Genomic DNA, 178,922 nt, shown 5'->3' with positions numbered 1-178,922 from the left:
AGGCAGGTTTGTACGAAGTCGGAGCCGAAGCCGGTGAGGGCGATGCTGCGGTAGTACACCTTCGTGCCGAAACCGGAGCGCTTCAACACTTCTCGGACCGGCGGTTGGGCTTCGAGGAGCTGGTAGCGGTTCGGATTGCCCACCGGTTCCTTGACGAATTCGATCAGTCCGAGGCGGCGCAGGTTCGGCAGGTACTGCTGGATCCGGTTGGGGAAGCGCAGGCCCGCGTGCTCACCGATCAGGTTGAGTCCGGAGATGATTCGCTCGACACCGATGCCGCGCGGTCGGCCGGCGCGGATATCGATCGAGGGCTGCGGGCCGTCGATGTGCAGGAAACGCAGGATGCGCGCCTCATCGGGGGTCAGCTCCTCGAGCATGCGCGCGAAGGCCGGGTGGGTTTCGTGGTGTTCGCCCTGCGTGCTCGCCGACAGCCGCAGCAGCGCGGCCCCCTGCTCGCGCAATGTGGGGACGGCATCGGTCGTGGGTTGTTCGGGCGTCGCGGGCAGCCGCAACGCGCGCCGCACCGCGTCACGAACCTCGGCCTCCGCCTCGGCGAGTACCTCGCGCGGGGGAGTTCCCGCGATACTGCCGCGCACCACGGTGGCCCCGACGCCGAGGGCGGTGTCGATGCCCCACGCGGTCACCTCGGCTGCCGCGCTCACCGCGACCCTGGCGACCCCGGTGGTCGCGCGAACGGTCTTACGCACCGAGCTGACCTGCCGCTTCGGCTCGACCGCGCCAACGGGCAGGCGCGCGATCTCCGTCGATTGCCCGGATGTCGACGACTCGGAAGATCTTGGGGTTTCGGCCACTTCGGACTGCTCGGTTCGCTCGGAGCCCTGCCCGGCGGCCCGCAGATCGTCGTCGCCAGCTTCCGTCATAGCCATGTTGTCGCCACTCCCGTTCCGAAGATCAGGATGTGAGCGTATCCGGCGAAGAGCCCCAACACGCCGCCATGCAGAAAAAGGAGCCATTCGTCCTGTTTGATGGCCGCTCGCAGCATATCCACGAAGTCGGGGGGCGATAGCGCCGACATCTGTTTGGCGATGTAGTCGTTGATCTGCCTACCCTGCTGGATATTGAAGTCCGGATCCGCGAAGGCGATCGGCGCGATGGTCATCGCCTCGGTGGTCAGCGTCGACTGCAGCGAGTCGTACTCCCGGCTGCCGAGCATGAACTTCACCGCCGGCCGCGCCGGTCCGAGCGCCCGGTCCGCGGCCGGGCGCAGCGTGTCCTCGAGCATCTGCATGGTCCGGTCCGAGCGCGGGCCGTTCAGCAACTCGTCACCGATGTTGGCGACGGTCATCACCTGACTGGAAACCAATTCCGCATAGCCGTCGGTGATTTCGAGCTGCCGCTTGATCAGCAGACCCTGCCGCCACGGGCACCACCACTTCGGGTACGCGGGCGCGAAGATCATATTCAGGCCGATCCAGTTGACCACCCAGCCGATGATGACACCGCCGATCGGCAGCACTACCAGCGACGACCAGCCGGTCACATGCAAAACGGCGACCAGCACCACACCCATCGGTGCGCCGAAGTAGAAGCCGAAGTTCTGCATGAACCGCAGTTCCTTGGCGCCGAGCACCTGGAAAAGAGTGTTGAGCAGATGCGGACGCGCCTGGAAATAACGGATGACCATCTGCTTGACGTCGAGCAGCTGATCGATATTGGCGCCCAATTCCTCGGTCAGCTCGCGCAGAATATCGGGCAACTGCTGGCGGACCCGCGCGTGAATCATCTCGCGCACCCCGGTCGGCAGGTTGTACCAGAGTTGCGGATGTTCGCGGCGCAGGATTTCTTCGACTATGTCCTTGATCTGCGCGTCGGCGATAGTGGCGAGATGTTCGGCGAGCTTGTCCGGCTCCAGCTCGCGATAGAAGTCGGCGACGCTACCGAGTTTCGCCAGCCCCTTGTCGACCGCGATGCTCGCCATTTTGTCCGCGCGCGAGGGCACAATGCCCTGCCAGCCGATTCGGCCGTCGTAACTCAGCAGCGGCAGCACCTGAATTCGCTTGGGCAGGAAGGGAAACAGTGCGCGCAATCCGGGTAAACGAATACCGTGGAAGGCAACCGGCTTGAACAGCATCAGGATGCCGGTCCAGTTGGTGATGTATCCGATGATGCCAGTGAAAAGCGGGATAGTCACTAACTCCAGGAGGACCGTCGGGTGCACCCCGAAAACACTCTCCAACACGACACCCTCCTGCCGATATACCGGTGACCGCCGCCTCACCGGCAACCCAAACTAGCACCCAGTCGGCAGACGGACCCTACTGTGAGGTCGAGACGCCGGTCCATGGCGAGTGTCCCGGGCCACAGCGGATTGTCTGAGACATCAGTCACACTGTGTGTCCAGAATGTCGTAGTGTCAACCGGGGGCGGAGACAATGGCGACAATCACGCGTCCGACAGCAGGGGTCGGCGTGTTTGCTGGCCCACTCGGCTCGGGGTAAGGCATACCTGGAAGGCTGGCGGGCAATAATCTGTGGGCGTATTCGTTCACTTGGCAATACATCGGAGAGAACGTGACAGACGACAGGACCGGACAGGACATAGCCCGGGCCGGTTCCCGCTCGGTGGAGCGCAGCTCGGATGTCGAACAGCGGCAGATCAGCAACGAGGCGCGGCTGATTCGCGGTGTGTTCCGAGCGGCGGGGCTCGCGGCGGGCACCGTGGTGCGCGGCAGTCAGTGGGCCGTCGAGACGACCTATGAGGTGACCAAGGAGATCACCCAGGCTGCGCTCGACGGTGAGTCGTCTGCGGATATCGCCGAGCGCACCGGTAATGCGTTGCGCTCCATCGCGCGTAGCGCGCTCGGCGTCACCGAGGGGTCGGTGCGCGAAATCGTCAGCTACGTACCGACTTCCAATGGCACGCCGCAGCCGGCGCCGATCGGCATCGGCGCGCCGCTGCACTCGGCCAGTAGCGAAGAGTTGCGTCGCCGCGGCGATGCGCTGCTCGCCCGCTCGGCCGATGTCTACTTCACCGATGACGTGCACCCCGCCTATGACCGGATCCTCGACGAGTTGGCTCCGGATGAGGCACGCATTCTGCGGTTCATGGCATTGAACGGTCCGCAGCCGACGGTCGATGTGCGCACCAACCGTCCGCTCGGCATCGGCTCGGAGTTGGTAACCGGTGATCTCACCTCGGTTCCGGAGCAGGCCGGTGTCCGTTATCCGGACCGTGCCCGCACCTATCTGATCAACCTCAACCGTCTCGGCCTGACCCAGGTTTCCGATGACCCGGTGGTGCTCAGCCGCTACATGGTGCTCGAGGTGCAGCCGGTGGTCGAGGCAGCGCTGAAGAAGGCCGGGCGCGCCCCCAAGATCGTGCGCAAGAGTCTGCGGCTGACCGAATTCGGCAGCGATTTCTGCAACACCTGCTTCACCATCGGAAACTGACCCGCCCGGTAGACCGCCGGTTTCGGCTCGAAGTGATAGCAATCTGATACAAATCTCCCAATCTCTGTAGCGCGGCGACTTCGAATGGGATTGTTGAGTTATGGACCAGGATGCTGTGTCAGCGATCAGTCGCCTGAAGTTCAGGTATCTGCGCACCCTCGACACCAAGTCGTGGGATGAATTCGCGGACACCATGATCCCGGAGGCGACCGCCACCTACAGCGAATACCTGCAGTTCGAGTCGCGGGATGCGTTCCTGGCGTTCATGCGCAACACCCTCGGTCCGCACGTCATCACCGAGCACCGATGCGACCATCCGGAGATCGATGTCGACGGCGATAACGCTACCGGCACTTGGTATCTCGCTGATACCGTGCTGATACCGGCGCACAACATGCTGTTGCGCGGCGCGGCGTTCTACACCGATCGCTACGTCCGCTGCAATGACGGTCGCTGGCGCATCGCGCATACCGGATACGAGCGCACCTATGAGGTGGTGCTCTCGCTCAGCGATCTGCCGAGCCTGCGCCTGACATCGAGTCGATGGGGGCTGATCACACGCGAGGACGGCATCGCGTCGGTCGAGCGCGAGCCCGGCGCCACCCCGCTGCGGCGGGAGTCCGCGCCGGAGGCTACGGAACCCGAGGCCGGGTGAACGGCAATCCCTAATCCGCCGCCGCGACCAGCGGCTCGAGCGTGAGCTTCGGATGCTCCTTCTCGATGTACTGCAACCGCCACTTATCGCTGAACAGCGCCAACAGCGCCCCGTCGGAGCGGGTGAACACCTCGACCCCGCGCTGCCGATCGAGTTCGTCCATCGATTCGGCGTCGGTGCGCCGGGCCAGCGTGTAGGGCAGGTGCTCCATATGCGTCTCGACATTGAACTCCGCGAGCATCCGCGCGGTGACCACCTCGAACTGCATCGGACCGACCGCCGCGAGCACGGGTGAGGCATCGCCGCGCGCGTCATTGCGCAGCACCTGCACCACGCCTTCGGAATCGAGCTGGTCGATGGCCTTGCGGAACTGCTTGTATTTACCCGCACTCCGCGCCCGCAGCACCGCGAAATGCTCCGGCGCGAAGGACGGGATCGGCGGGAACTCCACCTTTTTGTCCACGAACAGCGTGTGCCCCGGCGCCAGCGCGGTGGCATTCACGAGGCCGACCACGTCACCCGGGTAGGCGGTGTCGACAGTCGAGCGTTCCCGTCCGAAAACGGTGAGCGCGTATTTGGTCGCGAACGGCCGACCGGTCTGCGCGTGCGTGACGACCATCCCGCGCTCGAATTCGCCGGAGACGATCCGCATGAAGGCGAGCCGATCCCGGTGTGCCGCATCCATTCCGGCCTGCACCTTGAATACGACCGCGCTGAACGGATCGGTGGTGTTGCGCGGCGTGCCGCCGATATCGGCGCGCGAGCCGGGCGCGGGCGCCAGCGCGACCAGCGTCTCCAGCAGTTGCCGCACACCGAAATTCAGCATCGCCGAGGCGTAGATGACGGGGGAGGTCTGCCCGGCCAGGAACATTTCCTGATCGTGGTCCTGCCCGGTGGCCGAGAGCAGTTCGCTCTCCTCGGCGGCGGTCGTCCACGCCTCACCCTCGCGGGTCTCGGCCGATTCCGGATCTATCGATTCCTCCGGCGCGATGGTCGCGCCACCCGCGGTCCGAGTGAAGTGGATGTATTCGACGGCCGCGCCCTCGGGGCCGCGGCGTAGCAGACCGCGGAAGTCGCCGGCGATGCCGACCGGCAGGAACAGCGGCGTCGGGGTGAGGCCGATCCGCTCGCTGATCTCGTCGAGCAGTTCCAGCGGCGCGCGTCCCGGACGGTCCCACTTATTGATCACGGTGACGACCGGGATGCCGCGGTGGCGACACACTTGGAACAGCTTCAGCGTCTGCGGCTCGAGACCTTTGGCGGCGTCGATGAGCATGACGGCGGCGTCGACGGCGGTGAGCACACGGTAGGTGTCCTCGGAGAAATCCGAGTGGCCGGGGGTGTCGACCAGGTTGATGACGTTATCGATATCGGAGCCCGCGGCGCGGTAGTTGAACTGCAGCGCGGTCGAACTCACCGAGATGCCGCGCGCCTTCTCCATCTCCATCCAGTCCGACACGGTGGACTTGCGTCCGGCCTTGCCGTGGATGGCGCCCGCCTCGGAGATCATCCTGGCGTGCAACGCCAGCGCCTCGGTGAGCGTCGACTTGCCCGCGTCGGGGTGGGAGATCACCGCGAATGTGCGTCGCCGGGCGACCTCGGCGGGCAACCCACGCGGGGCGGGCGTGACGACACCCTCAGTGGAGGCGGTCAACTGCAACAACCTTTCAGACGGCCGATCGGCAACCGCTCCAGCGTACGCGACCGGGGTGACGACAATCCGGCCAGTCCGACCACCCGATTCAGCTGGATATAAACACTTGCGCTATGGTGTTCGGGTTGTCTCGGCGAGGGTGACCGCAGACGTAATGCGTTCACCGTGATCGACGCGGCTCGGCTCTCGGCCGTCCTCGTTCGGTCTTCGCCCGACGAGTAGACCAACCATTTGCCAGGGGGGAAACAGTCCCTGGCGCACTGTTGACAGCCCGGAAGAGCCGTAGGGAGTAGATCCAGTCATGTCCGACGCCAACCTTCTCGAAGCCGCCGTCCGCACGGAGTTCGGCAAGGGCGCCGCCCGCCGTACCCGTCGCGCGGGCAACGTTCCCGCCGTGCTGTACGGCCACGCCGCCGACCCGCAGCACCTCTCGCTCAACGCTCAGGCCTTCGCCGCCATCCTGCGCGAGCACGGCACCAATGCGGTGCTGAACCTCGTCATCGACGGCAAGAAGCAGCTCGCGCTGACCAAATCCGTTGTGGTGCACCCGATTCGCCGCTACATCGAGCACGCCGACCTGCTGATCGTCAAGCGCGGCGAGAAGGTCACCGCCGATGTGAACGTCACGCTGACCGGTGAGGCCGGCGCGGGCACCCTGGTCACCCAGGACACCACCACGCTGTCCATCGAGGCCGACGCGCTGAACATCCCGGAGGCCATCGAGGTCTCGATCGAGGGCGTCGCGGCGGGCACCCAGATCACCGCCGGTGCGATCGAACTGCCGAAGGGCGTCACCCTGGCCGGTGACCCGGAGGCGCTGATCGTCAACATCATCGCCGCCCCGGCCTCCGCACAGGAGACCGAGGAAGCCGCCGCTGCCGCAGCCGAGGCCGCCGCCGAGAGCGCCGAGTAAGAACTCCCCGGATCGGTTATCCGAATGACCGAATCCTCGACCGGGCCCGCGCTCGTGGTCGGACTTGGCAACCCAGGTTCGGAGTACGAGCGCACCCGGCACAATATCGGCTTTCTGGTCGCCGACGTGCTCGCGCAGCGCGTCGGCGGCCGTTTTGCTGTGCACAAGAAGTCCGGTGCGGATCTATTGCAGGCCAGGCTGGACGGGCGTCAGGTATTGATCGCCAAGCCGCGCTCGTTCATGAATCTGTCCGGGCGCTCGGTCGCGGCGCTGGCGAAATTCTTCTCGGTGCCGCCGACCGAGGTGATCGTCGTGCACGACGAATTGGATCTGCCGTTCGGTCAGGTCCGGCTCAAGCGCGGCGGCGGTGAGGGCGGGCACAACGGATTGCGTTCGGTCTCCAGTGCCCTGACCACCAAGGACTATTTGCGCACCCGCATCGGCATCGGCCGCCCGCCGGGTCGCCAGGACCCGGCGGACTATGTGCTCAAACCGTTTTCGTCGGTGGAGCGCAAGGAAGTGCCGGTGATCGTCGAACAGGCCGCGGACGCGGTCGAACTGCTACTGCGCGTCGGGCTCGAACCGGCCCAGAACCAACTGCACTAGGCCGAGTTCGACTGCGGCTCAGCGCAGATGGATCGCGGTGGCGGAGCGGCGCAGCTTGCCCGAGGAGGTTTTCGGGAGGGCGCCGGGGCCGAGCACTGCCACGGTGCGCGGACGGGCGCCGACCTCGGAGAACACCGCGTGCACGATTTCGCGTTCGATGCGCTTGACCTCATCGGCATTCTGGTGGTCGTTGCTTTCCACCACGACGGCGAAGCTTTCGCGTTTCTCACCCGCGTCCAGGCGGACCGCGACGGCATTGCCGGGACGCACCCCCGCCACGCGCATGGCCGCACGCTCGATATCGGTCGGGTAGATATTGCGACCGCCCATGATGATGACGTCCTTGATCCGGCCGCACACCACGATCAGGCCCTCATCGGTGAAGTAGCCGATATCGCCGGTATCGAGCCAGCCGTCCGCATCCTGTGCCGGGCGGAACCCGTTGACCGTGACATAGCCGGAAGTGACCGCAGGACCGCGAAGTTCGATCACGCCGACGGAACGCGTCGGCAGCGGCTGGCGTTCCGCATCGACGACCCGACCCTCGAGATTGTCGACCAGATAGCCGAGCGTGGGCATGCGGCGGACATTGCCGTGGTGATCGTGGGCCGGTACGGCCTTGCCCAGCGCCTCGAGCAGATCGGCATCGATGATGTCGAGGACCTGTCCGTGTCCGGGATCCGGAACCGATACGGCCAGTGTGGTTTCGGCCATGCCGTAGACCGGGGTGAGCGCCATCGGATTGAGCCGGAAGCGTTTGCCGGCCGCGGCGAGGTTCTCCATGGTGTCCGGATCGACGGGTTCGGCGCCGTTCCACATGTATCGGACGCTGCTGAGATCGTAGGCGCCGTCCTCGGCCTGCTTGAGCCGGCGAGCCAGCAGTGAGTACGCGAAATTCGGTGCCGCGGTGACGGTACCGCGGTACTTGTCGATCAACTCGGCCCACAGCAGTGGACGCATCAGGAAGTCGATCGGCGTCACACAGACCACTTCGGCGCCGAATTGCATGGGGACGCTGAGGAATCCGACCATCCCCATATCGTGGAACAGGGGCAGCCAGCTGATCATCACGTCCTCGTCGAGCTGGAACTTCACCCGATCGAACATGGCGTAGGCGTTGGTATAGAAGTTCCCGTGCGTGATCCGCACCGCCTTCGGCGATCCGGTCGAACCGGATGTCAACTGCTGCAATGCGATATCGGTCTCGACGGTCGGCACCGGATCGGTCTCCGGGCACTCGCGCAGCTGATCGATGCGCACCACGGTGATGCCGCGCTCGCGCAGCAGTGGTTCGGCGGCCTCGAAGGGCGCGCCGAGTACCACCGCGCGCGCCTCGATCATCGACAGCACGGTCTCGGTATCGCGGGCCCAGACCACCAGATCCGTGCGCGGCGTCGGCTGGTGCAACATGGTGATCGACGCGCCGCGCATCCAGATGCCCTGACAGGCCGGTGCGATATCGACCGGCATCCCGGCCAGCACGCCCACCGCGTCACCGTGCCTGATGCCGGCTTCGGCGAGTCCGCCCGCCATCCGTCGTGCGATTCGATGGATCTCACCCCAGGTCTGCCGAAACGGCGCGCTGGGCTCCCCGGTCACCAATCCGCGACTCGAGGTTTGTGCCGTTGCGTACATCTCGTCGGTGAACCTGCTCAAAGTCCAACTCCCTTGTCACCCCGATGCGGTGGCCGGACATGGGTGAACCGGCCTGCTCCCCAACTATCCCGCCAATTCGTCCCCGCGTTAACCATTCCGAGGACACGCCCGTGTCGCGGTGGCGTTATGGGCGATTCGAGAAAGTTGCCGCGTAGCGATCGACGTAGTGCCGGCCGGATCGGGTGGCCAATTCCCGCATCAGTTCGTCGGTCGCGGCGCGGACCTCGCAGGTGTCCGGCGCCGGGTGGGTCGGGGTGGGCTGCGGGTAGTAGCGCGGCGTGCCGAAACTGATGCGCACCTTGCCGAAGCGCGGCAGCCGGTGGCCGCGCGGATTCACCTTGTCGGTGCCCGACAACACGGCCGGGATGACCGGAGCGCCGGTGGCCATGGCGACGCGCAGTGCGCCGGTGCGGCCGCGGTAGATGCAGCCGTCCGGGGAACGGGTGCCCTCCGGATGGATGGCCCAGACGTCGCCGGATTCCAGGATTTTCGTTGCGGCGGTCAGTGCGTCCGCCGCGGCGGTGCCGCCGGTGCGGTTCACCGGGACCTGACCCGCGACGGTGAAGAACCAGCGTTGGAACCGGCCCTTGAGTCCGGTCCCGGTGAAGTACTCCTGCTTGGCCAGGAAGGTGACCCGGCGCGGCAGGGCCAGCGCGAGATACATCGAGTCGAGCATCGCGACATGGTTGGCCGCGATGATTACCGGTCCGGTGCGGGGTACGTGCCGCAGCCCTTCCACCTCGGGGCGGCCGAGCAGCCGCAGCAGGGGGCCGACCAGAACGTACTTGAACAACCGGTACCACACATGAGCCTCCGAGAAAGTTGCCGTAGACACTGTCTACCGCATGAGTGTAGACAGTGTCTATGATTGTTGAAAGGGTATTTCGTCCTCTGTGACGCAGTCGACCAGGAGGAAATCGATGACCGCGGTAGACAATGTCTCTATGGGTGCGAGCGAGCCGTTGCGGGAACGACTGGTCGGCACCGGGGTCGACATGCTCGAGGAGGTCGGCGCGGCCCAGCTGGGTCTGCGTGCGATCACTCGCGCGGCCGGGGTCTCCCACGGTGCGCCGCGCAGGCACTTTCCGACACACCGCGCGCTCCTGGCCGCCATCGCCGCGCGTGGTTTCGCCGATCTCATCGAGCGGTTCGCGCAGGCGGCGGCGGGGGTGACCACGCCGCGCGAGCGGCTGCAGGTCATGGCCGCCGAATACGTCGAATTCGCGGGGGAGCGCCCCGAGATGTTCACCCTGATGTTCCGCCACGACCTGCTCGAGGGGTCCGGCGAGAATCTACGCGCGATCACCCTGCCGTTGTTCGAGCGCTTCGCAGCTCTCGTCGAGGCCGCCGCCCCGAATTCCGACAACCCCGCGATCAACCTGTGGACGAACCTCCACGGCATCGCCGCCCTCCAGGCCAACCGCAGCCTCCGCCTAGTGGCCCCCGCCGCCGATCTCCGTACCCTGGTAGCCCACACAATCCAGCTGCACCTGACCTGACGCGCCGACCATCATCGAGCGCAGTCGAATGGCTGCTGAAAACCCTACCCCAAACGACCATTCGACTACGCTCGACAAAGACGCTCGAGCTCAATGTCGCGGCGGGAGAGGGATTCTCGCTAAATCGGTGGCGATGACTGTCTCGCCCGTGAAGTGCAGGGCCGCCTCGGCGAGGTGGGCGTCGAGGTCGCGGTAACGCTGGGAGAAGTGGGTCAGGACCAGGGTGCGCACGCCGGCTTCGGCGGCGACTCGGGCGGCTTGGCCCGCGGTCAGGTGGCCGTATTCCTGGGCGAGCTGCGCATCGACGTCCAGGAAGGTCGCCTCGATCACCAGCATGTCCACGCCCGAGGCGAGGGACAGCACGCCCGGGCACAGGCGGGTGTCCATCACGAATGCGAAGCTCTGGCCCGGCCTCGGCTCGCTGACATCGGCCAGCGTGATTGTGCGCCCGTCGAATTCGATACTGCCCGTGCGCTGCAGTTGTCCGACCGCCGGGCCGTGCAGGCCGAATACGGCGAGCCGCTCCGGCAGGATGCGCACACCGCTCGGTTCGGTGAGCCGGTAGCCGAACGTGTCGACCGGATGCGATAAAGCGACCGCCTCGAGGACGAACGGCGCACCAGGCGCGTCCAGCGCACCCGGATCGGCGATCGGATGCGCCCGGAGCTCGACGGTGCGATAGAACGAGCTCGCATTGCTCAGGCGATCGAAGAACGCCTCACCCGAGGCGGGGTAGTACACATCGACCGGATGGGCGACCTTGTCCAGATTGATCCGCTGGATGATGCCGGGTAGTCCGAGGCAGTGGTCGCCGTGGAAATGCGTCACCGCGATCCGGGTGATATCGGTGACCGATACGCCCGCATACGTCATCTGCCGCTGGGTGCCCTCGCCCGGATCGAAGAGGATGCCCTCCTCACCCCAGCGCAGCAGATACCCATTGTGGTTGCGCTGCCTGGTCGGAACCTGACTCGCGGTGCCGAGTACGACCAGTTCGCGAGGTGACATCAGAGCGCCGCGACCGCGCCGACGAACCGGTCCAGCTCCTCGAAACTCACGAAGCAGTGCGGCGAGGCACGCACCACCGAATCCAGGCCGCGGGCGGTCATATCCAGCAGCGTAGAGCTGGCATGGCTTGCCGTCACCGTAATATTCTGCGCCGCAAGGCGGTCGCGCACCTCGACGGCGGATTTCCCGTCGACGGTGAACGAAACGATGCCGCTGTGCCGAATCCCGATGTCGCGCACCGTGACCCCGTCGATTTCCGGCAGCGATTTGCGCAGATGCTCCGCGCGGACCGCGATCGCGTCGTAGACGTCCTCGGGCCCCAGCTCGAGCAGATATCGCACGGCCGCACCGAGACCGAGTCGCGCCGCCACATCGCATTCCCAGAATTCGAAGCGACTCGCATCGGGCACCAGGGCGTACTCCTGCGGTCCGGTCCACTGCGCACTGTGCAGATCCAGCCGCTGCGGTTCCATCGACGCGGCCAATTCCGGTCGCACATAAAGGAATCCGGTGCCGCGCGGCCCGCGCAGCCATTTGCGGCCGGTGACCGAGAGCGCGTCGACATCGAGTTCGGACACATCGATCGGCAGCTGTCCGGCCGACTGGCAGGCATCGAGCAGTACCAGCGCGCCGACCGAATGCGCGATCCGGGTGGCGTCGGCGGCCGGGTTGACCAGACCGCCATTGGTCGGGGCGTGCAACACCGACACCAGCCTGACCCGTTCGTCGACCATGTCGGCAAGGGCGTCGAGGTCGATCTGGCCGCTGCCGTCGCTGGGAATCTGTTCGACCACCGCGCCTGTCGCCTTGGCCCGCTGCAGCGCCGCAATGGCATTGCTCGCATAGTCGGCGCCGGAGATGAGGATGCGATCGCCGGGCGCGAGTGGGACCGAATAGAAGAAGTCGGCCCACGCGCGGGTCGCGCTATCGCTGAGCGCGATGCCGGTCGGATCGGCGTTGACGAGTCGGCCGATATCGGTTTTCACCGCGGCGAGATCGTCGAGTCGCTCGTTCGCCGCGCGGTAGCCGCCGACTTCGGCTTCGCGTCGCAGATGTGCCACAACGGTATCGACGACGACTCGGGGTGGTAACGAGGAGCCCGCGCTGTCGAGGAAGACCAGATCGGATCCGGCGCCGTAGGCCGGTATGTCGGCGCGTACGCGATTCTCGTCGAGCATGGCCTCGACAGTATCGCCGAAATCGGGGCATTGGGCCGTCGCACGAGTCGACGCAGGTCCGGGCCACCGTGCGCGAGTCCCTCGCTGTGCATGACCACGAATTCAGATTCTTGTCACATTTCTTGTCGGTGCCCATCGCTACCCTGGTTTGGGTCGCTGCACATTCACATCGTGGAGGTTGTCATGGCGGTCACGCTCGAACACCCGGCGCGGGTCATCGCGCTGGAACACGGCGAACTGTCCTCACGGGCCGCGGTCGAGGCCTATCTCGAAAAAATCTGTTTCAAGCTGGGGCCACCGACGCTCATCGGCGCCGAACTGGAATGGCTCACCGTGCAGGGTGAGTGTTCGTCGTCCGGCCCGTCGTCCGCCCCCCGCCCGCAACTGGCTGCACTCGCAGATGCACTCGGACCGTATACACCGCGGTCCATCGCCCCCGATTCACCGGCACTTCCGCTGCCAGGGGGTAGCCGGGTCACCATCGAACCCGGCGGTCAGATCGAACTCTCCAGTGCCCCGTTCGCCGCTGCCGCGCAGTTGTGCGAGGGTTTGCACGCCGATGCTCGGATGCTGCGGGATCTACTCGAATCCCGATCCATCCGCACCGTCTCCGCCGCCGCCGATGCGGATCGCCGCCCGAAACGGGTCCTGCGGTTACCGCGCTATCGCGCCATGGAGCAGTCCTTCAGCGGTATCGGCCCCTTCGGCAAATTGATGATGTGCAATACCGCCGCGACTCAGGTCAGCGTCGATGCCGGTGCGGACCGCGCCGAGGTCACCGCACGGTGGAATGCGCTGTACACGATCGGTCCCGCGCTACTCGCCGCCTTCGCCTGCTCGCCCGAATTACATGGGGCACCAGCGGGTGCCTGGGCATCCCAGCGCATGCGGACCTGGTTGCGTCTCGACCACGCGCGCACCCGTCCCGCGGTGGAGTCCTGGCCGGATCCGATCGCCTACTACGCGCGCTGGGCCCTGGATGTCCCGCTGCTGTGCGTTCGCCGCCCCGCTGGCGTATCCGGCAACGGCGGCGATATCGGCTGGTCAGCGCCGCCGGAGGCGACCTTTGCGGACTGGTTGTCCGGTGCGCTGGACGACGAGATCGGCCGGCGGCCCGATGTCGGCGATCTCGACTATCACCTGACCACGCTGTTCCCGCCGGTACGGGCCTCCGGACATCTCGAGGTCCGCTATCTCGACGCCCAACCCGATAACGACTGGACCGTACCGATCCATATCTTCGACGCCCTGCTGTCGTCTCCGTCGGTTGTCGCCGAGGCGACGGCCCTCGCCGCGCCACTCGCGGGCCGCTGGCTCGACGCGGCGCGCTGGGGGTTGGCCGATCCGGAGATCCGTGGCGTTGCGGTCGAGTTGCTGACCCTGGCCGCGGCACATGCGGCGAGTCCGGCGGCGGCCCGCGAGATCGAATCCGCCGCCGAACGATGTCGCAGCGGTCGCACCCCGACCGGTCAACTCGTTTCGCGCAGTGCGGATCAGCCCGAGGACCATCCGTGACTCGCGGCGCCGCAGCTCGAGTAGCCGACTAGAACGAGTTCGGGAGATACCCATCGTGACCATTCAGTACCCCGCAACGGATAATTCCGGCACCGAACAATTGCGTGACCGGATCGCCGAAGTGCTCACCCGCGCAAGGGATCGCACCATCGGCCTCACCACCCTCGATGAAGCAGAGCTGGTCGCCCAGCATTCGCGACTGATGAGCCCGCTCGTCTGGGATCTCGCCCATATCGGCAATCAGGAAGAGCTCTGGCTGGTGCGCGATGTCGGCCGCCGTGAAGCGGTGCGCGCCGATATCGACGAGCTGTACGACGCCTTCAAACATGCTCGCGCCAATCGTCCCGAACTGCCGCTGCTCGACCCCACCCAGGCCCGTGGCTATGTCGGCACCGTGCGCGACAAGGTGTGGGATGTGTTGGAAACCAGCGCTTTACACGGTGATCCACTGGTCGACGGTGGCTTCGCATTCGGCATGATCGCCCAGCACGAGCAGCAGCACGACGAAACCATGCTCGCCACCCATCAATTGCGCACCGGCCCGACGGTGCTGTCCGCGCCGGCCGCACCGGCGGCGGCTGCTCCGGTCGGTGGCGAAGTCGTCATTCCCGCAGGCGAATTCGTCATGGGCACCTCGACCGACCCATGGGCACTGGACAATGAGCGTCCGGCGCATCCGGTGCACGTGCCCGCGTTCGCCATCGACATCGCACCGATCACCAACGCGCAGTACCAGGCCTTCATTGCCGACGGCGGCTACGAGCGGCCCGAGCTGTGGTCCGAACACGGATGGGCGCACCAGCAGGAGGCGGGCCTGGTGGCGCCGCAGTTCTGGGAGTGCGATCCGGCCGGGCACTGGTGGCGCCGGGGATTCGGCGCGATGACGCCGGTGCGTCCGCAGCAGCCGGTGGTGCACGTCTGCTGGTTCGAGGCCGAGGCGTATGCCGCCTGGGCCGGCAAGCGTCTGCCCACCGAGGCCGAATGGGAGAAGGCGGCGCGCTTCGATCCGGAGACCGGCACGTCCCGCCGCTATCCGTGGGGTGATGCCGAACCCGATTCCACCACCGCGAATCTCGGCCAGCGGCACCTGGAACCCGCTGAGGTCGGCGCATATCCGGCCGGTGCTTCCCCGGCCGGTGTGCATCAGCTCATCGGCGATGTATGGGAGTGGACCGCATCGGGTTTCGAGGCTTATCCGGGCTTCCGCGCCTTCCCGTACGCCGAATACTCCGATGTGTTCTTCGGCGGCGACTACCGAGTCCTGCGGGGCGGCTCCTTCGGCACCGATCCGGTCGCGTGCCGCGGGACCTTCCGCAACTGGGACCACCCCGTCCGCCGCCAGATCTTCTCCGGCTTCCGCCTGGCCCGCGACCTGCGAAAAGGCGAGGGCGAGTGAGGGTATCGATGGCGGAAGGGCGGCGCTGATGTGCCGTCAACTCGGTTACGTCGGTCCGCCGGTGCGCGTGGGCGACATGTTGACGCTCGGTTCGCATTCCCTGCGGACCCAGGCGTGGGCGCCCAAGGATATGCGCGGGGGCGGGACTATCAATGCGGATGGGTTCGGGGTGGCCTGGTGGCGTGACGACGACGGCGTGACCGTCAGCCGGTATCGCAACTCGGCGCCCATCTGGACCGATCCGGCAGTGGAAGAGGTTCTGCCGCAACTGGAGTCGTGGGCGGTATTGGCGGCGGTTCGCTCGGCGACCGTTGGAATGCCGGTCGAGCGGAATGCCTGTGCACCGTTCACGCACGGTCGGTGGGCGTTCAGCCATAACGGCATGGTGCCCGATTGGCGCCGGGCTCTCAGCGCGGTCGCCGCGGAATTCGGCTCCACCGCAACCGAACTGGGCGCGGGGCCGCTGTTCGAGCCGGTGCAGTTGCTGGAGGCCGAATCCGCGACCGATGCGGCGACGCTCTGGGTGATCCTGCGCAGTCTGCTCTCGACCGGCACTCCCGACGGTTCGTGGGCGGCGGCACCTGCGGCATTGAGTCTGCTGGTCTCGGCCGTACTGGACCGATCCCCGGGCGCCCGCCTGAATTTCCTGCTCGGTGATGGCAGGCAGCTGTGGGCGACCACCGTCTACCACTCGCTATCCGCCCTGGTCACTGATGATTTCGCCATCCTGTCCTCGGAGCCCTTCGACGACGACCCGCGCTGGCAGCCGATTCCGGATCGCCAGCTGGTCAGCGCCCGCCCAGGCGCGCTGTCCGTCACACCGCTATTAGACGTTCCAAGCACGAAAGGCTCGCTCCTATGACCGCACCCACGCTGGAGATCCACCTATCCGATGAAGACCTCACCTCGGCGTTGCGCGCGGATGCCGGGCTCGGCCTCACCGCGGACCCGAAGTGGCTGCCACCCAAGTGGTTCTACGACGCCCGAGGCAGTGAACTGTTCGAGCAGATCACCGAACTGCCCGAGTACTACCCGACCCGCACCGAACGCGCGCTGCTGGAGCGGGTAGTCGGGGAGATCGCCCGCACCGCGCAGGCGGAGGTCCTGGTTGAACTCGGCTCGGGTTCGGCCGCCAAGACGCGGCTGCTGCTATCCGCGTTGACCGCCGAGGGACCGCTGAAAACCTATGTTCCGCAGGACGTCTCGTCCTCGGCGCTGCGGGCGGCCGCCGCGCAGATCGCTACCGAGTTCCCGGGCCTCGCGGTGCACGGCGTGGTCAGCGATTTCACCGACACCCTGCACAATCTGCCGCGCGGCGGCCGCCGCATGATCGCCTTCCTCGGGGGCACCATCGGCAATCTGGTCCCCGCCGAACGGGCCGAATTCCTGTCCAGCATCCACGAGGTGCTGGAGCCGGGAGAGCAGCTGCTGCTCGGCGCGGGCCTGGTGATCGACCCCGCCGTGCTGGTTCCCGCCTACGACGACGCTGCCGGTGTCACCGCCGAATTCAACCGAAATGTCTTGCATGTCTTGAACAGTCGCCTCGACGCCGACTTCGAGCCCGACAAGTTCGCCCACGTCGCCACTTGGGATACCGAACAAGAGTGGATCGAAATGCGACTGGAGGCCACCGAAGATATGACCGTGCAGGTCCGCGAACTGGACCTCACTGTCCAGTTCGCGCGTGGCGAGCAGATGCGCACCGAAATCTCGGCCAAATTCCGAATCGACGGATTGGACGCCGAACTGGCCGCAGCGGGATTCGATACCGAACAGGTCTGGACCGATCCGGACGACCGCTTCGCCCTCGTCCTCGCCGCTCGCCGTTAGGTCCGAGCGGGCGCACCACTGACCACCGCGCCCAGCCAATCGATGAAGGGCCGCATCGTCTCCCAGGCGGTGCGGACCTCCTTCGCGGCGCGGGGTTTGTCCAACCATGCCGGTGCGCCGTATTCCTTACTGCAGGTCAGCGATTTGTGCCGCAGCAGATCGATGCGCGGATGGTCGGCGTCATACCCCTTCGGCTTGGTCTTGAGCTGCTCGCCGCCGATGGTGAATCCGGCCTTGGTGAGCTTCGCCAGGATGGCCTGCAGCTCCGGGCCGCGGACCTCGTCATCGATGGTTGTGCGCAACTGGGCGATCTGCGCGGGCGAGCCCGCATAGAACCCGCCGCCGACGAAGAGTCCGGCCGCGCTGATCTGCACATACCAGCCCGTACCCGGCGCAACGCTGACCACCGCGCCCTGCGCCGTCTTGTAGGGCACCTTGTCCTTGGAGAAGCGCACGTCCCGGTACGGCCGGAAGATCTTGGCGGCCCCGAAGTCCGCCTCCAACTCCGCGGTCAGCGCGACCATCGGCGCCTTGACCGACTGCTCGTAGACGTCCTTGTGCGCGGTCCAGAAGGCCTTCGAGTTATCGGCTTCCAAATCCTCGTAAAAGTCCAGCCCCGCGAGTGGAAACCCACCGAATCGACTCATGCCGACCACGCTAGCCCTACCCAGTCCAGCGCACGGTCAGTCGGAGTCCGGGATCATGCTGCCGCTGAAGACGGCATAGATCAGGATGAGCCCGATGACCAGGGAAATGGCGGATACGAAGGCGGCCCATTTGCCGAGGGACTCGCCCTTTTTGTGGCCGATGATGCCGAGAATGATGCCGACCGGGCCGAATAGGTAGGGGCAGAACAGCAATGAGATGCCCGCACAGACGAAGCCGATGATCGACAGGGTCTGCGAACCCGAGCGCGGTCCCGGCGTGGTGTACGGCCGCGGGGTATAGGGGGGATTGCCACCGTCTGGGGTACCCGGTGTGGCGTCGTTGATCGGCGGATAGACGGTGCCGGGCTGGTCCTGGTCGTACCGTGCCGCGGCATTGTCATTCCACGGTTCCGGTTGCACGGGGTCACTCGACGGCTGCGGTTGTACGGTGAGATCAGGCGCGGTTTCGGCAGCCGCCCGCTGGTCCGGTGTCTGCGCGGGTTCGACGGGTTGCGAGGATTCGAGCGGCTCGGATTCGCCGACCGGTTTCTCGGGCGACCTATCGCCTCGCTCGGGTCCCTGCTGCGGCGTGCTCATCGAACTCTCCTGTCGGCGGGGAGCGGGCTATAGGTCGGTATCGTCGACGATCTCCATCGCGGCGACCTCGGCGGGGCGCTCGTCCTCCTCGGCGAGTTCGGCGGCCTTACGATGACGGGTCCACTCCTGATCGAGTTCATCGCCGATGCCGAGACGACCGTCATCCTCACTTTCGTGATAGCGAATGCGCAGGTCATCGGGCGGATCCTCGACATTTCGCCGGTATGCGCGGATCTCGTCTTCCTGGTCGTCGTCGCCCATGTCCATATCAAGCGGGTCACGGTCCATACCCCCAGTATCCCCCTCGACATCAGGGGCAAACGGGATCCGACGCGTGCGAATCCGTCAGCTGAGAGCCCCGAGGAACCCGACGAAGGCGATGACCAGGACGACCGCGATCGCCAGCACCGCGCCGTTGGTGATGGCCGCCCATTTGCCGAGCGATTCGCCCTTGTTGTGGCCGATGATGCCCAGGACGATGCCCGCCGGTCCGGTGATCACGATCGGCAGGCCACAGAACATCACCACCGACAGTGCGGTCGCCGCCAGGCAGGAGAAGCTGATGATCGAGAAGATCGGGACATCGGATTGGCGAGGTGGCGTATAGGGCTGGTACGGGTAACCGGGATACGCACCGGGCGCTTGTGGATAGCCGGGCGGTCCGCCGTACGGACCGGCTTGCGGGTAGCTGGGCGGATACGGTGGCGGCGGATAGGCGGTGGGCTGCTGATAACCCGCGGGCGGAGTGTACGGTGGGGCGGCTTCCGGCGAAAACTGTTGTCCCGGTTGATAAGCCATCGGCGGATCGACGCCCGGCTCCGGTGACCAGACCTTGGTCGCGTCCACGTTGTTCTGCGGCGGCTCGGCAGGCGTCGGGTCCTGCGACTTCCCGAGATTGATATGCGGTTCCGAATCCGACATGGCGCGCCCCCCTGTTTGTCATCCTTACTCGCCATGGGTACCACGCCGAAGCGAGCCTTACAAACAGAAACGTCGCGGCCCGGACCTGGGTCCGAGCCGCGACGAAGTGTGAAACCTATGCGTTGCCGTTGAAAAGTCCGGTGACCGAACCGTTCTCGAAGACCTCGCGAATCGTGCGAGCCAGCAGCGGCGCGATCGACAGCACGGTCAGCTGCGGGAACTTCTTCTCCTCGTCGATCGGCAGCGTATTGGTGACCACGACCTCCTTGGCGCCACAGGCGGCCAGGCGCTCGGCGGCCGGATCGCTCAGCACGCCGTGCGTCGCGGCGATGACCACATCACCGGCGCCTGCCGCCTTGAGCACCTTGACCGCGCCGGCGATGGTGCCACCGGTGTCGATCATGTCGTCGATCAGGATGCAGGTACGGCCCTCGACATCACCGACCACGCGGTTGGCCTTGATCTGGTTCGGCACCAGCGGGTCGCGGGTCTTGTGGATGAACGCCAGCGGCGAGCCGCCCAGCGAGTCGGCCCACTTCTCCGCGACGCGCACGCGACCGGAATCGGGGGACACCACGGTGATGTGCTCGAGGCTGTAGTTGTTGCGCACGTACTCGGCCAGCTGCAGCTGGGCGTGCATGTGATCGACCGGGCCGTCGAAGAAGCCCTGGATCTGATCGGTGTGCAGGTCGACGGTGATGATGCGGTCCGCGCCCGCGGTCTTGAGCAGGTCGGCGACCAGGCGGGCGGAGATGGGCTCGCGGCCGCGGTGCTTCTTGTCCTGACGGGCGTACGGGTAGAACGGCAGCACCGCGGTGATCCGCTTGGCCGAACCGCGCTTGAGCGCGTCGATCATGATGAGCTGTTCCATCAGCCACTGGTTCAGCGGAGCCGGAAAGCTCTGCAGCACAAAGGCATCCGAGCCGCGCACGGACTCCTCGAACCGGACGAAGATCTCGCCGTTGGCGAAGTCGCGCGCGGTCTGTGGGGTGACGTGGACGTCGAGTTCCTTGGCCACCTGCTCGGCCAGCTCAGGATGAGCGCGTCCCGAGAAGAGCATCAGGTTCTTCTGGTTGTCGATCCATGACGCGGTCACTGCTGTTTGCCATCCTTTTGCTCGATTGCCTGACCCGACATCTCTTTGGTCGCGATGGCTTCCGCCGCCGCCCGTGCCGCGTCCGTCCCTGGACGGTTACGCTGCACCCAGCCCTCTATGTTTTTCTGTGGCCCACCTGAAACCGCGAGTGCCCCCGGCGGAACGCTTCTACGCAGCACAGTACCCGCCGCCGTATAAGCGCCGTCACCCACCGTCACCGGTGCGACGAACATGGTGTCGCTGCCGGTCCGCACATGCGAGCCGACCACGGTGTGGTGCTTTTTCACACCGTCGTAATTGACGAAAACGCTGGAGGCGCCGATGTTGCTGTGCTCACCGATGGTGGCGTCGCCGACATAAGTGAGGTGCGGCACTTTGGAGTGCGCGCCGATCGATGCGTTCTTGGTTTCGACGAATGCGCCGAGCTTTCCGGAATCCCCGACAACGGTGCCTGGGCGCAGATAGCTGAACGGCCCGATATTCGCACCGGGACCGATCACGGCCTGATCACCGTGGGTGCGAACGACGTGCGCGCCGTTGCCGACGATGACATCGGTGAGCGTGGAATCCGGTCCGATCACGGCGTCCTCACCGATGACGGTGCCGCCGAGTAACTGCACACCCGGCCGGATTTCGGCGTCCCTGGCGATTTTCACGTTCGCGTCCACCCAGGTGGTCGCGGGATCGATGATCGTGACCCCGGCACGCATATGCCGTTCGAGGATGTACCGGTTGAGGGTGCGCGCGGCCTGCGACATCTGCACCCGGTCGTTGACGCCGGTGACCTTGGCCGAGTCGAGCAGCCGTGCGCCGTGCACCGGATGTCCGGCCTCGCGGGCCAGCCGCAGCACATCGGTCAGGTACAGCTCGTGCTGGGCGTTGGCGGTGGACAGACGTCCGATCATGGTGCGCAGCACGGCCGCGTCGAAGGCATAGACACCCGAGTTGACCTCGGTGATCGCCGATTGCGCGGGGGTGGCGTCGGCATGTTCGACGATTTCGGTGACCTGGCCGTCGGCATTGCGGACGATGCGGCCGTAGCCGTTCGGGTCGTCCGGTTCGAAGGTCAGCACCGTGACCGCGGAACGTTCGGTGTAGCTGCGGTGTTCGTCGAGCAGTGCGGACAGGGTGTGCCCGTCCAGCAGCGGCACATCGGCGGAGGTGACCAGCAGGTCACCGGTGAAATCCTCGGGAACCGCCGCGAGCGCGCATTGCACCGCGTGGCCGGTTCCGAGCTGTTCTTCCTGAATGGCGGTGGTGATGTCGCGGCCGAGGTCGGCGGCGACGGCGGCGACCGCGGCGCCGACTTGTTCTCGATCGTGTCCTACCACGGTGATGAGGAACGCGGGGTCGATCTCGTTGGCCGCATGCAGCGCGTGCGCGAGCATGCTTCGACCGGCCAGCGAATGCAGCACTTTAGGAGTCTTCGACCGCATTCGCGTCCCGGCACCGGCTGCGAGAACGACGACGGCGGTCTGCTGTGGCATGGATCTCCCTCGGCTGCCTGTCATCGTGCTTGGGGCTGTCGTCGTGCTTGGTCAGCGCTGTCGTCGTGCTTGTTCAGCGATGTGCGCGGCCAACGATAAGCCATCGTGCCGGTGTGCTCCGCCGCCAGGACTCGAACCTGAACTATCTGAACCAAAATCAGAGGTGCTGCCATTACACTACGGCGGATTGTCACACCGGCGGATCTGCGAAACCCGCCACTGCGCCAGCGGCACGGCATGAATCCTCGCATGAAGACCTCCAGTTAGTCGAACTGCTTCGCCGAATTTGTGGGTACCCGCCGCAGCCGTCTACTCACACCGGTTGCGTTATCTGGGCGAACGCCGAAATCGGCCCCTCGATTGCCGTCTTCGGCGGGGCGACGCGCGCGCGAGCGGAGCTGTCTGGAACAGTTGTCGGCAAAAGTTCGGGTCATGCGCAGGGAGGCGGGGCGTTGTCTTCGGGTGAACCGCAACGAGTGTCCCGGCCGCGGATGACGGGTACTCAGCGGCGGCAGCAGTTGATCGAGATCGGTCGCGCGATATTCGCCGAGCGCGGCTACGACGCGACCTCGATCGAGGAGATCGCACAGCGGGCGCAGGTCTCCAAACCCGTGGTGTACGAGCACTTCGGCGGCAAGGAGGGGCTCTACGCCGTGGTCGTGGACCGCGAGATGTCGATGCTGCTGGACATGATCACCTCCTCGCTCACCCAGAATCGGTCCAGAATTCGGCTCGAACAGGTCGCGCTCGCACTGCTGACCTATATCGAGGAACGCACCGACGGATTCCGAATCCTGGTGCGCGACCAGCCCGCAGCTACCGCGGAGGGCCGCTACTCGAGCCTGCTCAACGAGGCCACCAATCAGGTCGCGCATATTCTCGGCGGCGATTTCGAGCGCCGCGGTTTCGATACCAGTCTGACCGGTTTGTATGCGCAGGCACTGGTGGGCATGGTCTCGACCGCCGCGACCTGGTGGCTGGACGAGCGCAAACCATCCAAAGAGGTTGTGGCGGCACATCTGGTGAACCTGTGCTGGAACGGGCTCAGTCATTTGGAAGCCCACCCGCTGCTGAGCTCGGAATGGCGTGCCGGTACAGGGGATTGACGGTATTGGTAGCCAGCAAATTGCGCAGTACGCCTGTCCGAATGCTCGAATTCACTGGCGCGCGCTCACCTGGTGGTACGGTTCACCCATCCTCAGGGTGCTGTTCGAGCGGTAAGTCGGTCTACTTCGGGATGTCGGTCTACTTCAGGATGGCTGGTTTTAAGGATGACAGGCGGATCTGATGGCTAGGCAAGCGCGCGCGGAGATCACCCGCGATTCCGTCCTGGCGGGCGCTGCCGATGTCTTTCTGCGCTTGGGATATGCGAATGCGAGCCTGAGCGAGATCATCGCGCAGTCGAACGTGACCAAGGGCGCCTTGTACTTTCACTTCGGTTCGAAGGAAGAGCTAGCGCGCGCTGTGGTCGACCAGGGCAATGAGCGTCTGGTCAGTTCGTGCCAGGGCTTCTTCGATCCGAGAGTGCCCGCGCTCGAGGCATGTATCGGGATCACCTATGTCGTCGCGGACCTATCCATGAACGATCCGATGGTCGGCGCGATGCTCAAGCTGACCCATCAGATCGGCGACTACCGCGGCGCCCAGGGCGACAATATCGCCAAGACCTGGGGCGATACCTACCGCGTACTATCCGAGCGGGCCATCGCCCAGGGCGACCTCGAGGCCGATCTGGACGCCGAGGTGATCGGCCTGCTACTGCAGGAAATGACCGCGGGCGTGCATATCACGGCGGTCGGCACCGATTCGATCGATCAGATGGCGACCCGGATGGAACGGGCCTGGTACTTCCTGCTCCCGGCGATCGTGCCCCCGGAGAAGCTCTCGTACTTCCGGGAATTCGCCGCCCGCCGCCTACGCCGCTACGTGCCGTAAACGTGTCACAGCGCGTTGGTAGGTTGTGACGTGTCGACTGATTTCGTGAGCACATAGGTAACTCATCCCGGCAAAGACTCGGGAAGGCGGGGGAGCCTAGACTCGGTTGGCCGTCCTAAAAACCTCGCCTGAGCTCAGGAGTGTTCGATGTCCACCCACCGTCCACCTCTTGCCGGACTGGCCGCGGTGGCCGGGGCCGATTCGGCCTTGCGGACCGTCGCTGACCTGGTCGGGAAGTCGCCGGTCGAGTTGGTCGGGCCATCGGCGGTGCGGCCGTTCGTCGCGGCGACGATCGCGGCCCAGCGGCCGCTGGTGGTGGTGACGGCGACCGGGCGCGAAGCCGATGATCTGACGGTCGAGCTGGAGGAAATCCTCGGCGCGGCGATCGCGCAGTTCCCGTCCTGGGAGACGCTGCCGCACGAGCGGCTCTCGCCGGGTGCCGACACCGTGGGGCGCAGGCTCGAGGTGCTGCGGCGGCTGGCGCATCCGGAGGATCCGGTATTCCCTGAACCGCTGCGGGTCGTGGTGACGACCGTTCGCTCCCTGATGCAGCCGATGTCCGCGAGCCTCGGTGATATCGAACCGATCGTGCTGCGTGTCGGCGCGGAGTTCGATTTCGACGAATTGCTCTTGCGCCTGATCGAATTCGCCTACACCCGCGTCGATATGGTCGGCAAGCGCGGTGAGTTCGCGGTGCGCGGCGGCATCCTCGATCTGTTCCCGCCCACCGCCGATCATCCGGTGCGCGTGGAGTTCTGGGGCGACGAGGTGACCGAGCTGCGGCCCTTCGCGGTCGCCGACCAGCGCTCGCTGACCGATCTGACGGTGGATGTGGTCGTCGCGCCGCCGTGCCGGGAACTGCTGCTCACCCAGGCTGTACGCGAGCGCGCGGCCGAGGTCGCGGTGGCGAATGCCGCCGATGCGGCGCTGGTCGAGATGTTGGAGAAGCTTTCCGAAGGTATTCCGGTCGAGGGCATGGAGGCGCTGCTGCCGGTCCTGCAGCCCGGCGAATTGCGGCTGCTCACCGAGGTTTTGCCGGAGGGTACCCAGCTGCTGCTGTGCGATCCGGAGAAGATCCGCACGCGCGCAGCCGATCTGGTGCGTACCGGCGAGGAGTTCCTGGAGGCATCGTGGACCGCCGCCTCGTTCGGCGGCGCCGCGCCGCTGGGCGGGCACGGACTCGATCTGGCCGCCTCCGGTTACCGCGCGCTGCCCGAAATCCATGACAGCGCAAATGCACACGGTCTGCCGTGGTGGAGTCTGAGCCCGCTGACCTCCGGCGATCCGGCCGAGGTCGTGCTGCCGGTGCTGGCCGGTCCGGCGGCGCGCGGATCCGATGAACTGGTGGCGACGATCTTCGCGTCGCTGCGCGCGCATGTGCTGACCGGTGGACGTGCGGTCGTGGTCGTGGCGGGTCACGGTACGGCGCAACGCATTCTGGAACGCCTCTCGGATGCCGACGTGCCGGCAGCTGCTTTGACAGCCGGTGCCGAGCCGACGCCCGGACTGGTCGGTGTGCTGTGCGGTTCGCTGCACGACGGGTTGGTCTTCGACGACGCCGGTCTGGTTGTCGTCGCCGAATCCGACCTCACCGGTAACCGGGTCACCGCACCTGCGGAAGGGAAGCGGCTACCGGCCAAGCGCCGCAACCAAGTCGACCCGCTGGCGCTGAACGCCGGCGATATGGTGGTGCACGACCAGCACGGCATCGGCCGGTTCGTCGAGATGATCGAACGCACCGTCGGCGGGGCGCGGCGGGAATACCTGGTCATCGAATATGCGCCCGGTAAGCGCGGTCAGCCCGGTGACCGGCTGTTCGTGCCGATGGAATCGCTGGATCAGCTCTCGCGCTATGTCGGCGGTGAGATGCCGAGTCTGTCCAAGCTCGGCGGATCCGACTGGGCGAATACGAAACGCAAGGCACGCAAGGCGGTTCGCGAGATCGCCGGTGAGCTGGTGCAGTTGTACGCGGCGCGCCAGGCCGCGCCCGGACATGCGTTCGGTCCGGACAGTCCGTGGCAGAAGGAGATGGAGGACGCGTTCGCGTTCACCGAGACCGTCGACCAGATGACCGCCATCGCCGAGGTGAAGGCCGATATGGAGAAGGCGGTCCCGATGGACCGCGTGGTCTGCGGTGATGTCGGCTACGGCAAGACCGAGATCGCCGTGCGCGCCGCATTCAAGGCGGTGCAGGACGGCAAGCAGGTCGTCGTGCTGGTGCCGACAACCCTACTGGCGCAACAGCATCTGCAGACCTTCACCGAGCGCGTGGGTGGATTCCCGGTGACCGTGAAGGGGCTGTCCCGCTTCACCGATCCAGCCGAGTCGCGCGCCGTGCTGGAGGGGATGGCGGACGGCGCCGTCGATATCGTGGTCGGTACGCACCGGCTGCTACAGACCGGTGTGCGGTGGAAGGATCTCGGCCTGGTCGTCGTGGACGAGGAACAGCGTTTCGGTGTCGAACACAAGGAGCACATCAAGGCGCTGCGCACGCACGTCGACGTGTTGACCATGTCCGCTACGCCGATTCCGCGCACCCTGGAGATGAGCCTGGCGGGCATTCGTGAGATGTCGACCATCCTCACGCCGCCGGAGGAGCGGCATCCGGTGCTCACCTATGTCGGCGGGTACAACGACAAGCAGGTCACCGCGGCCATCCGGCGTGAGCTGCTGCGCGACGGCCAGGTCTTCTACGTGCACAACCGGGTTTCGTCGATCGACAAGGCGGCCAAGCGGATCCGGGATCTGGTGCCCGAGGCGCGGGTGGTGGTCGCGCACGGTCAGATGAACGAGGACATGCTAGAGCAGACCGTGCAGGGGTTCTGGGAGCGTGAATTCGATGTGCTGGTCTGCACCACCATCATCGAGACCGGGCTCGACATTTCCAATGCGAATACGTTGATCGTGGAACGCGCGGACGCTCTCGGTCTTTCGCAGCTGCACCAGTTGCGTGGGCGCGTCGGCCGCAGTCGTGAACGCGGATACGCCTACTTCCTCTACCCGCCGGAGAAGCCGCTCACCGAGACGGCCTACGACCGGCTCGCCACCATTTCGCAGAACTCGGATCTCGGCGCGGGTATGGCGGTGGCCATGAAGGACCTCGAAATCCGTGGTGCCGGAAATGTGCTGGGCGCCGAGCAGTCCGGGCATGTGGCCGGTGTCGGCTTCGACCTGTACGTGCGGCTGGTCGGTGAGGCGGTGGAGGCTTATCGGGCCGCCGCCGACGGTAAGCCGATCACGACCGAGGAGGTCAAGGAGGTTCGCATCGACCTCCCGGTGGACGCGCACATTCCGCCCGACTACATCACCAGCGATCGGCTGCGGTTGGAGGCCTACCGCAAACTCGCTGCGGCGCAAGATGCTCCGGGGCTGGAGTCGGTTGTCGAAGAACTCGTCGACCGGTACGGGCCGCTGCCCGTCGAGGTCGGCAGGTTGGTGTCGGTGGCGAAACTGCGCCTGCTGGCTCGCGACTACGACATCACCGAAATCGCGGTCACCGGAACCACATTGAAGGTTTCGCCGATGAGCCTGCCCGATTCCAAGCAGATGCGGTTGAAGCGCCTGTACCCGAGCGCGGGCTATCGCGCGGCGAGTGGGGTGGTGCAACTGCCGCTGCCCCGGGTCGAGGACAGTGTCGGGGCCGACCGGGTGCGCGACGTCGTCCTGTTGCAATTCGTTGCCGACCTGTTGCTGCAGTTGGATGGCAAGCCGAAGGGCTTCGTCGAGTTGCGGGTCGCCACCGAAGCCACGGCGGCTCGATGAGTTCGGACCGCGACGAAGCCGTTCTGCGGGCTGCCAGGCATGCGGCGGCGGAGGCTGGACGGGCCAATGGTGCCCACGAGCACGCGGTGCCCGAAGCGATCGCCGATGATCCTGAGCGGCTGGCGGCCGAATCCGGCCGAACCGATACCGCGGTGGTGGCGGCGGGGCTGGCCGGGGCGGTCGAGGTGATGGACCGGCTGTGGAACTTCGGCGGCTGGGAGGTGACGCAAACCCACGACTCGCTGCGTCCCTACCTGCTCGAGGAAACCTACGAACTACTCGACGCCATCCAGCACAACGACGCCGAAACCATCAAGGAAGAACTCGGCGACCTGCTGCTGCAGGTACTGTTCCACTCCCGAATCGCCCAGGCCGCAGGCGAATTCACCGTCGACGAGGTTGCGGCCGCATTGGTCGCCAAACTCGTCAACCGCAGTCCGCACCTCGCCGACGAACCCATCGACCCGTCGGCCACCGTCGCGGAAAAAATCGCCGCCCAGGAAAAAGCCTGGGAGGAACGCAAATCCGCCGAAAAGTCGCGCCGCTCCTGCCTCGACGGCATAGCCATGGCTCAACCCGCGCTGGCTCTGGCCGAGAAGATCCGCTCCCGCAGCCTCAAAGCAGGCCTGCCCGAAGACCTGATCCCCGACACCCTCCGCACCGTCTACCTGGGTGGCGAAGACAGCGCCGAAGAACGCCTCCGCAAGGCCACCTTGTCCTTCGCATCGGAAATCCGCGCCACCGAGGACGCCGCCGAAGCCGCCCGCGGCGAACGTGTCCCGCTATCAGCCGCCGATTGGCGCAAGTACTGGTCGCAGTAGCCGGGCGTTCGGCAAGCTTCGAATACACCTGATGGCTCAATCGGGGGCGCGTAGCGTTTGCGATACGGAGTCGGCGATCGGGAGGTGGCAGATGCTGAGTGTGTTTTCTTCGCCGGGGCATTATGTGCAGGGGCGGGACGCGACGGGGGCGCTCGGGGCGGAGATGACGCGGTTGGGGATCGCGGGGCCGGTGATGATTGTGGCGGGGGCCAGTGCGCATCGGTTGTTGGCGCAGACGTGGCAGGAGTCGCTTACCGAGGCGAAGATCGAGTATTCGGTGCATCGGTCCGGGGGTGAGTGCAGTCGGGCCGAGATCGCGCGGGTGACCGCGGCTGTGCAGGAGAGCGGGAGCACAGTGGTGTTGGGGGCCGGTGGGGGCAAGGTGCTCGATACGGCTCGGGCGGTGGCCGATGATCTGGAACTGCCGATGATCAGTTGTCCTACGACGGCGTCCAGTGACGCGCCGTGCAGTGCGTTGTCGGTGATCTATACGGACGCCGGGGAATTCGAGGCCTATCAGCTGGTTCGGCGGAATCCGGCATTGGTGCTGGTCGATACCTCCGCTATCGCGCAGGCTCCGGCGCGGCTGCTCACCGCGGGGATGGGCGATGCGCTCGCGACCTGGTTCGAGGCGCGGACCTGCAGTGCCGCGCGGGTCCGGAATATGCGCGGCGGTGCATCCACCCGCAGTGCCACCGCATTGGCCGAACTCTGCTACAACACGCTGCTCGCCGACGGGACCCACGCCCTCGCCGCGGTCCGCAACCACACCGTCACCCCGGCCCTCGAACGCATCGTCGAGGCCAACACCCTGCTCTCCGGTTTAGGCTTCGAATCCTCCGGTCTCGCCGCCGCCCACGCCGTCCACAACGGCCTGACCGCCGCTCCCCGAACCCACCCATACCTGCACGGCGAAAAGGTAGCCTTCGGCGTCCTCACCCAACTGGTACTGGAAGGCGCTCCCACCGAAGAGATTTCGACGGTCCTCGAGTTCTGCACGTCGGTCGGCCTACCAACCACCTTCGCCGCCCTCGGCCTGACCGACCCCGACAACCGAACCCTGACCGCCATCGCCGAACGCGCCACCGCCCCCGGCGAAACAATCCACAACGAACCCTTCGCCGTCGACGCTCTCATGGTCCTGGACGCCCTCCGCACCGCCGACAACCTCGGCACCCGCTGAGCACATTCGCGCCCGGAAACTCTCGGTCCGGGTGTGATGACACCGAACTCTCACCTTCCCGCAAACAGTTTGTCACCGTGGGGCGGGCAGTCTGTCAATAGGTCTTCGCTATCCTGGCGATGGAACCCGAAGCCAATGGCGGGCGAATCCGCCGGGGAGGACGTTCGGTCCGGTGCCCACCAGCAGAGTCGCGGAGCACCCGCGACCGAATCATGTGCTGTTCCATTTCAGCGATACCCATTTGATCGCCGGCGACGGCGAGTTGTACGGCGACGTGGACGCGGATCTGCGTCTTCGGCAGTTGCTCGACCAGGCCGCGGCCAGCCGTATCCGCCCGACGGCGATCGTCTTCACCGGTGACCTCACCGATAGGGGCGAGCCGGACGCATACGAGAAGCTCCGCGCCATCGTGGAACCGTTCGCGCGCCGATTGCGCACACCGATCGTATGGGTCACCGGCAATCACGACGATCGCGGTGAACTGCGCCGGACTCTGCTCGGCGAGCGCCCGTCGACGAAGCCGCTGGATCGGGTGCACATGATCGACGGCCTGCGCATCATCGCCCTGGACACCAGCGTCCCCGGCCACCACTACGGCGAAATCCGCGACGAACAGCTGTCCTGGCTTCGATCGGTACTCGCCGAACCCGCACCGTTCGGCACGATTCTGGCGATGCACCACCCGCCGGTGCCGTGCGTGCTCGATCTCGCGGTCACCGTCGAACTGCGTGATCAGCGCAGGCTGGCCGATGTGCTCGACGGCACCGACGTGCGCGCGATTCTTGCTGGGCACCTGCACTTTTCGACCAGTGCCACGTTCGCGGGCATCCCGGTCTCGGTCGCCTCGGCGACCTGCTACAGCCAGGATCTGGGCGTCGCCGAGGGCGGCCTGCGCGGCCGCGACGGCGCGCAGGCCTTCAACTACGTGCACATCTATCCGGACACCATCGTCCACTCGGTGGTTCCGATCGATCGCGGCCCGACCGTCGGCTCCCCGTCCACCCCGGAAGAGGCGGCGCGCAAACTGGCCGAGGAGGGCATCGTGATCCCGCCCGCCGCGCGCATCCCGCGGGTCATGCGGCGCCGGGCGCAGAGTCCGGAAGATGACGAGGCCGTGCACTGACCCGCTCCCACGGCGCGGGGGCTGGGAAATAGGTGGACAGGAATTCTGACACCGCCCGCACCCGATCGGCCTCCGGGACCTCCGGAAAACTGCCGTCGTTGAGGCAGAAGAAGTCGACATCACGGTTTACCGCGAGTGCGTCGAGCAGCGCGAGCCCGCGTCGACTCGTGGTATCGACATAGCGCATCCGCGCCATCTCCTGCGGCACCGCGCGCCCCGTGAGCATGGCGTAGTAGTGGTACAGCGAATTCGTCACCGAAATATCGGTGGCCGCACGGAATCTGCTCGCTCTGGTCCGCGCGAAGTCGGTCGCGAACTCCTGCTCCATCTCGAGTAATACGCTGCGCCGCAACGGAACCGGGGTGTGTTCCAGATGCCGGGTGATGACATGTCCGAACCGCCCGGCCAGCAACTCCCGGTTTTTCCGCGCCGCATTCTCGAAACCACTGCGCCGTTCGTTGTTTCGGCCCGGCCCGATCCGGGTGCCTGCCTCGATGAACCGGCTCACTCCGGCCGGGCTGAAGAACATCGACGGCCGCACCGGCCGGGCGAAGAACATATCGTCGTTCGAGTACAGGAAATGCTCGCTGAGCTCGTCGATATGCTGCAGTTGGCATTCCACCGCATGGGAATTGAAGGTGGGCAGCCCGCTGGTATCGCTGAAGTGATCGAGCGCGCGCACCACCGTCACCCGCGGATGTTCGTCGAGCCATTCCGGCACCGCGGAATCGGTCGCGATGAAGATCCGCCGAATCCACGGCGCGTTCTTGTACACCGAGCGCAGTGCGTACTTCAGTTCGTCGATCTGGCGGATCCGAGCATCCGCGTCATCGCCCTCGCCGACCACGACCTGGGCCAGCATTCCCGCACGGCGGGCACGGAATTCGGGGTCGGTGCCATCGACCCAGGAGAACACGAGATCGATATCGAAGCCGACATCGGTCGGCTGTGGCGCGAACATATCCGTCAATGTCGGCCAACTGCGGTCGAACAGGCGAACTTCCGTGCTCTCGACATCGGCGAGGTCGAAGACATTGCGGGTGAACACATTCGGGCGCGGGCATTCGACGGTGTCACCGTGGTACTCCCACAGCTCCAGATCCACATAATGCGCCGGATCGGCATCGCGACTGAGCCGGAAGACATTGTGCTGCACCTCGGCACACGCGAAACCCGAGGCAATCGCGGTGGTTGTCACCCGACGTACCATCGTCCGGTGCGCGGCATCCGCGGCCAGTGCCAGCCGATGTCCGCCATCGCGAATCAGCAGGAACGGCACCTCCGCGGCCGCCAGCTCGCCGCGCAGATAGCCCAGGTCGTCCAGCATCGCGGGTGAGACGACGAGATTGCCCGCCGTCGGCCACGCCACCATATCGACCGCGCCGGAATTCCTTGCCCCGATATCAACCATGTGTCTGCTCCCCACGTCCGTATGTGTGCCGAAATGTCCCGTGGCGCCGCGCTATATCCCGGGGCACCGCCACGGACGACGCCGACGGGCGTCGTCTGCGGTTGCCGTGCCCGGCGCGGCCGAATTCAGAAATTCGGGACGATGCCGTAGTGCAGGAACGAAGTGATCAGCCGGGTCTCAGACGATCGGTACACCATGTCGTTCTCACCTCACTCACGGCCGGACGCCAGTGCGTCTTCTTGGGTAGTGCTGTCGGTGCGGGCAAGGCGCGGCGGCCGAGCGGTACCGAGAGCAGCACGCGGGCCGGACAGCCATCGGCCGGCGAATGGAGAAGCCCTTGCTGAACAGGGGCTATCAGCAATGATGCATCGACTGTGCCGACCCGTCAATCCGGACGCCCGAGGGGTGTCCCGGACAGGCGGCTCGGCCTACATGTCCCATTGAAATTAGGGTAGCCTTACCGCATAATGCCGCGCGAGAAGATGGCCGGCTACTGAGCCGGGGCGCTGCCCATCACCCATCGACGCCGTATCGGTGTCCTGAGAGGTGCCTGTGAGCACTTCGGACAAAGGTCGCAGCGCCAGCGAACAAGGGCCACAGCACCTTAGACTTGCAGGCAACGTGGCACAGCCCGCCGCGTTGCAGCGATCAAGAGGTGACGAACATGGCAGCCGGAGCGAGCCCCGTGCAACGTCAAGACCACTCTACGGCCGATCATCCCGAACTGGACGTACTTCCGGAATGGCCCCAGGAGACGATCGCGGTGCTGGTCACCACCGACCCGGCGCCGCATGCGATTCCGGTGTCCTGGCCGGTGCGCGCGGATGATCGGCGGATTCTGCTCAGCCTGAAATTCGATCGCGGTTCGCTGGCGCGCTTGCGCGAACGGCCCGATGTCGCACTGCTGATTCTCGGCGGTGGCAATGTCGCGCTGTGTGCGCGCGGGCAGGCGCGGGTTATCGCCGAGGAAATGCCCGGTGCGACAGACTATGTCGCGGTCCAGATCGATGTCGAAGTCATTGATGACCACCGGCAGTCGGCCTTCGCGGTGGCGCACGGAATCGAGCGCACCGTCCTGGACGCGAGCGAATTGCATGCGCTCGAGGGGCGCGTGCAGACACTGCGCGCTTGGGGCCGCTAGCGACTGCTTGCAGGTCGCTCGAAAAGGGCCGCTAGCGACTGCTTGCAGGTCGCTCGAAAAGGTCGGCATCGAGAACTGAACCGGCACAAGCTGTCCGGTACAGAGTAATAATCGTGATGAAAGGCGGCGCGAACGCGTCGAATGGAAGGGGATCATGAGCGTCACATTGGCCAAAGGCGGAAATGTCTCGCTGTCGAAGCAGACCGCCAACCTCACCAAGGTTGCGGTGGGGCTCGGTTGGGATGTGCGAACGACCACCGGGGCCGATTACGACCTCGATGCGAGCGCGCTCGCCACCGGGCCGAATCAGCGTGTGCTGTCCGATCAGCACTTCGTGTTCTACAACAATCTGCGCTCGCCGGAGGGCACGATCGAACATACCGGTGACAATCTCACCGGTGAGGGCGAAGGCGATGACGAGGTGATCAATGTCGATCTAGCGGCGACGCCGCCGACGATCACCAATATCTTCTTCCCGGTCTCCATTCACGATGCCGATGCGCGCGGACAGTCGTTCGGCCAGATCCGCAACGCCTACATCCGCGTGGTCGACGCGAACACGGGCGCCGAGCTGGCCCGGTATGACCTCACCGAGGATGCGTCCACCGAGACCGCCATGGTGTTCGGGGAGTTGTACCGGTACGGCAACGAATGGAAGTTTCGTGCCATCGGTCAGGGCTATGCCTCCGGGCTCGCGGGTATCGCCCGCGATTACGGCGTCAACGTCTGATGGGCGTGCGGGTGGTCGGGATCGGACCCGGCCGCCCGCTCCGCCTCGTATACCGCGATCGCGGCGCGCGTCTTGCGCTTGATCGCTTGCAGCACATCGAGATCCGGTAGGTCCGCGAACTGCTCACCCAGCACGTCGGGCAGATCGGAGTAGTGCAGCACGCATTCGTCGACGCCGAGGTTCGCGCAGGCCGCGAGCAGGTCCGGATGCAGATAACCCGCGACCGCGGTCCGCACGCCCGCGGCGGCGGCCACCATGGTGACGCGCTCGATCGCGCGCAGCAGCGGCGGAACCGGGCGAACCGGCCGTAGGCTGGCGCGCGCCTGGCCGAGCAGCAGCGAGGACAGATCGTTGCAGCCGATCACCACCCGGGACACCCCGGTGGTCACGACCCGGTCGACCTCGAGCAGCAGCGACGGGATCTCGATCATGGTGGCGACCGGGCAGTCGCCGATCACGGCCCTGGTTTGCTCGATGGCCCACTGCAATTCGTCGACATAGGTGACAAAGGGGAAAAGCACGCCGATATCCGCGCCCTCGTCGCGCACCTGCGCAATGCCCTCGAGTTCGGCGACGAATGCATCGGGAAAACGGCGCGCTCGGCGAATACCGCGCAGGCCGAGCAGTTTATGCGGCTCGTCGATGATCTCTTCGACGCCGTCGAGGATATTGCATTCGGCGGTATCGGCTTCCATGGTGCGATACCAGATCGTCGTTCCGCTCGCCCGCTTCGCGATATGTCGCAGATACGGCACCAGATAACCCGAAACCGATTCGGGTGTCGGATATTTCCCGGCCGCGCGGAACACGTACTCGCCGCGCACCATCCCGACCCCGTCGAAGTGGTCGAGCAGTTCAGCGGAGATCCGCTCACAACTCAATGCCAGGCTCTGCCGCATTCCCCGCACGCTATCAGGTTGCTGCACAACACTTTCCGCCGCCCATTAGGTCCGGATTTCACGAGGTCAGGAAGGGGTGGGCAGGGATTGTGGCAGGGGGTGGGGGTGGGTGGAAGCGGCGGTGTCGAGCAGGGCGAAGTAGCGGCGGAGCATCAGGACGGCCGTGCTGGCCAGACCTGCGGTAAGGCCCCACCAGACGCCCGCGGCGCCGAGGCCCACCGGGAAGGCCAGCAGCAGGGCCGTGGGCAGGCCGACGAGCCAGTAGCCGACCAGGGACAGTCGGAAGCCCGCCTTGGTTTCCTTCAGACCGCGCAGCAGGCCGGTGCCGATGTTCTGTGCGGCATCGAAGAATTGGAGCACGATGCCGATAAGCAGCAGCGAGCGTGCCAGGTCGATCGTCGCGGTGTCCCCGGGTTCGAGGAAGGGGCTCAGCACGAGTTTCGGCGCGGCGATATAGACCACGCCGGTGACCGCGGCGACGATGCCAGCATGCTGCAGCGCCAGCCAGGCCAGCGCACGGGCGTGGCCGTATTCGTCACGCGCGACGGCGTGGCTGACCAGGATGGACGCGCCGTGCGACAGGCCGATCGCGACCTGGAAGACGATATAGATGATCTGGTAGACCACATTGTGCGCGGCCAGCGCGGCCGGTCCGATACTGCCCATCACCAGGGCCAGCACGGAGAACATGCCAGCTTCCGAACCGTAAGTGAGCGCGATCGGCGTACCGAGTTTCAGTTCGGCCCGGATGGTCGGCATGTGCACCGGCCACGGACGCAGCGGCAGGGTCGCGCCGAGCGTCGCATCGGCACGCACCATCGCCGAGAAGACGCCGAAGGTGATCAGGTGGACCAGTGAGGACGCGATGCCGATGCCGGTCAGTCCCAGCGCGGGCAGGCCGACCCAGCCGTGCATGAAGGTAAGGGCCAATACGAGATTCAGCGCCACCGAGCCGAGGGTGACCAGCAGCAGTGCCTGCGGACGCTGCATACCGACGGTGTACTGCCGCAGCACTTGGAACCACAGGCAGGGCAGCAGTCCGGGCGCGAGTGCGAGCATGAGCGGTCGCGCGTCGGCGAGTACGCCCGCGTCCTGGCCGAGCCATTGCAGCGCCCAGCCGAGTCCGATCAGCACTGCGCCGCCGATGATTCCGGCGAAGGTGGCGATCAGGAAACTCGAGCGGACGATATCGCGGACCTCCCCGTCCGCGGATTCACCACGCTTATCCGCCGCACTCACCGAGGACGCGATCTGATTCCCGGTCCCGGTGATCAGGCCGACGCACATGGTGCGAATCTGGTTGAACAGCACCATCGCCAGGCCGCCCGCGGCGACTTCGCGTACACCGAGCGTGCCCATCAGAGCGATATTGGTAGTGGATACCGCGATCTGCGCGAGTTGGGTAAGTGCGATCGGTGCCGCCAGCGCGGTGAGCTGTCGCCCATCGGCACGGAAGGTGGACAGATTCAGCATCGCACCTCCACCGGTCGAATCCCGAAATCGAACGCCATGCGCCTCGTCCCGACTCGTCGCTGAGCTTCATTTGGGTTAGGTAACCCTAACAAGGTGATCATTTCAGACGTACGGGGTGTCGCGCAACGGTGATCGAAAGCGCGCATGTGCTTCATCGTGCCTCGACGAGTTGGTCGCGTCGGTTGGGAGCGTAGCGGTCGAGCATGGCGTGCACATCGCGTTCGGTGGCGGCGTCGAGAAGATCGCGTTCGCGCATCCACTCGTCGTCGAAGACCGTGTCGAGATACTTCTCGCCCCCGTCGCAGACGAGGGTGACCACGGTCGAGCCGGGCGGGAACTCCTCGAGGCGGGTGAGCGCGGCGTGTACCGAGCCGCCCGCGGAGCCGCCGATCATCAGGCCCAGCTTGGCCGCGACCGCGCGAGCAGTGGCGAAGGCCGCCACATCGGAAACCTTGACGCCCTCATCGAGCAGCGAATAGTCCACGGCGGTGCCGATGGTGGCGCCGGGCGGGGTGCCGGTACCGGACTGCCAGTACGGCCCGCCCGGCCCGCCGAAGGCGATAGATCCGACCGGTTCCACGCCGATCACCCGCGGTATGCAGCCGAGTTGGCGCAGCCGGGTCGCGGTGCCGAACAGCGAACCGCCGGTGCCCACCGCGGAGAGCAGAATATCGACGCGCTCCACGTCTTCCAGCAATTCTTCGGCCACGGCGTAGTAGCCGACCGCGTTCGCGTCGTTGTTGTGCTGTTCGGTGAAGTACGCGTCGGACTGTCCGGCCGCCATCGCCTCGGCCAGGTCTTCCCGCGCCGAGGTGGCCAGGTTGTCGTCACCGTCATCGGCGACGAATACCAATTCCGCACCCATTGCTCGCATCGCGCGCAGCTTGTCCTTACATGCATGGTGATCGACTACTGCGGTGAAGCGATACCCACGTTCGGCAGCTACTACCGCGAGGCCGAGCCCGGTGTTCCCGGATGTCGACTCGATAATGTGCCCGCCACCGCTCAGCAAACCTCGACGCTCCGCATCGTCGATCATCGCGCGCGCCATCCTGATCTTGGCCGCACCCGTCGGATTGAACTGCTCGAGTTTGAGCAGCAGCCGGGTGCCGGTCGCGGTGGTCGCCAGTTCGAATAGCGGGGTGCGACCGATCAGATCCGTCACGCGCGTGACGAGCGGCATGGAGGTCTCCTCGTTCGGGGCTGTAAGGATGTTGGTCGAATGGGGTTGCCGGATCATCCGGCGTCGAGCGTCCAGCGGAGTCGATCACCGGTGTCGTGCAGCACCACCTTCGGCGGAATCGGCAGTTCGTGAAAGGCCGATTCGTTCGAATCCATTTGGTAACCGGCGGTATTCGGATAGATCAGCAGATCGCCGACCTCGGCTCGTCTCGGTAGCGGGATGCGCCGCCAGCTGAGCATGTCGGACTCCAGACAGCTGGCCGCACCGACGCAGGTCGGGGTGAGCTCGCCGGGGCGCGGCGGCCACAGCATCGGATCGGGGAGGTATTCGCTGTCGAACCACTGCTCGGACAGGCTCAGGCTGGTGCCGTCCACGGTGAGCAGTTGGTAGGGGTGACCCTCGACGTGGCGGGTCTTGCTGCCCTGCACCCGGAACACGCTGGATCCGGCGCGATCGAGCAGTGCCCGGCCGGGTTCGACGGCGAGCCGGATATCATTGTCGCGCAACCGTTCCGCGAGTGCGTTGTGCTCGAGCACGGCGGTGAGCATGGCCGGGCCGGGTGCCGGGAAGTGGTAGGGGTAGTACGAATCGAAGGACTTCCCCGCGTGGAACCACTGACCGTTCGCGTGATCGGTGAACTCCGACCAGGCGCCCGCGGGCACATAATCGACGCCGAATCCACCGCCGATGGAGATTGTGCCGGCCGGATGGCCCAGTGTGCGCGCATCCAGGCAGCGGGTGATCAATTCATCGGCCTGTTCGGCGCGTGCGACGGCATCGTAGCCGGACAGGTGGAAGCTGAAGCCCTGCAGGCGAATCGATTCGTGACCGACCGTGCCGGACGCGCCGATCACCGAAATCGCGCGGTCCAATTCCTCGGCGGTCATGCCGAATCGGCTCGCGGATCCAATGGGCAGCACGCGAAGTAGTACGCGGGCGGCGGCGGCCGGGGTGGCGAATGCGGCCAACCTGTCGAGCTCGTCGAGACTGTCCACGGCGATCAATGCGCGGTGCCGCACGGCAAGCCACAGGAGATCGCCGGATTTGGCGGGACCGGTGACCATCAGCTCGCCGCCGCGAACACCCTGTGACAGTGCGGCATTCAGCTCACCCACACTGGAAACGTCCACGCCCGCACCATATTCGGCGCAGGCGCGAGCAACACAGGCCGCCTTGTTGGCCTTCTTGCCGAAGTAGACGCCCCCATCCACACCGGCCTGCTCGAATACCTGCTGAAACCCTTTGATATTCAACGCGACTCGTGACGGATACATCACATGGAAGGGCCCTCCGATCGCGAAGGCGATATCGCCGAGCAGATTCGGATCAGCCAGGAGTCTGCGCTCCAAGTCGTCGGTGTGTGCGGGCAGGGCAGGTGCGCAAATGCTCAGCAGGCCCCGCACTGCCGCCAGTACGGCGGGATCGGGGGCAGTCTCGGTACCCGACGGATCATCGCCGAGTACGACCTTGTCGCGGGTCGAGCCGTTGTCGAACAGCAGCGTGCCGTCGGGTTCGGCGGTGCCGGGGGCGCGCACCTTCTTGTCGAACTCGACGGCGCCGATGTCTAGTCCCACAGGGGCACCTCCGTGCCGCGGCCCTCGGCAATGGCTCGTTCGGCGAGTGCGTGTGCGACGGCGATATCGGTCAGCACCAACCCGCTGTTGTAGACGAAGATCCGCTCGTCGTCGGAGCGCCGGGCGATCGCGCGACGGCTCAGGATCTGTGGCAGTTCGGCGTCGACGGTCCGCAATCTGCCGTCGGGACCGGCCATATCGGTGCCGGTCAGCGCCATTTGCTCGGCGCTGGTGGCGATTACGCGATCGGCGTCGACCAGTGTGGACGGCGCCAAACCGTAGCCGACGAGCACAACGGTGGATCCCGGTGCGAGATCCTCGGATTCGATCCCTACCTCGGTGCCCGGTCCGGCCGTCGCCAACACCACATCGGCGGTACCGGCGGCCGCGCGCGGATCCTCGACGGTCTCCAGCAATGCGTGCGGGTTGTATTCGGCGAGGTAATCGCGCACCGCCGCCAGACCCTCCGGATGGGTGCCGTAGAGCATCAGCTTGCGCAGCTGCGGATTGGCGGCGAGCAAGTGCGGCAGGGCATTTCGGCCCTGGGTGCCGGTGCCGATCAGCAGTACACTCTCGGCGCCGCGGCGTGCGGTCTCGCGCACCAGCAGCGCCGACACCGCCGGGGTGCGCAGTGCGCCGACCCTGGCGCAGTCCATCATGGCGATCGGCGCGCCGGTGCTGTCGTCGTAGAGCGTGATGGTCGTGTAGTAGCGCTTGGTGCTGCGGTCGTGGCCGGGATCGAATTTGTAGGAGGTCTTCATCGCGACCACCCGGCGGCGGCCGTCGCGTCCGAGCATGGCGTAGGCCACCGACCAGCCGTCCGGATTCGCGACGCTGAGTTTGCGCGGATTATCCGAATCACCCGCGGCGAAAGCGAGATACGCCTCCTCTACCGCGCGCACCACATCGGCGGGCGTGATGGGCACGTCGGCGAGATCGCTGCGGCTCAGCACACGCAGTGGTGTGCTCCGGTCACGAGTGCTCAACGGTTCCTCGATCATGTTGTGTCGTATCCAGCCTTACTGCGGTCCGGGTGGTAGCCCGGGCCGGTACACCGTCGATCGCGAGCGGGTTGCCTGCCGCTCGGAACGGGGCGACGATCCGTTGCCCATAACCATTTTCGTCAGCCTCGGCGGCCCGCCGTCGGCGTTCGGGCAGGCGGACATTGACGCGCTTGAGCCAGCGGTCGGTGCCGTCGTAGCGCGCGGTGAACGGTACCCGACCGTGCACGGCCACGTCATTGTCCACCAGCAATAGCTCGCCGGGGGTCAGCGCGGCGGTGATGCAGACGCGTTCGAGCTCCGCGGTGAGGCGCGCGTACGCCAGCCGGAATTCGGTATCGGCATCGTCGAGCGGGGTGTATGCCGGATCGTAGCGAAGCGTCAAATCGGCTGTGTCGTGGGCTGATTCGGCGCTCCACAGTGTCGGCAACGGTGGTGCTGAATAGCGCTCGTGACCGGTGCCGTAGGAGACGTCGGGCAGGATCGGCAGTGTCGGCGTGCCCAGCAGTCGGCGCTCGTCATCGGAGAGCTCGGTCCGGCGCACCGAGGAGACGGTGGTGCCGACGCCGTCCGGATTGCGCAGACACGCCAGCATCAACAGGTTTGCCCGGTCCGGGTGGAAGGCGTCCTCGGTGTGCGGGCTGAGCAGGGTTTTGCTACTCGCGCCGGACTGTTCGTGTTCGTGACCGGGCGAGGGCACGATGTTGTTGACCAGCCGCCCGCCCTGCTGGCCCTGCCAGCCGAACGGTTCACCCGCGCTGCGGGCGAGCAGCAGCATCGCGATATCGAGTTCGAATGAGCTTGCGCGGCGGTCGGTTTCACCACTCCAGCGGGCCGCCTCGACCCAGCTCGGCGGGGTCGGGCCGCATTCGGCATCGGTCAACGGCAGTTTGCCGACGATGGTGGCACCGGCCGCGGTGGCGGGCGGTCGCAGGGCGACACGTACCGCATCGGGCAACTCGCCGACGCGCGCATCGATTTGCTCGAGCAATGCCGGATCGGTCAGCGTGCGCGCGAGGTCGGTGGTGCCATCGGGCCAGGAGTCGACGGTGATACATATCTCGCGAGCGAGAGCGCGCACCGCATGTCCGGCGGTGGTCGGCAGCTCGCGCCGTTCGATATCTAGTAGGTGAAGCGTCTTACGTTCGGAGAGAACGCCTTTCACCAGTGATCCCTTCTTCGCATCGGGTCGAAAAGCGGGGGTATGACGATTCGATCTGCGAAGCTAGTGGTTCCGGCCGTGTTAAGCAAGCCTTACCTAAGCGAGTCGTAAAATAGCGAGCGCGTATGACTGAGATCGAAGCCTGCCGCAGCTAGCCGTAGCAAATTCGCGGCATTGCCTTCAGGGTGGTGACTGGTAGCTGTGGTGCGGCAAACTCAACGGCCGGAACCCTATTAGGCTAGCCTGTCCTAGCTAGATTCGCTAGGGTTTGCGGGTCGCGCGCAGGTAACTCGTTGAGGTTCGAGGAAGGCAGCACCATGGAATGGAATCGACGACAACTCCTGCGATCGGGACTCGGTGTCGGCGCGGTGCTGTTGGTCGCCGCATGTTCGGACGGCCGCAATTCGGACGGCCCCGCGCGGCGCGGTGGCACCCTGCGGGTCGGTGCGCTCGGCAGCGCGGCACGAATCGAACGCGATCCGCATGCGAACCTGAGCAATGACAGCGACTTCCTCATCACCTCGCTGGTGTACGACGCGCTCACGGTACCGGGCGCGAACCCGAATGTTGCTGCGCGCCTTTCCAGTCGGTGGGAAGCCGACGCGCAGCGGCGCCGCTGGAGTTTCACCATCGCCGACGGCGCGACCTTCCACGACGGAACCCCGGTCGCCTCCGATGATGTGGTGTGGTCGCTGCGTCGGCTGCGGACTGTCGGCGGTGCGTCGAAAATGCCTGCCGCCGTTGAGGACATCACCGCGGACGGTCCGAACCGGGTGGTCATCGCGCTGCCCGAACCGAATTCGCAACTGCCGCTTCTGGTTCGGTTGATGACCTTCACCGTCAAGAAGGACACCACCGATTTCACCAAGGCCGTCGGCACCGGGCCGTTCCGGTTGGAGTCCTATCAGGGTGGCAATGCCCGGCTGGTGCGCAACGATCGGTGGTACGGGCCGGCGCCACTGCTGGATGCCATCGAGGTCACCATGTTCGACAGCGTGACGGCGTTGGGCAATGCGGTGCTCGGCGGGCAGATCGATCTGGCCTCGAATGTCGGTGCGATCGCGGGACGTACCGCCGAGGGGCGCGGCGATCTGCGGGTGGTGCGGCGGTCGAACGACACCATGGTCGGGGTCGCGATGCGGACCTCCGACGGGCCGTTCGCCGATGCGCGGGTGCGCGAGGCGATCCGGTTGGGCGTCGATCGCAAGGCCCTGGTGAATCAGGTGCATTCGGGGTACGGCACCGTCGCGAATGACATCCTCGGTACCGGTGACCCGTTGTACGACAACACCATTGCGCAGCGCAGCCGCGATGTCGATCGGGCCAAGACGCTGCTGCGCGATGCCGGATTCGATACCGGGCGCAGCTACCAGTTCCTCACCAAGGCCGAGGCCCCTGGCGAGGTCGAATCGGCGAAGGTGATCGCCACCCAGCTGGCCGATATCGGGCTGCGCCTCGATGTCGTGACGCAGGAGTCGAATACTTTCTACGACCAGACCTGGTTGAAGGCGCCGTTCTACACGGTCTCCTGGGGCACCAATGATTCCACGCTGTTCTTCGCGACCAAGCTGATGTCCTCGACATCCAATCGCGACGAAACGGCGTTCAAGGACGCCGAATTCGATGCGGCCACGACGAAAGCCATTGCCGCCTCGGATGACTCGGAATACGCGGCAGCCTGCCGTGACGTGCAGCGGATCCAGTACGCCCGCGGCGGTTATCTGGTGTGGGGCATGGCCGACGGTATCGATATCGCGACTTCACGGGTGCGCGATGTGCCGACCCTCGGCGGCTTCGCCAGGGTGCAGTTGGAACGGGCCTGGCTCGCGGAGTGATGTCCTTCGCCCGACTCCTCATTCGGCGCGTCCTGCTGCTGGTCGCGCTGCTGGCGACGGTGTTCGCGGCCGTTGATCTGCTGCCGGGCAATTCCGCCCGCGCGGTGCTCGGCCGCGACGCCACCGCGGAGCAGATCGCGGCGAAGGAACACGAACTCGGCCTGGACCGGCCGCTGCCGGTGCGGTTCGTCGAGTGGATATCGGGTGTGGCGACCGGTGATTTCGGCCGCACCGCGCGTGGACGATCGATCAATGAGCTGCTGGCCGGCAAGTTTCCGCCGACGCTGCTGCTCGGCGGGCTCGCCTTCCTGGTGACGGTGGTCGCGTCGCTGCTGCTCGGCGGCTGGTGGGCGACGCGGCGGGGTGCGGCCACCAGGTTCCTGCAGCCGACTACCACTGCGGCGGCAGCGATTCCGGAGTTCGTCATCGCTACCTTGTTGATCCTGGTGTTCTCCTTGGGCGCCGGTTGGTTGCCTGCCGTCACCATTACCGGGCGTTCCGGATTTCCGGCCAGTCCGGACATGCTGGTGCTGCCGGTGCTCGCACTGGCGCTACCGCAGACCGGATGGAACACCCGGGTGGTGCGCGCGGCCCTGCTCGACTCTGCGCGCTCGCCGCATGTGGAAAGCGCGGTGCTGGACGGACTTTCGACCACAACGGTGCTGACCAGGCATGTGCTGCCGTTCGCGCTGCCGACGATTGTGGCGAGTTTCGCGACCACGGTCGGCATGCTGCTCGGTGGTGCGCTGGTGGTGGAGACCATCTTCAACTATCCGGGACTCGGTGCGGTGCTCGCGGGTTCGGTCGCCGACCGGGACACCTCGTTGATCGCCGCGGTGGTCGCGCTGACCGGGATCGTCATCATGGCGATGCTGGCCATGGCGGACGGGATTCGGGCCTGGGCATTGCGGGGGCGGATATGACCGGCGCGCAGCGGATTCCGGCGGCTCGGATCGGGAGGTCGCAGGTGCAGAGATTCCTCACGGTATTGCCTGCGCTGGTCGTGGTTATCGCTGCTGCGCTCGGGCCGAGCCTGGCGACTCGGCCCGCCGAGGAGGCGATCGGGATACCGTTCGCGCGGCCGGGTGCCGACACCTTATTGGGCACGGACCGGCTCGGACGGGATGTGCTGGCGCAACTGCTCTATGGCGGTTGGGGTCTGCTGTTGCTGGCGGGTGTGATCGCGGTCGCGGTAACCGGGTTGTCGTGCGTGCTCGGCGCGATCGCGGCACTGCGTCCTCGGGTCGGTGCCTTGATCGAGGGCGTCGCCGATTTCGCGATCCTGCTCCCCGCGGTTCTCGGAATTCTGCTGGTGCTGACGGCCTGGCCGGATGCGGGCGTCTACGGGCTGGTCGTGGTGGCTCTGCTCTTCGGAACTCCATACTGTGCAAGAGTTTTCGCCGCCGCTGCGGCGGGAGTCGCTGCCAGCGGCTATGTCGAGGCCGCCCGAGCGAGCGGTGAAACTCTGCCGCACTTGGTATTCCGTGAGGTGATCCCGAATCTGCGCGAGGTCTTGGCCGCGCAATTCGGTCTTCGCTTCGTAGAGGGCGTGTATGTGGTCAGCACCGCGTCGTTCCTGCAACTGCCGACCACACTCGGGGCGAGCAACTGGGCGGTCATGGTGCGCGAGAACTCCTCCGGCATGCTCCTGAACCCCTGGTCCGTGCTGGCTCCGAGCCTGGCGATCGCGGTGGTCGCGGTCAGTGTGAATCTCGCGGTGACCTCGTTCGATCAGCACCGTCCACGGCGATGGGCACGCGGTTCCGAGTCGCTGGGATCGGCCGGCGCGGAGTCACCGGTCGCAGGCAATGCGTTGGAGGAGCGGGGATGAATGCGTCTGTCGTCGTCGATGCGCTGACCGTATGCGGATCGAATGGTCAAGAGTTGTTCGAGCCCACCAGCTTCAGCGTCGCGGCGGGTAAGGTCACCGCCTTGACCGGTCCGTCGGGATCGGGCAAGACCACGTTGATGCGGGCACTGCTCGGGCATCTGCCAACGGGAGCCCGGCGATCCGCGGGTTCGGCCGTGGTCGCGGGGCAGGACGTATTCGCATTGAATCCTGGCGCACTGCAACGGTTCCGGCGTGACCACATCGCCTATGTTGGACAGGATCCAGGTTCGGCCCTCAATCCGTTGATGCGTGTGCGTTCCCTGCTCAACGAGGTTCGCCACCCGGCTGCCGCCGTGGCCGAAACGCTGGAGTTGGTCGGCCTGTCCGACGAACACCTGCGCCGCCGACCCGGCGAACTCTCCGGCGGTCAGCAGCGCCGAGTGGCCCTTGCGCGTGCGCTGGTTCGCCACGCCGGAATTCTCATACTCGACGAGCCCCTGGCCGGGTTGCACGGTTCCCTCCGCACCGAAATCGCCCGTCTGCTGGCCGATATCGCCGCTCAGCGCTCTGCCGCAATCTTGCTGTCCGGACACGACACCGCGACTATTCATGCGATCGCCGATGACGTGGTCGAGTTGGGTGCGGTGCATACCGACGTAATCGGCGGCACACCTGTGCCGACTCGATCGGGTATGTCGAATTCACCGCAATCGAACGGGGGTGCCGCATCGGTCATGCGCGTGGCGATGGTTCCCGAGCTGCGACTCGGTCGAGAGGCCGACACCGGGGACTCGGCTCTGCAGCCCAGCGAAGGACAGGGTGCGGTAGCTGTGCGCTCGAGGACAGTCGAGTTGGTTGCGGAACCCGTCTTGCGCGGTCAGGACATCGGTGCCTCGATCGATGGGCACGAGGTATTGGCGGACATCGATTTCGTGCTGCCGGGCGGCGTGGCACTGGCCATTGTCGGGGCGTCAGGAGCTGGAAAGACCACTCTCGCGCGGGTTATCGCCGGTCTGCACCGGGAAGCGACCGGATCGCTGGAACTGCGAAGTGAGTCGATCCCGGTCGGCCCCCGTCGACGAGCTCGCAACGGCCGCAATGGTATTCAGCTGGTCACGCAGAACCCACGGTCCGCGCTCAATCCCCGTCGCACCGTCGCCCAGACGCTCGGCCGTCCGCTGCGCCGAATCGGCGGTGTACCGAAACGAGAACTGGCGCAGCGCATTACCGACTTACTCGACTCGGTCGAACTCGCACCGGAGCACGCCGTCCGCTACCCGCACGAACTCTCCGGCGGCCAACGCCAGCGGGTGGCGCTCGCCAGAGCGCTCGCGGCCGAACCAGCCGTGCTGGTCTGCGACGAGATCACCTCGGCCCTGGACCACAACACCGCCGTCTCGATCATGACCCTGCTGGACCGCATCCGCGCCGAACACGACACCGGCCTGCTCGTCATCACCCACGACATGACGCTGGTCACCGGACACTGCTCCCACCTCGTCGTCCTCGACCACGGCCGCATTGTCGAATCCGGCTCGGCGACAGCGGTCCTCACCGCCCCGGCGCACACCGCGACCCGCGAACTCCTCGGCTAGGCGTTTCCCGCACACAGCTTGTGCGCGATGCACGGTAGTTCTGCGCGGACGAATCGGTGGCTGCGCTATCGGCAATCTGCTCGGTAATCTCGGATCACGGAGCGCGTGACCACCGGGCATGCGGGGTCTGCAGGGGAGGGGTACATGGCGCTGGGCTTGCCGCGACGCGTGCATCGCGGGGATGGTCGTTCGGATCCGGATGAAGGAGGAATGCTCGCGAAGCTGACCGGCGTGTTGGTCGCCGCAATGGTGATCCTTGTACTCGCCGGTTGCGGCGCCGAACGCAATCTTCCGCCCATTCCCGAGGGCATCCCGCCCGGTCCCGGTACGCCGCTGCCGCTGATCGATCTGGATGCGCCCGGCCGCACCGCCGTGCAGTTACGCGACTGGGCCGACGAGCAATCCGGCAAACTCGGCATTCCGAATGTCTCGCTGGAGGCGTACGGCTACGCCGCGGCGATCATGGGCCGGTCCCGGCCGGACTGCGGGATCGCCTGGACCACCATCGCGGGGATCGCCAGTGTGGAGAGTAAGCACGGCACCCATCGCGGTTCGCAGGTCGACGCGGATGGCACTGTGCGCCCGCCGATCATCGGTATCCCGCTGGACGGTGCGCCGGGTGTGGCACTGGTCAAGGACACCGACGGCGGCAAGCTCGACGGCGACCCGGAGTTCGACAGGGCGCTTGGCCCACTGCAATTCATTCCGGAGACCTGGAAGCGCTGGGGTGTCGACGCCAATGGCGACGGCGTCGCCGATCCGCAGAATATCGATGACGCCGCCCTCACGGCGGCCCGCTATCTGTGCGCGAGCGGCGGCGACCTGACCTCCGAGCGCGGCTGGCAGCAGGCTCTGCTGACCTACAACCAGTCGAATGCCTATCTATTGACCGTCCGCGATCGCGCCGCCGCGTACAGCGTCGGGCGCCGCGCATGAGCACCCCTTGGAGGAAACAACGGGTGCTTATCGCGACAGTGCGCGGCGATTCGTCGGAGTGCCGGTTACTGCGCAATGCGCGAGGACGCTAGGCTCGCAAGCGCACGGCTCTTCCCGTCAGACCTACCGTGCCAACAGCCGAAGGAGTGTCGTTTTCGTGGCCATCATCGAACAGGTCGGAGCTCGCGAGATCCTGGATTCCCGCGGAAACCCCACTGTCGAGGTCGAGATCGCCCTCGACGACGGCACCCTGACCCGGGCTGCCGTGCCCTCCGGTGCCTCCACCGGTGAGCACGAGGCCGTCGAACTGCGCGACGGCGGCGAGCGCTACGGCGGCAGGGGGGTGCAGAAGGCCGTCGAGGGTGTGCTCGACGAGATCGCGCCCGCCGTCATCGGCCTGGACGCGGTCGAGCAGCGCACCGTCGACCAAGTCCTGCTGGACCTGGACGGCACCCCGGACAAGTCCCGCCTCGGCGCGAATGCCCTGCTCGGCGTATCGCTCGCGGTGGCCCGCGCCGCCGCCGAATCCTCGGGCCTCGAGCTGTTCCGCTACCTGGGCGGCCCGAACGCGCACGTGCTCCCGGTGCCGATGATGAACATCCTCAACGGTGGCGCACACGCGGACAGCGGCGTCGACGTCCAGGAGTTCATGGTCGCCCCGATCGGCGCGACCACCTTCAAGGAGTCGCTGCGCTGGGGTGCCGAGGTGTACCACGCGCTCAAGTCGGTGCTGAAGTCCAAGGGCCTGTCCACCGGTCTCGGTGACGAGGGTGGTTTCGCGCCGTCCGTCGCGGGCACCAAGGAAGCGCTCGACCTGATCGGTGTCGCGATCGCGAAGACCGGTCTGAAGCTGGGCACCGATGTCGCGCTCGCGCTCGATGTCGCCGCCACCGAGTTCTACACCTCGGGCAGCGGTTACAAGTTCGAGGGCAGTGTCCGCTCGGCCGCCGACATGGCACAGTTCTACGCCGAACTGCTCACTGCCTACCCGCTGGTCTCCATCGAGGACCCGCTGTCGGAGGACGACTGGGACGGCTGGGTCGCGCTGACCGACCAGATCGGTGACAAGGTGCAGCTGGTCGGCGACGACCTGTTCGTCACCAACCCGGAGCGCCTGGAGGAGGGCATCACCAAGGGCGCGGCCAATGCGCTGCTGGTGAAGGTCAACCAGATCGGCACGCTCACCGAGACTTTGGATGCCGTCGAGCTCGCGCACCGCAACGGCTACAAGACGATGATGAGCCACCGCTCCGGCGAGACCGAGGACACCACCATCGCCGACCTGGCCGTCGCGGTCGGCAGCGGTCAGATCAAGACCGGGGCCCCGGCACGCAGCGAGCGCGTCGCCAAGTACAACCAGCTGCTTCGCATCGAGGATGCGCTCGGCGATTCCGCACGGTACGCGGGTGACGTCGCGTTCCCGCGGTTCGCGTTCGAAGGCTAGTCAGCTAGGGGAGCGGTATGACAGAGCGACGTGCGCGTGGATCCAGTCCGGCCGGACGCGGGAACCGCCGCACGTCGCGCTCTGCCAGATCGCGCCCGGCCGCCGAATCGCCGGCGGCCGCACCGAAGCGGACGACCCGCAGGCGGTCCGAATCCGCCGATAAGGCCAAGCCACAGAAGATAGGGCTGCGCTCCGGCGGGCACGAGGACAAGCACGATCGCACCATCCTCGGCCTGTCCACCGGTAAGGCGGTCATCCTGGCCATCGTTGTGTGCGCGCTCGCACTGACGCTGGCCGTGCCGCTGCGCACCTATTTCACCCAGCGCACAGAAGCCGCGCACCTGGCGCAGGAGCGCATCGAACTCGAGGCCGATCTCGCCAAGCTGCGGGATCGCCGTGCGCAGCAACAGGATCCGGCCTACGTGCGTTCCGAGGCCAGGGACCGGTTGCGGCTGGTCATGCCGGGTGAGACGCCATATATCGTCCAGGTGCCGGGTATCGAAGCGCCCGCGCCGCCCGCCGCACCGACCCAGTCGAAGGCGCCCGAGCCCTGGTACACCGACCTGTGGCGCAGTATTTCGCAACCGCAGCAGGCCCCGGCGCCCGCGGCCGCACCCGCCGGGCCGCCCGCCGCGCCGCAGCCAGCACCGGAAGGACCCAGGTGACCGCACCGAACGACCGCGATCTCGAGATCATCGCCAAGCAGCTCGGACGCGAACCGCGCGGCGTACTCGCCGTCGCCTACCGCACCCCGGACGGGCTGCCCGCGGTGGTCAAGACCGCGCCGCGGCTGCCCGACGGCACCCCCTTCCCGACCCTCTACTACCTGACCGATCCCCGCCTCACCGCGGAGGCGAGCAGGCAGGAATCCGCGGGCGTCATGCGGGAAATGACCGAACGCCTCGCCACCGACCCGGAATTGGCCGCCGCCTACCGCGCTGCCCACGAGAGCTATCTGGCCGAGCGCGATGAAATCGAATCGCTCGGTACCGATTTCACCGGCGGCGGCATGCCCGAACGAGTGAAATGCCTGCACGTCCTGATCGCCCACGCCCTCGCCAAGGGCCCAGGCGTCAACCCCTTCGGCGACGAAGCAGTAGCCATGGCCGCCGACCACGGCCTCCGCGGCACCGCAATCCCCGCCGACTGGCCGAAATACGAGCCGCCACACACCCCGGATACGAGCGGAGCTGAGCATGAGTGATCGGGTAGCGGCAGTCGACTGCGGGACGAATTCGATTCGACTATTGATCGCCGAGGTGCTCGGCGATGGGCGGTTGGCGGATGTGCACCGGGAAATGCGCATTGTGCGGCTGGGCCAGGGGGTGGATGCGACGGGGGCGCTTGCGCCGGAGGCGATCGAGCGCACCAGGGTCGCGCTCGCCGATTATGCCGCGCTGATGCGGGAGGCGGGGGTCGGTCGGGTGCGGATGGTCGCGACCTCCGCGACCCGCGATGCCGCCAACCGCGAGGACTTCTTCGCCATGGCCCGTGCCGAACTCGGCACCGTGGTGGCGGGTGCGGAGGCCGAGGTGATCACCGGTGACGAGGAGGCGCGGCTGTCCTTCACCGGTGCGGTCGGCGAATTGGCGAGCGAGGCAGGGCCTTTCGTTGTCGTCGATCTCGGCGGCGGTTCCACCGAACTCGTCGTCGGCGACAGCGATGGTGTCCGTGCCGCATTCTCCGCCGATATCGGCTGCGTCCGCATTACCGAGCGATGCCTGCCGGGCAACCCGCCGACCGCCGAACAGGTCGCCGCCGCACGGGAATTCGCCACCGAACGACTGGATGAGGCCTTCGCCAAGGTCCCCGTCGACGGCGCGCACACCTGGGTCGGCGTCGCGGGCACCATGACCACGATCGCCGCCGTCGCCCTCGATCTGCCCGAATACGATTCGGAGCGAGTCCATCTCACCAGCCTCACCCTGGACCAGGTGCGCGAGGTCTGTGATCGCCTGATCGGCATGAACCACGACGAGCGCGCCGCACTCGGCCCCATACATCCCGGCCGCGTCGATGTGATCGGCGGCGGCGCCGTCATCACCGAGGTGCTCGCCTACGAACTGTCCCGCCGCGCCGACATTTCCGCCCTCATCGTCAGCGAACACGACATCCTGGACGGCATCGCCCTGTCCATCGCCTGAGGCTGGGTCACTCCACCTCGTCGAGCGCGGCAGCCCAGGTATTGCACGATGACGTCGAAGCGTCGCGGTAGCCGGCTTCGACCCAGCGGCGGCTGTTCACGCCGGTGCCGTGGGTCGGATCCTCCTCGGTATCGGATTGGATATCGATCAAATCCACGGCCTCGGCCGGGGTCAGCATGCCGCCGGCCTGAGCTGCCGCCAGCATCACACCGGCCAGGCACTGGGCCTGGAGTTCGATGCGGCGGCTGAGTTCCAGGCCGAGCGGTGACTTCTCGCCCGCGGAATCGATATTCCGATCGGCGCTGCGCAGGATGCCGGTGGAGGACTGCAGGTGGTGGCCGTATTCGTGCATCACGACGAACATCAGATATTGCCCGAGTTGTGAACCCCAACCCCGATGGATGGGATCGTCGGTCGGCCAGTACACGGTGCCGCCGCAATAGAACGCGGGATCGGTGGACTGGACCTGTTTCGAGCAGCCGGTCGTCACGTTGTCGACCACCACGAGTTGCAGCGGCGCGAGGCCCATACCCGTGGCACGCAGGGCCGGATCCCAGGCCTTCGTCAAGCAGTCCAGCTCGGTCTGCACGAATTGCCGCTGGCCCGCCGCGCTCATCTCGATCGGCGGCAGTTGACACCGTAGCGGGGGCAGGCGCAGCGCGGTGTGCAGCGTATTGGCTGTCAGCGGAGGTTCCGGCAGTGCGCCGACGACGGGCTCGGCGTCCACCGCGGATACCGACGCGCACCCAGTGCCGAGCAGCGACAGCAGCGCGCCGAGCACGGCGAGCAGCAGCGCCGCATGGGCGCTCGAGCGCTTCATCAGGTTCCCCCGTCCAGCCAACAAACGAGGTTTCCCCGTCCAGCGAGGCGAACTTTACCGGGAAATTCTCCGGTTTTCTTGTCGAGTGCTGGGGGGGTCATCGAGTGCGGTCGACGAATATTCGACGTTGCCTCGGATTCGCTGAATAGGCGCACTGGAGCGGTATTTCCAAGATGGACGTACCGGTTGGCGGATTGCTCCGGCGGCAGTGCTGGCATGCCCGGCAATATCGGCCGTGAGCAGGGAAACTTTGTTCAGGATGCCGGAAAATTCCCTACCGATATGGGAGGGTCTGAGCATGTCCGACGCAGCAATGGCTGAGCAACCAGTTAGGGAGCGGACCCTGTTCGGTCACCCCATCGGGTTGGCCAATCTCTTCGGAGTCGAACTCTGGGAGCGCTTTTCGTTCTACGGAATGCTCACCATCCTCGGGTACTACCTGTACTACTCGACGACCGAGGGCGGACTCGGTCTATCGCAGAGCACCGGTGTCGGGATCGTCGGCGCGTACGGCGGGCTGGTGTATCTGTCCACGGTGCTCGGCGGGTGGATCGCCGACCGGTTGATCGGCATGGAGCGCACCGTCTTCTACGGCGGCATCGTGGTGGTGGCCGGGCATATCGCGCTGGCGATCCTGCCCGGACTGAGTGGTGTCGGAGTCGGCCTGGTGCTGGTCGCGCTCGGCAGCGGCGGACTGAAGGCCAATGCGTCCTCGCTGCTGGGCACCCTCTACCGGCCGGGTGATCCGCGCTTCGACGGCGGCTTCACACTGTTCTATCTGGGCATCAACCTCGGTGCGTTCGTCGGTCCGCTGCTCACCGGTCTGCTGCAACGGAATTGGGGCTTTCACTACGGTTTCGGTGCGGCCGCGGTCGGCATGGCGCTGGGGCTGACGCAGTACGTGGTGTTCCGGCGCAACCTCGGTACCGCGGGCAGGCATGTGCCCAACCCGTTGCCGCGCAACGCCGCCGGGCCGATCCTGGGCATCGTGGCCGGTACGGCCATCGTGGTCGCGCTGGCATTGATCACCGGGCTGGTCAACCTGGACAACCTCTCCGAGGTCACCACCGGCGTCATCATCGCGGCCGCGCTCGCCTATTTCGTACTCATGCTGACCAGCGCGAAGGTGACGCCCGTCGAGCGCAGCCGGGTACGCGCCTTCATTCCGCTGTTCATCGCGAATGCGGTTTTCTGGTCGCTGTTCCAGCAGATCTTCACGGTCCTCGCGGTGTACTCCGATGAGCGGATGAAGTGGACCATCTTCGGCTGGACCGCGCCGTCGAACTGGATCGGTTCGGTCGAGCCGGTGTGGATCATCTGCCTATCGCCGCTGTTCGCGCTGATGTGGACCAAGCTGGGCAATCGCGCGCCGAGCACACCGCGTAAATTCGCCCTCGGCGTCATCGGCATGGGGCTGGCGTTCTGGTTGTTCGTGCTGTTCTCGGGGAGCAGCGGCAAATCGGTGCCTGCGCTGGCGGTACTGCTCATCATGGGCGCATTCGCCGTCTCCGAGCTGCTGCTTTCCCCGATCGGCCTCTCGGTCACCACGCAGTTGGCGCCCGAGGCGTTCCGGGCTCAGATGATGGCGCTGTACTTCTTCTCCGTTGGCATCGGAACCTCGATGTCCGGTACTTTGGCTCGGTTCTATGACGCGGACCACGAATTCGCGTACTTCGGCATCACCGGAGCAGTAGCGATCTGTGCCGGTCTGATCGTCGTCGCACTCACACCATGGGTGAGCCGACATATGGCCGGTGTGCATTAGGGAAATCAGCGGAGAACCCGTTGACGACAGCAAGGAGACAGTGTTGGCGACCCCAGGAACTCGATGGGGCGGTCTGTTCCGCACCAAATCGGTCGAGCAGTCCATCCGGGACACCGACGAACCCGATTCGAAACTGCGCAAGGATCTGACCGCCTGGGATCTCACCGTCTTCGGTGTCGCGGTGGTCGTCGGTGCGGGCATCTTCACGCTCACCGCGCGCACCGCCGGCAATGTCGCCGGACCCTCGGTTTCCCTCGCCTTCGTCTTCGCCGCCATCGCCTGCGGGTTGACCGCGTTGTGCTACGCCGAATTCGCCTCGACGGTGCCGGTTGCCGGCAGCGCGTACACGTTCTCCTACGCCACCTTCGGCGAACTCGTCGCATGGATCATCGGCTGGGATCTGATCCTGGAGTTCGCGCTCGCGGTGTCGGTGGTCGCCAAGGGGTGGTCGCAATACCTCGGTGAGGTGATGGGGTCGCATTCGCCGATCGTGCATCTGGGGCCGATCGACTTCGACTGGGGTGCGGTACTTCTCATCTCGGTTCTGGGTGTGCTGCTGGCGGTCGGCACCAAGGTGTCGTCGCGAGTTTCGGCGGTCGCCGTCGCCATCAAGCTGAGCGTTATAGCGGTGGTGCTCGTTGTCGGCGCCACCTACTTCGACAAGTCGAACCTGACGCCCTACATCCCGCCTTCGCAGTCCGGCGCGGAAGGGGAGGGGCTGCACCAGTCGCTGTTCTCCTACTTCACCGGCGCCGGACACAGCACCTTCGGCTGGTACGGCCTGCTCGCCGCGGCCAGTCTGGTGTTCTTCGCATTCATCGGTTTCGATGTCGTCGCGACCACGGCGGAGGAGACGAAAAATCCGCAGCGCTCGGTGCCTCGCGGCATTCTCGGCTCGCTGGTGATCGTCACGATTCTCTATGTCGCGGTATCGCTGATCCTCACCGGAATGGTGCCCTACACCGCGCTGTCCGGTGACCGCGCAACGCTCGCAACGGCCTTCGCGCAGCACGGCGCCACCTGGACCAAGAACATCATCTCCATCGGCGCGCTCGCCGGACTCACCACGGTCGTGATGGTGATGTTCCTCGGACAGACCCGGGTGCTGTTCGCCATGTCGCGCGACGGACTGATGCCGCGTCAGCTCGCACACACCGGCAAGAACGGCACTCCGGTTCGGCTGACCATCGTGGTCGGCGTCGTCTGCGCCGTGCTCGCCGGTTTCGTGGACTTCGGCACACTCGAGGAGATGGTGAATATCGGCACCCTCTTCGCCTTCGTCCTGGTCGCCATCGGCGTCCTCATCCTGCGCCGCACCCGTCCTGACCTCCCGCGGGGCTTCCGTGTGCCGTTGGTCCCGCTCATCCCGATCCTCGCCGTACTCGCGTGCTTCTGGCTGATGCTCAATCTCTCGGTCGAAACGTGGCTGCGCTTCCTCGTCTGGATGGCCGTCGGCCTGATCGTCTATTTCGCCTACGGCCGCCGCCACTCCGTCCTCGCCAACGCGCCGGATGCGAATTCCTCCGACGGCACCGCATCGGTAGCCGCCCACGACGGCACCTGACCGCACAATGGCGGCACTACTCCGGCCACCACCGGAGATGCACTAGCCTGCAGAACAGAATTCCGGTACGGCTGTACGAGTCGGTACGCTGACCGGGCGCCCCTATAGCCCAATTGGCAGAGGCAGCAGACTTAAAATCTGCAAAGTGTCGGTTCGAGTCCGACTGGGGGCACCGCAAAAGCGCTGGTAGGTAGCTTTCGGGGTGGTGTGACAGGTTAGTGCCGCCTGCCACCCCGGCACCACCCCGGCGCGTAAGCGGCTACGGCATTTCGTCTTCGTCCTCGATGCGCGGGCATATCGCCTCTACCGTGCGGTCTTGCGATATGCGGTCGGGCCAGAAGATCGCGCCGACGAACACCGCCAGCGGCAGGCCGACGGCGACAACCAAACCGAGAGTGTCGGTGCTCATCAGTTCGCCCAACCTCGCAGGCACCACAACGGCTCCGGCGGAACATGGGTCTCGTCCGCGAGCGGTTCGACCTCGAACGTGTAATCCGGATTCCAGTTCTTCAATGCTGTGAGGAATCTTGCTATTACGTCCGGACTGGCGGTGTACATCACCGTCGGCGGTCGTGCCTTGCCGAAGTCGACTTTCACCACCCGTTGCGGCAGCTCATTGCCCCGGTCCATCGCGCGCCCCGTCCGTCGTCGTATGGAATGCACCCGTCGCCGGGGATGCCGATACACGGGTATCAACCCGGCGACGGGGCCTGAATGAACGCTATTTGCGCGCGGCGAGGTCGAACCAGGATATTGCGCAATATTGCGCCGGATTGAGCTGCGGTGTGGCGGCAGCGGATTGATGATGAATAGGTCCCCCCACGTCAGAGGAGAAACCATGGAACTGGAACGGCTCGGCGGCGACAGCACAGATGGACAGTCCCCCACCCTTTTTCGCAGTGATCGCGGAACCTATGTAGCGCAGGGCTGGCGTACCGACAGACCCGATACCATCGAGATTCCGCACCGACTCATCCGGCATCTCGTGCCGGGTACCTGCTTCGGTGCGCTGCTGCACGACACAGGGCACGGCACTTTCATGCTCACGGGCGCACCCGTAACCGATGCCCGAGCGCTGGAGCAGATTCGGCCACCCAGCCACGAGATCGCGGTGGAGGTGGCTATCGGGACGGAGCGGAGGCGCGATGCTGCACCTAGCGTTTGATGATCTGGCGGATGCATTCCGCACCCACCGACGGGCGTTCCATCTGGAAGTCCGCGACGACTACAGCGGCGTAGCTGGGGAAGCGGACCGGGTCCAACGATTTCTGAACGGGGAACCACAGGATCCGGCGGCGAGCGCGCGTTGGCACGCACTCATGCGGGAAGTTTCCGAGGTCGGTTGCGCAGTGCAGAGGGTGCGGGTAATCACCGAGCCGCACGGCGACTACACCCGGTTCTCGTTGGGAACCACCGAAGCCAATCTCCAAGCGGGCGAGGATATTCGGTGGGTGCCGCGGCAGGATGCACCGCCCGACCTTCCCGATGATGACTGGTGGCTGTTCGACGATGACCTTGCCGCCTACACGGTGTTCGAGCGCGACGGCTCTGCCCTGCCGGGCTGGGTTGCGACTTGCGACCCCGTGGTTGTTGCCCATTACGCACGAATTCGAGATCAGTTGTGGGCCAAGGCTATCCCGCATCATGAGTATGCGAAGTGACCAACGCAGGTGAAGCGCGTCGCGATCTGGGAGCCCGTCTGCGCGGGTTGAGGGTTGCGGCGCGCCTGCGCGGGTACCAGCTTGCCCAACAAGCGGGCTGGCACGCGGCCAAGGTGTCGCGTATTGAGCACGGCTCGCAGGCGCTCAGCGAAGATGACTTGGCCGTGTGGTGCCGCCTCACCAACGCCGAAGACGAATACCCGGATCTGCTTGCCACGCTCCGCAATATCAGTGCGGCGTGGATGGAATGGCGGCGCATCGTCGGGCACGGGTACAGCAACCACCAACGGCAAATCAGCGGAATGGAAGACCGCAGCGAGCTACTGCGTGGGTACGACCCACAGGTGTTCCACGGGCTGTTGCAGACGCCGGGCTACGCGCGGGCGCTGATGGCCGCGGGCATGGAGTTCTTGAACACAATCCGCGACCTCGACGAGGCTGTTGCCGCCCGTGTGGAAAGGCAACGGGTGCTGCGGGAGGGGCGGCATCGGTTCTACTTCCTGGTCGGCGAGCAGGCGCTCAGGACCACCGTTGGAGACGACGCCGTGATGGCCGAGCAGATCCGGCATGTGTTGAATCTAATGTCCTTACCGCGCTTGGTATTTGGAATCGTCCCGGCTGAGAGCGCGTTCTTCCGCCGTACGACGGATTTCGTTCTGTACGACCAACGCAAGGTGTTGGTAGAGACCATAACCGCAGAATCGGCCGTAACGCAGCCGCGCGAGATTGCCCTGTACGAGAAGGTATTCAACCGGCTTGCCGAGCAAGCCGTCCACGGTGACGCTGCCCGTGCGTTGCTCGTGGCAGCCTTGGAGCAGCGCGGGGGGAGTTGGAGGTGAGCGCGCAGAAGTGTCGGTACCGGTCGATACGCTGGCCGCATGACTAACACGGATGCCCTCTACGCACTTGGTGCATCGCTCGCCCCGGCGTTGGGGCGGGTAATAGAATGAGGGAAAAGAGGGAAGACGCTAGAGGCATGGGGGCTGAAGCCACACCGAGCTGATCCCGGGACGTCTATGGCCAAAGATGACGAGGACGGCTACGGAACCAAGATTCCAGAGGGCGTGACGGGAACCGTCTTATTTCCGATCATGAACGCGACCGACGCACTGGCAACAATTCATCAGGTTCTCTCGGAAGCTGCGAAGATTGCGCCATTTAATCATCACACACCATCGTTTCTATCTTCTTGCAGAACAGCTTTCGAATCTTCTGCTCAAGCAATATGGATCATGAGCCCAGCGGAGCGAGGGGACAGACGAGCGCGGGCAGCAGGACTTGCGCGGATCGGAATCGAGCATGCCCGCGAGTATCACAGCGAGGCGATTGCCGCCCACGACAATAAGTTCCTCGTGATCCCTGGCGAGACGTACAAGCAGTCGAAGCATCGGCTCCAATTTCATGAGAAGGAGCTGGAGGTGCTGGAAACTCTCCCTCAACAGAGCGGTCGCAAATACACTGAACTAGTCCGCAAGGCAGCTAATTGGATCCAGGAAAATCCACCAAAGCACACCATCGATATAGACAAAAAGCATTTTCCAACAATCATGAAGATGCAGTACCGTGTGTGTTCGAGCTTCACACACGGCCACTCTTGGCCGACGGATTTAATCCGTGGCCCGTCCGAAATGTTCTCAATGATGGCCGACGCAATCGCCACAGCAGTTGTCAGCACGGAGTGTGCAATTGCTCTATTCGAGGCTCAATCAACCGATCCTATGAGCGGGCGCACGAATTATTATCCTGATCGCCTTAATCCGACTATCGAAGAATGGCGTAGTCGTTACGTGTGATCAGGATGCCGATGGTGAGTGCTAGCCCGCCGTCCGCCGACGGAACGGCACCACGTTCCCCGGGATAGACTCCGGCGCAGGTGAGTCGGCCGGAATCGCCTGCGGTGGAACCGAAGTAGCGCGCGGCGGTTCGGGCAGGTTGTTGCCTGCGCCGCCTTCTTCTTCGGGTATCCAGTCGCCGTAGGTGTTCAGGGTCAGCGTGAAAGTGCTGTGCCCCAACCACTTTGACACCTGCATGTAGTGGGTACCGCTCATCAGCTGCATCACAGCGAAGGTGTGCCGCAAGTCGTGTAGCCGGACGCCGCGCGTCGCGGGAATTGCCGGGGCGGTGTCGATAGCGGGTACCTCGGAAGCGCTGACCGGCAGACCCACGGCAACGAGCGCGGGTTCGAGAATGGTGTCGTAGAACGAGCCCATTGCCATCGGCTGCGACCAGCCCAGCGGCACCGCGTAGCGCTGACTCTTGGCGCGGTAGCCCCCCGTTCTTCGAGAGGCGCGGGTGGTTCCGCGGACCAGGGATGCCGGACGGTTGTGTCGGATCCGGGTCCGCCGTGCAAGTAGTCGTACATCCGTGCGGCGGATTACCGCAGAGCCGTTCGTGCCGTTGGCATTTGGGCGCGCTGGGTTGACGAAAGGCCCTCTGGAAGATTCACAGGAGTACCTGTTCTTGACCTATGGGTCAAGAACAGGTACTTTCTTGTTCATGGGACGGCCACGCAACTTCGAAGCGGACGCGGTGGTGGACCGCGCGATGGAGGCGTTCTGGACCCATGGGTACGGCAACACTTCCCCGGCGCAGCTGGCCGAGGCCACCGGGGTGGGAAAAGGTAGTCTGTACAACGCCTTCGGCAGTAAGCGGGAGTTGTTCGATCGGGCGCTCGAGCGATACGACCGGCAGGGCGTTGAGCTTTGTCTGGATATGCTGAATCGGCCGGGCACTACTCGTGAGCGGTTGCGGGCCTGGATGCGGTTCACGGTGGATGCCGATCTGGCGGAACCGGTTCGGCGCGGCTGCATGGTGGTGAACACCGCCACGGAGCTGGCCGGGCGTGACGCGGAAGCCGCCCGCGCTGTCGCCGCCGCGCAGGAGCATATGATCGAGGCCTTCCGATTGCGCATCGAGCAGGGGCAGCGGGACGGCGACGTCCGGGCCGACGCCGATGCGCGATCCTATGGCGAGTTCATCCTGAATGCCATTATGGGACTTCGGGTTACGGCCAAGACTGCCGACAAGGCGACGCTGTACCGGATTATCGACACCGCACTGACCGCCCTCTGACCTCGGGCGCCCTCGGGTGCCCTTCTGCTGTCATAGTTTTTGACCTGTAGTTCAAGAAAGGCATGCATCATGGATCTCGGACTCGACGGCAAGACCGCTGTAGTCACCGGCGCCAGCCGTGGTATCGGGCTGGCCATTACCGAAGCGCTCGCCGAGGAAGGCGTCCGGGTGTTCGGCGTGGCCCGCAATATCACACCGGAGCTCGAAAAAGCCGCGGCCGGAACGGTTTCCGCCGACCTCAGCACCGCGGAGGGCGCCGCCGCCGCGGTGGATGCCGCACTGGTCGAACTGGGGGGGATCGACATCCTGGTCAATAATGTGGGCGGCGGCGACGGTGACAACCTCCTTCTCGGCGGGTTCCTCGACATTCCGGACGAGCAGGTGCGAAAGGTGTTCGACCTCAATCTGTTCGGCATCATCACCACCACGCGCGTAGCCCTGCCGAGCCTGATCGAGCGACGCGGCGCCATCGTGACCGTCTCGTCGATCAATGCCCGCGTGCCCGCGGCGGGACCGGTCGGCTACAGCGAGGCCAAGTCTGCCCTCACCTCGTTCAACAAACGCCTCAGCGAGGAGTTCGGCCCGCAGGGGGTCCGCGTCAACACCGTGTCCCCGGGCGTGGTCGGCACGGACATCTGGCGTGGACCCGACAATGTCGGCGCGAAGCTCGCCGCAGCCAATGGCCTTGCGCAGGAAGACTTCCTGGCGGCCGTCCCCGCGCAGTTCGGCATCGCCTCCGGCCGCATCTCCGAACCGGGCGAGGTGGCCGCGCTCGTGACCTTCCTGGCGTCGGACAAGGCCGCGAACATCGTCGGCTCGGACTTCGTCATCGACGGCGGGACCGTCAAGACGCTCTGACCGGTCCGCTGCCATTTCCGACTCCGGACCGATACCATCGATCAACGATCGGCGTTCAACAGACGACGGGGCGTGCGCTCAGAAATAGCGCTATTGGACCGACCAGCCGCCGTCGGAGGCGAGGATCTGGCCGTTGATGTTCTCGCTGTCGTCGCTGAGCAGCCACGTGATCGAGGAGGCGAGTGTCGCCGCGGTGGTGACCGGAGGTATCAGCGCGTTGAAGGCGCTGAGTCGCTGCTGGGCGAAGGCCGACTCGAACCCGCCGGTAATGCCGGTCGCGGTGGGGCCGGGGGCGACGGCGTTGACGCGGATGCCGTTGGGCCCGTAGAGGAATGCGGCGCTCTTGGTGATGCCGACGACGGCGTGTTTGGAGGCCGTGTAGGCGGTTCCGGCGGCATTGCCGCGCAACGAAGCTTCGGATGCCACATTGACCACCGAGCCCCGGCCGGCGGCCAGGAATTTCGGGATGACAGCGCGGCAGAGCTTGAACGTGCCGGTGACATTGACGGCGAAGACGCGCTCCCACACGTCATTGTCGATCTCGTGCAGCGGCCGCATTCCGTCCATGACACCGGCGATATTGGCCAAGCTGCGTGCGTTGACCGTCCAGCAATTATGTTACCGCAGTCTCATAATAGGGGTGGGCGTGCATCCCGGACACGAGGCCGACAGGTCGAATCGATCAGCGGAACCCGGCGCTCATGGAACAATCGGCATGGTGGTTTCGATGGCACAGGGAGCGGCACGGGCGGGTCGTCCGGTGAACCTGCAGCTTCGATCGGCGGTTCTGGCCGCTACCGCTGAACTGCTCGTCGAACACGGCTATGACGCGGTCACGATGGAGGCCATCGCCGCGCGGGCGGGAGCGGCCAAGCAGACGCTGTACCGGGTGTGGGGCTCCAAGGCCGAAGTCATGGCCGACGCGGTCCTGCAGGGCGCCTTCGTGATGACCGCCGGTCCGGTGCCGAATACGGGTGATCTGCGCCGGGACCTCGCCGCGTGGCTCGACGGTATCGCCGACTACCTGCGGCAGCCCGGCGTCGGCTCGGTCGTTCGCGCGCTGGCCACAGCATCGACCGCCGCCCCGCATCAAAGCGACGCATTCGATCGCATCCTTACCGAACCGGTGAATAAGCTGATCATCGAACGTCTGCACGCCGCGCAGAGCACTGGTGATCTGGCTGTGCGCGTATCGACGGGGACGATCGTCGATCTCATCGTGGGCTATCTCACCCTTGCCTCGATCGGACGAGCGCCTCTCGATGAAAAACGCATTCGCGAACTCGTTGCGGTGCTCATACCCTGAATTAACGGCGAACTCGACCAATGCATTCGCCGTCGGATGCGGCGGGAGGAACGCTTTGCTCACAAATGCGGCAAATCGGTCTCGGTGTCGGATGGTAACGGCGAATCGCCGCATTACGCGGGGCGAGTTGCCTGCTGATTGCTCGACCACATGGGCATGTTCGGCTGAAGGAATCCGTATCCGGGAATTAGGTCGAGCCGGATGCAATCGGTTGACGTGTCCGTTGCGAATCCCTGAGGACAGTTGATTTCGAGTAGAGGTGTCCGGTATGTCCACAGTCGGTATATCGGTGGTTCGGGGGGTTGTTCCGGCGGCGGGGCCACCGGGGATTGTTTTGCATTCGATACAGCGACCCCTGTGCGGGGCGCTGTGATCACTGGTGTCCTGGATGGTGTGGCCGACGAGTCGGGTAACGATGCCGGAGGCGGCGACGATGCCATCGAGTACCGGACGGTATCCGAGCGGCGGGCGATCGTATCGCCGCCGGCGGCGGTGAAGAGGGCGTCATCGTCGCAGGTCCCGGATTGTTCGGCGCTGGCTGCGCTGGCCAGGGAGGAACGCGGACTCGACATAATCGAGACTGCACGCGTGTTGGAGATCGTGTACGGCCAGACCTTGTTCGTGCTCGTCGGTCCGGCGCGCGACACCGTATCGGCAGCCGGTGCTCGCGCTTATTGAGTTCCTGAAATGAACGATATAAGCGGAGGTCGAAATGGACCAGTCGAAGAGTGGTATGGATGACAGTCCGAACCGGTCTGAATCGTTGCGAACCGGCTCATTCCGCTCTTCCGGAAACCCGGATTCGGGTAACGGTTCCAGCACGCTCTCCAACGGTGATGGATACGCGCGACCATCGCCGTCCGGCGTTCTTCCGCTGACCGCGGCGCAGCGGGGAATATGGTTTGCCCAGCATCTCGCGGAATCGTCGCCGATATCTGTGGCCCAATACGTCGAGATCGCGGGCGAGCTGGACGTGGAATTGCTTGCCGAGGCATGCAGAACCGCCAGTCGCGAGTTCGGATCCGGACATATGCGCCTGATCGAGGTCGACGGAGAGCCATGCCAGTTCGTCGACGAGAAACATGGAGCTCAGGTGTCGTTCATGGACTTGCGGCGGCACTCCGATCCGGTTGCGACTGCGCACCGAATTATGGTTCAGGATTATTCGGCTCCGCTGGACTTGTTGCACGACGACCTCATGACGAGCATTGTGTTCCAGGTCGGCGCGGACCACTTCCTGTGGTATCAGCGCGCGCACCATATCGCGCTCGACGGATTTGCCGCGGTGACGATGCTGCACCGGATAACCGAGTTGTACAACGCTTGGGTGAAGTTCGAGGAAGCGGCTCCCTGCGCGGCGCAGGACCTGGGGGCCGTCGTCGAGCAGGATCTGGCGTACCGAGGCTCGGAACGTCTCGACAACGACCGCGGATACTGGCTGGAGCACTTGGCAGGCGCGCCGCCCGTCGTCAGCCTGGCCGGTCGCGTGGGCAAGCCCACCATTCATCCGGCGCTGGTCAGCGCGGAGCTGCCGGACGCCACCGCGCGACTGCTGGAAAGCGTCGCGCTCGAGCACGGTCCGAGCGCGACTCCGACCATCGTCGCGGCATTCGCCGCGTATCTCGCGCGGATGACCGGAAGCGATGAAGTATTGCTGAGCCTGCCGGTCTCGGGTCGGCACTCTGCCGTGCTGCGCCGTTCCGGGGGGATGGTGGCAAATGTGGTCCCGCTGCGAGTGCAGGTCGCGGGCCGCACCGTCGGTGAACTGGTCGCCGCTGTGCTGGGCGAGCTGACGAGTGCTCTTCGGCGGCAGCGCTACCGCCAAGAGGACATATTCCGCGATATGGGGATTGCGCGCGACGAGGCGGCATCCTTCGGACCGGCCGTGAACCTCATGATGATCGAGAACGAGGTTGTGCTCGGCGATACGACAGGCCGCCTGCACGTTCTCACCTCGGGCCCCACCGCCGACCTTTTCGTCAATATCTACGCGGGTGCGGGCAAGGGCAGTACACATATCGACTTCCAGGGGAATCCGAATTCCTACAGTCCTGAGGAACTCGCCGGTCACCACCGCCGCTTCCTCATGTTCCTGCACGAGTTCCTCGCCGGGGGAGCGGGATGTCCGGTCAGCAGACTGCCGCTGCTCGAAGTGCGGGAACGGTCTGCGCTGCTGCCGGTGCGTGGGCCCAGCGGGGTCGAAACACGGCTGCTTCCCGAGTTGCTGAGCGAGAGCGCGCACCGGAATCGAAGTGCGTGCGCGATCGCCTCGGCCGGGCAGACGATGACGTATGGCGAGCTCGACACCAGATCTTCGCAGCTGGCCCGGCATCTCATAGCTCTGGGTTGTGGGCCGGACACGGCGGTGGCGATCATGCTGCGCCGCTCGGTCGAGTCGGTCGTGGCGACATGGGCGGTCGCGAAATGTGGGGCCGCGTTCGTCCAGTTGGCCCCCGAGTACCCGTCGAAGCGGATAGCACATATGGTCGCCGACAGCGGCGCAGCCGTGGCGATCACGGTCGATGCCCTGCGCGGGCGGCTCCCGCGGGAGATACACCATGTGGTTCTCGACGACCCCGGGACCCGGTGGGAATCCGACGCCGCTGGCGGGCCGATTTCCGACGATGACCGTATCCGGCCACTACGGCCATCCCATGTCGCCTATATGACGTATACCTCGGGATCCACCGGAACGCCGAAAGGCGTCCAGGTCACCCACACCGGCCTCGCGAATCTCGTTGCCGACCGCGCCGCCGCCTACGGCATCGACACGACATCCCGCGTGTCCTATGCCCTCTCGCCCAGTTTCGACGCCTCCCTGGAACAGTTTCTGACCTGCTTCGCGAACGGATCGACGCTGGTGATCGTGCCGCCGGAAGTGACCGGCGGTGAGCCGCTCACGCAACTGCTGGCCGACGAGCACGTGACCCATCTGACGCTGACGCCCGCGATGCTGGCAACCGTGGACCCGCGTGCGACGACCGACTTGCGGGTGGTCGTGGTCGGTGGTGACGTGTGTCCACCGCACGTCATCGAGCGGTGGACCTCGTTGTCCGTGTACAACGAATACGGTCCCACCGAAACCACCGTGACCGCCGTCGGCGCCATGCTGCGACCCGGCCGCGCGCACACGCTCGGTGGCCCCATCCGTGGCTTCTCGGCGATGGTGCTGGACCGAACGCTGCAACCGGTGCCCAAGGGCAGCGCGGGCGAGTTGTACCTCGCCGGGCCGGGATTGGCCCGTGGATACAGCCATCTGTCCGGCGAAACCGCCGCCCGGTTCGTCGCCGATCCGTACGGCGACGTCGGCGAGCGGATGTACCGCACCGGCGACATCGCGCGCTGGACCGGCGACGACGGCGAAATGACGCTGGAAATGCTGGGGCGCAGCGACTTCCAGGTCAAGATCCGCGGATACCGGATCGAACCTGGCGAAGTCGACGCCGCGCTGGCCACACACGAGGACGTGGATCTTTCCGTCACCGTGCCGGTGCAGAACAATGCCGGTACGACCGTGCTGGCCTCCTATGTCGTCCCGGTCAGCGGCCGTCGGATCGATACGTTCGAACTCCAGCGCTTCGCCCGCGATTCGCTGCCGCCGCATCTGGTCCCGGCGGTGATCCTCGCGTTGGACAGCCTCCCGGTGAACGCCTTCGGCAAGCTCGATCGCCGCGCTCTGCCGAAGCCTGAATTCGGGACCGAGCCGGTTGGCCGGGTCCCGGCCACCGGCCGGGAAAAGACGCTCGCAAGGCTGTTCGCCGAGGTGCTCGGCGTGCCTCGGGTCGGGGCGGACGACAGCTTCTTCGCCCTTGGTGGCGACAGCATTCTGTCGATCCGGCTGGTGGCGCGGGCCAAGGCCGAGGGACTGAGTTTCTCCACACAGGATGTGTTCGTGCACAAGACCGTCGCGGGCCTGGCGGCCATGGCGGCGGAAGCCTGCGATATCCCCGAGCTGGCCGAGTTGCCCGGCGGCGGCGTAGGACCGATGCCGCTGTCGCCGATCATGCACGCAATGCTCGATCGGGGTTTTTACGACCGATTCGCGCAGGCCGCGCTCGTGCAGCTGCCCGAGGGGGTCGATCGAGCGGGTCTCGTGCGCGCATTGGGATCCCTGCTCGACCGCCACGACATGCTGCGCGCGGCACTGCGCGGCGGCGATTCGGTTGATCGGTACGTCGAGGTACTCGATCGGGAAGCGGTCGACCCGAACGCCGCGCTCATCGATGTTCGGCTCGATCGACGTGACGCCGCCGAAGTCGACCGGCACTTGCACAAAGCCGCGGATCGCCTGGACCCGGGCAACGGTGTGCTCGTTCAGGCCGTCTGGATTCAGGATCGCAATGGCTCGGGACCCGACCTGATGTGGCTGGTGATCCACCATCTCGCCGTCGACGCGGTGTCGTGGCGCATCATCCTCGCCGACCTCGCGCAGGCCTGGGCGCAGGTTTCCGGCGGCGGCGAACCGCACTTCGGCCCGGTCAGCACCTCGTTCCGGCGATGGGTGCACGGTTTGGTCGAGCAGACACCGGGCAGGCGCTCGGCGGAGCTCGACCTGTGGAAAGACGTACTCGAGCGCGGCGATCAGCTACTCGGATCGCGCCGCCTGATCCCGGATCGTGACATCGGCGCCACCGCGGGCCGGATACGTCAGCGGATCCCAGCAGCGGTTGCCGAGACGGTTCTCACCACCATTCCGGACCGCTTCCACTGCAGCGCCAACGATCCGCTGCTGGCGGCCCTGGTACTGGCACTCGGTGAGTGGCGGCGCAGGCGCGGAACGGCGGCGGCCGCCGGAGAGTTGATCTCGCTGGAGGGACACGGCCGCGAGGAGCGGGCCGTACCCGGCGCCGATCTCAGCGCCACCGTGGGCTGGTTCACCACACGCTTCCCGGTCCGGATCGACTGCGGGAATATCGACCTCGATGATGCGCTGGCCGGCGGAAAGGGTGCGGGACTGGCGATAAAGCTGGTGAAGGAGCAGTTGCGCGCGGTGCCCGGCAACGGCATCGGCTATCAGATGCTGCGTCATCTCGATTCCCAGGGCAGCGCCGAGCTCGCAGGCCAGCCCGAACCTCAGATCAGTTTCAACTACCTCGGGCGGGTGGGTGTCGGTGAACGCTCGGGGCCCTGGGCACCCACCACCGAATTCACCGCACTGACCGCGACGAGCGATCCAGATATGGCGCTGTCCGCCGTGCTCGATATCAATGCGATCGCCGAGGAAGGTCGTGACGGGCTCGAACTCGACGCGACCTGGGAGTTCGCCTCACGGGTGTTGAGTGGCGACGAGGTCGACGAACTCGCCGGGCTGTGGGCTCGAGCCCTGGGGGCGCTGGCCGAGCACGTCCGGTCCGACACCACACCCAGCTTCACTCCATCCGATTTCCCGCTCGCCGCGGTATCGCAGGACGATGTCGACAGCTGGCTGCGGGAATACCCGTCGATGACCGATGTGTGGCCACTCACCGCCCTGCAGTCGGGGCTGCTTTTTCACACGGTCTACGACCGGGACGGCGACGACGGCTACATCGTGCAGGCGGCGCTGACGTTTGCCGGGCAGGTGGATGGGGAGCGGATGCGGCGGGCCGCGCAGGTGCTCATCGACCGGCACGACAGCCTGCGCACCGCATTCGTCGAGAGTGCCGATGGGCCACGTCAGATCGTGTTGCGCGACATTGAAGTCGACTGGGACGAGTCGAGTGTCACCGATGTCGACCAGCAGGCAGCAGCACTTCGCCGACTCGCGACGGCGGCTGCGGCTCCGTTCGACCCGGCGCGACCGCCGCTGGTTCGCTTCCACCTCGTGCGCACCGGCGTCGATAGATTCCAGTTGCTGGTGACCAACCACCACCTCGTGCTGGACGGCTGGTCGATGCCCCTGCTGATCCACGAATTGCTCGCGCTGTACATATCTGATTGCGATACCGCCGAACTCGCGCCTCCTCGTTCGTACCGAGAGTATCTGCAGTGGCTACAGGCTCAGGATCGCGACGCCGCAACCGCCGCGTGGCGGGAGATGCTCGCCGGAATCGACAGTCCGACGCGGGTCACGAGCGGACCGGATCGGACCGTCACCGCGCAGGCAGGCGAAGTCGGCTTGAACCTGGACGCCGCGACCAGCGCCGCGATTCTCGATCTGGGCCGCTCGCACGGCGTCACTGCCAATACGGCCCTGCAGGTGGCGTGGGCATTGCTGGTGGCCGTCCTGACCGGACGGTCGGACGTGGTGTTCGGCAATACGCTCTCGCACCGCCCGCCGCACATTCCGGATGTCGAGCGCATGGTCGGGCTCCTCGTCAACACGCTGCCCGTCCGAGTCCGGCTCAAACCCGAAGAAACCGTCGGCGACCTGCTCGCCCGCGTGCAATCCGAGCAGGCCGCAATGCTGGATCACCAGCACATCGGCTTGGCGGAGCTGCAACGGGCCACCGGTATCACCGATATGTTCGACACCGCGACGGTGCTCGAGTCCTATCCGCTCGACCGGGAACTGTTGGCGCGCAATCTATCCGACGCCGGATTGCGGCTCGTCGAGATCGACGCGCACGACGCCACGCCATATCCGCTGAGTTTGCAGGTGACCCCGCCGCGGTCGAGTCGCGGCGGCCGACCGGACGCCGACGAGCCCGGCACTTACACGGTCACGCTGAAATTCGCCACCGACCGATTCGATTCGGAGGAGGCCCGCACGCTGCTCGAACGATTCGAGTTGCTGCTCACGCAGATCGTCCGCGATCCGGCCCGGCAGGTCGCGGCGATCTCCTGCTGCTGGGATTCCGAACGCGCGGAACTGTTTTCGGCCGTCAGCGCGGAGCCGGCCGCGGAGCTCGTGCTGCGCGACATCCTGTCCGGGACCGCGCGCAGGTATCCGGATGCCGTGGCTGTCCGGTCCGGTGACACCACGTGGACCTACCGTGAGCTGGACCGTCGCGCCGACGGGTTCGCTCGCCTGCTGGCCGGCCATGGTGCGCGCGCCGAGTCGATCGTCGCATTGGCCGTTCCCCGTTCGGCCGAACTGGTCGTCGCGATCTGGGCGGTAGCGAAAACAGGTGCCGCCTTCCTGCCTTTGGATCCCAGCAATCCCGCCGCGCGGATCGGGGAGTTGCTGTCCGACTCGCGGATCACTCTGGGCGTGACGACCAGCGCTGTGGCACCGCAACTTCCGGATACTGTCGACTGGTTGCTGCTGGACGCTTCGGCTTCGGACGCTCATGCGGGCCAACCTCGTCCGGTCGGGGCCGACAAGCTGTCGGCCGACAACGCGGCATATGTGATCTACACATCCGGATCGACCGGAAAACCGAAGGCGGTCCACCTCAGCCATCGAGGTCTGGCCGACCTTGTCGCGGCGCAGGTCGACGCCTTCGGTGTGGGTACGGATTCGGTGGTGTTGCAGGTCGCGTCGCCGGGATTCGACGCTTGCTTGTCGGAGTTGCTGTTGGCGCACAGCAGCGGCGCCTGTCTCGTGGTGGCGCCACCGGAGGTGTACGCCGGGACCGACCTCGAGGATTTGCTTCGGTCGCAGCAGGTTTCGCACGCGATCATCACCCCGTCTGTGCTGAACACCATGGATCCGTCGCGGACGCCCTCGTTGACATCGCTCGCGGTCGTCGGCGAAGCGACCGGGCCGGACACCGTGCATCGGTGGGGCCCGGGGCGACGGCTGATGAATCATTACGGGCCGACCGAGTGCACGATCTGGGCGACGGGGTCGGATGCCCTCGCATCCGGCGAGCCGGTGACGATCGGTGGCCCGATCCGAGGTGCGTCCGCGATGGTTCTCGACACGTGGCTGCGACCGGTGCCGGTCGGTGTCGCGGGCGAACTCTATATCGGTGGGCCCGGACTTGCCCGCGGGTACGTCGATCGACCGGGTGTGACCGCGTCGCGCTTCGTCGCGGACCCGCGATCCACCCGCGGCGAGCGGATCTATCGCACCGGTGATTCCGTGCGCTGGGTGCGCGGACGCACCGGGTTGGTACTGGAATACCTGGGCCGCGGCGATCAACAGGTCAAGATTCACGGCCTGCGGATCGAGCCGGGGGAAATCGATGCCCATCTGGCCCGGCACCCGGACGTGGCGAGCGTCGCCACCGTCGCGGTGCAAGGACCTGCCGGCGAACCGGTTCTGGTGTCCTATGTCGTCGCCGCGCCGGGCGCTGCCGTGGATGTGGCAGCACTCGGCGACGATCTCGCGGGCAGGCTACCCCGCTATCTGAATCCCGCGGCGATCGTGCAGCTCGACGAGATGCCGTGCACGCCTACGGGAAAGATCGATCGGAAAGCGTTGCGGCAGCGCGCCTTCGATTCCGACGCCGCAGCAGGCAGGCCGCCGTCGACGCATGCGGAGCAGGTCGTGGCGCAACTGTTCGCCGATGTGCTCCATCTCGACACGGTGTCCGCCGACAGCAACTTCTTCGCGCTCGGCGGGGACAGCATCGTCTCGATGCGGCTGGTGGCGCTGGCGAGATCCGCCGGGCTCACGCTCACGCCGCGAGATGTATTCGAAGGCAAGACAGTTGCCGCCCTCGCCGCAATGGCGGGCGGCGATGCGGATGCGGTGCCCATCGAGGAACCCGCTCGACGCTCGACGGCGGATCGAACCTCGGATCATCCGCTCGTCGTGCTGACAGAACAGGACATCGATCGGCTGGAACGCCAGTATCGCGGGCTGTCCGACGTTTGGCCGTTGTCGCCCATGCAGTCCGGGATGCACTTCGACTCGACGTTCGACCCGGATGCCGGGGACAACTACACCGTCCAGACGATGATCGGATTGTCCGGCGCGGTCGACGGTGAGCGGCTGCGACGCGCCGCCCAGGCCGTGGTCGACCGGCACGATATCCTGCGGGCCGCCTTTGTGGAGACGGCTGCAGGGCCGTGCCAGATCGTGCTGGACCATGCCGAAATCCCGTTCCGGGAGATCGATCTCACCGGCAGTGGCGACGCGGAATCGCCCGCCGACGCGGGATCCATCGCGGCGGCGGACGCGGCGGCGGGATTCGACCTGTCGGCTCCTCCGCTCCTGCGCTTGACGCTGATCCGTCTCGATGCCGGGTCCTTCCGGCTGCTTGTCACGAATCACCATGCGATCCTGGACGGCTGGTCGATGCCGTTGCTGATGCGAGAACTGCTCGACTACTACGGATCTCCCGCGCATATCGACTCCGCCGGTCCCGCTCCCTCCTACCGCGACTATCTGTCCTGGCTGGGCCGGCAGGACAGCGCCGCATCCAAAGCTGCATGGGCGCAAGCCTTTTCGGATGTAAAAGCACCCACCCGGGTGTCCCGCGAAGCCGCCGCGGCGGGCTCCGTATCCGCCGCCGAGGTCACGGCCGAACTCACGGCGGATCGTTGCGCCGAACTCCGTCGAGTGGCGGCGGAGACGGCGGTCACCATCAATTCGGCGGTGGCCGCGGCCTGGGCGCTGAATCTGCGCGTATCGACCGGTGAGAGCGATGTGATCTTCGGCGCCGCGGTGTCGGGCCGACCTCCGGAGTTGCCGCTGGTCGATCAGACGCTCGGTATGTTCCTGACTACGGTTCCGGTGCGAGTCCCGCTCGAACCTACTATGACGGTGCGCGAGTTGCTGACCGGCATTCAGGCGCGGCACGCTCGCATGCTGGAGCATCACCATATCGGCCTACCCGAGATTCACCGCAGCGTCGGCCTGCCCGAACTCTTCGACACCGCTATCACCTTCCAGTCGTTCCCCGTCGACCGGACGGCGCTGCAGGAACTCGTCGATTCGGCGGGTTTGCGGGTGGACGAACTCAGCGGTGTGGACGCGGCGCCGTACCCGCTGAGTCTGGTCGTGGAACCGCAGCAGTCCGCGAACGGCGAGGCGCGGGGGCTGCGGATCATCCTCCGATTCCACGAGCGCGTATTCGACACCGCCTCGGCGCGCCGCATCCTCGACCGCTTCGTCGAGTTGCTGTGCCGGATCGCCGCGAACGCGGACGTGCGGCTGGGCGAGCTGCCGCTGGACGAGGAACCGGGGCCCTCGTGGCCGATTTCGGTTGCGGATGCAGCGATTCCGGACACGTTGGACCGCATACTCGCGGTTTCCGCTGCCGCCGAACTCGACGCGATCGCCGTGCGGTTCGGTACGGCCGCCATGACCTACCGGCAACTGGACGAGCGATCCACGCGTCTGGCTCGGATCCTGCTGCGGCACGGCGCCCGGCGGGGACAGATCGTCGCCTCCGTGCTTCCGCGATCCCTTGCGGCGACGGTCACCGTGTGGGCCGTGGCCAAGGCCGGCGCCGCCCTGCTGCCGATCGATCCGATCCTGCCGGCGGAGCGCATCGAATATCTGCTATCGGACTCGAAAACTGTTCTCGGACTGACCGATACGTCAACCAGGAAGCATCTTCCCGAGGGGGTCGACTGGCTGATCCTCGACGCGGAGCAGACGCTCTGCGCCCTGGACTCGGTCCCTGCCGCGCCGATCACCGATGCCGAACGCGGAGGGCCGATTCGGCGGGATCAGACCGCGTACGTGAGCTACACCTCCGGGTCGACCGGAACGCCCAAGGGCGTTCTCGTCAGCCATCGCGGCTTGGCCGATATCGTCACGGCGCAGCGGCGAATGCTCAGCGTCGACCCGATGTCGGTGGTACTGCAGGTCGCCTCGCCCAGCTTCGACGCTTCGATCTTCGAGTTGATGATGGCGCACGGCTCGGGCGGTCGGCTCGTCATCTCGCCTGCCGATGTCTACGCAGGTCCCGAGCTGGCGAATCTGATCCGGCGAGAGGGTGTTTCGCATGCCATCGTGACCCCGTCGGCGCTGGCGACCGTACCGTGCGATGGTCTCGACGGGTTGCGCGTGCTGGCAGCGGCCGGTGAGCCGGTCGGGCCGGAACTCGTCGATCGGTGGGCGCCGCACCGCGCCATGCTCAATGTCTACGGGCCGACCGAATGCACCATCTGGGCTACCTCCGGCAACGCTCTGGCACCGGGTACCGCGGTCACGATCGGCAAGCCGGTCGGCCCGGTCGCGGCCGTGGTCCTGGATACTTGGTTGCGGCCCGTGCCAGCCGGCGTCGCGGGCGAGCTGTACCTGTTCGGCGTCGGCCTGGCCGATGGGTACGTCGCCAGGATGGGGCTGACCGCGGCGCGGTTCGTCGCATGCCCGTTCGGGGAGCCGGGTCAGCGCATGTACGCGACCGGTGACATGGTGCGCCGCACCGCCGACGGTGAGATGGAGTTCCTGGGGCGCAACGATTTTCAGGTGAAGGTGCGCGGCACCAGGATCGAGCTGGGGGAGATCGACGCGGTGCTGGGTGCGCGCGCGGATGTGGCATACGCCGTCACCGTGCCGCGCAGCGATGAGGGGCGACCGGTGCTGCTGGTGTCCTATGTCGCGCCCGCGACCGGGGCGCAGGTATCGGGCGCGGAGTTGCGTGCGGCGCTGGCCGAGGCGTTGCCCCGGTACATGGTGCCGTCCGCGGTGGTGGTGCTGGACGAGGTGCCGTTGACCGCGAACGGGAAGCTGGATCGCGAGCGGTTGCCCGAGCCGGTTGCCGTCGTGCGCGAATTCCGGGCCCCATCGCCGGGGTTCGAAGAGTTGGTCGCGCGGACATTCGAGCAGGTACTCGATGTGAACCGGGTGGGAGTCGACGACGACTTCTTCGCGCTGGGCGGCGATTCGCTGAGCGCCTCGCTGGTGGTGGCGCGCATAGGTGCGGCCATGGACGTGCGCGTGCCGGTGCGGTCGGTGTTCGAGGCGCCGACCGTCGCCGAATTGGCGGCGCTTGCAGGGACACTCAGTGGTGGGGGCCGGTTGCCCCTGCTGCCCGGCGTGCACCACGGCCCCGTGCCGCTGTCGCTGGCGCAGCAGCGGATGTGGTTCCTGAACCGGTTCGAGCCGGATTCGGCGGCGTACAACATCCCGGTGATGCTGCGGCTGTCGGGACGGCTGGACACCGCGGCGCTGGCGGCCGCGCTCGCAGATGTGATGGCACGTCACGAGGTACTGCGGACCGTATATCCGGAAGTCGCCGGTGAGCCGCGCCAGATCGTTCTCGACGAGCTCGCGCTGCCGGTGCAGCCGGTGCGCGTGCCTGCGGATTCGGTCCCGGATGTGGTGGGCGAGTTCGTGCGGCGCGGATTCGATGTGACCGCCCGGGTGCCGATGCGCGTGGGATTGTTCGAGATCGACAGTGACACAGGAGAATTCCTGCTGGTGCTGGTGGTCCATCACATTGCCGGCGATGGTCAGTCGATGGGGCCGCTGGCCCGTGACGTGATGGCGGCGTATGCCGCGCGACTGGCCGGGCACGCACCGGAATGGGAGCCGCTCGCTGTGCAGTACGCGGATTTCGCGTCGTGGCAACGGCAGATGCTCGGCGCCCCGGACGATCCGGCCTCGTTGATGTCCGCGCAGCTGGAGTTCTGGCGCTCGACGCTCGCGGGCGCACCGGACCGGCTGGAACTACCGGCGGACCGTCCACGCCCGGCCGTCGCCTCGCTGTCGGGAGGCCGGGTACCGGTGCGGATCGATGCGCGGTTGCACGAGCGGCTGCTCGCGCTGGCGCGGTCGCGAGGGTCGTCGCTGTTCATGGTGATGCATTCGGCGCTGGCAACGGTATTGGGGCGGCTCGGTGGCAGCGATGATGTAGTGATCGGCACTCCGGTCGCGGGGCGCGGCGAGCCCGGCCTGGACGATCTGGTGGGGATGTTCGTGAACACCCTCGCATTGCGGACCCGGGTGGATACCGGCGAGCCGTTCACCGAGTTGCTGATGCGCACTCGCGAGACGGACCTGCTTGCGTTCGAGCACGCGGACGTGCCGTTCGAGCGGGTCGTGGAGGAGTTGAGCCCGGAGCGATCGGCGGCGCGGCATCCGTTGTTCCAGGTGGCTCTGGCGTTCCAGAACGTGTCGACGGTCGATGTGGCGCTGCCCGGCGTCCGGGTTGCCCTTGCGGATGTGGATACCGGGGCGACCCAGTTCGACCTGCAACTGATGCTTTCCGATTCGTCCGGCAATACCGGTGTGGCACAAGGCATCTCGGGAATGATGACCTATGCGCGAGATCTGTTCGACGAGGCGACCGCCGCAGCGATCGTCCGCCGGTTGGTGCGAGTGCTGGAAGCTGTCGCCGACGACCCGGCCGTTGTGATCGGCGATATCGACTGGCTGGAAGCCGACGAGCGCTCGGCGCTCACGTCGCGGGTGGGGGCACACGCCGTCCCAGCGGAGCCGTCCGGATTGTTGCCGGAGGTTTTCGCCTCGGCCGTCCGGGACAACGGCGACGGCCTCGCCGTTGTCGCGGGGGAGGCCATGTTGTCGTATGCGCAGCTGGACGAGCGGTCCAGTCGGCTGGCGAGGGTACTCATCCGCCGTGGCGCCGGACCGGAGAGTTCGGTGCTGGTGGCGGCAGCGCGGTCGATGGAGTCCGTCGTCGCGTGGTGGGCGGTGGTCAAGACGGGTGCGGCATACGTGCCGGTGGACCCCGGCTATCCTGCCGCCCGGATCGCGCAGATGGTGTCGGATTCCGGTGCGCCGCTGGGGATTACATTGTCGTCGGTGCATGCCGAGTTGCCCGATTCGGTGGAGTGGATCGTGCTCGACGCCCCGGCCGTCGCCGCGCAGATCGACGCTGCGGCGAGCGGCCCGATCGGCGATGACGAGCGGCCGCGGCCGCTGCGGGCTTCGGATGTCGCCTACGTGGTCTTCACCTCCGGATCTACCGGGGTGCCCAAGGGCGTCGCCGTCACCCATTCCGGCATTGCCGACTTCATCTCGGGGTGGCGCGCCGATCCCGAACTCCGGCACACGTCCAGGGTATTGCATTTCGCGTCGCCGTCGTTCGACGCCGCACTGATGGAGATCCTGATCGCGGTCAGCCGGGCCGGTGCACTGGTCGTCGCGCCGACGGGGATCTACGGCGGCGGCGAACTGTCCGAGTTCCTCCGTGTGCGGCGGGTCACCCACGCCTTCCTGACCCCGGCCGCGCTCGCGTCGGTGGATCCGGCCGGGCTGGACGACTTGCGGCTGGTGATGTCCGGTGGTGAGGAGGTCCCGGCGGACCTGGTGAGCCGGTGGGCGGGCACCGATCTCGCAGGCGCCCGGAGGTTCCAGGTGCTGTACGGGCCGACCGAGGCCACGATGGTCGCCACGGCGACGGGTGCGCTGCGACCGGATGACCGGCCGACGATCGGTGCCCCGCTGCCGGGAATACAGGCGCTGGTCCTGGATGCCCGGTTGCAGCCGGTGCCCGTGGGGGTGGCCGGAGAGCTGTATCTGGCGGGCCCGGCGCTGGCGCGCGGGTACCTGAAGAGGGCGGCCGTCAATGCGGCGCGGTTCGTGGCCCATCCGTTCGGGGAACCGGGACGTCGCATGTACCGCACGGGTGATGTGGTGCGCTGGAATACCGACGGTGCCCTGGAGTTCCTGGGGCGCAACGATTCCCAGGTGAAAATCCGTGGCTATCGAGTCGAGGTCGGTGAGATCGACGCGGTACTGAGCGCGCGGGCCGAGGTGGCATACGCGGTCACGGTGCCGTGGCGTGCGGGCACGGGCCCGGCGCAGTTGGTGTCCTATGCGGTACCCGAAAACGGGGCGAGCCTCTCGGGCGAACAGTTGCGGGCGGCGTTGGCCGAGGTGTTGCCGTCTTATCTGGTGCCCACCGCGGTGATGATCCTCGACGCGATCCCCTTGTCGCCGAATGGCAAGCTCGACCGCGCGGCCCTGCCCCCACCCGTCGTCCAGGCCAAGCGATTCCGGGCACCGGAGACACCGGTGGAGGAAATAGTGGCAGGCGTATTCGCCGACGTCCTCGGCATCGACGGTCCGGTGGGCGCCGACGACGACTTCTTCGAATTGGGCGGCAACAGCCTGGTGGCCACCCGCCTGGCCGCGCGGATCGGCGCCGCGCTCGACGCGACCATTCCGGTATCGATGATTTTCGAGGCGCCGACGGTCGCGCGGTTGGCCGCACGCGCCGAATCGCGGGCCGACACCGGCCGGGTGGCGCTGACGGCACAGCCACGGCCGCAGCGAATTCCGCTGTCGTACGCACAGCAGCGGATGTGGTTCCTGAACCGGCTCGAGCCCGACTCGGCCGCCTACAGCATTCCGATCGTGCTGCGGCTGTCCGGAAAGCTGAATCTCGACGCGCTGCGCGCGGCCGTCGACGATGTGCTGAACCGGCACGAGGTACTGCGGACCGTATATCCGTATGCCGAGGGCGAGCCGTCGCAGGTCGTCCTTTCCACCGCCGAGGCAATCGCGCCCATCACCGTGACCCCGGTCGCCGAACCCGAACTGGCCGAGGCGCTGTCGGCGTTCGTGTCGCGGGTGTTCGATGTGACGGTCGAGGCGCCGGTGCGGGTGCGGTTGTTCGAGCTCGGGCCGGACGAGTGGGTCCTGGCCGTGTTGGTGCATCACATTTCCTGCGACGGGTCGTCGCTGGGCCCGATGGCACGGGACATGATGACCGCGTACACGGCACACCTGCTCGGGGAGACACCGAACCGGCCGCCGCTGCCGGTGCAGTACGCCGACTACGCGATCTGGCAGCGGACCGTGCTGGGGGCCGAAGACGATCCCGAATCATTGCTACGCGCCCAGATCGACTACTGGACAATCGAATTGGCGGAGCTCCCGGTTTTGCTGGAGCTGCCGACCGACCGACCGCGTCCGCCTGTGCAGACCTACGCGGGCGCGAGCGTGCCGTTGACCGTCGGCGCCGATCTGCACGCGGGATTGCAGCAGATCGCGCGAGCACACAACACGACCCTGTTCATGGTCTTCCACGCTGCGCTGGCGGCCACGCTGGCCCGGCTGGCCGGTACGGATGATATAGCGATCGGCAGTCCGTATGCCGGACGCGGCGAGCCCGAACTCGACGATCTGGTCGGGATGTTCGTCAACACCCTGGTGCTGCGGACCCGGCTTACCCCTGGGATGACGTTCACCGAGCTGCTCGAGCAGGTGCGCGCGACCGATCTGGCCGCGTTCGGGCACGCCGATGTTCCGTTCGAGCGGCTGGTGCAGGAGCTGAATCCGGTGCGCTCGCACGCCCACCATCCACTGTTCCAGGTGATGCTGGGATTCCAGAATGTCGGCAGGGCCGAGTTCGAACTGCCGGGGCTCTCGGCGTCGGCCATCACGGCCGACATCGACACCGCACTGTTCGATCTGCAGATCTCGGTGTCGGATTCCTACGACGCCACCGGTGCCCCGGCCGGCATCAGCGGCGCGGTGACCTACGCGAGCGACCTCTTCGACGCGACGACGGTGACCACGGTCGTCGATCGCCTGCTGCGGTTGCTCGGCGCACTGGTCACCGATGCGGCACAGCCGGTGCACGAGGTGGATCTGCTCGGCGCCGATGAGCGGGAAGCCGTTCTGACGCAGTGGAATTCGACCGATCGCAGGCTTCCTCCCGGCGAAACGCTCGCCTCGCTCTTCGCCCACTCCGTGCAGGCGCATGCGGACCGGCCCGCGGTGACATTCGGCGAACAGTCGCTGACCTATGCGGAATTCGCGTCTCGCGTATACCGGTTGGCGCGGTGGTTGATCTCGCGTGGCGTTGGTCCGGAGTCGTTGGTGGCGCTGCGGATGCGGCGTTCACTGGACCAGGTCACCGCCATGTACGCGGTGCACGCCGCAGGTGGTGGGTACCTGCCAGTCGATCCGGACCTTCCGGCCGACCGCATCGAGTACATGCTGTCGATCGCCGCGCCGGTGCTGGACCTGTCGTCCCTCGATGGGCTGGAGCTGTCCGGATTCGATGACGCGCCGGTCACCGACGCCGATCGGCTCGCACCACTGCGACCGCACAACATCGCGTACGTGCTCTTCACTTCGGGATCGACCGGGCGACCGAAAGGTGTTGCGGTATTGCACGGTTCGGTGGTGAACCAGCTGCTGTGGGTCAACGAGATCTACGCACTGACGCCGAATGACGTGGTGCTGCAGAAGTCCCCGGCCACGTTCGACATGTCGGTGTGGGAGCTGTTCGCGACACTGGCGATGGGGGCGCGGATGGTGATCGCGCGAGCCGACGGGCATGCCGACCCGGCCTATCTCGCCGAAACGATTGCCGCCGAGCGGGTCACGATCGCCGCGTTCGTGCCGTCGATGCTGGCGGTGTTCGCGGACGCGGTGTCTGCGGAGTCGCTGGCGTCGGTGCGGACGTTCCTGGTGGGCGGTGAGGCATTCGGCCCCGAGGTGGCGGCCGCGGTGCGGCGGATAGTGCCCGGAATCGAGTTGCACAATCTGTACGGGCCGACCGAGTTCACCGTGTGCGCGACCGCGCACAAGGTGACCGAAGCCGACCGCGGGAGCATGCCGATGGGCACGCCGGTATGGAATGCGCGGGCTTACGTACTCGACAACCGGTTACATCCGGTACCGCCCGGTGTTGCCGGGGAGCTGTACTTGGCGGGCGCCCAGCTCGCGCGCGGCTATCGGTCACGTCCGGGTCTCACCGCGGAACGATTCGTGCCCGACCCGTACGGTGACGGCCGACGCATGTACCGCACCGGCGATTTGGTGCGCTGGCGCCACACCGGCGAATTGGAATACCTGGGCCGCACCGATTTCCAGGTGAAGCTGCGCGGCCTGCGTATCGAACTCGGTGAAATCGAGGCAGTACTCGCAGAGCACCCGAGCGTCGCCCGGGCGATCGCTGTGGTGCACTCCACCGGTGCGGTGGACCATCTCGTCGGCTACCTGGTGCCCGCCGGCGGTGCCACGGTCGATACCGCGGCGGTCATGGCGTACGCGGCAGCCGAACTGCCCGACTACATGGTGCCCACCACGGTGATGGTGCTCGACACGGTGCCCCTCACCGCGTCGGGCAAGCTGGACCGCACGCGGCTACCGGAGGCGGTGCTCGCGGTCGGGGAGTTCAGGGAGCCCTCGTCGTGGCTGGAAGTCGAGGTTGCCCGGGCCTTCGGAGCGGTACTCGGCATGGATCGGGTGGGCGCCGACGACGACTTCTACGCATTGGGCGGTAACTCGCTGAAGTCGGTGCAAGTGGTGAGCGAGTTGCGCAAGGAACTCGACTACGAGGTTCCGATCAGCTGGATGCTGTCGGATCCCTGCCCGGCCGACCTGGCGAAGCGGATCGAATCCGGCATGCGCTCCGGGCCCGTGGTCGACCGGAGCGTCGGCTTCGACGTGCTGCTGCCGATCCGGACCGGCGGTACGCGACCACCACTGTTCTGTATCCATCCGGCCGTGGGCCTGTCGTGGTGTTACCGCACACTCGACCGGTACCTGTCCGACGGTCGGCCGATCTATGGCATTCAGGCGCCACAGATCGGCGGCGAGGTGCCTGGTCCGACGTCGATCGAAGAAATGGCCGAACGCTACTTCGACGAGATTCGCGCGGTTCAGCCACACGGCCCCTATCACCTCCTCGGCTGGTCGCTGGGTGGTGCGATCGCCCATGCGATTGCCGTCGAGATGCGCGCCGCCGGTGAACAGGTTGCGCTACTGGCACTGTTGGACGCCGAGGTGGGCGGTGTCGACGAGTCGACGATCTCCGCCGTCACGGCCGGGGAACTGATCAGCAATCTCGGCCCGGTCATGGGCGTCGATTTCGTGCGCCCCGATGCGACCGCCGAGGAGGCCGCCGACCTGATCGAACGGCACCTGGGCGGCAGCCTCGGCATCGACGCCGCAAGAATCGAGCGCCTGACCGACGCCTACAACCTGGCGGTCCGGGCGGCCGGCGTCTGGCGGCCCGCGGTTTTGGACAGCGACATGCTCTACTTCACCGCGACACGTGAAAGGCGATCCGATGTCGCGGGTCACGAGGGATGGGCACAGGTGGTCCGCGGGCGGATTTCGACTTTCGACATCGATGCGAGCCATCTCGCGATGACCGAACCGGGCGCGATTGCCCAGATCGCCCGGATTCTCAACGCACGACTGGAGCGATGACCGCGTTTATCTCGGCGAGGTGGTGGGCGCGCCGGATCCATCGGTCCGGCCGTCTTGCGGGACGGGCGTGGTGATGCCGACTATCGCCCCGAGCGACGCCCCGAGTGCCCCGCCGAGCACGGCGGCAGGTCCGGCTACGACGGCGACACCAACGGCCGCACCGAGGAGCGGGCCGACAACCAATCCGGTCGGCATGAACGGGATGCCGACGATGAACCCGGCGGCCGCGCCGGCCATTGCGGCGGCTATCGCGACGGGCGCGGACACGCCCGCGGCGATGCCTGCACCAATTGCCGCACCGACGCCCGCGTCGACCGCGGTGGCGGTGCACCGGCCGGGATCTACGGGGACGCGTTCGCAGAACGCCTGGATCGGCTGCTGATCCACGGCCGGCGGCGCGTCCGGCGCGTCCACCGTCTGGATTCGGGTCAAAGATGGGATGGCAGGTGCCTGCGCGGTGGCATCCGGGGAGGCGTTCGCTACTCCGGTGCCGAGGATAACCGCAATTGGCAACATGCTCGCAATCAATATCGGACGTGATCCACGCCAACGACCGGCTTCCGGCATTCCGCACCTCCTGGACGTCTACCTCTTGGCTTTGTCGACCTCGAGCATTTGTCGCACGTCGCGGCGCAGACAGCTTAAGCGGCCGACGCGGCCGGATCGGGGATAACTGTCAAATCACGTGTGTCCCCGCAAATCTGCGGCTATGCACAGGCGTCCTCAGTGTTTGTGCCATTCGATGATCGCGGCGACGATCTCATCGGCGGCGTCTTCCTGGATGTAGTGACCGGCGTCGTCGAGCAGGACGGTTCGATGGTCGGCGAAGAGCTGCTCCCACCGGCGGCGTTCGGGTGCGCGGAACGCGACGTCCTTCGTGCCCCACACCAGCAAGGCTGGGCGGTCTCGCACGGCCTCCAGTCCCTGCTCGACTTCGGCCAGGAACGCTCTGCTGCCGAGGATTTCGCGAGGGAACACGTGCACCGGCTTACGTGATTCCGGCGTCGGGAACGGACCACGGTAGGCATCCATCACCGCCGGTGACAGTTTCTTGCGCCGGACACCCGCGGGAATGATCCGCTCGACGAAGAAGTTGCGGCGCAGGATCAGCCAGCCACCGATCGGGCCGCCCAAGAACCGTGAGAACGCCTGGGTGCCCGGATCGGATTTGGGCCAAGCCCAGGTGTTTCCGATCACGAACGCGGCAAATCGGTCGGGGTGTCGGGTGGCAACGGCGAATCCGATCGATCGCAAGCCGATGATCACGTCCCGATAGAGGAACGACCACGTCGGATTGCCGTGCAGCATGATCAGCGGCGGTCCGCTGCCCTCGTCCACATAGTGCACCCGCGAACCGTCGATCTCATCGAAGTGGTCTGCGAACGGGTACAGGTCCGCGGGGATCCAGGCCGGTCTGGAGGGGATATCGGCGTTGCTTTCCATCGCGCATCTTCTCCTTCCCGCAGGGGTTGGTCGACCAGAATTCTGCTCCGATTCGGATCGAGCGGGGGTGCAATCGGTTGACGTGTCGTATGGCCACAGTCACGGCAGCCCCGGGGGCCATTTCATGCCTTGGCGATGGAGACCGATTTGGTGTCGAGGAATCCGTCGATCTCGACGACGCGATCAGCTGCCAGGCATGAGGATCAAGCGGTGAGCGTTACCTCGGACCACAGGTCACCGTTCACGGCGATCTTGCCGGGGACGACATCGGGAGCCGTGTCGGCTCGGATGACGGTGTGATCGTGACTCACCAGCGAATCGACCAGCGACTTCTTGGGAATGGTCTTCGCCCAGCGCTTGACGAGTCCGAACGGAATCATCGCGTAACCTTCTGTCTGCCAATCCTTTTCGACGAAACGCCGGGGTGTGGCATTGTGCGAACCGTGATGTCCGACCTTGTAGAAGGCCAGGCGGGACACGAGATCGACATTGTGCGGATCGGACAGGACGTACTCCCATGCACCCTGCTGCGCGTCTCCCGGGAATAGCAACCGGGTTCCGGCGATATCCAGCACGAAGAAGACACTGGTGTTGTTGACCGCGTTCTCGAGTATCGAGGCGGCGCGCAGCAGTCGATCGTCATCGTCGGCGAGATCGTCCAGGTCCAGATCCGCCTTCGCCTGAAGCAGGCGGTCCGGCAGGGTATTCCGCGCGATATAGCGCCGGTTGAACAGCGGCGTCGGCCCGCCGTCGCTCGCCGCGGACGCGCCCGCGCGTGCCAGGGGCCACGATTGCTTCGCAGGCGGATCCATGCGCTTCAGGAATCGGGCATCGCGCGGCGGCCCGAGGATATGTGCGACGAGCCCGACGCGATCCACGGCGATCGTATTCTCGGTTTCGTCCTGGCTCGGCAGGTACCGCACCCGATGGGGTGCGGCGAATCCGCTGAAATTGCGGCCGAGGAGTCGATCGGTCGCGGCGGCATTGCCCTGCGAGTTCACCGCGAATGCCTGTGCCTGTTCGACGGTCGCCGACATGCGACGCCCGTTGCCGCGCCGCTCGATCAGCGCGAGCAGACCGTTCGCGGCATCGGCCTGTCCGCTGCGGATCCGTCGCGCGTCCTCGTCGTCGGGGTCCTCGACGAATGGCACCCACACCTCGTCCACGGTCACCTGTTCCCATTCCCGGCAGGCGAATCCGGTGATGTGATCGGCGTGGTGATGGGTGGCGACCACGATGTCCAGATGCGGTCGGTGGTGCGGATCAGCCTCGGTGAGGTCGGCGATGATGGCCTGCACGGAGTCGCGGATCGGGCGTGCCCGGCCCTGGCTGTGCACGCCGCAGTCGACCAGCATGCGCCAGGTTTCGTTCTTGCGCCGCACCGTGACGGTGAAGGCGTCGCCGAATCCGACGTTGTACATCCGGACGGCAATTGTTGTCGGCGTTGACATTTCGTACCTACTCATCCGTTAGCGCGTGGATCGCCGCGAAGTCGAGGCGGTGGATTGCGTGCTCGGCAGTCCATGCGCTCAGCGCGTCGTCGGCTTCCAGCCGGTCGAACCATTCCCGCATCGCGGCCAGCCGCAGCTTGCCCGCCCGGTGGTGGAATGCGATGGCAGTGTCGTCAGCCGCCGACGACTCGTCGCTGAACGGCAGCGGCTTGGCGATCACATAGTCCACGCTCCCGTCGGCACTGACGACGAGCGCGGTCCCGGCACGGATCACCGGTTGTTGCTTCCCCTGGCCCGCATCCTCGAGATCCGTGCGACGCTGCAGCAACTGGATGGCCAATTCGGGACGCGGTAACCGATCGCCTGCCATGCGGTACGAGACGTGGATTCCCTCGCAGCTGATTTTGAAGTTCGGATCCAGTCCGATTCGGGCGGCGTTCGCGTTGGCCCATCCGATGAGCTCCTGGGCGACCTGCTCGAAAACGGAACGTCGGGTCGAAGAACCGTCCCGACCGGAGGTGCCGTTGCCGTCGAGCACAGCGGGGGTACGCAATTCGCCCGGAATGCCGATCGGGTCGAGATCCTTCGATGCGGACAGGATGACCCTGGACAAATCGACCGGGTGATCGCCGTCGCCGAGGTTCATCGGATTGTCCGGTCGTTGCCAGACCAGCGCTTCATCGGTCAGCGAGGTGACGCTTACCGGCCAGATGCCGCGCCGCCGCAGCGCCTCCACGAGGGTGCTGCGCAGGTGTTGCCGATCCTCCGGATAGAGTCCGCGATCCGCGGTGACGATCGCCCGGACGACATCGCCGAATGTGACGTCCAATACCGGGAGATAGTCGAAACTCCGCACGACCATCCCGAGCATCCGGTCCGCGGTCTTGACCGCCTCGTCGGCGATCCGAGATACCAGATCCGGGTGCAGGCGACCGGGCGGCAGCACTCCGGTGCCGCCACTGGCGATCCGCAGCAGGTCCGCGATGGCGCTCTGGTAAGAGTCCCGGTACGCGTCGAATACCGCCGCCACGAAACACGCACCGCGTTCGTGCGGCTCCTGTGCCGCGCGAAATCGTTCGGGTGTGCGGCTGAGGTCACTTATCGCCGAACGCAATGCCGCGCCGCGTCCGGTGGACTCACCGAACTCCCGGGCCAGGTCCAGCAGCCCCGCGCTCTTTTCGAGTTCTCCCGACGTGGTCGCGATCGCGTCGAGTACTACGTCTCGGTGGGAGAAATGCTGGAACAGCGCGATCAAGTCGGCGACGGCCTCGTGCCAGGCGAAGACATCCCGGTTGGTGGATTCGTTGTACAGCCGCCGGATTCGATGCACGATCGCATGCGTCACCTCGTGCGCGATGATGTCGCTCGACAGGCAGGTGAAGATGACCTGTCCGGGCAGATTGGCGCCCGGATTCTCGGCATCGGCTTGGTAATAGCCGAACAGCAAGGCGCGGCGCCGCGGATCGAAATATGCGTTCTGCCCTTCGAAGGCGTGCGGGACCAGACGCAGGATCTGGTCGCGGTGCCACCGGAATCGACGTCCCATGAACCGTTCGAACCGCTCGATGACGCTCATCGCGACCGCGTAGACGATCTGTTGGTGCGCACGGGGGTCGGTTTCGGTCGGTCGAATTCCGTCCTGTGCCAAGACAAATGGATCGTCGAGATCGACCGGTTCGTACCAGGCATTGCGGCTGGCGTCGAAGTCGACCACCTGCACGAGTTTGCCGTCGGGGCCCGGTCCTCGGATGTGTTCGAACGGGATATCCAGTGTGAGGAACTGGCCGGACAGCCGCGTCGACATCGGGTCGAATGCGAAGGTGCGCAGTCTGCGCCGGGCCGGCGGACAGATTCCGCTCGCGTACTCTACTGAATTCGCAATTTCGTCCATTGCTCGTCTTCCCACATGACATCCCGGGGGATTCGTTTGCCATACGTTGTGCCGCTCTCGCACCGTGACCGCACGCTCGCGTGCACCCGAGCGCCCGCCGGAACCTGCCGTCGGCGGTAGGTGAGCAGGGCCCAGATCCAGCCCATTCGGTGCACGCTGCCGTTCGCATGCTCGGGGCTTATCGCGCAGGTGTCCAGGTACGCCCCGGCGCGCAGCAGCAATCCGGCCTCGAACGCACCGTCGGTGATCCACTCGAGCGCGATTTCGGCCAACTTCGGATCGTCCTCGAAGGTCCCGCCGACGTCGGAGTGGATACCGGCGAACCAGGCCTCGGTGCGCACCGGCCGGTTCCCCTTCGGAATGACCAGATATTTCGTGGCATCGCTCAGGTCCAGCATCTCGAACAGGCGGACCACATCGGTGCTACCGCCGGCGCGGACCTGATTGCCTGTTCTGTCGAGACAGATGACGATGTTCTTACCGGTGGACACGCAATGAGTGTGGGCCCGTCGAGCCGTGAAATATCGAGTAGTGCGGTACCTGAGTTTCGCGCCGATCGGCCATCGATTTTCCGGCGTTCGATGGCGCGTTGCGTACTTCGACGATGCGCTCGGTGGAGAAATCGAGTCGACCACGCTGTGTTATTCGATCGGAATCCGATTTCCAATCCCCTAGGGGGTAAAACCGACTTTTATTCCGTGAAGAAGTTGTCGACTCAATCAAATGAGCGGAGCATCATTATAGCTATCCGGTGCCGTTTGTCGGGGAACGTCAATCAAAATCGGAAATGATTGGAAGTCCAATGTTCTTCAAGAAATTGTTAGCGACCGCCTTTATGGCCGTCGCGGCGACCGGCATAGCCACTGCTACCGCACATGGTGAGGGGATGCTGACAGATGTCAGCCTCAACGCCGCGGACGGACCGATCGCCTACACAACGACTCTCGCAGCCGATCACACGAGCGCTCTGGTGAGCCTGGCCTCCGGCAGATTCGTCGTCACACCCGATGCCGTCACGGTCCTCGCGGACAATGGTGCGGTAGTCGGCAGCATCCCGACGACCCTGCGTACCGAAGCTGGACAGAGCCTCGCGGTGACACCGGCGCTGGACAGCACCAGCACGCAATTGACCCTCACGCCGGTCGGTGGACCGACAACTGAGGCCGTCAACTCCCAGAATATGCCCGGCGTGCAGCAGGCCTGGGGACCGATTTCGATCGCTGTCGGCGCAACCATCGGTTGCTTGGTCGGCGTTGCGATCGGTATCTGGTTCTTCCTGGTCGGCGCCATCGTCGGCTGCGCGATCGGGGCAGCCATCGGTGCGGCGATCGGCTTCTTCTCGCCGTTCCCGTGATAGGTCACCCATCGGAGGTAATCGAACACAATGCAAGCGGGCCGGGCGCCTATCGGCAGCCCGGCCCTCTCGTGTCCGCTTGCGTTGCGGGCGTTACCTGGTCAGTGCCGTTTCGCGCGCGGGGGGGCGGCGATCGGCTGTCCTGGTTCGACGAACCATCCGGCGGCGGACCTGGGGGTCGTAAACGGCCAGGTCGTCGTCGAAAGCCAGCTGTTCCCAGAGGAATACGTTGGTGTCCGACGCTTCTTGGGCGGACTGCTCCGGCGTGCTTTCCGCCGCAGCGACATTCGGCTGGGGAGCCGAGATCAGTCGAACTGTGAAGCCTTGCTTGCGCAGGCTCATGGCACCGGCGGCCAGTGCGGCACCGCATGCGGTGACGGCGCTGAGTGTGGCGGCGAAATCGAGACCGGCGCTGGCGATTCGGTGCTCACCCCCGAGGTCGATCGCCGAATTATTACCGAAGAGCCAGCTGAAAAGTCCGCTCTGGTTCGCGGATTCGGTGATTTCACGCAACTCCGGCGCTTTGCCGTTGAGGTAGGACAAAGCGGCGAGTACGAAAAGGGCGGCGGCAATGCTGCAGCCCAGCACCAGATAGGAAAGCAGCCGACTACGGAGCCGGAAATACATCACGGTCCCCACGACCGCACCGGCGACCGCCAGTGTGGTGAGGACGGCCCAGGTGCTGCTGATGCTCACCACGGATTGGAATGAGCCGGTGGTGAATCCGTCGATTCGGCCGAAGGCGTTGGAGGTGACGGTGCCGTTGGGTCCGGTTGCCGAAATCCAGGGCTGGAACAGTAGTAGGAAGGTGACCAGACCCAGACCCGGGGCACACAGATACCCCCAATCGGATCGTAGATCGAAACGTTGTGCGGTCACCTCGCCGATGAGATCGTCATCGTTCCCGGGGCGACCGAGCTGAACATTGTTTTCTTGCCAAGGCGTTGTGTGTGCCATTTCTAACCACACCTGCTGTGCCACTTCCGGTTTCGAGGAAGCGGACGCTGCGGGGCATGTCCTCCTGGGACGAATAATAGGAATTGGTACAGACGACATCGTCTGTTAACAGGAAGTTACGTTAGGACTCCGCGGTCTGCGGGGCAACGTGACCCCATGCACACGAAACTTGTGAAACGGTCGTGATACGAGTGCCGCGGGGGATGATGAATTCGATGAAACTTGCTCTCTTGTAGGTGTTTTCGCGGTCGGCGAAATGTGGGGCAGCCGCGCCGGTAAGCTTGCGACAACTGCGCAGGCTGTGACCTGATAGACAGACTGCTCGGGATGCCTACCAGCGCACCGGGATCGAGCTACAGAGTGTGCGGCAGCAACCGGTAGCGCCCGTCGAGCCCATCCAGCAGCGATTCGAGACCGACCTCGAATGCGTCCTGATCGATGCGCTGCTGCCGCTCGGCGAGCAGATGTGCCTCGTTCAGGTGCGGGTACTCCTCGGCGTAGACCTCGGCGTCGGCGGGGAAGCCTGCGACGAACGAGCCGAGCGACGATCCGGTGAGGAAGTACCGCATCAGCGTGCCCACGGTCGTGGCTTCCCGGCGGGGCCAATTCGCCGCGACCAAACCGCCGAATACGGCATCGGCCATGCGCAATGCATTGGGCCGGAGACCGGGGCCGCTCGCCAGTGCCGGGACGATATTGGGATGCGCGGCGACCGCGCTGCGATAGGAATGGGCCCAGCGGCGCAGCGCCGATCGCCAGTCCGGATTATCGGCCGACAGTTCCCCGAACATCGAGGTGTCCACCTCGCCGAGCACGGAATCGACCACCGCATCGATGATTTCGTCCTTGGTGCCGACGTGGTTGTACAGCGACGGTCCCTGCACGCCGAGTTCGGCGGCGAGACGGCGGGTCGAAACCGCGGCCAGCCCATCCGCATCGACGAGGGCCAATGCGGTCTCGATGATGCGCTCGTGGGTGAGCAGCGGTCGGCGGGGTCGGGCCATGTATCGCCTCCTCTCGGTGCTCGCATTCTTGCAGCAGCCGGATAAAACTTGCGCCGCTAGTTTCCGTCCCGTACGGTTGGCCGGAAACTTGCGCTGCTAGTTTTGGAGAGCGATGACCAGATTCACCGGGCGTGCGGCATGAACGCGACACTGTCCCTGGCGAGCATCCCGGCCGAACAGGCGAGACGGCGACCCGACCGGATCGCGCTGATAGAAGGCGTGCAGCGGATCACCTTCGCGGAGTTGTGGCACCGGGCGCGGAGCCAGGCCGCCGCCTTGATCGAACTCGGTGTGCGGCCGGGCGACCGGGTGGCGCTGATGTGCCCGAATACCACCGAGTTTCCGGCCGCCTACTACGCGATCATCGCCGCGGGTGCGGTGGTGGTCCCGGTGCATCTGCTGCTGACGGCGGGTGAGGCCGAACATGTGCTGCGCGACAGCGATGCGCGCCTGCTGGTGTGTCATCCGTGGTTCGCGGAGGTGGGCCGGGCGGCCGCGACCGCTGCTCGGGTATCCCTGGTCGAGCCGAATTCCCTTGATGCACAACCCATTGCGAACTTCGTCACGCGGCGCCCCGAGGATCCGGCAGTGGTGTTCTACACCAGCGGGACCACCGGTCGCCCCAAGGGCGCCGAGCTCAGCCACCTGAATATGGTGCTGAACGCGACGGTGAATGCCTTCGACGCCAACGATGTTCGCGGCGATGACGTGGCACTCGGCGCGCTGCCGCTGTTCCATGTATTCGGACAGACGGTCTCGATGAATGCCACCTGGCGGGCCGGTGCCACCCTGGTGCTGCTGCCCCGCTTCGAGGCCGCCGAAGCCATCCGCCTGATGAAGACCCAGGGTGTCAACACTTTTCACGGCGTACCGACCATGTATGTCGGCTTGATCAACGCAGCCCGCGACTTGCCCGATCCGCCGCGGCTGCGGCTGTGCATCTCCGGTGGCGCATCGCTGCCGCAGCCGGTGCTGGAGGCATTCGAGGAGGTCTTCGGTGCGCGGATCCTGGAAGGCTACGGGCTGTCGGAGACCTCGCCGACGGCGGCGGTGAACCAGCCGGACTTCGGCGTCAAACCCGGGACGGTCGGACATTCGGTCTGGGGCGTCGATGTGGAGATCGCGGATCCGTCCGAAACGAGGCGGATTGCGCTGCTGCCCACCGGTGAACTCGGCGAGGTGGTCATCCGCGGCCACAATGTCTTCAATGGGTATCTCGGGAAGCCGGAGGTCACGGCGGCGGCGGTGGTCGACGGCTGGTTCCGCACCGGTGATCTGGGTGTCAAGGATGCCGACGGCTATCTGACGATCGTCGACCGGATCAAGGACATGATCATCCGTGGCGGGTTCAACGTGTACCCGACTGAGGTCGAAGAGGCGCTGCTGCGGCATCCGGATATCGCCGCGGTCGCCGTCATCGGAGTGCCGGATGAGACCTACGGCGAGGAGGTCTGCGCGGTCGTCGTGCCCGCGGCGCCGGTGACCGCCGAAGACGTGATCGCCTACGGTCGTGCGCATTTGGCGAAGCACAAGTATCCGCGACGGGTAGAGTTCGTCGCGGAACTTCCGCTCGGGCCGAGTCACAAGGTGCTCAAGCGAGAGCTGAAGAAGCAGTTCATCTGAGAATTCTCGCCCGACCGTGTAGGGCTGAATAATTGGACCCGTCCCCGCAATCTACTCAGCCTTCAATCCCTGGATGATCGGTGGCGGCGGAAAGCTCTAGCCCGCAACGCGATTCACCTCGACGCCGGGCGGTGCGGTCGATGTCCACACCGCTCGGCTGCGAAAGGTGTTGCACCGCAAGGTCACACCTCGAGGTCCTCTTCGATGGACTTGAGTCGGTGCCGGGCCAGCGCGAGGTTCGCCCGGCCGCGGTCCAGGGCGATATAGAGGAACAGCCCCTTGGACTTGCGGCCGGTCATCGGGCGGATGATGTGGTATTGGCCGGTCAGCGTGATGAGGACATCCTCGATATCCTCCTTGATCTGGAGCTGCTCGATGGTCCGCAGTTTGGCGCGCACCACCTCGGTATTGCCCGCCGCGGCGACCTGCAGATCCAGAGCCTTGGAACTGCCGAGCATGCCGAGGGCCATGCCGCTGCTGTAGTCGACGACGGCGGCGCCGATCGCGCCGTCTATCCCCATCATGTCCTTCAGCGCCAGATCCATATTCGTCATATCGGTTCCTTTCGATCGGTTTTCCAGGTCCGGTCTTTTCCGGAGTCGGTGGCCGTCAGGTGATCGGCGATGTTGCGGGCGACCGGGCGCGGTTCCAGGTGCAGGCGGCCGACATTCACCTCGGGTCCGGCGAGCACCATCAGCGAGGCCCAGCCCGCCGCGTAGATCACCGCGTGCCCGCCGGTGCCGTGCACCACGACCTCGTGGAATCCGCCGCCGTGCGCGGTGGCGGCCAGCTGATACGACAGCGACAGATGGGCCGAGGCCAGCGCGGCCATGCGGGTCGGCTCGATATCGGGTGGCAGATCGTGTGCGACGAGCAGTCCGTCGCTGGAGGCGACGAGCGTGCCGGTCAGATGAGGAAGACGATCGCGTAGCACCTTCAGTTCCGCCAGCACCGCCGCATTCGGTTCGGGTCCGGACATCGCCACCTTCGTCAACCTTCCCATCAACTCGCCGAGCAGTTTCTTCCGCGCGGTCACGCAAGCTCCTCCAACGCCGCGCGGAGGCGGACGAGCACATCGCGGTCGACCGGCTCCCAGCTCTGCGGGTGCGCGACCGGAGCCCGGCGCACCCGGCGCGGGAGAAATTGCCGCGGCTCGGTGCCCAGATCGGGCGGCTCGATCAGCCCCGCCGCGGTCAGCTCGCGCACCGCGACCAGCGCGCCATAGCTGGTGCGGCCCAGGTCGTGGGCGATGCCGGTGACGCTGCGCCTGCTGTCGGCGGCGGCTAGTACTTCGGTCTGGCCGCCGCTGAGCGTGACGCGTCTGCGCCGGACGCGGCGCACCGGCACGACGGGAGCGCGGTCGACCAGTTCCGCGGGCCATGGTTCGGCCTCCGGATCACCCCGCCGGGCGCATTCGTGCAGCAGTACCCGTGGCGGGATGTGGCAGACCGGGGCCAACCAATGCGGCGGCGCCGATCGGAATTCCGGAACAACCGGCGTGGCGAGCAGAAAGTAGGCGGCGTCGAACACCGACAGCAATGCCAGAGTTTCCAGTCGAGGCAGGACCGGCACACCGCCCGGATCGCCGGCCGCGGCCCGTTTCCATTCCGCCGCGGTCGCCACACCGGCCGCGATCGCGAGTCGTTCCAGATCGGTGGTGCGCAGACAGTCGGCGGCGGTTATCGCGCCGTCCGCGAGGTGAAATGCGCCATCGCCCGCGCACAGCACTCCGGTACATCTTTGCTTTTCCAGTCGCCGCAGTTCGGTCGCGACGTCAACGACCATGAGCGTCCTCGAACAATTCGCTGAGAATTGTGCGGAGTCGAAATCTCGCGATGGCCAGATTTCCGGTGTCCTCGTCGAATAGCACGTGTACGAAAAGGCGGCCGTCGAAGTCGCCGTTCACCAGATTCAACAGGTGATAGCCGCGGGTGCCGCACACGATGATCTCGGTGAGGTCGTCGTCGCGGTCGGTCGCCAGCGCCGGACAGCCGAGCACCGTGCGGACCACATCGGTGGTGGTAGCGGCGTCCTCGTGTTGATCGACGTGGTCGTGCCGACCCGCCGCGGCGATCGCCAGACCGCTCGCGCTGTCCACCATCGTCACGCTGCGCGCACCGGGAATGTCCATGATGCGTTTCAAACAGTCGTCGATACCGATCACCGCGTCCGGCCTGTCATTTCGGGGATTCCAGCGGTCCAGACGCTACACACTGCGGACGGGTGATGGAAGACGAATTCTTCAGATTGCTCGGCGCGCGACGCATATCCGCCGGATACGCGGCTAAGAATACCCTGCGGTATCAATACCTTTCGGTATCCAAAATGCCGGACCGGCTGAATGTGGCACGGAATCCCCACTTTTCGGCAGCCCGCGCTCGAATGCCATTCGGTATTAACGACTGTTGGCGCCGAGGTAACGAGAATCGCTGCGGTAGTAGAGAACCGGGATTTCGATCAGCAAACGTGTATGTCCAGCATAGCTACTGTCTGGCGAACAAACGACCAGGCGGCCCAGCGGTGCGGGGCGACGCAGCCCGGGCGCAGCCGGTGTGCGGATGCGGGGCTCGGTCGGGTGGCGGGGCGATTCCGGCGAGGAGGCCGAAACTCAGTGCGTAGCGCCCGCGCCACCTTCGTCTCGGCACAGCACTTCCTGATCAACGTCCTGGCCGCCGATCAATCCGATATCGCGATGCGGTTCGCGAAATCCGGCGTAGACCGTTTCGCCGCGGGCGACATGCACCCCTGCGAACTCGACCTACCCCGGCCTCCCCGACGCCGCCGCCCGCCTGGCCTGCGAACTGGTGAACGTCGTATACGGCGGCGACCACGGCATCCTGACCAGCCGAGTGCATTCGACCTACGTCAGCAATCGAATGCCATTGGTCTACCGGAACAGGCTGTTCAATCAGCCGACCTCGGTCACCGAGATGGCGGGCACCTAGATCTGCGCCACGTCGAGGGCGTCGAGCCTCGGGGGTTCCCGCTTCTTCTATCGATTGTGTGGAAGCTGCTGCGGTACTCCTCAGCTTCGGCCAGGATAAGACTCGTTGGTATGCGAGTTCTTCCCAGCAACACCCCCACACTTTCTGGAAGGGAGCTCGAATATGGCAGCACAGGATGTAGCTACTGAAAAGCGGTCGATGGAAGGCATCCACGCAGGCGACGAGATCGATGTGGCCAGGCGGGATGCGGAAATGGCACAGATCCAGTGCCAGGCCTTCTGCAATGAGGCCCGGATAGACGCACAGAACGCCCGCCAGGCCGCGGGCCAGGCTGCGGCCCTGGCACGCCAGGTGCAGGGGCAGGCGCGGCAGGTGAACAATCAGGCCCAGATCGCGCACCAGAGCGCGATCCAGGCGGTTCAGCAGTCGCAGCAGGCTCGTCATCAGGCGCAGCAGGCCACACATCAGGCGCAGCAGGCCCAGAGCGAGGCGGATCGGGCGCAGAGCCAGGCACAGCAGGCCGAAAGTCTGGCGCAGCAAGCTCAGGGGGAGGCCAACCAGCTGCAGCAGCGGGCGGTCGGTGCGCAAGGCCAGGCCGATGAGGCCACCCAGTTGGCGCAGCGGGCTGAGGATCTGGCGGCGCGGGCGGAGGACCGGGCCAATCAGGCCGACATGCAGCTGAACCATCTCCGGCAGCAGGCCAGGCACCTGCAGATGCTCGGCCGCTGACCAGGCGCAGACCCGTGTGATACCGGCGACCGGCCACACCAAGCCAAGTGGTGTGGCCGGTCCCCGGCCACCATCGCCACCTACACTGGCCCGCATGTCTGTGCCACGGATGCTCGCATTGTCCGCGTTCGCCCTGCTCACGCCCCTCGCGGTGGCGGCGTGCACGTCCGAAGGGGCCGGATATAAGTCCGAGTGCCAGGTCAGCGGTTGTACGGTCACCTTCACGCGTGGCGTGAACGCGAAGGCCAGTGTGCTCGGCATCGAAGCGGAACTCGTTGCGGTGAACGGCAATACGGTCACGCTGAAGGTGGCCGGTCAGCAGGTCGATATTCCGGTCGGGCAGACCCAGGCCACCAACGGGTTCAGCGCGACGGTGCAGGACGTCACCGATGACAAGGTCGTGGTTCGGATCAACACCGGCGTCAACAGTAATTGATCCTCAGCCGCTGGTGACTGCGTCGCCGATGGCTTGATCGAGGATGGAAAGGCCGCGGGCCAGTTCGTCTTCGGTGGCGGTCAGGGGCGGGGCGATGCGGAAGACGCCGCCCATTCCTGGGAGCTGCACGATATTCATGTGCAGCCCCAGCTCCAAACAGCGCCGCGTGACGAGTGCGCCGAGTTCGTCTGAGCCCTGCTTGGTTTCGCGGTCGAGGACGAGTTCCAGCCCGACGAGTAGGCCGCGGCCTCTGATATCGCCGACTACGCTGTGCCGACGGCCGATTCGCTCCAGGCCGCGACGGAGGAACGTGCCGAGTTCCGCGGCACGGTCGTCGAGACGGTCGCGAAGGAGGACATCCAGCACGGTATTGCCGACCGCCGCGACCAGCGGATCCGAGACGTGGGTGGTGAAGAACAGGAACCCGTGATCGTGTGCCCGCTGCTCGATTTCCGCACTGGTGACCACGGCCGCGAGCGGCAGCCCCGCGCCGAGCGTCTTGGACAGGGTCAGAATGTCCGGTACGACACCGTCGCGCTCGAATGCGTACCAGGATCCGGTGCGGCACAGACCGGTTTGCGCCTCGTCCAGGATCAGCAGCATGCCGCGCTCGCGACACTTGTCCCGCAGCGCGGCGAAGTAGCCGGGCGGCGGTTCGACGACGCCGCCGGAACTGAGAATCGGTTCCACCAGGCAGGCCGCGAGGCTGCCCACTGACTGAGCGTCGATCAGCTCGAACGCGAAGTCGAGTTGCCGCCGCCAGTCGAGTTCGCCAGCGGCCGTGGTGAAATCGGGACGATACGAATTCGGTACGGGGATGGCGAAATTCCCTGGTGCGGCGGGACCGTAGCCCTTGCGCCCCGCGCTGTAGGTGGCACTCGCCGCCGCCTGCGTCATACCGTGCCAGGAACGCGCGAACGACACGATCTCATGTTTTCCGGTAACCAGCTTGGCCATTCGGATCGCGGCTTCATTCGACTCCGCACCGGTGGTCAGCAGCAGAACTTTTTCCAAAGGTTCGGGCAAGGTCTCGGCCAGTCGCCGGGCCAGGTCGACGACCGGACGACTCAGCATGCCGCTGAACAGATGGTCGAGCTCACCGACCTGGCGTCGAACCGTGGCGACGATGTCCGGATGTGCGTGTCCGAGGATGGCACTCATCTGGCCGGAGGTGAAATCCAGTATCTCCCTGCCACTTTCGGTGTACAGGAAGCTGCCTGCGGCGCGAGTGATGATCTCGCGGGTGAATTCGCCCGCACCCGCATAGCGAATGAGGTGCCGATCGGCGTCGGCCCAGAAGTCGTCGGTGGACAGTGCTGCGGTGATTGGAGCGGCCATATTTTCGACGGTAGGGGCCGTCCGAGCATCGGGTCCATCTCACATTTCCGGCTGTGCTGTTCGGCTCAGCCGCACAACAATGGACCCATGCTGAACCCTTGGCGACTGCGCCTGCTCAGCCAGCTCGACTCGCTCGGCACTGTCCGCGCGGTCGCGCAGGCCGCCCACCTGAGCGCGTCCAGCGTGTCCCAGCAGCTCGCGGTGCTGGAGGTCGAAACCCGCACCCAGCTGCTGGAACGCACCGGCCGGCGGGTCCGGCTCACCCCCGCCGGGCTGATGCTGGCGCGCCGCGCCCGGGGCATCCTCGACCAGATGGACAGCGTCGAGGCGGAGCTGCGCAGCCTCGGGGAGGAACCGGTCGGGTCGGTCCGGCTCGGCGCATTCCAGAGCGCCATCCATTCGCTGTGTGTGCCCGCGGTGACGCGCCTCGCGCAGACGCATCTGCACCTCGATGTCGAACTGATCGAGCTGGAACCGCACGAGAGCATGCCCGCGCTGCGGGTCGGTGACGCCGATATCATCATCACCACAACCGATTTCGTCGAACATCCGCTCGGTTCGGATGTGGATATCGTGCCGTTGGCCACCGATCCGATCGTGCTCGTCCTGCCACCGGAGCGCGCCCTCCGTGGACCCGCCGACCTCGCCGCCTACGCCGACGAGCCGTGGGCCTTCGATATGCCGAAGTCCTATATGGCGAATCTGGCCACCCGGCTGTGCCGCGAATCCGGATTCGAACCGCGGGTGGTGTGCCGGTTCAGCAATTACCTGATGACGTTGCAGCACGTCGAAGCCGGACTTTCGATCGCTCTGCTCCCCGGCTTGGCGGTCGATCCGCGCTATCGCGTCGCGACCCGGGAACTCGCCAATCCAGTCACCCGCACTATCACCGCAGTCATCCGCCGCGGCGCACCGCCACGTGCCGCCGTCCATCTGGTTCTCGAGGAACTGCGCCGGATTCGCGAACTGCCGGTCGACCCGCGTCTATCGACGACTTTCGAAGCGTGAGAACACGTAAGTCGGGTTGAGCGTGATTTCGGCCGCGCCCTGAGTACCGCCCGTTCCGGTGAATCCGGAGGAGACCTCGCTACGCGGACTATCGTCGAACTATGGGCGTTATGGGTGAACTGTTCCCCGGGCAGAAGCTGGCCGACGAAGGTAGCGAGGACAGCGACGGTCAGGTGCACCGCCCGCGCGTCGATGTCGATCTCGATGCCGGTGTGGTGCGGCTCGGTCCTGCCGCGAAGTCGACTGAAGAAACCGATTAGGACTGTGCCGCAGGCTAATTGCGCGCGGGCAATTCGCATCCGTCCGGCCCGCAGACCTCGGTTCCGCCGATGGTCTGAATGACCGGTTCCCGATCGGCCCAGGCCTGGTCCAGGGCTTGGGCGAAGACTTCGGAGGGCTGGGCGCCGGAGACACCGTATTTGCGGTCGAAGACGAAGAATGGGACGCCTCGGGCGCCGAGTTGGGCGGCTTCCTGTTCGTCGGCGCGGACGGCGTCGGCGTAGGCATTCGGGTCGTCGAGGACGGTGCGTGCGGCTGATTCGTCGAGTCCAGCGGTGACGGCGAGTCGTACCAGGCGCTCGTTATCGGCGAACAGGGACTGTTCTTCGGCGAAATTCGCGCGGTAGAGAGCGTCGAGGAGGGCGTCCTGTTTGCCTTCGGCGAGTGCGAAGTGCAGCAGGCGGTGCATATCGAAGGAGTTGCCGTAATCGCGGCCTTCGGTCAGGTAAGGCAGGCCGATCGCGGCGGCTTGTGCGCCGATGCCGCGTTCATTGGCGGCCGCCTGCGCCTCGCTGATGCCGTATTTGTGCGCGATCTTGGCGATCACCGGGCCCGATTCGTCGGCGGGCAGCGTCGGATCCAGTTCGAACGAGCGGTGCACCACCTCGACGTCGGCGCGGTGCGGGAAGTCGGTCAATGCCTGTTCGAACCGCTCCTTGCCCAGGTAACAGAAGGGGCAATTGATATCGGTCCAGATCTCGACCCGCACGGTCGACCTCGCTCTCGTTCGAACCCCCCGGATTGGCAACAGTTCGGGTACCGGATCTGTTCCCCGGGCTGCGTCGGTGCTCAGTGACCGGCCGGACCAGGCAGGACACCAATCGCGCAGCTCGAACGAGCTTCCCACTGGAGGTGAGTTCGGGTGTTCTCCGCCACTTAAGCTGAGCTAATGGAGCAGCCGAACTCCGCCCGAGCCATTACATCTCGACACGGGACCGCACCGGCGAGAGCGACACAAGGCCGCGCCGCGGAGCTGACAGAGCTCCGGGCGCGGCTGGGACCGCTCCAAACCTATTGGGGCTACGTACTGGCGGCGGTCGGCAGTACCGCCACCTTTATCCTGCTGTTCCAATCGTGGATCACCGCGCAGGGGCCCGACGGCAGGGTCGCCGCCAACGCCTTCGGTCGGCTGGAAATAACTACGAACGCCATGAACGTCTGGTCGAAAGTGGCGCCCAAAACCCCGCCGGTCACTGGCATGTGGGCGATCCTCGCCAGCGCCGCCATCATCGTCGCGCTCTGCGCCATCGTGCTGAACATCCGCCTTCGCAATGAACTTCTCGCCCGCCTGGCGATGATTTCATTGGCGTGTGCCGCGCTTTTTGTAATCCTGTGCTTGATCTACCTCAATGGCAAAGGTGCCGAACTCAAGGCGATGACCGGTCGCACCTATGATCTGGGCGGTCAGATCGGACAGATATTGAACTGGGCTACCGGTCGAGGCAAACTGGCCATCCCGGGCACCAGTACCGCCAGCTACGCATCCGCCAGTCTTACCCACTGGGGATTTCTCGCCGTGGTGACCTCGCTCGGTTCGACCATGGCGGCCATCGCACAATGGCTGCTCCTGCGTCGCGCGACCGACAATCCGGTGCGCCTGTCGTGGCGGATGCCCATTGTCCTTTCCCGAGCACCGTCGAACCCCGACTGACGCAATTCGCTACCGGGCGAATGCCTTCCGCAGCGCCGTCGCCGCATCGAGTCGGGCGCGCTTGCTGTCGTCGAAGGGATGCCGGACGAATTCGTGGATCATTCCCGGATAGCGGGTGGCCGTGACCGGAACCCCTGCCTCCTCGAGTCGCTGACCGTACTCTTCGCCCTCGTCGCGCAGGGCGTCGAATTCGGCCGTGACAATGAGTGCCGGAGGCAGCCCGGCCAGGTCGGGGGCGAGCAGTGGGGAAACCCGCGGGTCGAGCTTCTCCTCGGAACTGTTCAAGTAGCCGTCCATGAACCAGTGCTGGGCATCGCGGCTGATATTGCCGTACTTGCCCGCGTACTCCGTGATGCTGAAATTCGTTCTGCGGAAATCGAGATCGGGATAGATCAGCAGTTGGAAGGTCAGTGCCGGACCGCCGTTGTCGCGTGCCATGCGCGCGACAACGGCCGCCAGATTGCCGCCCGCACTGTCGCCGCCGACGGCAATGCGAGTGGCGTCGACGCCGATGCTCGCCGCATGCTCGGCGACCCACTGCGTCGCGGCGAAGCACGCGTCGGGTGCGGCGGGAAACTTGTGTTCCGGAGCCAGGGGGTAGTCGACCGAGACCACGACACATTCCGCCCCGTTGGCCAGACTGCGGCACAGTCCGTCATGGGTGTCCAGATCGCCGAGCATGAAGCCGCCGCCGTGGAAGAACACCAACGCGGGGAAGGGGCCTTCGCCAACCGGGGTGTAGATCCGGAGCCCGCCAATGCCCGGGACGGTGCGGTTCTCGATATCGGCAACGGGCTCCGGTTCACCGAGTAGGGCGATCTGCCGCCGCCATCCCTCGCGTGCCTGCTCCGGGGTAAAGGTGTGCACCGAGCCGAAATCCGCGCGGGCGAGACGGTCCAGATACGCCTGAACTTGGGGGTGCAGCTCTTCTTTTGTTTCGCTCATTGGCCTATCGTCTGACTTGAAGCACGCTTCAAGTCAAGGAGTAGTCATGGTGCTCGATATCGCGGAAGTGGCCGCACGGTCCGGATTGGCGCCGTCAGCGCTGCGGTACTACGAAAAGCGCGGGCTCATCGAATCCGACGGGCGCAATGGTCTGCGGCGCACCTACCGGCCCGAGGTGATCGACCGCCTGGCGCTCGTATCCTGTGCTCGCGCAGCGGGTTTCACACTCGCGCAGATCGTGCGGTTCCTCGTGGCCACCCCAGCGGATACCGAACTCCGCCGCCATATGGCGGAGAAGGCTCGGCAATTGGACGAGGACATCGCTCGACTCACTCGCATGCGCGACAGCCTCCGCCACGCGGCCACCTGCACCCACCAACCGCTGGTCGAGTGCCCCGACTTCAAGCAGGCGTTCGGTTCGGTGCCGTAGCGGGGGTTCGCATTCTGCAGCTCGTGAAACAGGGCCCGGCGAGTGGTGCTCGCCGGACCCTGTTTCGGCGTGACGTCAGGTGGCGCCGACCCCTCCGCGGCGCCAACTGCCGTTACGCGGCCGGTGTGGTCGGTACCGCGATGCGGCAGTTGGCGCCGGCTTGCCGCCGGTCTCGTTCGAGGATGCGGGCGTGCAGCAGCACGACCGCCTGAGCCAATTCGAGGCCGAGATCAGCGGCTCGGATGGCGGCGATCTCCATGGCGAGCACGTAGTCTTCGGGATCCGGATCGCTCAGGGTCTCGTCGAGCACCATGCCGGTCATGGCCTGCTTCCGTGTCAGCAGTCGGCCGGGCAGCCAGCTCAGGACCCAGCCGCTGCCGGTGAAGCGGGCGGTTTCGGGGGTGATGTCGCTGGTGATCAACCAGTCGGTCAGCCTCAGAGTCATGACCCCTCCCTTGGTCGATCGAAACCATCTGTCCCGGAAAGCGAGCTCCGGATCAGATGTGATGCTGACAACAATGCTATGGATCGCCACTTCTGGATGTCAACTAAGCATAGAGGCTATCTGAAGATATTTACCAATCAATATTGCTTAGATTCAAGCAAATTCGGCCTTGTGTATCTGGAATCTGCTCCGTGAGAGCAGCTTTGAGTACCGCTATGCCCGTTCGAGGTCATCGGTATCGGAGTGGCTTTGCGCAATATCCGCCCGCCCGTACGGTTTCCAGCGATCGCCCAGAAAACTTCCATCGTCGCTATCGCTGCCTCGCGGCGTAACGTGGCTATGATGACGTCGGATGACACATCGTGAGCATTGAGAATCCGAGCGTAGGGATGGAGGCGCGGCATGGCTGGCTCAGGGCCGGACGGTGAGCAGGTCGGGGATCTGGTCCGTCGGCTCCGCACGGAACGCGGGTTCACCCAGGCCGCACTCGCGGCCAGGACAGGTTGTTCGCGCAGCCTGATCCAGCAGATCGAGAACGGGACTCGGGTGCCACCGCTACCGCTGCGCGAACGGCTCAGCCTGGCGCTCGGCCAGGAATTGCCCTCGACCGACGGTATCGCCGACGATCTCGCCGGCGGCGGATACCACGATCTGCGCATGCGCTTCAATGTCCTGCTCGGCAAGGACCCTGAACTCGTCGAGCGGGCGCTCGGCATCGCGGGCAGCCTGATCGATGCGACCTTCGCGCGGGAGGAGATCGAACCGCTGCGCATGATCGCGGATCGGCAACTGGAGCGGGCCGAGGAAATCCTGGCGCAGATCCCCTCTCGCAGCGCGACGGTCTGGGAATGGAATACCGTCAGCGACTGGTTGATGATCCTCGAGCAGGCCAAGGCGTCGGTCCGCGCGATCCACACCGCTGATCTGGGCACCATCGGCGGCGACGTCGGCGACGACTATCACGCCGCGATTCTGCGCCTGGCCGATACGACCCATCCGCCTCGAATCGATGTGCGACGCATGTATGTCCTCGACACGATCGAGGATGTGTGGCCCTATGACGACAAATTGTGGAAACAGGTGCGTACCGGGGTGGAGAGCGTGCTGGTCAAGCGTGAGCACGCGCGCAATGCGCAGAGCATGCTCATCGTCGACGAAAAGTACGTCGCCGTCGGCGAATACGACTATTCCCGGCAGGCGCGCGTGGCGACCAGGTTCTCGGCCTTGAAGCACGATGTCGCATTCGCGGTTCGCCGGTTCGAGCGTCTCTATGAGCTCAAGGTCGCCGGTTCGGGCATTGTCGTCAACGATATCGTCGCGTCACCGGAACTGGCCGGTTACGAGCGCCTCACCGAGGGCGATTGCCGCGGTCTGTTCCGTGCGGCGCTGGAACAGAGTTGGCGCGAGATGACCGCGCCGGGAGAGCCGTCCTTCGAAAGTGAGGTGTCGTGACTCGGCAGGCTGACAACGATCGGCTGCCTTGGCGGACACCGGCACCCAGCCTCGCCGCCCGCACCAATCGCTCCGAGGAGCGCAAGCGGGAAGTGCGTCGGCATCTGGGTGCGCGGCCGCAGTTCGCGGGGACGGGCGACCGGACGTATTCCGATGTGCTGGATGCCTACCACGGCGAGACCGGTCTGCCGCTGGCCGGAAGTGCCGTCGCCGCACTGGATCTGGCATGGCGCGAACTGATGCATACCCAACCGCCGGACGAATACGCCGACGGCACGCTGTATCACAAGCGACAGCCGCTGGTATTGCGAGAGTTGGCGGCGCACAAGCTGTTCGGGCGATTGGCGGAGCCGGTCGACGGGATACCTGGAGTCCGGGTATCGCCGGAGGAGGTCATTGTCTGCCCGTACTCGAGCACCATGCTGCTCGAGGAGGCGGTCGCAACGCTCGCCCGCCCCGGCGGTGTGATCGTGTATCCGGAAGGCCTGTACAAGAGCTCGGGCATTCACGTGGAGAAGTACGGTCTGCGGATGGAGGCGTGCCCGGTCGCGCCGGATGACTCCTTCAAGATCGACCCGGATCTGCTGGCATCCTGCCTGGACTACTTCGCCGACCGTGACGAACTGTGCGGCGTGCTGCTCACACTGCCCGGGAATCCGGTATTCACCGACTATTCGGCCGAGGAGTTGCTGGCGATCGGCCGGGTGCTGGTTGCCAGTGGGGTACCGGTCATCTGCGATATGGCCTTCGATTGCATGGTGGAACGGCACATTCCGATCGCCGCAATGCAGATCGCGACCGACGACGGTTCGCGTCGGCTGTACGACCAGGTGTTGACCATTACCGGAAACTCCAAGGGCTACAACGCCTTCGGGCCGTGCAAACTGGGCGCGGCCTGCTCGGGTGATGCCGAATGGCTGGCCAGGATTCGAGAGCGGCTGACCATTTCGTTCCAGCGTGAGTCGACGCATCTGGCGCGGGCGATTGTCGAGCACACGCCCGAGAGTTACTTCGCGCAGAACCGGGTGCGGATGCTCGACCAGCTGGATCGCGCGCACGGCCACATCGATGCGATCAATGCTCGGCTCGGTGCGAAAGTCATTCGGCCGCTGGGCAGTCGGCAGGGCATGTTCCTCACCGTGGTCTTCGACGAGGCGGTCCTCGACCAAGCGGGCGTCGAAACCAGTGCGGAGATAGAGGATCTGCTGCTCGCCGGTGCCGGAATCGATAGTGTCGCGCTGGACCGGACCGGATCCGAGCGACTCGGTGTCCGATTCAACGTGCTCGCGCCCCGCAAGGCGCCGGGGCGCGAGTCGGCGGATCTGGTCGACGAATTGTTCGACCGGCTCGAACAGCTCCTGTATGAGATCCGGAATGGGCTGACCTATCCCAAAGTGCTGGCCGGGTGCGGTCTGCCGGTCATCGGACAACAATGATTGTCGGAGTTCTACGGGAGACCGCTGCTGAGGAGCGGCGCGTCGCGCTGATACCGGACGATGTGCGCGGGCTCGCGGGCGTGCGGGTCATCGTGGAGCACGCTGCGGGCCGGTCCATCGGATTCGACGACGCGGATTACGTGGCGGCCGGGGCACAGGTGGGCGAGCGTGCGGAGATCCTCGCGCGTTGCGATGTGGTCGTGTGGGTGAAACCTCCGGCATACCAGCTGGATTCGGTGCGACCGGGTACGACCCTTATCGGATTCCAGGACCCGCTGCATCGCCACGACGTGATCGCGGAACTGCGCGCACGCGGCATCGAATCCGTCGGCTATGAAACCGTTCCGCACTCCCGCCCCGATATCGATGCGCTCTCCGCGATGAGCCGGATAGCGGGCGAAGTCGCCTACGGGCTAGGGCGACAACTCCTTTCGGCCGAGGGGCCGGTGCGCGCCCTGATCCTCGGCTGCGGGCAGGCCGGACTCGCCGCCATCGCCACGGCGGCCGCGCATGGCGACGAGCCGACCGCGCTGGGAAACCGCAAGGAACAAAAGTCCGCCGCAATCCGGCGCGGTGCCAAGGCATTCCTGCCGAATCCGGACGGGCTTCTCGCCCACCTCGCCGCCGACCCGCCCGCCCTCATCATCTGCGCCGCCGTGCACCGCGGCTACCGCGGCCCACTGCTGCTGGACGCCACCGCACTGGACACCCTCCGAACCGGAACGGTGATCGTCGACCTCGTCGCCAAATCCGGCGGCAATTGCGTTGCCACTGTCCCGGATCGCACCGTAACCCTGTCGAACGGTGTAATCGTCACGCATCGGTCGAACTACCCGACCCTGCGTCCGGTGGAAGCGAGTCACGCGTACAGCGCCGCCACCGCCGCCTTGCTGAAAAGTCGTACTGGGTTCAGCGCGGAACAGTGATCGGGTCGGTGCAACTGGCTGCCGCGTCGACCAGTGAGCACGGCTGGGGTGCCCGAGTCGGACGTCAGTCGCCGGGAACACCGCTATTGCGGGTGATCGCGGTGTAGATGGCGTTGTGCGCCTGGGCGAGTCGGTCCTGCATACCGGGCACATCGGTGGCCTGGAGTCCGCCGAAGGCGATCCGTGAGTGCCTAAACTGGCCCGATGGCGAAACGGGGTCCCTACGGCAAGGGCATAGAACGACGGGAGCAGATCCTCGAGGCCGCGCTGCGCACTATCGCCGAGCGCGGGTACTCGGCCACCTCGATCGCCGAACTGGCCGATGCGGTCGGGCTGAGCCAGGGCGGGCTGCTGCACTACTTCGGCTCGAAGGAGGAACTGTTCATCGCCGTACTGCGCAAGCGCGACGAATCCGACGCCGCCGCATTACACGACTCCGCGCCCGAGGCATTCATCGAGGTGATCCGCCGCAATACCGAGGTCCCCGGCCTGATCGAACTGTTCACCCACATGCAGGCCGCCGCCTCCGACCCGACCCATCCCGCCCACGACTACATGCGGCAGCGTTATCGTCTCGGCATCCAAGCCTTCTCCCACGCGCTTCGCGAAATGCAAACGGCGCGCACCCTCCCCGCCGATATCGACACCGACAGCGCCGCAACCATGTTCTTCGCCCTCGCGGACGGCCTCCAGGCCCGCTGGCTGATCGACCCGACCATCGATATGGCGGCTCACCTCGAACAGGCCTGGCGCCGCTACGTCATGTGATCGTGCTCGGTGTCGGGGGAGCCGTCCATCATGCGCAGCATCGGGATTCCGCCGGTACGAACGAAGATCGTGACCAAGACGGCGGCGAGGATGAGGAAGGCGATATTGAGCCAGGTGGTGTAGTTCCAACGGATTCCTTCCGCCATCACCATGACGTTGCGCTCGGTCGGGATGAGATTTGTGGTGCCGAAGAGGATTTCGACGACATACCCGGCGCCGACCATGGCGGTGTAGAAGGTGGCGAGCAGGGTGAGGGTCATGCGGGTGCCGTAATACTTGCGGTAGATATTGAGGATCGGGAGGATCAGCAGGTCGGCGTAGATGAAGGCGATCACGCCGCCGAAGCTGATGCCGCCGTTCCACAGCACCGCGGCCAGCGGGACATTGCCGATCGAGCAGACGAAGGACCCGATCGCCACCAACGGCCCGACGATCGGTCCCCAAATGGCCGACAGCAGTGGATGATCGGTGAGGAAGAAGTTCTGCCAGAACGTCTCCGGCACCCATGCGCCGATCGCCCCCGCGATGAGCAGACCGATGACGAGATCGCGCAGAATCGCGGCCCATTCCATCACGAAAACATGGGAGACCGCGGAAAGCCCCGGCCGTGACAGCAGCCTTCGTATGAAGGAGCCTTCGGCGGCGACCGCCATATCCATGGCGGCATGGCCTTCCATCGATCCGGCGAGTCCACGGTCGGCTTGGCGACGGGCCTCCTCGACGAGCTTGGACCGCACGAACAATCGGAAAAGCACCGCGAGCAGCACGATCATAATGGGCCCGCCGACGAATTCGGCCGCGGTGAACTGCCAGCCCATCAGCAGCGCAAGGATGACGCCGAGTTCGATGACGAGATTGGTCGATCCGATTTCGAACGCCATCGCGGCGGTGAAATTCGCCCCCTTGCGGAACAGCGAACGAGCCAGCGCCACGGCCGCATACGAGCACGACGAGGAGGCCGCGCCGAGCCCCGCGGCAATGGCGAGGGTGCGCGGCCGATCATCGCCCATCAGCCGCAGAATGGTCGACTTGCGCACCACCGCCTGCACTACGGCCGACAGCGCGAAGCCGAGAATAAGAGCCCAGAGGATCTCCCAGGTCATCGACCCGGCCAGGGATAGCGCGTGCCAGATAGCGTCCACTACGCGAAGCTATACCCCTACGGGGAGACTCTCGTTCAGGCGCTGCGCAAGACGAGGACGGTGATTTCGCTGGGCGCGAAGACCCGGAATTGCGGACCCCAGAACCCGGTGCCACGGCTGGTGTAGAGCTGGGTGTGCTCGCCGTGGCGGCTGAGACCGGCGACCACGGGCTGTTCGAGGCGGACCAGATAGTGGAATGGCCAGATCTGGCCGCCGTGGGTGTGGCCGGAGATCTGCAGCGCCACCCCGGCCGCGGCGGCCTCGATGACCTGCCTGGGTTGATGGGCCAGCAGGACGATCGGTGCGTCCTGGTCCGCGCCCGCGAGGGCGGCAGGGAGGTCGGGCCCGTGTCCGGGCAGGCCGACGCCGGTGGGGTCATCGATGCCCGCAAGCACCAGCCGGTCACCGCCGCGAGTGATCGTCTCGTGTTGGTTGTGCAGCGGCTGCCAGCCGATCGAGGTCATGTGCTCGATCCAGCCCGCCGCATCGCCGAAGTATTCGTGATTGCCGGTGATGTAGAACCTGCCGAGCGGAGCCTCGATCTTGCCGAGCGGGTCGACCTGCGGATGCCGCTTCTCGACCGAGCCGTCCGCGAGATCACCTGCGTGGCAAGCGATATCGGGCTGCTCGGCATTCACCACATCGACGACCTTTTCCGACCAGCGCAACCGGTTCAGTGCGGCGTAGTGGGTATCGGTGATGACCACCATGCGCAGTCCGTCGAGCGCCGGTCCGAGTCCGCGGATCGCGACATCCAGGGTGTGCACCCGAGGCACCCGGCGCGCCTCGATCACACCCCAGATCGACAGCGCGGCGGCGATCACGAATACGCCGGCGGCGACGATCCTGGATCGCGCCGGATCGTCCACCCCGCTCACGGCCAAGCCGAGCCCGACCACATTGCCGATCACCGACCAGCTGAAAACTACCCACATCAGCCCGAGCAGGGTGTCGCCGACTATGGATGCCGCATCGTGCTGCTGCGGACCATGACCGAGAAACATCGCCGCGGGCAGGCAAACGAAACCGGCCAGGAATACCGCCGAGCCGAGCCAGAACAGCGCCCCGTCGGTCGTAGCGCCGATCAAGGTCCACCACGGGATCAGGAACAGCAGGGCGGGAATCGCCAGAAACAGGACGATGCGCGGCACGTATTTCACGAAAGTTCATTCCTCGCGGTGGACGGTGCGGCGCACGGTCCCACCACCGGAGCACCATGGGCGTTATCGACGATAACAGCGTTGATGCAAGTGCGTCGGTGTCTGTAATCTGCGCAGGTCAGCCCTGGCAGGTGGGACCGCTGTACGCCGGATCGAGGGCTTTCTGCACGACGTAGCCGACGGTGGGGGATTCCGGCAGCGCGCCATGGTCGAACTCGTCGTCCGGGCACAGGTCCTGCACCCAGACATTGTCGACCGTGGCCCCGAGTCCGGCAATGAGAAAGGTGGTCTCGGGCGGGGTGACGACCCGGTCGAGACGGCTGGCGATAACCGTGTACTTGACTCCCGGCTCGGTATCGCCCCCGGCATTGAGGCTGCGCAGGAATTCGCTATCGATCAGCTGTTGCGCCGCGGCAGTGCCCAGATATCTCGCGATCAGGCCGAGGATCGGCGCCTGCGCACTTCCGGTCGGCAGGAGAAAGCCGAGCCCTTCGGCGGTGGTGCCGTGATTGGTCGCCGCGATGGTGACCAGATGGTCCACCTTGTTATCCGCCGGATTCTGCTGATTCGCACCGCCGTCGAACCGCATGAATTGCCGAACCAGCGGACCGCCCTGGGAATGCGCGACGATATCCACCTTCGGCGCACCGGTGGACGTACGCACCTCGTCGACGAATCGCGCGATTTCCCTGGCCGAGTTGCGCATGTCCGCGGTGCCGTAGACCCCGGGTTGTGCACCTCGCATACTGGAGATCGCGCGCCCGTAACTCAGCGAGAATACGCAGTAGCCCTGCGCTTTCAGCTGCGGTGCGAGCACATCCCACGAGTTCTGATTCCCCCAGGTGCCGTGAACCAGGACAACGGGTTGTGGATGCGCCGCCGAGGGGCGGCACGTCCAATCATTTGCACCGACCGGCGGCACGCTCCCGTCCGGACGTGCATCGTCGGCGTGCGCCGGGGTGCACACGCCGAACAGGGTGCCGATGAGTACCGCGGGCACGATAATCGGTAGGAGAAGACGCGAACTTTTCGCAAACACCGCAAACGCTCCTTCGCTCACAAATCGGGACCTGCAAACGAAACACGCCATCGGCTCGGTGATCTGGGCCGAAACGGCTGACAATCGCCTGGTTAATAACATGGCAGCGAATGCGGAGCAAATATGCTCGGTCGGCTGGCGAGTCGCGGAAATACGAGTCGGCGGTGTCAGGATGGTCCGTGTGGTCGTTCGAGAGGAACCCGAATTCATGGGCAGCACACCGCGTTCGGTAATCGCACTGCTCGCCGCGGCACTGCTCGTGGCCCCTGCCTGCGGGTCCGATAACGCACCGGCGGTCGCGCGCGGCGCGGTTGTCAGCACCACGCCGGTCACGCAGCTGTCGGCGGAACAGACAACGACCTATCTGGCCAGCGCGAACATCGGCACCCCCGCGCGCAATGGCGTCGACGCCTATCGTGTCGTCTACCGAACAGTCACTCCGGACGGCGACCCGACCACGGCGAGCGGCCTTGTCGTCTTGCCGCGCACCGAGTCTCGGCGGCTGCGTGTCGTCACCTATGAGCACGGCACGCTGGTGCTGAAAAGCGATGCGCCCTCGGTGAACGACACGCGTGCCGATCGGGCCCGCACCGTCATGTTCGCCGCGGCGGGCTACGCGGCCGTCGCGCCGGACTACCTCGGTCTCGGCGTAGGCCCTGGCGCGCATCCCTACACCCATGCGCCCTCGGAGGTCAGCGCCTCGGTCGATCTGCTGCGCGCCGCCCGCACTATGGCCGCCGGAAAGCAGCACGACCTCGACCCCGACGTCCTGGTCACCGGGTTCTCCCAGGGCGGCCAGGCCGCGACGGCACTGGGCAAGGCGCTACAGGGCGGTGACGCGCCCGGCTTCGGACTGGCCGCGTTGGCCCCGATCAGCGGCCCCTACGACGTTCAGCACGTCGAGACGCCCGGCGCCATCGCGGGCCGGGTCGTCCCGGCGGTCGCGGTCTTCTATCTCGCCTACTGGATCACCGCGATGAACCGGATCTACCACCTCTACGACCGGCCCGCCGACGCCTTCCAGGAACCGATTGCCGATCGCATCGAACAACTCTTCGACGGACAGCAGAACGAGATCACCATCGGCACCGCCCTGCCCGTGCGTCCCGAACTCTTGCTGACGCCGAAGTTCCTTGCCCTGGCACAAGATCCGACCGGAACCGCGCGCGAAGCGGTGGCCGCTAGCGACGGCACCTGCGCCTGGACCCCGCGCGTTCCGGTCCACCTCTACGCCGCCACCGGCGATCGCAATGTGCTCTACGCCAATGCCGAGCACTGTCTGCAAGCCATGCGCACCGACCAGGCCACCCTCACCGATCTCGGCGATATCGACCACTCCGCCACCGCGCGCGTCGCGCTCCCGCAAATCCTCGACTGGTTCCAACGCGAAATTCCGGCGACCTGAACAGTTACCGCACCTGGGCTCACAGCGGACTGACAGGAAACGCAAAGGGGGTCCACCGGGACGGCTGTGATACTCCCCAGGTGACAGTGACCAGTGCCCCGGCGTCCCTGCCCGACACGACCCCACCCGATACGACGCCGCCCGATACGACCCCGCCCGCACCCGCGACAGCGTTGCCGCCGATCAGACGGTGGGAGCGCATCGGGCTGGCGGTGCTGCTGATCGCGACGGCGGTGGCCTATCTGTGGAACATCTCCGTCAATGCCATGGGCAACAGCTTCTATGCCGCGGCGGCTTGGTCGGGCTCGCGGGACTGGAAGGCGCTGCTGTTCGGCTCGCTGGATCCCGGGAACTTCATCACGGTCGACAAGCCGCCGGTATCGCAGTGGGTGATGGGACTTTCCGGTCAGCTGTTCGGTTTCAGCAGTGCGAGCATGCTGATACCGCAGGCACTCATGGCCGTCGCGACGGTCGCGCTGATGTACGGCGCGGTGACCAGGGCCGCGCGGAGCCGCGGCGCGGGATTGCTCGCCGGTGCCGTCTTCGCGGTGACACCGGTGGTGGCGTTGATGTTCCGGTTCAACAATCCGGATGCGGTGATGGTCCTGCTGATGACGGCGGGCGCGTATTGCACGATCCGAGCACTGCGGCAGGCGAGTGTGCGGTGGCTGATGCTGGCCGGTGTCGCGCTCGGCTTCGCATTCCTGGCGAAGATGCTCGAGGGATTGATGGTTCTGCCCGCATTGGGCATCGCCTATCTGATCGTCGCGCCGACCGGACTGCGCACGCGGCTGTGGCATCTGCTGGCCGCGGCGGGCGCGCTGGTCCTGTCCTCCGGCTGGTACGTGGTGCTGACCATCCTGTGGCCGGAATCCTCGCGGCCGTATCTGGCCGGATCCACGAATAACACTTTCATGGATCTGGTGCTCGGCTACAACGGCTTCGCCCGCTTCCTCGGCCGCAACCACAAGGGCGGCAACCGCTTCGAGCTGCCACCCGGCTACGAAATGCCGCACAATGCCGGAGGCGGACAGGGCTTCGGCGGGTTCGGTTCGGGACCGGACCGGCTGTTCACCGGTGAAATCGGCTACGAGATCTCCTGGTTGCTGCCCGCGGCGATCCTCGCCTTCGTTCTGGTGCTGGCATCCCGGTGGCGCGCACCACGCACTGATCTGGTTCGTGGCGCGGCGTTGACCTTCGGCCTGTGGCTGATCATCGACGGCATCGCCTTCTCGACCATGAAGGGCGGCATGCACGCCTACTACACCTTGGCGATCGGGCCCGCCGTGGCGGGAATGTTCGCACTGGGTGTGCACGAAATGTGGCGCCGCCGCGCCGACACTTTCGGTCGAATCGGCTCCGCCGCACTCATTCTCACCGCCGGTGTCTGGGCATTCGTTGTCCTGCAGCGGAATTCGGATTGGCAGCCGTGGCTGCGCTGGACCATCATCGTGATCTCGGTGCTCGCGGCGGTCGGTCTGGTCGTCGCATCGCTTCCGGCGGCCGGGCGACGTCGCGTGCGCGACCGGGTGACCTCCGTGCTGGTGATCGCGGGCGTCATCGCGGGTCTGGGTGGTTCGACGGCATACGCGGTGGCGACGCTGCCGCAGTCGCATACCGGCGGCGGCCCGACGGTCGGCCCGGCCAAGGCGCGCAAGCCCGATTCCCAACAGCAATCCCAGGTGGGCCGGATCATGGGCGGCAACTTCGCGGAGCCGCAAGTGGTGAACATGCTGAGCGACACCACGACCCGCTGGTCGGCGGCCGTGGACCGTTCCTCGACCGCGGCCACCCTCGAATTGGCCAGCCACACAGCGGTTATCGCGATCGGCGGCTTCACCTCCGAGGATCCGGTGCCCACTCTCGATCAGTTCCAGGAACTGGTCCGCACCCACCAGGTCCGCTATTACCTGGCACAGGAAGTGCAATTGCCCGATTCCTGGCGCGTGCGCAACCAGGGCGATGCCGCCACACCGGCCCCGGAGGACGAGCCGTGGCGACCCATCGGCCACAAGGACATCGGCGACTGGGTCGCCGCGCACTATCAGGCCGTCCACATCGGCAATGTCGCGGTCTACGACCTGGCCGCGACACCGAACTGAGAGGTGCCCGCCGCTACCCGCCGCGCCCAGGGTCCGGTGGGTTTCGGCCAGTGTCCTGAACGGATCGGCTGTGCGAGGTGAACATTGTCGAGACCGATTCGAAGGGGTATCGCCGCACCGACGGAGTTGATCTGGTTGAAGCCTTGGACCACTTCGGATTTGGGTTCGGCGCTGGTCTGACGACACGTGCGGGTTGACAGCAACGGGAAGAGTGAGTGTATAGTCACTCACATGAGCAGACGCGGTGTTGCCCTTTCTACGTCGGAGATCCGGCGCGATGCGGTGGTCGATGCCGCGATCGCCGAATTCGCGCAGACCGGATACCACGGGACGCCCATCAATACCGTTGCGGCGCGGGCGGATATCTCGCCCGCCTACGTATTCAAGTTGTTTCCCGGCAAGATCGCGCTGTTCATCGCGGCGCTGGATCGGTGCTACGAGCTGGTGGAGCGAGCGCTGTCCGCAGGCGCCGCGCGGGTCGATGGTGCCGCGCCCGATGCCATCCTGCACGAAATGGGTGCGGCGTATGCGGAGTTGATCGCCGATCGAAATCTGTTGCTGCTGCAGGTGCATGCGCAATCGGCGGTCGATATTCCGGAGGTCGCCGAGGCGGTGCGCCGTGGGCTCGAGCGCGTCGCGACCTTCGCGAAGACGCGCTCCGGTGCCGATGACGCGGCGGTGCAGCGCTTCATCGCCTACGGCCAGCTCTGTCATCTCATCACCACGCTCGGGCTCGACGGTCTCGATGCCGACTGGGCGCGAATGCTGAGTGCCGGTATTCGGCACGTCGATCCGACGACGTGAGGTGTAGTTGTTTCAAGCGACCGTTGCCCCTGCGGGGGCACTCTTTTTAACCATAGAGTGACTGTTCGATCACTCACTCTGAATCGAAAGGCAAACCCATGAACACCCAGGCAATCCAGATTCTGCTGCCCGGCCCAGTCGACCCGACGGGCTTGCAGGTCACCCATCGCGAGCTGCCCGCACCGGCCGAGGGTGAGGCCATGATCGCCGTCGAGGCCAGCGGCGTCTCCTTCGCCGAACAGCAGATGCGCCGCGCGAAGTACTACGACCAGCCGCCCTTCCCGTTCGTGCCCGGCTATGACCTGGTCGGCACGGTGACTGCGATCGGACCAGGCGTGGATCCGGCACTGCTCGGCCGGCGCGTCGCCGCACTGACCAAAATCGGCGGTTGGTCGAGTCATATCGTGCTGGCCGCTGCGGATCTGGTTCCGGTGCCCGATGGCCTGGATCCCGCCGCGGCCGAGACCTTCGTCGTGAACGGCATTACCGCGTGGCAGATGCTGCATCGCATCGCCAAGGTTCGCGCAGGTCAGACCATTCTGGTGCACGGCGCCAACGGCGGCGTCGGCTCGACGCTGGTGCAACTGGCCCGCCACGCCGGTATCCGGGTAATCGGCACGGCGTCCGCACGGCATGCCGAGGCGGTCGCGGCACTGGGCGCGGAGGCGATCGACTACCGCGGCGATGTGGTGGCACAGGTTCGAGCGCTTGCGCCGGGCGGGGTCGACGCCGTCTTCGATCATGTCGGTGGTCCCGGGATCGTCGCCTCGTTCCGCCTGCTCGCACCGCACGGCACGCTGGTCTCCTACGGCACCGCATCCACCAGAGACGATCCGGGCAACTCGCGCCTTCCGGTGCTCGCGCTGGTCGGCCGATTGATTTGGTGGAACCTATTGCCCAACAAGCGGAATGCGCACTTCTTCAATATCTGGTCGGGCCGGCGCAACCGCACCCGGTTCCGCGACGCGATCGCCGCGGATCTCGGCGCGGTATTCGAGCTGGCCGCGGCCGGCAGCCTGCGTGCGCAGGTGGCCGCTCGTATTCCGTTGACCGAGGCCGCCCGGGCGATGGAGCTCGCCGAATCCGGCACCGTCACCGGAAAAGTCGTCCTCGTACCCGGAAACTCACTGCCGCACTGAATCTTTGGTCACGCCCCGGTCGTCGAGCCGGGGCGGACGATCATCAGGATGGTGACCACGGCCCACAGGAGGTTGAAGATGCCGGTGAGCATGGCCAATTGGGCGGTGGCGGGGATGGTCTGCGGCAAGGCGGCGAGGATACGGGATTGATCGGGCAGGATCGCCAGCGCGAGGATTCCGGCGGCCACACCGGTCAGGGCAATGGATACGGTGAGCCAGATATCGCTGAGGACACCAAGGCCGGCGGCGGTGGCCAGCCCGAAGACCGGAACGGCGAGGCCGATGGTGGCGTAGACGCGGCAGATGCGGTGCAGGTTGCGTGCGATGGCCAAGCGATGTGGGTCGGTCTGGACCTGACGGACGGTGGCGGGGAACATGCTGGCCGCCACCGTTACCGGGCCGATGGCGATAATGGCCGCCAGAACATGCAGGGAGAGTAGAAGTTTCGTCACGGGCGGGGCTCAGATGGCGATGGCAGGGGTGTGGCCCGAGTTGCGCCAGACCGTGCCGCGGCGCTCGTGGGCGATGAGTTTCTCCACCGCATTCGCGATGCGCGGACCCAGTTCGCGTTCCACCAAATACAGGCCGAGGTCGAGGCCGGAGGTGACGCTGGCGCCGGAGATCAGGTCGCCGTCGTCGACTACGCGGGCATCGATGGCATTGACGCCGGTTGCGGTGAGGGTGTCCATTGCGAGGCGATGTGTTGTCGCGGAACGCCCTTTGATCAGGCCCGCCATTGCGAGGAGCAGGGAGCCGCCGCATACCGTGGCCACGGTCGTATCCGTACGCTCGACTGCGTCTCGCAGGAGGGCGGGCAGATCGGTACCCAGGCTGCGGGCGAGGATCATCGGAATGGTGTCCGGCCGTTGATCATTCGGCCCATCGGGCAGCTTGCCGGCCGCGCCGGGAACCACGACGAGATCCGCGCGATCCGGATCCAGTCGGGCGGTGGCTTCGAGTGAGATCGCGGGGATGCCACTCGGCACCTGGCGTGCGCCCTCGGCGGAGACCAATTCGATCCTCGATTCGCCGTCGGTGAGCAGACGTCCGGAATCGAGCACCTCGAACGGCGCGATGACATCAAGCGGATCGAATCCGTCGAATAATACGAACTGCGCGAGCACCGTGTCAGCTCCTTCATCTTGTCGGTGCTGCCGACGGTAATGATCGCCGAGCGGTGCGGGAACTGGCGGAATTGCCATATGCCAACGGATTCTCGCCAGCCCTTCTGATCTGCAAGGATCGGAAATGCCACAGGTCACACCCATTGGCTGGAACCTCGCGATCACCTACGGTATCGGCATGCACACCGTGGCCGTCCTCGCGCTGGACCAGGTCCTGCCCTTCGACCTGTCCACGCCGATCGAATCCTTCACCCGCAGCCGCCTACCCGACGGCCGCCCCGCCTACCGGGTTCGCGTCTGCGCGGCCACGCCGACGGTCGAGACCGAGCTGTTCACAATCAAGGCGCGTTGGGGGCTGGAGGCACTGGCCGAGGCCGACACGATCGTGCTTCCCGGCTGCGCGGACCCCACCGTTGCGGTCCCGGACGATGTCATCGAGGCACTGCGCGCGGCGGCGGCCAACGGCACCCGCATCGCCTCGATCTGCGTCGGCGCATTCATCCTCGCCGCCACCGGTCTGCTCGACGGGCTGCGCGCCACCACGCACTGGATCGCCGCCCCGACTCTCGCCGCCCGCTATCCCGCCATCGATGTCGACCCGGATGTGCTCTACGTCGACAACGGACAATTCCTCACCTCCGCCGGTGCCGCCGCCGGAATCGACCTGTGCCTGCACATGATTCGCCGCGATCACGGTTCCGCGGTGGCGGCCGACGCCGCCCGCCTCGCGGTCATGCCATTGGAACGCGAAGGGGGACAGGCGCAATTCATCGTGCACGACCAGCCGCCGACGCCGCAGGGTGCGTCGATGGAACCGCTGCTGCGCTGGCTGGAGGAGCACGCCGCGAACACGCTCACCCTGGAAGATGTTGCGGCCCAAGCCGGTATGAGTCCACGCACCCTCAACCGCCGCTTCCGCGAACAGACCGGCACCACCCCGCTGCAGTGGCTGCACCGCGCCCGCATCCGCCAGGCCCAATATCTGCTCGAAGCCACCGACCATCCGGTCGACCGCATCGCCACCCAGGTCGGGTTCGGTTCGCCCACCGCCTTCCGTGACCGCTTCAAACGGGTGGTCGGCACCAGCCCGCACACCTACCGAACCGCCTTCCAGAGTCGCTGAGTTCATGAGGTTGCCATCCGTCTGCTCGCACCGTCGGCTAGCCCCCCTGCCTGTTTCGGATCGTCACATCGGGGGCACCTTATAGGCATCAGGCATAAGCATCCAGCCTGACAGCGAAATGTGAGGTACCACCATGACAGCGGAAGGGCCGTGGGAGATTCCCCCGCTCGACGACGCTCCGGATATCGCCCGCGCGACCGAGCCGCAGCCGGGAATTACCTTGGCGGACGCCAGAAATTGGCCCGGGTTCGTCCTGCTGATCATCGGCGGACTCGTCGCCATCGTCGCCGCGGTGATCGGGGCGGTCGGCTTTCCGGGCACCGCGTTCATCTTCGCGCTCGTCGCGCTCGTCGCCTCGCTGACCGGTATCGCCCTCGTGCTCTTCGAGCGGCGCGGCCGCCGTCCACAGCCACGCACCCCGGAGCAGCCCGCCCCCTGGCAACCGACCGTCCCACCTGGCGCTTGAGTCATCCCCGACGTAGTTCCTCGGCAACCATTGCGCGCCGCCCCCTTCCCGATCCCGGTCGTCTCGGGCGTTGCCGACGGGGACGCGAAATAGACTGCGTCAGTAGGCTTTACAGGCGTCCTCGGCGACGTTCTTAGTGGCGTTGAACTTATCGATCGCGGCATTGAGGGTATCGGTCGGCGCGCGCCGGTCGAGAGTGTCAGCCAGGGCGTTGGTGTCGTCGCGGTAGCTGCGCAGCGGGCCCGCGACGGCCAACGGCACGTCGGAGGTCACCTTCGAGTCGATGGTCCGGGCGTTGTTGCGCAGCGCGGTGACGGCGTCATTGGCCTTGGCGTTGGTCTCCGGATCGTTGACGCCCTTATTGTTGCTCGCGTCGATGTAGTCGTTGAAGCTGTGGATCGAGCTGGTGTTCGCGCTGGTGAAGGTGTCGCAGGCGGTGCCTGCCGCACGTTCGGCCGCCGCCGCGCGGGATGAGGATGCGGCCACCGACGACGCCGTGACCTCGGAGGCGTATGCGGCCAGTTCGGTTTGGTTGACCTGCGCGCTGCCGTTGATCTGCTTCGAGCACGCGCCGATGGTCAGGACACCCACCGCGGTCGCTGCCGCCGCGGCGACGAGGCCCGTCCGCTCTAGTCGTCGCATGTCGGTTCCCCTCTTCCCCTCCGAACATCCGGCCGCTGGAGGCGCGTAGGAAGCCGGACGTAAAGACCGTACTTGTTCGCGACCGTCGACGTCAGCCGACCGCACCGATATCGATGACCAACCGATATCGAACGGCCGAAAAAGCACTGGTCAGAACCGCGTGGTCGGTGCGGAGCGCACCGGAACGCGATGGTCCCGGTGTGCTCCGCGACGCGGTGTCAGCGCTGGCCGAGCAAGCCGCGCATGGTGCCGATTTCGGCCTGCTGGGCGGCGACGATGGCGGTGGCGAGAGCCTTCGCGTCGGGATTGACGCCGCCGGCGTGCTCGGTGTTCGACATCGCGATCGCTCCCGTGTGGTGCTCGATCATCAGCTCCAGCCACTGCCGGTCGAAGTCGGCGCCGGAAGCCGCTGCCAGCGCGTTCATCTGCTCGTTCGACATCATGCCCGGCATGGTGGTCGTGCCGGGCATGTTCATGCTGGTCGTCATCTCCATGTTGTGCCCGCCATTGCCGGAGTTGGTGGGCGCGGGCTTACCGAAGCTATCCAGCAACTTGGTGATCTGTTCCATTTCCGGTGACTGCGCCTTCTCGATATCCGCGGCGAGGGCGCGCACCTGCTCGTTCCGGGTGCGGCTCGGCACCAGCCGCGCCATCTCGACCGCCTGCGCGTGGTGCGGGTACATCATCTGCAGGAAGGTCACGTCCGCGTCGTTGAAATCGCTTCGGGCAGCGGGCTTTCCGGAGCTCGCCGACGCGGAGCCGTGATCCATACCGGGCATGGAGTCGTCATTGCTACAACCTCCGGCGAGAAGCGCAGCGGCGGTGGTCGTTGCGGCAATGGCGGCGGTGATTCGGCTACGGGTGATGAACATGTCTGTGCTCCTGAGGAATTGCGAATGAACGGTTGTCGGGCAGGCGGCAGCCGCGTCCGTGGTGACGGGCGCGGCGGGTCTGTCAGATCCGCAGAATCGACAATTCGGCCAGGGACAGCACGGTCCACGGTGGTGCGCGTTCGCGTATCGGCAGCCACTGGCGCGGTTTCGACATACCGCCACCCGGTCGATCGAGGGTGATCCAGTAAAGCAGGACGAGCATCAGGGCGACCGCGACGGCGGTCAGGATGAAGACGCAGGCGTGCATGCCGCCGTGTGCGTGGCCGCAACCGTCATCGGTGCAGTCCGGTCCGACGGCCGCGTTGTGGTCGACGGGCAGTGCCATGGTCGCCATCGCGTGGTGGTCATCGGCGGGCGCGACCGCGAAAACTCCGGCGTGCATGGCGACAATGCCTGCGAGCAGCACCAATGCGCCGAGCACCCGGACGAGTCCGGTGGTGCGCGAAGGCGGTTGCGGTTCGACCACAGCGTCATTCTAGAGAGCGCCCGGGCGTCGCCTGCTGATACCCCCTGGTCGTATCGGGCACCGGCTAGGTATTCGCGATATCGATGACCAGCCGAGCGGGATTGGTCAGGGTGCTGACCTCGAAGGCCGGGCGATCGGCATTCACCCCGATGAACGATTGGGTCGTGCCCTCGAAGACCCCGCTCCGGTATACCCCCGCGACTACCGGCGCACTGGGATCGGTGGCCGGATCGGGACCCGAATACGGCGTCACGCCATTGTCGAACGGATATGCCGACCCGGTGATCTGGACCTCCAGAATCGAGCGGCCCGCGACATCGACGACCTTGCCGCTGGCGTCCTGGATGGCCTGCTCGGTGTACTGCACGATCCAGCCGGGCGTGCCAGCACCGCCGAGTTCGTAGACCACGCGATCGAAGCCCGCGTGGTGCCCGATCCGGATGCCGGACACGGTCAGACCCGCGTCGGTGGACGGGGTCCCGCGCTTGGGCCCCGCATCGCGCGGTGCGGTGTCGGGCGCATCGGTGAATGTGCCGGTCGTGGTCGGCGCGGTGGTCGTGGTGTTCGAGCTGGACCCGCCGTCGCCGCAGCCGACGAGCACCGCCGCCGCGGCGGCGACCAACAGCACCATCCTGTTACGCATGTGGCTGATGGTATTGGCCGCGGTTCACGCCGTCGGGGATTTGCGATGACCCGGTGTTTGGCACCGGAGTGTCGCCGACATGCCGGGGTGGACGCGATCCATCGGCAACGATCTAGCACACTTGAGGTGTGGGAGATGTCGAGGACGTACTTGGCCGGCTGCGGCGGTACCCGGATGTGGAGGCGCTGAACCTCTACGCCGTCGATGCCGCCGACCGGCTGATTCTCGACGTCGCCGCCGAGGCCATCGATACCGCTGGCAGCGGCCGGATCGCTGTGATCGGCGACGCCTACGGCGCGCTCACCCTCGGCGCGATCGCCGGACACGATCTGCGCGATATCCGTGTCCATCAGGACCTGCTCACCGGCGAACTCGCGTTGGCCAACAATGCCCGCGCGCTCGGTCTCGCGGATCGCTATACCGCACACGCGCTTTCCAAAGAATTGCTCGCCGACGCCGAGGTCGTGCTGCTGCGACTACCGCGCATGCTCGCCGGACTGACCGAGGTCGCCGACGCCATCGCCCGCTACGCGGATCCCGAGGTGACCGTAATCGCGGGCGGGCGCGACAAATATCTGACCAAATCCATGAACGACGTACTGGCCGAATCGTTCTCGCAGGTGCGCGCGAGCCGGGGCCGGCAGAAGTCTCGCACGCTATTGGTGAGCGGGCCGAAACCGGTTGCCGCGCCGCCATTTCCGGTGCGCGAGCGGATCGAGGATATCGATATCGACGTGGTCGCGCACGGCGCGGCGTTCTCCGGCGCCAAATTGGATATCGGAACCCGATTCCTGTTACAGCACTTCAAATGGATGAAGCCCGATGCCCGCGATGCCATCGATCTCGGTTGCGGCACCGGCATTCTGGCCGTCGCGCTGGCCAAGGCGCGGCCCGGCATCCGGGTGGTCGGCACCGATCAGTCGGCCGCCGCGGTGGCGTCGGCGCGGGCGACCGCGGCGGTCAACGAGGTCGCCGATCGGGTGACCGTGGTGCGCGACGACGCCATGTCCTGCGCCGCCGACAACAGCGCCGATCTGGTGCTCTGCAATCCGCCGTTCCATGTCGGCGCCGCCGTGCACACCGGATCGGCGATCAAGATGTTCGCCGAAACCGGTCGGGTGCTGCGTCCCGGCGGTGAGCTGTGGACGGTTTACAACTCACATCTGAACTATCGCGGCGTGGTCCAGCGGATGGTCGGCCAGACCGAGGTGATCGGCCGCAATCGGAAATTCACGGTGACGCGATCCGTGCGTGGACTGCGCGACGTTCAGCGGTAGTAGAGTCCGAATTGTCCGTACCGAAGGGTCGCTCGGGAACTCGGCCGGTTCGATACACGTTGGACAACCTAGTTGGATATCGAGCGTCGCATGAGACGGCTCGGGACTGACGGCCACGGCGACGTGAGCCACGACTCCAGAAAGGCATCGACGTTGCGTACCACTAGCAATCCGGTTTTCAGACAGCTGCCTCGGCAAGAGGGCAGTGGCTATGCCAACTTCGGATCAGGGGTGGCGGGCGCGGGCCAGATGACCCAGCAGGCCGGTCAGTACCCGCAGTACCCCCAGTATCAGCAGGCCCCGGCCACCCGGGCCATGACCATCGACGATGTGGTCACCAAGACCGCCATCACACTCGGTGTGCTCGCGCTCTCGGCAATCATCTCGTACGGCCTGACCAACGCGAACACCTCGCTGGCGCCGCTGTTCGTCATCGGCGGTGGTCTGATCGGCTTCGTGCTGGTGCTGGTCGCGACCTTCGCCAGAAAGATGGACAACCCGGTCGTCGTGCTCTCGTACGCGGTCTTCGAGGGTCTGTTCATCGGCGCGCTGTCGTTCATGTTCACCAATATCGAATTCGGCGGCGTCGGCGGCAGTGCCATGATCGCGCAGGCGGTGCTCGGCACCTTCGGCGTGTTCGCGGGCATGCTCGTGGTCTACAAGACCGGCGCGATCCGCGTGACCCCGCGTTTCACCCGAATGATCTTCGGCGCGATGATCGGCATCTTGGTCCTCATCGTAGGCAACCTGATCGCCAGCTTCTTCATCGACGGCGGCCTCGGCCTGCGTGACGGCGGCCCCCTCGCCATCGTCTTCAGTCTGGTCGTGATCGCGGTCGCGGCCTTCAGCTTCCTGCTCGACTTCGACGCCGCCGACCAGCTCATCCGCGCTCAGGCCCCGGAGAAGGCCGCCTGGGGCGTCGCCCTCGGCCTGACCGTCACCCTGGTCTGGCTCTACATCGAAATCCTGCGCCTGCTGAGCTACTTCAACAACGACTAGTGATTCGACCGAGAACGGCTCCCTTCCCGATCGGGTAGGGAGCCGTTCTTTGTGCGCCTCGAGCACCGCCATCGGGCTCAGGCGGCGATGCCGAGACCGGCGGCGACGATGACCGGGATCATGTACAGCAGCGGAAACGGTATGTGGCCGTAGGCACGAGCCCGGATATTAATGATGACGGCGCCGGCGAAGTAGAGCACGACGCCGATCGCCGCGGCGTATCCGATCACCGGGATCCAAAGGCCGACAACGAGTCCGACCGCGCCCGCGGTCTTGGCCAGGCCGAGCCGATTCCACCACGATTCGGGCACGCCGTATTCGACCAGCGGATCGACGACGAACTTCGCCCGTCGCAGCAGCGAGAAGCCCGAGAAGCCGACCCACGCGGCGGCGAGAACGGTGACGATGACGTATGCGGTGTACATGGGAAGGGGCTCCTTCGGAACAGGTTCAGCTGGTGATTCGCTGAGTAGACGAAGCCCGGGTGGGAGTGTGACATCAGCGAGCGGAGCCCGGCCGATAAAACATCGAACGGCTCCCTATCGCGCCGGATAGGGAGCCGTTCAACGGATTTCGTGTGTCGCCCCGAGGGACGCGGAAACTAGCTCAGGCGCTCGATGACCATGGCCATGCCCTGGCCGCCGCCGACGCACATGGTCTCCAGGCCGAACTGCTTGTCGTGGGTCTGGAGGTTGTTGATGAGGGTGGCGGTGATGCGGGCGCCGGTCATGCCGAACGGGTGGCCGAGGGCGATGGCGCCGCCGGACACATTCAGCTTGTCGAGATCCATGTTCAGCTCGCGGGCGGAACCGAGGACCTGGACCGCGAATGCCTCGTTGATCTCGTACAGGTCGAGGTCGTCGATGGTCATCTTGGCGGTCTTCAGGGTCTTGCGGACCGCCTCGATCGGGCCGAGGCCCATGATCTCGGGGGACAGGCCGGAGACGCCGGTGGCGACGATGCGCGCCAGCGGGGTCAGGCCCAGTTCCTTGGCCTTGGTGTCGCTCATGACGACCAGCGCGGCAGCACCGTCGTTGAGCGGACAGGCGTTACCGGCGGTAATGGTGCCGTCCGGGCGGAACACCGGCTTGAGCTGCGAGATCTTCTCGTAGGTGGTGCCGGCGCGCGGGCCGTCGTCGGTGGTGACGATGGTGCCGTCGGGCAGGGTCACCGGGGTGATCTCCCGTTCGAAGAAGCCGGCCTTGATGGCCTCCTCGGCGCGGTTCTGCGAGCGCACGCCCCAATGGTCCTGGTCTTCACGGGTGATGCCGGTGTACTGGGCGACGTTCTCGGCGGTCTGGCCCATGGCGATGTAGACGTCGGGCAGGATGCCCGCCGCACGCGGATCGGTCCACAGGTCGGCGCCGCCTTCGGCGCGCTTGGTGGTGCGGGCCTCGGCCTCGGCGAACTCCGGGTTGTGGGTGTCCGGCCAGCCGTCGGCGGTGCCCTTCGGGAACCGCGACACGGTCTCGACACCGGCGGAGATGAACACGTCGCCCTCACCGGCCTTGATGGCGTGGAAGGCCATCCGGGTGGTCTGCAGCGAGGAGGAGCAGTAGCGGTTCAAGGTGACGCCGGGCAGGGTGTCGTAGCCGAGTTGTACGGCCACGTTGCGGGCCATGTTGAAACCGCCCTCACCGGCGGGCTGGCCGCAGCCCAAAATCAGATCGTCGATCTGGGTGGGGTCGAGGCCGGGAACCTTGTCCAGGGCCGCGCGGACCATCTGGGCCGCGAGGTCATCCGGCCGCATGCTCACCAGCGAGCCCTTACCGGCGCGGCCGATCGGCGAGCGAGCGTAGGAAACGATAACGGCCTCGGGCATGAGGACTCCTTTGTTGGACGGTCATGGTGCGTCCGGACGGTGTCCGAAACGCGGTCTTCGAACCGTTTGTTACTTGTGCGTTCGAATCGAATCTACGTCGCGTCCTGTTGGGCGGGAACCCGGGGTCGCCTCCTCGAGTGCCTCGATCAGGACCGGGAGCAGCAGCGCGGCCGCCAGTCCGTAACCCGCCGCCGAGGGGTGGAATCCGTCCTCGGAGAACAGCTGCTCGGGTGCGGCACGGAACTCCGAGGCGAGCCGGTCACCCATTGCCACCGGGATGCCACCGGCCATCGCGGTCGCGACCGATTGGGCCCGGGCCAAGCGAATGCTCCAGTTACGCACCACCGTCCGCAGCGGCTGCGGAATTGCCACGACGGTGCCGAGATTCGGACAGGTGCCGACCACCACGATGCTGTCGGCACGACGCAGGCGGGCCACCGCGGCGGCGAGCCGGTGCGCTGAGGCGCGGATGGAGTGCTTCTTGGTGACATCGTTGGCGCCGATGAGGATGACCGCGGCATCCGGCGGCGGTCCGGCGACGAACATCGCGTCGACCTGTCCGGCCAGCCCCTTCGAGGTCGCACCGGATATGGCCTTGGTACTCAACCGGATTCGCTGCCCGGTGGTATCGGCGAGGCCGCGGGCGATGCGCACGCCGAGCACTTCCTCGGGTGATACGCAGCCGACCCCGGCCGCGGTCGAATCGCCGAAGATCATCAGGTGCACGTCGGCATGCAGCCCGGTGCGCCACGGTTGCGGCGCGAGGCAGCCCGCGGTGTAGATACCGTCGGCCTCGGGCGGTTTCGACGTATCACGCCCGATGACCCCGCGTGCGACCCCGGCCTGTGCTATGAGCAGCCGATAGGTCGCCCACCATGCGGTCCCGGCGCCGGAACCGGCCAATACTGTTGCGGCACTCGTCACTGCCGCGGTCTTCCATGCTCCCCCGCCTCCCCGCGCCTTTTGCCGGTCGTGGGGAGTCACGGTCGTTGCGTTCCGGGCCGGCGGTTCGGTGCGCCACAGCTTCTGGGCGTACCCGATGAGTTACCCATGTACATACGAAATCAGTTGTTGCGTTCGGAGGCAACACGAGTGAGCCGCCACACTCGGGCTCTGCAGTGTAGCCAGGGAGCAGACTTGTTGCGCTGCTCAGGTCAGCGGTTCGCCGGGGACGTCGAACCACCCGTGCGCGGGGACGCTCGCGGTGTCGGTGCTGACGGTGACCTCGACGCGTCCCGGACCGGTGTCCTGGAACAGGGCGTACTGAATGCTGCCGTAGAGACCGGTGACCACGTTGTTTTCGTAGCTGCCCGTCGCGCCGGTGTTCAGATTGCGCCAGGCGACTGTGGTGCGGACCTCACACAGCGGAGCCAGCGGATAGTCACCGGGTCCGAGACCCACCGCCGGATCCGCGCGCACATTGAGAACGGCCCGGCCCGGCCACTGCGCACTGGTGTCGGCCCAGGTGCGGATGGTCGTCCAGCAGAGGCCGCCGTGCGCCAGCGTCGGCACCTGCGGGAACTGAACGGTCGCGGCCTGGGCGGGGGCGGCCCCGACGACTCCGGCGGCCACTGCCGCGCCGGCCAGAACTGTCGCGGCGCGAGCGATGTTCGGCTGCTTCATATTTGCGATCCTAGGGAAGTGATCACCGTCATGTGCGATTTGTCGGGCTGGACGCGCGCGCACGGATACCGATCCCTTCTGCAACGATAGGGGCATGCGCATCGCTGATCACGTCGTTGACCTCATCGGCAATACGCCGCTGGTTCGATTGAACTCGGTGGTGGGTCCCAACGCAGGCATTGTCGCGGCCAAGATCGAATATCTGAATCCGGGCGGTAGCTCCAAGGACCGCATCGCCGTGAAGATGATCGAGGCGGCCGAGGCCTCCGGTGCATTGCGGCCGGGCGGCACCATTGTCGAGCCGACCTCCGGCAATACCGGCGTCGGGCTCGCGCTGGTCGCGCAGCAGCGCGGCTACCAGTGCGTATTCGTCTGCCCGGACAAGGTCAGCGAGGACAAGCGCAACGTGCTGCGCGCCTATGGCGCCGAAGTCGTGGTGTGCCCGACCGCGGTGCCCCCGGACCACCCGGACAGCTACTACAGCGTCTCCGACCGGCTGGTCCGCGAGATCGACGGCGCGTGGAAGCCGGACCAGTACTCCAACCCTGGCGGCCCGGACAGCCACTACGAGACCACCGGCCCGGAGATCTGGCGCGATACCGACGGCAAGGTCACCCATTTCGTGGCCGGTGTCGGTACCGGCGGCACCATCACCGGCGCCGGTCGGTATCTGAAGGAAGTCTCCGGCGGCAAGGTGCAGATCGTCGGCGCCGATCCCGAGGGTTCGGTGTACTCCGGCGGTACCGGTCGGCCGTATCTGGTCGAGGGCGTCGGTGAGGACTTCTGGCCCTCGGCCTATGACCCGGCCGTGCCGGACGAGATCATCGCCGTCTCCGATGCCGACTCCTTCGATATGACCCGCAGGCTCGCGCGCGAGGAGGGCCTGCTGGTCGGCGGCTCCTGCGGTATGGCGGTGATCGCGGCCATCGAGGTCGCCCGGCGCGATCCGGATGCGATCGTGGTCGTACTGCTGCCCGACGGCGGCCGCGGCTACCTGTCCAAGATCTTCAACGACCAGTGGATGAGCTCCTACGGCTTCCTGCGTGATCGGATGGACGGCGCGGCGGAGCCGCTGGTCGGCGATGTGCTGCGCGGCAAGTCGGGTGCGCTGCCGGATCTGGTGCACACCCACCCGTCGGAGACCCTGCGCGATGCGATCGAAATCCTGCGCGAGTACGGGGTTTCGCAGATGCCGGTCGTCGGCGCCGAGCCGCCGGTGATGGCGGGCGAGGTCGCGGGCAGCGTGACCGAGCGTGACCTGCTGTCGGCGGTCTTCGAAGGCCGTGCGAACCTGACGGATTCGGTCGCCCAGCATATGAGCCCGTCGTTTCCGCTGATCGGCTCGGGCGAGCCCATTTCGGCCGCGACCAAGGCGCTGTCGGATACCGATGCGTTGATGGTGGTCGAGGACGGCAAGCCCGTCGGTGTGATCACTCGCCACGATCTGCTCGGATTCCTGAGCACAGGCTCTATCTGAGTGTTCGCGTTCCCGTCATGCGGTCCGGCGGGGGCGCGAGTTGACTTGGGCGGCACCGATAATGAGGTCGGTCCATTGATCGGCGAGCAGAGCGAGGCGGTACCAGGCCGCGTGCACGCGATCGTCGGTGACCTTCTCGGCGGTATGCAGTAGGTGGCTGGCGTGCACGTAGGCGGCGGCCATCCGATCCATGGTCGCGCCGATGGATTCGGCGCGGATATGTGCGGTCGAGCGCCGCTGCGGCACTCGCGTGATCACCCAGGTATCGATGGCGGAGACGAGTTCGGCTCGGCGGCAATCGATTCCGGCGGTGGCGAGCGGATCGCCGTGACGCTGCCGGTGCAGGTCGGCGAGCGCGTGTGCCAGCGGAATGAGCGGATGATCCTGCCCCGGCTCGACCGGATGTCCGCCGAAGGCGGCGACCAATTCACGTTGATCCGGCAGCGCTCGCGCGCCCTCGATGATCGGGCTGCTACTACGCACGAACATGGCTGGCCCCCAACGGGATCGAGAGCAACCGGCAGGCCGGGTAGGATGAGAGCGCGTGCATCGTGTACCTCCACGGACATTTCGATGCGATAAAGCTTGCGCCTCGTCCCTTGCCGATTCGGTGACATCAAGATGGCACAGCGATGACAGGCAGTAACAATGTTCTCTACACGGTGTAATTCGCGTTGTGAAAGAGGGCCGACCAGTCTGCAATAAACGTTGTGCCCCGATTGTCTGAATTTGGCAAATTCTTCGCAAACTAGGCAATTCTGGTGGTGAGCGCGGGGTATAACCGGCCTCGAAGCCCGCTTCGGCAAACCGCCTCGGCGTAATCGGATAGCGAAGGGAAGGGCCATGCACACCTCCAGTTCGGCTATCGATTTCCAGACAGGGTTCTCCGACGCTTGGAGCTCTATCGCGACATTCGTCCCCAAGTTGGCCGGATTCCTGGTCATCATGTTCATCGGCTGGATCATCGCGAAGATGGTCGCGGCGATCGTGGTTCGCGTGCTGGATCGGGTCGGCTTCGACCGACTGGTCGAGCATGGCGGCCTCGAGCAGATGCTCGCGCGCAGCAGCTATGACGCCTCGGATCTGCTCGCGAAACTCGCCTACTACGCGATCCTGCTGATCGCATTGCAACTCGGCTTCGGGGTGTTCGGCCCGAATCCGGTCAGCGCGATGCTCAACGGCATCATCTCCTGGCTGCCCCAGGCCGCCGTCGCGATTGTCATCGTGGTGGTCGCCGGCGCCATCGCACACGCCGTGCGCGACATGGTCACGAATATGCTCGGCGGCCTGTCCTACGGCGCGATGATCGGCCGGATCGTCAAGGGCCACGCCCAGGCCTACCATCGCGGCCGCGAAGACGCCGTCCGCGAACAAATCTGGATGGACCAGCAAGCCGCCCGCGGCCAAGGCTGGACAGAGGCCATACAAGACGACTTCTCTCACCAAGGCGGCTTCTCCCGGACCGGCGAATACATGCGCTACGACGACCCCCGCGACCTGCGTTGACTCCCGGGTTTGCTACCGAAACGCGTTCGAGTCGGTGAGCGCTTTTCCGAGCACCAACTGGTGCACCTCCGCCGTGCCCTCATATGTGAGCACCGACTCGAGATTGTTCGCGTGCCGCAGCACCGGATAGTCCAGTGTGATGCCGTTGGCGCCGAGGATGGTCCGGCACTCGCGGGCGATGGCGATGGCCTCCCGGGTGCTGTTCAACTTGCCCGCGCTGATCTGCTCGGCGAGCACCTCGCCGCGATCCTTCAACCTGCCGACCTGTAGCGCGAGCAGCTGGCCCTTGCCGTACTCGAGCGCCATATCGGCGAGCTTGGCCTGGGTCAGCTGGTAGGCGGCCAGCGGCTTGTCGAACACCTCCCTGGTCCGCGCGTACTCGATGGTCGCGGCCAGACAGTCGCGCGCCGCACCGAGCGCGCCGAAGATAATGCCGAACCGCGCCTCGCTCAGACAGGCGAGCGGGGAACTCAGTCCGCGTGACTGCGGCAGCACCGCATCGGCGGGCAGCCGCACGTCGTCGAAGTCCAGCTCCGCCGTCACCGACGCGCGCAACGACAACTTGTGATGCATCTCGCGCGCGGTGAATCCGGGCGCGTCCGTCGGGACCAGGAAGCCGCGTACCACCTGCCTGCCCTCGTCCTCGGTCTGCGCCCACACCACCGCGATATCGGCCACCGACCCGTTGGTGATCCACATTTTGGAGCCGTTGAGCACCCAGTCGGTGCCGTCGCGCTTGGCCCTGGTTCGCATGCCACCCGGATTCGAGCCGAAATCCGGCTCGGTGAGTCCGAAACAGCCGAGCGCGCGCCCGGCCGCCATATCCGGCAGCCACTGCTGCTTCTGCTCCTCGGAACCGAACTTGTGGATCGCGGTCATGGCGAGCGAACCCTGCACCGAAACCATGCTCCGCACACCCGAATCGACCGCCTCGAGCTCCTGGCAGGCCAGACCGTAGGCGGTCGCCGAAAGGCCCGCGCATCCGTAGCCCTCCAGGTGCATACCGAGCAACCCGACATTGCCGAGTTCCGGCGCAAGCTCACGGGCCGGGAACGTCCCTGCCTCGAACCATTCCGCGATCTGCGGCCGCAACCGATGATTCGCGAACGTGCGGACGGTATCGCGGATCTCGCGCTCGTCCTCGGTCAACAGGGCATCGATCGCGAACAGTTCATCAACGCTCAGCATGAGCTCAACCTACCGCCGTCGCCGCCGCGAAAGCCGGGATCGGGTCACAACAGATGATCCGGTCGATAGCCCGCCGATCGCCCGGGTTTAGGCTGACCCCATGAGCGAGCGCAGCGAGCGAACAACGAACAGAGCTGAGCTGGGATTCTCCACCAGAGCCGTGCACGCCGGATACGAACCCGAAGCGCGGACCGGTGCGGTGAACGTGCCCATATACGCGAGTTCGACGTTCGCCCAGGACGGGGTCGGCGGGTTGCGCGAAGGCTACGAATACGGCCGTACCGGCAACCCGACCAGGACCGCACTCGAGGCGAACCTCGCCGCGCTCGAATCGGGCCGCTACGGACGCGCATTCGCCTCCGGCATGGCCGCCACCGACTGTGCGTTGCGGGCGACGCTGCGCCCCGGTGACCACATCGTCATCCCCGACGACGCCTATGGCGGCACCTTCCGGCTGATCGACAAGGTCTTCAGCCAGTGGGGCATCGAGCATTCGCCCGCACATGTATTCAATGTCGACGAGATGCGCGCGGCGATCCGTCCGAACACCAAGCTGATCTGGATCGAAACCCCCACCAACCCGCTGCTGAGCATCGGTGACATTTCGGCGCTCGCCGAGGTCGCGCATGTCGCGGGCGCGAAACTGGTGGTGGACAACACCTTTGCCACGCCGTACCTGCAACAGCCGCTGCTGCTCGGCGCCGATATCGTCACGCATTCGACCACCAAGTATCTCGGTGGGCACTCCGATGTCGTGGGCGGTGCGTTGATCACCAACGATCCGGAACTCGATGCGGCATTCGCTTTCCTGCAGAACGGTGCGGGTGCGGTGCCCGGCCCGTTCGACGCCTTCCTCACCCTGCGTGGCACCAAGACCCTCGCGGTGCGGATGGATCGGCACTGCGACAACGCCGAAACCATTGCCGAATTCCTGACCAGGCATCCGGCCATTGCACAGGTCATCTACCCAGGCCTGGCCGAGCATCCGGGCCACGCCATCGCCGACAAGCAGATGAAGCGCTTCGGCGGCATGATCTCGGTGCGGCTCAACGGCGGCAAAGATGGGGCGCACGAGTTCTGCTCGCGCACCAAGATCTTCACCCTCGCCGAGTCGCTCGGCGGCGTGGAATCGCTGATCGAACACCCGGCCGCCATGACGCACGCCTCCACCGCGGGCTCGCAGCTCGAAGTGCCGGACGATCTGGTCCGGCTCTCGGTGGGCATCGAGGACGTCAGCGATCTGCTGGCCGACGTCGAACAGGCACTCGCGAACTAGATATGGAAACGAAGAGCGGCCGCATCCGTACTTTCCGGATGCGGCCGCTCTTCATGGCTTCGGGCCTGAGATCAGCTGTGGTACGGCTCGGCGCTGACCAGCGTGACCTTCATGGTCTTGCCGTTGGGCAGCGTGTACTCACGGGTATCGCCGACCTTCGCATCGATGAGCGCGCCACCGAGCGGCGAATTCGGCGAGTAGGTCTCGAGCTTGGAGTCGTTGAGACCCTCTTCGCGGGTCGCGATGAGGAAGGTCTCGGTGTCGGATTCGTCACCGTCGTAATAGACCTTGACGACCGAACCCGGCAATGCGACGCCGGACTTGGTGGGCGCGACGCCGACCTTGGCATTGTTCAGCAGCTCCTGCAGCTGCCGGATGCGCGCTTCCTGCTGACCCTGCTCTTCACGCGCGGCGTGGTAACCGCCGTTTTCCTTGAGGTCGCCCTCTTCGCGGCGCTCGTTGATCTCGGCGGCGATGACCGGACGATTGGCGATGAGCGCGTCGAGTTCACCCTTGAGCCTGTCGTGCGACTCCGGGGTCAGCCAAGTCACTTGCGTCTCAGTCATCTCGATCACTCCCTAGTAGTTGTTCCCGGCCGAGGCCGGGTTCCCTGATCCGCTGCAGTGCCCACAGGGGGCGGGCACGCACCAGCCGACGGCTAGTGCCATCCTGGGGAAGTTCATCGAACCCCGACAGGCCTCAGGTCCGGCAAACTCACTAACCCGGAACTGACAGCGCTGGCCGCCAATGCAGCAAACACGGCTCCGAGCCCCGGAACCGTGTATCACGCCATTTTAGCATGAATCACAAACATGCAGGTCGGCGTTCATTTTGCAGACCGCTCAGTGGCGTATTGCCTGGAATCAGCCCGCCCGTAGATACTTCGGCACGTCATCGCTGCAGCCGTAAATGCTGCTCGACACCGGCCGGGCGGAGGCGCGCACGGTGGTCGTCAGCTCGATGGTGCCGCTGCCGGACGGCTCGATCAGCACCTCGCGGCGGCCCAATTCGGACCCGTCCCTGGCCATCGCCCGGACGAAACACACCACCGGATGCTGCGGATCTTTGCGGGTGACCTTGAGATGGACCGAGATGGTCGAATCGTCGACGACGGTGTATCCGAGCTGCTCGGCGCCTATATCCTCCGGTCCGTACTTCTGGAAGCCGACGTAGGCGACCCCGAGACCCGCGGCGAGCACGACCGCGCCGAGTGCGAACGGAATCCAGCGGCGCGTCGGGCGTGGCGCGGTTCCGTACCGGTCGGCACGTCGGTCGATCGGCGTGTCACCGGGCGTTTCACTCATGCCGTCTCACTCCGGGGGGTACGTCGGAACAAAAGTCTGTCGAATGGAACTATAGGGACAGGCAGATCGGACCCCGGCGGCGGAGAGTACGAGGTATGACGGTGGTTGATGAGGTGAACGAGACGTGAGTGGCTTTCGGCTCATGGCGGTTCATGCGCACCCCGACGACGAATCCAGCAAGGGTGCCGCGACGACCGCACGGTATGCCGACGAGGGGCACGATGTCCTCATCGTCACGCTGACCGGCGGCGAACGCGGCAGCATTCTCAACCCTGCGATGGACACCCCCGGCGTGTTGGAGCGGATCGATGAGATCCGGCGCGAGGAGATGGAGGCCGCGGCCGCCGCACTCGGTGTGCGTCAGACCTGGCTCGGTTTCGTCGACTCCGGCCTGCCCGAGGGCGATCCGCTGCCGCCGCTACCCGAGGGCTGCTTCGCGCTGGTCCCGCTGGACGAAGCCGTCGAGGCGCTGGTCCGCGTGGTGCGCGAATTCAAGCCGCATGTGATGACCACCTATGACGAGAACGGCGGCTACCCGCATCCCGATCACATCCGCTGCCACGAGGTGTCGATGGCCGCGTTCGAGGCGGCGGGCGATCCGGATCGTTTTCCGGATGCGGGCGAGCCGTGGCAGCCGCTGAAGATCTACTACGACCACGGCTTCACGATGGCCCGCCTGGATGTCTTCGCCGCCGAATACGAGCGGATCGGTGAGCCGTTTCCGCTGCAGGAGTGGCTGGAACGGACGCGCGCCTACCGGCAGGGCCGCCCGGACGGCATGACCAGGGTGACCACCCAGATCGAGTGCGCCAAGTATTTCCCGCAGCGCGATGACGCCCTGCGCGCGCACGCCACCCAGATCGATCCCAACGGCGCGTTCTTCGCGATTCCGATGGAAATGCAGCAGCGGCTGTGGCCGACCGAGGAGTTCGAACTGGCCAAGTCCAGGGTCGACTCCACGCGGCCGGAGACCGATCTGTTCGCCGGTATCGAAGACGAGCACCAGTGATGTTGGTTCTCCTCGCGCAATCTCCCGGCACGCCCACCGGACCCGAATTCGGCAAGGCGTCGCCGCTCGGTCTGGTGATCATTCTGGTGTTGCTCGCCGGGACCGTGCTGCTGGTGCGGTCGATGAACCGGCATCTCAAGGGCCTGCCCGCGACCTTCGAGCCCGAACATCCGGAACCGGATCAGGCGGCCGACGAGGGCACCGAACCCGGTATCGCCCGGCTCGACGAGAAGGACGCCGAGTCCGACGAAGGGCCTGATAAAACCTGATTTCGCAGCGGCCGTCCGAGAAGCTCGGGCGGCCGCTGTTACATTTGCCGCTCCTATTTCGTCATTGGGGTAGTCGCGGCACGATCCACGGGCCGCAGGTGCTTTCGAGCACAGCTGCGAAGTGAGGCAATACCAATGACATTCGAGGATCTGCGCGCTGAACTATCCGGCCGGGTGCTGGTGCCCGGTGATGCGGGCTTCGAGGCGGCGGCGCAGCCGTGGACCCTGACGGTCACCCAGCCGGTCGCCGCGGTGGTGCGGGCCGACGATGCGGATGACGTCGCGGCGGTCGTGACACACGCACGTCGAGCCGGGGTACCGGTGATCGCGCAGCCGACCGGGCACGGCGCCGCGGGCGGGGTGGCGGACGCGATTCTGCTGCGTACCGGGGGACTGGACAGTGTCGAGATCGATGCCGAGCGGCGGGTGGCGAAGGTCGGCGCGGGCGTGAACTGGGGCTCGGTGCAGGCCGCGGCCGCGGTGCACGGACTCACCGGACTCGCAGGCAGCAATCCGGTGGTCGGCGTCACCGGATACACCCTCGGCGGCGGGCTCAGCTGGTTCGGACGCAAGCACGGTTGGGCCTCGGATGCGGTGCGCGCCTTCGAGATCGTCGACGCCGAGGGCGCACGAACTCGGGTGACCGCCACGAACGATCCGGAGCTGTTCTGGGCATTGCGTGGTGGCGGCGGCGATTTCGCGGTGGTGACCGCGCTCGAATTCGATCTCTTCCCGGCGCCGGGGCTCTACGGCGGGCGGGTCATGTGGCACGGTGCGCGCACGGCGGAGGTTTTCGAGGCATTCCAGGAGATCACCGCCGACGCACCCGACGAACTGTCGGTGTGGTTTCACCGGTTCCAGTTCCCGGACGCGCCGCCGATGGTCGCGCTGGATGTCGCCTACCTCGGCGATCCCGAGGTCGGGCGGTCCCTGCTGACCCGGTTGGACGCGATCGACGGGCCGCTCGCCGATAAGCGCGGCGCGCTGTCGGTGGCGAGTCTCGGCGAAATCACCACGGAGCCAACCGATCCCAGCCCGTCCCTGTCCCGCGCCGAACTGCTCACCGACCTCGGCGCCGCGGTCGTCAAAACCCTGCTCGACGAGCCGGTCGCACCGCTGGTCGATATCCAGATCCGCCATCTCGGCGGCGCATTCGCCAGGGCGGGTGCGGACGGTGGCGCGCGCGGACCGGTCACCGAGCCCTATCTGCTCTACGCATTGGGACTCGGCCTTCCGCATATCGCCGAGGCGGTCAAGGCCCGGCGGGCCGAGATCATCGATGCGATCGGCGCGCACATCAGCGGGCTCAAGCCCTACACCTTCCTCACTCCGGAGGAGACGGCCGCCGCGGCATTCGACTCGTCGACCTTGGCGCGGTTGCGGGAGATCAAGCGGGCGCGTGATCCGCAGTCGGTGATCCGCGCCAATTATCCGGTTCTCGGATAACGGATTTCGTATACGTCACTGCGGACCGTCGGCCCTATCGGCTGGCGGTCCGCACTGCTGGGCGGAACTCGATAGGGCCGTTCACATCTCGGTGCATTCGATCCGGAAAAGAATCGGCGCAATCTTTTTGGGTCCTTGCCGTGCTGGATTCCGTGATCTGGGCGGCGTTGGATCGAGTTTGGATGTCACCCGGTTGTGCTAACTCTTCTGCTGACGCTTCGAGCGAAGGATGCCCATGGACAATGTGATCGGACAGATCGACCGCGCACTGGATATGACGGGTGCGATCGTGATCGCCGCCGTCGACGGCGACCGGCTCGCGGCGCCGACGCCGTGTCAGGATTGGGATGTGCATGCGGTGCTCAATCACGCCGTCGGCAATATGCACCGGTTCGCGGCCGGGGTGAGCGGGACCGATGCGGGCGCCGGACTCGAGGACGACTGGCTGGGCATCGATCCGCAGGGCGCGTTCGCCGCGGCCGCCGAGGTGGACCGCGCCGCCTGGCATCGCCCCGACGCCCTGACCGGCACCGTGCGCATCGCAGTCGGCGAACTCCCCGGTCCGGCGGCCGCCATGGTCCATCTCACCGAGGTCGTCGCGCACGGCGTCGATATCGCGGTGGCCATCGATCGCCCCGACCTCGCCGATGACGAATTGTGCGCCGAGCTACTGACCACCATGCACGCCATGGGCGGACTCGACGGGTTTCGCAAGCCGGGGATGTTCGACGAGGAGGTCACGGTACCCGCGGACGCGCCCGCACACCGTCGACTGCTCGGCTATCTCGGACGAGCCTGGTAACCGCTTGCCGCACAGTAGATCTCAGGCGCGGCGCACGGGATGACGCAGGATCGTGCGGGTATTCGCGCCGGGGGCTCTGCGCGGATCCGAGAGGTAGATCTCGTGATGGCGGCCGTTCATGAGCAACCCCTCGGCGGTCATGAACGCTTCCATCCTGGCCAGCGTTTCCGGTTCGGTGGCATACGGTCCGATATGCATGACCTGGATCGCCTCCCCCTCGGTCAACCGTTCGAACGTCGCCCCGGACACCATCTCGGCGGTGACCACCTCGGGCATGCGGATCATCAGCTTCCACTGCCACTGCTCGCGCGGCACCGACAGCGGCGGTTCATCGGAGTTCACCCACCACTGGCCCTCCAGCTTCGGCACCACGAAATCCTGGCCGTCCGCCTTGGCGATCTTCTTGGCGCCGTACGCGGTTCGGTACAGCGTCTGCACCGCCTCGGTGTACCGCTCGCCGCCGGGTGCGCCGAAGCCGGTGACCGTCAGATAGCCGTAGGTGTCGAAGGTGCGCAGTTCGGGTTCCCGGGTGGCGTCATAGTAGTGCCGGTCGCTCTTGGCCAGATCGAGTTTCATCGTGAGCCCTTCGGTGTCGAAATCTCGGACGGTGACGAGCGTGAACCCTCCATCGGCGGGAGAGTCAAGCTGACTCGGAGCAGTCCCGTGTGGAAGTTTGGCAGTCGTGGAGGAGATCTTCCGTAAGGCCGGTGTGCGCGGATGGGTGCACGCCCGATGTTTCGATTGCGCCGGTGCGGTGGGGCTCGGTGCCGATGAACCGGTGGTGCTGGCGTCGGTGGTGAAGGTGCCGTTGGTGCTGGAGTTCGCCCGCCAGGTGGTCGCGGGTCAGCTCGACCCGGCCGATCGGGTGCGGGCGAGCGCGGCGGACCGGCTCGGTGGCGTCGGCACCGCCGGATGTCTGGACGATGTCGAGTTCAGCCTGCGCGATGCGGCGTTCTTCGCACTGACCGTGAGCGACAACACCGCCGCCGACCTGCTCTTCGATCGCGTCGGCCTGGACAATGTGCGCTCGCTGGTGCGCGAATTGGGGCTCACCGAGACGCGGATCGTCGGCTCGCCCAGAGATGTCGTTCAGACCATGGCGGAGGATATCGGCGCATCCGACACCGCCGAGTTCGCGCGACGCTTCCCGACCCTGAGCGTGTCGGAAGTGCTTGCCACCCGGGCCATGGACCCGCTGCGCACGACCGCGAGCACGCCGCGCGATATGACCCGGCTGCTCACCCTGCTCGGCCAGGATCGCGCGGGCGATCCCGCCGCCTGCCGGTGGGTGCGCGAGCTCATGGGCCGGCAGCTCAACTGGCACCGGCTCGCCGCGGCCTTCCCCTCGGAGGTGTCGGTGTGGGGCAAGACCGGATCACTGCCCGCGATTCGCAATGAGATCGGGGTGGTGGCATATCCCGGTGGAAGTCGTTATGCCGTAGCGGTATTCACCAGGGCGGATACGGTGGCCCAGCGATTGCCCGAGGTGGATCATGCGATCGGCGCGGCCGCGCGGCTGGCGATTCACCGCATCCGTCACGATCTGCCGAATACGACATTCCACGGCCGCTGCGCTACCTCCTGAGCGGGCGCGGGCCGCGATGCGCCGTCGCCGTGGATGACCGTCACGATCAGCTCGGCCAGTTCGCGGACCAGCGGATGCGGCGCCGCTGCCGGCCAGGCCAGCGAGAGCCGCCAGCTCAGTGCGTCGGTCAGTGGTCGCCAGACGACGCGCGGTTCCTTTTGCGCGACCATGCCCTGGTCGAAGGCGACGCCGCGGCCGGAAAGCACCATGCCGAGCACGAATTCGGGATTGCGCGCGTGCTGGACGCGGGTGGGCCGGAAGCCGTGCTCCCAGCAGGTGCGCAGTGTCGCGTCGTAGAGTCCGGGCGCGGCGGCCCGCGGAAAGATCACCAGGCCGAGTCCGGCCAGGTCGGCGAGGGTGAGCGCGGAGCGCGTGGCCAGCGGCGAGTCGCGCGGCAGCACCACGCCGAGCGGCGTCTCCACCTCGGGTCCGAGCTCGAGTCCGACCACATCTACCGGATGTTGCAGCAGTCCGGCATCGAGTTGACGGTCGGCGAGCAGTCGGATCTGCTCGGCGGTGGTCAGTTCCTGTAGATCGACGCGGACGTCGCGGCTTTCGAATGCGGTGAGGATCGCCGCGAGCACCCGTCCGGCCAGTTCGGGTGGGACACCGACCCGCAGCGCATCGATCTCACCCCGATGCGCCTTGCCCACCAGCCGTTGCGCGCGGTCCCAGCGGGCAAGTAGATCGCGGGCCTCCACGAGCAAGATCTGACCCGCCTCGGTGAGTTCGACGCGTCGGCTGTCCCGGTCGAAGAGCCGGGCGCCGAGATCCTGTTCGAGTTTGCGGATGCGCTGGCTCAGCGGCGGCTGCGCGATGCCGAGGCGTTCGGCGGCCCGCCCGAAATGCAGTTCTTCGGCGACGGCGACGAAGTACCGCAGCTGGCGCAGGGAGTCCACGCAGCGACGATAGCGTGATCGTGCCAGCCGGTCGCTGCTGAAATCATCCCTCGGATGCGGCCCGCCGGTCCTCGCGGAGCTGGCCGGGTGTGACGTCGAAGCGCCGGCGGAAGGCCTTGCTGAAGCTGCTCATCGAACCGAAGCCGAGGTCCGATGCGATATCGGTAATACTTCGATGCTGGTAGGCAGGGCTGCGCAGGCGGTCGCGCGCCAGTCGCAGGCGTTCTTCCCGGATGACATCGCTGGGCGTGGTGCCTGCATTGCTGAACGCCAGTTGAATTTGCCGCAGTGACCAGCCGAGCGCAACGGCGACGCGCGTGCCGGTGAGGTCCGGATCTTCGGCATGGTCGTGGATATACCGGCGAGCGGTCGCTTCGACATGGGCGAGATGGGTGGGCGAACTCGCCGGTTCGCCGAGGATCTGCATGCAGAGCAGATCCACCAGCCGTTCGGAGACGCTGTCGAATTGGAGGTCGGTGAGTGCGGCGGATTCGCTGTGCATGCCGCGGAGAATCCCGTCGGTCACCCGCCCGAGCCCGGTCGTGAGATCCAGTGGGTGATCGGGTGGAACGACGCGGTTGAGGCGATGTTTGATCTCCTTGCGCGCAATGGTCATGATCATCCCGCGCGTGCCGTCGGACATGGACATCGCGTAGGGGCGGTCGACGGAAACCAGGGCCATTGTTCCCGGGGCAAGGATCCCGTACCCGTCGGCGGTGCGGAAGGACAGTCGCCCGGCGAGCGGAACGATCAGCCGGTAGTCGTCATCGGGGTCGGCGCGGATATGGCTCGGGTTGCGAAGGTAGGTGACAGCATCCGATTTCCACCCGACGAGCTGGTAGGCGTCGGTGCGCCGCAGTTGCGTGTGCCCTTGGAAGTCGGTGCTGCTCGGGAATCTGTAGCCGAGCCGACAGTGGTATGTGCTGATCAGATCGGCCCAGTACTCGGCTCGCTCATGTGGATCCACCACACTCGTCGTGGTGGAGTCGGCGATAGCCGCTTGATTCATGAATATCGCCTCCGATTCGACGATCATCGGTGGCCCGGGCGTCGGCCCCAACTCTGAACGAAGCCTAGTGCAGAACCGCGCGGATCACCGCTGGAGCAAGCATTGCCGGGTTTCGAGGTCTGCGCATTCGGACAATGCTCATGCGCTTCGGGACATGCGGGTTTGCGCGGGCCGCGGATACGGTCCGGATAGCTGAGGCCCGGATCGGCCGGTGCGGCCATCGGTGCCGACCCGATTCGGCTGGTTGCGGACGATATGCAGGAGTTCAAATGCGCAGAATCATGATCGGCGACAACGGAACCGGACAGGGACGGGTGCTGGCGGACGAAACCATCGACCCGCTGACATTGGCGCTGCTGCCCGGCACCGAGATCCATCGGATGTGGGAGCTCGACGAACTTCCCGAGCTGCCGGTGGACAAGCTGCCTGCGCAGACCGACACGAGCTATTTTCCCGGTCCGGGCGGGCTGCGTTTCGGATTCATCTCGGTACCCCCGGGGCTGACCTATGAGCCCGATGCCGACCTGTCCGAGGAGGCGATGACGGCCGTCGTCGCGGAAGCGGAGGCGAAACTGCCGGGGATGATGGCGGCCTTCGACCCCGCGGCGCCCGGCATGCACAGCACCGTGAGCATCGACTTCATCGTCGTGCTCAGCGGCGAGGGCCGCCTGCGTCTCGGCGACGGCGTCGATGTATCGCTGCGAGTCGGCGATTGCGTGATCCAGCACGGCACCCCACACGCATGGTTCAACGACGGTGTGGTGCCGTTCGTATTCTGTTACACCCTCTGCGGTGTCGTCGGCCAGCAGGTGCCGACCCAGCCATGACCGGCCTTCAGCAGCGTCCGCGGGGGAGGTCTCTCGGATGAGGGGCGTCGGAAGTCGTTGGCGCAGTTACGAATACGCACTGGTGGCGGCCGGTCCCTGCGCCGTGGCCGTCGACCCCGCGACGGTGGGGGTGATGCAGAGGTTCGTCGATTGCCTGGTAGTGCGAGTCGTCGTCGAACCGGGCGATTGGCCCTTGAACACCGAGGCCGTCCGCGCGATCCGGTACCTGTGCCTCGTGAGCGAGGCGGCCCATATCGTTATCACCGGAGCCCCGCAATGCGCAACCTCGGGTAGCCGGTTCACGCCGGAGGCCGGTCCACTGGATGTCCTCACCCACGTCGCCGACACACTCGATGTGCTTTCCGACCTTGCCGCGCAACTGGGGCAATACGGGGAACGCGTCCACCTGATGCCGTTCGGATGGAATGTCGCCTGCCGCGCCGAAAAATCGGCACGACAATGGGATTTGCCATCCATTGCCGTATCTCCCTCCGGGCATGTCGACGTGGTGCCGGATTCAGTCGGGATCGGTGATCGGGCTCCGGCATGCCCAGTTCGTTGACGCGGCCTTCCCCGGAATACGGCACGCCGGCGGTCATCGGTCGTGATGGCGAGATCGAGATGCTGGCGGCGCTCGCGGGACGGGCCGCCGCGGGGCGGGGTGCCGTCGTGCTGGTGCAGGGCGAACCAGGTATCGGCAAGACGTCTCTGTTGGACGCGGCCAGGGTGCGGTGCGCGGCGGCGGGCCTGCGTATTCGACTCGGGGCCGCCACCGAACTTCGGCAGACCGTCCCGTTCGCCGCGCTGCGCTCCTGGCTCGACCCCGACACGCCTGGCGCGGATCCGATCCGTGCCTTGCTCGACCGCGACATTCGGGCGCGCGCCGCCGAGGCAGGGCACGAGATCGTCATCGCCGAGACGATCCTCGATCACATCGAGACCTGGTGCGCTACCGGCCCGCTCGCGCTGATCATGGACGACGTCCACTGGGCCGACGCGTCGAGCGTGTCGGTGTTGCAGCGGCTGCGCGCCCGCGTCGATGAGCTACCGCTACTGCTGCTGCTCGGTGCCCGCCCACAGCCTCAGGACTCCGCGTTCACCGCGCTATCGGCCGAACTCCGCGCATGCCGCGCTCCGCTGATACGACTCGGCGGGCTATCCGCCGGGGCAGCGGCGGAATTGGTGTCGCATATCGTCGGTGCCACCCCCGGCCCGGGGTTGCTGCGGGCGGTGGCGGGTGCGAGCGGAAATCCGCGCTACATCACCGAATTGGTGGCCGCCTTGCTGCGTGAGCAGGCGATCACGCTGATCGCCGCCGCCGACATCGCCGAGGCAGTCGCCGGGCAGCGCCCGTCCACCACACTCGCGCAGGCGATTTCGCGGCGGTTGGACTTTCTGCCGCGCCGGACCCTGCACGTGCTGGCGACTGCCGCCGCGCTCGGCCCGGTCGTCGACGTCACGGAACTGGCAGCGATTCTGGACCGCCCCCTCCTGGAGGTATGGAGCGTCGTCAGTGACGTGATGGCGACCGGAGTGCTCGCACTTGTCGACTCCGAAGTGGTGTTCCGGCATGACCTGATCCGGCAGGTGCTGTCGGATCAGCTACCTGCCACGGTGCGCGCTGGTCTGCTGCGCACGGCTGGTCGGGTACTGCAGACGACCAACGCGCCGATCGAGCGGATCGCACATTATCTGGCGGTCGCCGACTACGAACTGGATGACACCAGCGTCGACTGGCTGGTAGCGGTAGCCGACAAATTGGCTTTCCGAGCGCCCGAGCTGGCGGTGCGACTGCTGCGGCGCGCGACGACGGAGTCCGATAACCCACCGCTGATCCGCCGGTATATCGAGGCGCTGCTGCGGAGCGGTCGAACTGCCGAGGCGGAGGCCGAAGTGCGCGTTGCGCTGTCGACGCGGTCGGAGTACGGCGAAGATATCGAAATGCGCTGGCTGCTCGCCCATGTCTGCCGAGCCCGGGGCCGAATCGCCGATGCCGTCGATATCGCCGAAACGGCGCTGAGCACAATGGATCTCGATGTCGAGGCGGTGGGCCGCTTTCACGGCATGTGCGCGGTGGACAATGTATTCCTCGAGCGGTTCGATGCGGCCGAGCAAGCGGGTCGAATCGCGATCGCGATGGGGGAATCCAGTGGGGATCCCCGCACTATCGGATACGGCCTCAGCGCCGTGGGCGCGGTCCGGTACATCCGAGGCGATCTCATCGAGGCACTGGAGTCGAGCACCCGGATACCCATCGCCTCGACCGTCGGTACCGGACCGGACCAGTTCGATCCATACGCGCTGCGGGCACTTTGTCTGATCGAGCTCGATCGCCTGGCCGATGCCGAAGACGTGCTGAATCAGGCGATAGCGCACAACCGCCGTGTCCCTGGCATGTCCCAGTCCGCGAACCTGGTCGCCAAGGCGCGGCTCTACCTGCTGAACGGTCGCTGGGATGACGCGGTGGCCGAATGCAGCATCGGCGCGGCGCCGGACGTGCTCGGGTACGCGACAGTTGCGGATAGCCTCGCGGCGCTCATCGGTATTCACCGCGGCACGTTCCTGCCGGACGTGGACCGTATTCCCATCCCGGACGACTTCGCGGGTACCACCGGCTACGCGCACTTGCACCTGTGGGCGAAGGCGTTGACGCACGAGGCACACAGCCATCCGGACCTCGCCTTGAAGCTGCTCGTCGACACCCATGAGCGACTCGCCGACCATTCGGCCGCGGCGACGCTGTACTACATCTTCCCGGATATCGCCCGACTGGCCGCGGACCTCGGCGATAAGGATGCGGCGCGGTCGGTAGTGGTCGGCGCCGACGAACTCGTGGCGCGACAGCCGACCGCCTCCAGGATCGGGACAGCACTGCTGTGTCGAGGTCTGGCCGAGCGCGATTCCGAGAGCGTGCTGGCGGCGGCCCGGGCCTTCCGGCGGTCCGGGCGGCTGCTCTACCAAGCGCAGGCTCACGAGAACGCCGCTGTGCTGCTCGCCGCCGCAGGACGCGATGACGATGCCCGCCGTTCGCTGGATACCGCGATCGGGATCTACAGCCGCCTCGGCGCATCGTGGGACACCGCCCGTACGGTCGCACGCGTGCGACCGTACGACATTCGGCGAGGTGTCCGCGGTCGACGCAACCGGCCCAAATCCGGCTGGGCGGCGCTGACCGATACCGAGCGCAAGGTAGCCGCGCTCGTCGCCGAAGGCTGCACCAATCCCGATATCGCGGCGCAAATGTTCTTGTCGCGCCGCACAGTTCAGTCCCATGTATCGAACATCCTGGCCAAGCTCGGGCTGCGATCGCGGCGCGAGGTTGCCGCGAGCATGCCGCATACGTGACCGGCCGCGCGTCGAGATCCTGTTCGAGTCGATATCTGCCTGCGCATGTCGACGCCACCGCAATAGTTGCTTAGCGCAAGCAATTAATCTCGTGCTGGGAGTCGGCATGGCAGTCTCACCCGATACTGCGCAGGGCCTGATCAAGGAGCTGTAGCCGGGCGATTCGTCTCGCCCTCGTCCATCCGGAAGAGGGGCCATGCTACCCGGTGGAGTCGCGGTGCTGGGCACTCTCGAGGTCAAAGGGCCGTGCCTGCAAGTGGACCTGGCCGTCGATCTGTGCCTCAGCGCGTCGGTATTGAGCAGGCACGTCGCGGAATTGGTCGCCGCCGGATACATCAGCAGGCAGGCCGACCCCACCGACGGTCGCGCCTCCCGCATACGGATCACCGACGCGGGACGCGAACTGCTGCAACGAGTTCGGGCGTCGCGCGCCGCAGGCCTGCAGACCGCCCTCGCGGACTGGGACGAACACGAGCGGCGCAGGCGTGTGCGGCAGTGCACAAGCTCAGGAACTCACTCATCGCCCATATCCACCGCACCGATGAGCACCAGCCGGTTTTGTAAGAGAGTCAGGTAGTAGATGTCCACATCAGTCCAGGTGCCACCGCGGCGGGAAATGACCCACCGCGAAATCCTCGAAGCCCTGACCGGGTTGCTGGCCGCGTTGTTCACGGCGCTGCTCAGTACCACGATCGTCTCGACGGCGCTGCCGACGATCGTCGCCCTCATCGCGACCATCCTGCTGCCGAACCGCCCGCTGCGCCCGCGAAGGATCCGTCACGGCAACACGCTGCACCTCGTCATTCTATTTGTGTGTCTCGTGAGAGTGGTGTCAGCGGTCGGCTGTCGAGCCCACATTGCGCATCAACATCGTGCTAGGAGAACGTCCCGCCAGTACCGCTGCGTTCGGCTTGTATCTGCCTGTCCTGGCACGTTCGGGAGTGCGCCGATCATGCCTCTGTGCGAATCTGCGGTTGCTACACGGCGTAGGTGTCGCGGAACGCTTCACGCACCCTAGCTGCGTCCGCGACATCTCGGTGTTCGATACCGGAAACCACCTCGGACACGCGCCAGTAGTGGGAGGGCACCAGGTTGCCCGAGGTCACCACGGCCAGCGCAACGTCAGCTGCCTCATCGGGCTTGTCGGCGACCAGCGCGAGGCCCAGGTCCAGTTTCGCCATCGCGATGCGGCGCGGGCGGGCGAATGCGGCCCCGCCAGATCGGCGAGAACGTGCCGCGCGTAGGACTCCGCCGCTGGACCACCGAGCCATGCCAGCGTGGTGGCAACGTAGGCATCCGATTTCGCTGGGTCGTAGCGGAAATGGTGTTCGGGTCGATCAGGGACACGCATCCCGGACACCATCCTGGCGACCTTGCGCAGCGCCCCGTAGGTGCCGTTACTGTCCCCGAGTCGCGCCGGCGCACGGCCCTCCTGGGCGGTGGCCTGGATGAACGCCGAACCGCCCTCAGGGGGAGTGCGACATCGAATGCGCCTGCCCGCGTGAGACTTTCGCCCGCTGGTCGCTCATCGGCGGGGTGCACCGATGATCGCGCTCGGGTGCTCCATCGTGTTCGGTCTGCCGCTGATCGTGTTCATCGCCGACCGCAAGACATGGGTGATGTTGCAGCGCAAGGCATTCCACGATCCGCCCATGGGTCGGAATCGAGTGTGGCAGACCGACTTCAGCGAGTTCGAAACGATCGGTGGTGAGGTCTGGTGGATCTGCGCGGTGATCGACTACGCCACCAAGTACTGCATGGCCGCCAGCGGGCCTGGATCGAGGTCTTCTCATCGGCGGAAAACGCGTAATCGCCTGCGACTAACTGTTTTTCGTTCCAGATGCCGACGTGCAGGTCCAGCATCCAACAACGATGTCAGCGCGTAGGCGGCTCGAATGTCAAGAGGGGTTGCATCGTCGGTCAGGCAACAACGTGGCAGCTGGCAGCGGTCGTTCTCGGGGAGGATTCCGCAGGTGCTGCGCCGGGACGTCGGGACAACGAGGTTGCCGGTCAGGCGCTAATGGATCCATTCAGGCTGTCACAGCCATCTGACTCACTCTCGAAAGTGACCGAAACATTGCACCAACAAGTAACGGCACGTTTAATAGTGGAGCAACGGTGACGTAACTCACATGCAATCTGGCCTTCCGGGCTGGGTCGAGGGGAAGCCACATGCGACAGTATCTGCCGAGGCTTGATCCGGACTTCCGTCTTCGCTGGTCCAAGGCATGGGATCCGATGTGCTGGTCGCCGTGGGCCGTACTCGGACGATGTCGGGCCTGGTCCGCCGCCACCCGCCCCCGGCGTATCGCCGTCCGCCTCCTCATCACCTTGCTGGTTCTGCTGGTGATCTGGCCCATCTCGGGCGGTGCCGCCGCCGGGCGCGCGGACACGGTCGGCGGCGACGGGAGCCTATCCGCGATCGACGGACTGGCCTGGACGGATATCCGCGACTCGTCCGGAATTCCGTTGTCGGACTACCTGTTTGCGACCGACAGCAGCATTTTCAACCCGCGGGAGACGGCGTTTGCGATGGTGTTGGGCCTGCTCTTCACGGTGTACATGGTCATCGTGATCAGTGCGATTTGGCTGACCGGCTTCGTCGTGAGTTTTCGCTGGCTCGATTGGCTCAGCAAACCGTTGAACGCGGTCGCCGACGGCCTGAGGGATCAGATCGCGACCCCGATCATGCTGACCGTGGCGGCGTCTATCGGCGCATTCGTCGTGGCTTGGTTCGTCGTCCGCGGATACCACGCCAAGGCTGCACTACAGGTCGTGTTCATGCTGGTGGTAGCCGTGGTCGGCGTCGGCTATCTGGCGCATCCGCTGGCCGCTGTGTTGTCGTCGAACGGCCTTCTGGCCCAGGGGCGTGACGTCGGGATCTCGGTCGCGGCGGGGCTCAACGGCGAATCCAACGCGGACCCGGGAGCAATTGTCGCCGACCTGAGCAGCACCGTGGCCGACAATTTCGCTCGACATCCGCTGCAGGTATGGAATTTCGGTCATGTCATCGACGATTCGCCGAGATGCCGTACAGCCTGGTCGTCCGGAACTCTAGCGGGCAGTGAATCGCAGGTCGCACGGGGCATGCGCGACTGCGGTGACGCCCACGCCTACGCCAAGATCAAGAATCCGAGTCCCGGGCAGATCGGCACCGGGCTGATACTTCTTATTTTCGGCACCGTCCTCCTGCTGTTCATGTCCTATCTTTCGATCAAAATCTTCCTCGCCGCACTGTCGGCGGTCTTCCGCGCGATCTTCCTCATTCTCTGTTTCGCCGTGGGTGGTTTCATACCGGGCCTTCCTCAGACGATTCTGGTGCGCAACGCGGTCGGCATTGCAGCCGATACCGGGTCGCTGGTGGGCTACATCGTGTACTTAGGCGGTTATTCCCTTGTGCTGGACGATGTCTTCGAATCGGCACCGGGCAGCGGTACCGCCACGATCTTCGTCGGCGGGGTCGTGCTGATCGCAGGCTTCGTACTGGTGCGACGTTTCGATCTCAACCTGCTCGGTGCCGAGAGCCGGACAACCGAGAAGATTCGTGCGATGCTCGAGGGCGGGCCACCGACCGGCGGGCCAGCTACCGACATCGGCACGGCGGGCCTGCGCTACTCGCTGTCACCGGGCCGTGCCATGGGAACGGCAATGCGTGGTATCGCCGAATTCAACGCGAACCCCGTAGCGTCCTTTATGTTCCGTCGTCCGTCACCGTTGACGTATTACTCCGGGCGCATGCAGGAAATGAATTACCTGAATTACGAATTGCTCCGAGGAAATGTACCGCCGCGGGCCGCCGGGAGCTGGATGGCGCGGCTCACCTTGGGAAAGAATGCGCACGATGCGGCCGCCAGGGCTGCCGCGAACGACTTCGGCGGCACCAACGCGCGAGCCGCTTCGGCAGCCATGACTACAATCCTCAGTCTCGGTGCCGACCGCGCCGACGCCATCGGTGCTCTTGCTGTCGCCCGCTTTCCCAACGAAATTCGCAGATGGGCGGCCGAGGCGCATGCCCGTACCATGCAGTCCGCCGATGACAACCCGGTGGAATACGGCCCGCTGAAACGAGTTGCGGCCGCCTTGGACCTGGCCGAAAACTCCCGGCAATACGGCGGCGCCGAGCGAAGCGCCCACAATGCCCAATTCGCGGAATCCGCGGCACTGTTCCACCGCCTCAGCCCCCGGCCCATGCGCAATCGCAGTGATGCGGATTGGGAAACCGATCCATTGGTCCGGGATACGGTGCGACGGAACTATGCGACGTTCGATGATTTTCAGCGTGTCGTAACACCAGAAAGGTTTGCACAAGCCGATGAAGACACCCGCAGGTACATTGCGTACCGGCTTTCCCGGGATCTGGCCGAAACAGGAGAACGATATTACCGAACTCCGGACGATCAAAATCTCCGCCAGGAAGCGATACGGCAGAAGAATAGGGCCGTATATGTCGATCTGCAACTAGCTGGAACCAATATAGGGCCGTGGACGAATTAATTTCCATCGACAGGTTGGGTGATCGTCAAGTGACAACATCGCAAAAAGAAGTAATCCGGAGCCTCGTTCCCGCCCGAATGGACCGGCTGCCGTGGACGAAGTTCCATTGGCTCATCGTCGTCGGTCTCGGTGTGTCCTGGGTTTTGGACGGTATAGAGATCCAGATTGTCAGCAGCATGGGCGGGCCCCTGCAGCATGCCAGCACCCTACATCTGACAAGCGGGCAGGTCGGCGCGATGGCGTCGTGGTATCTGGCGGGCCAAGTCGTCGGCGCGCTCGTGTTCGGCCGGCTTACCGACCGGCTCGGCCGAAAGCGACTGTTCATCCTCACACTGGCGATCTACCTGGTCGGCAGTGGTCTCGCCGGGTTCGCCTGGAGTGCCTGGTCGCTGTATCTGTTCCGCTTCATCGCAGGCACCGGAATCGGCGGTGAATACACCGCGATCAACTCGGCCATCGACGAAATCATGCCTTCCAGGTATCGAGGCCGCGTGGACATCGCGATCAACGGGACCTATTGGGGCGGCGCGGCAATAGGCGCGGCGGCCAGCCTGGTCCTGTTCAACGAGCGATTCATTCCGACCGAATGGGGATGGCGGCTCGGCTTCTTCATCGGACCCGTCCTCGGATTCATCATCATATTCGTGCGCCGCCACATTCCCGAAAGCCCGCGCTGGCTGCTCACCCACGGCCGGGCAGCCGAAGCCGAACGCACCGTCGATGAGATCGAAGCGCAGGTCCGCGGCCAAGGCGTCGAACTGCCTCCGGTCGACGACAGCAAAGCCCTCGACATCGTCGACACCGACCGGCTCTCCTATATTCAGATGGCTCGGATCTTCTTTGGCCGCTACCCTTCCCGGTCTTTTCTCGGCTTCACGATGATGGCAACGCAAGCATTCCTCTACAATGCGATCTTCTTCACCGTCGGTTTGGTGCTGATCAATTTCTACGACGTCCCAGCCGATCACACGGGATACTATTTCTTCCCGTTCGCCATCGGTAACTTGATCGGCCCATTGGTACTTGGCCCCCTCTTCGACAACATCGGTCGCCGGAAGATGATATGCGCGACCTACCTGGGCTCCGGTTTCCTGCTTTTCGTTTCCGCGTGGGCATTCAATGCGGGCATTCTCGACGCCACCACCCAGACTCTCTTCTGGTGCGTTATCTTCTTCTTCGCCTCGGCGGGGGCGTCCTCTGCTTATCTCACGGTCAGCGAGATCTTCCCGCTGGAATTGCGCGGTCAAGCCATCTCGTTCTTCTTCGCCATCGCGCAGGGCGCTGGCGGGGTCGTAGCGCCGTTCCTTTTCGGGCATCTGGTAGGTGGCACCGACAACCCGAGTCCCGACCGGTTCCCGCTCACGGTGGGGTACATCATCGGCGCCGGGTTCATGATCTTCGGTGGTCTGGTCGCCTGGTTCTTCGGCGTGAACGCCGAAGGCCAATCCCTGGAGGACATCGCGGATCCGCTGTCCGTGGCGAAACCAACGGAACAACCTCCTTCCATTATCAGTGAGCCGTCAATTGATGGCACATCATCTATCGATCCAATAAAGAGGAACTAGCGCGATGGTGCAGCCAACTCCTTGGCGAGCGAGTCGAGACCGGCAGCAGCAGGCAGGCTCGACGAGAAGCTCTCCGGGCCGTGCCCGGAGGCGCCGGGTCGACCTCGCCAAACTCCGGATGGGGGTGCAACCACTGGCGACCCTGCTCCGTGACAACTGGGGTTACCTGTGTGCCGCGATCGGGAGCATCATCACGTTCACCCTGTTGTTCAAACCGTGGCTCGCCACTGGCGGCCCCGACGGCACGATCTGGAGCAATGCCTTCGGCCAAACCCACATCACCACCACGCTCGTGGGTCTCTGGTCGAAGAATCCACCGGCCCACTCCAACCTCAGCGGCAAGTGGGCCATTCTCGCCAGCATCGCGATCTTCCTGACCATCCTCGCCGCGTCGATCAATCTCTGGGCGCGCACCAAGGCCCTTGCTGGTTTGACGACCGTTTCCGCGGTGGCAGTGGCGCTTTTCATCGCGTTCACGCTGGTCTATCTCAACGGGAAGGGACCGGAGCTGCGCTCCATGATCGGCTCCGGCCCTCCGACCGACCTCGGGACCCAGGTCGGCTTCGTGATCCGATGGGCCTCGGGCAACGGACAATATCCAGTGCCGGGGCTACGGAAGGTCGAGTTCGAGACCGCGAAACTCACCGATACCGCGTGGCTGGCCGGTGCGACGGCGATATTCTCGGCCATCGCAGCCATAGCGCAATGGGTTCAGAGAATGAAGTCACGTCCCAGCACCGGCTTAGCCAAGGCTCTTGTTTCTGCCCTAGCACTACCGCGACCGTCGCATCCTCCGCGCCCATGATCTTCTCCCGTCTCGAGTGGTTGCCCTCAAGCCCTTGATGGGGATTTCCCACTGGTGCTCGCCGCGATCTTCGCCTGGATCGCATACCAGCGCCGCGCAACTCGCTCTCGCGATGACAAATCCATACCCTAGACCGGCGATCGGTGGCCCACCCACCGATCGCCGGTCGTGCGTTCTCGCCATCGATCGCCTGTCGAAGACCGGATACGTGACCGGCCGCGCGTCGAGATCCTGTTCGAGTCGATATCTGCCTGCGCAGGCCTCCGCGTATCGGGTTGCGGAACCGGCGCTGCGCTAGGGAATCCAGCGCTGAATGAGCAAGGCCCCCGGAGCGGATCCGGGGGCCTTGTTCTAGCTGCTGGCGCGGTCGGCAGCGAGCACTCTGGTGAGGGCGAGGCGTTGGCGCTGGCCGAGGGAGAGTCCGATGCCACCTGTGCCGACGATCGTGTACCGAGAGGTCTATTTCGGCGAGCTCGGTTCCAGCGGCTTCGAGGTCCTCGCCTGCGTGGGTGCCCGTCGGCAACCCGCGAGTGTGATTGCCGGTGGGAATCGGGTACCTCCTCGAGTGGCCGGTTCGAGTGGACGTGAGAGGCTGAGATGGTGAACCTGCTGGGTAGCGCGACCTCACCGTATCTGCGACAGCATGCGGATAATCCGGTGCATTGGCGGGAGTGGGATCCCGCGGCCTTGGCGGCGGCGCGGGCGCGGGATGTGCCGATCCTGCTGTCCGTCGGGTACGCGAGTTGTCACTGGTGCCATGTGATGGCGCACGAGTCGTTCGAGGACGAGCGGACGGCAGCGCAGATGAACGACAACTTCGTGTGTATCAAGGTGGATCGTGAGGAGCGTCCGGATCTGGACGCGGTCTATATGAATGCCACTGTGGCCATGACCGGTCAGGGTGGCTGGCCGATGACGTGCTTCCTCACGCCGGATGGCGAGCCGTTCTACTGCGGTACCTACTACCCGAAGGTGCCGCGCGGTGGGATGCCGTCGTTCACCCAGTTGCTCACGGCCGTTACCGATACCTGGAACACCCGGCGCGATGAGGTGGACAAGGCTTCCGCGCAGGTAGCCGACGCGCTGCGGGCACAGGCCGCCGGGCTGCCCGAAGCGGATGTGACGATTTCGGCCGAACTGCTCGATCATGCGGTCGCGGCGGTGCTGCGCGATGAAGACCACCAGCACGGCGGATTCGGTGGTGCGCCGAAGTTTCCGCCGTCGGCGCTGTTGGCGGGCCTGCTGCGCAGTTGGGAGCGCACCGGCGATGCCGCGACCTTCGGTGTGGTGAATCGGACGGCCGAAGCCATGGCGCGCGGCGGTATCTACGACCAGTTGCGCGGCGGGTTCGCGCGCTACTCCGTCGATGCCGCCTGGCTGGTGCCGCATTTCGAGAAGATGCTCTATGACAATGCGCAACTGCTGCGCGCCTATGCGCATCTCGCCCGCCGAAGCCCTGAGCGAGAGTCATTGGCGCATCGGGTTACTCGCGAGACGGTGCAGTTCATTCTCGATGATCTCGGCACCGACCACGGCGGGTTCGCGTCGGCGCTGGACGCCGACACCCACTTGGAGCCGGGCGGACCGGGTGTCGAAGGCGCGACTTATGTCTGGACACCCGCCGAGCTGATCGGCGAACTCGGTCCTATCGAAGGTGCTTGGGCCGCAGAGGTTTTCGGGGTAACGACCGCCGGGAATTTCGAACAGGGCACCTCGGTGCTCACCCTGTATGCCGATCCGGATGCATTGTCCGACAACGGGACTGCCCGCGAACGCTTCGAACGTGCCCGCGCCACACTGCGCGAGGCCCGTGCACGACGTCCACAGCCGGACCGCGATGACAAAGTGGTGACCGCCTGGAACGGAATGGCGATTACCGCACTTGCCGAGGCGGGTTCCGCGCTGCGGCAAGATGATTGGGTGGAAGCCGCTGCTCGCTGTGCCCGCTTCCTGCTTGCCGAGCACGTGATCGACGGCCGGGTGCGCCGCGCCTCGCTCGGTGGCGTGGTCGGCACGTCTCCAGGCGTCCTGGAGGACTACGCCTGGCTGGTCACCGGCCTGCTGGCCCTACACCAGGCCACCGGCGAACTCGACTGGCTCGAGCACGCACAACGACTGCTGGACAAGGCAATTCAACACTTCGCCGATGACACTGCGCCAGGTAGCTGGTTCGACACCGCCGACGACGCCGAAACCCTCGTCGCCCGCCCCCGTGATCCCATCGACGGCGCAACCCCCGCAGGCGCATCCGCCTTGGCCGAAGCCCTCCTCACCGCCGCCGCCACCAGCGCCCCGGAACCGGCCCTGCGCTATCGCGAACTGGTCGACCAAACCCTCCAACGCGGCGCCGTCGTCCTCGCCCGCGCTCCACGCTCGGCAGGCCAATGGCTCACCGTCGCCGAACCCGCCCTCTCCGGCCCCCTCCAAGTAGCCATCGCCTTACCCGACACCTCAACCGCGGCAACAGAATTGATCGCGACCGCCCGCACCGAAGCCCCCGGCGGCACCGTCGTCATCGCCGCCACCACCAACTCGGTCCCCCTCCTGACCGACCGCACCCCAGTCAACGGCATGCCCTCCGCCTACGTCTGCCGCGGCTCCGTCTGCGACCTCCCCGTAACGACCCCACCCGAGCTACGCGCCGCCCTGAACCGCCCGTAGCCCCGTCCCGGCCGCTTCTTTGCATACCGCGCATCGGCCGCGTCAGCTGATGCAGATGCGCCGATGCGCCCACGATGATGGGACTCGTTGCGGGAGAGTTAGTGGGTGACCTTGCGTAGTCAGGTTTGTTCGAGCGCGGCCGGGTGATGGCGGTGAAATTGGATGCCGAAGCTCCGGATCGGGTGCATCGGGTCGGCACCGATGGCCGCGAGGTATCCGATATCGCCGCGGAGGTGGTCGCGCTGACCGGCTCGCTGCTCTGAATCCGGCCGAGGCACCGCGCTCCGGCGCTCAGTGCTTCTGCGACGGGGAGTCGGTTGTCGCGGTTCGTACTTCGGCGATCGCGCTGACCGCGGCCGCATCGGTATCTGGTTCCATCCCTTTGGAAGTCAGGGCGGGCTCCACATCGGTCCAGCAGGTGGTGGGTTCAGGCATTCCACGCAGCAGAATGTTGTCGTAGAGAACCCATTTGGCGCGCTCGTGCTCGGCCGCCGCCTCGATGATCGCACCGTTCACCAAGATTCGGCGCGGCACCTCTTTCGCTTCGGTGGTCAGCCGGGCCGCCTCATTGACCGCATCGCCGATCACCGTGTACTCCAACCGCGTATCGGAGCCGATATCACCCGCGAACACCCGCCCACGTGCGACGCCGATGCCGATATCGAGTTCGCCGGTGGCCATGACCTCGTCGCGAATGCGCCGCGCGGCCCGCAGCGCGGGTGTCGCATTGTCGCGCAATGCGATCGGCGCACCGAAGATGCACAGCGCCGCATCGCCCTCGAACTTGTTGACCAGGCCGTTGTTCTCCTCGGTCGCCGCAACCACGATCGCGAGCAGTCGATTGAGCTTGGCCACGAAATCATGCGGCGTCAGACCGCTGGACAGCTCGACGGATCCGGTGACATCGACGAACAGCGCCGACACCTCGCGCACATCGCCGGTCAGATCGACCCCGCGCGCCAATGCCCGCTCGGCGACTTCCGTGCCGACGTGACGGCCGAATACCACCCGCATCCGCTCGCGTTCACACAGATTGGCGGCGAGTTCGTTGACCGAATTCTCCAGCCGCCCGATCTCGCTGGTGCTGCCGACGGGAACCCGAACATCGAACTCGCCCTTGGTGATCCGATCGAGCGCCCGGCGCAGCGTGCGCATCGGCGTTGCGACCGAACGGGCCAGGATCGCGGTCGCCAGCGCGCCGGATCCGATGCCGACAATGGAGAGGTAGATGGCGGCGCGGACACGGTCCGGTGCGCCGGAGGCCGGGTCGGCGAGCACCGTGATCAGCATGAGCAGCGGCATCGCACCCGCCACCGCCCAGGTCATCACGACCCGCATCAGCACCGAGGAACTCCAGTGCGCGGTGGGGCCGAGCACCCCGGACACCACCGGAATGGTCGGGCGGATCAGCCGGTCGACGATCAGGAAGGTGAATCCGGCCGATTGCAGTGCGCCGAGGGTGAACAGGGCCACGGTCACCGCCGCACGGTTGTGTGCGGCCAGGTGCGAGAGCATCGAGGCCGCGACGATCACGCCGGGCAGCCATATCGCCAGCGCTCGGGTGGTGATCGCGATCGGTAGGCGCAGCAGTCGTCGCGCCTCGTCGAGGTTCGGCTTGCGCCCGTCATCGAGCCAGCCGAAATACACGGTCCGATCGCGCACGGCGAGCCCGACCCCGGCCAGGAAACCCAACATCGGATAGATCGACGCCAGCCCGATGATGCGCCGCCAGTCATCCCCGATCCGGCCGAAAAAGCCGCTGAGCCACAGCTCGGTCACGATCACCCCGAGGCCACCGAGATTCGCGGCGATCACCACCGCCGCCAGCCCCCACCGCGCCTTCAGCGCCCAGACAACCAGCTTGGTGATCACGGTGCCCTGACATCCGGAGCGGAGCCCGCCTGCATCGGCGCGTGCGCGCGCACCGAAACCCCGACGCGCACGGGCGTCCCCGAGCCGGGCAGCCACCAGTTCCCGAACAGCTTCATCAGCGCGGGCACCAAAATCAACCGCACGAGTGCCGCATCGATCGCTACGGCCACTGCCAGCGCCAACCCGACCTCCTTCAGCTCGAGCACGCTGGCGGTCAGGAAGCTACCGAAGATCACCACCATGATGGCCGCCGCCGCACTGATCGGACGGGCCGTGTGCTGGAGCCCGGCCGCCACGGCGTATTCGTTATCGGCCGCGGTGCGCCCGGAGTTCTCCCAGAACTCCTTGATCCGGCGGATCAGGAACACCTCGTAGTCCATCGACAGCCCGAACAGAATCGCGAAGACCATGGTCGGCAGGAATACCTGAATGAACCCGGTGCTGTGGAACCCGAGCAGTGACTCGCCGATGCCCCACTGGAACACCGCGACGGTGATGCCCAGGGCCGCGCCGGTGGCCAGCAGATTCATCACTATCGCCTTGATCGGTAGCGCGATGCTGCGGAAGGCAGCAATGAGGAACACGAACGAGCAGCATAGAACCAGCGCGACGACCAGTGGGAGTTTCCCTGTGATCTCGTCGGACATATCCGCGAACTCCGCCGTCGCACCGCCGACCAGCACGTCACCGGGCAGTGCGGTGGCCCGGTCGCGGATCTCCCGGACGAGTTGATCGGCCTCGGCGGAATCGAATGCGGTCTTCGCGACCACCATCGCGAAGATCCGGCCGTCCCGCTGGATCGGCAGCACCTGTTCGATGCGCTCATCCGAGCGGAGTGCGCTCAGGAAGTTCTGTACCTCGCCGGTCGCCGTGGCGTTCAGCGGCGCATCCCCGGCACCGGTCACCACGATCGTGATCGGCGCGAGCAGTCCGGGCGCGAAATTCTCCGAGGCGACCTTGCTCGCCTTGCCGGACGCGGTATCGCCCATCGCCGCGGTGCCCATATCCATGCCGTAGCGAATTCCGGTCAGCGGCGCGGCCGCCACCAGCAACACCAGCGTGGCCACGATACCGAATACCACCGGACGTGCCATCACGATCCGACTCCACCGCGCCCACCGCCCGCTCGCCGGATCGGCATCCGATCCCGGCCGGGTCTCCAACGGCTGCCACCGCGCGGGCAGCGCACCGCGATTCACCCGCGACCCGAGCATCGCCAGCACCGCGGGCAGCAGCGTCAGCGCCACCATCAGCGTGGCCACGACCGCGATCACCACGCCGACCGCGATACCTCGGAACACCGGCGCGCGCACCACCACCAGCGAGCACAGCGAGATCATCACGATGAAGCCCGACGCGACGATCGTTTTTCCGGCCGTGGCGATCGCGATCCCGCAGGCATGCGCCACACCGGCCGCGGAACTGCCGCCCGGCTTCGCGAGCTCTTCGCGGAACCGACTGACCACGAACATCGCATAGTCCAGCCCGATGCCGGTGCCGATCATGGTCGCGACGGCCAGCAACAGCGAACTGGTCGCCATCACATGCGAAAGCAGAAACAGTCCGCCGAACGCGAGCAACAGCCCGCTCAACGCCACCATGACCGGCACCAACGCGGCGACCACCGTGCCGAGCGCCAGGATGAGCAGCACGAACGCCACCGGCAGGCCCAGCGCCTCGGCCTGCCCGGAATCGGCCACCTCGATCTCCATCAGGTCGCGCAGCACCGGTGAGAAGCCGGTGAGCCCGACGGTCACCCCGTCCCCGGAGAACTGTCCCGCACGTTCCTGCAACTCACCGGCCAACTCTGCGCGCTGCGGAATCGTGCCGTCGATCCCGACCACCGCAAGCGCCGCATGCCTGCTCGCCGAGATCTGCGACTTCTGTTCCCCTTGGAACGGACCGACCGTGACCCGCACCCCGGGCACATCGCGCAGATCCGCGACCGCCCGCTCCACGATCGCCCGATAGGCCGGATCATCGACGGTCCGCTGCTCCGAATCGAAGACCAGCGCAAGCTGTTCGGCTCCCAGATCGGGATAGTGCGCGGCGAGCAGTTCGGTGATCCGCGTCGATTCCGCCTTGTCGGCGTGGAATTCCATGGCCTCCAGGCGGCCGTTGAGCTGTGGGTAGGCCACCGCGCACGCGGCGATCAGCACCAGCCACACCGCGACGACGATCCGCCGGTGCTGTGCCATCGCCACGCCCCAGCGGTAGCCGATACCCCGCTCGCGTTCCGCCTGCTGTCTACCGGTCTCGATCGTCTGCTGTGCCATATCGCCCCGCCATTTTCCGGATCCGCATCCGTCCCCAACTCTATTGCCGCAAAGGGCAATTCGGCATGCCCACGATGTTCCGGCTGCCCGGATGCGCTCAGCGCAACACGACCAGCCAGATCGCGGCGTAGTGGCACAGGGCGGCGAGCACCGTCGCGGCGTGGAAGAACTCGTGGTGGCCGAAGACCGTGGGCCACGGGTTCGGCCATTTGGTCGCGTAGAGGATCGCGCCACCGCTGTAGACCAGACCACCGATGAGCAGCAGGATCAGCGGTGCGATGCCGATATTCGTATTGAGCTGCCCCGCCACCGGCACGATCGCCCAACCGAGCAGCAGATACAGCGGCACCCCGACCCAGCGGGGCGCGGTCGGCCACAGCAGTTTCAGCGCCACACCGGACAGCGCGCCGAGCCACACCACCAGCAGCAGTATCTGGCCTGTTCGTCCCGGCAGGCCGAGTAATGCGAACGGCGTATAGCTGCCCGCGATGAACAGGAAGATCATCGAATGATCGGCCCGCTTCATCTGGATCCGCGCCTTCGCGGTGGCCCAGGTCACTCGGTGGTAGACGGCGCTGATGCCGAACAATCCGCACACGGTCAGCCCGTAGACCAGAGTGGACCAGCCTGCCGTCGCCGAGACGCTCGCGGCCTTCGAGACCAAAACGAGCACCGCGATTGCCGCGATGCCGACCGCCCAGGTGTGAATCCAGCCCCGCATCCGCGGCTTGAGCAGTGTTGACGTGCCCGGGATCGCGACCGGTGTCGCATCGGTCGCGCCGACCATTTCGGACACGAGTTACCTCCTAGTAATACCAGCTGGTAACCTACGGTACCGTAAGTTGTGTCGTATCGTCACTGTACCCGGAACCACAGTCGATGCCGGGATCGCGCCGCTGAGGCGTAGGGTTGGTCGCCGTGGAGCTTCCCAGTCAGGTGCGTGGTTTGCCATACCGCATCTACGAGGCGCGGCTGTCCAAGCAGCTGGCCGGCAAACAACATCCTCGGCACGTCGCGGTGATGTGCGATGGTAATCGGCGCTGGGCCAGAGAAAACGGTTTCACCGATGTGACCCACGGGCATCGGGTCGGCGCGCTGAAAATCGCCGAACTGGTCGGCTGGTGCGCGGACGAGGGCATCGAGATGGTGACCGTCTATCTGCTGTCCACCGAGAATCTGCAGCGCGATCCCGACGAACTGGAGACCCTGTTCGAGGTGATCACCGATGTCGTCGAGGAGCTGTCCGCACCGGAACAGAACTGGAGTGTGCGCATCGTCGGCACCCTCGACGGCTTTCCGGAGTTGGTCGCCAAGCGGCTGCGCACCGCCGCCGAACGCACCATCGGACGCGACGGTGTGCACGTGAATGTCGCGGTCGGCTACGGCGGTCGGCAGGAGATCGCGGATGCGGTCCGCAAGCTGGTCCGCCAGGAGATCGCGGCGGGGGAGACCGGCGAGGATCTGGTCCAGTCGATCACCGTGAACTCCATCGGCCAGCACCTCTACACCTCTGGCCAGCCGGATCCCGACTTGGTCATCCGAACCTCCGGTGAGCAGCGTCTTTCCGGGTTTTTGCTGTGGCAGAGCGCATACTCGGAAATATGGTTCACCGAGGCCTACTGGCCGGAATTCCGACGGGTGGACTTCCTGCGCGCCTTGCGCGACTACGCCGCTCGACATCGCCGCTTCGGTATCTGACGCAAGGACATTCGCGTACCGTCCGGTTTGTGGACGAGTCGACGAGTGCTGTGCCCGGGCCGAAGGGGGAGCAGATGTCCTACATCGGCTATGCGGAATTCGGTCGGCGCTTCCTGGAATATGCGGCCTCGGAACAGCGCATCTCGGGTGCATTCGCCCAGTTGACCGGTGCCGCCTTCGATTTCGGCCCGATCGGCGTCGGGCCCGCCAAATTGGCGAAGGTCGCCGCGCAGGTGCGACTCGGAGAGCCGAAGCTGCAACGGTACGTCGACGAGGTCATCTCCTTCGAGCTGGTCATTCCGCTCGATGTCGATCTGCTGCTCGATCTCGCTGTCGACCGGCACCGCTTCCACATCGACGGCAATATCCACCTGCACTTGACCGTGCGCACCGCGGAGCCGCTGCGGGTCGTCATCGATATCGCCGAACCGCGCCCGAGCGATGTTCGCATCAATGTGGCCACCGCCACCAAACGCGGACAGTTGCTGCGCATCCTGGCCAGCGTCGACCATGAGATCCGGCGCTTCGTCGCGCGCTATCTCGCCACCGAAATCCGCAAACCGCATATCGCCGCGGCGCGCGATATCGATGTCGCCGCCCGGTTGGACGCGGCCTGGAAGCTGTGACGGCTAGAGCTTGCGCAACCGCAGCCGGTTGATGCTGTGATCGGCGTCCTTGCGCAGCACCAGCGTCGCACGCGGACGGGTGGGCAGAATGTTGTCCACCAGGTTCGGCCGGTTGGTGGAGTTCCAGATCTCCTTCGCGGCGACAGTCGCCTGGTCGTCGGTGAAGCCGGCGTAGTGGTGGAAATGCGCGTTCGGATCGGCGAACGCGGTCTCGCGCAGCGTGAGAAACCGTTGCACGTACCAGTTCTCGATGTCCTCGATGCGCGCGTCGACGTAGATCGAGAAGTCGAACAGGTCCGAGACCATCAACCGCGGACCGGTCTGCAGCACATTGAGCCCCTCCACGATGAGAATGTCGGGTTGAGTCACGCAGTGGAACTTGCCCGGCACGATGTCGTAGGAGATATGTGAATACACCGGCGCACATACTTCGGCCGCACCGGATTTCACCTCGGTGACGAAGCGCAGTAGTTTGCGGCGGTCATAACTTTCCGGAAAACCCTTGCGGTGCATGAGGCCGCGCCGGTTCAGTTCCGCGGTGGGATATAGGAATCCGTCGGTTGTGACCAAATCCACACGCGGATGGTGATCCCACCGCGCGAGCAGCGCCTGTAGTACGCGGGCGGTGGTGGATTTTCCGACCGCGACACTGCCCGCGACACCGATCACGAATGGCACCTGCTGGTCTGGATGGGTCTCCCCGAGAAAGGTCGCGGTCGCGGCGAACAGCCGCTGACGTGCGGCGACCTGCAGGTGGATGAGACGAGCGAGCGGGAGATAGACCTCGGCGACCTCTTCCAGATCGATCTGTTCGCCGAGGCCGCGAAGTCCGATCAGTTCTTCCTCGGTGAGCACCAGGGGAGTCGACTTACGCAGGGTCCGCCACTGTTTCCGGTCGAATTCCACATAGGGACTCGGCTCGCTCATTCGTGCCACTTACCCGACACTCCGTTCAGGCAAACACGCATACGTCGCGCGCCGACTGTATGAGATTCGGTCCAGCTCTCGCATAGCCGAATTCTGCTCTGCGTCAACATCGTGTGAAACGCGGGGTGCCGATACCGGGTGGTAACCGGTCGATGACATGGCCTTCAGCGGCTAATGTCGGCGGACATGGAAGCGCATCCCCTCGTGACCGAGTACCTGCGGCTCGGCTTGGCATTCGACCGGCTGGAGGAAGGTTTCGTCGACGCATATACCGGCGATCCGGCGTTACGTCGCGAGGTGGAGAACGCGCCCGCTCCCGAGCCGCGCGAGTTGGCGCGGCGGGCGGCGGCATTGCGTGCGGAACTGCCCGCGGCCGGATTGCCGCGGCAGCGCACCGAATTCCTCGATGTGCATCTGCGTGCGCTGGAATGTTCCGGTCGCAAGTTCGCCGGGGACGACATCGGGTTCGTCGACGAGGTGCGTGCGTACTTCGATGTCGATATCGCACCCGGTGATGTCGAGGACTACCGCGACGCGCACCGGCAGATGGACGAGGTGCTGCCCGGTGACGGCCCGCTCGCCGAACGGGTGACCGCATTCCGCAAGGCCGATGAGATTCCGCCGGAGCGGTTGAGTGTCTGCGTCGAGGCGTTCTCGAGTGCGTTGCGGGAACGGGTGCGCGAGCGTTATCCGTTGCCCGACCACGAGCACGTCACCTATGAGGTGGTGGGGGACAAGCCCTGGTCCGGCTTCAATTACTACCTGGGCAACTACCACTCCCGAGTGGCGATCAACTCCGATCTGAAACAGCATATGGCGCATCTGCCCGGCCTCATCGCGCATGAGGCCTATCCGGGACACCACACCGAGCACTGCCGTAAGGAGGCCGGTCTGGTCGCGAACGGGCAGGCCGAGCAGACGTTGTTCCTGGTGAATACCCCGCAGTGCCTGATGGCGGAGGGGCTGGCGGATCTGGCGCTGCGCTCGATCGTCGGATCCGGCTGGGGCAAATGGGCACAGGAGATCTACGCCGATCTGGGTCTGCGTTTCGAAGGTGAACGCGCCGAACAGCTTTCGAATGCCTCGGCCGAATTGCTCGGAGTCAGGCAGGATGCCGCGCTGCTGTTGCACGATCGGCGCCGCGACGCCGACAAGGTCGCCGAATTCCTGCAGCGTTGGGGCCTGACCACTCAGGAACGCGCCCGCCAATCCCTGCGCTTCCTGTCCTCGCCCCTCTGGCGCGCCTACATCAGCACCTACGTCGAGGGTTACCGCCTGCTCGGCAGTTGGCTGGACCGCGCGGTCGATGCCGACGACCGTGCCGACCGCTTCCGCCGCCTCCTCGACGAACCACTCACCCCGGGAGCCCTTCGCGCCATGTGACTCTGCATGACGGCGCAGCCGCCGCTGGACATGGTGCAGCTCAGCTGGGACAGCGTGCAGGAGGGCATCGAGGGGATGTCGGGATCGAGACCAGTCACCGGCGTCGCGTGGACAATCTCGCCCCGTGAAATCGGTGGCGAGAGACACATCCTCAGGCGGCGGTGAAGGTTATGCGCACCGAGATGGGGTCGGATTCCAGTACCTTGATCGTCCATGCCGTGGCCGATTCGGCGGCGTGGCCCCTGGCGAAGGTGCGGGCGCGTGCGGCCACATTGTCATCGGGGACGAAGGCCGCGGTGCCGGAGTACCAGCGCTTGCCCTGACGCAGCCGGACCTGCGGATTCGCGGCGATATTGCGGGCCCAGCCCGCGCGATGGCCGTGCTGGGAGATCAGCCATGCGCCCTCGTCATCGATCGAAGCGGTGACCGGCACGCGACGCGGCTGACCGGATTTGGCGCCGATGGTCTCCAACTCGGCGATCATCGAGGAACGGATGCCGATTCGATCCAGCAGTCCGACAGCGGGGTTGACCAGATAGCGCCCGATGAGCCGTTCCCGACGGAACTTGCGCGCCGCCGCGGCTGTGCTGCGTTGAGTCATGGCTGTACTCCCTTCAGCGGAAGATGACGCAGGTCGTGGTGCCGTGTGCGACCAACTTGCCCTGGTCGTCCACGACGCGACCCTCGGCGGTCGCGGTGGTGCGGCCGACATGGATGGTGGTACCGGTGGCGATCAGGCGACGGCCGTCGGTGGGTACCGCGCGGATGTAGTTGATCTTCAGTTCCAGCGTTGTGTAGCCGACACCGGCGTCGAGCGTGGTGTGCACCGCGCATCCCATCACCGAATCGAGCAGGGTGGCGCAGATGCCGCCGTGCGTGGTGCCGAGCGGGTTGGCGAAATCGGGCCGGGTCCGCAGCCCGAAGACCGCCTTCCCGAACTCTAGTTCCTCGACCTCCAGTCCGAGCAGATCGCCGATGAATGGTCGTCGCGAGTCGGTCGTCATCGCGGTGCGCAGTAGTTCGAGTCCCGACAGCTGCGACAGATCGGTCGGCGCGCTCATGAATCCCGTCCTTTCGATGAACCGATCGGTCCATATCTGTCATGATTGCAGCATGGACCGATCGGTTCACGCAAGCATGGGCGAGGAGGATGGCGATGACCTTGGGTCCGCGCGACCGTCTGATCGAGAGCGCCATCGATCTGGTGCGTGAACAGGGCGTGCACGCCGCCGGGCTCGCCGCTCTGCTCGAACGCAGCCGTGCCTCCCGCAACTCGCTCTACCAGCACTTTCCATCCGGTAAGAGCGAGCTGGTCGAGGTTGCGACCAAGACGGCGGGTGAACGTCTCGCCGCGGTGACGGACAAGATCACCGGTTCCGGCTCGGCCGAGCAATGGATCGCCGCGCTCGTCGGCTGGTGGCGGCGCACGCTCGAAAAGTCCGTGTTCGCCACGGGATGTCCGATCGTCGGCGCCGCACTCGCCGAATCCGAGCCGCGGGTGCAGGCGGCTGCGGGCGCCGTGTTCACCAACTGGACCGACCAGCTCGCGAACGGATTGCGCGACAAGGGTTTATCGGCCGAGGAGGCGCGATCGTTGACCGGGTTCGTCATCAGTGCGCTGGAGGGCGCCATTATTCAATCCCGCGCGCTGAAATCCACTCGACCGCTCGACGACGCGCAAGTGCACCTCACCGCCTTATTGCGGTCCGCCGTCCCTGGGGCTTGACGGGTCCGGGCCCGTCGCCCCCCCAGATAAGATGGTTGGACCGCGACTGGCGCACTCGAGGTGGAAGCAACCACCGGGAAGCACCCTCGCCCCGCACCGCGCGCCTGGGTGCCGGGCTCATGGGCCTTGGGGTGCGCACTCCGGGGCACCCCGGACCACGGAGGTTGCGATGCACACCGAGACACAGAACCCCCTGATCGGCGCGGCGCGGACGGCCAATAGACTCGGCCAGGTGACGCAGACGACCGCCTCTGTCAATACCCAATCCCTCGGTGAGCTCGATCCGGAGCTCGCTGCCGCGATGGCAGGCGAACTCGCCCGCGAACGCGACACCCTCGAGATGATCGCCTCGGAGAACTTCGTGCCGCGCGCGGTGCTGCAGGCGCAGGGCAGCGTGCTCACCAATAAGTACGCCGAGGGCTACCCGGGCCGTCGCTACTACGGTGGCTGCGAGCACGTCGATGTCGTCGAAGCCCTCGCCCGCGATCGCGCCAAGGAACTCTTCGGCGCCGAATTCGCCAATGTGCAGCCGCATTCCGGCGCGCAGGCGAATGCCGCGGTGCTGATGGCGCTGATGGAGCCGGGCGACCGGCTGCTCGGCCTCGACCTCACCCACGGCGGTCACCTCACCCACGGCATGCGGCTGAACTTCTCCGGCAAGCTCTACGAGGTGCACTCCTACGGGGTCAGCAAGGAAGATCACCGCATCGATATGGAGGAGTTGCGCAAGACCGCGCTCAGCTCGCGTCCGAAGGTGATCGTCGCCGGTTGGTCGGCCTACCCGCGGCACCAGGACTTCGCGGCGTTCCGGGAGATCGCCGATGAGGTCGGCGCGAAGCTGTGGGTCGATATGGCGCACTTCGCCGGTCTGGTCGCCGCCGGTCTGCACCCCTCGCCGGTGCCTTACGCCGATGTGGTGTCCTCCACCGTGCACAAGACGCTGGGCGGTCCGCGCTCCGGGTTGATCCTGGCCAAGCAGGAGTACGCCAAGAAGCTCAACAGCTCGGTGTTCCCGGGTCAGCAGGGCGGCCCGCTCATGCACGTGATCGCCGCCAAGGCCGTCGCGTTCAAGATCGCGGCGGGCGCCGAATTCAAGGAGCGCCAGGAGCGCACCCTGTCCGGTGCGAAGATTCTGGCCGAGCGGCTCGGCGGCGCGGACGTCAAGGACAAGGGCATCAGCGTCCTGACCGGCGGCACCGATGTGCACCTGGTGCTCGTCGACCTGCGCAACTCCGAGATCGATGGTCAGCAGGGCGAGGATCTGCTGCACGAAATCGGAATCACGGTGAACCGCAATGCCGTTCCGTTCGACCCGCGCCCGCCGATGGTCACCTCCGGCCTGCGCATCGGCACCGCCGCCCTGGCCACCCGCGGCTTCGGGGATGCCGAATTCACCGAGGTCGCCGACATCATCGCCACCGCACTGGCCGGGGGCTCCGATGTCGACGCGCTGCGCGCTCGCGTCACCAAGCTGGCCCGGGACCTGCCGCTCTACAACGGCCTCGAGGACTGGCACCTGCTCGGCTGAGCTCGTCTTATTCGCCTGGGAATTCGGCTGCGCACCAACGGTATTCGTTGATGCGTGTGGGTTCCCAGGCGAATTCGTCTGTGGGTGAGGTCGAAAGTCGCTCTCCGTTCCCGGTTGGGAACCGACCGACGCCCGGATGCCCGGTCCACCGCTCTTCCGGCTCCTGGCCGATACGGCCGAATCCTGCGGCAGCACCGACCGCGCCCGCCACCGCCACCTGCCTCGGGCGGCCATGCACGGCCTGATCACCTTGCGCCAACACCGCTCCAGCTTCCCCTGGCTGGACCTCGACATCCTCGTATTCGCCCACTTGGCCGCCGCTCGAAAATAGCCCGGCGATCGACGCCAGGTATTCGTAATCGCTGTCGGTGAGCAGATTGCCCTCGACATCGTAGAGCGGGGACTGTTCCAGCCCCTCGGCCATCTCGGCGGTGGTGGCGACGTTCCCGCGAAAGCGTCGCTGACCAGATCTTGCTCCGCCCGCGAGTCCTACTGGTCGACGCGGGCTTTGGCTCGGACGATGGACTCGTCCAGGTAGCGGGTGATGTCGGCGCTGGTGGCGGGGCGGATCATGAGGGCGCGATTGGCGGGGACTTCACAGTAGCGGCCGGCCTTGGTGTCGGTCCAGCGGAGTTTGCCGGTGCGCAGGGGTTCGGCATTGCGGGGGCCGACCAGTACGGTGGCGGTGCCCCTCGTGTCGCAGGGTTGGCGCCAGAAGCGGCGGTAGCGGTCCTGGATGGTGCGGGAGGGGGAGTTGTCGAAGGGGTCGGGGCGGTCGTCGTCGAGATCGTCGAGGAGGTAGCTCTTTTCGGCCGCGGTGCCGGGTGGCGGATCGGGGAGCAGGCGGATCAGTTCGGTGGCGAGTTGGTCGACGCGGACGCGACGCAGCCGTACCTTGCCGCCATCCGGAGCCGCAGCCTGCAGCGCGATGACGCCCGGTCCGGTGCGGGTGGCGCAGCCGATGGCGCGCAGTTCGATCGCGCCGCGGGTGTTATCGATGCCGAACAGTTCGATGCGCCACTCGGGTATGGCGAGCACTCCGATCGCGCGCTGCAGCGACGCATTGTCCGCACGTTCCAGCTCCGCGCGAAATTGCCGCTGGTAGGCCCGATATTCGTGGAGTCCGGGAAAGCGGCTGGTGAAGCGGAACGGAAAGGGCATGCGATCCAGGCCGGTGCCGAACCAGGCCGCCGCGAATTGCTCGGCGGACAAGGTCCACTGCGTCATCATTGCGCCCCGAGTACGGGCGGCACGGTCTTCTCCACTTCGCCGATGAGCTCCTCGCCGTGCTCCTCGGTGCGCAGGTACTTCGCCGACTTGTGTTCACCGTCCTCGCCCCGCCGGGTTCGCGCGCCGGGCGGCAGCACCCCGGAGTATCCGGCGGTACCTGTCGCACCCACCCGACTCGGCGTGCTGGTGCTCGGCTGAGCAGCCGTCGCTCCAGGTGTGGTGCCCGGCACCGACTTGCCAGGACTCGGAGTCTCGCCGGTGCTGGGCGCGCTACCGGGATTGGGTGCGCTACCGGGACTGGGTGCGCTACCGGGACTGGGGGAAGCACCCGTCGAGGTCGAGCTCCCCGGTCCGATCCCGCCGGATGTGACAGTGGTCGGTGAAATCTGCGTACCGGCCGCCGAGGGGATGGTCGAAGTTGCGGATGTATGGCTGGAGGACGCGGGCATGGTCGATGAGCCATTGTTCTGCGTCGACGAAATAGATTGCGGGGCAACAGCTTCAGATCGATCCGACCCAACCGCCTTGCCTGTGCCCCCGCTGTTGTTCGGATCCCCGGCCTTACCTGTATCCCCAGTGCCGCTGGTCTCTTCCGCTTTGCCGGAATTCCCAGACCCGCTGCTGTCCGCGGCTTTACTTGTATCCCCAGCCCCGGTAGTGCCCTCCGTCGTGCCTGTATCCGCTGCCTTGCCAGAAGCCCCACCCTGGCCGGTGCCCTCCGCCGGGCTCGTATCCCCGGCCTTCCCGGAATCCCCACCCGGAAAAGCTCCCAGCACTCCCGAAACCCCCGTCCCCAGAACCCCTGACACCTCAGAAATCGGATTGACCGGCGGCGGCAACGTAGGAATCAACGGCGCTGTACTCCCATAGGGCTGGATATAAAACGTGCTCATATCATCCCGAGCCTGTTCCTCCTGCGAATTCCGCAGCTCGGGTCCCCGCGCACTATCCGAACCATCCACCACCGGCGGCACCGCCACCTTGAACCGCACCGCCGCACTCAGCGCCGCCGACAGTGGTGTCGACTGCTGATCCAGCGACTCACCAAGCTCACCGACGCGCGCGGCATACTCCCGAATGCCGCGTACCGCCCGGTCGGCCGCCGCGCCCTCCCAATGTTGATCCACCGCTTGCTGAATCGCGGTTTCGAACTGCTGTCCGGCCTTGGTCACCGCTGCCGCGATGGCGGCCCAGGCGTCGAACGCACCGTCCAGTCCGTCCGGATTCATCTGGTCGGCCGCCTGTTTGATCTCCGCGTGCGAAAAGTTCTGCGCGTTCTCGGGATTGGTGATCGCGCGGCCGTCCATCTGTGCTGTCATGGCCGAGCCAGCCCCTTCCGTCAGTGCCGTCTGACCCTATAGACGCACTCGACCCCATCCCGGTTCCATCGAAACACAGCCGATCTCGCCACGCCAGACCATTCGGTCCGCTGAAGGGTGCCGGTGGTGCCGATGTCAGTTCGCATTGGCGGCCGCGACCAGCGCCGGGTAGTCCGGCAGCTCGATGGTCTTGACGTTCTCTGTCATTTTCACCATCTTGTCGAACATCCACGAGTGCAGGAACCAGTTGCGGAACTTGATGCCGAGCGCGGTCTTCGGCGCGAAGAATCGTCCCGCATTGCTGTAGTCCGCGAGTTTTCCCAGCGAGTGCATGAGGTCGTCGTAGCGTGCGAAGGCCATCCGGTAATCGCCGTCGGCGAGCGCGAGTTCACCGGCCATGATGTAGGCGCCCTGCACCGCGAGTCCGGTTCCGAAGCCGCCCAGGGTGTTCCCGTAGCCCGAATCGCCGACCAACGCGACCCGGCCCCGGCTGTAACTCTTCATCTTGCGCACCATGCTGATCGAGTCGAGGAAGAAGTCGTCGAACTCCGCCATTTCGGCGAGCATGCGCGGCGCCTCCCAGCCGACATCGGCGAAGGTCTCCTCGATGATGTGCCGCTGCGCCTCGATGTCGTCACGGGCGTAGTCGAGTTCGGGCGAGGCGAAGATGTAGAGCTGCTGTGCCTTCGAGCCGCCGGTGATGACGCATTTGCCCGGCTCGTTGTAGCCGTAGGCCGTCATCCGCTCGGGGGTGCCCTCGGACTTGGTCGCCCACGGGCTCGCGCCGGCGACGCAGTAGTAATGGCCGAGGTGCTTGACGAATTCCTTTTCCGGTCCGAACGCCAGACGCCGTACCCGCGAATGGATGCCGTCGGCGCCGAAGACCAGATCGAAGCCGCGCGGCGCGCTCTTCTCGAATTCGACCCACACACCGTCGTCGGTCTCGGTCAGCGCGCTGATCGAGTCGTCGAATACGTATTCGCAGTCCTGGTAGGTCTTTTCGTACATGATCCGCGCCAGATCCCCACGCAGGATCTCCACGTCGCCGCCGGTGAAATCGCCGGAGATGAGCGCCTGCTGCTCGCCCTTGTCGTCGACGATCGCGATATCGGTGGTGCCGGTGCGGTGCGCGTAGATCTCGTCCAGGATGCCCATCCGTTCGAGCACTTTGTGGTGCGTTTCGCCGGTGAAGTCGACGGCCTGGCCGCCCGGTCGCAACTGTGGTGCCCGCTCGACCACCGTGACGGCGAAGCCGTAGCGGCTCAGCCAGTAGGCGAGTGCGGGGCCGGCGATGCTCGCGCCGGAGATGAGAACGGTCTTGTTGCGCATGGTGTCTCCTGAGGTCTTTATCTGCGTCCGATGGAAGCTGTATCCGCTGGACACGAATTAGAGTATGGTGGACGCAGTTACTTGTCAACACGCAATGCGTAAGGATGTGGAAATGCCTGCACCGACCACCGTCGAACTGCTCTGGGGCACCCAGCAGCGGCCCAAGCGCGGACCCAAGCCCGCGCTGTCACTGGAGGGGATCGTCGAGGAGGCCATCGCCCTCGCCGATGCCGAAGGACTGGCGAACCTGTCCATGCAGCGCCTAGCCGAACGCCTCGGCTTCACCAAGATGTCGCTGTACCGGTATGTGCCGGGCAAGGAACAGCTGACCGCGCTGATGGTGGATGCCGGGATGGGCGACCCGCCGGATGTCGTTGCAGCGCACCAGAATTCGAATGAGGAGCCGTGGCGAACCGGACTGCGCCGCTGGGCCGAGACGATCTTCGAGCGCTACAGCGCACACCCTTGGTCGATCAGCCTGACCATCGGCGTGCGTGCGATCGGCCCCAATGAAATGGGCTGGATGAACGCCGCGCTGACCGCGCTCGACGGCACCGGGTTGACCGGACCCGAGCAGTTGGACACCATCGTGCTGCTCAACGGGCACATCCGCAGCCTCGTGCAGCAGGTGACGACCGGGGACCGGCAGGACACGGCGCAGCAGATCGCGGGCCAGTTCGCCGAGATGATGGCCGCCGCGGGCGACCGGTTTCCCCTGGTCTCCGCCGCCTTCGCGGAGGAGGCCGCCGCGACCGGTGCACCGCCCGCGAACGAGGGCCCGGGCGATGCGCTGAGCTTCGGCATCGACCGAATTCTCGATGGTCTGGGTGTCCTCATCGCCGACCGCCGCCGACCCTAGCGGCTTAGGCTCAGTGCATGACCGACGAACTGGAACTGAAGCAGGACGCGATCACCACGGTGCGGGAATTCTTCGCCGCACTCGAGATCGGTGCGGTGGAGGAGGCACTGGACCTCCTGCACCCCGATGTCGTCTGGAAGAACACCTCACTGCCGACGGTCGGCGGCGGTCTCACGCGCAAGATTCTGCGCGGCCTGAACCGCGACACCATCGGCTTCGCCGCCGAAATGCATCACATCGCTGCCGACGGCGACTTCGTGCTGACCGACCGCACCGATATCCTGCGCGTCGGCCCGCTGCGGATCGCGTTCTGGGTCTGCGGCACCTTCGAACTGCGCGACGGCCGAATCATCCTGTGGGACGACCACTTCAGCTGGGAGAACTTCCTGCGCGGCACCGCTGTCGGACTCTTCCGCGCCGCGTTGCCCCAGCGCTGAGGTCAGGTGTGCTTGGCGAGGTAATCGAGGTAGTAGGGCCGCAGGACCTCGGCGATCTTGCCGTCGCCCGCGTGGATGTAGTCGTCGATCATCGGCAGCACGTACTTGATATCGGCCTCGCTCTCGCCGAGATTGCCCGCGGCGGCCTCGGCTGCCGGAATCGACTTCAGTAGCCGCCACAGATATTTGATGTCGCCGCGTCGCGCCGCGAGCCGGACCGCACGGTCGTGCAGCTCCTTGGACGACAGCTTCTCCAACTCCTCGTTACCGGCCATACCTGCGACTCTATCCCCTGCACCAATGCGGGGTTAACGACAAATTCACGGACACGCCTACCTGTGCCCGAGCGGAGACCGGGCAGTCGGCGGTAGCGTCGTTGGTGCGGGCCGCGTCGGTGTGGCTCGTACGGGAGGTCCTGAACCGTGACTGAGCTACTCAGTACGAGAGGGCCGGCACCCGGCCCTCTGGGCATCTGACGCAAGTCGGATCCCATCAGGACGGACCGGTCCAGCGAGATCGTTCGTGCGGGTGCCGCGCGAACACAAAGGAGCCCACCGTGTCTGCTGCACGCTCCGTTCCCGCTCCCTCGGCGCACTCCAGCTCCGCGAAAGGCGAAGCCGCCGCGAAGGGGGCCCGCCCCTCGCATTCCCAGAATTCCGGTGCGAAATCCTTCGTTATCGACACCTCGGTTCTGCTGTCGGATCCCTGGGCTTTCACCAGGTTCGGCGAAAACGATGTCGTATTACCGCTGGTCGTGATCAGCGAACTCGAAGGTAAGCGCCATCATCACGAACTGGGCTGGTTCGCGCGGGAAGCCCTGCGCAACCTCGACGATCTGCGTCTGCAACACGGCAGGCTGGATCAGCAGGTGCCGATCGGCACCGAGGGCGGAACGCTGCAGGTGGAACTCAACCACACCGACCCCGCGGTACTCCCGGTCGGATTCCGCACCGACACCAATGACTCCCGCATCCTGGCCTGTGCGCTCAATCTGGCGGCCGAGGGCCGTCAGGTGGTGCTGGTGTCCAAGGACATTCCCTTGCGTGTCAAGGCGAGTGCGGTGGGTTTGCACGCCGACGAATACCACGCCCAGGACGTGGTGACCTCCGGCTGGGCCGGAATGGTGGAGATCGATGTCTCCAAAACGCAGATCGATCAGCTCTACACCGAGACCGTGATCGATCTGGACGAGGCGCGGGAACTACCGTGCCACACCGGAATCCGGTTGCTCGGGGCAAGCTCCAGCGCCCTGGGCCGGGTCACGCCGGACAAGCGAGTGCAGTTGGTGCGTGAACGCGAGGCGTTCGGACTGCACGGCCGCTCGGCCGAACAGCGCATCGCACTGGATCTGCTGTTGGACGAGAGCGTCGGCATCATCTCGCTCGGTGGCCGGGCCGGTACCGGCAAGTCGGCGCTGGCCCTGACGGCCGGTTTGGAGGCGGTGCTCGAGCGTCGCACACAACGCAAGGTGGTGGTGTTCCGTCCGCTGTACGCGGTCGGTGGGCAGGATCTCGGCTATCTGCCGGGATCGGAGAGCGAGAAGATGGGCCCGTGGGCCCAGGCGGTCTTCGACACGCTCGATGGGTTGGCCAGTCGCGAGGTGATGGAGGAGGTACTCAGCCGCGACATGTTGGAAGTCTTGCCGCTCACCCACATTCGCGGTCGCTCGCTACACGATTCGTTCGTGATCGTGGACGAGGCGCAGTCGCTGGAGCGCAATGTTCTGCTGACGGTGCTCAGCCGACTGGGCACCGGGTCGCGCGTCGTGCTCACCCACGATGTGGCCCAGCGTGACAACCTACGGGTCGGTCGGCACGACGGTGTCGCCGCGGTGATCGAAAAGCTCAAGGGGCATCCGCTTTTCGCGCACATCACGCTGACCCGTAGCGAACGGTCGCCGATCGCGGCGCTGGTGACCGAGATGTTGGAGGAGTACGGCCCGAGTGCATAGCGGGTAGCAGCAACTACCCAGGGTGTGTTTCCTGTCACAATCGAGCGGGTAGTATTCGCGTGATACCTGTTCAGCGGCGGCCCGGCGAGTCTCATATTGATTCGCCGGGCCGTTGCCGGACATCGGCCAAGGCTACGCGCGACGAGAGGGATGGAAATGCACCACTTCGCTCGACGAACGGCTGGATTCACCGCGGTCACCGCGGCCGCGGCACTGCTGCTGGCCACCGGCTGCGGCAATGACGACGACAAGGACAAGAACACCGCCGCGTCCATGACGACCACCTCGGCGGCCGCCCACGGCGAGGAGCACATGTCCGGCGCGGCGGAGGAGACCAAGATCGCCACCCAGGGCGGCGATATCACCGTCTCCGGCATCATCTTCGACAAGTACGTGCAGTCCGGCGGCCCGACGGGTCCGCTCGGCGCTCCGCTGAAGTCGCAGGAGGACGCCCCCAACGACGGCAAGTGGCAGGACTTCACCGGCGGCGCGATCGTCTGGAGCAAGGACGGCGGCGCGCATATCGTCTGGGGCGAAATCCGCAAGGCGTGGGAGGACAACGACGGCCCCGACGGCAAGATCGGGTACCCGACCAGCGACGAGAAGGACATCCCCGGCGGCAAGCAGAGCGATTTCGTCGGCGGCACCATCACCTGGGTGGACGGCAATACGACCGTCACGCCGAAGTCCTGATCCGCCCGGCGTCCGGGCCCTCACGTGCCATTATTGGTGAGTGCCTCGCGGTTCGCTCGAAAGAGCTGGTGCTTGTACGCTCGGACGCCGGTACCGATTCCTATTCGTAGATCCCCGCATCGCGGGGCCCAGCCGCTAGGTTGTGCTAGTGCAAACTCTCTTGACCGATCGCGAACTGCTCGCGTCCCTCGCCGATGAGGTGGAGCTGAATCTGCGCCGCCACATCGCCGCCGCCGACGGCTGGCAGCCGCACGACTATGTGCCGTGGGACGACGGCCGCAATTTCGGCTTCCTCGGCGGAATCGATTGGGAGCCGGAGCAATCCGAGTTGAGCGAGACCGCCAAGCTGGCGCTGACGGTCAGCGTGCTCGTCGCGGACAACCTGCCCTCGTACCACCGTGAGGTCGGTAAGTACCTGCGCACCGGATCATGGTGGCGCTGGGTCGGCCGGTGGACTGCCGAGGAGAACCGGCACGAGATCATGATCCGCAACTACCTCATGGTCACCCGGTCGGTCGACCCGGTGCAGCTGGAGCGGTTGCGGATGGACCATATGACGAAGGGTTTCCGGCGTCCCGCACTGCACCTGCTCGACGTGCTCGCCACCTGCGCGTTCGAGGAGGCGGCCGCCGCCATCCGGCATCGCAACACCGCCGCGCTCGCGGAGAACAAGATGGTCACCGCCATCGCCGAGCGCATCGCGATCGACGATGAACTGCAGTCGATCTTCTTCGCGGACCTGATCACCGCGGCGTTCGGTATCGCACCGGATCAGACGATGCGCGCCATCGCCGACAGCGTCGCGCGGTTCGAGGTGCCGTCGGTGGCGTTGCCCGACGGGCGCAACAGCGATGATGTGCTCGCCGAGGCGGGCATCTACGACCGCGCCAAGGAGAACGAATTGGTCTTCGGTCCGCTGCTGGAGCGGTGGGAGTTCTTCACCCGCACCGGTCTCGGTGCGGACGGTGAGAAGGCGCGCGCGGAACTCGCGGGCCTGCGGGTCGGTTCGCCGGCCTGAGTCTCGAGTCCGGTCGGCGCACGGTTTGTGCGCCGACCGGTTTTCTTTACTTTTCGTCCTCGACCTTGGCCATCGACAGCACATCCAAGCGGCGATCGAGTTCTTCCAGGGTGAGCTTCTCGTCGAGCAGACCGCGATCGATCACGGTCTGACGGATGGTCTTCTTTTCCTTCAGCGCCTCTTTCGCGACCGCGGCCGCCTCTTCGTAACCGATGGCGGAATTCAGCGGCGTCACAATCGACGGTGACGATTCCGCGAGGGTACGCAGATGATCCTCGTTGGCGACCAGACCGCGAATGCACTTATCGGCGAACAGCCGGGACACATTGGCGAGCAGCCGAATCGACTCGAGCAGATTGCGCGCCATCACCGGGATGTAGACGTTCAACTCGAACGCGCCACTCGCACCGGAGAACGCGACCGCCGCGTCGTTGCCGATCACCTGCGCGGCGACCTGCGTAACCGCCTCGGGCAGTACCGGATTCACCTTGCCGGGCATGATCGAACTGCCGGGCTGCAGATCCGGCAGCCGGAGTTCGCCGAGACCGGTCAGCGGGCCCGAACCCATCCAGCGAATGTCGTTGGCGATCTTGGTGAGGCTCACCGCGACGGTGCGCACTGCGCCGGACGCCTCCACCAGACCGTCGCGGGCGGCCTGCGCCTCGAAGTGATCCTGCGCTTCCGACAGTGCGTCGAGACCGGTCGACAGCACCAGTTCAGCAACGACTTTCGCGCCGAAACCCGCGGGCGCGTTGAGGCCCGTGCCGACCGCGGTACCACCGATGGGCAGCTCACCGAGCCGCGGCAGCACGGCCATGATGCGTTCCATACCCGCCGCGACCTGGCGGGTATAGCCGCCGAACTCCTGGCCGAGGGTCACCGGCACGGCGTCCATGAGGTGGGTGCGCCCGGACTTCACGACGGTACGCCATTCGGCCGACTTGTCCAGCAGCGCCAGCCGCAGATGCTCCAGCGCCGGGATCAGATCCTTGATCGCGGCCTCGGTTGCGGCGAGATGGGTCGCGGTGGGGAAGGTGTCGTTCGAGGACTGCGACATGTTCACGTCGTCGTTCGGGTGCACGGTCACGCCGTTGCCCTTCGCGATCGAGGCGATCACCTCGTTGGCGTTCATATTCGAGCTGGTGCCCGAGCCGGTCTGGAAGACATCGATCGGGAACTGCTCGTCGTGCAGACCCTCGGCGATCTCGTTCGCGGCGGCGATAATGGCATCCGCCTTGACCGGATCGAGCAGTCCGAGATCCTTGTTCACCTTGGCGCACGCGGCCTTGAGCAGGCCGAGCGCCCGGATCTGCGCCCGCTCCAACCCGCGCCCGCTGATCGGAAAGTTCTCCACGGCCCGCTGCGTCTGCGCCCGCCACAACGCATCCACGGGAACCCGAACTTCCCCCATCGTGTCGTGCTCGATCCGGAACTGCGTCTCCTCGGTCGTCATAATTCCGACCCTATGCCGCATACGCCCGCCGCGGGGCCGCCACGCCTGAGGCGATTCGCACAGTCCCCCCTCGCCGTAACCGGCCACTCCTGCGGCCGATCAAGATCAGGTGGAATCTATCGCGGCATCGCCCGAGTAGCCCCCGCCACCAGTTTCACCTGATCTTGATCGGGGCGTCGCTGCGGCGAGCTATTTGTTCACGGCCGTTCGTAGAATCCATCGATTCGGCCGCGGGCGACTGCCTTGGCGGCGGAGAAGACGTCGCGCGGTTTCGCTTTCGCGGCGGGCTGGCCACCGATGGTGTCGATCGGCTCGGTCAGGGCGAAGAGTTGGAAGGCGTAGCGGTGCGGTCCGTGGCCTTTGATCGGGGCCGGACCTTGGTAGCCGCGGCCGAAGCCGGAGCGGAGGATGCTGACGCCGGGCGCGGGATCGTCGGCGCGCAGTCCGTCCTGTGGCAGTTCGGCGAGGGTCGGCTCGAGCAGGGCTACGCAATGTACGAATGGCAATCCTGTTGGTGCGTCCGGGTCTTCGACGACCAGCAGCAGTTGCGCCGTACCGTCGGGCGCGGTCCACACCAGCGCGGGGGATGCGTCTCGGCCACCGATCCGCTTGGACGCGTGCAACTTTGGCAGTGGCGACTCGTGGATGAAATCCGGGCTGGTGACTTCGAAGGCCGCGTCGGTGGCGAGGTTCGGCAGATGCCAGGCGAGGCCCTGCTCTCCGGCCCGGCGGTTCTTCAACAGCTTCCCGATAATTGACACCGGATCTCCTTGGTCTGTTGGGGATTCCGGAGCTTACCCGCGTGGAAAGAGCACCGCACATGACGAAAAATCGAGCCCGATCCGAAGCGGACCGGGCTCGACTCGTTCGAGAAGATCAGGGCATCGGCGGCACCGCATCCTCGTCGCCGACGAAGTCGACCGAGGAGTATTCGCGGAGCTTGGTGAGGCGGTGGTAGGCGTCGATCATGCGGACGGTGCCGGACTTGGAGCGCATGACGATTGACTCGGTGGAGGCGCCGCCGGGGTAGTAGCGGACGCCGCGCAGTAGATCACCATCGGTGACGCCGGTGGCGCAGAAGAAGACATTGTCGCCCGCGACCAGGTCGTCGGTGGTGAGGATGCGGCTGAGGTCATGGCCCGCGTCGATGGCCTTCTGGCGTTCCGCGTCGTCCTTGGGGGCGAGCATGCCCTGGAGTTCGCCGCCCATACAGCGCATGGCGGCGGCGGCGATGATGCCCTCGGGGGTGCCGCCGATGCCGACCAGGATGTCGGTGCCGGAGTCGGGGCGGGCGCAGGCGATGGCGCCCGCGACGTCACCGTCGGAGATCAGGCGGATGCGAGCGCCCGCGTCGCGGACCTCCTGGATCAGGTCCGCGTGGCGCGGCCGGTCCAGGATGCAGACGGTGAGATCGGACTTCGACAGACCCTTGGCCTTGGCCACCCGGCTGATGTTCTCGCCGATCGGGGCGGAGATATCGATCACGCCCGCGGCGTCGGGGCCGACCGCGATCTTGTGCATGTAGAACACCGCGGAAGGGTCGAACATCGCGCCGCGCTCGGCGACCGCGAGCACCGCGATGGCACCGGGGGAACCCTTCGACATCAGCGTGGTTCCGTCGATCGGATCGACCGCGAAGTCGACCTCGGGACCGGTGCCGTCGCCGACCAGCTCACCGTTGTAGAGCATGGGCGCTTCGTCTTTCTCGCCCTCACCGATGACCACGATGCCGCGCATGGAAACGGAGCTGACCAGCTGCCGCATGGCGTCGACGGCCGCACCGTCGCCACCTTCCTTATCGCCGCGCCCGACCCAGCGGCCCGCGGCCATCGCACCGGCCTCGGTGACCCGGACCAGTTCGAGCGCGAGGTTGCGGTCCGGCGCCTCGCGGCGGCTGGGTGCGGGCGAAGATGCCGTCATTACGGTGTGCCTCCTACGGTCGTTGCTACCGTTGATTCTCTCAGAAGCGTGACCGTTCTCGATCAGGTACTGCCCGTAGCGATTGCTTGCAGGTCGCTCGAAAAGGTCAGCTCCCGATCTCTGGCTACCTCTGCGGGAGTGTGCGGCAACCGGCGTGGATACTGGGAGCGTGTCCTACCAAAAGCCGCGAATTCTCAACGACTACCGGGATCTGTTCTGGTCACTGATCCCGTTGGTGCTGATCGCCGTGGTCTTCGCCGGGCTCGCCAGCCAGTGCAGCTTCGCGGGGAAAGGACCGACAGAGGGGCAGATTCCGCACTTCGACGTGACGGCGGCACTCGCCAACGACGCGAAGACCATGCCCTTCCCGATCCGCAATCCGAGCCTGCCCGAACATTGGACTCCGAACTCCGGTAGCCGCGACACGATCACCAGCACCGGCGGCGGGCCGGTCAGCACTGTTGGTTTCATCACACCGCAGGGCACGTACATGCGGATGAGTCAGAGCAGCGCGACCGAAGAGGCGCTGTCGCGCTTCGTGCTCGGCTCCCGTTACGGCACCGGCACCGAGCAGGTCGGCGACCAGAAGTGGGTCGTCTATGCCGAACAGGGTTCCGAAACGGCGTGGATCGCCGACTTCGGCCAGTCCCGAGTACTCATCACCGGTGCAGGCAACCATGCTGCGTTCACCACGTTGGCCGCGGCCATCGGCGCAGCCCAGCCGCTCCAGCGCTAGTCAGCGGTGGCTGACCACGTTGACGATCGTGCCGCTGGGATCACGAACGAAGAACCGGCGCACGCCCCACTGCTCATCGCGGAGCGGATAGACGATGTCCGCATTCGCGGCGACCAACTCCGCGTGCACGGCGTCCACATCCTCGACCTCGACGCTGATATCCGGTTGCGGCTGCTCGGCTTCCGGGCCGACCAGCAGGACCTGCGCGGTCGGGTTGGCCGGGGATGCCATCGTCACCACCCAGCCGAGGTCCATCGCTTCTTCGAAGCCGAGCCGCCGGTAGAACTCGCGGCTGGCCGCCATGTCCTCGGTGCGGATATCGGGGGTGGCGCGGCGGATGGTCATTCGTCGGTTTCGAGGTCGGTGCGGGAGAGGGCGTTTTCGACCCGCTGACGCGCGCCTGCCAGATGCTCCTCGCAGCGGGTGGCCAGCGCCTCGCCGCGCTCCCACAGCGCGAGGGATTCGTCCAGGTCGAGACCGCCCTGTTCGAGCATCTTGACGACGTTGACCAGTTCGTCGCGGGCGCGTTCGTAGCCGAAGGTGGAGATCTCGGCCAGCTCGTCGTCCTTGCCGGGGTCGGCCAAGGTCAGTTCCTCCCTGTGTCGGTCTTGCCCAATGCTCGGGTGCCCAATGCTCGGGTGCCCAGTGCGGCGGCGGAGATTGCACCGTCGGCGACCCGGATCCGCAACTGACTACCCGCGGGCGCGTCCTCGATCGAGCGGACCACATGCCGCTCCTTACCGCTGACGCGCTGCACGACAGCGTAGCCACGGGCCAGCGTCGCGGCCGGTCCCACCGCGGTGAGTTTCTCGCGCAAATGCCGGGTTGCGGTGGTTTCGGTGCTGATCAGATGGTCGGCGGTGCGGCGGGCGGCGGTGCGCAGGCGTTCGATC

164 protein-coding genes, 2 tRNA genes, 1 pseudogene and 1 riboswitch (1 of these 168 cut by a window edge) are annotated in these 178,922 nt (G+C 65.8%); of the genes and pseudogenes, 86 read left to right on the top strand and 81 right to left on the bottom strand.

Annotation, left to right across the window (positions count from 1 at the left end):
- Positions 1-881 (bottom strand): Abi-alpha family protein (locus ACZ60G_RS02975; protein WP_465806694.1); only part of this gene is annotated, 881 nt, incomplete at its 3' end.
- The gene (locus ACZ60G_RS02970) at positions 878-2,200 is read right to left on the bottom strand and encodes a DUF445 domain-containing protein (RefSeq protein ID WP_465806692.1); all 1,323 of its coding nucleotides are present in this window, start codon (positions 2,198-2,200) and stop codon (positions 878-880) included. The genes ACZ60G_RS02970 and ACZ60G_RS02975, both read right to left, overlap by 4 nt.
- A gap of 331 nt (positions 2,201-2,531) precedes the next feature.
- Between ACZ60G_RS02970 and ACZ60G_RS02965 the strand changes: the two genes are divergently transcribed.
- Entirely contained in the window at positions 2,532-3,410 is an 879-nt protein-coding gene (locus ACZ60G_RS02965; protein WP_465806690.1) for an Abi-alpha family protein, read from the top strand.
- Between the two features lie 100 nt (positions 3,411-3,510).
- Positions 3,511-4,065, top strand: a complete 555-nt coding sequence (locus ACZ60G_RS02960) for a nuclear transport factor 2 family protein (RefSeq protein WP_465806688.1) — start codon at positions 3,511-3,513, stop codon at positions 4,063-4,065.
- Between the two features lie 10 nt (positions 4,066-4,075).
- Here the strand turns inward: ACZ60G_RS02960 and ACZ60G_RS02955 are convergent, their stop codons facing one another.
- Positions 4,076-5,719 carry a peptide chain release factor 3 gene (locus ACZ60G_RS02955; protein ID WP_465806686.1) on the bottom strand — a complete coding sequence of 548 codons (1,644 nt, stop codon included), beginning with the start codon at positions 5,717-5,719 and terminating at the stop codon, positions 4,076-4,078.
- A 301-nt stretch (positions 5,720-6,020) separates the two neighbouring features.
- On the opposite strand from ACZ60G_RS02955, the gene ACZ60G_RS02950 reads away from it, so the two are divergent.
- Together ACZ60G_RS02950 and pth are read left to right on the top strand one after the other, a co-directional pair.
- Positions 6,021-6,632: a 50S ribosomal protein L25/general stress protein Ctc gene (locus ACZ60G_RS02950; RefSeq protein WP_465806684.1), complete on the top strand. Its 612-nt coding sequence runs from the start codon at positions 6,021-6,023 to the stop codon at positions 6,630-6,632.
- Between the two features lie 24 nt (positions 6,633-6,656).
- The gene (gene pth, locus ACZ60G_RS02945; RefSeq protein ID WP_387293381.1) at positions 6,657-7,238 is read left to right on the top strand and encodes an aminoacyl-tRNA hydrolase; all 582 of its coding nucleotides are present in this window, start codon (positions 6,657-6,659) and stop codon (positions 7,236-7,238) included.
- 18 nt (positions 7,239-7,256) lie between these two features.
- Here the strand turns inward: pth and ACZ60G_RS02940 are convergent, their stop codons facing one another.
- On the bottom strand, positions 7,257-8,894 hold the full coding sequence (locus tag ACZ60G_RS02940) for a fatty acyl-AMP ligase (protein ID WP_465806682.1): 1,638 nt from the start codon (positions 8,892-8,894) through the stop codon (positions 7,257-7,259).
- A 124-nt stretch (positions 8,895-9,018) separates the two neighbouring features.
- Positions 9,019-9,699, bottom strand: a complete 681-nt coding sequence (locus ACZ60G_RS02935; RefSeq protein WP_465806768.1) for a lysophospholipid acyltransferase family protein — start codon at positions 9,697-9,699, stop codon at positions 9,019-9,021.
- Between the two features lie 115 nt (positions 9,700-9,814).
- Between ACZ60G_RS02935 and ACZ60G_RS02930 the strand changes: the two genes are divergently transcribed.
- Positions 9,815-10,393, top strand: a complete 579-nt coding sequence (locus ACZ60G_RS02930) for a TetR/AcrR family transcriptional regulator (protein WP_465806681.1) — start codon at positions 9,815-9,817, stop codon at positions 10,391-10,393.
- 90 nt (positions 10,394-10,483) lie between these two features.
- Here the strand turns inward: ACZ60G_RS02930 and ACZ60G_RS02925 are convergent, their stop codons facing one another.
- Both ACZ60G_RS02925 and ACZ60G_RS02920 read right to left on the bottom strand, forming a co-directional pair.
- The gene (locus tag ACZ60G_RS02925; RefSeq protein WP_465806680.1) at positions 10,484-11,401 is read right to left on the bottom strand and encodes a ribonuclease Z; all 918 of its coding nucleotides are present in this window, start codon (positions 11,399-11,401) and stop codon (positions 10,484-10,486) included.
- Positions 11,401-12,579 (bottom strand): aminotransferase class V-fold PLP-dependent enzyme, encoded by a 1,179-nt coding sequence (locus ACZ60G_RS02920; protein WP_465806678.1) that lies wholly within the window; start codon positions 12,577-12,579, stop codon positions 11,401-11,403. The genes ACZ60G_RS02925 and ACZ60G_RS02920 overlap by 1 nt, the downstream gene beginning before the upstream one ends.
- A 183-nt stretch (positions 12,580-12,762) precedes the next feature.
- Between ACZ60G_RS02920 and egtA the strand changes: the two genes are divergently transcribed.
- From egtA to egtD, 4 genes are read left to right on the top strand one after another with little or no spacing between them, the layout of a single operon-like run.
- Positions 12,763-14,094, top strand: a complete 1,332-nt coding sequence (egtA, locus tag ACZ60G_RS02915; protein ID WP_465806677.1) for an ergothioneine biosynthesis glutamate--cysteine ligase EgtA — start codon at positions 12,763-12,765, stop codon at positions 14,092-14,094.
- 55 nt (positions 14,095-14,149) lie between these two features.
- A complete protein-coding gene (gene egtB, locus ACZ60G_RS02910) occupies positions 14,150-15,490 on the top strand; it encodes an ergothioneine biosynthesis protein EgtB (protein WP_465806675.1) in 1,341 nt (446 codons plus the stop codon).
- A 28-nt stretch (positions 15,491-15,518) separates the two neighbouring features.
- Entirely contained in the window at positions 15,519-16,352 is an 834-nt protein-coding gene (gene egtC, locus ACZ60G_RS02905; RefSeq protein WP_465806674.1) for an ergothioneine biosynthesis protein EgtC, read from the top strand.
- The gene (gene egtD / locus ACZ60G_RS02900; RefSeq protein WP_465806673.1) at positions 16,349-17,320 is read left to right on the top strand and encodes an L-histidine N(alpha)-methyltransferase; all 972 of its coding nucleotides are present in this window, start codon (positions 16,349-16,351) and stop codon (positions 17,318-17,320) included. The genes egtC and egtD overlap by 4 nt, the downstream gene beginning before the upstream one ends.
- Here egtD and ACZ60G_RS02895 read toward each other — a convergent pair.
- The 7 genes from ACZ60G_RS02895 to ACZ60G_RS02865 form a co-directional block, all read right to left on the bottom strand.
- The gene (locus tag ACZ60G_RS02895; RefSeq protein ID WP_465806672.1) at positions 17,317-17,967 is read right to left on the bottom strand and encodes a DUF2461 domain-containing protein; all 651 of its coding nucleotides are present in this window, start codon (positions 17,965-17,967) and stop codon (positions 17,317-17,319) included. The genes egtD and ACZ60G_RS02895 overlap by 4 nt on opposite strands.
- A 36-nt stretch (positions 17,968-18,003) precedes the next feature.
- Positions 18,004-18,564 carry a hypothetical protein gene (locus ACZ60G_RS02890; protein ID WP_465806670.1) on the bottom strand — a complete coding sequence of 187 codons (561 nt, stop codon included), beginning with the start codon at positions 18,562-18,564 and terminating at the stop codon, positions 18,004-18,006.
- Between the two features lie 27 nt (positions 18,565-18,591).
- A complete protein-coding gene (locus ACZ60G_RS02885; RefSeq protein WP_387293371.1) occupies positions 18,592-18,852 on the bottom strand; it encodes a hypothetical protein in 261 nt (86 codons plus the stop codon).
- Positions 18,853-18,909: 57 nt separating this feature from the next.
- Positions 18,910-19,485: a hypothetical protein gene (locus ACZ60G_RS02880; RefSeq protein WP_465806669.1), complete on the bottom strand. Its 576-nt coding sequence runs from the start codon at positions 19,483-19,485 to the stop codon at positions 18,910-18,912.
- Between the two features lie 115 nt (positions 19,486-19,600).
- On the bottom strand, positions 19,601-20,581 hold the full coding sequence (locus tag ACZ60G_RS02875) for a ribose-phosphate diphosphokinase (protein WP_465806667.1): 981 nt from the start codon (positions 20,579-20,581) through the stop codon (positions 19,601-19,603).
- Positions 20,578-22,068, bottom strand: coding sequence for a bifunctional UDP-N-acetylglucosamine diphosphorylase/glucosamine-1-phosphate N-acetyltransferase GlmU (glmU, locus tag ACZ60G_RS02870; RefSeq protein WP_465806665.1), 1,491 nt, complete (start codon positions 22,066-22,068; stop codon positions 20,578-20,580). Before glmU ends, ACZ60G_RS02875 begins: the two co-directional genes overlap by 4 nt.
- A 116-nt stretch (positions 22,069-22,184) precedes the next feature.
- Positions 22,185-22,255: transfer RNA gene (locus ACZ60G_RS02865), tRNA-Gln, on the bottom strand.
- Positions 22,256-22,559: 304 nt separating this feature from the next.
- Between ACZ60G_RS02865 and ACZ60G_RS02860 the strand changes: the two genes are divergently transcribed.
- The 6 genes from ACZ60G_RS02860 to ACZ60G_RS02835 all read left to right on the top strand — a co-directional run bounded on the left by ACZ60G_RS02860 (position 22,560) and on the right by ACZ60G_RS02835 (position 30,892).
- A complete protein-coding gene (locus tag ACZ60G_RS02860) occupies positions 22,560-23,174 on the top strand; it encodes a TetR/AcrR family transcriptional regulator (RefSeq protein WP_063036665.1) in 615 nt (204 codons plus the stop codon).
- Between the two features lie 181 nt (positions 23,175-23,355).
- A complete protein-coding gene (locus ACZ60G_RS02855; protein ID WP_040695316.1) occupies positions 23,356-24,003 on the top strand; it encodes a TetR/AcrR family transcriptional regulator in 648 nt (215 codons plus the stop codon).
- 147 nt (positions 24,004-24,150) lie between these two features.
- Entirely contained in the window at positions 24,151-27,765 is a 3,615-nt protein-coding gene (gene mfd / locus ACZ60G_RS02850) for a transcription-repair coupling factor (protein ID WP_465806663.1), read from the top strand.
- A gap of 188 nt (positions 27,766-27,953) precedes the next feature.
- Positions 27,954-28,586 (top strand): nucleoside triphosphate pyrophosphohydrolase, encoded by a 633-nt coding sequence (locus ACZ60G_RS02845; RefSeq protein WP_465806766.1) that lies wholly within the window; start codon positions 27,954-27,956, stop codon positions 28,584-28,586.
- A 91-nt stretch (positions 28,587-28,677) separates the two neighbouring features.
- Positions 28,678-29,769, top strand: coding sequence for a glycerol dehydrogenase (locus ACZ60G_RS02840; protein ID WP_465806662.1), 1,092 nt, complete (start codon positions 28,678-28,680; stop codon positions 29,767-29,769).
- A 172-nt stretch (positions 29,770-29,941) separates the two neighbouring features.
- Positions 29,942-30,892 carry a phosphodiesterase gene (locus ACZ60G_RS02835; RefSeq protein ID WP_465806660.1) on the top strand — a complete coding sequence of 317 codons (951 nt, stop codon included), beginning with the start codon at positions 29,942-29,944 and terminating at the stop codon, positions 30,890-30,892.
- On the opposite strand, the gene ACZ60G_RS02830 is transcribed toward ACZ60G_RS02835, so the two are convergent.
- Positions 30,843-32,264 (bottom strand): stealth family protein, encoded by a 1,422-nt coding sequence (locus ACZ60G_RS02830; RefSeq protein WP_465806764.1) that lies wholly within the window; start codon positions 32,262-32,264, stop codon positions 30,843-30,845. The genes ACZ60G_RS02835 and ACZ60G_RS02830 overlap by 50 nt on opposite strands.
- A gap of 703 nt (positions 32,265-32,967) precedes the next feature.
- Between ACZ60G_RS02830 and ACZ60G_RS02825 the strand changes: the two genes are divergently transcribed.
- Positions 32,968-33,444 carry a hypothetical protein gene (locus tag ACZ60G_RS02825; protein ID WP_465806658.1) on the top strand — a complete coding sequence of 159 codons (477 nt, stop codon included), beginning with the start codon at positions 32,968-32,970 and terminating at the stop codon, positions 33,442-33,444.
- Positions 33,445-33,598: 154 nt separating this feature from the next.
- Entirely contained in the window at positions 33,599-34,174 is a 576-nt protein-coding gene (locus ACZ60G_RS02820) for a TerD family protein (protein ID WP_465806656.1), read from the top strand.
- Here ACZ60G_RS02820 and ACZ60G_RS02815 read toward each other — a convergent pair.
- From ACZ60G_RS02815 to ACZ60G_RS02790, 6 genes are all read right to left on the bottom strand, one after another.
- Positions 34,156-35,073, bottom strand: coding sequence for a putative PEP-binding protein (locus tag ACZ60G_RS02815; protein WP_465806654.1), 918 nt, complete (start codon positions 35,071-35,073; stop codon positions 34,156-34,158). The two genes, ACZ60G_RS02820 and ACZ60G_RS02815, sit on opposite strands and share 19 nt — an antisense overlap.
- Before the next feature lie 66 nt (positions 35,074-35,139).
- The gene (locus tag ACZ60G_RS02810) at positions 35,140-36,546 is read right to left on the bottom strand and encodes an MATE family efflux transporter (protein WP_465806652.1); all 1,407 of its coding nucleotides are present in this window, start codon (positions 36,544-36,546) and stop codon (positions 35,140-35,142) included.
- A 151-nt stretch (positions 36,547-36,697) separates the two neighbouring features.
- Entirely contained in the window at positions 36,698-37,729 is a 1,032-nt protein-coding gene (locus ACZ60G_RS02805; protein ID WP_465806650.1) for a PLP-dependent cysteine synthase family protein, read from the bottom strand.
- A gap of 53 nt (positions 37,730-37,782) precedes the next feature.
- Complete coding sequence (locus tag ACZ60G_RS02800) at positions 37,783-39,141, bottom strand: alanine racemase (protein ID WP_465806762.1); 1,359 nt, start codon at positions 39,139-39,141, stop codon at positions 37,783-37,785.
- Positions 39,142-39,293: 152 nt separating this feature from the next.
- Positions 39,294-40,304 (bottom strand): ornithine cyclodeaminase family protein, encoded by a 1,011-nt coding sequence (locus tag ACZ60G_RS02795; RefSeq protein ID WP_357467758.1) that lies wholly within the window; start codon positions 40,302-40,304, stop codon positions 39,294-39,296.
- Entirely contained in the window at positions 40,276-41,469 is a 1,194-nt protein-coding gene (locus ACZ60G_RS02790) for a TauD/TfdA family dioxygenase (protein WP_465806648.1), read from the bottom strand. Before ACZ60G_RS02790 ends, ACZ60G_RS02795 begins: the two co-directional genes overlap by 29 nt.
- A 314-nt stretch (positions 41,470-41,783) precedes the next feature.
- Here ACZ60G_RS02790 and ACZ60G_RS02785 point away from each other — a divergent pair, with 314 nt between their 5' ends.
- From ACZ60G_RS02785 to ACZ60G_RS02745, 9 genes are all read left to right on the top strand, one after another.
- Positions 41,784-43,301: an ABC transporter substrate-binding protein gene (locus tag ACZ60G_RS02785; RefSeq protein WP_465806760.1), complete on the top strand. Its 1,518-nt coding sequence runs from the start codon at positions 41,784-41,786 to the stop codon at positions 43,299-43,301.
- Positions 43,301-44,224 carry an ABC transporter permease gene (locus ACZ60G_RS02780; RefSeq protein ID WP_465806646.1) on the top strand — a complete coding sequence of 308 codons (924 nt, stop codon included), beginning with the start codon at positions 43,301-43,303 and terminating at the stop codon, positions 44,222-44,224. Before ACZ60G_RS02785 ends, ACZ60G_RS02780 begins: the two co-directional genes overlap by 1 nt.
- A 44-nt stretch (positions 44,225-44,268) precedes the next feature.
- Complete coding sequence (locus ACZ60G_RS02775) at positions 44,269-45,132, top strand: ABC transporter permease (RefSeq protein WP_465806644.1); 864 nt, start codon at positions 44,269-44,271, stop codon at positions 45,130-45,132.
- On the top strand, positions 45,129-46,727 hold the full coding sequence (locus ACZ60G_RS02770; RefSeq protein ID WP_465806642.1) for an ABC transporter ATP-binding protein: 1,599 nt from the start codon (positions 45,129-45,131) through the stop codon (positions 46,725-46,727). The genes ACZ60G_RS02775 and ACZ60G_RS02770 overlap by 4 nt, the downstream gene beginning before the upstream one ends.
- Positions 46,728-46,937: 210 nt before the next feature.
- Positions 46,938-47,663 (top strand): lytic transglycosylase domain-containing protein, encoded by a 726-nt coding sequence (locus ACZ60G_RS02765; protein ID WP_465806641.1) that lies wholly within the window; start codon positions 46,938-46,940, stop codon positions 47,661-47,663.
- Positions 47,664-47,820: 157 nt separating this feature from the next.
- Positions 47,821-49,107 (top strand): phosphopyruvate hydratase, encoded by a 1,287-nt coding sequence (eno, locus tag ACZ60G_RS02760; protein ID WP_465806639.1) that lies wholly within the window; start codon positions 47,821-47,823, stop codon positions 49,105-49,107.
- Between the two features lie 17 nt (positions 49,108-49,124).
- Complete coding sequence (locus ACZ60G_RS02755; protein WP_465806637.1) at positions 49,125-49,772, top strand: FtsB family cell division protein; 648 nt, start codon at positions 49,125-49,127, stop codon at positions 49,770-49,772.
- Positions 49,769-50,311, top strand: coding sequence for a DUF501 domain-containing protein (locus tag ACZ60G_RS02750; RefSeq protein WP_465806635.1), 543 nt, complete (start codon positions 49,769-49,771; stop codon positions 50,309-50,311). Before ACZ60G_RS02755 ends, ACZ60G_RS02750 begins: the two co-directional genes overlap by 4 nt.
- Entirely contained in the window at positions 50,304-51,251 is a 948-nt protein-coding gene (locus tag ACZ60G_RS02745; protein WP_063036635.1) for a Ppx/GppA phosphatase family protein, read from the top strand. Before ACZ60G_RS02750 ends, ACZ60G_RS02745 begins: the two co-directional genes overlap by 8 nt.
- A gap of 7 nt (positions 51,252-51,258) precedes the next feature.
- Here ACZ60G_RS02745 and ACZ60G_RS02740 read toward each other — a convergent pair whose 3' ends face one another.
- Positions 51,259-52,071 carry a neutral zinc metallopeptidase gene (locus ACZ60G_RS02740; protein ID WP_465806633.1) on the bottom strand — a complete coding sequence of 271 codons (813 nt, stop codon included), beginning with the start codon at positions 52,069-52,071 and terminating at the stop codon, positions 51,259-51,261.
- A gap of 298 nt (positions 52,072-52,369) precedes the next feature.
- On the opposite strand from ACZ60G_RS02740, the gene ACZ60G_RS02735 reads away from it, so the two are divergent.
- The 3 genes from ACZ60G_RS02735 (at position 52,370) to ACZ60G_RS02725 (ending at position 55,572) form a co-directional block, all read left to right on the top strand.
- Positions 52,370-53,836 (top strand): peptide MFS transporter, encoded by a 1,467-nt coding sequence (locus ACZ60G_RS02735; protein ID WP_465806632.1) that lies wholly within the window; start codon positions 52,370-52,372, stop codon positions 53,834-53,836.
- A 40-nt stretch (positions 53,837-53,876) separates the two neighbouring features.
- On the top strand, positions 53,877-55,400 hold the full coding sequence (locus ACZ60G_RS02730; protein ID WP_465806630.1) for an amino acid permease: 1,524 nt from the start codon (positions 53,877-53,879) through the stop codon (positions 55,398-55,400).
- Positions 55,401-55,498: 98 nt separating this feature from the next.
- Positions 55,499-55,572: transfer RNA gene (locus tag ACZ60G_RS02725), tRNA-Leu, on the top strand.
- 87 nt (positions 55,573-55,659) lie between these two features.
- Here ACZ60G_RS02725 and ACZ60G_RS02720 read toward each other — a convergent pair.
- From ACZ60G_RS02720 to ACZ60G_RS02710, 3 genes are all read right to left on the bottom strand, one after another.
- On the bottom strand, positions 55,660-55,809 hold the full coding sequence (locus ACZ60G_RS02720) for a hypothetical protein (RefSeq protein WP_465806628.1): 150 nt from the start codon (positions 55,807-55,809) through the stop codon (positions 55,660-55,662).
- Positions 55,809-56,030 carry a hypothetical protein gene (locus tag ACZ60G_RS02715; protein ID WP_465806626.1) on the bottom strand — a complete coding sequence of 74 codons (222 nt, stop codon included), beginning with the start codon at positions 56,028-56,030 and terminating at the stop codon, positions 55,809-55,811. The genes ACZ60G_RS02720 and ACZ60G_RS02715 overlap by 1 nt, the downstream gene beginning before the upstream one ends.
- Before the next feature lie 91 nt (positions 56,031-56,121).
- The gene (locus ACZ60G_RS02710) at positions 56,122-56,418 is read right to left on the bottom strand and encodes a hypothetical protein (RefSeq protein WP_465806625.1); all 297 of its coding nucleotides are present in this window, start codon (positions 56,416-56,418) and stop codon (positions 56,122-56,124) included.
- A gap of 127 nt (positions 56,419-56,545) precedes the next feature.
- Between ACZ60G_RS02710 and ACZ60G_RS02705 the strand changes: the two genes are divergently transcribed.
- From ACZ60G_RS02705 to ACZ60G_RS02695, 3 genes are all read left to right on the top strand, one after another.
- Complete coding sequence (locus ACZ60G_RS02705; protein ID WP_465806623.1) at positions 56,546-57,061, top strand: DUF6879 family protein; 516 nt, start codon at positions 56,546-56,548, stop codon at positions 57,059-57,061.
- Positions 57,058-57,900, top strand: coding sequence for a helix-turn-helix domain-containing protein (locus ACZ60G_RS02700; RefSeq protein ID WP_465806621.1), 843 nt, complete (start codon positions 57,058-57,060; stop codon positions 57,898-57,900). The genes ACZ60G_RS02705 and ACZ60G_RS02700 overlap by 4 nt, the downstream gene beginning before the upstream one ends.
- A 177-nt stretch (positions 57,901-58,077) precedes the next feature.
- Positions 58,078-58,854: a hypothetical protein gene (locus ACZ60G_RS02695; RefSeq protein WP_465806619.1), complete on the top strand. Its 777-nt coding sequence runs from the start codon at positions 58,078-58,080 to the stop codon at positions 58,852-58,854.
- A gap of 21 nt (positions 58,855-58,875) precedes the next feature.
- On the opposite strand, the gene ACZ60G_RS02690 is transcribed toward ACZ60G_RS02695, so the two are convergent.
- Positions 58,876-59,277, bottom strand: a complete 402-nt coding sequence (locus ACZ60G_RS02690; protein ID WP_465806617.1) for a hypothetical protein — start codon at positions 59,275-59,277, stop codon at positions 58,876-58,878.
- 280 nt (positions 59,278-59,557) lie between these two features.
- Between ACZ60G_RS02690 and ACZ60G_RS02685 the strand changes: the two genes are divergently transcribed.
- Entirely contained in the window at positions 59,558-60,133 is a 576-nt protein-coding gene (locus ACZ60G_RS02685) for a TetR/AcrR family transcriptional regulator (RefSeq protein WP_465806615.1), read from the top strand.
- 69 nt (positions 60,134-60,202) lie between these two features.
- Positions 60,203-60,991: an SDR family oxidoreductase gene (locus ACZ60G_RS02680; protein ID WP_465806613.1), complete on the top strand. Its 789-nt coding sequence runs from the start codon at positions 60,203-60,205 to the stop codon at positions 60,989-60,991.
- A 90-nt stretch (positions 60,992-61,081) separates the two neighbouring features.
- Here the strand turns inward: ACZ60G_RS02680 and ACZ60G_RS02675 are convergent, their stop codons facing one another.
- Complete coding sequence (locus ACZ60G_RS02675; RefSeq protein WP_465806611.1) at positions 61,082-61,579, bottom strand: SDR family NAD(P)-dependent oxidoreductase; 498 nt, start codon at positions 61,577-61,579, stop codon at positions 61,082-61,084.
- A 139-nt stretch (positions 61,580-61,718) separates the two neighbouring features.
- Here ACZ60G_RS02675 and ACZ60G_RS02670 point away from each other — a divergent pair, with 139 nt between their 5' ends.
- From ACZ60G_RS02670 to ACZ60G_RS02660, 3 genes are all read left to right on the top strand, one after another.
- On the top strand, positions 61,719-62,297 hold the full coding sequence (locus ACZ60G_RS02670) for a TetR/AcrR family transcriptional regulator (protein ID WP_465806609.1): 579 nt from the start codon (positions 61,719-61,721) through the stop codon (positions 62,295-62,297).
- Positions 62,298-62,666: 369 nt separating this feature from the next.
- On the top strand, positions 62,667-62,975 hold the full coding sequence (locus tag ACZ60G_RS02665) for a hypothetical protein (protein WP_465806607.1): 309 nt from the start codon (positions 62,667-62,669) through the stop codon (positions 62,973-62,975).
- Positions 62,976-63,009: 34 nt separating this feature from the next.
- Positions 63,010-81,201: an amino acid adenylation domain-containing protein gene (locus ACZ60G_RS02660; protein ID WP_465806605.1), complete on the top strand. Its 18,192-nt coding sequence runs from the start codon at positions 63,010-63,012 to the stop codon at positions 81,199-81,201.
- A 6-nt stretch (positions 81,202-81,207) separates the two neighbouring features.
- Here ACZ60G_RS02660 and ACZ60G_RS02655 read toward each other — a convergent pair whose 3' ends face one another.
- The 5 genes from ACZ60G_RS02655 to ACZ60G_RS02635 all read right to left on the bottom strand — a co-directional run bounded on the left by ACZ60G_RS02655 (position 81,208) and on the right by ACZ60G_RS02635 (position 86,477).
- On the bottom strand, positions 81,208-81,717 hold the full coding sequence (locus ACZ60G_RS02655) for a hypothetical protein (RefSeq protein WP_465806603.1): 510 nt from the start codon (positions 81,715-81,717) through the stop codon (positions 81,208-81,210).
- Between the two features lie 207 nt (positions 81,718-81,924).
- Positions 81,925-82,644 carry an alpha/beta fold hydrolase gene (locus ACZ60G_RS02650; RefSeq protein ID WP_465806601.1) on the bottom strand — a complete coding sequence of 240 codons (720 nt, stop codon included), beginning with the start codon at positions 82,642-82,644 and terminating at the stop codon, positions 81,925-81,927.
- Between the two features lie 203 nt (positions 82,645-82,847).
- Positions 82,848-84,095, bottom strand: coding sequence for a ComEC/Rec2 family competence protein (locus tag ACZ60G_RS02645; RefSeq protein WP_465806600.1), 1,248 nt, complete (start codon positions 84,093-84,095; stop codon positions 82,848-82,850).
- A 7-nt stretch (positions 84,096-84,102) separates the two neighbouring features.
- Positions 84,103-85,986 carry a hypothetical protein gene (locus tag ACZ60G_RS02640; RefSeq protein ID WP_465806598.1) on the bottom strand — a complete coding sequence of 628 codons (1,884 nt, stop codon included), beginning with the start codon at positions 85,984-85,986 and terminating at the stop codon, positions 84,103-84,105.
- Entirely contained in the window at positions 85,962-86,477 is a 516-nt protein-coding gene (locus ACZ60G_RS02635; RefSeq protein ID WP_465806597.1) for a hypothetical protein, read from the bottom strand. Before ACZ60G_RS02635 ends, ACZ60G_RS02640 begins: the two co-directional genes overlap by 25 nt.
- Before the next feature lie 311 nt (positions 86,478-86,788).
- On the opposite strand from ACZ60G_RS02635, the gene ACZ60G_RS02630 reads away from it, so the two are divergent.
- Positions 86,789-87,340 carry a DUF8020 domain-containing protein gene (locus tag ACZ60G_RS02630; RefSeq protein WP_465806595.1) on the top strand — a complete coding sequence of 184 codons (552 nt, stop codon included), beginning with the start codon at positions 86,789-86,791 and terminating at the stop codon, positions 87,338-87,340.
- A 93-nt stretch (positions 87,341-87,433) separates the two neighbouring features.
- Here ACZ60G_RS02630 and ACZ60G_RS02625 read toward each other — a convergent pair whose 3' ends face one another.
- Both ACZ60G_RS02625 and ACZ60G_RS02620 read right to left on the bottom strand, forming a co-directional pair.
- Positions 87,434-88,297, bottom strand: a complete 864-nt coding sequence (locus tag ACZ60G_RS02625; protein WP_465806593.1) for a hypothetical protein — start codon at positions 88,295-88,297, stop codon at positions 87,434-87,436.
- 353 nt (positions 88,298-88,650) lie between these two features.
- Positions 88,651-89,301 carry a TetR/AcrR family transcriptional regulator gene (locus tag ACZ60G_RS02620; RefSeq protein WP_465806591.1) on the bottom strand — a complete coding sequence of 217 codons (651 nt, stop codon included), beginning with the start codon at positions 89,299-89,301 and terminating at the stop codon, positions 88,651-88,653.
- Between the two features lie 138 nt (positions 89,302-89,439).
- Between ACZ60G_RS02620 and ACZ60G_RS02615 the strand changes: the two genes are divergently transcribed.
- Complete coding sequence (locus tag ACZ60G_RS02615) at positions 89,440-90,924, top strand: long-chain-fatty-acid--CoA ligase (protein WP_465806590.1); 1,485 nt, start codon at positions 89,440-89,442, stop codon at positions 90,922-90,924.
- Positions 90,925-91,106: 182 nt separating this feature from the next.
- Here the strand turns inward: ACZ60G_RS02615 and ACZ60G_RS02610 are convergent, their stop codons facing one another.
- From ACZ60G_RS02610 to ACZ60G_RS02595, 4 genes are read right to left on the bottom strand one after another with little or no spacing between them, the layout of a single operon-like run.
- Positions 91,107-91,478, bottom strand: a complete 372-nt coding sequence (locus ACZ60G_RS02610; RefSeq protein ID WP_327093724.1) for a hypothetical protein — start codon at positions 91,476-91,478, stop codon at positions 91,107-91,109.
- Complete coding sequence (locus ACZ60G_RS02605) at positions 91,475-91,960, bottom strand: roadblock/LC7 domain-containing protein (RefSeq protein WP_465806589.1); 486 nt, start codon at positions 91,958-91,960, stop codon at positions 91,475-91,477. Before ACZ60G_RS02605 ends, ACZ60G_RS02610 begins: the two co-directional genes overlap by 4 nt.
- Positions 91,957-92,709 carry a hypothetical protein gene (locus tag ACZ60G_RS02600; RefSeq protein WP_465806588.1) on the bottom strand — a complete coding sequence of 251 codons (753 nt, stop codon included), beginning with the start codon at positions 92,707-92,709 and terminating at the stop codon, positions 91,957-91,959. The genes ACZ60G_RS02605 and ACZ60G_RS02600 overlap by 4 nt, the downstream gene beginning before the upstream one ends.
- Entirely contained in the window at positions 92,699-93,067 is a 369-nt protein-coding gene (locus ACZ60G_RS02595; protein WP_465806587.1) for a hypothetical protein, read from the bottom strand. Before ACZ60G_RS02595 ends, ACZ60G_RS02600 begins: the two co-directional genes overlap by 11 nt.
- 616 nt (positions 93,068-93,683) lie before the next feature.
- Between ACZ60G_RS02595 and ACZ60G_RS02590 the strand changes: the two are divergent.
- The 3 genes and pseudogenes from ACZ60G_RS02590 to ACZ60G_RS02580 all read left to right on the top strand — a co-directional run.
- Positions 93,684-93,869, top strand: a pseudogene (locus ACZ60G_RS02590) (flavin reductase family protein); the annotation flags it as partial.
- Between the two features lie 162 nt (positions 93,870-94,031).
- On the top strand, positions 94,032-94,598 hold the full coding sequence (locus ACZ60G_RS02585; RefSeq protein WP_465806586.1) for a hypothetical protein: 567 nt from the start codon (positions 94,032-94,034) through the stop codon (positions 94,596-94,598).
- A gap of 94 nt (positions 94,599-94,692) precedes the next feature.
- A complete protein-coding gene (locus ACZ60G_RS02580) occupies positions 94,693-95,034 on the top strand; it encodes a hypothetical protein (protein WP_465806585.1) in 342 nt (113 codons plus the stop codon).
- Between the two features lie 3 nt (positions 95,035-95,037).
- Here the strand turns inward: ACZ60G_RS02580 and ACZ60G_RS02575 are convergent, their stop codons facing one another.
- Complete coding sequence (locus tag ACZ60G_RS02575; RefSeq protein WP_465806584.1) at positions 95,038-96,372, bottom strand: aspartate aminotransferase family protein; 1,335 nt, start codon at positions 96,370-96,372, stop codon at positions 95,038-95,040.
- Between the two features lie 87 nt (positions 96,373-96,459).
- Between ACZ60G_RS02575 and ACZ60G_RS02570 the strand changes: the two genes are divergently transcribed.
- Complete coding sequence (locus ACZ60G_RS02570; protein WP_465806583.1) at positions 96,460-97,380, top strand: LysR family transcriptional regulator; 921 nt, start codon at positions 96,460-96,462, stop codon at positions 97,378-97,380.
- Positions 97,381-97,481: 101 nt separating this feature from the next.
- Positions 97,482-97,640 (top strand): hypothetical protein, encoded by a 159-nt coding sequence (locus ACZ60G_RS02565; protein ID WP_465806582.1) that lies wholly within the window; start codon positions 97,482-97,484, stop codon positions 97,638-97,640.
- A gap of 14 nt (positions 97,641-97,654) precedes the next feature.
- On the opposite strand, the gene ACZ60G_RS02560 is transcribed toward ACZ60G_RS02565, so the two are convergent.
- Positions 97,655-98,368 (bottom strand): DsbA family oxidoreductase, encoded by a 714-nt coding sequence (locus tag ACZ60G_RS02560; protein WP_465806581.1) that lies wholly within the window; start codon positions 98,366-98,368, stop codon positions 97,655-97,657.
- 180 nt (positions 98,369-98,548) lie between these two features.
- Between ACZ60G_RS02560 and ACZ60G_RS02555 the strand changes: the two genes are divergently transcribed.
- The gene (locus ACZ60G_RS02555; protein WP_465806580.1) at positions 98,549-99,310 is read left to right on the top strand and encodes a hypothetical protein; all 762 of its coding nucleotides are present in this window, start codon (positions 98,549-98,551) and stop codon (positions 99,308-99,310) included.
- Between the two features lie 9 nt (positions 99,311-99,319).
- Here ACZ60G_RS02555 and ACZ60G_RS02550 read toward each other — a convergent pair whose 3' ends face one another.
- Positions 99,320-100,255, bottom strand: coding sequence for an alpha/beta hydrolase (locus ACZ60G_RS02550; RefSeq protein ID WP_465806578.1), 936 nt, complete (start codon positions 100,253-100,255; stop codon positions 99,320-99,322).
- Positions 100,256-100,301: 46 nt separating this feature from the next.
- Here ACZ60G_RS02550 and ACZ60G_RS02545 point away from each other — a divergent pair, with 46 nt between their 5' ends.
- Complete coding sequence (locus ACZ60G_RS02545) at positions 100,302-100,685, top strand: MerR family transcriptional regulator (protein WP_465806577.1); 384 nt, start codon at positions 100,302-100,304, stop codon at positions 100,683-100,685.
- 112 nt (positions 100,686-100,797) lie between these two features.
- Here ACZ60G_RS02545 and ACZ60G_RS02540 read toward each other — a convergent pair whose 3' ends face one another.
- Entirely contained in the window at positions 100,798-101,130 is a 333-nt protein-coding gene (locus tag ACZ60G_RS02540) for a hypothetical protein (protein ID WP_465806575.1), read from the bottom strand.
- 402 nt (positions 101,131-101,532) lie between these two features.
- Between ACZ60G_RS02540 and ACZ60G_RS02535 the strand changes: the two genes are divergently transcribed.
- From ACZ60G_RS02535 to ACZ60G_RS02520, 4 genes are all read left to right on the top strand, one after another.
- On the top strand, positions 101,533-102,582 hold the full coding sequence (locus tag ACZ60G_RS02535; RefSeq protein WP_465806573.1) for a helix-turn-helix domain-containing protein: 1,050 nt from the start codon (positions 101,533-101,535) through the stop codon (positions 102,580-102,582).
- Positions 102,579-104,018 carry a pyridoxal phosphate-dependent aminotransferase gene (locus ACZ60G_RS02530; protein ID WP_465806571.1) on the top strand — a complete coding sequence of 480 codons (1,440 nt, stop codon included), beginning with the start codon at positions 102,579-102,581 and terminating at the stop codon, positions 104,016-104,018. The genes ACZ60G_RS02535 and ACZ60G_RS02530 overlap by 4 nt, the downstream gene beginning before the upstream one ends.
- On the top strand, positions 104,015-104,944 hold the full coding sequence (locus ACZ60G_RS02525) for a Rossmann-fold NAD(P)-binding domain-containing protein (protein WP_465806569.1): 930 nt from the start codon (positions 104,015-104,017) through the stop codon (positions 104,942-104,944). The genes ACZ60G_RS02530 and ACZ60G_RS02525 overlap by 4 nt, the downstream gene beginning before the upstream one ends.
- 204 nt (positions 104,945-105,148) lie before the next feature.
- Positions 105,149-105,712: a TetR/AcrR family transcriptional regulator gene (locus ACZ60G_RS02520; RefSeq protein ID WP_465806567.1), complete on the top strand. Its 564-nt coding sequence runs from the start codon at positions 105,149-105,151 to the stop codon at positions 105,710-105,712.
- On the opposite strand, the gene ACZ60G_RS02515 is transcribed toward ACZ60G_RS02520, so the two are convergent.
- From ACZ60G_RS02515 to ACZ60G_RS02505, 3 genes are all read right to left on the bottom strand, one after another.
- Positions 105,700-106,854 (bottom strand): permease, encoded by a 1,155-nt coding sequence (locus ACZ60G_RS02515; RefSeq protein WP_465806566.1) that lies wholly within the window; start codon positions 106,852-106,854, stop codon positions 105,700-105,702. The genes ACZ60G_RS02520 and ACZ60G_RS02515 overlap by 13 nt on opposite strands.
- Before the next feature lie 35 nt (positions 106,855-106,889).
- The gene (locus ACZ60G_RS02510) at positions 106,890-108,014 is read right to left on the bottom strand and encodes a metallophosphoesterase (RefSeq protein WP_465806564.1); all 1,125 of its coding nucleotides are present in this window, start codon (positions 108,012-108,014) and stop codon (positions 106,890-106,892) included.
- A gap of 118 nt (positions 108,015-108,132) precedes the next feature.
- On the bottom strand, positions 108,133-109,053 hold the full coding sequence (locus ACZ60G_RS02505; protein WP_465806562.1) for an esterase/lipase family protein: 921 nt from the start codon (positions 109,051-109,053) through the stop codon (positions 108,133-108,135).
- 181 nt (positions 109,054-109,234) lie between these two features.
- On the opposite strand from ACZ60G_RS02505, the gene ACZ60G_RS02500 reads away from it, so the two are divergent.
- The 4 genes from ACZ60G_RS02500 to ACZ60G_RS02485 all read left to right on the top strand — a co-directional run bounded on the left by ACZ60G_RS02500 (position 109,235) and on the right by ACZ60G_RS02485 (position 114,503).
- The gene (locus ACZ60G_RS02500) at positions 109,235-110,458 is read left to right on the top strand and encodes a hypothetical protein (RefSeq protein ID WP_465806560.1); all 1,224 of its coding nucleotides are present in this window, start codon (positions 109,235-109,237) and stop codon (positions 110,456-110,458) included.
- Positions 110,459-110,538: 80 nt separating this feature from the next.
- Positions 110,539-112,560, top strand: coding sequence for a glycosyltransferase family 39 protein (locus ACZ60G_RS02495; protein WP_465806558.1), 2,022 nt, complete (start codon positions 110,539-110,541; stop codon positions 112,558-112,560).
- 231 nt (positions 112,561-112,791) lie between these two features.
- Positions 112,792-113,364, top strand: a complete 573-nt coding sequence (locus ACZ60G_RS02490; protein WP_465806556.1) for a TetR/AcrR family transcriptional regulator — start codon at positions 112,792-112,794, stop codon at positions 113,362-113,364.
- Between the two features lie 98 nt (positions 113,365-113,462).
- Positions 113,463-114,503, top strand: a complete 1,041-nt coding sequence (locus ACZ60G_RS02485) for a medium chain dehydrogenase/reductase family protein (RefSeq protein ID WP_465806554.1) — start codon at positions 113,463-113,465, stop codon at positions 114,501-114,503.
- 8 nt (positions 114,504-114,511) lie between these two features.
- On the opposite strand, the gene ACZ60G_RS02480 is transcribed toward ACZ60G_RS02485, so the two are convergent.
- Positions 114,512-114,955: a hypothetical protein gene (locus tag ACZ60G_RS02480; RefSeq protein WP_465806553.1), complete on the bottom strand. Its 444-nt coding sequence runs from the start codon at positions 114,953-114,955 to the stop codon at positions 114,512-114,514.
- Between the two features lie 9 nt (positions 114,956-114,964).
- Positions 114,965-115,627 carry a DJ-1/PfpI family protein gene (locus ACZ60G_RS02475; RefSeq protein ID WP_465806552.1) on the bottom strand — a complete coding sequence of 221 codons (663 nt, stop codon included), beginning with the start codon at positions 115,625-115,627 and terminating at the stop codon, positions 114,965-114,967.
- A gap of 178 nt (positions 115,628-115,805) precedes the next feature.
- On the opposite strand from ACZ60G_RS02475, the gene ACZ60G_RS02470 reads away from it, so the two are divergent.
- Together ACZ60G_RS02470 and ACZ60G_RS02465 are read left to right on the top strand one after the other, a co-directional pair.
- Entirely contained in the window at positions 115,806-116,750 is a 945-nt protein-coding gene (locus tag ACZ60G_RS02470) for a GlxA family transcriptional regulator (RefSeq protein WP_465806759.1), read from the top strand.
- Between the two features lie 133 nt (positions 116,751-116,883).
- Complete coding sequence (locus ACZ60G_RS02465; protein WP_465806551.1) at positions 116,884-117,216, top strand: hypothetical protein; 333 nt, start codon at positions 116,884-116,886, stop codon at positions 117,214-117,216.
- Between the two features lie 99 nt (positions 117,217-117,315).
- Here the strand turns inward: ACZ60G_RS02465 and ACZ60G_RS02460 are convergent, their stop codons facing one another.
- The 4 genes from ACZ60G_RS02460 to ACZ60G_RS02445 all read right to left on the bottom strand — a co-directional run bounded on the left by ACZ60G_RS02460 (position 117,316) and on the right by ACZ60G_RS02445 (position 119,860).
- Positions 117,316-117,858, bottom strand: a complete 543-nt coding sequence (locus ACZ60G_RS02460; RefSeq protein ID WP_465806550.1) for a hypothetical protein — start codon at positions 117,856-117,858, stop codon at positions 117,316-117,318.
- A 218-nt stretch (positions 117,859-118,076) separates the two neighbouring features.
- Positions 118,077-118,559 (bottom strand): DUF305 domain-containing protein, encoded by a 483-nt coding sequence (locus tag ACZ60G_RS02455; protein ID WP_465806549.1) that lies wholly within the window; start codon positions 118,557-118,559, stop codon positions 118,077-118,079.
- A 253-nt stretch (positions 118,560-118,812) separates the two neighbouring features.
- Complete coding sequence (locus ACZ60G_RS02450; RefSeq protein ID WP_465806548.1) at positions 118,813-119,217, bottom strand: DUF6153 family protein; 405 nt, start codon at positions 119,215-119,217, stop codon at positions 118,813-118,815.
- Between the two features lie 64 nt (positions 119,218-119,281).
- Positions 119,282-119,860, bottom strand: a complete 579-nt coding sequence (locus ACZ60G_RS02445) for an AMIN-like domain-containing (lipo)protein (protein ID WP_465806547.1) — start codon at positions 119,858-119,860, stop codon at positions 119,282-119,284.
- A gap of 128 nt (positions 119,861-119,988) precedes the next feature.
- Here ACZ60G_RS02445 and ACZ60G_RS02440 point away from each other — a divergent pair, with 128 nt between their 5' ends.
- Positions 119,989-121,137, top strand: coding sequence for a class I SAM-dependent methyltransferase (locus ACZ60G_RS02440; protein WP_465806546.1), 1,149 nt, complete (start codon positions 119,989-119,991; stop codon positions 121,135-121,137).
- Positions 121,138-121,290: 153 nt separating this feature from the next.
- Complete coding sequence (locus tag ACZ60G_RS02435) at positions 121,291-122,136, top strand: Bax inhibitor-1/YccA family protein (protein ID WP_063036562.1); 846 nt, start codon at positions 121,291-121,293, stop codon at positions 122,134-122,136.
- Between the two features lie 77 nt (positions 122,137-122,213).
- On the opposite strand, the gene ACZ60G_RS02430 is transcribed toward ACZ60G_RS02435, so the two are convergent.
- The 4 genes from ACZ60G_RS02430 to ACZ60G_RS02415 form a co-directional block, all read right to left on the bottom strand.
- A complete protein-coding gene (locus ACZ60G_RS02430; protein WP_465806545.1) occupies positions 122,214-122,561 on the bottom strand; it encodes a DoxX family protein in 348 nt (115 codons plus the stop codon).
- Between the two features lie 176 nt (positions 122,562-122,737).
- Positions 122,738-123,958 (bottom strand): acetyl-CoA C-acetyltransferase, encoded by a 1,221-nt coding sequence (locus ACZ60G_RS02425; RefSeq protein WP_465806544.1) that lies wholly within the window; start codon positions 123,956-123,958, stop codon positions 122,738-122,740.
- 69 nt (positions 123,959-124,027) lie between these two features.
- Entirely contained in the window at positions 124,028-124,882 is an 855-nt protein-coding gene (locus ACZ60G_RS02420; RefSeq protein ID WP_465806543.1) for an SGNH/GDSL hydrolase family protein, read from the bottom strand.
- Positions 124,883-125,107: 225 nt separating this feature from the next.
- On the bottom strand, positions 125,108-125,581 hold the full coding sequence (locus tag ACZ60G_RS02415) for a hypothetical protein (RefSeq protein ID WP_465806542.1): 474 nt from the start codon (positions 125,579-125,581) through the stop codon (positions 125,108-125,110).
- A gap of 94 nt (positions 125,582-125,675) precedes the next feature.
- On the opposite strand from ACZ60G_RS02415, the gene ACZ60G_RS02410 reads away from it, so the two are divergent.
- Positions 125,676-127,058, top strand: coding sequence for a cystathionine beta-synthase (locus ACZ60G_RS02410; RefSeq protein WP_465806541.1), 1,383 nt, complete (start codon positions 125,676-125,678; stop codon positions 127,056-127,058).
- Between the two features lie 15 nt (positions 127,059-127,073).
- On the opposite strand, the gene ACZ60G_RS02405 is transcribed toward ACZ60G_RS02410, so the two are convergent.
- The gene (locus tag ACZ60G_RS02405) at positions 127,074-127,547 is read right to left on the bottom strand and encodes a DUF4254 domain-containing protein (protein WP_465806540.1); all 474 of its coding nucleotides are present in this window, start codon (positions 127,545-127,547) and stop codon (positions 127,074-127,076) included.
- A gap of 354 nt (positions 127,548-127,901) precedes the next feature.
- On the opposite strand from ACZ60G_RS02405, the gene ACZ60G_RS02400 reads away from it, so the two are divergent.
- Entirely contained in the window at positions 127,902-128,564 is a 663-nt protein-coding gene (locus tag ACZ60G_RS02400; RefSeq protein ID WP_465806539.1) for a membrane protein, read from the top strand.
- A 12-nt stretch (positions 128,565-128,576) separates the two neighbouring features.
- On the opposite strand, the gene ACZ60G_RS02395 is transcribed toward ACZ60G_RS02400, so the two are convergent.
- Positions 128,577-129,752, bottom strand: a complete 1,176-nt coding sequence (locus ACZ60G_RS02395) for an acyl-CoA dehydrogenase family protein (RefSeq protein ID WP_433524951.1) — start codon at positions 129,750-129,752, stop codon at positions 128,577-128,579.
- A 100-nt stretch (positions 129,753-129,852) separates the two neighbouring features.
- On the opposite strand from ACZ60G_RS02395, the gene ACZ60G_RS02390 reads away from it, so the two are divergent.
- Entirely contained in the window at positions 129,853-131,028 is a 1,176-nt protein-coding gene (locus tag ACZ60G_RS02390; RefSeq protein WP_465806538.1) for a cystathionine gamma-synthase, read from the top strand.
- A 71-nt stretch (positions 131,029-131,099) separates the two neighbouring features.
- Here ACZ60G_RS02390 and greA read toward each other — a convergent pair whose 3' ends face one another.
- Together greA and ACZ60G_RS02380 are read right to left on the bottom strand one after the other, a co-directional pair.
- Entirely contained in the window at positions 131,100-131,594 is a 495-nt protein-coding gene (gene greA, locus ACZ60G_RS02385; RefSeq protein WP_040695247.1) for a transcription elongation factor GreA, read from the bottom strand.
- A 297-nt stretch (positions 131,595-131,891) separates the two neighbouring features.
- Positions 131,892-132,332 carry a DUF4307 domain-containing protein gene (locus ACZ60G_RS02380; RefSeq protein ID WP_465806535.1) on the bottom strand — a complete coding sequence of 147 codons (441 nt, stop codon included), beginning with the start codon at positions 132,330-132,332 and terminating at the stop codon, positions 131,892-131,894.
- Positions 132,333-132,474: 142 nt separating this feature from the next.
- Here ACZ60G_RS02380 and mca point away from each other — a divergent pair, with 142 nt between their 5' ends.
- The 4 genes from mca to ACZ60G_RS02360 all read left to right on the top strand — a co-directional run bounded on the left by mca (position 132,475) and on the right by ACZ60G_RS02360 (position 135,858).
- Positions 132,475-133,341, top strand: a complete 867-nt coding sequence (gene mca, locus ACZ60G_RS02375) for a mycothiol conjugate amidase Mca (RefSeq protein WP_465806758.1) — start codon at positions 132,475-132,477, stop codon at positions 133,339-133,341.
- Positions 133,341-133,610, top strand: coding sequence for a hypothetical protein (locus ACZ60G_RS02370; protein ID WP_465806756.1), 270 nt, complete (start codon positions 133,341-133,343; stop codon positions 133,608-133,610). Before mca ends, ACZ60G_RS02370 begins: the two co-directional genes overlap by 1 nt.
- Positions 133,611-133,745: 135 nt before the next feature.
- Positions 133,746-135,056 (top strand): FAD-binding oxidoreductase, encoded by a 1,311-nt coding sequence (locus ACZ60G_RS02365; protein ID WP_465806534.1) that lies wholly within the window; start codon positions 133,746-133,748, stop codon positions 135,054-135,056.
- A 235-nt stretch (positions 135,057-135,291) separates the two neighbouring features.
- Positions 135,292-135,858, top strand: a complete 567-nt coding sequence (locus ACZ60G_RS02360; RefSeq protein WP_465806533.1) for a TIGR03086 family metal-binding protein — start codon at positions 135,292-135,294, stop codon at positions 135,856-135,858.
- A 21-nt stretch (positions 135,859-135,879) separates the two neighbouring features.
- On the opposite strand, the gene ACZ60G_RS02355 is transcribed toward ACZ60G_RS02360, so the two are convergent.
- Positions 135,880-136,434 (bottom strand): GyrI-like domain-containing protein, encoded by a 555-nt coding sequence (locus ACZ60G_RS02355; RefSeq protein WP_465806532.1) that lies wholly within the window; start codon positions 136,432-136,434, stop codon positions 135,880-135,882.
- Positions 136,435-136,540: 106 nt separating this feature from the next.
- Here ACZ60G_RS02355 and ACZ60G_RS02350 point away from each other — a divergent pair, with 106 nt between their 5' ends.
- Positions 136,541-137,443 (top strand): serine hydrolase, encoded by a 903-nt coding sequence (locus tag ACZ60G_RS02350; protein WP_465806531.1) that lies wholly within the window; start codon positions 136,541-136,543, stop codon positions 137,441-137,443.
- Here the strand turns inward: ACZ60G_RS02350 and ACZ60G_RS02345 are convergent.
- Together ACZ60G_RS02345 and ACZ60G_RS02340 are read right to left on the bottom strand one after the other, a co-directional pair.
- On the bottom strand, positions 137,395-138,342 hold the full coding sequence (locus tag ACZ60G_RS02345; RefSeq protein WP_465806530.1) for a LysR substrate-binding domain-containing protein: 948 nt from the start codon (positions 138,340-138,342) through the stop codon (positions 137,395-137,397). The genes ACZ60G_RS02350 and ACZ60G_RS02345 overlap by 49 nt on opposite strands.
- Positions 138,343-138,385: 43 nt before the next feature.
- Positions 138,386-139,351, bottom strand: a complete 966-nt coding sequence (locus ACZ60G_RS02340) for a helix-turn-helix domain-containing protein (protein ID WP_465806528.1) — start codon at positions 139,349-139,351, stop codon at positions 138,386-138,388.
- A gap of 269 nt (positions 139,352-139,620) precedes the next feature.
- On the opposite strand from ACZ60G_RS02340, the gene ACZ60G_RS02335 reads away from it, so the two are divergent.
- The 4 genes from ACZ60G_RS02335 to ACZ60G_RS02320 all read left to right on the top strand — a co-directional run bounded on the left by ACZ60G_RS02335 (position 139,621) and on the right by ACZ60G_RS02320 (position 144,100).
- Positions 139,621-140,178, top strand: coding sequence for a cupin domain-containing protein (locus ACZ60G_RS02335; protein ID WP_465806526.1), 558 nt, complete (start codon positions 139,621-139,623; stop codon positions 140,176-140,178).
- Between the two features lie 37 nt (positions 140,179-140,215).
- On the top strand, positions 140,216-140,740 hold the full coding sequence (locus ACZ60G_RS02330) for a hypothetical protein (protein ID WP_465806524.1): 525 nt from the start codon (positions 140,216-140,218) through the stop codon (positions 140,738-140,740).
- Positions 140,725-143,523 carry an ATP-binding protein gene (locus ACZ60G_RS02325; RefSeq protein WP_465806522.1) on the top strand — a complete coding sequence of 933 codons (2,799 nt, stop codon included), beginning with the start codon at positions 140,725-140,727 and terminating at the stop codon, positions 143,521-143,523. Before ACZ60G_RS02330 ends, ACZ60G_RS02325 begins: the two co-directional genes overlap by 16 nt.
- A 196-nt stretch (positions 143,524-143,719) precedes the next feature.
- A complete protein-coding gene (locus ACZ60G_RS02320; RefSeq protein ID WP_465806520.1) occupies positions 143,720-144,100 on the top strand; it encodes a MarR family winged helix-turn-helix transcriptional regulator in 381 nt (126 codons plus the stop codon).
- Here ACZ60G_RS02320 and ACZ60G_RS02315 read toward each other — a convergent pair.
- Positions 144,037-144,252 carry a hypothetical protein gene (locus ACZ60G_RS02315; RefSeq protein WP_465806770.1) on the bottom strand — a complete coding sequence of 72 codons (216 nt, stop codon included), beginning with the start codon at positions 144,250-144,252 and terminating at the stop codon, positions 144,037-144,039. The genes ACZ60G_RS02320 and ACZ60G_RS02315 overlap by 64 nt on opposite strands.
- 248 nt (positions 144,253-144,500) lie before the next feature.
- Positions 144,501-144,794, bottom strand: a complete 294-nt coding sequence (locus tag ACZ60G_RS02310; protein ID WP_465806518.1) for a hypothetical protein — start codon at positions 144,792-144,794, stop codon at positions 144,501-144,503.
- Positions 144,795-145,067: 273 nt separating this feature from the next.
- Here ACZ60G_RS02310 and ACZ60G_RS02305 point away from each other — a divergent pair, with 273 nt between their 5' ends.
- The 5 genes from ACZ60G_RS02305 (at position 145,068) to ACZ60G_RS02285 (ending at position 153,048) form a co-directional block, all read left to right on the top strand.
- Complete coding sequence (locus ACZ60G_RS02305; RefSeq protein WP_465806516.1) at positions 145,068-145,409, top strand: hypothetical protein; 342 nt, start codon at positions 145,068-145,070, stop codon at positions 145,407-145,409.
- Between the two features lie 286 nt (positions 145,410-145,695).
- On the top strand, positions 145,696-148,017 hold the full coding sequence (locus ACZ60G_RS02300; protein WP_465806514.1) for a hypothetical protein: 2,322 nt from the start codon (positions 145,696-145,698) through the stop codon (positions 148,015-148,017).
- A complete protein-coding gene (locus ACZ60G_RS02295) occupies positions 148,005-149,582 on the top strand; it encodes an MFS transporter (RefSeq protein WP_465806512.1) in 1,578 nt (525 codons plus the stop codon). The genes ACZ60G_RS02300 and ACZ60G_RS02295 overlap by 13 nt, the downstream gene beginning before the upstream one ends.
- A 118-nt stretch (positions 149,583-149,700) precedes the next feature.
- Positions 149,701-150,387: a hypothetical protein gene (locus ACZ60G_RS02290; RefSeq protein ID WP_465806510.1), complete on the top strand. Its 687-nt coding sequence runs from the start codon at positions 149,701-149,703 to the stop codon at positions 150,385-150,387.
- Positions 150,388-150,984: 597 nt separating this feature from the next.
- Entirely contained in the window at positions 150,985-153,048 is a 2,064-nt protein-coding gene (locus tag ACZ60G_RS02285) for a thioredoxin domain-containing protein (protein WP_465806508.1), read from the top strand.
- 291 nt (positions 153,049-153,339) lie between these two features.
- Here ACZ60G_RS02285 and ACZ60G_RS02280 read toward each other — a convergent pair whose 3' ends face one another.
- From ACZ60G_RS02280 to trhA, 3 genes are all read right to left on the bottom strand, one after another.
- Positions 153,340-154,920, bottom strand: coding sequence for an adenylate/guanylate cyclase domain-containing protein (locus ACZ60G_RS02280; RefSeq protein ID WP_465806506.1), 1,581 nt, complete (start codon positions 154,918-154,920; stop codon positions 153,340-153,342).
- Complete coding sequence (locus tag ACZ60G_RS02275; RefSeq protein WP_465806505.1) at positions 154,917-157,196, bottom strand: MMPL family transporter; 2,280 nt, start codon at positions 157,194-157,196, stop codon at positions 154,917-154,919. The genes ACZ60G_RS02280 and ACZ60G_RS02275 overlap by 4 nt, the downstream gene beginning before the upstream one ends.
- Before the next feature lie 97 nt (positions 157,197-157,293).
- On the bottom strand, positions 157,294-157,983 hold the full coding sequence (trhA, locus tag ACZ60G_RS02270) for a PAQR family membrane homeostasis protein TrhA (RefSeq protein WP_465806755.1): 690 nt from the start codon (positions 157,981-157,983) through the stop codon (positions 157,294-157,296).
- A gap of 122 nt (positions 157,984-158,105) precedes the next feature.
- Between trhA and ACZ60G_RS02265 the strand changes: the two genes are divergently transcribed.
- Together ACZ60G_RS02265 and ACZ60G_RS02260 are read left to right on the top strand one after the other, a co-directional pair.
- Positions 158,106-158,894 (top strand): isoprenyl transferase, encoded by a 789-nt coding sequence (locus tag ACZ60G_RS02265; RefSeq protein ID WP_063824599.1) that lies wholly within the window; start codon positions 158,106-158,108, stop codon positions 158,892-158,894.
- A gap of 29 nt (positions 158,895-158,923) precedes the next feature.
- Positions 158,924-159,520 (top strand): hypothetical protein, encoded by a 597-nt coding sequence (locus ACZ60G_RS02260; protein ID WP_465806503.1) that lies wholly within the window; start codon positions 158,924-158,926, stop codon positions 159,518-159,520.
- A gap of 3 nt (positions 159,521-159,523) precedes the next feature.
- On the opposite strand, the gene coaA is transcribed toward ACZ60G_RS02260, so the two are convergent.
- Complete coding sequence (gene coaA, locus ACZ60G_RS02255; protein WP_465806501.1) at positions 159,524-160,456, bottom strand: type I pantothenate kinase; 933 nt, start codon at positions 160,454-160,456, stop codon at positions 159,524-159,526.
- A 177-nt stretch (positions 160,457-160,633) separates the two neighbouring features.
- Here coaA and ACZ60G_RS02250 point away from each other — a divergent pair, with 177 nt between their 5' ends.
- Entirely contained in the window at positions 160,634-161,830 is a 1,197-nt protein-coding gene (locus ACZ60G_RS02250) for a DUF885 domain-containing protein (protein ID WP_465806499.1), read from the top strand.
- A gap of 151 nt (positions 161,831-161,981) precedes the next feature.
- Here ACZ60G_RS02250 and ACZ60G_RS02245 read toward each other — a convergent pair whose 3' ends face one another.
- Positions 161,982-162,431, bottom strand: coding sequence for a nitroreductase family deazaflavin-dependent oxidoreductase (locus ACZ60G_RS02245; RefSeq protein ID WP_465806498.1), 450 nt, complete (start codon positions 162,429-162,431; stop codon positions 161,982-161,984).
- Between the two features lie 13 nt (positions 162,432-162,444).
- On the bottom strand, positions 162,445-162,891 hold the full coding sequence (locus ACZ60G_RS02240; RefSeq protein WP_063036488.1) for a PaaI family thioesterase: 447 nt from the start codon (positions 162,889-162,891) through the stop codon (positions 162,445-162,447).
- Positions 162,892-162,986: 95 nt separating this feature from the next.
- On the opposite strand from ACZ60G_RS02240, the gene ACZ60G_RS02235 reads away from it, so the two are divergent.
- On the top strand, positions 162,987-163,556 hold the full coding sequence (locus ACZ60G_RS02235) for a TetR/AcrR family transcriptional regulator (RefSeq protein WP_465806496.1): 570 nt from the start codon (positions 162,987-162,989) through the stop codon (positions 163,554-163,556).
- 32 nt (positions 163,557-163,588) lie between these two features.
- Positions 163,589-163,673: riboswitch (ZMP/ZTP riboswitch) on the top strand.
- 115 nt (positions 163,674-163,788) lie between these two features.
- The gene (glyA, locus tag ACZ60G_RS02230; protein ID WP_465806753.1) at positions 163,789-165,084 is read left to right on the top strand and encodes a serine hydroxymethyltransferase; all 1,296 of its coding nucleotides are present in this window, start codon (positions 163,789-163,791) and stop codon (positions 165,082-165,084) included.
- Between the two features lie 7 nt (positions 165,085-165,091).
- Here glyA and ACZ60G_RS02225 read toward each other — a convergent pair whose 3' ends face one another.
- The 4 genes from ACZ60G_RS02225 to ACZ60G_RS02210 form a co-directional block, all read right to left on the bottom strand.
- Positions 165,092-165,508 carry a hypothetical protein gene (locus ACZ60G_RS02225; RefSeq protein ID WP_465806494.1) on the bottom strand — a complete coding sequence of 139 codons (417 nt, stop codon included), beginning with the start codon at positions 165,506-165,508 and terminating at the stop codon, positions 165,092-165,094.
- Between the two features lie 65 nt (positions 165,509-165,573).
- A complete protein-coding gene (locus tag ACZ60G_RS02220; RefSeq protein WP_465806492.1) occupies positions 165,574-166,314 on the bottom strand; it encodes an ESX secretion-associated protein EspG in 741 nt (246 codons plus the stop codon).
- Entirely contained in the window at positions 166,311-167,633 is a 1,323-nt protein-coding gene (locus ACZ60G_RS02215; protein ID WP_465806491.1) for a hypothetical protein, read from the bottom strand. The genes ACZ60G_RS02220 and ACZ60G_RS02215 overlap by 4 nt, the downstream gene beginning before the upstream one ends.
- 135 nt (positions 167,634-167,768) lie before the next feature.
- Positions 167,769-168,962, bottom strand: a complete 1,194-nt coding sequence (locus ACZ60G_RS02210) for an FAD-dependent monooxygenase (protein ID WP_465806489.1) — start codon at positions 168,960-168,962, stop codon at positions 167,769-167,771.
- Positions 168,963-169,074: 112 nt separating this feature from the next.
- Between ACZ60G_RS02210 and ACZ60G_RS02205 the strand changes: the two genes are divergently transcribed.
- Together ACZ60G_RS02205 and ACZ60G_RS02200 are read left to right on the top strand one after the other, a co-directional pair.
- Positions 169,075-169,821, top strand: coding sequence for a TetR/AcrR family transcriptional regulator (locus tag ACZ60G_RS02205; RefSeq protein ID WP_465806487.1), 747 nt, complete (start codon positions 169,075-169,077; stop codon positions 169,819-169,821).
- A gap of 17 nt (positions 169,822-169,838) precedes the next feature.
- Positions 169,839-170,258: a limonene-1,2-epoxide hydrolase family protein gene (locus ACZ60G_RS02200; protein ID WP_465806485.1), complete on the top strand. Its 420-nt coding sequence runs from the start codon at positions 169,839-169,841 to the stop codon at positions 170,256-170,258.
- 2 nt (positions 170,259-170,260) lie between these two features.
- On the opposite strand, the gene ACZ60G_RS02195 is transcribed toward ACZ60G_RS02200, so the two are convergent.
- Positions 170,261-170,533, bottom strand: a complete 273-nt coding sequence (locus tag ACZ60G_RS02195) for a hypothetical protein (protein ID WP_357468071.1) — start codon at positions 170,531-170,533, stop codon at positions 170,261-170,263.
- Between the two features lie 281 nt (positions 170,534-170,814).
- Between ACZ60G_RS02195 and ACZ60G_RS02190 the strand changes: the two genes are divergently transcribed.
- The 3 genes from ACZ60G_RS02190 (at position 170,815) to ACZ60G_RS02180 (ending at position 173,920) form a co-directional block, all read left to right on the top strand.
- On the top strand, positions 170,815-172,209 hold the full coding sequence (locus ACZ60G_RS02190; RefSeq protein ID WP_465806482.1) for a PhoH family protein: 1,395 nt from the start codon (positions 170,815-170,817) through the stop codon (positions 172,207-172,209).
- Between the two features lie 156 nt (positions 172,210-172,365).
- A complete protein-coding gene (locus tag ACZ60G_RS02185; protein WP_465806481.1) occupies positions 172,366-172,902 on the top strand; it encodes an LGFP repeat-containing protein in 537 nt (178 codons plus the stop codon).
- Positions 172,903-173,050: 148 nt separating this feature from the next.
- Positions 173,051-173,920, top strand: coding sequence for an acyl-ACP desaturase (locus ACZ60G_RS02180; protein WP_465806479.1), 870 nt, complete (start codon positions 173,051-173,053; stop codon positions 173,918-173,920).
- Positions 173,921-173,966: 46 nt separating this feature from the next.
- Here the strand turns inward: ACZ60G_RS02180 and ACZ60G_RS02175 are convergent, their stop codons facing one another.
- The 3 genes from ACZ60G_RS02175 to glpX all read right to left on the bottom strand — a co-directional run bounded on the left by ACZ60G_RS02175 (position 173,967) and on the right by glpX (position 177,293).
- Entirely contained in the window at positions 173,967-175,373 is a 1,407-nt protein-coding gene (locus ACZ60G_RS02175) for a class II fumarate hydratase (protein WP_465806477.1), read from the bottom strand.
- 197 nt (positions 175,374-175,570) lie between these two features.
- Positions 175,571-176,134 carry a YbhB/YbcL family Raf kinase inhibitor-like protein gene (locus ACZ60G_RS02170; RefSeq protein ID WP_465806476.1) on the bottom strand — a complete coding sequence of 188 codons (564 nt, stop codon included), beginning with the start codon at positions 176,132-176,134 and terminating at the stop codon, positions 175,571-175,573.
- Between the two features lie 115 nt (positions 176,135-176,249).
- Positions 176,250-177,293 carry a class II fructose-bisphosphatase gene (glpX, locus tag ACZ60G_RS02165; protein ID WP_465806474.1) on the bottom strand — a complete coding sequence of 348 codons (1,044 nt, stop codon included), beginning with the start codon at positions 177,291-177,293 and terminating at the stop codon, positions 176,250-176,252.
- A gap of 169 nt (positions 177,294-177,462) precedes the next feature.
- On the opposite strand from glpX, the gene ACZ60G_RS02160 reads away from it, so the two are divergent.
- A complete protein-coding gene (locus tag ACZ60G_RS02160; protein ID WP_465806472.1) occupies positions 177,463-178,029 on the top strand; it encodes a DUF4245 domain-containing protein in 567 nt (188 codons plus the stop codon).
- On the opposite strand, the gene ACZ60G_RS02155 is transcribed toward ACZ60G_RS02160, so the two are convergent.
- The 3 genes in view from ACZ60G_RS02155 to xseA are tightly spaced (at most 2 nt apart) and all read right to left on the bottom strand, a layout consistent with a single transcriptional unit that may run on beyond the window.
- Positions 178,030-178,374: a VOC family protein gene (locus ACZ60G_RS02155; RefSeq protein ID WP_465806470.1), complete on the bottom strand. Its 345-nt coding sequence runs from the start codon at positions 178,372-178,374 to the stop codon at positions 178,030-178,032.
- Positions 178,371-178,613 (bottom strand): exodeoxyribonuclease VII small subunit, encoded by a 243-nt coding sequence (locus ACZ60G_RS02150; protein WP_040695202.1) that lies wholly within the window; start codon positions 178,611-178,613, stop codon positions 178,371-178,373. The genes ACZ60G_RS02155 and ACZ60G_RS02150 overlap by 4 nt, the downstream gene beginning before the upstream one ends.
- Positions 178,614-178,615: 2 nt before the next feature.
- On the bottom strand, positions 178,616-178,922 hold the final stretch of the coding sequence (gene xseA, locus ACZ60G_RS02145; RefSeq protein WP_465806468.1) for an exodeoxyribonuclease VII large subunit. 1,025 nt of this gene lie beyond the right edge of the window; only the last 307 of its 1,332 coding nucleotides appear in the window; its start codon lies off the right edge, out of view — the gene reads right to left on this strand; the stop codon is at positions 178,616-178,618.

This window comes from Nocardia sp. NPDC102475, assembly GCF_055584605.1.
Note: the sequence above shows the minus strand (reverse complement) of the source record. Positions and strands in the feature narration are given on the sequence as shown.

Bases quoted from the DNA above. Each gene is read 5' to 3' on its own strand.
- ACZ60G_RS02360 (WP_465806533.1), top strand. From the start codon at position 135,292: ATGGACAATGTGATCGGACAGATCGACCGCGCACTGGATATGACGGGT.
- ACZ60G_RS02950 (WP_465806684.1), top strand. From the start codon at position 6,021: ATGTCCGACGCCAACCTTCTCGAAGCCGCCGTCCGCACGGAGTTCGGC.
- ACZ60G_RS02630 (WP_465806595.1), top strand. From the start codon at position 86,789: ATGTTCTTCAAGAAATTGTTAGCGACCGCCTTTATGGCCGTCGCGGCG.
- trhA (WP_465806755.1), bottom strand. From the start codon at position 157,983: ATGGTCGGCGCGACCGATGCGACACCGGTCGCGATCCCGGGCACGTCA.
- ACZ60G_RS02485 (WP_465806554.1), top strand. From the start codon at position 113,463: ATGAACACCCAGGCAATCCAGATTCTGCTGCCCGGCCCAGTCGACCCG.
- ACZ60G_RS02245 (WP_465806498.1), bottom strand. From the start codon at position 162,431: ATGACTCAACGCAGCACAGCCGCGGCGGCGCGCAAGTTCCGTCGGGAA.
- ACZ60G_RS02325 (WP_465806522.1), top strand. From the start codon at position 140,725: ATGCCCAGTTCGTTGACGCGGCCTTCCCCGGAATACGGCACGCCGGCG.
- ACZ60G_RS02690 (WP_465806617.1), bottom strand. From the start codon at position 59,277: ATGGCAATGGGCTCGTTCTACGACACCATTCTCGAACCCGCGCTCGTT.
- ACZ60G_RS02275 (WP_465806505.1), bottom strand. From the start codon at position 157,196: ATGGCACAGCAGACGATCGAGACCGGTAGACAGCAGGCGGAACGCGAG.
- ACZ60G_RS02225 (WP_465806494.1), bottom strand. From the start codon at position 165,508: ATGGCCGAGGGGCTGGAACAGTCCCCGCTCTACGATGTCGAGGGCAAT.
- ACZ60G_RS02380 (WP_465806535.1), bottom strand. From the start codon at position 132,332: ATGAGTGAAACGCCCGGTGACACGCCGATCGACCGACGTGCCGACCGG.
- ACZ60G_RS02305 (WP_465806516.1), top strand. From the start codon at position 145,068: ATGATCGCGCTCGGGTGCTCCATCGTGTTCGGTCTGCCGCTGATCGTG.
- ACZ60G_RS02735 (WP_465806632.1), top strand. From the start codon at position 52,370: ATGTCCGACGCAGCAATGGCTGAGCAACCAGTTAGGGAGCGGACCCTG.
- ACZ60G_RS02650 (WP_465806601.1), bottom strand. From the start codon at position 82,644: ATGGAAAGCAACGCCGATATCCCCTCCAGACCGGCCTGGATCCCCGCG.
- ACZ60G_RS02460 (WP_465806550.1), bottom strand. From the start codon at position 117,858: ATGCGACGACTAGAGCGGACGGGCCTCGTCGCCGCGGCGGCAGCGACC.
- ACZ60G_RS02555 (WP_465806580.1), top strand. From the start codon at position 98,549: ATGGAGCAGCCGAACTCCGCCCGAGCCATTACATCTCGACACGGGACC.
- ACZ60G_RS02290 (WP_465806510.1), top strand. From the start codon at position 149,701: ATGGGGGTGCAACCACTGGCGACCCTGCTCCGTGACAACTGGGGTTAC.
- egtD (WP_465806673.1), top strand. From the start codon at position 16,349: ATGACCGCACCCACGCTGGAGATCCACCTATCCGATGAAGACCTCACC.
- ACZ60G_RS02780 (WP_465806646.1), top strand. From the start codon at position 43,301: ATGTCCTTCGCCCGACTCCTCATTCGGCGCGTCCTGCTGCTGGTCGCG.
- ACZ60G_RS02645 (WP_465806600.1), bottom strand. From the start codon at position 84,095: ATGTCAACGCCGACAACAATTGCCGTCCGGATGTACAACGTCGGATTC.
- ACZ60G_RS02795 (WP_357467758.1), bottom strand. From the start codon at position 40,304: ATGATCGAGGAACCGTTGAGCACTCGTGACCGGAGCACACCACTGCGT.
- ACZ60G_RS02425 (WP_465806544.1), bottom strand. From the start codon at position 123,958: ATGCCCGAGGCCGTTATCGTTTCCTACGCTCGCTCGCCGATCGGCCGC.
- ACZ60G_RS02155 (WP_465806470.1), bottom strand. From the start codon at position 178,374: ATGACCATCCGCCGCGCCACCCCCGATATCCGCACCGAGGACATGGCG.
- ACZ60G_RS02890 (WP_465806670.1), bottom strand. From the start codon at position 18,564: ATGAGCACGCCGCAGCAGGGACCCGAGCGAGGCGATAGGTCGCCCGAG.
- ACZ60G_RS02540 (WP_465806575.1), bottom strand. From the start codon at position 101,130: ATGACTCTGAGGCTGACCGACTGGTTGATCACCAGCGACATCACCCCC.
- ACZ60G_RS02615 (WP_465806590.1), top strand. From the start codon at position 89,440: ATGAACGCGACACTGTCCCTGGCGAGCATCCCGGCCGAACAGGCGAGA.
- ACZ60G_RS02535 (WP_465806573.1), top strand. From the start codon at position 101,533: ATGGCTGGCTCAGGGCCGGACGGTGAGCAGGTCGGGGATCTGGTCCGT.
- ACZ60G_RS02810 (WP_465806652.1), bottom strand. From the start codon at position 36,546: ATGCTGAATCTGTCCACCTTCCGTGCCGATGGGCGACAGCTCACCGCG.
- egtA (WP_465806677.1), top strand. From the start codon at position 12,763: ATGGCGGTCACGCTCGAACACCCGGCGCGGGTCATCGCGCTGGAACAC.
- ACZ60G_RS02885 (WP_387293371.1), bottom strand. From the start codon at position 18,852: ATGGACCGTGACCCGCTTGATATGGACATGGGCGACGACGACCAGGAA.
- ACZ60G_RS02720 (WP_465806628.1), bottom strand. From the start codon at position 55,809: ATGAGCACCGACACTCTCGGTTTGGTTGTCGCCGTCGGCCTGCCGCTG.
- ACZ60G_RS02310 (WP_465806518.1), bottom strand. From the start codon at position 144,794: ATGGCTCGGTGGTCCAGCGGCGGAGTCCTACGCGCGGCACGTTCTCGC.
- glpX (WP_465806474.1), bottom strand. From the start codon at position 177,293: ATGACGGCATCTTCGCCCGCACCCAGCCGCCGCGAGGCGCCGGACCGC.
- ACZ60G_RS02740 (WP_465806633.1), bottom strand. From the start codon at position 52,071: ATGAAGCGCTCGAGCGCCCATGCGGCGCTGCTGCTCGCCGTGCTCGGC.
- ACZ60G_RS02880 (WP_465806669.1), bottom strand. From the start codon at position 19,485: ATGTCGGATTCGGAACCGCATATCAATCTCGGGAAGTCGCAGGACCCG.
- ACZ60G_RS02925 (WP_465806680.1), bottom strand. From the start codon at position 11,401: ATGTCACCTCGCGAACTGGTCGTACTCGGCACCGCGAGTCAGGTTCCG.
- ACZ60G_RS02185 (WP_465806481.1), top strand. From the start codon at position 172,366: ATGCACCACTTCGCTCGACGAACGGCTGGATTCACCGCGGTCACCGCG.
- ACZ60G_RS02895 (WP_465806672.1), bottom strand. From the start codon at position 17,967: ATGAGTCGATTCGGTGGGTTTCCACTCGCGGGGCTGGACTTTTACGAG.
- ACZ60G_RS02610 (WP_327093724.1), bottom strand. From the start codon at position 91,478: ATGACGAATATGGATCTGGCGCTGAAGGACATGATGGGGATAGACGGC.
- ACZ60G_RS02930 (WP_465806681.1), top strand. From the start codon at position 9,815: ATGACCGCGGTAGACAATGTCTCTATGGGTGCGAGCGAGCCGTTGCGG.
- ACZ60G_RS02365 (WP_465806534.1), top strand. From the start codon at position 133,746: ATGACATTCGAGGATCTGCGCGCTGAACTATCCGGCCGGGTGCTGGTG.
- ACZ60G_RS02745 (WP_063036635.1), top strand. From the start codon at position 50,304: ATGAGTGATCGGGTAGCGGCAGTCGACTGCGGGACGAATTCGATTCGA.
- ACZ60G_RS02545 (WP_465806577.1), top strand. From the start codon at position 100,302: ATGGTGCTCGATATCGCGGAAGTGGCCGCACGGTCCGGATTGGCGCCG.
- ACZ60G_RS02845 (WP_465806766.1), top strand. From the start codon at position 27,954: ATGGACCGGCTGTGGAACTTCGGCGGCTGGGAGGTGACGCAAACCCAC.
- ACZ60G_RS02175 (WP_465806477.1), bottom strand. From the start codon at position 175,373: ATGACGACCGAGGAGACGCAGTTCCGGATCGAGCACGACACGATGGGG.
- ACZ60G_RS02670 (WP_465806609.1), top strand. From the start codon at position 61,719: ATGGCACAGGGAGCGGCACGGGCGGGTCGTCCGGTGAACCTGCAGCTT.
- ACZ60G_RS02470 (WP_465806759.1), top strand. From the start codon at position 115,806: ATGCACACCGTGGCCGTCCTCGCGCTGGACCAGGTCCTGCCCTTCGAC.
- ACZ60G_RS02395 (WP_433524951.1), bottom strand. From the start codon at position 129,752: ATGCTGAGCGTTGATGAACTGTTCGCGATCGATGCCCTGTTGACCGAG.
- glmU (WP_465806665.1), bottom strand. From the start codon at position 22,068: ATGCCACAGCAGACCGCCGTCGTCGTTCTCGCAGCCGGTGCCGGGACG.
- ACZ60G_RS02520 (WP_465806567.1), top strand. From the start codon at position 105,149: ATGGCGAAACGGGGTCCCTACGGCAAGGGCATAGAACGACGGGAGCAG.
- ACZ60G_RS02640 (WP_465806598.1), bottom strand. From the start codon at position 85,986: ATGGACGAAATTGCGAATTCAGTAGAGTACGCGAGCGGAATCTGTCCG.
- pth (WP_387293381.1), top strand. From the start codon at position 6,657: ATGACCGAATCCTCGACCGGGCCCGCGCTCGTGGTCGGACTTGGCAAC.
- ACZ60G_RS02335 (WP_465806526.1), top strand. From the start codon at position 139,621: ATGCGCAGAATCATGATCGGCGACAACGGAACCGGACAGGGACGGGTG.
- ACZ60G_RS02415 (WP_465806542.1), bottom strand. From the start codon at position 125,581: ATGAAGCAGCCGAACATCGCTCGCGCCGCGACAGTTCTGGCCGGCGCG.
- ACZ60G_RS02430 (WP_465806545.1), bottom strand. From the start codon at position 122,561: ATGTACACCGCATACGTCATCGTCACCGTTCTCGCCGCCGCGTGGGTC.
- ACZ60G_RS02655 (WP_465806603.1), bottom strand. From the start codon at position 81,717: ATGTTGCCAATTGCGGTTATCCTCGGCACCGGAGTAGCGAACGCCTCC.
- ACZ60G_RS02580 (WP_465806585.1), top strand. From the start codon at position 94,693: ATGTCTGTGCCACGGATGCTCGCATTGTCCGCGTTCGCCCTGCTCACG.
- ACZ60G_RS02465 (WP_465806551.1), top strand. From the start codon at position 116,884: ATGACAGCGGAAGGGCCGTGGGAGATTCCCCCGCTCGACGACGCTCCG.
- ACZ60G_RS02200 (WP_465806485.1), top strand. From the start codon at position 169,839: ATGACCGACGAACTGGAACTGAAGCAGGACGCGATCACCACGGTGCGG.
- ACZ60G_RS02490 (WP_465806556.1), top strand. From the start codon at position 112,792: ATGAGCAGACGCGGTGTTGCCCTTTCTACGTCGGAGATCCGGCGCGAT.
- ACZ60G_RS02820 (WP_465806656.1), top strand. From the start codon at position 33,599: ATGAGCGTCACATTGGCCAAAGGCGGAAATGTCTCGCTGTCGAAGCAG.
- ACZ60G_RS02840 (WP_465806662.1), top strand. From the start codon at position 28,678: ATGCTGAGTGTGTTTTCTTCGCCGGGGCATTATGTGCAGGGGCGGGAC.
- ACZ60G_RS02625 (WP_465806593.1), bottom strand. From the start codon at position 88,297: ATGGCACACACAACGCCTTGGCAAGAAAACAATGTTCAGCTCGGTCGC.
- greA (WP_040695247.1), bottom strand. From the start codon at position 131,594: ATGACTGAGACGCAAGTGACTTGGCTGACCCCGGAGTCGCACGACAGG.
- ACZ60G_RS02715 (WP_465806626.1), bottom strand. From the start codon at position 56,030: ATGGACCGGGGCAATGAGCTGCCGCAACGGGTGGTGAAAGTCGACTTC.
- ACZ60G_RS02805 (WP_465806650.1), bottom strand. From the start codon at position 37,729: ATGCCGCTCGTCACGCGCGTGACGGATCTGATCGGTCGCACCCCGCTA.
- ACZ60G_RS02250 (WP_465806499.1), top strand. From the start codon at position 160,634: ATGGAAGCGCATCCCCTCGTGACCGAGTACCTGCGGCTCGGCTTGGCA.
- ACZ60G_RS02330 (WP_465806524.1), top strand. From the start codon at position 140,216: ATGAGGGGCGTCGGAAGTCGTTGGCGCAGTTACGAATACGCACTGGTG.
- ACZ60G_RS02195 (WP_357468071.1), bottom strand. From the start codon at position 170,533: ATGGCCGGTAACGAGGAGTTGGAGAAGCTGTCGTCCAAGGAGCTGCAC.
- ACZ60G_RS02320 (WP_465806520.1), top strand. From the start codon at position 143,720: ATGCTACCCGGTGGAGTCGCGGTGCTGGGCACTCTCGAGGTCAAAGGG.
- mfd (WP_465806663.1), top strand. From the start codon at position 24,151: ATGTCCACCCACCGTCCACCTCTTGCCGGACTGGCCGCGGTGGCCGGG.
- ACZ60G_RS02855 (WP_040695316.1), top strand. From the start codon at position 23,356: ATGGCTAGGCAAGCGCGCGCGGAGATCACCCGCGATTCCGTCCTGGCG.
- ACZ60G_RS02550 (WP_465806578.1), bottom strand. From the start codon at position 100,255: ATGAGCGAAACAAAAGAAGAGCTGCACCCCCAAGTTCAGGCGTATCTG.
- ACZ60G_RS02315 (WP_465806770.1), bottom strand. From the start codon at position 144,252: ATGAGGGCGACGATCGTCGGCAGCGCCGTCGAGACGATCGTGGTACTG.
- ACZ60G_RS02620 (WP_465806591.1), bottom strand. From the start codon at position 89,301: ATGGCCCGACCCCGCCGACCGCTGCTCACCCACGAGCGCATCATCGAG.
- egtC (WP_465806674.1), top strand. From the start codon at position 15,519: ATGTGCCGTCAACTCGGTTACGTCGGTCCGCCGGTGCGCGTGGGCGAC.
- ACZ60G_RS02570 (WP_465806583.1), top strand. From the start codon at position 96,460: ATGCTGAACCCTTGGCGACTGCGCCTGCTCAGCCAGCTCGACTCGCTC.
- ACZ60G_RS02405 (WP_465806540.1), bottom strand. From the start codon at position 127,547: ATGTTCGTGCGTAGTAGCAGCCCGATCATCGAGGGCGCGCGAGCGCTG.
- ACZ60G_RS02765 (WP_465806641.1), top strand. From the start codon at position 46,938: ATGCTCGCGAAGCTGACCGGCGTGTTGGTCGCCGCAATGGTGATCCTT.
- ACZ60G_RS02525 (WP_465806569.1), top strand. From the start codon at position 104,015: ATGATTGTCGGAGTTCTACGGGAGACCGCTGCTGAGGAGCGGCGCGTC.
- ACZ60G_RS02390 (WP_465806538.1), top strand. From the start codon at position 129,853: ATGAGCGAGCGCAGCGAGCGAACAACGAACAGAGCTGAGCTGGGATTC.
- ACZ60G_RS02285 (WP_465806508.1), top strand. From the start codon at position 150,985: ATGGTGAACCTGCTGGGTAGCGCGACCTCACCGTATCTGCGACAGCAT.
- ACZ60G_RS02585 (WP_465806586.1), top strand. From the start codon at position 94,032: ATGGCAGCACAGGATGTAGCTACTGAAAAGCGGTCGATGGAAGGCATC.
- ACZ60G_RS02860 (WP_063036665.1), top strand. From the start codon at position 22,560: ATGACGGGTACTCAGCGGCGGCAGCAGTTGATCGAGATCGGTCGCGCG.
- ACZ60G_RS02410 (WP_465806541.1), top strand. From the start codon at position 125,676: ATGCGCATCGCTGATCACGTCGTTGACCTCATCGGCAATACGCCGCTG.
- ACZ60G_RS02785 (WP_465806760.1), top strand. From the start codon at position 41,784: ATGGAATGGAATCGACGACAACTCCTGCGATCGGGACTCGGTGTCGGC.
- ACZ60G_RS02220 (WP_465806492.1), bottom strand. From the start codon at position 166,314: ATGATGACGCAGTGGACCTTGTCCGCCGAGCAATTCGCGGCGGCCTGG.
- ACZ60G_RS02755 (WP_465806637.1), top strand. From the start codon at position 49,125: ATGACAGAGCGACGTGCGCGTGGATCCAGTCCGGCCGGACGCGGGAAC.
- mca (WP_465806758.1), top strand. From the start codon at position 132,475: ATGGCGGTTCATGCGCACCCCGACGACGAATCCAGCAAGGGTGCCGCG.
- ACZ60G_RS02920 (WP_465806678.1), bottom strand. From the start codon at position 12,579: ATGCTCGACGAGAATCGCGTACGCGCCGACATACCGGCCTACGGCGCC.
- ACZ60G_RS02400 (WP_465806539.1), top strand. From the start codon at position 127,902: ATGCACACCTCCAGTTCGGCTATCGATTTCCAGACAGGGTTCTCCGAC.
- ACZ60G_RS02215 (WP_465806491.1), bottom strand. From the start codon at position 167,633: ATGACAGCACAGATGGACGGCCGCGCGATCACCAATCCCGAGAACGCG.
- ACZ60G_RS02300 (WP_465806514.1), top strand. From the start codon at position 145,696: ATGCGACAGTATCTGCCGAGGCTTGATCCGGACTTCCGTCTTCGCTGG.
- ACZ60G_RS02815 (WP_465806654.1), bottom strand. From the start codon at position 35,073: ATGCGGCAGAGCCTGGCATTGAGTTGTGAGCGGATCTCCGCTGAACTG.
- ACZ60G_RS02960 (WP_465806688.1), top strand. From the start codon at position 3,511: ATGGACCAGGATGCTGTGTCAGCGATCAGTCGCCTGAAGTTCAGGTAT.
- ACZ60G_RS02340 (WP_465806528.1), bottom strand. From the start codon at position 139,351: ATGAATCAAGCGGCTATCGCCGACTCCACCACGACGAGTGTGGTGGAT.
- ACZ60G_RS02565 (WP_465806582.1), top strand. From the start codon at position 97,482: ATGGGCGTTATGGGTGAACTGTTCCCCGGGCAGAAGCTGGCCGACGAA.
- ACZ60G_RS02210 (WP_465806489.1), bottom strand. From the start codon at position 168,962: ATGCGCAACAAGACCGTTCTCATCTCCGGCGCGAGCATCGCCGGCCCC.
- ACZ60G_RS02830 (WP_465806764.1), bottom strand. From the start codon at position 32,264: ATGGTGGCGTGGCCGACGGCGGGCAATCTCGTCGTCTCACCCGCGATG.
- ACZ60G_RS02685 (WP_465806615.1), top strand. From the start codon at position 59,558: ATGGGACGGCCACGCAACTTCGAAGCGGACGCGGTGGTGGACCGCGCG.
- ACZ60G_RS02575 (WP_465806584.1), bottom strand. From the start codon at position 96,372: ATGGCCGCTCCAATCACCGCAGCACTGTCCACCGACGACTTCTGGGCC.
- ACZ60G_RS02445 (WP_465806547.1), bottom strand. From the start codon at position 119,860: ATGCGTAACAGGATGGTGCTGTTGGTCGCCGCCGCGGCGGCGGTGCTC.
- ACZ60G_RS02770 (WP_465806642.1), top strand. From the start codon at position 45,129: ATGAATGCGTCTGTCGTCGTCGATGCGCTGACCGTATGCGGATCGAAT.
- ACZ60G_RS02355 (WP_465806532.1), bottom strand. From the start codon at position 136,434: ATGAAACTCGATCTGGCCAAGAGCGACCGGCACTACTATGACGCCACC.
- ACZ60G_RS02235 (WP_465806496.1), top strand. From the start codon at position 162,987: ATGACCTTGGGTCCGCGCGACCGTCTGATCGAGAGCGCCATCGATCTG.
- ACZ60G_RS02660 (WP_465806605.1), top strand. From the start codon at position 63,010: ATGGACCAGTCGAAGAGTGGTATGGATGACAGTCCGAACCGGTCTGAA.
- ACZ60G_RS02600 (WP_465806588.1), bottom strand. From the start codon at position 92,709: ATGGTCGTTGACGTCGCGACCGAACTGCGGCGACTGGAAAAGCAAAGA.
- ACZ60G_RS02695 (WP_465806619.1), top strand. From the start codon at position 58,078: ATGGCCAAAGATGACGAGGACGGCTACGGAACCAAGATTCCAGAGGGC.
- ACZ60G_RS02370 (WP_465806756.1), top strand. From the start codon at position 133,341: ATGTTGGTTCTCCTCGCGCAATCTCCCGGCACGCCCACCGGACCCGAA.
- ACZ60G_RS02825 (WP_465806658.1), top strand. From the start codon at position 32,968: ATGGCAGCCGGAGCGAGCCCCGTGCAACGTCAAGACCACTCTACGGCC.
- ACZ60G_RS02705 (WP_465806623.1), top strand. From the start codon at position 56,546: ATGCTGCACCTAGCGTTTGATGATCTGGCGGATGCATTCCGCACCCAC.
- ACZ60G_RS02680 (WP_465806613.1), top strand. From the start codon at position 60,203: ATGGATCTCGGACTCGACGGCAAGACCGCTGTAGTCACCGGCGCCAGC.
- ACZ60G_RS02205 (WP_465806487.1), top strand. From the start codon at position 169,075: ATGCCTGCACCGACCACCGTCGAACTGCTCTGGGGCACCCAGCAGCGG.
- ACZ60G_RS02240 (WP_063036488.1), bottom strand. From the start codon at position 162,891: ATGAGCGCGCCGACCGATCTGTCGCAGCTGTCGGGACTCGAACTACTG.